This is a genomic window from Spirochaetae bacterium HGW-Spirochaetae-1 (assembly GCA_002839375.1).
In the GTDB taxonomy this organism is placed as follows: domain Bacteria; phylum Spirochaetota; class UBA4802; order UBA4802; family UBA5550; genus PGXY01.
On sequence record PGXY01000007.1, the window covers coordinates 173,015 to 403,700 of the forward strand.

At 47.9% G+C, this 230,686-nt stretch carries 202 protein-coding genes, 2 tRNA genes and 1 pseudogene (2 of these 205 cut by a window edge); 93 read left to right on the top strand and 112 right to left on the bottom strand.

All coding sequences use genetic code 11. From position 1 onward, the window contains the following. A protein-coding gene (locus tag CVV44_14295) for a hypothetical protein (GenBank protein PKL37515.1) crosses the window boundary here: on the bottom strand, positions 1–915 show its start. The gene continues 2,478 nt to the left of window position 1, outside the view; 915 of the gene's 3,393 nt are visible here — the first part of the coding sequence; it begins with the start codon at positions 913–915; its stop codon lies beyond the left edge, outside the window. Between the two features lie 304 nt (positions 916–1,219). Further along, positions 1,220–2,071, bottom strand: coding sequence for a hypothetical protein (locus tag CVV44_14300; protein ID PKL37516.1), 852 nt, complete (start codon positions 2,069–2,071; stop codon positions 1,220–1,222). A 269-nt stretch (positions 2,072–2,340) separates the two neighbouring features. Here CVV44_14300 and CVV44_14305 point away from each other — a divergent pair, with 269 nt between their 5' ends. The 3 genes from CVV44_14305 (at position 2,341) to CVV44_14315 (ending at position 5,825) form a co-directional block, all read left to right on the top strand. After that, positions 2,341–3,411 carry a hypothetical protein gene (locus tag CVV44_14305; protein ID PKL37517.1) on the top strand — a complete coding sequence of 357 codons (1,071 nt, stop codon included), beginning with the start codon at positions 2,341–2,343 and terminating at the stop codon, positions 3,409–3,411. Positions 3,412–3,760: 349 nt separating this feature from the next. Further along, a complete protein-coding gene (locus CVV44_14310) occupies positions 3,761–4,633 on the top strand; it encodes a hypothetical protein (protein PKL37518.1) in 873 nt (290 codons plus the stop codon). Between the two features lie 199 nt (positions 4,634–4,832). Then, positions 4,833–5,825: a hypothetical protein gene (locus tag CVV44_14315; protein PKL37519.1), complete on the top strand. Its 993-nt coding sequence runs from the start codon at positions 4,833–4,835 to the stop codon at positions 5,823–5,825. 292 nt (positions 5,826–6,117) lie between these two features. Here CVV44_14315 and CVV44_14320 read toward each other — a convergent pair whose 3' ends face one another. From CVV44_14320 to CVV44_14340, 5 genes are all read right to left on the bottom strand, one after another. Further along, positions 6,118–7,833 carry an acyl-CoA dehydrogenase gene (locus CVV44_14320; GenBank protein PKL37520.1) on the bottom strand — a complete coding sequence of 572 codons (1,716 nt, stop codon included), beginning with the start codon at positions 7,831–7,833 and terminating at the stop codon, positions 6,118–6,120. Positions 7,834–8,022: 189 nt separating this feature from the next. Beyond that, positions 8,023–9,735, bottom strand: coding sequence for an acyl-CoA dehydrogenase (locus CVV44_14325; GenBank protein PKL37521.1), 1,713 nt, complete (start codon positions 9,733–9,735; stop codon positions 8,023–8,025). Between the two features lie 500 nt (positions 9,736–10,235). Next, positions 10,236–10,649 (bottom strand): hypothetical protein, encoded by a 414-nt coding sequence (locus CVV44_14330; protein ID PKL37522.1) that lies wholly within the window; start codon positions 10,647–10,649, stop codon positions 10,236–10,238. A 94-nt stretch (positions 10,650–10,743) separates the two neighbouring features. After that, positions 10,744–12,519, bottom strand: coding sequence for an amidohydrolase (locus tag CVV44_14335; GenBank protein ID PKL37523.1), 1,776 nt, complete (start codon positions 12,517–12,519; stop codon positions 10,744–10,746). A gap of 12 nt (positions 12,520–12,531) precedes the next feature. Then, on the bottom strand, positions 12,532–13,485 hold the full coding sequence (locus CVV44_14340; GenBank protein PKL37524.1) for a hypothetical protein: 954 nt from the start codon (positions 13,483–13,485) through the stop codon (positions 12,532–12,534). 241 nt (positions 13,486–13,726) lie between these two features. Between CVV44_14340 and CVV44_14345 the strand changes: the two genes are divergently transcribed. Further along, on the top strand, positions 13,727–14,887 hold the full coding sequence (locus CVV44_14345) for a hypothetical protein (GenBank protein ID PKL37525.1): 1,161 nt from the start codon (positions 13,727–13,729) through the stop codon (positions 14,885–14,887). Here the strand turns inward: CVV44_14345 and CVV44_14350 are convergent. After that, complete coding sequence (locus CVV44_14350) at positions 14,874–15,611, bottom strand: hypothetical protein (GenBank protein PKL37526.1); 738 nt, start codon at positions 15,609–15,611, stop codon at positions 14,874–14,876. The genes CVV44_14345 and CVV44_14350 overlap by 14 nt on opposite strands. Then, positions 15,611–16,876, bottom strand: a complete 1,266-nt coding sequence (locus tag CVV44_14355) for a hypothetical protein (GenBank protein PKL37527.1) — start codon at positions 16,874–16,876, stop codon at positions 15,611–15,613. Before CVV44_14355 ends, CVV44_14350 begins: the two co-directional genes overlap by 1 nt. Before the next feature lie 539 nt (positions 16,877–17,415). Here CVV44_14355 and CVV44_14360 point away from each other — a divergent pair. Then, complete coding sequence (locus CVV44_14360) at positions 17,416–18,819, top strand: hypothetical protein (protein ID PKL37528.1); 1,404 nt, start codon at positions 17,416–17,418, stop codon at positions 18,817–18,819. A gap of 15 nt (positions 18,820–18,834) precedes the next feature. Here the strand turns inward: CVV44_14360 and CVV44_14365 are convergent, their stop codons facing one another. Continuing rightward, positions 18,835–19,821 carry a threonine ammonia-lyase gene (locus tag CVV44_14365; GenBank protein ID PKL37529.1) on the bottom strand — a complete coding sequence of 329 codons (987 nt, stop codon included), beginning with the start codon at positions 19,819–19,821 and terminating at the stop codon, positions 18,835–18,837. A 435-nt stretch (positions 19,822–20,256) separates the two neighbouring features. Here CVV44_14365 and CVV44_14370 point away from each other — a divergent pair, with 435 nt between their 5' ends. Beyond that, positions 20,257–20,988: a hypothetical protein gene (locus CVV44_14370; GenBank protein ID PKL37530.1), complete on the top strand. Its 732-nt coding sequence runs from the start codon at positions 20,257–20,259 to the stop codon at positions 20,986–20,988. A gap of 41 nt (positions 20,989–21,029) precedes the next feature. On the opposite strand, the gene CVV44_14375 is transcribed toward CVV44_14370, so the two are convergent. The 11 genes from CVV44_14375 to CVV44_14425 form a co-directional block, all read right to left on the bottom strand. After that, complete coding sequence (locus CVV44_14375; GenBank protein PKL37531.1) at positions 21,030–22,373, bottom strand: butyryl-CoA:acetate CoA-transferase; 1,344 nt, start codon at positions 22,371–22,373, stop codon at positions 21,030–21,032. Positions 22,374–22,544: 171 nt separating this feature from the next. Beyond that, entirely contained in the window at positions 22,545–22,913 is a 369-nt protein-coding gene (locus tag CVV44_14380; GenBank protein ID PKL37532.1) for a hypothetical protein, read from the bottom strand. Between the two features lie 14 nt (positions 22,914–22,927). Beyond that, complete coding sequence (locus tag CVV44_14385; protein ID PKL37533.1) at positions 22,928–23,293, bottom strand: hypothetical protein; 366 nt, start codon at positions 23,291–23,293, stop codon at positions 22,928–22,930. A 176-nt stretch (positions 23,294–23,469) separates the two neighbouring features. Further along, complete coding sequence (locus tag CVV44_14390; protein ID PKL37534.1) at positions 23,470–25,881, bottom strand: hypothetical protein; 2,412 nt, start codon at positions 25,879–25,881, stop codon at positions 23,470–23,472. A gap of 3 nt (positions 25,882–25,884) precedes the next feature. Further along, positions 25,885–26,526: a hypothetical protein gene (locus CVV44_14395; GenBank protein PKL37535.1), complete on the bottom strand. Its 642-nt coding sequence runs from the start codon at positions 26,524–26,526 to the stop codon at positions 25,885–25,887. 1 nt (position 26,527) lies between these two features. Further along, positions 26,528–26,932 (bottom strand): hypothetical protein, encoded by a 405-nt coding sequence (locus tag CVV44_14400; GenBank protein ID PKL37536.1) that lies wholly within the window; start codon positions 26,930–26,932, stop codon positions 26,528–26,530. A gap of 1 nt (position 26,933) precedes the next feature. After that, the gene (locus tag CVV44_14405) at positions 26,934–27,380 is read right to left on the bottom strand and encodes a hypothetical protein (GenBank protein ID PKL37537.1); all 447 of its coding nucleotides are present in this window, start codon (positions 27,378–27,380) and stop codon (positions 26,934–26,936) included. Position 27,381: 1 nt separating this feature from the next. Continuing rightward, positions 27,382–28,164: a hypothetical protein gene (locus tag CVV44_14410; GenBank protein PKL37538.1), complete on the bottom strand. Its 783-nt coding sequence runs from the start codon at positions 28,162–28,164 to the stop codon at positions 27,382–27,384. A gap of 256 nt (positions 28,165–28,420) precedes the next feature. Beyond that, positions 28,421–29,716 (bottom strand): hypothetical protein, encoded by a 1,296-nt coding sequence (locus CVV44_14415; GenBank protein PKL37539.1) that lies wholly within the window; start codon positions 29,714–29,716, stop codon positions 28,421–28,423. 219 nt (positions 29,717–29,935) lie between these two features. After that, positions 29,936–31,486 (bottom strand): hypothetical protein, encoded by a 1,551-nt coding sequence (locus tag CVV44_14420; GenBank protein PKL37540.1) that lies wholly within the window; start codon positions 31,484–31,486, stop codon positions 29,936–29,938. A gap of 4 nt (positions 31,487–31,490) precedes the next feature. Further along, the gene (locus CVV44_14425; protein PKL37541.1) at positions 31,491–32,522 is read right to left on the bottom strand and encodes a hypothetical protein; all 1,032 of its coding nucleotides are present in this window, start codon (positions 32,520–32,522) and stop codon (positions 31,491–31,493) included. A gap of 330 nt (positions 32,523–32,852) precedes the next feature. Between CVV44_14425 and CVV44_14430 the strand changes: the two genes are divergently transcribed. Then, positions 32,853–34,010, top strand: coding sequence for an acyl-CoA dehydrogenase (locus CVV44_14430; protein PKL37542.1), 1,158 nt, complete (start codon positions 32,853–32,855; stop codon positions 34,008–34,010). A gap of 173 nt (positions 34,011–34,183) precedes the next feature. Further along, entirely contained in the window at positions 34,184–34,828 is a 645-nt protein-coding gene (locus CVV44_14435) for a TetR/AcrR family transcriptional regulator (GenBank protein PKL37543.1), read from the top strand. Between the two features lie 75 nt (positions 34,829–34,903). Here CVV44_14435 and CVV44_14440 read toward each other — a convergent pair whose 3' ends face one another. Both CVV44_14440 and CVV44_14445 read right to left on the bottom strand, forming a co-directional pair. Next, positions 34,904–36,865 (bottom strand): hypothetical protein, encoded by a 1,962-nt coding sequence (locus CVV44_14440; GenBank protein PKL37544.1) that lies wholly within the window; start codon positions 36,863–36,865, stop codon positions 34,904–34,906. 37 nt (positions 36,866–36,902) lie between these two features. Beyond that, entirely contained in the window at positions 36,903–37,322 is a 420-nt protein-coding gene (locus CVV44_14445; protein PKL37545.1) for a hypothetical protein, read from the bottom strand. Between the two features lie 160 nt (positions 37,323–37,482). Here CVV44_14445 and CVV44_14450 point away from each other — a divergent pair, with 160 nt between their 5' ends. Genes CVV44_14450 through CVV44_14460 form a run of 3 tightly spaced genes read left to right on the top strand, consistent with a single transcriptional unit; the run spans position 37,483 to position 41,358 of the window. Next, entirely contained in the window at positions 37,483–38,904 is a 1,422-nt protein-coding gene (locus tag CVV44_14450) for a hypothetical protein (GenBank protein ID PKL37546.1), read from the top strand. An 11-nt stretch (positions 38,905–38,915) separates the two neighbouring features. Then, positions 38,916–40,145 carry a hypothetical protein gene (locus CVV44_14455; GenBank protein PKL37547.1) on the top strand — a complete coding sequence of 410 codons (1,230 nt, stop codon included), beginning with the start codon at positions 38,916–38,918 and terminating at the stop codon, positions 40,143–40,145. A gap of 10 nt (positions 40,146–40,155) precedes the next feature. Continuing rightward, a complete protein-coding gene (locus CVV44_14460; protein PKL37548.1) occupies positions 40,156–41,358 on the top strand; it encodes a hypothetical protein in 1,203 nt (400 codons plus the stop codon). Between the two features lie 25 nt (positions 41,359–41,383). Here CVV44_14460 and CVV44_14465 read toward each other — a convergent pair whose 3' ends face one another. The 8 genes from CVV44_14465 to CVV44_14500 all read right to left on the bottom strand — a co-directional run bounded on the left by CVV44_14465 (position 41,384) and on the right by CVV44_14500 (position 50,457). Continuing rightward, positions 41,384–42,415 (bottom strand): 3-deoxy-7-phosphoheptulonate synthase, encoded by a 1,032-nt coding sequence (locus CVV44_14465; GenBank protein ID PKL37549.1) that lies wholly within the window; start codon positions 42,413–42,415, stop codon positions 41,384–41,386. A gap of 73 nt (positions 42,416–42,488) precedes the next feature. Continuing rightward, positions 42,489–43,301 carry a phosphoribosylformylglycinamidine synthase I gene (gene purQ / locus CVV44_14470; GenBank protein PKL37550.1) on the bottom strand — a complete coding sequence of 271 codons (813 nt, stop codon included), beginning with the start codon at positions 43,299–43,301 and terminating at the stop codon, positions 42,489–42,491. 36 nt (positions 43,302–43,337) lie between these two features. Beyond that, positions 43,338–46,322 (bottom strand): phosphoribosylformylglycinamidine synthase, encoded by a 2,985-nt coding sequence (locus tag CVV44_14475; GenBank protein ID PKL37551.1) that lies wholly within the window; start codon positions 46,320–46,322, stop codon positions 43,338–43,340. A 170-nt stretch (positions 46,323–46,492) separates the two neighbouring features. After that, positions 46,493–46,999 (bottom strand): AsnC family transcriptional regulator, encoded by a 507-nt coding sequence (locus tag CVV44_14480; GenBank protein PKL37552.1) that lies wholly within the window; start codon positions 46,997–46,999, stop codon positions 46,493–46,495. Positions 47,000–47,054: 55 nt separating this feature from the next. After that, positions 47,055–47,912 carry a hypothetical protein gene (locus CVV44_14485; GenBank protein PKL37553.1) on the bottom strand — a complete coding sequence of 286 codons (858 nt, stop codon included), beginning with the start codon at positions 47,910–47,912 and terminating at the stop codon, positions 47,055–47,057. Between the two features lie 9 nt (positions 47,913–47,921). Continuing rightward, entirely contained in the window at positions 47,922–48,092 is a 171-nt protein-coding gene (locus CVV44_14490; GenBank protein ID PKL37554.1) for a twin-arginine translocase TatA/TatE family subunit, read from the bottom strand. 236 nt (positions 48,093–48,328) lie between these two features. Continuing rightward, a complete protein-coding gene (locus CVV44_14495; GenBank protein PKL37555.1) occupies positions 48,329–50,053 on the bottom strand; it encodes a hypothetical protein in 1,725 nt (574 codons plus the stop codon). A gap of 119 nt (positions 50,054–50,172) precedes the next feature. Beyond that, entirely contained in the window at positions 50,173–50,457 is a 285-nt protein-coding gene (locus tag CVV44_14500; GenBank protein PKL37556.1) for a ribosome assembly RNA-binding protein YhbY, read from the bottom strand. A 185-nt stretch (positions 50,458–50,642) separates the two neighbouring features. Between CVV44_14500 and CVV44_14505 the strand changes: the two genes are divergently transcribed. Both CVV44_14505 and CVV44_14510 read left to right on the top strand, forming a co-directional pair. Beyond that, positions 50,643–51,605, top strand: a complete 963-nt coding sequence (locus CVV44_14505) for a hypothetical protein (GenBank protein ID PKL37557.1) — start codon at positions 50,643–50,645, stop codon at positions 51,603–51,605. 82 nt (positions 51,606–51,687) lie between these two features. After that, positions 51,688–51,912 (top strand): hypothetical protein, encoded by a 225-nt coding sequence (locus tag CVV44_14510; GenBank protein ID PKL37558.1) that lies wholly within the window; start codon positions 51,688–51,690, stop codon positions 51,910–51,912. A gap of 93 nt (positions 51,913–52,005) precedes the next feature. Here CVV44_14510 and CVV44_14515 read toward each other — a convergent pair whose 3' ends face one another. Next, on the bottom strand, positions 52,006–52,998 hold the full coding sequence (locus tag CVV44_14515; GenBank protein PKL37559.1) for a hypothetical protein: 993 nt from the start codon (positions 52,996–52,998) through the stop codon (positions 52,006–52,008). A 344-nt stretch (positions 52,999–53,342) separates the two neighbouring features. Here CVV44_14515 and CVV44_14520 point away from each other — a divergent pair, with 344 nt between their 5' ends. From CVV44_14520 to CVV44_14530, 3 genes are all read left to right on the top strand, one after another. Next, complete coding sequence (locus CVV44_14520) at positions 53,343–54,020, top strand: protein-L-isoaspartate O-methyltransferase (GenBank protein ID PKL37859.1); 678 nt, start codon at positions 53,343–53,345, stop codon at positions 54,018–54,020. A 163-nt stretch (positions 54,021–54,183) separates the two neighbouring features. Beyond that, positions 54,184–54,567, top strand: a complete 384-nt coding sequence (locus tag CVV44_14525; protein PKL37560.1) for a response regulator — start codon at positions 54,184–54,186, stop codon at positions 54,565–54,567. Positions 54,568–54,680: 113 nt separating this feature from the next. After that, positions 54,681–56,537 (top strand): hypothetical protein, encoded by a 1,857-nt coding sequence (locus tag CVV44_14530; protein PKL37561.1) that lies wholly within the window; start codon positions 54,681–54,683, stop codon positions 56,535–56,537. 33 nt (positions 56,538–56,570) lie between these two features. On the opposite strand, the gene CVV44_14535 is transcribed toward CVV44_14530, so the two are convergent. Next, positions 56,571–56,837 (bottom strand): FmdB family transcriptional regulator, encoded by a 267-nt coding sequence (locus CVV44_14535; protein ID PKL37562.1) that lies wholly within the window; start codon positions 56,835–56,837, stop codon positions 56,571–56,573. A 309-nt stretch (positions 56,838–57,146) separates the two neighbouring features. Here CVV44_14535 and CVV44_14540 point away from each other — a divergent pair, with 309 nt between their 5' ends. After that, positions 57,147–58,169 (top strand): radical SAM protein, encoded by a 1,023-nt coding sequence (locus CVV44_14540; GenBank protein ID PKL37563.1) that lies wholly within the window; start codon positions 57,147–57,149, stop codon positions 58,167–58,169. A 146-nt stretch (positions 58,170–58,315) separates the two neighbouring features. Here CVV44_14540 and CVV44_14545 read toward each other — a convergent pair whose 3' ends face one another. After that, complete coding sequence (locus CVV44_14545; GenBank protein PKL37564.1) at positions 58,316–59,191, bottom strand: hypothetical protein; 876 nt, start codon at positions 59,189–59,191, stop codon at positions 58,316–58,318. Between the two features lie 149 nt (positions 59,192–59,340). Here CVV44_14545 and CVV44_14550 point away from each other — a divergent pair, with 149 nt between their 5' ends. After that, positions 59,341–59,745, top strand: coding sequence for a hypothetical protein (locus tag CVV44_14550; protein ID PKL37565.1), 405 nt, complete (start codon positions 59,341–59,343; stop codon positions 59,743–59,745). Positions 59,746–59,783: 38 nt separating this feature from the next. On the opposite strand, the gene CVV44_14555 is transcribed toward CVV44_14550, so the two are convergent. Beyond that, complete coding sequence (locus tag CVV44_14555; GenBank protein PKL37566.1) at positions 59,784–61,181, bottom strand: hypothetical protein; 1,398 nt, start codon at positions 61,179–61,181, stop codon at positions 59,784–59,786. Positions 61,182–61,289: 108 nt separating this feature from the next. Between CVV44_14555 and CVV44_14560 the strand changes: the two genes are divergently transcribed. Then, on the top strand, positions 61,290–62,177 hold the full coding sequence (locus CVV44_14560; protein ID PKL37567.1) for an Hsp33 family molecular chaperone HslO: 888 nt from the start codon (positions 61,290–61,292) through the stop codon (positions 62,175–62,177). Here CVV44_14560 and CVV44_14565 read toward each other — a convergent pair. From CVV44_14565 to CVV44_14575, 3 genes are all read right to left on the bottom strand, one after another. Then, positions 62,174–62,941, bottom strand: coding sequence for a TIGR00282 family metallophosphoesterase (locus CVV44_14565; protein PKL37860.1), 768 nt, complete (start codon positions 62,939–62,941; stop codon positions 62,174–62,176). The genes CVV44_14560 and CVV44_14565 overlap by 4 nt on opposite strands. A 192-nt stretch (positions 62,942–63,133) precedes the next feature. Beyond that, positions 63,134–64,663: a ribonuclease Y gene (gene rny, locus CVV44_14570; GenBank protein PKL37568.1), complete on the bottom strand. Its 1,530-nt coding sequence runs from the start codon at positions 64,661–64,663 to the stop codon at positions 63,134–63,136. A 156-nt stretch (positions 64,664–64,819) separates the two neighbouring features. Then, positions 64,820–65,302, bottom strand: a complete 483-nt coding sequence (locus tag CVV44_14575) for a pantetheine-phosphate adenylyltransferase (GenBank protein ID PKL37569.1) — start codon at positions 65,300–65,302, stop codon at positions 64,820–64,822. Positions 65,303–65,559: 257 nt separating this feature from the next. On the opposite strand from CVV44_14575, the gene CVV44_14580 reads away from it, so the two are divergent. The 6 genes from CVV44_14580 (at position 65,560) to CVV44_14605 (ending at position 70,681) form a co-directional block, all read left to right on the top strand. Beyond that, positions 65,560–66,429, top strand: coding sequence for a nitroreductase (locus CVV44_14580; protein ID PKL37570.1), 870 nt, complete (start codon positions 65,560–65,562; stop codon positions 66,427–66,429). Positions 66,430–66,484: 55 nt separating this feature from the next. Continuing rightward, the gene (locus CVV44_14585; protein ID PKL37571.1) at positions 66,485–67,591 is read left to right on the top strand and encodes a hypothetical protein; all 1,107 of its coding nucleotides are present in this window, start codon (positions 66,485–66,487) and stop codon (positions 67,589–67,591) included. 237 nt (positions 67,592–67,828) lie between these two features. Then, the gene (locus CVV44_14590; GenBank protein ID PKL37572.1) at positions 67,829–68,764 is read left to right on the top strand and encodes a hypothetical protein; all 936 of its coding nucleotides are present in this window, start codon (positions 67,829–67,831) and stop codon (positions 68,762–68,764) included. A gap of 9 nt (positions 68,765–68,773) precedes the next feature. Further along, positions 68,774–69,193 (top strand): secondary thiamine-phosphate synthase enzyme, encoded by a 420-nt coding sequence (locus CVV44_14595; protein PKL37573.1) that lies wholly within the window; start codon positions 68,774–68,776, stop codon positions 69,191–69,193. Then, entirely contained in the window at positions 69,190–69,978 is a 789-nt protein-coding gene (locus CVV44_14600) for a hypothetical protein (GenBank protein ID PKL37574.1), read from the top strand. The genes CVV44_14595 and CVV44_14600 overlap by 4 nt, the downstream gene beginning before the upstream one ends. 10 nt (positions 69,979–69,988) lie before the next feature. Further along, complete coding sequence (locus CVV44_14605) at positions 69,989–70,681, top strand: tRNA cyclic N6-threonylcarbamoyladenosine(37) synthase TcdA (GenBank protein PKL37575.1); 693 nt, start codon at positions 69,989–69,991, stop codon at positions 70,679–70,681. Between the two features lie 18 nt (positions 70,682–70,699). Here CVV44_14605 and mgtE read toward each other — a convergent pair whose 3' ends face one another. Together mgtE and CVV44_14615 are read right to left on the bottom strand one after the other, a co-directional pair. Then, a complete protein-coding gene (gene mgtE / locus CVV44_14610; protein PKL37576.1) occupies positions 70,700–72,076 on the bottom strand; it encodes a magnesium transporter in 1,377 nt (458 codons plus the stop codon). 357 nt (positions 72,077–72,433) lie between these two features. Then, positions 72,434–73,171, bottom strand: coding sequence for a hypothetical protein (locus tag CVV44_14615; protein ID PKL37577.1), 738 nt, complete (start codon positions 73,169–73,171; stop codon positions 72,434–72,436). Positions 73,172–73,536: 365 nt separating this feature from the next. Here CVV44_14615 and CVV44_14620 point away from each other — a divergent pair, with 365 nt between their 5' ends. Then, complete coding sequence (locus CVV44_14620; protein PKL37578.1) at positions 73,537–74,547, top strand: hypothetical protein; 1,011 nt, start codon at positions 73,537–73,539, stop codon at positions 74,545–74,547. A gap of 75 nt (positions 74,548–74,622) precedes the next feature. Here CVV44_14620 and CVV44_14625 read toward each other — a convergent pair whose 3' ends face one another. From CVV44_14625 to CVV44_14655, 7 genes are all read right to left on the bottom strand, one after another. Further along, complete coding sequence (locus tag CVV44_14625; GenBank protein ID PKL37579.1) at positions 74,623–76,866, bottom strand: hypothetical protein; 2,244 nt, start codon at positions 76,864–76,866, stop codon at positions 74,623–74,625. Between the two features lie 217 nt (positions 76,867–77,083). Continuing rightward, positions 77,084–78,604: a sodium:solute symporter gene (locus CVV44_14630; GenBank protein ID PKL37580.1), complete on the bottom strand. Its 1,521-nt coding sequence runs from the start codon at positions 78,602–78,604 to the stop codon at positions 77,084–77,086. Continuing rightward, complete coding sequence (locus CVV44_14635) at positions 78,525–79,697, bottom strand: DUF1343 domain-containing protein (protein ID PKL37581.1); 1,173 nt, start codon at positions 79,695–79,697, stop codon at positions 78,525–78,527. The genes CVV44_14630 and CVV44_14635 overlap by 80 nt, the downstream gene beginning before the upstream one ends. 79 nt (positions 79,698–79,776) lie before the next feature. Continuing rightward, positions 79,777–80,391, bottom strand: coding sequence for a hypothetical protein (locus tag CVV44_14640; protein ID PKL37582.1), 615 nt, complete (start codon positions 80,389–80,391; stop codon positions 79,777–79,779). A gap of 70 nt (positions 80,392–80,461) precedes the next feature. Next, positions 80,462–82,150 (bottom strand): long-chain fatty acid--CoA ligase, encoded by a 1,689-nt coding sequence (locus tag CVV44_14645; GenBank protein PKL37583.1) that lies wholly within the window; start codon positions 82,148–82,150, stop codon positions 80,462–80,464. Between the two features lie 18 nt (positions 82,151–82,168). After that, the gene (locus CVV44_14650; protein PKL37584.1) at positions 82,169–83,080 is read right to left on the bottom strand and encodes a hypothetical protein; all 912 of its coding nucleotides are present in this window, start codon (positions 83,078–83,080) and stop codon (positions 82,169–82,171) included. Between the two features lie 281 nt (positions 83,081–83,361). Continuing rightward, positions 83,362–84,192 (bottom strand): hypothetical protein, encoded by an 831-nt coding sequence (locus tag CVV44_14655; GenBank protein PKL37585.1) that lies wholly within the window; start codon positions 84,190–84,192, stop codon positions 83,362–83,364. Between the two features lie 248 nt (positions 84,193–84,440). Between CVV44_14655 and CVV44_14660 the strand changes: the two genes are divergently transcribed. From CVV44_14660 to CVV44_14695, 8 genes are all read left to right on the top strand, one after another. Next, entirely contained in the window at positions 84,441–86,252 is a 1,812-nt protein-coding gene (locus CVV44_14660) for a hypothetical protein (protein PKL37586.1), read from the top strand. A 26-nt stretch (positions 86,253–86,278) separates the two neighbouring features. Then, complete coding sequence (locus CVV44_14665) at positions 86,279–87,412, top strand: hypothetical protein (protein ID PKL37587.1); 1,134 nt, start codon at positions 86,279–86,281, stop codon at positions 87,410–87,412. Between the two features lie 11 nt (positions 87,413–87,423). Further along, positions 87,424–88,593: a hypothetical protein gene (locus tag CVV44_14670; GenBank protein ID PKL37588.1), complete on the top strand. Its 1,170-nt coding sequence runs from the start codon at positions 87,424–87,426 to the stop codon at positions 88,591–88,593. A 443-nt stretch (positions 88,594–89,036) separates the two neighbouring features. Continuing rightward, positions 89,037–90,137, top strand: a complete 1,101-nt coding sequence (locus CVV44_14675; protein PKL37589.1) for a hypothetical protein — start codon at positions 89,037–89,039, stop codon at positions 90,135–90,137. A 221-nt stretch (positions 90,138–90,358) separates the two neighbouring features. After that, entirely contained in the window at positions 90,359–91,051 is a 693-nt protein-coding gene (locus CVV44_14680) for a hypothetical protein (GenBank protein PKL37590.1), read from the top strand. A 58-nt stretch (positions 91,052–91,109) separates the two neighbouring features. Further along, on the top strand, positions 91,110–91,721 hold the full coding sequence (locus CVV44_14685) for a hypothetical protein (protein PKL37591.1): 612 nt from the start codon (positions 91,110–91,112) through the stop codon (positions 91,719–91,721). Positions 91,722–91,786: 65 nt separating this feature from the next. Continuing rightward, positions 91,787–92,854, top strand: a complete 1,068-nt coding sequence (locus CVV44_14690) for a hypothetical protein (protein PKL37592.1) — start codon at positions 91,787–91,789, stop codon at positions 92,852–92,854. An 84-nt stretch (positions 92,855–92,938) separates the two neighbouring features. Beyond that, entirely contained in the window at positions 92,939–94,579 is a 1,641-nt protein-coding gene (locus tag CVV44_14695; protein PKL37593.1) for a fatty-acid--CoA ligase, read from the top strand. Between the two features lie 8 nt (positions 94,580–94,587). Here CVV44_14695 and CVV44_14700 read toward each other — a convergent pair whose 3' ends face one another. The 6 genes from CVV44_14700 to CVV44_14725 form a co-directional block, all read right to left on the bottom strand. After that, complete coding sequence (locus CVV44_14700) at positions 94,588–95,301, bottom strand: nucleotidyl transferase (protein ID PKL37594.1); 714 nt, start codon at positions 95,299–95,301, stop codon at positions 94,588–94,590. Then, the gene (locus tag CVV44_14705) at positions 95,298–96,329 is read right to left on the bottom strand and encodes an aminoglycoside phosphotransferase (GenBank protein PKL37595.1); all 1,032 of its coding nucleotides are present in this window, start codon (positions 96,327–96,329) and stop codon (positions 95,298–95,300) included. Before CVV44_14705 ends, CVV44_14700 begins: the two co-directional genes overlap by 4 nt. Before the next feature lie 81 nt (positions 96,330–96,410). After that, positions 96,411–97,586: a cell division protein FtsZ gene (locus CVV44_14710; protein ID PKL37596.1), complete on the bottom strand. Its 1,176-nt coding sequence runs from the start codon at positions 97,584–97,586 to the stop codon at positions 96,411–96,413. A 290-nt stretch (positions 97,587–97,876) separates the two neighbouring features. Next, positions 97,877–99,100, bottom strand: a complete 1,224-nt coding sequence (gene ftsA / locus CVV44_14715) for a cell division protein FtsA (GenBank protein PKL37597.1) — start codon at positions 99,098–99,100, stop codon at positions 97,877–97,879. Positions 99,101–99,116: 16 nt separating this feature from the next. Continuing rightward, complete coding sequence (locus CVV44_14720; GenBank protein PKL37598.1) at positions 99,117–99,824, bottom strand: hypothetical protein; 708 nt, start codon at positions 99,822–99,824, stop codon at positions 99,117–99,119. After that, a complete protein-coding gene (locus tag CVV44_14725; GenBank protein ID PKL37599.1) occupies positions 99,821–101,197 on the bottom strand; it encodes a UDP-N-acetylmuramate--L-alanine ligase in 1,377 nt (458 codons plus the stop codon). Before CVV44_14725 ends, CVV44_14720 begins: the two co-directional genes overlap by 4 nt. A gap of 96 nt (positions 101,198–101,293) precedes the next feature. Between CVV44_14725 and CVV44_14730 the strand changes: the two genes are divergently transcribed. Then, positions 101,294–101,635 carry a hypothetical protein gene (locus CVV44_14730; GenBank protein PKL37600.1) on the top strand — a complete coding sequence of 114 codons (342 nt, stop codon included), beginning with the start codon at positions 101,294–101,296 and terminating at the stop codon, positions 101,633–101,635. A 270-nt stretch (positions 101,636–101,905) separates the two neighbouring features. On the opposite strand, the pseudogene CVV44_14735 reads toward CVV44_14730, so the two are convergent. The 9 genes and pseudogenes from CVV44_14735 to mraZ all read right to left on the bottom strand — a co-directional run bounded on the left by CVV44_14735 (position 101,906) and on the right by mraZ (position 110,689). After that, a pseudogene (locus CVV44_14735) lies at positions 101,906–102,358 on the bottom strand (hypothetical protein). Continuing rightward, positions 102,334–103,488 (bottom strand): putative lipid II flippase FtsW, encoded by a 1,155-nt coding sequence (ftsW, locus tag CVV44_14740; protein PKL37601.1) that lies wholly within the window; start codon positions 103,486–103,488, stop codon positions 102,334–102,336. Before ftsW ends, CVV44_14735 begins: the two are co-directional and overlap by 25 nt. After that, positions 103,479–104,873, bottom strand: coding sequence for a UDP-N-acetylmuramoyl-L-alanine--D-glutamate ligase (gene murD, locus CVV44_14745; GenBank protein ID PKL37602.1), 1,395 nt, complete (start codon positions 104,871–104,873; stop codon positions 103,479–103,481). The genes ftsW and murD overlap by 10 nt, the downstream gene beginning before the upstream one ends. A 106-nt stretch (positions 104,874–104,979) precedes the next feature. After that, positions 104,980–106,065, bottom strand: coding sequence for a phospho-N-acetylmuramoyl-pentapeptide-transferase (locus tag CVV44_14750; GenBank protein ID PKL37603.1), 1,086 nt, complete (start codon positions 106,063–106,065; stop codon positions 104,980–104,982). A 10-nt stretch (positions 106,066–106,075) separates the two neighbouring features. Continuing rightward, positions 106,076–107,464: a UDP-N-acetylmuramoyl-tripeptide--D-alanyl-D-alanine ligase gene (locus CVV44_14755; protein ID PKL37604.1), complete on the bottom strand. Its 1,389-nt coding sequence runs from the start codon at positions 107,462–107,464 to the stop codon at positions 106,076–106,078. Continuing rightward, on the bottom strand, positions 107,461–109,002 hold the full coding sequence (locus tag CVV44_14760; GenBank protein PKL37605.1) for a UDP-N-acetylmuramoyl-L-alanyl-D-glutamate--2,6-diaminopimelate ligase: 1,542 nt from the start codon (positions 109,000–109,002) through the stop codon (positions 107,461–107,463). The genes CVV44_14755 and CVV44_14760 overlap by 4 nt, the downstream gene beginning before the upstream one ends. Next, a complete protein-coding gene (locus CVV44_14765) occupies positions 108,989–109,255 on the bottom strand; it encodes a hypothetical protein (GenBank protein ID PKL37606.1) in 267 nt (88 codons plus the stop codon). The genes CVV44_14760 and CVV44_14765 overlap by 14 nt, the downstream gene beginning before the upstream one ends. A 3-nt stretch (positions 109,256–109,258) precedes the next feature. Further along, positions 109,259–110,218, bottom strand: coding sequence for a 16S rRNA (cytosine(1402)-N(4))-methyltransferase (locus CVV44_14770; GenBank protein PKL37607.1), 960 nt, complete (start codon positions 110,216–110,218; stop codon positions 109,259–109,261). A 33-nt stretch (positions 110,219–110,251) separates the two neighbouring features. Beyond that, the gene (gene mraZ, locus CVV44_14775; GenBank protein PKL37608.1) at positions 110,252–110,689 is read right to left on the bottom strand and encodes a division/cell wall cluster transcriptional repressor MraZ; all 438 of its coding nucleotides are present in this window, start codon (positions 110,687–110,689) and stop codon (positions 110,252–110,254) included. A 293-nt stretch (positions 110,690–110,982) separates the two neighbouring features. Between mraZ and CVV44_14780 the strand changes: the two genes are divergently transcribed. The 11 genes from CVV44_14780 (at position 110,983) to CVV44_14830 (ending at position 129,107) form a co-directional block, all read left to right on the top strand. Continuing rightward, complete coding sequence (locus tag CVV44_14780) at positions 110,983–111,651, top strand: hypothetical protein (GenBank protein PKL37609.1); 669 nt, start codon at positions 110,983–110,985, stop codon at positions 111,649–111,651. Then, a complete protein-coding gene (locus CVV44_14785; GenBank protein ID PKL37610.1) occupies positions 111,651–114,194 on the top strand; it encodes a hypothetical protein in 2,544 nt (847 codons plus the stop codon). The genes CVV44_14780 and CVV44_14785 overlap by 1 nt, the downstream gene beginning before the upstream one ends. Next, a complete protein-coding gene (locus CVV44_14790) occupies positions 114,191–114,565 on the top strand; it encodes a response regulator (GenBank protein PKL37611.1) in 375 nt (124 codons plus the stop codon). Before CVV44_14785 ends, CVV44_14790 begins: the two co-directional genes overlap by 4 nt. Positions 114,566–114,576: 11 nt before the next feature. Next, positions 114,577–116,628 carry a hypothetical protein gene (locus tag CVV44_14795; GenBank protein ID PKL37612.1) on the top strand — a complete coding sequence of 684 codons (2,052 nt, stop codon included), beginning with the start codon at positions 114,577–114,579 and terminating at the stop codon, positions 116,626–116,628. A 119-nt stretch (positions 116,629–116,747) separates the two neighbouring features. Next, positions 116,748–116,818, top strand: a tRNA-Gly gene (locus tag CVV44_14800). A 305-nt stretch (positions 116,819–117,123) separates the two neighbouring features. Next, positions 117,124–118,602: a sodium:proton antiporter gene (locus CVV44_14805; protein ID PKL37861.1), complete on the top strand. Its 1,479-nt coding sequence runs from the start codon at positions 117,124–117,126 to the stop codon at positions 118,600–118,602. A gap of 18 nt (positions 118,603–118,620) precedes the next feature. Continuing rightward, positions 118,621–119,208 (top strand): hypothetical protein, encoded by a 588-nt coding sequence (locus tag CVV44_14810; GenBank protein ID PKL37613.1) that lies wholly within the window; start codon positions 118,621–118,623, stop codon positions 119,206–119,208. A 285-nt stretch (positions 119,209–119,493) separates the two neighbouring features. Beyond that, complete coding sequence (locus CVV44_14815) at positions 119,494–123,033, top strand: hypothetical protein (GenBank protein ID PKL37614.1); 3,540 nt, start codon at positions 119,494–119,496, stop codon at positions 123,031–123,033. After that, a complete protein-coding gene (locus CVV44_14820) occupies positions 123,030–125,123 on the top strand; it encodes a hypothetical protein (protein PKL37615.1) in 2,094 nt (697 codons plus the stop codon). Before CVV44_14815 ends, CVV44_14820 begins: the two co-directional genes overlap by 4 nt. A gap of 17 nt (positions 125,124–125,140) precedes the next feature. Beyond that, on the top strand, positions 125,141–126,496 hold the full coding sequence (locus tag CVV44_14825; protein PKL37616.1) for a hypothetical protein: 1,356 nt from the start codon (positions 125,141–125,143) through the stop codon (positions 126,494–126,496). A gap of 187 nt (positions 126,497–126,683) precedes the next feature. Further along, positions 126,684–129,107, top strand: a complete 2,424-nt coding sequence (locus CVV44_14830) for a 5-methyltetrahydrofolate--homocysteine methyltransferase (GenBank protein PKL37617.1) — start codon at positions 126,684–126,686, stop codon at positions 129,105–129,107. A gap of 268 nt (positions 129,108–129,375) precedes the next feature. Here CVV44_14830 and CVV44_14835 read toward each other — a convergent pair whose 3' ends face one another. Further along, complete coding sequence (locus tag CVV44_14835; GenBank protein ID PKL37618.1) at positions 129,376–129,555, bottom strand: hypothetical protein; 180 nt, start codon at positions 129,553–129,555, stop codon at positions 129,376–129,378. Positions 129,556–129,598: 43 nt separating this feature from the next. Between CVV44_14835 and CVV44_14840 the strand changes: the two genes are divergently transcribed. From CVV44_14840 to CVV44_14860, 5 genes are all read left to right on the top strand, one after another. Further along, positions 129,599–129,982 carry a hypothetical protein gene (locus tag CVV44_14840; GenBank protein PKL37619.1) on the top strand — a complete coding sequence of 128 codons (384 nt, stop codon included), beginning with the start codon at positions 129,599–129,601 and terminating at the stop codon, positions 129,980–129,982. Positions 129,983–130,015: 33 nt separating this feature from the next. Continuing rightward, on the top strand, positions 130,016–131,944 hold the full coding sequence (locus tag CVV44_14845) for a hypothetical protein (GenBank protein ID PKL37620.1): 1,929 nt from the start codon (positions 130,016–130,018) through the stop codon (positions 131,942–131,944). 21 nt (positions 131,945–131,965) lie between these two features. Beyond that, a complete protein-coding gene (locus CVV44_14850; GenBank protein PKL37621.1) occupies positions 131,966–132,787 on the top strand; it encodes a molybdopterin oxidoreductase in 822 nt (273 codons plus the stop codon). A gap of 11 nt (positions 132,788–132,798) precedes the next feature. Beyond that, positions 132,799–134,061, top strand: coding sequence for a hypothetical protein (locus tag CVV44_14855; GenBank protein ID PKL37622.1), 1,263 nt, complete (start codon positions 132,799–132,801; stop codon positions 134,059–134,061). 296 nt (positions 134,062–134,357) lie between these two features. Continuing rightward, positions 134,358–135,281, top strand: coding sequence for an acyltransferase (locus CVV44_14860; protein PKL37623.1), 924 nt, complete (start codon positions 134,358–134,360; stop codon positions 135,279–135,281). Between the two features lie 78 nt (positions 135,282–135,359). Here CVV44_14860 and CVV44_14865 read toward each other — a convergent pair whose 3' ends face one another. After that, positions 135,360–136,250 (bottom strand): bifunctional methylenetetrahydrofolate dehydrogenase/methenyltetrahydrofolate cyclohydrolase FolD, encoded by an 891-nt coding sequence (locus CVV44_14865; protein ID PKL37624.1) that lies wholly within the window; start codon positions 136,248–136,250, stop codon positions 135,360–135,362. A 185-nt stretch (positions 136,251–136,435) separates the two neighbouring features. Here CVV44_14865 and CVV44_14870 point away from each other — a divergent pair, with 185 nt between their 5' ends. Beyond that, complete coding sequence (locus CVV44_14870) at positions 136,436–138,283, top strand: dihydroxy-acid dehydratase (GenBank protein ID PKL37625.1); 1,848 nt, start codon at positions 136,436–136,438, stop codon at positions 138,281–138,283. A 39-nt stretch (positions 138,284–138,322) separates the two neighbouring features. Here the strand turns inward: CVV44_14870 and CVV44_14875 are convergent, their stop codons facing one another. After that, positions 138,323–139,129, bottom strand: a complete 807-nt coding sequence (locus CVV44_14875; protein PKL37626.1) for a 3'-5' exonuclease — start codon at positions 139,127–139,129, stop codon at positions 138,323–138,325. A gap of 123 nt (positions 139,130–139,252) precedes the next feature. Continuing rightward, positions 139,253–139,714: a hypothetical protein gene (locus CVV44_14880; protein PKL37627.1), complete on the bottom strand. Its 462-nt coding sequence runs from the start codon at positions 139,712–139,714 to the stop codon at positions 139,253–139,255. A gap of 347 nt (positions 139,715–140,061) precedes the next feature. On the opposite strand from CVV44_14880, the gene CVV44_14885 reads away from it, so the two are divergent. Both CVV44_14885 and CVV44_14890 read left to right on the top strand, forming a co-directional pair. Then, positions 140,062–141,510 (top strand): hypothetical protein, encoded by a 1,449-nt coding sequence (locus CVV44_14885; GenBank protein ID PKL37628.1) that lies wholly within the window; start codon positions 140,062–140,064, stop codon positions 141,508–141,510. Positions 141,511–141,513: 3 nt separating this feature from the next. Further along, entirely contained in the window at positions 141,514–141,855 is a 342-nt protein-coding gene (locus CVV44_14890) for a hypothetical protein (GenBank protein ID PKL37629.1), read from the top strand. A gap of 13 nt (positions 141,856–141,868) precedes the next feature. Here CVV44_14890 and CVV44_14895 read toward each other — a convergent pair whose 3' ends face one another. From CVV44_14895 to CVV44_14925, 7 genes are all read right to left on the bottom strand, one after another. Continuing rightward, positions 141,869–142,783 (bottom strand): hypothetical protein, encoded by a 915-nt coding sequence (locus CVV44_14895; protein ID PKL37630.1) that lies wholly within the window; start codon positions 142,781–142,783, stop codon positions 141,869–141,871. Positions 142,784–142,852: 69 nt separating this feature from the next. Continuing rightward, a complete protein-coding gene (locus tag CVV44_14900; protein ID PKL37631.1) occupies positions 142,853–144,496 on the bottom strand; it encodes a hypothetical protein in 1,644 nt (547 codons plus the stop codon). 85 nt (positions 144,497–144,581) lie between these two features. Further along, positions 144,582–146,741 (bottom strand): hypothetical protein, encoded by a 2,160-nt coding sequence (locus CVV44_14905; GenBank protein PKL37632.1) that lies wholly within the window; start codon positions 146,739–146,741, stop codon positions 144,582–144,584. A gap of 69 nt (positions 146,742–146,810) precedes the next feature. Next, positions 146,811–147,155, bottom strand: a complete 345-nt coding sequence (locus CVV44_14910) for an anti-sigma factor antagonist (protein PKL37633.1) — start codon at positions 147,153–147,155, stop codon at positions 146,811–146,813. A 95-nt stretch (positions 147,156–147,250) separates the two neighbouring features. Further along, positions 147,251–147,718: a hypothetical protein gene (locus tag CVV44_14915; GenBank protein PKL37634.1), complete on the bottom strand. Its 468-nt coding sequence runs from the start codon at positions 147,716–147,718 to the stop codon at positions 147,251–147,253. Between the two features lie 80 nt (positions 147,719–147,798). Next, complete coding sequence (locus CVV44_14920) at positions 147,799–149,610, bottom strand: hypothetical protein (GenBank protein ID PKL37635.1); 1,812 nt, start codon at positions 149,608–149,610, stop codon at positions 147,799–147,801. Positions 149,611–149,628: 18 nt separating this feature from the next. Continuing rightward, a complete protein-coding gene (locus CVV44_14925; protein PKL37636.1) occupies positions 149,629–150,981 on the bottom strand; it encodes a hypothetical protein in 1,353 nt (450 codons plus the stop codon). 276 nt (positions 150,982–151,257) lie between these two features. On the opposite strand from CVV44_14925, the gene CVV44_14930 reads away from it, so the two are divergent. After that, positions 151,258–151,330 (top strand) — tRNA-Ala (locus tag CVV44_14930). 12 nt (positions 151,331–151,342) lie between these two features. Here the strand turns inward: CVV44_14930 and CVV44_14935 are convergent. The 5 genes from CVV44_14935 to CVV44_14955 all read right to left on the bottom strand — a co-directional run bounded on the left by CVV44_14935 (position 151,343) and on the right by CVV44_14955 (position 156,005). Next, complete coding sequence (locus tag CVV44_14935; GenBank protein ID PKL37637.1) at positions 151,343–151,858, bottom strand: transcription elongation factor GreA; 516 nt, start codon at positions 151,856–151,858, stop codon at positions 151,343–151,345. 300 nt (positions 151,859–152,158) lie between these two features. Further along, positions 152,159–152,608 (bottom strand): hypothetical protein, encoded by a 450-nt coding sequence (locus CVV44_14940; GenBank protein ID PKL37638.1) that lies wholly within the window; start codon positions 152,606–152,608, stop codon positions 152,159–152,161. 41 nt (positions 152,609–152,649) lie between these two features. Then, positions 152,650–154,071: a hypothetical protein gene (locus CVV44_14945; GenBank protein ID PKL37639.1), complete on the bottom strand. Its 1,422-nt coding sequence runs from the start codon at positions 154,069–154,071 to the stop codon at positions 152,650–152,652. Next, positions 154,068–155,591, bottom strand: coding sequence for a hypothetical protein (locus tag CVV44_14950; GenBank protein PKL37640.1), 1,524 nt, complete (start codon positions 155,589–155,591; stop codon positions 154,068–154,070). Before CVV44_14950 ends, CVV44_14945 begins: the two co-directional genes overlap by 4 nt. Before the next feature lie 48 nt (positions 155,592–155,639). Beyond that, positions 155,640–156,005, bottom strand: coding sequence for a hypothetical protein (locus CVV44_14955; GenBank protein ID PKL37862.1), 366 nt, complete (start codon positions 156,003–156,005; stop codon positions 155,640–155,642). A gap of 208 nt (positions 156,006–156,213) precedes the next feature. On the opposite strand from CVV44_14955, the gene CVV44_14960 reads away from it, so the two are divergent. Together CVV44_14960 and CVV44_14965 are read left to right on the top strand one after the other, a co-directional pair. Then, on the top strand, positions 156,214–156,969 hold the full coding sequence (locus tag CVV44_14960; protein PKL37641.1) for a hypothetical protein: 756 nt from the start codon (positions 156,214–156,216) through the stop codon (positions 156,967–156,969). After that, entirely contained in the window at positions 156,966–157,856 is an 891-nt protein-coding gene (locus tag CVV44_14965) for a hypothetical protein (GenBank protein PKL37642.1), read from the top strand. Before CVV44_14960 ends, CVV44_14965 begins: the two co-directional genes overlap by 4 nt. 53 nt (positions 157,857–157,909) lie before the next feature. Here CVV44_14965 and CVV44_14970 read toward each other — a convergent pair whose 3' ends face one another. The 13 genes from CVV44_14970 to CVV44_15030 all read right to left on the bottom strand — a co-directional run bounded on the left by CVV44_14970 (position 157,910) and on the right by CVV44_15030 (position 169,947). Then, complete coding sequence (locus tag CVV44_14970) at positions 157,910–158,110, bottom strand: 50S ribosomal protein L31 (GenBank protein ID PKL37643.1); 201 nt, start codon at positions 158,108–158,110, stop codon at positions 157,910–157,912. 29 nt (positions 158,111–158,139) lie between these two features. Further along, on the bottom strand, positions 158,140–159,507 hold the full coding sequence (rho, locus tag CVV44_14975; GenBank protein PKL37644.1) for a transcription termination factor Rho: 1,368 nt from the start codon (positions 159,505–159,507) through the stop codon (positions 158,140–158,142). 279 nt (positions 159,508–159,786) lie between these two features. Beyond that, the gene (locus CVV44_14980) at positions 159,787–160,782 is read right to left on the bottom strand and encodes a hypothetical protein (GenBank protein ID PKL37645.1); all 996 of its coding nucleotides are present in this window, start codon (positions 160,780–160,782) and stop codon (positions 159,787–159,789) included. Beyond that, positions 160,782–161,576 carry a 4-hydroxy-tetrahydrodipicolinate reductase gene (locus CVV44_14985; GenBank protein PKL37646.1) on the bottom strand — a complete coding sequence of 265 codons (795 nt, stop codon included), beginning with the start codon at positions 161,574–161,576 and terminating at the stop codon, positions 160,782–160,784. The genes CVV44_14980 and CVV44_14985 overlap by 1 nt, the downstream gene beginning before the upstream one ends. Next, positions 161,573–162,454 (bottom strand): 4-hydroxy-tetrahydrodipicolinate synthase, encoded by an 882-nt coding sequence (locus CVV44_14990; protein ID PKL37647.1) that lies wholly within the window; start codon positions 162,452–162,454, stop codon positions 161,573–161,575. The genes CVV44_14985 and CVV44_14990 overlap by 4 nt, the downstream gene beginning before the upstream one ends. A 60-nt stretch (positions 162,455–162,514) precedes the next feature. Continuing rightward, complete coding sequence (locus tag CVV44_14995) at positions 162,515–162,943, bottom strand: hypothetical protein (protein PKL37648.1); 429 nt, start codon at positions 162,941–162,943, stop codon at positions 162,515–162,517. Between the two features lie 125 nt (positions 162,944–163,068). Beyond that, entirely contained in the window at positions 163,069–163,476 is a 408-nt protein-coding gene (locus CVV44_15000) for a phenylacetic acid degradation protein (GenBank protein PKL37649.1), read from the bottom strand. 48 nt (positions 163,477–163,524) lie between these two features. Then, entirely contained in the window at positions 163,525–165,615 is a 2,091-nt protein-coding gene (locus tag CVV44_15005) for a hypothetical protein (GenBank protein ID PKL37650.1), read from the bottom strand. A gap of 181 nt (positions 165,616–165,796) precedes the next feature. Next, complete coding sequence (locus tag CVV44_15010) at positions 165,797–167,083, bottom strand: radical SAM protein (protein ID PKL37651.1); 1,287 nt, start codon at positions 167,081–167,083, stop codon at positions 165,797–165,799. A gap of 2 nt (positions 167,084–167,085) precedes the next feature. Then, positions 167,086–168,147: a thiamine phosphate synthase gene (thiE, locus tag CVV44_15015; protein ID PKL37652.1), complete on the bottom strand. Its 1,062-nt coding sequence runs from the start codon at positions 168,145–168,147 to the stop codon at positions 167,086–167,088. A 29-nt stretch (positions 168,148–168,176) separates the two neighbouring features. Then, a complete protein-coding gene (gene thiS / locus CVV44_15020; protein ID PKL37653.1) occupies positions 168,177–168,374 on the bottom strand; it encodes a thiamine biosynthesis protein ThiS in 198 nt (65 codons plus the stop codon). A gap of 1 nt (position 168,375) precedes the next feature. Beyond that, on the bottom strand, positions 168,376–169,119 hold the full coding sequence (locus tag CVV44_15025; protein PKL37654.1) for a hypothetical protein: 744 nt from the start codon (positions 169,117–169,119) through the stop codon (positions 168,376–168,378). Between the two features lie 3 nt (positions 169,120–169,122). Beyond that, the gene (locus CVV44_15030; GenBank protein PKL37655.1) at positions 169,123–169,947 is read right to left on the bottom strand and encodes a hypothetical protein; all 825 of its coding nucleotides are present in this window, start codon (positions 169,945–169,947) and stop codon (positions 169,123–169,125) included. A 218-nt stretch (positions 169,948–170,165) separates the two neighbouring features. Here CVV44_15030 and CVV44_15035 point away from each other — a divergent pair, with 218 nt between their 5' ends. Both CVV44_15035 and CVV44_15040 read left to right on the top strand, forming a co-directional pair. Beyond that, positions 170,166–170,777, top strand: coding sequence for a hypothetical protein (locus CVV44_15035; GenBank protein PKL37656.1), 612 nt, complete (start codon positions 170,166–170,168; stop codon positions 170,775–170,777). 12 nt (positions 170,778–170,789) lie between these two features. Next, positions 170,790–171,143 (top strand): hypothetical protein, encoded by a 354-nt coding sequence (locus CVV44_15040; GenBank protein PKL37657.1) that lies wholly within the window; start codon positions 170,790–170,792, stop codon positions 171,141–171,143. A gap of 4 nt (positions 171,144–171,147) precedes the next feature. Here CVV44_15040 and aroH read toward each other — a convergent pair whose 3' ends face one another. From aroH to CVV44_15055, 3 genes are read right to left on the bottom strand one after another with little or no spacing between them, the layout of a single operon-like run. Then, a complete protein-coding gene (gene aroH / locus CVV44_15045; GenBank protein ID PKL37658.1) occupies positions 171,148–171,537 on the bottom strand; it encodes a chorismate mutase in 390 nt (129 codons plus the stop codon). A 4-nt stretch (positions 171,538–171,541) separates the two neighbouring features. After that, positions 171,542–172,816, bottom strand: a complete 1,275-nt coding sequence (aroA, locus tag CVV44_15050) for a 3-phosphoshikimate 1-carboxyvinyltransferase (GenBank protein PKL37659.1) — start codon at positions 172,814–172,816, stop codon at positions 171,542–171,544. A 13-nt stretch (positions 172,817–172,829) separates the two neighbouring features. Further along, positions 172,830–173,612, bottom strand: a complete 783-nt coding sequence (locus tag CVV44_15055; protein PKL37660.1) for a hypothetical protein — start codon at positions 173,610–173,612, stop codon at positions 172,830–172,832. A 359-nt stretch (positions 173,613–173,971) separates the two neighbouring features. On the opposite strand from CVV44_15055, the gene CVV44_15060 reads away from it, so the two are divergent. After that, entirely contained in the window at positions 173,972–175,237 is a 1,266-nt protein-coding gene (locus CVV44_15060; protein PKL37661.1) for a phosphomethylpyrimidine synthase, read from the top strand. A 14-nt stretch (positions 175,238–175,251) separates the two neighbouring features. After that, positions 175,252–176,076: a glycosyl transferase gene (locus CVV44_15065; protein PKL37662.1), complete on the top strand. Its 825-nt coding sequence runs from the start codon at positions 175,252–175,254 to the stop codon at positions 176,074–176,076. Positions 176,077–176,084: 8 nt separating this feature from the next. On the opposite strand, the gene CVV44_15070 is transcribed toward CVV44_15065, so the two are convergent. From CVV44_15070 to CVV44_15085, 4 genes are all read right to left on the bottom strand, one after another. Continuing rightward, positions 176,085–176,303 carry a hypothetical protein gene (locus CVV44_15070; GenBank protein ID PKL37663.1) on the bottom strand — a complete coding sequence of 73 codons (219 nt, stop codon included), beginning with the start codon at positions 176,301–176,303 and terminating at the stop codon, positions 176,085–176,087. A 28-nt stretch (positions 176,304–176,331) separates the two neighbouring features. Continuing rightward, on the bottom strand, positions 176,332–177,630 hold the full coding sequence (locus CVV44_15075; GenBank protein ID PKL37664.1) for a hypothetical protein: 1,299 nt from the start codon (positions 177,628–177,630) through the stop codon (positions 176,332–176,334). Positions 177,631–177,891: 261 nt separating this feature from the next. Continuing rightward, positions 177,892–178,155, bottom strand: coding sequence for a Txe/YoeB family addiction module toxin (locus CVV44_15080; GenBank protein PKL37665.1), 264 nt, complete (start codon positions 178,153–178,155; stop codon positions 177,892–177,894). Beyond that, positions 178,152–178,394 (bottom strand): type II toxin-antitoxin system prevent-host-death family antitoxin, encoded by a 243-nt coding sequence (locus tag CVV44_15085; protein PKL37666.1) that lies wholly within the window; start codon positions 178,392–178,394, stop codon positions 178,152–178,154. Before CVV44_15085 ends, CVV44_15080 begins: the two co-directional genes overlap by 4 nt. A gap of 183 nt (positions 178,395–178,577) precedes the next feature. Here CVV44_15085 and CVV44_15090 point away from each other — a divergent pair, with 183 nt between their 5' ends. The 4 genes from CVV44_15090 (at position 178,578) to CVV44_15105 (ending at position 181,598) form a co-directional block, all read left to right on the top strand. Continuing rightward, positions 178,578–178,946 (top strand): hypothetical protein, encoded by a 369-nt coding sequence (locus tag CVV44_15090; GenBank protein ID PKL37667.1) that lies wholly within the window; start codon positions 178,578–178,580, stop codon positions 178,944–178,946. A gap of 64 nt (positions 178,947–179,010) precedes the next feature. Further along, positions 179,011–179,898, top strand: coding sequence for a glucose-1-phosphate thymidylyltransferase (rfbA, locus tag CVV44_15095; GenBank protein ID PKL37668.1), 888 nt, complete (start codon positions 179,011–179,013; stop codon positions 179,896–179,898). A gap of 81 nt (positions 179,899–179,979) precedes the next feature. Next, on the top strand, positions 179,980–180,684 hold the full coding sequence (locus CVV44_15100; GenBank protein ID PKL37863.1) for a hypothetical protein: 705 nt from the start codon (positions 179,980–179,982) through the stop codon (positions 180,682–180,684). Beyond that, on the top strand, positions 180,681–181,598 hold the full coding sequence (locus CVV44_15105) for a glycosyl transferase (GenBank protein PKL37669.1): 918 nt from the start codon (positions 180,681–180,683) through the stop codon (positions 181,596–181,598). The genes CVV44_15100 and CVV44_15105 overlap by 4 nt, the downstream gene beginning before the upstream one ends. Positions 181,599–181,616: 18 nt before the next feature. Here CVV44_15105 and CVV44_15110 read toward each other — a convergent pair whose 3' ends face one another. From CVV44_15110 to CVV44_15125, 4 genes are read right to left on the bottom strand one after another with little or no spacing between them, the layout of a single operon-like run. Then, positions 181,617–182,798 carry a hypothetical protein gene (locus CVV44_15110; protein ID PKL37670.1) on the bottom strand — a complete coding sequence of 394 codons (1,182 nt, stop codon included), beginning with the start codon at positions 182,796–182,798 and terminating at the stop codon, positions 181,617–181,619. Between the two features lie 22 nt (positions 182,799–182,820). Continuing rightward, entirely contained in the window at positions 182,821–183,618 is a 798-nt protein-coding gene (locus tag CVV44_15115; GenBank protein PKL37671.1) for a hypothetical protein, read from the bottom strand. Next, on the bottom strand, positions 183,603–185,255 hold the full coding sequence (locus CVV44_15120; GenBank protein ID PKL37672.1) for a hypothetical protein: 1,653 nt from the start codon (positions 185,253–185,255) through the stop codon (positions 183,603–183,605). Before CVV44_15120 ends, CVV44_15115 begins: the two co-directional genes overlap by 16 nt. 11 nt (positions 185,256–185,266) lie before the next feature. Beyond that, positions 185,267–186,193: a hypothetical protein gene (locus CVV44_15125; GenBank protein ID PKL37673.1), complete on the bottom strand. Its 927-nt coding sequence runs from the start codon at positions 186,191–186,193 to the stop codon at positions 185,267–185,269. 257 nt (positions 186,194–186,450) lie between these two features. On the opposite strand from CVV44_15125, the gene CVV44_15130 reads away from it, so the two are divergent. The 6 genes from CVV44_15130 to CVV44_15155 all read left to right on the top strand — a co-directional run bounded on the left by CVV44_15130 (position 186,451) and on the right by CVV44_15155 (position 190,533). Continuing rightward, positions 186,451–186,810, top strand: a complete 360-nt coding sequence (locus CVV44_15130) for a hypothetical protein (protein ID PKL37674.1) — start codon at positions 186,451–186,453, stop codon at positions 186,808–186,810. A gap of 20 nt (positions 186,811–186,830) precedes the next feature. Next, a complete protein-coding gene (locus CVV44_15135) occupies positions 186,831–187,679 on the top strand; it encodes a hypothetical protein (GenBank protein ID PKL37675.1) in 849 nt (282 codons plus the stop codon). Between the two features lie 2 nt (positions 187,680–187,681). Next, positions 187,682–188,545, top strand: a complete 864-nt coding sequence (locus CVV44_15140) for a hypothetical protein (protein PKL37676.1) — start codon at positions 187,682–187,684, stop codon at positions 188,543–188,545. A gap of 77 nt (positions 188,546–188,622) precedes the next feature. Then, a complete protein-coding gene (locus CVV44_15145) occupies positions 188,623–188,928 on the top strand; it encodes a nucleotidyltransferase domain-containing protein (GenBank protein PKL37677.1) in 306 nt (101 codons plus the stop codon). Further along, complete coding sequence (locus CVV44_15150; protein ID PKL37678.1) at positions 188,918–189,310, top strand: DNA-binding protein; 393 nt, start codon at positions 188,918–188,920, stop codon at positions 189,308–189,310. The genes CVV44_15145 and CVV44_15150 overlap by 11 nt, the downstream gene beginning before the upstream one ends. Positions 189,311–189,405: 95 nt before the next feature. Next, entirely contained in the window at positions 189,406–190,533 is a 1,128-nt protein-coding gene (locus CVV44_15155) for a dTDP-4-amino-4,6-dideoxygalactose transaminase (protein ID PKL37679.1), read from the top strand. Here CVV44_15155 and CVV44_15160 read toward each other — a convergent pair. Then, on the bottom strand, positions 190,519–192,759 hold the full coding sequence (locus CVV44_15160) for a hypothetical protein (protein ID PKL37680.1): 2,241 nt from the start codon (positions 192,757–192,759) through the stop codon (positions 190,519–190,521). The genes CVV44_15155 and CVV44_15160 overlap by 15 nt on opposite strands. Before the next feature lie 377 nt (positions 192,760–193,136). On the opposite strand from CVV44_15160, the gene CVV44_15165 reads away from it, so the two are divergent. Continuing rightward, a complete protein-coding gene (locus tag CVV44_15165) occupies positions 193,137–194,015 on the top strand; it encodes a hypothetical protein (GenBank protein PKL37681.1) in 879 nt (292 codons plus the stop codon). Between the two features lie 222 nt (positions 194,016–194,237). Here the strand turns inward: CVV44_15165 and CVV44_15170 are convergent, their stop codons facing one another. Beyond that, positions 194,238–195,149, bottom strand: a complete 912-nt coding sequence (locus tag CVV44_15170; GenBank protein ID PKL37682.1) for a hypothetical protein — start codon at positions 195,147–195,149, stop codon at positions 194,238–194,240. 722 nt (positions 195,150–195,871) lie between these two features. Between CVV44_15170 and CVV44_15175 the strand changes: the two genes are divergently transcribed. Further along, positions 195,872–197,044: an aromatic hydrocarbon degradation protein gene (locus tag CVV44_15175; GenBank protein PKL37683.1), complete on the top strand. Its 1,173-nt coding sequence runs from the start codon at positions 195,872–195,874 to the stop codon at positions 197,042–197,044. 124 nt (positions 197,045–197,168) lie between these two features. Here CVV44_15175 and pyrG read toward each other — a convergent pair whose 3' ends face one another. Further along, positions 197,169–198,797 carry a CTP synthetase gene (gene pyrG, locus CVV44_15180; GenBank protein PKL37684.1) on the bottom strand — a complete coding sequence of 543 codons (1,629 nt, stop codon included), beginning with the start codon at positions 198,795–198,797 and terminating at the stop codon, positions 197,169–197,171. A gap of 362 nt (positions 198,798–199,159) precedes the next feature. Here pyrG and CVV44_15185 point away from each other — a divergent pair, with 362 nt between their 5' ends. Together CVV44_15185 and CVV44_15190 are read left to right on the top strand one after the other, a co-directional pair. Beyond that, positions 199,160–199,570 (top strand): hypothetical protein, encoded by a 411-nt coding sequence (locus CVV44_15185; protein PKL37685.1) that lies wholly within the window; start codon positions 199,160–199,162, stop codon positions 199,568–199,570. Next, complete coding sequence (locus CVV44_15190) at positions 199,567–200,424, top strand: hypothetical protein (protein PKL37686.1); 858 nt, start codon at positions 199,567–199,569, stop codon at positions 200,422–200,424. The genes CVV44_15185 and CVV44_15190 overlap by 4 nt, the downstream gene beginning before the upstream one ends. Here CVV44_15190 and CVV44_15195 read toward each other — a convergent pair whose 3' ends face one another. Further along, entirely contained in the window at positions 200,425–201,993 is a 1,569-nt protein-coding gene (locus tag CVV44_15195) for a hypothetical protein (GenBank protein ID PKL37687.1), read from the bottom strand. It lies immediately after the preceding gene. 131 nt (positions 201,994–202,124) lie between these two features. Between CVV44_15195 and CVV44_15200 the strand changes: the two genes are divergently transcribed. The 5 genes from CVV44_15200 to CVV44_15220 all read left to right on the top strand — a co-directional run bounded on the left by CVV44_15200 (position 202,125) and on the right by CVV44_15220 (position 209,559). Then, positions 202,125–203,147, top strand: coding sequence for an MBL fold metallo-hydrolase (locus CVV44_15200; GenBank protein ID PKL37688.1), 1,023 nt, complete (start codon positions 202,125–202,127; stop codon positions 203,145–203,147). An 83-nt stretch (positions 203,148–203,230) separates the two neighbouring features. Further along, a complete protein-coding gene (gene mfd, locus CVV44_15205; GenBank protein ID PKL37689.1) occupies positions 203,231–206,644 on the top strand; it encodes a transcription-repair coupling factor in 3,414 nt (1,137 codons plus the stop codon). A 139-nt stretch (positions 206,645–206,783) separates the two neighbouring features. Then, complete coding sequence (locus CVV44_15210; GenBank protein ID PKL37690.1) at positions 206,784–207,461, top strand: hypothetical protein; 678 nt, start codon at positions 206,784–206,786, stop codon at positions 207,459–207,461. A gap of 445 nt (positions 207,462–207,906) precedes the next feature. After that, positions 207,907–208,494 carry a hypothetical protein gene (locus tag CVV44_15215; protein PKL37691.1) on the top strand — a complete coding sequence of 196 codons (588 nt, stop codon included), beginning with the start codon at positions 207,907–207,909 and terminating at the stop codon, positions 208,492–208,494. A 51-nt stretch (positions 208,495–208,545) separates the two neighbouring features. Beyond that, the gene (locus tag CVV44_15220; GenBank protein PKL37692.1) at positions 208,546–209,559 is read left to right on the top strand and encodes a hypothetical protein; all 1,014 of its coding nucleotides are present in this window, start codon (positions 208,546–208,548) and stop codon (positions 209,557–209,559) included. Positions 209,560–209,577: 18 nt separating this feature from the next. On the opposite strand, the gene CVV44_15225 is transcribed toward CVV44_15220, so the two are convergent. Next, complete coding sequence (locus CVV44_15225) at positions 209,578–210,306, bottom strand: hypothetical protein (protein ID PKL37693.1); 729 nt, start codon at positions 210,304–210,306, stop codon at positions 209,578–209,580. A 221-nt stretch (positions 210,307–210,527) separates the two neighbouring features. Here CVV44_15225 and CVV44_15230 point away from each other — a divergent pair, with 221 nt between their 5' ends. The 9 genes from CVV44_15230 to CVV44_15270 all read left to right on the top strand — a co-directional run bounded on the left by CVV44_15230 (position 210,528) and on the right by CVV44_15270 (position 220,297). Continuing rightward, on the top strand, positions 210,528–211,133 hold the full coding sequence (locus CVV44_15230) for a hypothetical protein (protein PKL37694.1): 606 nt from the start codon (positions 210,528–210,530) through the stop codon (positions 211,131–211,133). Positions 211,134–211,225: 92 nt separating this feature from the next. Next, entirely contained in the window at positions 211,226–211,765 is a 540-nt protein-coding gene (locus CVV44_15235) for a hypothetical protein (GenBank protein PKL37695.1), read from the top strand. 158 nt (positions 211,766–211,923) lie between these two features. Next, positions 211,924–214,059, top strand: a complete 2,136-nt coding sequence (locus CVV44_15240) for a hypothetical protein (protein PKL37696.1) — start codon at positions 211,924–211,926, stop codon at positions 214,057–214,059. After that, the gene (locus CVV44_15245; GenBank protein PKL37697.1) at positions 213,995–215,509 is read left to right on the top strand and encodes a hypothetical protein; all 1,515 of its coding nucleotides are present in this window, start codon (positions 213,995–213,997) and stop codon (positions 215,507–215,509) included. Before CVV44_15240 ends, CVV44_15245 begins: the two co-directional genes overlap by 65 nt. A 7-nt stretch (positions 215,510–215,516) precedes the next feature. Further along, a complete protein-coding gene (locus tag CVV44_15250; protein PKL37698.1) occupies positions 215,517–217,220 on the top strand; it encodes a hypothetical protein in 1,704 nt (567 codons plus the stop codon). A gap of 65 nt (positions 217,221–217,285) precedes the next feature. Further along, on the top strand, positions 217,286–218,164 hold the full coding sequence (locus tag CVV44_15255; GenBank protein ID PKL37699.1) for a hypothetical protein: 879 nt from the start codon (positions 217,286–217,288) through the stop codon (positions 218,162–218,164). After that, positions 218,161–218,835: a hypothetical protein gene (locus tag CVV44_15260; protein PKL37700.1), complete on the top strand. Its 675-nt coding sequence runs from the start codon at positions 218,161–218,163 to the stop codon at positions 218,833–218,835. Before CVV44_15255 ends, CVV44_15260 begins: the two co-directional genes overlap by 4 nt. After that, positions 218,835–219,728: a hypothetical protein gene (locus tag CVV44_15265; GenBank protein ID PKL37701.1), complete on the top strand. Its 894-nt coding sequence runs from the start codon at positions 218,835–218,837 to the stop codon at positions 219,726–219,728. Before CVV44_15260 ends, CVV44_15265 begins: the two co-directional genes overlap by 1 nt. Positions 219,729–219,826: 98 nt before the next feature. Then, positions 219,827–220,297, top strand: a complete 471-nt coding sequence (locus tag CVV44_15270) for a metal-dependent transcriptional regulator (GenBank protein ID PKL37702.1) — start codon at positions 219,827–219,829, stop codon at positions 220,295–220,297. A gap of 71 nt (positions 220,298–220,368) precedes the next feature. Here CVV44_15270 and fusA read toward each other — a convergent pair whose 3' ends face one another. Both fusA and CVV44_15280 read right to left on the bottom strand, forming a co-directional pair. Further along, the gene (gene fusA, locus CVV44_15275; protein PKL37703.1) at positions 220,369–222,447 is read right to left on the bottom strand and encodes an elongation factor G; all 2,079 of its coding nucleotides are present in this window, start codon (positions 222,445–222,447) and stop codon (positions 220,369–220,371) included. Positions 222,448–222,792: 345 nt separating this feature from the next. After that, complete coding sequence (locus CVV44_15280; protein ID PKL37704.1) at positions 222,793–223,287, bottom strand: hypothetical protein; 495 nt, start codon at positions 223,285–223,287, stop codon at positions 222,793–222,795. 276 nt (positions 223,288–223,563) lie between these two features. On the opposite strand from CVV44_15280, the gene CVV44_15285 reads away from it, so the two are divergent. Next, the gene (locus CVV44_15285; protein ID PKL37705.1) at positions 223,564–224,469 is read left to right on the top strand and encodes a hypothetical protein; all 906 of its coding nucleotides are present in this window, start codon (positions 223,564–223,566) and stop codon (positions 224,467–224,469) included. A 24-nt stretch (positions 224,470–224,493) separates the two neighbouring features. Here CVV44_15285 and CVV44_15290 read toward each other — a convergent pair whose 3' ends face one another. Both CVV44_15290 and CVV44_15295 read right to left on the bottom strand, forming a co-directional pair. Beyond that, positions 224,494–225,150, bottom strand: coding sequence for a hemolysin (locus CVV44_15290; protein ID PKL37864.1), 657 nt, complete (start codon positions 225,148–225,150; stop codon positions 224,494–224,496). Between the two features lie 137 nt (positions 225,151–225,287). Continuing rightward, entirely contained in the window at positions 225,288–227,348 is a 2,061-nt protein-coding gene (locus CVV44_15295; protein ID PKL37706.1) for a hypothetical protein, read from the bottom strand. A 120-nt stretch (positions 227,349–227,468) separates the two neighbouring features. On the opposite strand from CVV44_15295, the gene CVV44_15300 reads away from it, so the two are divergent. From CVV44_15300 to CVV44_15310, 3 genes are read left to right on the top strand one after another with little or no spacing between them, the layout of a single operon-like run. Continuing rightward, entirely contained in the window at positions 227,469–228,803 is a 1,335-nt protein-coding gene (locus CVV44_15300) for a hypothetical protein (GenBank protein ID PKL37707.1), read from the top strand. A gap of 9 nt (positions 228,804–228,812) precedes the next feature. Further along, on the top strand, positions 228,813–229,229 hold the full coding sequence (locus tag CVV44_15305) for a hypothetical protein (GenBank protein PKL37708.1): 417 nt from the start codon (positions 228,813–228,815) through the stop codon (positions 229,227–229,229). Further along, on the top strand, positions 229,222–230,172 hold the full coding sequence (locus CVV44_15310; protein PKL37709.1) for a hypothetical protein: 951 nt from the start codon (positions 229,222–229,224) through the stop codon (positions 230,170–230,172). The genes CVV44_15305 and CVV44_15310 overlap by 8 nt, the downstream gene beginning before the upstream one ends. Here the strand turns inward: CVV44_15310 and CVV44_15315 are convergent. Then, positions 230,162–230,686, bottom strand: partial view of a protein-L-isoaspartate(D-aspartate) O-methyltransferase gene (locus tag CVV44_15315; GenBank protein PKL37710.1) — the 3' portion only. 111 nt of this gene lie beyond the right edge of the window; 525 of the gene's 636 nt are visible here — the last part of the coding sequence; the start codon falls outside the window, past its right edge; it ends in the stop codon at positions 230,162–230,164. The two genes, CVV44_15310 and CVV44_15315, sit on opposite strands and share 11 nt — an antisense overlap.

Below are 230,686 nucleotides of genomic sequence, written 5' to 3' on the forward strand. Positions count from 1 at the left end.
ACGGCGGGAAAAATCCCTGTACAGTGTATGGATATACACAACGAACAGGGGAAGACTCAGATAAAAGGAAATGTACTCCACTTTTGCCAGCATTTCAAAGGACGCCCCGGGAAACAAGTGAATGAAAAGCTTTTCCCCCGTGGTGATGGTCCTCAGTGATATGACCAGGCAGACCAGGGCGAACCAGAGGGTCGACCGGTCTTTCTTCCTGGTAAAGAAAAGAAAGAGATGATACAGACCCATGATGAGGATACTGCCGAGAAGGAACATGTCCGTATAGACATGACGGTTATACAGAGCCCTGATATCGGATTCCATACCCATGTGCAGGGTATTCAGGAGGCCCCACTTGCGGTGATGAAAGTTGCTCACATGAAAAACAAGTGTGACGGTGTCACTCCCGGGCCTGAAGTGAACCACCTGGGGAGCATAGGCCGGAACGGTGGTATCGCGGCTCACGCCCGGCGTTCCGCCCCGGGCCGCTTCTACACCGTTGATATATAAGCGGAAGGCCGTATTCACGCTCCCCAGTTTCAGGGCCAGGTCCCTCCCTTCCGGGGCCTGTTCCTTTTTCAGTTTCACCGTGAGCCGGTACGTGCCGTATCCATCAGCGGGAATTTTGACGCCTTCAATGGCCTGCTTGTTGATGATCTCCGGCACGCCGACGAAATGCCCTGCCCCGGCCCTTCCCTCTTCCAGGTCACGGGGCGATATAAACCGGTTCAGCCAGAATTCCCACTGGCCGTTCAGAGGCACCGGCCCGTATTTATCCATATCATATGCCGTGAGATCAAGGACGCCCTGTGCGGCACGGGGTTTTTCCTGTCCGTATCGGCATCCACTCGCAAGGAAACCCTGGACAAGTATCAGTATAAGGATCATATGTATGGGGAGACTACGTTTCATGTATATCATGCACAGGCATTTAATAGTACCGCTTTATACTCTGAAAAAATATGCCATATATGCAAGACATTTTTATGGTGATGTACTGATTAAAACACATAGCAGCAGTCAATTACCAGGAAAAGAGCACCACAGGGAATTAAGAGACCCCGGCGAATACACTTTCTTTTACCATGAATCCATTTTTGCCACCCCTGTGAGGGGTTGAGGATTTTACACTGATTCCCAATATTTAAAAGCCCCCTCAGGGGGCGGCGAGAGCAAATCCAATGCGGCACATGACCTTTCTACGCCGGGGGCGTGATCACATTTTCTAAAGTTTTGCCATGTGATCCATGATGAGCTGTGCCACCACCTCGTTGTGGGTCTCCTCGTTGCTGGCGCACTCGATATACTGTGAGTCCTTCAGTCCATCCAGAATGGACCTGACTGAATCCACCTCGTGAAGTGAATCGGACCGGGCGCCGATGATGACCACGGGCGTGTCAATAGATGGAAGTTTATTCCAGACTTCATATTTCATTAGGCATTTGGCGTTCATCCGCAGCTTATGGGGATCCGCCGTGTCCAGGGAATAAAAATATTTCTCGGCCTGATCGCGCTCGTTTTCCAGGTCAAGCCGCCACTTGCCGAGATACCACTTCACGATAGGCTTCAGCACGAAATAGATTGAGGCCGGGGCCAGATCTATGACAAAGAAGCTGAGAATACGGGGAAACCGGAATGACGGCAGGGGACTGATGAGATAGGAGCACAATGGTTTTCGGACTGCAAAGGAAAGAAAATCAAGTATGAGAGTCGAGCCCAGGGAACTGCCCATAAGCGCAAAAGGGGTTCCTTCCTTCAATACCTGCACCAGGGACTCTTCCACATCCCGGGCCAGGCGCTCCACGGAAAAATCGGTTTTGTATACGTTAAAAACGTACGATGAGGGTTTCTCCCGGGTCTCGAGATACAGGACCCGGACATGAGCGGTCAGAGCCCGCAGCACCTTATCCCAGGACAGGAGCGTCGATATCCAGCCCGGAATAAAAACGATGACCGGTTTTTTTTCATCGCAGTTCGCCGGTATAAAATCATAAATCTTTATGGAGACCCCATCGGACAGGGACGGCTGGTGCTCTTTTATTTCCACGCCGTTGGGGAGAAATTTTTTAAAATCCATTATCACCTCATAGTATAACAGGAAGCTTCTATCCCTGCACTCTGCTGCTTGCTGAATTAAGCCGAAAACGTAACAACTTAAACAGGGTTGTACCGTGAGGTCAAGGAGATTTAAGGAAAATGGCCGATTCAATTAATTAACGCGCACAAAAAATGACTTGCCATACCAATACACAAATTTAAAGTTTCAAAAAATTTCTATGGTGTCTTTTAAAACCATATAAATTTGAATACATAAATAAAATATTTAAAAATTAACGAGGTACAACAATGAAGAGATTTTTACTCGCTGTTACCGCCATGGTTCTGGCCCTGTCACTGCCGGTCCTGGCGCAGGATGCAAAACCTGCAGAGACCACCGTGGGCAAACTCACCTATGGTGAAAACCTGTGGATCCAGCCCCATTTTCTGCTGCAGATTCAGGGTAATTTTCAGGAAGACAACGCTGGTAGTGACTGGTCAAAAGATGCCCAGATCAGAAGGGCCCGCATCATCCTCAAAGGTTCCGTGGCAAAAGACGTTACTTTTTTCGTAGAAACCGATGCCGCACAATGGGATAATGGTAAAAATGATGCTACAGCTACTTCAAAAACAAAAGACGTTTTCGTTCAGGATGCGTTCATCGACTACAACATTATGGACGAACTGAAGATCGCTGCCGGTATGATTCTCCCGGCCTTCATGCACCACAACAGGCAGTCCGCAATATCCCTTCTCGGTGTGGATTATGCTGTCAAAACTGTGCCCGTTGGCGGAAACGTATGGCGCGATATGGGTGTTGAAGCCCGCGGTCTTTTCCTCGACGGCATGATCGACTACCATTTCGGCATGTATTCAGGTGCTGATGGCGACACAAACGAAGGCGACTGGCCCCGCCTTATCGGCCGTCTCCAGTTCAACTTCCTGGACGCTGAAACAGATTTCTTTTACAGCGGCAACTACCTGGGTAAAAAAAGAATTGCCAGCATCGGCGGCGGTGTTGACTATCAGAACGCTCCCCAAGGCGGCGATCCTTCCGTAGCATGGACTGTCGACGCCTATGCCGACCTCGATGGATTTACCTGCCAGGCAGCATATGTCCAGGTCAGTCACAGCCAGTTTGCCACTATTGACAAATCCGCTTTCGTTGAAGCAGGTTATCTTTTTGAAGAATTCATGGTACAGCCCGTTGTTCGCTACTACTATGCCGATGACAATACTCTGGGCGAAATCTCTTACATCTATGGCGGTCTGAACTACTACATTAACAAACACAACGCCAACCTTAAAGCTGAATTCGGCTATCCTCTTATGGATAGCGATGACATGGTTGTAAACGTACAAGCTCAGATTTTCATATAAGTTCCTATATTTATTTTACTTTGCCATTTCAAAGGCCCCCGAAAGGGGGCCTCTATTATTTCTACCCATTCCGCAAATAACCGTCCAGCCGAACCATAAAATGAAAAAACCTGTTGACTTTTTTTCGTTGATGGAAAAAAAACGTAACATTTACGGATATTATTTACAAGGCTTCATTGCTCTATAAGAGCATATATCCAACAGACATAAAAGACTACACTATATCACATAGGAGAACCTCTATAGTACCAAGTATGGATGTTCTCCTGTGGGCACAGGCATCGGACAGACATTTTTTTACATGAAGTAATCAAATGCCTCGCAGTGTTGCCCATTAACAACAATAAACATGAAGGAGACAAAAATGCTCAGAAAACTTACTTTTTACGCAGCAGTACCCTTTCTTGCCCTGGCCATTCTCGTCGGCTCGGCAGACAAGGCCATGGCCAGAGACAAAGACCCCAATGTCATATCCTCAGCAACATGGACATATTTTAATTTTGTTACCGTTTTCAGCCCCAATTGGTCTTTTATTATCATGCCGGGCCACCGTTATGAATTCAATCAAGACAAGCCCGGTGTTGTCAACCAGCCTCCCGGTGAAACCTTCCTCCTAGAGCTCTTCGCAGGTCCTGTCTACACCCACAAGGTAGATGACAGCCTGACGCTTAAATGCGGGCTCTGGTATTATTACATGAGTTTCCCTAATTACTCAACATCTCCGGAAACTCAAATATCGGATCGTTATTCCCACAATTTCGAAATTGTTCCCATAGTGGATTACAAAATAGCCGGTCTGACCCTAAGCAACAGGATCATCCTGCACAATAAATTCTACGCTAAGAACGCAGACTTTACCACCAGCAAAGAGCGCTGGGGCTTTTCCACCACACTCCGTGAAATGATAGGTGTGACCGTTCCTCTGACAGAAATGGTTTCTGCTACCCTTTCCAATGAGTGGTTCTTCGGCATCATCGAAGATAGCGACACCAAAGACATGATGAACGGCGCAAGACACCTGCAGGGAGAGCCCTATTTTGAAGTAGGCGGTTTCAACACGAACAGGCTCTATACCGGTTTTACTTTTAAACTGACACCACAGGTATCACTGGCAACACAGTACGTTTGGGAAACCAGCTTTGATCCCAATAACGATTACGAACTCACACGGCACAGACATTACATCTTCCTCACGCTCACCTATGTGCTGAAGATGTTTTAAATTGCAATGTAACTAACTTATAGTGTAGTATGCGGGGTACCCATTTGAGGTACCCCGCCTGTTTTACGGGGAAGTGCACATATCACTCTTTGTTCATGACAGAGGCATCAACGAGTGAATAAATATAATCCTCGATGAACTTTTCGTACCGTATGACAACGATAGTAAAAATCAATTGACAGGGACGTGAATATCCTGAATGCATGACAGATGCCATCGTGAATCATGCTATACAGAACCTGCCCTCTCAGAAACGTATCGGCATAATCCGGCTCACTTATTTCGCGTATACTGGAAACAACATAAGGAGACTACCATGCTCAGAAGACCTTTTTTTATCGCTGTGACAGCTATGCTTACGGCGGCAATACTTGCCGGTTCGGCAAAGAAATCCCTGGCCGGCGAGCCCAACACCATTTCCGGGGCAACCTGGACCTATCTCAACCTCGTGACGGTCATCAATCCCAACTGGTCCCTGGTGATCATGCCGGGCCACCGCTACGAATTTTCCAATGACGCACCGGGAGTGTCCGGGGCATCGAATAATTTTAAAAAACCCCGTGAAACCTTCCTCTTTGAAATTTTTGTGGGCCCCACGTACAGCCAGAAAATCAGCGACCAGCTCACCTTCAAATGCAGCCTCTGGTATTACTACATGGGGTTTCCCAATCATTCCATATCACCCGAAACGAAAATGGAAGATCTGTATTCGCATAACTTCGAGGTCATCCCCCAGGTCGATTATAAAATCGGCAGCCTGACTCTGACCAACCGTATACTGCTGCACAATAAATTTTACGCCAAAAACGCATACTTCACCACGAGTAAGCAGCGCTGGGGATTTTCCACCCTGATGCGTGAGCTCATCGGTTTCAACTATGCCGTGACGGACCGTGTTTCCCTGCTCCTCTCCAACGAATGGTTCTTCGGCGTCATCGAAGACGGCGACACCAAGGACATGATGGCCGGTACGAAGCACCTGCAGGGAGAGCCCTTCTTCGAAGTGGGCAGCTTCAACTGCAACCGCCTCTACACGGGATTCAGCGTGAAAATTCTGCCGGAACTCTCACTGACTCCCCAGTACTTATGGGAAACAACCTTCGACCCCCACAATGATTATGAGCTGACGCGCCACAGGCATTATATCTACATCACACTCACTTACGTGCTGAAGCCCTTCACGACAAACTGAGCTGTCAGCGTGAAAACAATAAAGCCGTCTTAAAACAACATTTAGGACGGCCGCCATTCTCTATACTGAACGATAAACCCTTTGCATAGTTTTTCGTTCCGATATACTGCCGGTTCATGTTCCTTCTTTTGCAGGCTGGTGATATCAAAAACCGGGGAACTGTGTCAATGAAGCGTGACAGGAGGTCACGCGCATGCGAGGACGGCACAGGATGCGCGCCGGGTAGGTCGAGGAGGGGGCGGCGCTGTCCCCTCCTCGCGATCCAGTCCCTGACGCACCGGGACAATCTCCGCTATTTGTTCATGACATAGGCATCAACGAGTGAATAGATGTGATCCTGGATAAGCTTTTCGTACTGCGCGCTGTCCACAACGGGACGCTTGATCATCTCCTGGCACTTCTGCTGCTGCGCTTCCGTGCTGGAGGGTTTCGTGTAGAGCGCCAGGGCGAACTTCGAGAAGTCGTCAACGAAGATACCGAAGATGGCGTCGAGGAGTTCGTCTTCCAGGCCCTCGATCTTCGCGCTCTCGATGATGAGCTGGGCATAGGCTGTGAGGGTGAAAATCTCGCCCACGGCCAGCAGGTAATCGAAATCCATCATTTGCTGCATGAGGCCCATTCCCGAGGCGATAAGAAAGTCTTTGAAGCGGTTTATCTGCTCCAGCATGATCTTCACATTGGGCAGGTCCACGCTGTTAAAGGCGATATTGAAATCGTGAAACTGTATCTTGCCGTAGCCCTTCGTGGGCCCCTGGCTGAAAAGAAAGTCGTCGTTGCGGTCGTCGATGATGCGCCCCACCTCGGGGAACTGTCCCGGCTTGAAGAAGTAGTTGGGGATGAGCTTGGCGATGAGGGCCATATTCACGTGGCGCGTTCCTTCCAGCTTGGGCATCCCCTTGATCTGCATGACGGAATTCTCGAAGAAGATATCCTTTTCAAAGCCCCGGGCCGCGATGATGTCCCAGAGATTCTCGTGGACAATCTCGCCCTGTATGGCCACTTTCATTTTCATGATGGGGTTAAACAGGAGATAACGCTTGTCAGTTTCACTGGCGGCGCGCATGTAATCCGTGGCGCGCAGGCCGAAGAGCTTCATGGCCAGGGTACGCAGGTATGAATCGTAGAAGAGCTTTTTCACATGGGGGAAGTCCGTGACGTACTTTCCGTAGAGATTCCGGTGCGCCGCGTGGTTCAGGCACTCGTAGAAGCTGTGCTCGCACAGACCGATGGACGCCGAACCGATGTTGAACTTGCAGATATTGATGGTGTTCAGCATGTCGTCCCAGGCCTTCTGCCCCCGCGAGGTGATCTCCGCTTCGGTGATGGGATAATCGTGCAGGGCGAACTCCGAGACATACATCTGGTCGCAGGCGATGACGTTCTGGATGCACTCGTATTTTTCATGATGCGAATCCACCACGAAGAAGACATAATCGTCGGTGTCGGCGATCTTGCCGAAGACCGTAACAATGCCGGCCTCGTTGCCGTTGCCGATATAGTACTTGCTTCCCCGGGCCAGGAACGTACCGTCCTTCTGGGGGTACAGCTTCATTTCACTGGAGTAAATGTCGGCGCCGTGTTCGCGCTCGGAAAGTCCGAAGGCGCAGAGAGGATTTTCTTTTAACTTCGCCGCGGCCTTATGCTTGGCCTCCTCGTTGTCGCCGAGAAAAACCGGGTCCAGTCCCAGAGTGGACACATGGAACATGTACCAGTAGGCAGCGCTGTAGAAGCCCAGTATCTCGGAGAACTCGAACATCCGGTATGTGCTGTAGTACTGCTTCGGGTCCTCGCCGTAGCCTTTGGGCAGAAAGAGGGTCTCGAAGATCCGCTCCTTCTTCACGAACTCGGCAAAATCCGAGGTGAAGGTCCGGCTGTGATAATCTTCCTTTATCTGTGCCAGGCCCTTCTTCTCGAACCAGTCAATGGTCTTTTTCATGATTTCCCGGCTCCGCTCGTCGGGATATTTCCGGTCCACATATTTTTTCGGGTTAAGTAATATTTTTGACATGCTGTTTTCTCCCTATAAGTGATTTTGTTTTTCAGTCATATTGTCATATAAGATAACCGGCCGTGAAAAAACCGGACGGAACCATTCTTCTCCCCCGATACCGAAGTATCAGGAAAACCGGTCACGCCCGGTCCTTCACCTTCCCGGGAAGACGACTATCATCATCCGCCCCGGAAGGTTCGGCATCGCCTAGAATTCCTGGTCCCGCATTTTATACTGGCCTTTCAGCGAGTATACCTGCTCCGTCCAGATCTTCTGGAACTCATCTTCGTTGGCCGCAGGAGCCCTGAGAATGGTAAGCGCCAGTTCGCGCTGCAGGTCGCTGTTGCTGGGCTTGGAATGGATGTTCAACGCGTATTTCGAAAAATCGCGCACCATGAAATCGAAGATCTGGTTCAGAAGAACGCCATCCACCTCATAAATTTTCAGCTTCGCCGCTTCCAGGATGAGCTGGCCGTAGGCCACCAGGGTGAGTATCTCGCCCAGGGCGAGAAGATAATCGATATCCTTCCCCTGCTTCTCGTCGGGACCGGCCTTCATGAGGAATTTCTTGAAGAGCTCTATCTGCTCTTTGAATATTCTTATATTGGGCAGGTCGTAGTAACCGTAAGCTATGTTGTAATCATGGAACTGGATTTTACCCAGGCCCTTCGTGGGGCCCTGCTGGAACATGAAGGCGTCGTTGCCATTATCGTCCCTGCGGGGAACTTCCGGATAGGTGCCGGGATTGAAGAAATAGTTCTTCATGAACTTCACGATAAGGGCCATGTTGACGTGGACAGTGCCTTCCAGCTTGGGAAGCATGCGCACTTCGTGGGCCGCTATCTCGAAGAAGGGCTGGTTCTCGAAGCCCTTGGCTGCGATGACATCCCAGAGCAGGTTAATAACGTCCTCTCCCTCGCGGGTGACCTTCATCTTCACCATGGGATTGTACAGGAGATAACGCCGGTCGTCAGCGGAGGCTGATCGCATGTAGTCAACGGAGCGCTCGGCGAAAAGTTTCATGGACACAAGGCGCAGATACGCGTCGGTGAAGAGCCTTTTCACGTGAGGAAAGTCTGTTACGAACTTGCCGTATACGTTCCGGTTAGCCGCGTGGTCGATGGCTTCGTAAAATGCGTGGGTACATATGCCGATGGAGCCCCATCCCAGGTTGAACTTGCAGATATTGATAGTGTTGAGCATATCATCCCAGGCTTTCTGTCCCTTCTCCAGTATATCGGCATCGGTGATGGGATAGTCATGCACTGCGTATTCAGCCACGTAGTTCTGCTCATTCACAACGTTGCGGATGCACTCGTAATTTGGATGCTTGGAATCTACAACAAAAAACACGTAGTCGTTGCTGTCGGCCATCTTTGCGAAGGTTGATACCAGGGCCGCCTCGTTTCCGTTGCCGATATAATATTTGTCCCCGTTGGCTTTATAGGTCCCGTCGCCCTGGGGATAGAGCATCATGTCGCTGGAGTAAATGTCGGCGCCGTGCTCCTTCTCGGAAAGACCGAAGGCGAATACGCCCCCTTCCTGCAGCAGCTTGGCCGTCCGGTGTTTAACCTCTTCGTTGGTCCCCAGCCAGATGGGGCCCAGTCCCAGCATGGACACCTGCCAGGTGTACCAATAGGTGATGCCGTAAAAGCCCGTAATTTCGGAGAAGGCGCTGTTCCGGTAAGTATCCCACCGCGAATCTGAAGCGCCATATCCTGCCGGGGTCATGAGGGTAGCAAAAACCTGGTTTTCCTTCAGGAACTCAACGAAGTCATAGTTCCATGCCTTTTCATGCCAGTCTGACTTAATTTTTTCAAGACCCTTCTTCTCAAAGAACTCGATGGTCTTCTGCATGATCTGCCGCGATTTTTCGTCGGCGTATTTACGGTCGTGTCTGTTTGGGTTGAATAGAATCATAATCACTCCTCACACAAAAAATATGGACGGACGCCGCATGCGGCATAGTATGCGAATTATGATCTTATATGGCGCATAACCCTACGATCACCTTTCCCGAACAATGCCGACAGACCGGTCTGTCTGTATACGTACTCTGTTTTGTTACATTTAATATAACACTGTTATTTAAGACAAGAAAAAATTACATACCGGGAAAAATATCTGCGTCACACTGCTTCGGAAATACCGGAGCGGCCTGGCGCAGATAACACTGGTAAGGATACATGTTAAATCATTGTATTAATAATAAACCGGAAAAGAAAATATTGCAATAGAAAAAGAAGTAATTCCCGTGTAGTGTTTCATCTTTTTTGATGGGAAATTATACCACACTCCCGGGGAGGGTAATGCTTTCGTTGCAGGGAAATGGCCGCTGGAAATCCGGTGAACCGGCATCGTGAGAAAACCGTATTATTTTACGGGGCCGGCCGAAGCACGCCCCGTAAAATATGTTTCATTTACTTGCCTTCCATGGACCTGGCCATGTTCTGCAGGGCCGCCATGACATCCTTATCCATCATGTACTTAGCCATGGACATTGCCACCTTCTGCATCCTCTCCGACTGTTCTTCAAACTTTTTCTCATATTCGGCCAGTTCGGGGGGATAAGCATTGTTTTTCATATCAAGCTCCGAATATTTCTTTTCCAGCTCTTTAATCTCAGGAATAATTACTACCACGTCATTGGTAAAATCATTTATGACATTGGCACAATCCCGGGCGGTCGTTGCTTTCTCAAGTCCGATGATGTATTTTTCATTGGCGGCGTACATCTTATCCATGGCCGACTTAACATCGGCATACTTGCCTGTAGGACCGCAGGCCGTGAGAACCGCCAGCAATACTCCAAGAAACAACAGTGTTTTTTTCATTGAGACCTCCAACTCTTCTTTAAATTATTTTAATACCGTGAAACCGGATCAAATTGTTTCATGGTTAATAAGCCTGTTCTGCAAAATTCTCCGCCTACCTGCCCGCGCTGAAATATCCATGGGCCCAGGAGGCGGTATAAACCGGTTTCCCTCCCAGGAGTGTGAGCAGTATCTTTGCCGATGCAAGTTCATCGGGCTTTACGGCGAATAAATTTTTATCGATGACGATGAGGTCCGCCAGTTTTCCCGTCTCAATGGAACCAGTCAGGTCTTCACGACGCTGCAGCCAGGCCCCGTTTATGGTATATGCCTCGATCATGTCTGACAGGTCAAGCCTTTCTCCGCGCTCCAGGATTGGGCTGTTTTCCCCCTGTCCCGGGACCTGGCGCGTCACCGCGGTCTGCATGATTTCCAGTGGATTGACTATGTCCACGGGCCAGTCACTCCCTCCTGCCAGCAGCGCACCCTCATCACGGAGAGTCCTGAAGGGAAACAGTGCAGCGAAACGCTTCTTGCCGAGACACTTCCGGTTTATCTCATTGAACCCGGCAGGACAGGCCCACTGGGCCTGAATGTTGCCTGTCACATGGAGTTTTTTAAAGCGCACCGCATCATCCTTCCCCACCAGATAAAGATGAACCAGGTGATGGCGCCCTTCCCTGCTCCCGCCGGATCGGTGAACATGCTCCACGAGATTGAGGCCTTCATGAACGGCCCGGTCTCCTATGGCATGCATGTGCAGCTGAAAACCGGCCTTTTCAAGCCGTACGGCATATTTCTTCAGCCTGTCCATTGTATAAATGGGAATGCCGAAATTCCCCGGCTCGCCCTTATAGCTATCGAACAGCCAGGCCGTTTTTGACTCGGTGACACCGTCGAGAAATATTTTCACCTGGTCTGCCTTGAGAAGGCTTTTCCTGTCACCGTCATATTTGCCGATGAGTTCTCCGATCTGGGTATCGTCCCTGTGGGGATCAAGATAGAGCGACAGGGTTACCCTGGCCCGCAGGTTTCCCGTGGCATGGACCAGCCGGTATAGCAGGTCATAGGAATCGGCAGTGATGGCCCGCGCCTCGATGAATGATGTTATACCATGGCTGTTCAGGAGCGCGATACCTTTTTCAAGGCCCTCGAAGGCCTCGAAAATCGACGGCTCAAAGGCCTTTTTCCGCACCAGTTCCATGGCGCCCTCGCGAAGGATGCCCGTGGGCTTTCCTGCGGCGTCCCTTTCAATGCGGCCGCCGACAGGATCGGGCGTCTTCGCCGTAACCCCTGCCTCGCGCAGGGCGGCGCTGTTCACCCATATGGAATGACCGTCGCCGCACATGACGGCAACAGGCCGGTCGGGCAGAATATTATCAAGAAGCATTTTATGAGGATTCCCGCCGGGAAATGCCTCCAGTGACCAGCCGAACCCCGCGACCCACTCCTTAGCCGGATTTTTTTCCCCATAGTCCTTCAGGGCCGCCACATACTCCCGTGGACTCTTCATTGCCGAGAGATTGCACATATTCAGGGACACGCCCCCTTCCAGAACATGGGCGTGCGAATCATGAAAACCGGGCAAAAGCATTCTGCCCTGCAGGTCAATGACGATGGATTTTCCGGTTATAAAAGGACGGGCGTTTTCACTGCTGCCCACGAAAATAATTTTATCCTTGCGCACCACTACCGCTTCGGCAATGCTGCGATTTTCATTCACCGTATACACGAAACCATTTATAAAAACGATATCAGCTGCTGCATTAAAATAATGGTACAGGAACAGCACCGCGGCCGGTATGATGATCAAAATCAGAATAACCGCAACTTTCATGTTCTTCATCCCAAATTCCAGTTTTTTCCTGTATTTCAGCTTCCCCCGCGGCATAACGCGCCCGTTTCATATAATATCGAAAGTGCGGTCATAGTTCACAAAGGTGTTCTTTAAAAGCGGGCTGGTCACTATGGCATGGACCATGGTCTTTTCTGTTTCATCGATGAAAATCCCTTCTCCGTAAAAATATTCAATGGCTTTTCCCGGGTCCGGCAGATCGCGCACCATGTTCACCAGGAAGGATATGCGGGTCATATCACGCTGCTGAAAGGGTTTGTCCCTGTCATCGTCATGATTTATTTTTTCCCTGTAGTTGCGCACCAGGTCATTGAGCCTGCTGAACTGGCTGATATCCTCGCTGTATTTCCTGTAAAATTCTTCCGTGGAATACTCCTCCGATGCAGTTTCGGCAATCATGAGCATAATGTACTGGAACAGGTGGTAGTTGCGAGAAATAATGGAACGAAGAACCTCTTCGGGCAGCCTGAGGAAATACTGTATGAATTCCGGCACATTGCGAACCCGGGCGAAATACCGGTTCAGCATATCGATATCGAACCTGGTGAGAATAAAAAAAAGCAGCATCTTGTCCCTGGAGATATGCGCCGAGTTCAGGACAAGCTCAAGCAGCCGGTCCTGGGTCAGAAAACCCAGGATCTCATCTATTATGCGCTCCACGGAATGGCCGTGCAGCATGCAATAACCATAGACGAATATAACAAGCCTTTCCAGTCCATTTTGCCCGAATTCATCGGAATTGATATAGTCCTGCAGGTGCTTCATCTCCCTGAAAAGGAGGAGAAAATAGAGAAACTGCTGGAAGGTTTCATGATCGTTTTCATCGATCAGCTTACCCACCATGGCGATAAATTCATCTTTCGTGATATTTTGAAAAATGGGTTTGATCCTGCTGATCTGGGGAAAGGACGAATCATGCAGGATGGCTTCCACGTAAAATACGTGGGAATAATCGATATGCGTATCACGGGGAAATCGGTTATCGTCTTTTTCATATTCCATATGGCACCGCTGGCAGAGACAGGCTGTTACGTTACAGGTCCTATCATATACTAAACATCAAAAAGGTCAATGCTATTAATCCACTTTTTATCAGGAAAGCCAAAACTGCATCGCGGACCGGGATGAATGGGGAAATTTTATTGCTCCCGACAGTCCCTCGGGCAATTTTTCATTGTTGTTTTTTGCAGAATATGTATACTGGTCATGAAATATCTTCAGCATCAGGCATGAGAAAAAAAATATGAAAAAGAAACCCGTTGAAGTCACCATACGAGAACTGGAGGATATCCTGGAGAGATATCTCGATACGGATAATTCCATTAACTATGCGGTGAAGATCCTGGGCCACCCCGGTGTTGGCAAATCAGCCATCGTAAAGGAAATCGCCCGCAGGAAGAACTTCCATTTCATCGATACACGCCTGGCCTTCAAGGAAAACATCGACCTGGGCGGCTATCCCGTTCCTGACCACGACAGGAAGCAGATGATATATTACAGGCCCCGGTTCATACCGCCCGAGTCGGTGCCCGCGGGCCGCGACGGCATAGTCTGGTTTCTCGACGAGGCGAACCGTGCCCACCCCACGGTGATCCAGACGCTTTTCCAGATCATCACGGAAAAAACCTGCGGCGAGCACCCTCTTCCCGAAAAAACATCGATAATACTGGCCGGCAACCTGGGCGAGGGAGATAACACCACCGTCACTGAATTCGACGATTCAGCCCTGGACGGCAGACTGGCTATCTTCCATCTCAGGCCCACGACTTCGGACTGGCTGGAATGGGCCGCTCGCTCCGGAATCCACGAATCCATACGGCAGTATATATCCCTCTTCCCGGACCGGCTCTGGGATGAGGCTAATATCAATCCCAATCCCCGTGGCTGGCACCAGGTATCCCAGGCGCTGACTCTTTCCTACGGACTGGACACCGGCGAGGCACTAACCCGTTATCTCGTGGATAACAGGGATAATTCACTGGAAAAAATGATTGTATCCCTCGTTGGAACCGTTGCCGGCAGTGATTTTATCATGCAGGTATCGACACCCCGGCTCATAACAACCCGGGACGTGATTTTCGGGGACGAGGACGCCCTGGGAAAAATGACCGGTGGGAACATGCCCGTGGAAGATGTCCTCTGGGCCCTTTCAGGAGCGGTATCGTATTTCAGGGATAAAAGCGTTGCCTGGCGGGGCAATCCCGGCCCCGGTGGTCACAGGGAACTGGGGAATTTTCTGCGTTTTCTCGGTAATGCCAGGGCCGATATGCGGGTTTCCTTTCTTTTTATGCTCATCAGGGAATGCGGTCTGCTGACGCACATCCCCGACGCACTGGGAACAATCAACGATGTTGAAGAGCGAGGGTCACTCAGGGAAAAGCTCGACGCGGCTATCCCTTCTTAGGCCTCACGGCCTTTTTGACGGTTTTCTTTTTATCCTTCGCCTTCGCTTTTTCCTTTTCCGTCTTTTCTTTCGGCGGATTTATCCTGGGGAAAAGCTTTTCAATTCTCTGAAGAACCTCTTCGCCCCTGACGGCCCTCCCGTTCACCACCACGGCAGGAAGCTTCTTGAATCCATAATGCCGCTTCAGCGTATTAAGCACGCCGCTCTCGCTGTTGTCGGGAATAATGAAGAGCCAGACATCCTCGCCGTATACCTTGTGCAGTTTTCCAAAGAGAGTCTTGTAGGATATACACTCGCCGCAATCGGGCGGATACAGGTAGAGGATGTAATCTTTTTTCTTATGCGCCACGCGGTTGTACTGGATGAGCTTTGCCAGGAGTTCAATATTAATATAGACCCACTCCCTGCTGACCTTTTTAAAAAGTGCCTCACGGTCTTCGTCGGCCGAAAGCTGCTCTATATGAACCCCGGTTTGATACACCCGCTCGGCCAGGCCATCATCGGTAATGGCATCGTCGACGGGATACATTTTTGTCTTCATGACATCGCGAAGAGTCAGAATGAGCTGCCCTTCCTTGATCGTGCTGCTCAGGTAGGACATCTCTTCTTCAAATTTATTGGCCTTTCTTTCATAGATGATCTCGGCGAAAAAAAGTGAAAGAAACATTATGGCGAAAGTGACGGCCAGCGCCTTGTAAATAAGATTTTTTCTCTCGGCTTCCATTATCGCCACCTGACTCCGTTCTTCGTTGTCTGCAGTACCAGGGCCGACGCCCAGAAGAATATCATGATCGGGTTATATACAAAGGGCGTCAGGGCAAGAAAAAAGATATACCGCAGGGAAAAACGCTCCTTGCTTTCACGGAAGCCGAAACCATTAACCAGCACAAAGGTGACCAGGACAGCCGCGAACAGAATGACATGTCCCGAAGAATTGTTGTACATGCCGCCCCTGACATAATCAGCAAGCTGGTACATGTCGGGATAATACCCGGTGCTGACGATCCAGTATATCTGTACGGCCTTTTCGAAGAAAAAGGAGCCGGTCACATAGACCATGTACATGATGATAAAACCCACCATGGCGATCATGAGCGACGCAGTGGGAAGGACAAACATGCTGAACATGCCGAAACGCGAGTTGAAGAACATGTCCCTGTGCATCCAGAAGTTAATAAGAGTTCCCCTGTTCCACCTCATCCTCTGCCAGAAAAGGTCTTTCCATGTCCGCATCACAGATGTGTAAACTTTTGCTTTTTTGGATCCGCGGATCTCATAGCCGGCCTTCCGGATGCGGAAGGTTATTTCCATATCCTCCGTGGGGGTCTGGTGAGCGGGCAGGAAACCGTTGATCTCTTCCATTACGTCCTTGCGGTACAGGCTCAAGGGACCCCGGGTTATATAGACGGAATCCAGGGCGTCGAAGGCCATGAGGATAAAATTGGAGTATATATATTCAATGTGCTGGAACCACTCAACGATACGTTTGGGTCTCATAACCACGAGTTTCGTTGTTACGGCCCCTACTTTCGGATCGGCAAATTCCTCGGCAATATAATTGAGAGAATCGGGATCAGGATAGGAATCGGCATCGACACAGCCTACCAGCTCATGACTGGCCACAGCGAATCCCTGGTTCAGACTCTCACTCTTCCCGCGACTCTTGTTTTTATCCTTATAGAAGCATCGAATGAAATCGTGCTTTTCTGCATATTCACTCATTATCTTAAAACTTTCATCAGTGGAATAATCATCAACCACTATTATTTCCAGTTTCCCCTTATAGTGCTCCTTCATGTTGATCATGGAATCAAGGGTGTGCGCTATGGTTTTTTCCTCGTTCCAGACCGGTACTACAATCGACATGCCCGGATATTTTTTGAGCGGCTCTTTTTTCAAAGGTCTTCGTTCACGGTAGGCAAGCAGATATACGAGAGAGCAGAATAATACTACAAAAGAGGAGAACAGAAAAAAATAATCGAAATCCATACATTTTATCCTGTTAATTAAATTTAATTCTTCCAGAGCGGTGACTGTTTTTTCGTTTCTTTTTATATAAGTATAAAAAACTCCGAAAACCCTTTCCGCCCATTGAAGTTGAATTTCATATCAATGTTACGATTTGTAAAAACATCCAGGATTTTAGCTTACTGCATAATCGCATCTTCAGGAAAATTGATACATAATTCAGTCAGAATCACTGCTAATTAACAGCTTCGCCACTGAACTGTAAACAATTTTTTGATATTATCTTCACATCAGATACAAATTATAATAATATTATCTTTCCGGCAACCGTGAAACCTGCATCTTTTAAATTAAAAATACTGATATTCCCGTCATTGTCAGAAATCGGGAAAGAACCTGTTTACGGGAAATACCCTTGAAAAAACGTTCTTTCACCATTGCAAAGCCAAAAAACTGTTGTATAATATTGTATGAACAATCACGATGCAATAAGGATTTCCACTGTTTTCCCGTCAACCATAAATATGATTCATTAGTATTTTTTTTCAGGGGGCTTTTTAGTGCACAAAAAGTGGGACATGGTTTTAAAGCTACTCTGGGAGAGGAGCCGTTTTACCTCGTATTTTTATCAATCGGTAAACCTGACTGAAGAACAGGCAATTCCTACCCTGGCTCTCACGGTTTACGCATCGCGGCTCGTTCTTCTGTACAACAACGAATTCATTGAAGCGATTGATACGGAAGAACTCCTGGGCCTCCTCGTCCACGAAATGCTCCACATCATTCTCAGCCATGATCACCGTGGCGGCCCCGATGAAGATCCCCGGCTTCGGAACCTGGCCCAGGACATGGTGGTCAACACCTACTGTGAAGACAATTCCCATCTCTTTTTCTCCCGGAAGGGTCAATACCTCTGGGACGTACCGGAGCTGGTGCTCCCGCCGGGGCTTCCCCTGGTGCCACGGGCTTTTCATGGCGAAACGGGCATAAAGGACCCGGCATGGGAGGATGTGTACCGCTGGCTTAAAGGCCGTCCCGCGCCGGAACTGAAAGACTTCGATTTCTCCATCACATCCCCCCCCCCGGACGGATCGGACGCGGCGGCCCGTTCAGGCGAAGAGGGCGCTGCGACGGCTGAGAAGGCACCGGACGCGGCAGTATCCTCCCCCGTCTTCATAAACGACAGGGGATTGCAATTCACCGACAGCGATGGCAGCGCCCTTTCCACGGGCGTCCACCTCTTTCAGAACCATGATTTCAGGGATGTCCTGGACGCGAAGAGACGGAGCATCATGGCCTTTGCCGAACGGGACATGGCCTGCCGTGAAGAGCGTATGTTCCAGGACATGAAAGGATACATTGAAAAGCTGCGCGACGTCGACATCACATCATGGAAAAATGAAATAAAGAGCATTGTGGATTACGCTTCACAGTCCGACGAATGGACCTACACCTACGGCAGGTTCAACAGGAGGTTTTACGCCAACGGCATCTACGCGCCGGGCCGAATCTTCAAAAATCGCCAGCACATCACCGTGGCCGTGGACGTATCGGCCTCCATGATCATGCATCCCGCCGATATCGAAGCCGCCTTCGGAGTTATAGAAACACTCATGGGCAAGTACATCATACACCTGGTATGCATCGATGAAAATCTTTTCATTCCTGAAATATCCGACAGGGGAATTACGGTGTCTCAGGAGACTAAGCCCTACATCTACCGCAGGGGTGACTGGAAACATATCAGGAGCGGCACGAGCGGCACAACCTTTTTCGCCCCCCTCTTCAACGACTACATGAAAAACCACCGCGAAATGCTCATTGTCATAACCGACGGCTATATCTATGACCTGGACCGTCTGAAAAAATATTCACCGTCCCTGTGGGTGATATCGGCGGGAAGGAAGGAGGACTTCACTGCCCCCTTCGGCAAAGTCGTGAGGATAGCCGCGGGAGGGACATGATCTCTCCGGCGGCCTTTATTCGGTCTTTAGCGCCCATTCCAGATGCTTCCTGTCCAGGTTGGCGCCGGTCATGATGATAACGGTCTTTTTCCCCGCCAGTTCCTTCTTCATTTTCATGGCGCAGGCCAGGCCCGCAGCCCCGGCTCCCTCGGCCAGATTATGGGTATGCAGCAGTGCCATTTTAACACCGCTTATGATTTCATCCTCGGACACGGTGCAGACCTCGATGCCTCCCCCCTTTATGATCTCATACGCAACTTCATAAATGGAACGGGCCGCGAGACCATCGGCAAAGGTATCGGCGCTTGAGGCTATGACCCGTTCGCCCTTCTGAAGGGATTCAAGAAGGGCCGGCGCCTTTTCAGCGATGACGCCTATTATCTTTACTTTCGGATTGATGGCCTTTACCACCTGTATGAGGGAAGCGCATCCGCTTCCGCCGCCCACGGGAATGATGATGACATCCACATCGGGAAAATCCTCAAAGATCTCCAGTCCCATGGTGCCCAGCCCGTTGAGAATTTCCGGTTCATTGCCCTGTTCAATATAGTAATATCCCAGCTGGTATGAAAGATCCTCGCAGTACTGCTGGGTCTCGTAAAAATCCTTTCCGTGAGACATGAGCTGGGCACCAAGGCCCGTTATGGCATTGTTGATCTCGGGATTGTTGTTCATGGGCACCACCACGTTGCAAAGTATGTCCTCTTCGCGGGCTGCCCAGGCCGTGGCAAGTCCGTGATTTCCCCTGGTAGCCACTATTATGCCATTTTCCTTGATCTCATCAGTGGCATGAGCCATGAAGTTCACGGTCCCCCTGATCTTGAAGGAGCCCGTGGGATTATGATTCTCATGCTTGACACAGACCTCACCGCCGATGAGCTCCGACAGGCTCGCGTAATGAATGAGGTGCGTTTTTTTCAGCTTATGGTAAACCGTCTTTCGCGCTTTATAAATATTGTTAAAATTGACCTCTTTTGACAGATCCATATATTTTTCTTTCATTGTTCCGGCCCCGTTTTATATTTTGTTTGTGCAAGGATTATTTATTGACAGCCATCAATAAAAAATCAACCAAAAAACACATAAAAAAGCTCATTTCGTATTGTTGGGATTTTGCCTCAATACCTGTAATCAGGTAAATATCAAAGAGTGTAATCACGCAAAGGCGCTAAGACGCAAAGCGTTATGCTGGAAACAATGTAAGTATATCACTTACTGATTTAAAGGTTAACGGCGAGATTAAAATAAAAACATTAAAAGACTTTGCGCCTCTGCGACTTTGCGTGAATTATTATTAACTTCTTTATCCGGAAATAGTCAATGCAAAGCGGTACAGATTCCGGGGTACTGTTTTTGCCTTGACAGGTCCCCTGCATCAATCGAAAATCAGAAAGCAAAACATGACCTGAGGCACATTATTCATGGAAGGCGGTTATTTTGGCAGCACGACCGGACACAGAAAAACCACCTCTTACCGCAGACCCGGACCGCATCTATAACGCGGGACTTGCAGAAGAGCATTTTGACTTCATCGACGGGACCGTCAGGCTATTAGCCTGTTCCAGTCCGCGGCACATCTTTCTTGCCGGCCGCGACTGGGCGCTTTTTGATCATGCCGCGGGACTCCAGGCACTCATAAAACTGCGCAGCACCGAGTTTCTGTACCAGGCCGGCATATACTGGAAAACCTTTGACGCCGCAATTGCGCTGACAGGGCTTATCGACGTATCGGGGAATGATCCCGAATACCTGTACCGGGCCGGCCGCTTCTGGCACACCTTCGATTACAAAAAGGGGCTCCATGCCCTGGCCTCACTTAAGATACCGCGCTTCATCTATTATGCCGGCAAGGAATGGAAGACCTTCGGTTACAGGGAGGGATCCTCGGCCCTCATTGCCATGGGGGACCCGGAATTCATTTTTTATGCCGGAGCCCACTGGAAAGATTTTGATTATGACGCCGGGTTTGAAAAACTCCTGGAGTCGGGTAACTGCGAATATATATTCAAGGCCGGTACCCTGTGGCGGCGTTTTGATTACACCCGGGCCTGGCTGAAACTGGAAGCCGCTGCCGTGGATGGCATCGAGTGGCGCGGCAGGGCCCTGGAGCAGGACCGGTGGCGGCGCGCCATCAGGCAAATCTGGGACGGGATGAAGATAATCCCGTAAGGGCGTTTTATGCGCTGCCCGTACGGGATCACCGACAGGCATCAGGCAATCCTGTTGCTCCGCACCCATATCTTCATCTCATCGGCCTTTTTGATGAGCTCATCCCTGAAATCGGGATGGGCGATGCTGATGAGGAGCTCGGCACGCTCCCAGGTGCTTTTTGACTTCAGCTGCACCATGCCGTATTCCGTACACACATACTGGACGATGCTGCGGGGTACGGTCACGATAGAACCGGGCTGCAAAGTGGGAACTATGCGTGAATGCAGGTTTCCCAGCTTATCCTTGTAGGTGGAACTCAGGCTGATAATCCCCTTCCCTTCTTTTGAGTGAAAAGCTCCAAATATGAAATCGAGTTGGCCGCCCGTGCCCGATTTGTGATGTATTCCCGACGATTCGGAACAGACCTGGCTGAAGAGGTCAATCTCAATGGCGCTGTTCACGGCCACGACCCGGTTGTTCAGGGCAATGATCCGGGGATCGTTCACGTAATTGACGGGATACGAGGCGCACGTGGGATTGTGGTTAAGAAAATCATAGAGCTTGTTCGTTCCCATGGCAAAGGTATAGGTCATTTTATATTTATCGATCAGCTTTTTGGCCCCGGTGACCCTTCCGGCATTATAAAGATCAACGCATGAATCGACGAGCATCTCGGTGTGAATCCCTATATCTTTCAGGTCGCTTTCGGCAATAAGCTGCCCGATCATGTTGGGAAGCCCGCCGATCCCGAGCTGGAGTGTAGCGCCATCGTGTATCTCCTTGAGAATATATTTTGCGATTTGACCGTTCAGCTCCGACGGCTCCTGGGGCGGGACCTGGACCAGGGGACGGTTCTTCCCCTCGACGATATGATCGACCCTGGATATGTGTATGGACTCCTGGTTGCCTCCCAGGCAGTACGGTACGTTCTCATTTATCTCCACGACGACCTTTTTCGCCTTGCTTATAGCAGCACCCGTAACGGAATTGGCCAGGCCGTAATTGAAGTATCCCCTCGGGTCCATGGATCCCGTGGTTATAAACACCACGTCAAAATCAGTATACTTGCGTATGAAACGCGGCCCCTGGTGATAGGCCGTGGGAATATAGTTACAGAGATTCTCATCGTGAAGCCGGCGCGAAACCGTTCCGAAATGATAATCATTCAGGATAAAATGTTTTCTCTCGGGATCGGCTTCCACCACCTTCGGCACCTGGGTAAAACAGACGCTTCGCACATCGACATCCGAGAGCTCCCCGGCCCGTGCCGCCAGGGCCTCATCACAGGCCTGGGGGAAAAGAACGAATTCGCCGTAAAACACCTTGTTGCCGGGCTGTACCAGGGCTGCAGCCTTATCGGCGCTTATGAGCTTATTTTCATACTCCATTTTCTGGACAATCATATATATTTCCTCCCGTGACACAGACGACACTTTTTGACAACAGATACACTGTTTTCATTTGTATAGAATATACTGACAAAGCTGGCTATATTCCAATGGGTCAATGGCGAGGATGTCGGTGGTTGAAACCCTAAAAGTTAAGTAGTGGTTTTCCCCATGGCACAACAAGTATCATTCGATATACCGTATGACCTTGCCTTTAATATGAAAGATGGTGACGGTCCCCAATATCCAGTACTGTTTTTCCCGCCACATGCGGACATCGATGAGGTCATCGCCGCCCTTTTCGCTGATCATTTCATTCATGGCGCGGTTGTAGTCAGGCCGCGGTGTCACGGTCCATACCCAGAGAAAGGTATAATTGCTCACCATGGATTCGGCCTCACCCAGGACCTCGTAGGACTGCGCCTTCAGGGGACGCACCGAGGGTTCAATTCCCGTGCAGTGAACGCGGGAAAAACGTATGCATCCCGTGAGACCCGCCACCGCGAGGAACAGAACCAGGGCCGGTAATATCCTGCTGATTTTTATTGTTTTCATGACGATATAATTCCTTATTTTTTACCGGCGGGTTTCGGCTCAACGAACCTCACCACGTCGCCGGTAACCGTGAGCTTATCCACGCTGCCCAGGATAAAATAATAGGTCGTTTCGTACCAGCGCACATTGATGAGCGCATGGCCGCCCTTTTGCGCAACAGCCCGTTCAATGGCCTTATCGATATCGACACGCCTCACGGGAAAAACTCCCAATACGGACCAGACAGTATCACTACCCTCGGCCTTGCCCAGCATCTCCATCTCTTTGCCCTGCAGGGGCGTTGTGGAGGCCGTCATTCCCATGGGAGTAACGCATCCCGTGAGAACCGTCAGGGATAAGGACAGAATTGTCAGCATCAACTTGAATCGTGTATATTTCATCGTATATCCTCCAGGTAAATTGTTTCTAAAAGTTAAAATCAATCAAACCAGAAACCCTTTGACCTCACCCCGCCTCTGGCGCGCCCTCTCCCACGGGGAGATGGCTTTTCAACAATAACTTTTCGGTCAAACCTCCCCCTCTCCCCCTGGGAGAGGGGGCCGGGGGGTGAGGTCAATCAGAACTTCACTTCCACTCCAAAGTTCGGAATAATCGACAGCCCGCCGCTGGGCTTCTGCAGGCTCGGATTGCTTCCTTCGCTGTAGGGCTCATCATAATGCCATACATTCTCCTTCTGCACAAAATTATAGGCATTGATAACCTCGATATACCAGCTCACATGCCCCCACTCGTAATTGGTGCGGTATGTATAACGCAGGTCCAGCTGGTGGCTCAGGGGATAGTGTTTTGAGTTGATATCGGTACTGTACTCCGGTATATATCGACCGGATGTGACAGGCTCCTCATTGCCGCCAGTAATTTCCGTATACGGAAAAGATGAATAGAGCTGGAACTTGGCGCTGAAGGTGTGCCTTCCCCGGGTATATCCCGCCACGACTTTCACGGCATGTTCCTGCTCCCAGTCGGAACTGATGAATGTGTCTCCTGTGGGATCACTCGTTGTCGGCAGGCCGGTTTTTATCTTCGACTGCGTCAGGGTGTAATTGATCCAGCCGAAAAAAGCGCTGCTTCCTTCGCGGCGATCCAGGCGCACCATGGCCTCGCCGCCGTAGGCCTTGAGTTTTCCGTTTGAGTAAAGAATATCGTTTTCATCTTTAATAAAAAAAGACCTGTCAAAAAAGTAATTATAAAACCCCTCGATCTTCACCGTCACTAGGTCGATCTTCTGTTCTATGCCGCCCGATCCGTGAAGTGCCCGTTCGGGAACAAGACGTCCCTTTTCACTGGCAAAGGATGGAGCCTGGTCAAAGAGGTAGGGATTTACCTGCTGGAAAGCCGAATAAGTTCCTCCCGCGACAGACAGGGTCGTGTCCGTGGGAAAATCATAGCTGAGAAGCCCCCGGTAATCAACAGTAAGTTTATTGGAGCGCATCAGGTAGTCGGTGCGTATACCGGGAACAAAAGTGAGTCCCGCGAAGAAAAACTTGTTTTCCAAGTAGGAACCCACGGTTACATTATGTGTTTTCTCTTTCAGATCAATGAGAATGAATTCATCCGGATTGTTAAAATTCGGCGGACCGGGCGGTACATAATCACCCCATAAAAAATCTTTTCCATTCTGTATGAAGTAATAATACTGGACATCAACCCCTCCCCGAAGGTCGGCGTGGTCCTTCCACCACTCAAAGTGAGCTTTATCCTTAAAACCGAAAATGTAAGGCCTGGAATTCAGGTGGTAATTCGTCAACCAGGGAACGGATGCTTCCACATTGAGGTAGCTGTACGTCTTGGCAAGGGAGGCGAAAACCAGGGCCCTGTTGCTGAACTTGCCCGATGGCTCATAGGTATAGTAAAGCCCCTGGGAATGGAACATGGTGTCGCTTTCGAACTCCAGGTCCTCCAGGGCCGGGTCAATGGTATCGGGTGGCTTATGGTCCTGAAGGTATTTAATGTAGTCCCTGCTGCCGAAGAAAAGCAGGGTCAGGGAATGGTTGGCCGCCAAATAATATTTGAACTTGGCCTGGTAATCCCAGTATTCCGGCACCGAATCGAGCTTTTTACCCGTGATAAGCCAGTATACGGCAGGGACGAACAAAGAAAGATATGAAACCCTTCCCGACACGATGGCATATCCCTTTCCCGTGCCGTCCTGCGGCTTTTCGATCTCCATGCCGGGAATCTCGATACCCTTTTCATACCATGGAGCCGCGAAAAAGGCGTTGGCCGAGATGAGACCGATATCGCTGTAGCCGCTGAATTCCTCAACGGAATCAATGGTATTGATCTGGATCACGGCGGCATCGGCGTTCCCGTATTGTGACGGTGATGACGAGGCATACAAGTCTATTTCCCTGATAAGGTTGCTGTTTATAACGGAATGAATACCGCCGAAATGCTGAGGACTGAATAGGGGTATATCGTCAAGATAATAGCGGTTGGACAATGAACTGGCGCCCCTTATCACCAGGGGCCCGAAAATACCGCCATAACTCTTTATAACGCCGGGAAGGGCCGTGAGTGCCGTAACTGAATCGCCGAAACTGGCCGGGACGTCCTTTATCTCATCGCGCGTCATGGTATACCGCGAAACCTTCTGGATATTCCGGTCGCCGAAGACCGTGAGGGTCCCGCCGGAAACGCGCACGGGCTTCAGCCAGAAATCCCTGGTCATTTTTCTGTCGATCTTCATGGTCAATTTCAGGTTTTGCAGCCCGTCGGAACTGACGACAACCGTGTATGTCCCGGCCGCGGGAACCACGGCCCGGAACAAGCCCTTTTGCGCGGTCCGGGCCCGCACACGCGCCTCAATGATGGTGATGCTGCCGAAATCAACGGGCCGGCGCGTCGTACTGTTATAGATTGTCCCCTCCACAACAATCGCGCCCGCCTCCTGCGCCCTCATGGTTCCGGGCAGCAGTATGGCCCCTATCATCGCCGTTATAATCAGTATTCTATTCATGGTATCCATTGCCTATCGGAGTACAAATTTATAGGTAAAATCGGCCTTTACGGGAATCTGTTTCCCCTGGTACACGGCGGGAGTGAACTGCTGGCCTACAAGGTTCCTTCTTGCCGCAGCCGCAAAGTCCTTCACTATGCGGGCATACTGTTCCGGCGGCAGCTCCTTGGTAAGTTTTATTCCCAGAATATTCACGCTCATCACTTTTCCCCCCGTAGAGATAAGAATCTGAAGGTTTGCCACGGCCTCGATATTCAGCTCACGGGCGCTGGAGGGGAAATAGTCCTTCAGCCTTCCCACGGGACGCGGCGGGGCAATGCTGGGATAAAAGGCGATGTCAACGGCCGTTTCCTCGTCAGCAACCCCGACGGCCCGGTCTACATTGCTGGTGTCATCGGCCGAAGCGTCGTTCTCCGTGGTTATCTCCCTGCTCACCTTCCGTACCGGTGCATAAGCCATATCGAGATCAACAAAGGTCAGCGTATCCACGGGCGACATGTCATTCTCCCTGAAATCGAGGCTCGGTGTATAGAAAAGCGCATAGGAAACGAAAACAAGCGACAGCAAAAAGGAAAAGGCATAGGGATGCCGCCGCTCCCATTGGATAAAAGAATCTACAAATGCCGTGTCGTCTCTTTTAAATACCTTTATCACGTTACTTCTCCCCCTTCCGGGGCTGGGCCATAAATACAATATTGAGAAAATCCTGGGCCTTCAGGACTTCCAGTACCGGCGAGACAATGGTATAGTCAAGATCCCGGTCGGCGGTGATGGCCACGGCCCTGTCCTTTTCACCCTGCCGGTTTGCCAGGGCATCGCCGAGCTGCTGCAGGGACATGCGTTTCCCGTCGAAAAAATATTCTCCCGACCTTGATATGGTTACATACAGCGAGTCCTGTTCCGTGGCCGCGGTCTTGCCCACGGGGAGATCAACCTCAACGCCCTTGGGAGGTTCCGTCGTTGTCGTGGCCATAAAAAATATCAGGAGGAGCATGGCCATATCGGCCATGGCCGATCCGAAAGAAACAAATTTCAGTTTTTTCAGAAAGCTGCCCGACATGTCACTTCCCTCCCTTATCTTCCTTCAATGAAAAGCGCTGCAGTCCCGATTCCCTGGCAACGCTCAGGGTGTCCACGAGACGATGATATTTTACGGAATCCCCCATCCGCACTACCATGACGCCGTCGGGATAGGCCCGGCGGTGTTTCATGATCAATGCCTTAAAATTTTTCCTGTCCAAAACTGCGTTATCGACCAGGAACCCGTTGTTCTCAGGCCGCACCTCCACTATCTTCGCCGCATCCATCTTCACCGATCCCGCGTTTTTCGCCGGCAGCGTCATGAATATGCCCTGCCTGATGACGAATGAACCGGTGACGATGAAAAAAATCAAGAGAAGAAAAGACATATCGGCGATGGAGGTGGAATCAAAGCTCCTTTCCTCAGGCCGGGGCCTCCTGACCTCCCGTCTTCTCAGTATCTTGTAAATTATTGCATTGTCGTTCATGCTATATGTCCCGGCATATCCTGTCGGAAAGGCGCGGCAGCTTTTCACATGCGGCGCCGATGATTTCCTCGGCCCTGGCCGTTCTGTTCTGCAGTATGTGCATAAACAGATAATAAAAGCCCAGGGTCGGAGCCGCCACGATAAGGCCTCCCGCCGTGGTGATCAGGGCCACCTGTATACCCACGGCAACAACCTTGGCATTGACTGTGGCAGCAGCGGCTATGGATGCGAAGGCCTGGATCATGCCGATAACTGTTCCGAGAAAGCCAAATATGGGGGCAAGGTTCCCGATACCGGAAAGAAGGGCCAGGCCCTTTTCAACGCCGTGAGTATATATCTGAAAATACGACCGGAGATCGTCCTCCAGGTCCTCGCGATATTGCGCTTTCGAATCCTTCGCGGCTTCGGCCAGAACGCTGTCGAGCTGATCGTATTTCCACACACGGTTTCTGGTAAAAAAAATCAGGCGCTCGATGATGATGGTGAGGGAGCCGATTCCCAGGAGTACCAGCAATATCATGAGGGGGCCGCCCTGCTTCACCGTGGTAAAAAGACTATTTCCCTGCACGAGGGCCGATTCATCATTATTCAATTCAGCCCCATTCATTGAATTGTCTTCATTTACTACCGTATCAACCGTGTCTCCCGTTTCTATTGCCGCAGCAACGGGCGTTTTAGCCGGATCAGATACCTGTGCCATAACCGGTTTTCCCAATCCCATAATCGTGGAAAAAAGTAGTACTGAAGAAAAAATAATCCTGGAAAGCGATAATCGCATATTCATGAAACAACCTCTTTTTTTACAATAAATATCAATAATGAAAATATTAAAAAGATATATTGCATTATTAAAAATTATTACTATATATTCAACTTATTTTATACATGCGCATTTAAAATCCGTAACAACTTTTCACTGCCCCTCACAGGTTCTTCGTTGATCCCGGCATTACCACGGGGTCAGAGCCCCTCTCAATTAAAAAAAAGAGGCTGGCCGGATTGTTCCGGCAGCCTCCCTGTTTTCCATTCCCGCATGGATATTACTGAATGGCGTGCATGAAGTCCACGGATATGGCAGTGGTTTCCTTGCTCGCGCCAAAATAAAAGTGCACCAGCGTTGCCTGGTTCCAGGCGATAACAAGACCGCCACCACCGCAATGCTGATAATCACCGAAGCGTGGCTTATATATTGGATGGAACGGATCGTCATAGGCATTACCGGCGTCATAGAAGGCCACAACTTTAAACTCGAAGCGCTCCGAACCGGGAGTCCATTCCCAGAAGCTGTATCGCACCTCGAGGTTACCCATGGTCATGGTCTTGGCCACGAAACGGTTTGACGGGAAACCCCGGAGAGTTCTGTTGCCGCCCAGGCCCTGCTGCCGCGCATAGGGGAAAGCGAACCAGTTCATTTCATAGAAGGGCATGTCAAGCTGTGACGATGTGTATCCCAGTCTGATGGCGAAGGTGAGCGGTTTCCACGGCGTATAATAATACCGGGCACCCACGGTATTTCTGAAATAATAGCTTTCCGAGCCCAGCCATTTCTGACTCGTTTCCAGGCTATAGTCTATGTTGAAGCCGGCCCGGGGGTCCGGTTCGTAGTCCAGGGTGTTCCAGGCGATACCCATACGAAGGGTGTTGTAAAGAGCGCCATCCTTGCCGTAAGGAGTTTCAAGATCGAGGCGCGTCGGATCCTGTATGTCGCCATCAAACTTTTTACCATCCCATGACGAAAGGTCCCAGTAGGCAATACGGAATCCGGCAACCCAGGTGAACTCTTTTGTGATATCGCCGTATACATCAGCGAAGTAGTTGGGTTTTATGTACTGGTACTTGTCAAATTTGGAGTGTATTCCATTGAGAAATGCATCCTCATAATCTTTCATAGTATCATAAGAGTTGCCCAGATTGTCGGTGAGACCCCGACTGGTTGTCTTGGCCCCCACACCGTAAAAGTTGGCATTCTTGTTCATGTCCAGGACAAGGGCCGATTTGAGGCGCAGATTAGTGCCGAACATGTTGTAATAATCCAGGTTGATTTCATCATAGTGATATCCCAGGAGTGTCATGTAGAACTGGCCGTAGAGTTGAATGGAATAGGGCTCATTGGCAAAATTTTCTCCGTCCTTAGGACCATTATCATAGAAATAGACCCGGGCGCCGAAGCCGAATCCGTCATCGGTGGTGTAATTAACCAGGGGAAGACCGGTGAAGTACCAGCCCTCTTTTTTCTTTTCAACAACATCGGCAGGCAGTTGCTGTGCAGCAAAAACACTGGCGGTGTAAAGCAGGCACAGTAAAAAAGCGATAGACAACTTCAGAATTTTACTCATACAGTATCCTCCATATTTTAATGAACTAACACGGTAGCCAAGAGACGGGAAAAATGTATTCAGGATATTTGATTACATTTTTACTTTTTTTGTATATATTTAATGCACTTGACTGAGAAACATCTTAAGACAGCCGATTTTAAAAAGCAATGAAAAAAATATTGAGTGACACTTCAATCATTCATAAATCGGCAAAAATCAAAAATTGACATGGATATTTCACCGGGCAGACATGGCCTCCCGGATGAACCGGAGCAGGTCCGTGGCCTTCATAATATCGCCCCTGCTCATTTCCCCATGAATATCCCCTGCCCTGCCGTGAATCCAGGCCCCCAGGGCTGCCGCCTCATAAAGAGGCATATCCCTGAGCATGAGTGCCCCTGTAATGCCGGAAAGCACATCACCGGACCCGGCCGTGGCCAGGGACGCGTTTCCCGTGGTATTAATGAGCGTGCCTCCGTCGTGGCTGATGATTGAACGGGGCCCCTTCAGCACTGACACGCACCCCGTGGTGCGCAAAAGTTCTCCCGCGGCCTTAAACCGGTTTCCGGCGACGCTCTCCACGTCGCTCTTCAGGATACGTGCCGCTTCCATGAAATGGGGCGTGATGATACACTGAAGCCCCGCCGGTACAGGCCTGTTCCGGATATATTCCGCGAAGTGATAGAGCCCGTCGCCGTCGATGAGGATACGCACCATGCCGGCCCCGACGGCATTCTCCATAACCTGTATAAAAACGTCCCGGGCCGTATCGCTTCGCCCCATGCCGGGACCTATTACCAGGGCATCGTAGCGCCGCGCCGAGAACAGTGCCCTGAGATCGCCTGCTGCGGGTATGGCATCGTTTCCGGCCGCGGTGGGCAAAGCGCCGGTAATGAGCTCCGGGATGGATCCGGCGATTATCTCCCTGGCGCGCGGCGTGGTCACGAGGGATATGAGTCCCACGCCCGTTTCCAGGGCAGCCATGGCCGTCATCATGATGGCCCCCTCCATACCGTCAAAACCGCCGATCAGAAGCAGGTGTCCATTATTGCTCTTGTTGATGTCCCTGTTCCGCTTCAGTGGGGCCAGGCGCGCATTTGCATATTCTTCATCTACCAGGGACACGGATATATCATTGCTCCCCGTAAGCACGGCGGGAAAACCGATATCTGCCACCGTCACTTTCCCGGCAAACTCCATGCCAGGCCAGGTCGCCACGGAAATCTTGGGCAGACCGATAGTCACGGTGAGATGGGCCCGCACTACGGGGCTGCCGGGCGCTTCGCCGTCCGAGGGCAGACCGCTGGGGAGATCGACGGAGATCACGGGCGCGGCACTGGCGTTCATGAGCTCGATAAGTGATGCTGCGGCGCCTTTTACCGGTCCGGTAAATCCCGTTCCAAAAAGGGCATCGACAATGATATCACAGGAATCCAGGTCGGCCTGTTTTTCCACCATGTCAGTGACGGGGATCACGGGGATGCCCGCTATGCCGCAGAGGTTGTAGTAGATACGGGCCGTTTCGGACATCTTTTTCACGCTTCCCGTGAAATAGACGGTCACAGCCGTTCCTTTATTATGGAGAAGATAGGCGATGATGAATCCGTCGCCGCCGTTATTGCCGGCCCCGGCGCACACCGCAGCCCGGGCGACATGGCCGTATTCACGGTTAATTTCGTCCGCCACGGCCCTGCCGGCACAGGCCATGAGCACTTCGCCGGGGATGCCGTATCCTTCGATGGTATCCCTGTCTATTTTACGCATCTGTTCGGCTGTGACGACTTTCATCGCATCACTCCCATTCCAGGACCGTTATTCCCTTCTTGGAAAGGTGGTAGGAATATATCCTGCCCGATTCATCCCCTATTATTTTCGAGTAAAGATACGTGACATCGTTAAAATTGAGCTGGATATTATTGATGATATGCCCTTCCATGTTGCAGATCATGAAACGGTAGTTGCTACCTTCAATATTCCAGAAATAGAGATGCTTGTCATCCACTATATTAAACAGGACATTTTTAGGATCGGGGATATTGATAATCTCCCTCCCGATTTTGGCGTTCTTAATGGAATAGTCATAGACCTTGTGATATTTCAACCGCTTGTTATGATAGTAGGCCACGCTGATGAGAATGGTCTCACCGTTCTGATACACCTTGGCGTTCTCGATCTTTCCTTCGAAAATATCATCGCCTTCTTTTTCACTGAAATTAATGGTTTCCAGGTTCATGAAAAAGTCCCTCTTCTTTCCGGAAAAGCGGTATACGCTCCAGGAGTCGAAGGAACGGGAGATGACAAAAAGCCTTTCCCGCTCATCAACATACAGGCTGTCGACATAATAAAAGGGAAGATCAGGTGTTCCCCTCTGGCCCAGGGTGTGCTGCAGCTTCCCCTTCTTATCGAAGACCAGTATGTAGGAGGGAGAAAAATCCATCTCCTCGCTCTGCCCTGTCCTGGGCACTCCTCCAGTCCCGGGGAGACGGTTCTGAACGTAAATTCTTCCATCGCGGTCCATTGTAAAGGAGCCGATGGCGCTGAAGGTAAAGGGAACCGCCGTCACCTTCGACGTGTCCACGTTTTTTGCGTCGCCGATGACAAGATCAACCTCACCGTCGGGATCTATGATCTGCACCCTTTTAAGGATATTATCCGTCGTGATTACCTTGCCGTTGTACACGCCAACACCGAAGGAAAAATCATTAAGGGCGTAGTCGTCAAAATTGACGGCAATTTTTCCGGCCGCAGTGCCGTTTTCTATAAATGCAAACTGTTTCGATTTAAGATTGCTCACCTTCCACTGCATGCAGGAATGCAGAAACATGGCTGAAAATATAAAGAGCAAAACAAAGACTTTTCTCATGGTGGACGTTAACCTCATAATCTTTATCGTTAATTTTTGAAGGAAAATACCATTTACGATTTGAAATCGTAATGATCATTATAGCAAGCGAAATTAGGCTTAGATAAGGAAAAAATCAGTACCCCAGCCTGCCTTATTGTCGTGGAACTCCATTTATTATCTTGACAAATATAAAATCATAAAAAATCTGTTTAATAAAGAAAACGTATCGTCGGTGCCTGAAATCAATAATCAGGACTGACCGTTCATTCACCTATAAAAACACAATATTTACACAAAAGGGGTAAAAAGATGAATTTTAATTTAACAGAAGAACAACAAATGGTTAAAGATATGTGCCGCCAGTTCGCCGAGAATGAGCTTAAACCCAAAGCCGAGCATTACGACAAGACCCATGAATTTCCCTGGGACCATGTAAAGAAACTGAAAGAAATGGGCATGTTCGGCGTTGTGTATCCCGATAAGTACAACGGTGCCGGCATGGATTATCTCTGCTATGCCATAGCAGTGGAGGAGCTCTCCCGGGGCTGCGCATCCACGGGCGTTATTATTTCGGCCCACAATTCCCTGTGCCTCTCCCCCATCTATTATTTCGGAACCGAGGAGCACAAGCAGAAATATGTATCGAAGCTCACAACGGGCGAGTGGATCGGCTGTTTCGGCATAACCGAACCGGAAGCAGGTTCCGACGCAGCCGGAACCAAGACGACAGCTGAACTGAAAAACGGCAAATGGGTCCTCAACGGAACAAAAAACTTTATCACTAACGGCGGAGTGGCCGATGTGGCCGTTGTCACGGCCGTAACTGATAAGGGTATCGGCCACAAGGGCCTGAGCTTCTTCATCATTGAGAAAGGAACTCCCGGATTCAGCGTTGGGAAAACCGAGGACAAGCTGGGAATATGCGCCTCCTCCACGACAGAACTGGTTTTTGACAACTGCGAGATTCCCGAGAGCAACATGCTGGGAAAAAGGGGCGACGGCTTCAAGATAGCCATGCACACCCTGGACGGCGGCCGCGTGGGGATCGCAGCCCAGGCCCTGGGAATAGCCCAGGCCGCACTGGACGACGCCGCAGCCTATGCCAAGGAAAGAAAGCAGTTCGGTAAATCCATCTCCAACTTCCAGGCCATCCAGTGGATGCTGGCCGACATGGCCACGGAGATCGAGGCATCCCGTCTGCTGGTATACCAGGCAGCCAACTACATGCAGATATGCGAAGGAAAGCGCCAGACCTACTCTAAGTACTGCGCCATGGCGAAACTATACGCTTCCGAAACGTCGCACCGCGTGACCCACAAGGCCATTCAGATCTTCGGGGGATACGGTTACACCAAGGACTATCCTGCCGAGCGATACTACCGCGACGCCAGAATCACGGAGATCTATGAGGGAACATCGGAAATCCAGCGGATGGTTATCGCCAACAATGTATTGAACGAATACTAGAATTCATTGATGCGATAAAAACAAAAGGGCTCCCGCGAAGGGGGCCCTTTTATTTTTCACCTTGGAATAAATACTGTTATTTATTTGACAAATCAGTCCGCAGCCATGCCTTTTGATTCTTATCAGTTTCCTGGTTGTAAGGACACTGTTGAATCTATTTACAGGATATTATCATGACAAAACCGGCGCGGAATGAACAGGAAGTAGAGGTTATAAAAAACCTGATCCTCGACAATGCTCTTTATATTCTCATACATGACGGGTTTGACATGCTCACCATGAGAAAAATCGCCTCGCGGAGCGGCATGTCCGCCACCAATATATATAACTATTTTTCCAACAAGGATGAAATCTATCTTTCCATTGTCATCAGGGGATTTGAGAAACTCCATTCCCGGTTCCAGTCCATCTGTGAAACATACACCGATCCCCTGGAGCGCGGCAGGGAACTGGCCAGGGCTTATTTTAATTTCGGTTTCGACGAACGTCATTATTACGAAATCATGTTCACGCGCTCCACGCCTAAATACAACGATTACCTGGGTACGCCCATGGAGAAGCTGGCTGCTGTGGAAATGGATTATTCCATGAAAATCGTGGAGATGGCGGGAAAGACCATCGAAGAGGTAACCTCATCGCAGCAGGAGCCCGATACAAACAGCGATAATACGGGTATGAAGGTTATGCAGGTCTGGGGTCTCCTTCACGGCATAATTTCACTGTATCACAGTAATATCGCGCAATACATCGTCAGTGATTCTTCGCAGGTCGTGGAGAAAATAATGAGTGATATTACCGCCCTGCTCAAACCCATATAAGCCCTTTCAGAACAATGTAGCACCACTGCGTCTTTCACACGTACCTTGCGGCAGGTCCCCCGTGTCCGGAGCCCTCTATATTGTGTCCTTACCACCGAAATAATGGACAACACTGATCCTGTTCTTTCCGCAGGCCTTTGATTTATAGAGGGCAATATCAGCAAGGGCCACCAGGTCCTTGATCTCGGGACACGTCCTTTCAGGAGACAGAACGGCGATGCCGAAACTGCCCCTCACCTGCACCCCGGGAAAATCGTCGAAATGGATCTCTTCGAAACATACCCGGAGCCGGTTGGCAATCGATACGGCCTTTTCCTCGTCACAGTACGGCAGGCCCAGGATAAACTCATCACCGCCGTAGCGCCCTGCGACATCATAAGCCCTGATGACGCTTTCCTGAATTTCGAGCCGCCCCTCATCTCCCGGCGCGTTTCCTCCCGTGAGCTCACCCTTCATTATATGAGCCACCTTCACGAGGATCATATCTCCCAGCTGATGCCCGTATCGGTCGTTCAATCCCTTGAAATTGTCCAGGTCCAGCATGGCGACGCACATGGAAAACCCGATGCGCTGTGATTCGTTCATGACGGCGGCAAGACGGTCATGGATGGCCGCATGGTTAAACAGGCCCGTGAGTCCGTCACGCAGCGCCATTTCGGAAAGCAGCATGTTTTTGCTCTCCAGTTCTTTCAGGGCGTCCTTGAGCTGTCCGGTCCTTTCCTCCACACTGGCTTCCAGATTCACGTTCAGTTCCTCGATCCTTTTTGTCATATCGATGGATCTGGAAACCAGCACCAGTGCTATCCCCGTATAGAGCGCCATGGCCGAATAAGGGAAATACATATCGTTAAAGTGATATCCGCCTATATGGAAATCAGCATTGAAGCCCTTTCCCAGGTACACCACGCCGTCATGGAGAGCACCCAGGATTACGGCTATGCCGAAAAAACTGAACATCCCCGAATAGGGCCTCTTTTTGTACAGTGCGGAAATATGACATGAAATATTGTACAGGCCGATATTCATCGTAAGGGACGTCACAAGTAAAAAATAGAAATCGGCATTGGATCTATGGACCAGAAAAACGGCAATGAATCCGGCACAGGCCAGGTACGTCCAGAGAAATCGTTCCGTCCATATGCGCTTTAAATCATAAAACCGGTGCAGAAAAATGGGATGCGCCACATTGAGGGCTATCCAGGAAAGAGCAAGCACCTTGAATCGCAGCAGTGTCGTGGGAAATATCCTCCAGTTGATGCACAGCTCAAAGACTACGAAAAAACCAACCACGAGTTGAAGGGCGTAGTAAAAATACACTGTTTCATCGGGCTGCCTGATATAGAAAATGGCGAAGATAATGAAGAGTGTTGTGCCCATGGCGATGATAAAAAAACTCATGGTTATGCGGAGAAAGTGGGCCATATCGGCGTCAAATTTCCATTCCGCGTAGGGAAGAAATTCCGGATTCCCCAGCAATTCTCCAAAGATATAGTAGGATATTCGCACGGCCACGACATTCTCTTCTCCATATTTTATGAGCTTCGCCGGTACCATGTAATGCCGGGGAAAATTCCACATGGAATGCTCCCGGGGAGGAAAACTGCCCGTGCTTCCCACTTTTTCTCCATTAAAAAATGTTTCGTCGGCATTTCCTATTCTACCCAGGCTGAGCCCCATGGGTTCACCGGATAATTCTTTATCTACGTGTATTCTTTTACGTATCCACAGCACTCCGTCAACGCCCTTGCCTTTACTTTTAGAATACCTTATTAGATTTCCCGGAAGATTAATTTCATCCCAGGAATCAACGTTCAGACCGGGATCGGCATAGCGCCGGTCATCGCCGAGAATGATCTTCCAGGGGCCCGAGAGGGAGATGTTCGTTGCCGGGGGGGAGCTTTCAGTGTTCGTGTCCGCCGCTGCCGGAAAAGGGGCGGTCTGCAGTGCGATAAAAAACGCAAAAGTGCTGAATATACATTTCGTTATGCGAAAGTCCATTATTGCATATAATAATACGGATATAAAATTTTCAAGCATGTTTTCGCCGTTATGTCCGTAAACGGCAAAATAGAAATCACCGGTCCTTCATGAATATTTCACGGATTATATTAAAAAGTGCATCTTCATCGGAAGCATTTTTTTCTATACTGAAGAAACCCACACGCAGCGATATTTTACTGTTGTCTCTCCAGGGCCACCATGCGCCAAAAAGAGTAACCTCCCCTTCACCGGCGGTGAACAGGAGCTGTCCCTTTTCCAGTCCCGCAAAGGACTTCACCAGCTTGATCTCCTGCTTGGAGGCTTTCTTCACCGTGGAAGAATCATAGCAATTATTATACATGTCCATCAGGGCCTTTTTTACCGTTTCACCCTTTGTACCGTCGAAGGTCAAGAGGCAGGCATGAAATCGTTCATCGGGCTGCCAGGCCGTATCAGTGGCTGCCCCTGAAAAATAATCTCTTATTTTAAAACAGCACTCTTTTAATGATTCCATAATGATTTATTCTCTAATATTAATTTTAGTTTTAATGCCAGTTAATTGTATTTTGTTTCTCCTATTAATTCAATAAAACAAATTGGGATGGCAAAAAAAAGCAAATAGCACTTGACAATTGCATTTAAAGTTAACATTGTTAACTTTAACATAGTTTCACATGGGGGAAAACATAATGATCATCAGGGAAAAAGAAACCGGTTCCATTAGTCATGGAGAAAAAAACCGCATCGTCCAGACCTTTTCGCGGCATATTAACAGCGGACAGGTCAAATACCTGAAGGCGGGACATCTCGATGTGCTCGAAACGGAACGACGGTCCGTGCGCTTCGTTGATCCCGTCAGCGGGAAAGTCATGATAGACTGCTTCACATCGGCAGGATGTTTCAATGTGGGGAGAAGCAATCCCGTCATAATCAGGGCCATGGAAGAAGCGCTGGAAACCCTGGACATGGGAACATCAACACTTATCTCAACTCACAAGGTGGCCCTGGCAGAGCGGCTCGCGGCCCTTGGTCCCGGCGACCTGAACAATGTTCTGTTTGCTTCGGGCGGCGGTGATGCCATAGATTGCGCCTTAAAGCTGGCCCGGGGCTCAACGGGACGCTCCCACATAATTTCAACGGTAAAGGCCTATCACGGGCACACAGGCTTCGCCCTTTCGGCAAACGGCAAGGAGCATTACCGGAAATATTTCGAGCCCCTCATGCCCCGGTTTTCCTTTGTCCCATTCAACGACCTGGAGGCGGTACGGGACGCAATAACCAATGACACGGCAGCCATAATTGTTGAGCCCGTACAGGGGGAGGCGGGCATTTTCGTAGCCGGCAATGAATACCTCAGGGGCCTCCGCCGTGTCTGCGACGAAAAGAATATCATCCTCATCTTCGACGAAGTCCAGACCGGTTTCGGCAGGACCGGCAAATTTTTCGCCTGCGAACATTCCGGCGTGGTCCCTGATATACTGGCCATGGCAAAATCCATCGGCGGGGGTATGTTTCCCAACGGTGCCGTCCTGTATCGTGATAACGGCCTCCTTACGGGCTTTGTCTGCCACAATCCCGGTTTCCACCCTACCTATACGGGAGGCTCCGACCTGGGCTGCCATATTTCGCTCAGGGTCATTGATTACATCATGGAAAACAATCTCCTTGAAAGGGCAAGCCGTAACGGCAAGAAACTGAAAGAAGCTCTGGAGCAACTGCGCCGCGAGAATCCAAAAATCATCCGGGAGGTACGCGGTATCGGCATGATGGTTGGGATCGAATACATCCACGAGTTCCTGGGACCCATGATGTCCGATGCCCTGGCAAAGAACGGCGTTTTTGCGGCATACTCGGGCAATGCCCCGCAGGTAATGCGCTTCATGCTCCCCATCGCCGCCGCCGATGAGGATGTGGACGAGGTAATCGGGGCCATAGGCAAGGCAGTGGAGTCAATGAAAACACTGCTGCCCATTGCCCTCCCGGCGGCAAAGATTCCGGGAGTTCTGAAGCTACTCAACAATGAAAGAGTCCAGACCGTTGTATTCAACTGGATACGGTCACTGGAGGATTTTTTCAGCGGTGTTAACAGGAAATAAAGGAGACTGTCATGAACCTGAACCACGATACAGAGCAAATTCTTAATAAATATGAAACATACTTTTCTTCTTCGCAGCGCGCGGTACTGGAAAGCCGCGGACATGCCATTGTTGAAGACCGCCGCGAAGGGGATTACATTTACGACCTCAACGGTAAAAAATATATCGATTGCATATCATCCCTATCCATCCACAACCTGGGAAGGCGGCCGTCGGCAGTCGTTGATGAACTGCGGAAAGCCATACACGATACGGACCAGGGAAATTTTCCCATGATATCAAAGGAAAAGGCCGCCCTGGCGGAAAAAATATCCCGCTTCGTACCGGGAAAACTGGAATGCACCGTGTTTAGCGTAATCCGCGGCGAGAGCATTGATTTCGCCTGCAAGCTGGCACGGGGATTCACAGGCAGACAGGAATTTCTCACCGTGGACGGATCATGGTTCGGCCAGACCGGTTTCGCCCTGAGCCTTTCGGACAGGAAGGACAGGGAATTCTACGGTCCACTCATTCCCGGAATCAGGCAGTTGCCTTTCGGGGACATTGAATCAGCCCGGAAAATGATCACGCGAAAAACAGCGGCGGTATTCATCGAGCCGGTCCAGGCCGAAAACAACTGCCGACAGGCCGGCAAAGAATATCTTCAGGTCCTGAGGAGCCTGTGCACAAAGAAGGGAGCCGTACTGGTATTCGATGAAACACAGAGCGGCATGGGACGCACGGGAAATAAATTCGCCTTTGAGGAAAGCGGCGTCATACCCGACGTGCTGGTCATCGGTGAATCCCTGGGCGCCGGCGTATTTCCCATAGCGGCCACGGTATTCACGCAGCGGCTGAACAAATTCATGAACGCCCATCCCATGATCCACCTCTCAACATTCGGAGGATCGGATATAGGCTGCCGTGTCGCCTCGAAAGCACTGGACGAATATGACCGGCTGAAGCCCTGGGACAATGCCGCCGGTAACGGAAAGATGCTAAGGGACGGCCTTGAATCTTTGAAAAATTCATTTCCCGGCAAGATAAAGTCCCTCGATGGAAGGGGTCTCCTCCTGTCCATGGATTTCGGCACGTCCGAAAAAGCCCTGGCGTTCTGCAGGGCCGCCGCTGACAGGGGTCTCCTGGTTTGCCCCGGTGACGTGGCCCGCAGTTCCATTATTTTCAGGCCGGGGCTGCTTATCGGCAATACAACTATTACGGAAATACTCCAGGCCGTCTCGGACGCACTGAAGTCCATATAAGAGGTGTGTGATGAAAGGACTCTATTTTGAAGGAACGGTCCCCCGCGTTCTGGCATATCTTATCGCTTCACGGTTCAGCCGTTATGCCGGCATATCACCCTTTTCGCCAACTACATATGGCGAAGTGCCGGAACCGGAGATACCCGACGACAACTGGCTCAAAATAAAAAACGAGAGCTGCGGACTCTGCGGCACCGACATGCATTTCATGTTTTTTGATCTCAACACAAAGTCCTTCTCGGCAGCCACGCCGGGAATCAAAAGAAAATTCCTTGGGCACGAACTGCTGGGACGTGTCGTAGAAACGGGAAACAATGTCTCGAATCTGAAAAAAGGCGATCGTGTAACCATGCGCATTGACTGGCCCTCATGTTTCCAGATGGAGATTGATCCCCCTTGCCTGCAATGCAGAAAAGGGAGCTACATGCTCTGCGAAAACCTGGGTAAAAAGGAAATGCCCGTAAGGGATATGGGTGGCGGTTTTTCACCATACATGATCATGCATAAAACACAGCCGTACCGCATTCCCGACTCCTTCACTGATGATGAGGCGCTGCTCCTGGAGCCCACGGCCTGCGCCGTCCACGGCGTTCACAAACACATTCCGGAAAAAGGCGACCGGGTGCTGGTCATCGGCTGCGGCACCATCGGCCTCCTTACCATCGCCGTGGCCAAAGCCCTGCAGCCCCGGGCCGAGATAATCGCCCTTGACCGCCTGTCCCACCAGCTGGAAATGGCCGTAAAGATGGGGGCGCACGGGACTGTTACGGCGGGAAAGGAGACCTGCCATGACCTGGCCCGCCTTTCCGGCGCGAAATACCACAGCGGACCCTTCGGCAATGAAATCATGCTGGGAGGATTTGATGTAATCTATGACTGCGTGGGAAGCAACAATACTCTGCAGAACGCCCTCCGATGGGTCAGGGGAAACGGCCATGTGGTGCTCATCGGCATCAATTTCAATCCCGGCAGCATCGACTACAGTCCGGTATGGAACCAGGAAATCAGGCTCACGGGTATCAACTGCCACGCCGGGGAAACTGGCAGCCTGACATCCTTTGACATTGCCGCTGATCTCATCACAAAAAAGAAAATCAGACTCGACGGTATGATCACGCACCGCTTCCCCATGGAAAACTACCGTGAAGCGGCCCGTGCCTTCCTGGACAAAGGAAAATCCAGGGCCATAAAGATTGTACTGGATCATACGTGATCCGGCATAATCTTTAAGTAAAGAATCAGTAAGCCGTTTCCGCCAGCCTCAGGACCAGGCGCTCCGACGCATCCCATCCCAGGCAGGGATCGGTGATGGACTTACCGAATTCATTCCCGTTGGGCCCCTGTGATCCCTCTAACAGATAACTCTCGATCATGAGGCCCTTCACCATTCCCTTCAGCATGTCACAGTGTTTCCTGCTCTGCATGATTTCAATGGATATCCTGGGCTGCTCAGCATAGAGCTTACCGGAATTAGAGTGATTGGTATCAACGACAATCGTAGGATTTGCAAGTTCCCGCTCCTGGTACATCTCCGCAACCTTGACGAGATCCTCGTAATGATAGTTGGGGATATGACGACCGTCCCTGTCCACGGCACCGCGGAGGACGGCATGGGCCAGGGGATTTCCCGAAGTGGCCACTTCCCAGCTGTTATAGACGAAGGTGTGGGATATCTGAGCTGCATAGATGGAATCGAGCATGGTCTTCACATCACCTGCCGTGGGATTTTTCATTCCCGCCGGTATATCAAGGCCGCTCACGGTAAGCCGGTGGGACTGGTTTTCCACAGACCGGGCGCCTATGGCCACATAGGAAAGAACATCGGCGAGATACGGATAGTTACCGGGATAAAGCATTTCATCAGCCGCAGGCAGATGGGATTCCGAGAGGGCACGGATATGCATGCGGCGTATGGCCTTCAGCCCCTTTATTATATCGGTCTCCTTCTGGTGGTCGGGCTGATGAAACATCCCCTTGTAACCCTGGCCCGTGGTCCTGGGCTTATTCGTATATATCCGGGGTATGATCACCACTCTTTCGCGGACCCTTTCCTGCAGCTTCGACAGCCTGTTGACATATTCGCAGACGGCATCCTCATTATGCGCCGAACAGGGTCCTATTATCACCATGAGACGAGGATCGCGGCCGACAAAGATGTTCCGTATCTCAGCATCGCGCTGCTCTTTGACCGCCGCCAGTTCGGGCGAGAGGGGAATATCCCTAAGAATATCCTCCACCGTGGGAAGTTTTCTCTTATATTGAAAGCTCATGCTACCACCTCGTATTGTTTTTATTCACAATCCCCACGCCCCGCATACAGGGGCAGCGGGGCGGGAGGAGGTATTAATTGCTAAAATAATTTACAGCGTTTTTAAAAATAAATATGCCGTCGCTCTCGACGGGAATTTCTCGCTCTTCACGTGTATATTTTTCCTTCAGATATGTCCAGTCATCGCGCTGGTTGAAAAACATGCCCCTTTCCGGATGGGGCATCATGCCCATTATACGCCCTGTCGTGTCGCACAGTGCTGCAATATCATTGAGTGAACCATTGGGATTGAAGGGAAATTGTCCCTGCGCTGGGGCGCCCCCGGGCATGACATACCGCATGGTGATCAGCCCCGTATCTTCAATAACCTTTAATGTATCGGCCGGGGCGAAAAAATTTCCCTCGCCGTGGGCCACGGGTATATGCAGTGTATCCATGCCGCGGGTGAAGACACAGTTTGCATTCTTCTCCACGCGCAAATCAACCCAGCGGCACTGGTAACGGTGCGTGCGGTTGTGCTCCAGGGCCACTTCGGGCTCACCCATGGGCTGCTTCAGCGCAGGCACCAGGCCAAGGCTCACCATGACCTGGAATCCATTGCAAATGCCCAACACAAGGGTATCGCGGCTTATGAAATCTGCCAGTTCCTGGGATAGGTTGTTTTTTATCCGGTTGGACAGGGCCTTACCGCTCCCCGTATCGTCGCCATAGGAGAAACCGCCGGGGAAAACAAGTACCTGAAAGTCCTTCATTCTTGCCGGAGAAGCTATAAGATCATTTACATGGACAATTTCCGCCACGGCGCCTGCGCGTTCGAAGGCGTACCTGGTCTCATCATCACAGTTGATGCCGTAGCCGGTAATCAGAAGTGTTCGCGGTTTTGCCATGTCTTTACCTGTTCACGTAATAATATCACAACGATTTTAATATCCCCGGAATACACTCTTGTACCGATCCGTAAGCATATCCAGTTCAGCGTTTACAATATCGCCGCCACCGAAACCCTTCACCCGTATCCTGCCCGTATTCTGCACCGTACCGAGAAAAGCAAAGGGCAGTCCCTGGAAGGCTGCTTCCACTTCCGTACGCCTTGCGGGATTGACACTCATGAGCAACCTGCCCTGTGATTCGGAATAAAGAATGACATCTTCCCTGAGTTTCCCGGCACAGGGAACGGCTGAAAGGTCCACAGTGCAGCCCAGCAAGCCGGCCATGGAGGACTTGGCCAGGGCCACTCCCAGGCCTCCCCGTTCGATACTGACTCCCGACGAGACAAGGCCACTGGACAGGGCCTCGGTATAAGCCCGATAAATCTTCGAAAAAGCCATGGCGTCAACGCGGGGTATATTGTTGCCGATATATTTTTTCCCGCTGAGCTTCTCACCCATGTAAGCCAGGTATTCGCTGCCGCCCGTTTCATCGGCCGTTGCTCCCAGCAGGCATATGAGATCACCGTCAAACTTGAAATCCATGGTCTGGCAGGAATTCTTGTCATAAACCACGCCGAAGGAGGATATAAGCAGGGTCGGTGGAATTGAAATCTGCACTTCATTGAAATCCCCGTCATAGCCGCGAAAGTCATTGAACATGCTGTCTTTGCCGGAGATGAAGGGAGTACCGTAGGCCACGGAAAAATCATAGCATCCCCTGGCGGCTTCCTTCAACTGACCCAGTCTCTCGGGATTATTGGAATCACACCAGCAGAAATTGTCAAGCAGGGCCAGGTGATCCAGGGTTCCCCCGGCTGAAACGGCGTTCCTGATGGCAGTGTCGATGGAGCAGGCCGCCATCCAGTATGTGTCGATGTCGCTGTATGATGGATAGAGCCCCTGGGAAAGAACCACGGCACGGGGAGAATCGAAGACGGGCTGAATCACTGTAACATTTCCATTGACGCGCCCCTTCCCCTGCAGGGGCTTGATGAGCGAATTGCCCTGCACTTCATGGTCATACTGATAGGAGATAAAATCGAAGCTGGCCGTGTTGAGCCGCGATATCATATCGGCGAAGATCTCATTCATGTCTGCCGGCTGCGGGAACTCCGGGTATGCGCTATCATGCCTGGTATAAACTGTTTTCAGCGCCTTTTTCGGCAGGCCGTCATGGAGAAATTCCATATCAAGATCAAATATTTTATCGCCGTGATAATATACGATACCCCTCCTGCCGTCGTTAAAACGGCCTATTACCGAGGCCTCGACGCCGCGGTGCTCCATGAGGGAGAGAAATGCCTCCAGGCTATTGTCGGGCACCGAGAGAGTCATGCGCTCCTGCGATTCACTGACCCATATCTGCCACGGTGCCAGGCCCGGGTATTTCAGCGGAATTTTTTCTAGGTGCACCTCAAACCCTCCGGACTCGCGGGCCATTTCAGCCACGGAGCACGAAAGACCTCCCGCGCCGTTATCGGTTATGGAATTGTACAAACCCATATCCCGGGCCTCCTTTACCACGGCATCGGAGAGTTTTTTCTGCGTAATGGGGTCTCCTATCTGCACTGCCGTGGCCGGGCTTCCGGAGTTAAGCGCCTCCGATGAAAAGGTGGCTCCGTGAATGCCGTCCCTACCGACCCTTCCGCCGATCATGACAATATTGTCACCCGGCATGGCCTTTTTCTGCACAGCGGAACTTCCCCGCACAACACGAGGAAGGATTCCAACGGTCCCGACAAAAACCAGGGGCTTTCCTTTGTATCGCTCATCAAAATAGACAAAACCCTGCGGTGTAGGAATGCCCGAGGTATTGCCTCCGGCATTGACGCCATGGATGACACCCTCCATTATCCTGCGTGGGGGAAGCAGGCGTGATTCCTCATTTTTATCCCTGTACAGAGGCCGTTCGTCATGTGGATCGGCGAAACAGAAGCCGTATCGGTTGGCTATGGGACGGGAAGCCATACCGAAACCGATGGCGTCACGGTTCACTCCCACTATTCCCGTGATGGAACCACCGAAGGGATCAAGTGCGCTGGGGCTGTTATGCGTCTCCACCTTGTCCGCCACGATGTAGTTTTCATCAAAAATTATTCCGCCGGCATTATCAGTAAAAACGGACACACAGAAATCCTTCGGGCCTTTCTCCCGCCGTATCCGTATGGTTGCTTCTTTAATATACCGTTTATATATGCCTTCCTGAATATCATCCAGTTCCGCGGCAAAAATCGTGTGTTTACAGTGCTCGCTCCAGGTCTGGGCAATAGATTCCAGCTCTATGTCCGTGGGATTCCTCTTTTCATCACCGTGAAAATAATTTTTAATCACATTAAGTGAAAGCATATCCAGAGCCAGGGGACCGCGCCGTGTTCCATCACCGTCTTTGATGCCCTCCTTCCCTATTCTGGCCAGTTCTTCCTCGCCCACATACAGATCAACCTCATCGGCGGCGGCCCGGCTTGAAATTTTCACCAGGGGAAGCGTATTTCCCATCCCCTTCCCGGATCGGTACTCTTCCGCCGTGAGAATACGGATTCTCTCAATGAGAGGATTGTACAGTTCTCTGGTCAACTGGCCGATTATACCGGGATCAGGCAATTTGAAGAAATAGGTGACGCAGGAAAAAACGGATTTTTCATGGTCCAGCTTCATTTTAAGCAAATCCTCGATGGATTCTCTGACAGTGTGGGCCACATTATCGGTTACGCCGGGAAGGAAACCGATCTGAACGGCAAAGTTGAATTCTTCCGGCATATAAGGTTCGTTGATGAGATAGCTCTGTGTCACGGGCTGCGTCAGGGAGCGGGCCACGAGTCCGGCCTGTTCAGAGGTGATGGGGGCATTGACCAGGTAATTATCGGACATGTATATGCGGTCAACGGCATAGCCGAGACGATTCAGTTTATTTTTTATGACATCACTACGATAGTCCGTGGTTGTATAAAAAATCTCAATTCTGAACAGTGCCTCTTCCATTCTTTCTCTCCTGAAACTGACTGAAGCTCTCGTGCTAAAAAAACGACGCCAAATTGTCCACTATTTTTCCTAAAGGGGGTGATTTTTTAACAATGACGAAACAACCGCTATTCCACCGGGAAGCGGTATTACGGTTTTTGTCCCGGTTTACTTGAGGATGGGGATACTTTTCAGGGCGTCACGGGTAGGCGCTTGCTTTCACTCTGTTCAACCAGGATAACGCCGTCTTCTTTATATGTTTTCAGATGGAAATGAGATACGGTAGATTGAACTCCCTTTATCGTGGCCAGTTTTTCCGATACGAACTGAGCCACTTCCCGCAGGCTATCACCCTCAACCTGCACCAGGAGGTCATATCCTCCCGAGAGAAGCGTCAGGGAGGATACTTCAGGGAATCTGTATATTGTTTCCGCCACGGAATCGAATCCCACCTTGCGTTCCGGAGAAACCTTCACTTCGATGAGCGCCTTGACGACATTCTGGCGGACTCTCTGCCAGTTGATATAGGCTTTATATCCCAGAATGATGTTATCCTTTTCCAGTTTCTTTATTTGCTTTTCCACTTCCTTTTCCGGGATGTTGAGCTGACGGGCAATATCAGCTGCCGTGGTTTTGGCATCGCCATTAAGAATTTCAAGGATCATTTCACCGGTTTTATCGATTTGATAAGGCTTCATGAGTAACTCCATTTAATGAATATGGTTGGTCAGCAGATTTTCTCCGTGAGGACGTCTATGGCCTGTTATAACCCTTGTCAATGGCCGAGGCATCCAGATGTCCCGTTATGATATTCTCCACGGTCAGGTCATATCGCGATTCGTCATATTTCTTCGGAATGCGCAGCGTTTTTATGTACCCGCGGCAGGTGTCACAGTAGTCGATGCGGTGAATGGCTTCATCCGATTCCGTGAAATAGCCCTGAGCCTGTGCATCCTCATTGGCGCACACGGCGCAGGTCAGACGCGTGAACTTCCACTCATTATCGCAGAACCCGCAATGGAGCAGCCTGACATTGTCGCGTCCTTCTACGATTTTCCCCATATCGGCATGGAACCCGCAAAAAGGGCATTGCGGCTGGAGCCATTCCGTCGTATCGACGTCATGAAAAAAGTGTTCTCTCATGGCGGCAAAAAGCGGCTTGAGCCAGTTCAGTGTAATAAAAATGAATTCGTCGGTGCCGATCTTTGCCTCATCGGCGATTTCTTTCAGTTTCGACAGGTCGCCCTTTAAAGCAAGCCGTGCCGTGTCATTGATGAGAAGATGATTCCGGGAAAAAAGCTCCGACAGGGAATCGAGCTTTACCCCTTCATAGGTGTTTTTAATAATAACAAGCAGCTCATCAAGGGAACCGATGAGCTGCTTTAATATTGCTTCCGGAAAGCTGATTTTATCTACATCTATAAAGGGAAATGTCTCTTTTCTGAAAAAAGTCGCGACACTTTCATTCATATCCGCAATGAAGGTTTCTCCGGTTTTTTCCTGGAAGAGAAACAGGGAATGATAGAATTCCGCCACCTCTGCCGTCAGGCTCCCGGCCTGAACGACATCTTTCATTACTTTTTCCAGGTACTGACTGTGTTTTACCTTCATTATCAGTTATCAGCTTTTGTCTTTTTTATCGTCGTCATTTTCACCGGATATGGATTTTTTAAATTCCCTGATTCCGCCACCCAGGTCTTTTGCTATCTTCGGTATCTTATTCGCCCCGAAAAGAACGAGGATGATCAGGAAAATTATAATCAGTTCCGGAACCCCAAGGCCACCTATCATACTAAAACCTCCAATTTTGTGATTAAATGCACTGTATGATGTGAAAAATATACTCTTTGTTACAACCATAATCAAATACATGGGAATATAGACAAGAAAGTTCTAAATAACTACAATCACCCATACTCTTTTGTCAGGGGATTTCACTCTGATTATTTTGTCAAATTAAATTTGCGTAATGAACCGATGCAAAAAGGCGGGAAGAAGGGATGGTGGTGGGGGCCAAAAATTGTCCGTTAAACCGCCGAGGTAAAGCGGATATCCCTGGTCTCAAGATCTTCTATAAATTTAGCGTTTTCATATTCACGGTCTATCTTGCGGATTCTCTTTTTTATGTTAAGAGTTGTGCCCGGGTATACCCGGTCATACACAACGATGGAGGGTTCCTTATCCAGCTTGAGCTTCTCGGCTACCAGTTGACTCTTTTCGGTGAGAGCCTTCAACTCCTTGTTGCCACTGTTCAGCTCCTTCAATAATTCAAGACAGGCTTTCTGCCGTAAAGGCGGAAGTATGGCAATGAACTTTTTCGGGTCCTCAAAAACGCTCTCACCGAAGCTCGTGCGCAGCTTCCGGATCACTTCCTGGACTGATTCCCTCAAGACATTCATTTCCTTACGTACCAGCTCCAGTTCCTTTTCAATATAAAGGTTTCTTCCCACGGAAAGAATCGTGGGAGTTTCATTGGGGGCCCCGGCAACCTTTACTAAAATGTCGTAGAGCGCGGTGATATCACCCCCTATGATCTTGCCGGTCTTTGCCGTCACATTCACCGTCTTGTTGGAAAAGACAATGGAGTTGATTATGGAATCCTCGACGATGACATCGCCGCCGGCCTCAATCGTGGCGTTGAGCAGATACTTGGATTTGAAGGTTCCCCCGCAGATTACCTTCACCAATTCCTTTCCCACGCAGCCGGTGCCGACCGTAACATTTCCGTCAGCCTCTATCAACGCATCTTCCACGCTGTTTTTAATTTCTATGTCTCCCTTTGCCTTTATATGAAAACCGGCAAGCACCGAACCGGTGACCTGGACAGATCCCTTGAAATCGATATTCCCCGTATTATAATCGACGTCTCCGTTGATGATAACGGTTTCCAGAACCGAAACCTTTTTCTGGACCACTTTCAGGACACCGTCGATGCCGGCGAGAAAAATATTTTCATCCTGACCGGACTGTACTATGTTTTCTCCACGACGGAATCCATCCATCTGTTCCATAACGGCGGGAGTGATATTGCCGAAAATATCCATGCCGTCCACGGGCTTCACCGGCGGAATTCTCTGGAGTATTTCCTGTCCCTTGAAAACCTGTACAACAGAGCCCACTTCCTTGAAGTCAATGCTCCCGTCGGATTTTATTTCCCCGGCCTTTTTTTCGAAATCCACCATGGCCTGGAAAGTCTCCTCGATTCCATTCACGGGAGTTTTACCCTGAGCCACCAGTATTCTCGTAACCTTCCTCTCACCTGTATCAATGGCGGCCAACTGCGCCTCGATCTTCTTCTGGCCCACGCCGGCCAGGATCTTTTGCTCCTGCATATATTCCATTATTTCATTTACCGTGGGAATCTTGCCGAAATTCGTAGGATGGATAATGAACACGGCCTTCAGCTTATCCCGGGACACGTTAAGGGCCGAAATCAGTTTGAGGACCCCGGCTGCCAGAACGACAAAACCGTACGTGGAAGCCTTATAAGCCTGCACAGCCTCGTCATAATAAATACCCGCATCTATTTTAAACTGGGCAAAATCAACAACATTATAGTATTTATATCCGGAATCGATCCTGGCCTGTATCTGGTCATCATTATCAATATTGATGACGCGGGCGACAATTTGTGCACGTGAAACAAAATTATGAGGTGACGAAAGAACGGCCTTTTTTTCGCCCGTATCGGAATCAACAGTATTAAACATCCTGGAGGCTTTGGGGTCAAAGTATAATACAAGTTTTTTCATTATTGGAATATATCACCCGTTTTAAATTTTTTAGACAGAACTATCCTCATATAGTTTCTTTTCGTAAAAAAAAGACGATTTATTGATACTTTTATTGTCTGCTATGAAAAAAACCGCCTTTACAAATCTCCCTCATCCTCCCCTTCACGATAGAAAATGGCCATATTGCCGATAATATCCACGAGCTCACACTTCGTTGCCTTGGCAATTTCTGCTGCAATATCCCTTTTATCATCCTTAAAATCGATGAATTTAACCTTTATAAGCTCATGATCCTCCAATGCCTTGTCAACGGCGCTGACAAGGCTCGGTGTCAGGCCCTTCTGACCCACCATGACTACGGGCTTCAAATGGTGCGCCCTGGCCTTGAGTTCTCTTTTCTGCGCTCCCGATAATGATGACATAGTTCCCTCACAATTGCAATATTATTATTTTAAGAATTTAACAATGCATGACAAATTCGTTTTGACAATTACTAAATTCCGAAACAGCCAGAATTATTCAATATGGTTCCCGATGCAAATATATTCTTGACCCGGTGAAATAATTATGCCTGTTTTATCCATATCTGGCGTGTCCTGGAAAAGCCATGAAAATAATTATTTCCTGTATATCCCTTCTTGCCGTGGCGGTACATTTTACCTGCTCCCCTGCCGCCTCCCGGCCTCCCCTGGAGCAGTGGGGATATGTACTCCATTCTGCGCCGCAGGACAAGGCCTGTCTTGATCGGGCGCTCCGGCGCTTTTCCGTACTGGCCGTCACGGGATTCTCCCTGGACCGGAAAGGGGCTCTCATGCGAAGCGGCGGCTCCGTTGTAAAAAAGATACTGAATGATTCCGGCGTATCAGCGGTGACCGTGTATCCCCTGATCACCTTCGCGTCCCCTGCCGACGGTGTGGCATTCCTCGATTCTCCGCCGACACAGGCCGCCGGTATAACCGCCATTAAAAACATGACAAATACACTGCATGTCCCGGGAATACATCTCGATTTTGAATATCTTTCCGGCGCCCATGCCCTGAAATTGAAGGCTTTCATACAACATCTTCGACTGTCCCTGCAGGGCAAAACCGTCACCATGGCTGTCTTTCCTTCCGTTGAATTCCCGGAAAAATGGTCTTCCTTTCACGACCTTTCCCTGCTGGATCCCGTCCTGGATGAAATTGTTCTCATGTGTTATGATTATCACAGGCCCGGAACGAAGCCGGGACCCGTGACCGACCTTGACTGGGTGGAAAAAAATATCATCAGCGCCCTGAAGCATGTCGGACCGGGGAAGGTCTGGCTCGGCGTACCTGCCTACGGCTACAGCTGGCCTCCCGCGGGAAAACCCCGGGTGATCACTGAAAAGGAAGGACTCCGTCTCGGGCGTCAATACGGGTCCAGCCGTGATCCTTCGGGAACCCTGTTCGTACAATATGTCCGGAACGGCGTTACCCGCAGGGCATGGTTCGCCGACATAAAGACCCGGGAAAGACTGGCCGGTCTGGCTGAAAAATATCACCTCCGGGGAACGGCCCTCTGGCGCATCGGCTTCGAAGAGACCCCCTGAAAAAAAAACTAATGTAATTCCCGCGTTAACCGATATAAATAATGAGACATAACGGTCGATCCAACGCAAACGAGAGGTGCTCATGAAACAGGCTAAGAGAAACAACCGCGACTTCAGGGAAATGCTGCAGAAATATCTCGATATCAAGGGACTTGATATCATCGTCGTCCTTGATGACGGAAGTGAAGTCGAGCTCTACAAGAACAGATCCCTCATCGATGACATGCTGGTGTCTCTGGAAAAGGGAAAGGGGGAGATGCGGATACCGCTTTCACAGATTAAATCGGTTGACCTTTTCGCCGCATAACATACTACGGATGTACAGCCTGAACAGAGCACCGTCCCGCGGGCCGATATCCCGCTCCGGAATGGTGCTTTTTTGTTTCCGCACCGGCCGCCATCAGCTTTTTTTAAGCTCGTCGGGTTCCACTATGGTAATATCCTGCCGTTTCAAAAACTCCCGGAAGCCGTAGACCTTTTTACCCATGAACACCATGTCATGGGCCTGCACGGGACAGATATTAACACACCCCACGCAGAAGATGCACGCCTCATTATCTATACTGAACTTCGATATATTGATCGCGCCCACGGGACACTTTTCTTCACAGGCGCCGCACTGGATGCAGAGATTTTTATCGATAACATGTTTGTCCAGGGCGACCTTTTTCGTCCACCATGCGGTCCCCATATGTTTCAGCGGAGTAAAAATCGTACATTCAAAATCAATTTCCCGTTCTTTTCCTTCCTTGACATTTGCCAATACGGTCCCGGCGAATTTCCTTGCCTTTTCATAGGTGTTCACATCGGGAAGATGGCGGTAACGAACAATGCGCTCGATCCTTCCCGTAGACCACGTGGGCGCAAAGGTGGACATGTTGCCGAAGGTCTCACAGCCCATGGGCACTCCTCCCTTTTCGGCAAGAAGTTCCGACAGGGAGCATGCCGTGTTGTGTTGATTATGGCCCGGACCGCCAAATGTTGAATACGAGGCCACGGCCGTTCCCTTTATTTCCGGTATGCCCTCCAGCCATTGTTTGAAGGTCACGGGAACATCGTAATAGTATACGGGTGAACCGGCTACGATGATATCAAATCCGGGAAGAATATTTTTATCCACATCGCGATGATCCGCCGTCGTAACCTGGAGTCCCTCTCTGGAAAGCCTGTGCCCGATGATCCTGCCGATACGCTCCGTATGTCCGGTCTGGCTGAACCATACAACCAGGGCTTTTGCAGGTTTTGTCGTCTTCACCGGTATCTTCCCGGCAAAAATCCTCCTCATGCCTCCCATGAAATAAAAAGAAACAAGGGCCAGGACGCTTTTTAATAAAAATGAGCGGCGATTTTCCATATTATACCTCCCCTGTGATAAAATCAGCCTTATATCCATTTGCGGTGTAAATCACGACTTTGCAAGTATTATTATTTACAATTTGCAAATATTTTTTTCTCTCCCCCTGAATCCCCCGGAGGGGGACTTCTATGATGGATAAAAAACCAACAAACCCCTTTCAGGGTTGGCGAAGCTCGGTTTATGTATTGCGCAGGTATTTTCGCCGGGGTCCCTCCTTTCCTCCTGTTCAAATTAAATTCTTGAAATGTTCCCCGGACAATGGTACAATTTATATGTGGGGTTCACCGGCTTCGCTTGCGCGTGATGTGCGGGACGCCGGTAATGCACAAATCATGATGATATCGGGAATCCATAAAAATTATTTCCTGCCGGCACTGATAATGAGCCTGTTTGCGATAGAAAATAACGCCTCGTGCGCTCAAAAAGGAGAAATCTCTATGGAAAAACTGCGGGGAAAAATGGTCACGGAACAGATCGAATCGCGCGGTGTAACCGATCAGAGAGTACTCAGCGCCATGAGAAAAGTTGAGCGCCATGTATTCGTCCCCGACCAGTACCGGTCCGAGGCATATGCCGACCATCCACTGCCCATCGGTCATGGACAGACTATATCACAGCCGTATATTGTTGCGCTCATGACCGAATTATGTGAACTGCAGGGTGACGAAAAGGTACTGGAAATCGGTACAGGCTCAGGCTACCAGGCCGCTGTCCTCGCCCTCACTGCCAAAGAAGTATACAGCATAGAAATAGTTGAATTCCTGGGGAAAAAAGCCCGGGAAAAATTATCGGGAGCGGGATATGATAATGTCTTCGTAAAAATCGGCGACGGCTATCTCGGGTGGCCGGAAAAGGCCCCCTTCGACGTCATCATCCTCACTGCCTCGCCTCCACAGATTCCACAATTACTTATTGATCAGTTGAAAGAGGGGGGCATTCTCATTGCTCCCGAAGGGGAATACATCCAGCAGTTGGTCAGGCTGGAAAAAAGAAACGGTATAATACATCGCCGAAACATAACCTATGTCCGCTTTGTACCCATGATACGCGGCCGATAGGCTTTCTGTTCCCGCTGATGTCCAAATTCAGTTTACCATTTTTTAGAAAACGCTTTGTTCGCATAAAATTATTGTCATTAAGGAATAAATCGGACTACCGATAATAAATTATAGAGACCGCACGTATACTGCGATTGTTTACCAGACAAAGAGGGGGTATTTAATGAAAGGTCGCATCCTGATCATCGAAGATGATGATACCCTGCGGGAACTGATAAAAGACCTCTTCGAACACAACGATTTTCAGGTAGACACAGCTGTAAACGGTAAGGACGGGGCATCGCACTTTGTCCATAAAAAATATGATCTTATTATAACTGATATTATTATGCCTGAGAAGGAAGGACTGGAAACCATAATGGAAATCCGGTCCAGCGATCCCGATGTTAAAATAATTGCCATATCCGGCGGTGGAAGCATGATACCGAAGGATTATCTCAACATAGCCCGGATACTGGGGGCTGTCAGGACGCTGGAAAAACCCTTTCTCATGGAAACCCTTCTCGATACAGTATATGAGTTAATTCCGGTAAAAAAAGCCATCTGAATTCGCCGTAATTGTCAGTACTCATAAAAATTATTGACAAATAGACTTTTACCGGCACACTGTTAAGATTTCCCTTAAAAAGGTAGCTCATCTTGTTGCACGTGGAATAAAAAATGGATACTCCTTCAAAAAATACATCGGAAAAATTTAACTTCCTCAATTCGCATATAGAAAAAGAGGCACATATCTATGAGGTCCTGAATGAAATACATCGCCTTCAGGAACAATATCTGAAAAACGGACAGGGGCAGCTGGCTACTATTGACGATCTGACCAAATCACGCAATATCAAGATTCCCCTGACTCCGTCGCGCAATAAGAATATCCAGTTCCTGGTAGATCAGCTGCTGAAAAACTATCCCGACAATGTTAGATCAATCAGCTCCCTTCAATTTAATGTCGATCCAAGCACGAAAAAGCTGTCCATAAACGAGATGTCGGAATATGCGGTAAATTTAAAAAACGAAGATCTCAACCGCATTGAAAAAGAAAGGGATGACCGTTCCCTCGAGGGCCTCCTGGATCTCCTCACGAAATTCCGTCTCTTCAATCTGACCAAGCTTATAAAAAACGCCCAGAACAAGGCCCATATTTCACGCATAGTGAAGATGGAACTGGGCACGAGCATTTTCACTTTCAAGCATTTTTCCCTGGACAAAAACCAGTTCGAGCATACCGAAGATTACTGCTTTCACCAGCATAACTACGAACAGGTCAGGAGCAAGCTGAATATGGATGAACTGAAGAACATCATTTCCGTTCATTCCACCCTTATAAATAGACGATTAAAAAAATTTGGCATACTGAACACGGATTTCGCTGATTACCGTGACAACAAACTGGACTACCTGCTGAATATAATCATCGAGGACCTCAACACGTCCGTAGACAAGAAGGATCTCATGGAAGTCAAGAATTTCGCTTCACTGCGATCCTGTCTGCTGAAAGTCGATAAAATCATCGACCCCCTTATCGCCATCAACGACGATATGGTTAAATTCGTCCGTGAAAACAGCATCTGCAGGGATACGGATCTTCTCGGCATCTTCAACATGCTCACGCCGGAAATGCTGCAACGCTGGGCGAAAAAGGATATGGAAAAAAAGAAAATAATTACATATACTGATCCCCATAAAAATTTATATTTTTTAGACGGTGCATCCTTCCAGACAAAAATGACCGGCCTGCATCAGGTTATAATCAAGGACAATGACCGGTTTAACCAGCTCACACATATCGAAAAAAACGAATATATATCGCTCATGGATTTGTTATGCGATGTTGGCAGCGAAATGCTTCTCTCTGGACAGCTTGCCCGGACAATGCTCGGAAACGAAAACGGGACACAGCGGATAAGGCAGATGATCCGGGAATATGAGGATTTCAAGAACAGGGAAAAAGAGGAAGCCGCCGCCGAACAGGAGATAGAGGAAGAACATGAATCGGTTATCAAAAAAATTGTAAGTTTCTTTACATCACTCTTCAGTCGCAGGGAGAGTCACGAGGAGGCGATGAGCGTTCCGGGAACCAGGGCTTCCGGTAAACGTAAAAAATCAGCCATGTCACGGGCCACGAAGGATCTCTATGGACAGATTAAAACCAGGAATGCCCCCATCATAGCCCTGTCCGATTACCTGGAACTGGCGCCTGATAATGAGACCAAGGTGGACACCATCATAAACGAGATCCGTCAGAATAATTTAAAAATAGTGATCCCCATATATAATGCCAGGACAGTCCTCTACCCGGTGAAAAGCCAGGATTACCTGATATCGGATATCGATTATCTCATGGTGGATCCTGATATTATCCAGACACCGGAATTGATACGGGAGTTCACCGACTCCCTGGCAGGTTATAAGATAAAGGATGAGGCTATCCCCGGCAGGGCCATTCTGAATATCGAAAACTACCTGCTTACCCTCTACCGGCAGAAAAGAGCTCAGAAACTGAGGAAAAAAAGGCAGTAAGCACAATTCCTTTCGGGAGAAGGAATAGGCCGGTTACTGGTCTGATACGCTGCAGGAATCACAGGATCCACTGCATGCAGGAGCGCTTTCAGATTTTGATGAAGAAGCAGAAGAACTTCCATTTTTTTTGTAATCATTGACATAGAAACCTGGACCCTTGAATATAATTCCCGCTGTACCAAAAAGTTTCCTCACCTCACCGCCGCATTTCTCGCACGTTTTAATGGGATCATCGCTCATGGATTGGAAAACATCAAAGGTGTGATCGCACACGGTACATTTATACTCATAAGTTGGCATAGAAAAGACCTCATTGTGTTAATATTTGCATATGTATTATTTTACATATTAATAAAACAAAGTTCCAAGTGTATCCAGTTCACTTCACTACCGGTATTCGTCAATAATAATTTTATTTTGTTACACGCCTTCTCTGAGAGAGAATAAAATTCCGGAATGCATCACAAGCAACAATATCCCAAAAATTTGCCGTTCATTCACTCCTCTTCAATTTTATTTTCATAAAAATATTGACTCTCCCACCATTTTGTCACGCATGATATTCTTAACAGACTGCACATAATCCACTAATAATGAAATGAACTGAATATGGCGAAAAAGCAGATAACTATACCGGTATTTGTCCCGCACATGGGATGCCCCCACCGCTGCGCTTTCTGCAACCAGTGGAAAACCAGCGGTGCGGAACGGATACCCCATGGCCGGCTAATTCAGGAACAGGTGGAACGATATGCTTCCTCAATAAAAAGAAGTGTCACCAGGATTGAACTGGCTTTCTTCGGTGGAAGCTTCACGGGAATCAATGAAGAAAAACAGACGGAGCTTCTCGAGGCAGTCCTGCCCTTCAGGAAAAGCGGTTTTGTCCATGCGATCCGTATCTCCACGCGACCCGACTACATAGATGAAAATAAACTTTCCCTGCTGGCGCGGTTCGGTGTGACCACTATTGAATTGGGCGCCCAGTCCTTTTCCGACGATGTTCTCACTGCGTCTTTCCGGGGACACAGCGCCGAAGATACGGTCAGGGCAGCCCGTCTCATCAGGGAAAAGGGATTTGACCTGGTAATTCAGCTCATGCCGGGACTGCCCCTGGACACACGGGAACTGTCGGTATTCTCGGCCCTGAAAGCCGTTGAACTCAATCCATCATCAGTGCGGATATATCCCACCGTAGTCATGGCCGGGACCGAACTGGCACGTCTCTTTTCCTCGGGAAATTATTCTCCCCTGTCGCTGGAAGAAGCCATCGGAACCTGTAAAGAGATGTACCTGATTTTTAAAAATAGCGGTATCCCCGTCATACGCATGGGTCTCCATCCCCTTGGTCCCGAGGAACAGACTGACATTCTTGCCGGGCCCTATCATCCTGCCTTCGGCTTCCTTGTAAAATCCAGGGTAAAGCGCGATGAACTTGCCAATCTCATCGGGGAACATTTGCGGCACACAACACCGACGGGAATTCACCTGTCCCTTCCGGCCAGGGACAGCGAAGAATATATCGGCCATCGTAAAAGCAATATCCTGTACCTGAAGGAGCATTTCGGCCTGGAAAGACTGGAGTATCGTATCGAAAAGACAGCTGCCCCTGCTATTCATGCATTGGAAGGTTAGTAAATATAAAAAGCTATAGAGGATATCCCGGCGAATAGAATTCAGACATATATAAACTAACGGCCGCCACCCCTGAGAGGGGTTTAATATTTTTCATCGTTAGAAGTCCCCCTCCGGGGGATTTAGGGGGCTCTGATTATGGTTTACTACAGACCGACGGTCCGTCCGATGGGGAGTGTTCTCACTTTGAATCCATAGTCATTTCCATCCATGTGTTTCCAGAACTTTTTCGTGGCGCCGTTCTGTATGAACGTGATTTTCCCCTCCTCCAGGGGTTTAAAAAAATTATCGAAATGAATGGGGATAAGCATTTTCACTCCCAGTGATACGGGCACTTCTTCCATATATGCGGACAGGTCCTTGGCACCGGTTATGCCGAGAAATATCACATCGGCCCTGATCCCGTCATACATGCCGGGAAGAAAGCCGGCACTGCCGTGATGAACCAAGGTTCCGGAAGGATGCCCGATGACCAGGGAATAGGTCTTCCCCAGCCGGTAATTTCCGGCCGGTGAAGGTATAGTAATTGGACCGTCAATGACGCCCGGGAAGGGAATCCGACCAAGAAAGGCCGGGCCGTGCCGGCTCTCCAGGACCGTGATGGTAAAATTTCCCAGTATAATTTTCTCCCCGCCGGGGCACAGCAGCTGCCCCCCGGGCAGACCGTGACTTCTTCCAACCCAGGCCGTGCTTTCTGACCCGATGAGCCTGGCCCCGGTTTTTCCTGCAAAAGCCGGCGCATCGAGAACATGATCAAAATGTGAATGGCTGACAAAGACTGCTTTCGCATCACGTCCCTGTGTTTTTTCAATCCATGCATCTACCTGTTCCGGGCGTGACAGCAGGGGCGTTCCTGCAAAAATATTGAAAAGGCCTGAGCGTGAGACATAGGGATCAATGTAGAAACCGCAGGTTTCATCGGCAATATACAGGCCTGCCGTGCCCAGCCAGTTGACGGAAATATGCCCTTTTTCAGGGCGGTTGGTTATCAATAGATTTTCATATTGGGCCCGATCATTCATATGGTGCCGGTATCTCCTCTTTTATTTCTCTCAATAATACCTATTGCTTTTATCTGACAGCGTCAATACTATTTTAAAAAGAGTTGATCTGGCCGATATAATCGTTTATGCTAAATCAGCCTTTCATACCGCCCCGGGGGATAATCGTCATGACTAAAAAAGCCATTACAAAACGAATACTTTTATACGAACTATTTGGTTTTACTCTCATTGTAGTCTTCCTCTGGCTCAGTGAAACAGCCGATCTTCCTCATACCTTTTTCGGCGCTCCGGCCACACCGGTGAATATTGTCGAATCGGCTTACGAATCGGGTATGGTTTTAGCCATGGCGATATTTGTCTTATCTTTCACATGGCGGCAGCTCAGTCACGTGAAATACCTGGAAGGTTTTCTTCCCGTCTGTTCCTTCTGTAAAAAAATACGGGTTCAGGACTCATGGATCCCCATTGATGAGTTTATTCAGAATAACACCGCAGCAGAGATTTCACACAGTCTCTGCGATGATTGCATGAAAGCACAATATAATATCACCCAAAAATCAAAGGATAAGTAATTCCTGTACATTGCCATTGGTTTACTGTGCCGCAGAGACTATTTCTCCAGAGGATACTTTTTAAACACATAATAGGCAGCCAGAAGAAAAACGGCGCAGATGAGAAGCACGACCTGGACCCCTCCGGGGTTCTCTATAGTGCCACCGAAAAACATGAGGGACAGGGGTCCGATTATCGAGGCAATCCCCGCAGCGACTTTTATCACCAGGCCCTGCATCCCATCATACATGGCCTCCCGCCGGAATCCCGTCATTTCTTCATCGATATCGATGATGTCAGCGAATATGGGCCTGATGAGTACAAAAAATGCAGCCAGGGGAAACACCAGGAATACAAGAAAAATACATACGTGGATCAGGCTGATGATCTCCATACTCATGGGCCGATATCCCATCAGAATTCCAATCCTGTTCACGGCCAGCCCGGCAAAGGGAAAAACCTTCATGAGAGCTATAAAGGGCAGCGTACAGGCGAACATGACCAGCCCGGATCCAAATACCCTTTTCTTTCCCACTTTTGCCGCCACCCTGTAGATGATAAATATGACGGGCAGTGTCAGGACGACCAGCCCTCCCTGAATGTACCCGGCCATGTGCGGTCCCTCTTTCATCACCAGCGTCACCATGAAGGGAATCATGGCGATAAGCGTATCGATAGCGGCGCTGAAAAAGGTCACGGTGACCATGAAGTAAATGAAGGCCCTGTTTTTCATGCATTGTTTCATGGATTCAATGAATCCATAGGGTACTTCCTTTGCCCTGGACGGGGGTTTCTCCTGCACAAAGGCTATGGAAATCCAGAAAAATACAAGTGAGAGGAATCCGAAAATGATAATGGCCAGTTTATATCCGTCCCGCACCGGCCCCGTTCCCCCACCGATACCGTGTGGAAATTCCTGTATGAAAAATCCCACGGCAATAGTGGCAAGCAGGGTGCCCGCCACCTCGAAAACACCCATGTAGGTGGATATCTCGATCCGCTCCTCATCATGCACCGTAATCTCGGGAAGGAGGGCAATATAGGGAGCCACGGCCACGGTATAAAAAAACCATAAACCGGAAAGCCCCATGGTAAGCCAGATAACATTCACTGCCGATCCGGGAACGCCGGGGGGATAAAAAAGCATTACGGCAAAGACAGTCATAAAGGGAGCCCCAATGATAATCCATGGCATACGCCTCCCCCATCGCGTATTTATTTTATCGGAGAGATATCCTACAAAAGGCGCAGCAAGGGCGTCAAATACACGACAGATGAGATTAATGACGGCAAAGGCTGTATAGCTGACGATCATTATTTTATTTCCGTCCGCATCATAACGCCCGGTATAAAAATAAAGAAGCCATCCGATGGTTATCATGGGCATGAGCGAAGCGCCTATCTGCCCCGATGAGTAGGTTACCTTCCGCCATACAGGTAGTTCTTTTCCAGCCATGATGGAATAAGTAAATAATACGGATTGACATGTCAATCACTGCATTACATATGGTGTTAAAAAAACAGCAATCCCGTGAATTCCTCACGGCGGAGAAGACAGGATACCATGCGCCAGGACACCATTACCAGAATTATATGCGATGAGCTCAACCTCCGGGCCTGTGCGGTCACATCACTGGATACGGTCAGAAATATCATATCTACACACGGAACCTCACCAAACGCCACGGTGGCGCTGGGAAGAACAATCAACGCCACAGCCCTTATGAGCGCCACATTGAAACCGGGGTCCAACCAGAGCATAGCCCTGAAATTTGCCGGGGACGGCCCCGTCAAGGAGATACATGTCCAGGCCGATGCCCGTGGAAACCTGCGGGGATATGTGGCAAACCCCCACGTTGATCAGACCGAAGATATCGGTAAAATCAGCTTTTCCAGAACTATCGGCGCGGGATTTCTCTATGTCATAAAGGATCTGGGCATGAAGGAGCCTTACAGCAGCATTATGCCCCTCATGTACGGAGATGTGGCAGGAGACCTCTCGTACTACCTTGCCTCTTCGGAACAGATACCATCGGCGGTGATACTGGCCCTGGACCTGGACCGGGAGGGAACCATCATCGCTTCAGGGGGAATCCTGATACAGACGTTCCCGGAAACCCCCGAGGAATCGATAGGCCTGGTTGAATCCAATATACGTTCCATGAAAATATCCCTGGGTGAACTTTTACTTAAGGGCATGGATATCACCGCCATCGTCGCGGAGCTCTTTGGCAACCGGGCCATGACCGTGCTGGAAAGCAATCCCCTCAGATCGCAATGCCGCTGTGAAAGGGGTGTTCTCCTGAAAACCCTGGAGGGATTGGATAGGGAGGAACTGCTCGACATGCTTCAACAGGACCGGGGAGTCGAAATGACCTGCACTTTCTGCAAAAAAACCTATTATTTCAGCGAAGATGACCTGGCGGCCATCATATCTCAAAAATCCGGCTAGATATTCACCCTGCAAATACTCTCGGTTTTCCCATCGGTGTTGATCGTGAACATTATACCGTTCAGCCTGGGATTTCCCGTGGCCACCTCGAAGCGCACCCTGGTCCGATAGAGAAATCGCCGGATGGACTGCTCCTTGTTCATGCCGATGACCGAGTCAAAAGCCCCGGTCATACCAATGTCGGTGATATACCCGGTGCCGCCGGGAAATATTTCCTCATCAGCCGTCTGAACATGGGTATGCGTTCCATAAACAGCTGAAGCGCGGCCATCGGTATACCATCCGAATGCCCTCTTCTCCGATGTAGTCTCGGCATGAAGATCAACGATGATGATATCGGAACCGTCCTTTACGGAGTTATATAATTCATCAAAAGCCCGGAATGGACAGTCCACAGGGTCCATCTGGGACCTTCCCATGAAATTCATAACCGTTATTCGGACACCTTTTTTGTCGATATGGCAGAAACCCTTCCCTACTACTCCCGGCGGAAAATTAGCCGGCCGCAGAAGTCGGTCTTCGTTGTCTATGATACTCAGTACATCATTGTTGTCCCAGATATGATTTCCCGTGGTTACGACATCGACGCCCATATTAATAAAATCCCTGAAGATCTCCGGTGTTATGGAGCGGCCTCCCGCTGCGTTTTCGCCGTTCACTATCACCAGGTCGATCCGGTACTGATCCACGAGCCCCTGGAGCCGGTTCGCCAGCATATCCCTGCCCGGGCGGCCTATCACGTCACCGACGGCCAGTATATTCATTGTTTTAGACATGTGTCACCTTTTCATTCAATAGTATTTTATGGGCACCTGTAAGAATCAGGTTTTCATAGGTTCCCTTATATGATGAAGGGGAAAACGTCATTTCATCAAGCAGATTTCACGACGGACCCATAAAAAAAAACAGGGGCGTGCAACAACACGCCCCTGCAATAGGAAATATGTCATGCAAGATTATTTCGCATAATCTATAATTCGCGTTTCACGGATCAGGGTAACCCTGACAATTCCGGGATACTTCAGCTCCGATTCAATTTTCAAAGCGATCTCCCTGGCCATCTGTTCGGCCCGGTCATCGGTGACAAGAGTATTATCGACGAGAACGCGGAGTTCGCGGCCCGCCTGAATGGCGAAACATTTATCGACTCCCTTGAATCCCGATGCTATGGCCTCAAGATTCTCCAGCCGCTTGAGGTATGTCTCCAGCGATTCGCGACGGGCCCCCGGCCTTGATGCAGAAATGGCATCGGCAACCTGTACGAGGACAGCCTCAAATGTTTCCTGTTCCCTGTCGTTATGGTGGGAAGCGATGACATTGACGCACTTGTCCGATTCACCGAACTTCTTTGCCATTTCAGCACCCACGAGAGCGTGGGCCCCTTCTCCTTCAACGACGCTTCCCTTTCCTATATCATGCAGGAGACCGGCTCTTTTGGCCAGCTGCACATCCAGGCCCAGCTCTCCAGCCATGATGCCGGCAAGATTTGCCACGTCCTTGCTGTGCTGCAGAACGTTCTGTCCGTAACTGGTACGGTATTTCAGTTTGCCAATGTGATACATGGCTTCCCTGCTCATCCCGGGTATGCCCAGTTCATAAGAGGCCTTTTCCCCTTCCTCGAGCATGGACTCTTCTATCTCGTTGGTTACTTTATTAACCACCTCTTCTATCCGCGCCGGATGAATTCTTCCATTCTGAATCAGGCGTTCAAGAGAGATGCGGGCGATTTCCCTTCGAACAGGATCAAAGCCCGATATAACAACCACTTCAGGCGTGTCATCAATAATCATATCCACACCGGTGAGGTTCTCCAGGGTTCTGATATTGCGGCCTTCCCTGCCTATGATCCGTCCTTTCATCTCGTCGGACGGGAGAGAAACCGTTGTCACCGTGCACTCAGAAGTATGCTCCGAGGCATTCCTCTGTATGGCCGACACAATGATCTCTTTTGCCTTTTTCTCCGCAGTTCTTTTCGCTTCTTCTTCTATCTTGTTAATGAGTTTTGTGGCCTCAAATTTTACTTCGTTCTCCAGGTTTTTCAGAAGAAGATTCTTGGCCTCGTCGGCAGTCATGCCGGAAATTCTTTCAAGTTCCCTGTTATATCTTTCGAATTCCTTCCGGAGTTCTGTTTCCTTTTCAGTATTTTCCTGTTCTTTGATCTGTACTTGCTTTTCCTGTTTTTCCAGCTGTTCAATCCGCTTATCAATCGACTCTTCCTTCTGCACCAGGCGCTTCTCGGAGTTAGTCAATTCCTGACGACGCTCCCTTATTTCCTTCTCGAGAAGGTTTTTTTCCTTCAACAGTTGGTCTTTTGCCTCAATAAGCAGTTCTTTACGCTTATTCTCAGCCTCTTTCAGCGCGTCCTGAATAATCCTGCGAGACTTGGCTTCAGAAGAATTGAGTTTTATCTTTCCAATATATGCACGAGCGGCATATCCCAATACACCAGCTACAGGGAGAGCACAAATCAGAATTATTGTCACCATAGCAAACCCCCTTTAACGGAAATCATCCCTGACATTTCTGTCCAAACCTGGCAGCGGACAGAAGCCTCATGTTGTTTCCGGCTTTCGATTTAAATCTTAAAAATCGTTCATTGAATACACCGACTCCACAGACAGGAGGCAGTTACTCAACCAGGATTAGTTTGAAAATTTTTGTTGAATTCTGTCTGATACGAATTGGGGGACCAGGGCAGATGTATCACCGTGATAACTGGCAACTTCCTTTACTAAGCGCGATGATATGATAGAGGTTTCTTCTCTTGATATCATAAAAATAGTATCGAGTTCCGGGGCCAGCTTTCTGTTAACCGCAGCAATAGGATTTTCGTATTCAAAATCGCTCACTGAACGCAATCCCCTTATAATAAAGGAGACATTCCTTTCCCTGCAATAATCAACTACGAGCCCGTTAAAGGATACTATTTCGATAAAATCACTCTCATCCTTGCAACAGTATTCAATCATCTCTATCCTTTCTTTTACAGAAAACAGAGAGTGTTTTTCACTGTTCTTAGCAATCGCGATTATCAGTTTATCACATATATTCTTCGATCTCTTAATAATATCGAGATGCCCATAAGTCAAAGGATCAAAAGATCCCGGATAAATTCCAATCCGCATATATTCAAAACTACTCCTAAATCGGTTATTATAATTAATTAAGATTTAATGTCAAGTAGATTACCGCATAATATAGAATTTACAAAGACAAATTTAGTGTTGCAAGTGGCGCTTACAGCTTTATATTAGCGTTTTTATGTAAATTTTAAAAATCCGCGATTCATGGTTGCCAATAAAGAGAATTATATGTATATTCAGTTCGATATTTATAAAATTGATAAATTATCAAATTACAAACAATTTACCAGGAGAAAACCATGGAATTCTCAAGACCCATAACAGAAATCATACAGGAGAGGACCTCCTGCAGGACCTACGAACCATGCCAACTGGACCCCGCATCCCTGGCGGCAATACAGTCACGGTGCGCCGGCCCTGTCACGGTGCCCTGGGGCAGCGCAGTCCGCTTTCAACTGCAAGCAGCCACCGATGAAGACAGCAGATCTCTGAAGGGCCTTGGAACTTATGGCATCATAAAAGACCCGGCCGGTTATATTATCGGTGCCGTCGGCCCCGGTGCGGGAAACCTTGAAGATTACGGGTATGCCATGGAACACCTCATCCTCCACGCAACGGACAGGGGACTTGGCACCTGCTGGCTTGGCGGTACCTTTTCACGGAGCGGTTTTGCCCGCAAAATATCCGCAGATAAAAATGAAGTCGTCCCTGCCGTGGCTGCCATAGGAGTAAAAATGGACAGGCGCACCATGAGGGACAATCTCTCACGCGGCGCCGCCGGTTCGGACCGCCGCATGCCCTGGCACGAACTTTTTTTCTCAGACGATTTCTCCACTCCCCTTTCTCCCGACAAAGCCGACGCTTACACTCAGGTCCTGGAAATGGTACGCCGCGCCCCGTCGGCGTCCAACAAGCAGCCCTGGCGCATCGTGAAAGACGGCAACAGCGATATATACCATCTGTACCTGAAAAGAACAAAGAGCTACGGACGAACCCTGAAAATACTCTCCCTGGCCGATCTGCAGCGCGTCGACATGGGTATTGCCATGTGCCACTTTCAGTTGACGGCCGCCGAAGCAGGGCTGGACGGTACATGGACCAAAGAGAACCCGTCCCTGTCCATTCCCGATGCTACATACAGCTACTCGACAACCTGGTCGGGAAAATAAAACTGCCGGGAGCGGGCGGCGGTCCATATAGCACTTGACTTCACCGGATAATTGCATGAAAAATGTTTCCATGATTCGAATGCATATCCTCGTATTGATACCGATCCTGGCCATGGCCTGTTCATCATACAGCAGGCAGTTCAGCGAAGAGGAATGGAAGAAAAAGGTTCAGGATACGGATACAGAAAAGCTTTACGAAAACAATTACCGGGACGGCCATTACGAAAATCCCTGGCTTCCCTGGCAGGATAAAAGCGTCGGTGAATTCCTGGAATGGGTAACGGCGAAAAAACCCCGTTTCACCGAACATGAAAAAAACTATCTTCCCGCCGTGATCCCTCATGCGCTGTCAAGAATCATGTCGCTGCCGGAGCAGACCAATTTCATTATGTGGATCGGCCACAATTCTTTTCTCATCAGGATCAACGGGGTGTACTGGCTCATCGACCCCATCCTGAGCGGGCGTTCCTTCTGGACAAAACGGAAAACCCCGCCGGCCGTCACGGCTGCTGAACTGCGCAGACTACCGGGCTCCCTTAACATCATCATCACCCACAACCACTATGATCACCTGGACAGGGAAACCATCAAAGAACTGCCCGCATCGGTGAGGATATTCGCCCCCCTGGGACTCCGGCCCTTTTTTGAAGACCTGGGCAGGCAGGATATCACCGAAATGAACTGGTGGCAATCCCATGACTGCGGCGGCGGCATCGGGCTCCACTGCCTCCCCGCCCAGCACTGGTCGCGCCGCGTCACCACGGGAACCAACAGGACGCTCTGGGCAAGCTTCATCCTGGAAAGCCCTGAATGCACCGTGTACATCGCCGGCGACAGCGGATATTTCAAAGGATTTGAAGTAATCGGAAAAAATTTCCCGAACATAGATTACGCCCTCATGCCCGTCACAGCATACCAGCCCCGATGGTTCATGCACTACGCCCACATGGATATTGACGAAACACTCAGGGCCTTTGATGAACTGGGCGCACGTAACTTCATCCCCGCCCACTGGGGAACCTTCAGTTTCGGCTATGAACCGGCGGGTTACCCCGTCCTGGAATTGAAGGAAAAAATCACGGCGCGTAAGCTCGACCGATCACGCTTCCTCATCATAAGCATCGGTGAAATTATCACCCTTCCCGGCAAAAACGCCCCTTGATTATTAATCTTGACGATGCCTGCCCATTATTCCCGCCATTGTGGCAATATTTTACTTTCTGAACAGAAAACCTGTCTTCAGCATTCTGCCTTATGAAAATATTTACGGGCCCGTTAATGTTTTACTTGCTTTTTTTCATATAATCAATAATAAACACAGTATTATTAAAACTACACCCTAAAATGAATATCGCCTTTTCTATCACAGACAACGACAGTATCGTTACAGGAGAAAAAGATGCAGATCAACACTACTGATACCGGCAGTCCCCTGCTGCTTAAAAATTTCAGGGACAGCTTCTATCTCACCTGGCTCTTCGTGGGAATCGGGCTTCTGGCCCTGTTTCTCTTTATCCTGCTGGCGCAGGTGATGCCAAAAAAAAGTTACTTTTTCTATTTTTTCCAGAATGTAGGAATATTTCTTTCCTTCACATCGCTGCTTCTCGCCTTTGCCGGCGTTTACATGATAACCACGTCACCGGAAAATGCGGCATCAATACGAAAAAACGCCACCAGGGCCACATTCCGTAAAAGCCCGTATATCCTGGGCATCTCGCTGGCCATGGTTTTCACGATAATGCTGGTGCTCTTTATTGAAGTGGGAATATCCTCTGTTGGCCATATCCCCTATGCGGGCCCGGTGATAATGACGCTCCTCACAGTGCCCATCTTCGCTGTTAACTTTTTTCTCATGCTTACCAGCATATGCGTCTTTGCCGTATTCCCTCCACTGGTGAGCGAAGCAGAGAGCCTGAAGGGTATCCTGTTGGAACTGAAGATTTCCATAAAAGAGCGATGGCTCAATGTCCTGGTTTACCTGATTATCTCGCTCTCACTGCTCTTCCTCAGTCTCCTTATAATCTATTACCTGGTGAGATATGCCGGCGGACTTACCAAATCGGTGCAGTGGAAAGTGGAAATGGCCTATCCGAAAGTCATCAAGTTTTTTACCATGGAATCCCTCTTCACCGACATCATCAACAGCATAACACCCAGGTCCGATTCGGCTGCGGCCCTTAAAACATACGGCCCGGAAATATTCGACTATCTCAGTATACTGCGCTATCTCATCAGCGCCTCGTATCTTGTCATTTTTTCATTCATCATATCATTCCCCCTGGCCGTTTACTTCAATATATCATCCATGTTTTTTGGAAAAGTAAAAGGGCGATAGGAGGGCTTGATGAAATCGATTCGCGAATACCTGACCTTTAACACGAAATCAAGGCGGGAATTCATCAATATCACACGTGAGGTGGAAGGCGTTCTGCAAAAGAGCGGGATCCAGGAAGGACTGTGCCTGGTAAACGCCATGCACATTACAGCATCGGTATACGTTAATGATGCTGAAAGCGGACTCATCCAGGATTTTGATGATTTTCTCGAGGGCCTTGCCCCCCATGAACCCATCAGCCGTTACCGTCATAACCGGACCGGGGAGGACAACGGCGACGCCCACATCAAGCGAACCATCATGGGACGCGAGGTGGTGGTAGCCGTGACTGATGGAAAACTCGATTTCGGTCCCTGGGAGCAGATCTTTTACGCCGAATTCGACGGCCGGCGTCCCAAAAGGGTGATGGTCAAGATAATCGGCGAATGACAATTATGAGACTCGTTGACGCGCACTGCCATCTGGAGAGCGACTTTTTCATTCACGATCTGGACGGCATCATCGCCGGTGCGCGGAAAGCCGGCATTGTCCGCCTCATCACCGCATCCATAACGCCCGACCAGTGGTCCGTCTCAACCGCCATTGCACGGCGCTTCACCGAGGTTGAGTGCGCCCTGGGAGTCCATCCCTGGTACGTCCGTGCAGAACATCTACGGCGGCTCCATGAGCTGACCACGGCCCGCGAACAGGGTGCCGTGGCTATCGGGGAAATCGGCCTGGACAGCAAAACCAATTCCGACAACTTCGCCCTCCAGGTCGAGGCCTTTGAAAGACAACTTGCCATAGCCTGCGCCATAGACCTTCCCGTGGTCATACACTGCCGCGGGGCCTTTCAGGAGCTCCACGGTTTATTAAAAACAATCGGGGTTCCCCCTGCCGGGGCCCTCATCCACTCCTTCAACGGAAGTGCGGAACTGGCCGGGCAATTCATGAAGCTGGGAGTGAGCTTTTCCCTGGGCGGCATCCTTACCTACCGGGACAGCAAAAAAAGGGAAAAACTCATGAAAACCATATATCCCCGGCATTTTCTCCTGGAGACTGACAGCCCGGACATACCCCCCATTGAGGCCAGGAACGATCCAGGGGCGCCTAACGTTCCGGAAAATATACTATACAATCTCAGAGCCGCGGCAGAAATTCTCGGCGAATCAGAGGAAGATGTAGCGGAAAATACCACGAAAAATGCCGTCCGTATTTTCGGACTGAAATTATAAGGAAACTCACATGGACCAGTCAAGAACAGCCATCATAACCGGTGAAGAAGGAGTGCAGAAACTGCATAATGCCACGGTTGCCATTTTCGGCGTCGGCGGCGTGGGCGGATACGCCCTGGAGGCTATTGCGCGCTCAGGGGTGGGTACTATTCATATTTTTGATTATGACACGGTCACGCCGTCCAACATCAACCGACAGATCATTGCCATGGAATCATCCATGGGCAGAACTAAATGCAGCGTGGCCCGGGAACGGATGCTGGATATCAATCCCCGGCTTTCCCTCTTCACCCATGAAACACGCCTCACCCCGGAAAACATGGAAGAACTGGTGGCGGGCCGGTTTCCCTTTGCCATCGATGCCATTGACGACGTACCGGCAAAAATAGCTCTGCTGGAAACACTTCTGCACGACGGCAGCCGATTTATTTCCTCCATGGGAGCCGGTAACCGTCTTGATCCGGCAAGAATCAGGGTAACCGATATCGGTAAAACATCAAACTGTCCGCTGGCTCGTTCAATCAGGAAAAAACTGAGGGAGAGAGGCATTACGGAAGGGATTCGCTGCATATATTCCGATGAAACTCCAGTGAAACACGATACACGAAGCACTGATACAACCGTGGGAAGCATCTCGTATCTGCCGGGCCTCTTCGGCCTCACCGCGGCAGGCGTCATCATCAATGACATCCTTAAGGGATGAGGCCCCTGCCGACCCCGCTCATATACCCAGCATTAGCTTCGCCGCGGTAAAATATATGATAACACCGCCCATATCCACGACCGTGGCGAGCAATGGACTGGAGACCAGGGCCGGGTCGACTTTCAGTCTCGTGGCTATTATGGGGATGATGCCGCCGAATATTGTGGACCATACCACCTGCAGGGATAGAGCAACGGCTATGACCATGGCTATATCAACAAGCGTGAAGCGGGGATCAATTCCCGTGTGCGAGAAGAGATATACCCGCGCGAAGGTCATAAGTCCCAGGCACAGGGCCAGCATGGAGCTGATCAGAAATTCCTTTTTTATCACTTTTACGAGATCCCTGGGATGGAGCTCATTTAATGTAAGTGAACGAAGCACCACTGTTGCAGACTGGGACCCCGTATTTCCCCCTGCCGCGTTGAGCAGCGGCATGTAAAAGGTCAGGATGAGCAGCGTCTTCAACGTATCCTGGAAAGACTCGATGATGAGCCCGGTAAAAAGGCCGAACACGGCCAGGATGACAACCCAGAAAGCTCTCTTGCGGAAATGGACATACGAGGGAACCTCCAGGTAGGGTTTCTCCTCGACACCGCCGCTGATGGCCATGAGTTTTTCCATGTCCTCCGTGTGCTCCTCACGGATAATATCAATGGCGTCGTCGTAGGTTATAATTCCCACAAGCCTCTCACTGCGGTCTATGATTGGAAGCGCAATAAGGTCATATTCCTCGATAAGGTTTGCCGTGTTCTCCTGGTCATCATCGGTGAAGGCGTAAATAATGTCCTTTTTCATGATGTTTTTAATCTTCTGCCGGGGCTGAGACAGAATTATCTTTTCCAGCGAAACGAAGCCTATGAGTTTGCCTACATCGTCGATTACATAGATATAATAGATGGTTTCCCTTGAGGGGGCCGTTTTTCTTATCTTCCTGACAGCCGCCTCAACGGTATCACTTTCAGTGAGCGTGGCATAGTCCGTGGTCATGATCGAACCGGCCGTCTCCTCGCGGTACGAGGTGAGTTTCAGGATATCGGCCCTGTCAGGAATGGGCAGGTAAAGCATGAGCCTGTCCGCAACGTCTTTTTCCAGGTGCTGAAAGAGGTCTGCACGTTTATCCGACGAGAGTTCCTGCAGCAGTTCGGTTACATTTTTCCGCATACTGCTCGTTACAAGTTTAACCTGGACATCAATGTCGAGATATACAAAGATATCAACCCGATGAAAAATATCCACCAGTTTCAGCAGCCGCCAGATTTCATCGGGATTCATGAGAGCGAGATATTCGGCGCTTTCCTTCGGATGGCTCTCCTCCATGAAGGATTTCAATACCTTGAATTTTTTCTTTTTGAGCAGATCTCTTAATTCCGGGATGAGAATGGGATTTTTCATAATGGATTCCCGATTTCCTGAAGTGTTGTCTGTTAATGAATTGAACCGGCCGACTGCCGAAAAGTTCGTTTATGGGCACCTCTAAAAATAAGGTTTTTCATTAACAATAAAATGGAAAAACTTTCTTTTTCCATCGTTTGTGCCCACGAGGGAACATCCAAATAATGATTTATAGAGGTTCCCTTATGTTTGCGAAGCCGTTGATCCATGTCAACCATTTTATAATCATACCGGCGATTCCTGCAGATGGGGGAAGGAATTAATACCGGGATAAAGCGGTATATATATATATATATATTGCGTGCTGAACAAGGACCGCAGCAGCGGCCACTGTTCAGCACGTATAAGTAAATTTCTTTATTTCACAGCGGATTTCAAAAAATCGGACATGTTCTCCTCGGCATCTTTAAGAGATTTAAAGTATGCTTCAGCGATAAACATGATTGAATTGTAGAAATTTTCAAGGTTCGGCACGAGGAATTCCCTCTTCAGTTCGCTTCTCACGGGAAATGCCGTGGTGTTCTTGACATCTCCCAGTTTTTTGTTTTCCATCAGGACCTTTCCCTTGAAGCGGTGGGTGAAAAGTATATCATCGGTGCCTTCCGTCGTGGGCGATGGATCCACGATTATAACCTCGTTCATCTCATCGGTATTGAAATATTTTTCATATATCCTCGATTCGATTTTGGAAATCGTCTGACCATTGGTATAAATTTTGATCCCTTTGACACGCGTACCCACGATGTCGGGAGAACTGGCTATATTCCCCTTGTAGATATTGCTCCTGATGAAGACATGCGTTTCAATGTCAATGGAATCCTTGTCGAGATGATATTCCGTCTGGTAGGGAAGTATACGAATATCTTTAGTGTTTAAAAGATTGTATTTTTTTATGGCGTTTTCAATCTTCTTGTTCAATTCAACGATCTCCCTGTCCAGTTCCTTTTCCTGGTTGTCCAGGTTATCCGATGACAGTTTATACTGTTTATCCTGATTCTCCTGTGCGGCCAGATGATATCCCACCGAAACAACCATAATGGCAATAACAGTCATTGACAGAAGCCTTTTCATCATTTCCTCCAAACACGCTTTCATTAATTTTCAACAGATATGCGGGGATTCCTGAAAATTTTCAGAGTGATGTCCCCTTACAGGCCCAGGATTTAATAAAACCGGTATTGAATTTTTCCAAATTCCGATTTTTTAAAGTGCCCATAAAAACATTACAATATAAAATAAAATTTATTATAAATCAATTCTTTTTCGGAAATACAATCTATTTATAGGCACCTTTTAAAATCAGGTTTTTCCAACGCTTGTGCCCACAAGGCAACATCCAAAATCTAATTTTAATATGTCTCCATTATATTTTAACTCATTGTATAGTTTTTGCATATAATCATCTCAAAAATGTCATACCCTGAAAAAAATCATAGGCACATGGACAAAAAGTATTTGAAATGCTGTTGACATCAATACATGTGCACAACATACTCAATGCAAGGATCAATGATATGTATAATGTGCTGGTAGTGGATTTTTCTCCATACAGGGACGACATCACCTCTCTTTTCAGAAACAATGGCTACGAGGTTGCCGTATGCGAAAATGCCTTTGAAGCCATGTCAAAGCTGAGGGCCTATGATTTTGATCTGGTGGTCTCCGAGGTCGAGCTACCCGGAGATAACGCTTTTGACCTGTATAACTATCTGAATAAAAACTACCCCTATATCCCGGCCATCATGACTACGGATAAAAGTATTGACGCCTTCTTTGATAAAATCTTCAACGAGGGTATCGGCAATGTCTTAAAAAAACCCCTGAAGGAATCAGAGGTTCTTAATCTCTCGCAGAAACTTATCACCAAGAACAACATATTCAATATCACCAATTACCTGAAAGACGCCGTGGATACAAAAAGAATCCGGATACAGGGATCACGGCAGATTCAGAAGGCCATAGCTGCCGTGATACGACAGATAAACGAATGGGGTTTTCCCATTGCCAATAAAATGGCTCTTACCCTGGTACTCAATGAACTGGCGATTAATGCCGTATATCACTCCCACGGACTGACCCTTGAAAAGGAGGAGCGGCGGCCCGTCCAGCTCGGAGAAAACGAATATGTGGATATCCATTTTTCACACAATAACGGGGAATATGCCATTTCCATCACCGATTATAAGGGCTGCCTGTCGAAGATGAAGATACTTGACAGCATAAACAGGGTTATTGTTCAGGAGAATCTCATCACCAAGGCCTCTGAGACCGGCGAGGATATCAGCGATTTTGTTACCGAGACAGGACGGGGCATTGACCTGGTGAGAAAGCTTTCCGGTGAATATTATTTCATCATCAAAAAAGACGTTAAGACCGAAATCATCCTTATCTTTTCCAGGGAGGGGGCCGCGGCGCCAAAAATGCAGAATAACTCCTCACTGAAAATAATCGAGGACAACAGCGAGACGTGACCGCCGCACAAATTATGAGCGATCATTCAGATCAACGGGCATTCCTCATACGACCGTTTCCACAAAATGCCATGCTTACACATTTGTAAAGCCCTTCATCCTGTGCTTCATATCCTCCGCCGAGACTGACAGTTTCTCCGACACCTCCGACACCTCAATGGCTCCCGAGGCGATCGTTTGCGTCAGATGATTGATATTGGAAATGGAATGCGCTACCTCGGCTATAGCACGCATCTGCTCAGTGGTTGACGTTCTGATTTCCTCGGATTTATGTTTCAGATCCGAGGCTTTTTCATCAACAGTCAGGTTGATGGATACCTGTTGACGCATAATCTCTTCTATTTCCGCCATCCGGGCCAGGATCGCTTTAATATTATTCATATTCTCGCCGATGACGGAGACCGTCTCGCCGACATTAGTCATACCGGTGCCCACGTCCCTTTCAGTAGCATTTATAAGCTGAAAAATCTCCTTGAGGCTTTCCCCCGTCCTGTCTGAAAGCTTCGATATCTCGTCGGCAACAACAGCGAAACCTCTCCCGGCTTCTCCCGCCCGTGCAGCCTCAATGGCAGCGTTAAGCGAGAGGAGGCGTATCTTGTCTGAAATGTCATCAATTACATCAACAATCTGAGTCATTTTTTTTGAACTTTCACTGATGGCGCCCATGGTCTCGTTCATCCTGGAAAGCGATTCCTCACCGGACTTCGACTTGTTCCGCGTCTCCTCGGAGAGACGAGTCGTATCCTCAATACGCTTCTTCATGGCGTCAATGGACTCGGACAACTGTGCGATACTCTGTATAAACACTGTGACGCTGTCGAACTGCATTTCGACGTTTTTATCGACCAGCTCCATGCTCGCCGTTACCTCCTCTATCGATGATGTGATCTCCTCCACGGCTGCCGCCTGGCTCTGCGTGTTTTCCGAAAAGAGATCCATCATGTCTGCCAGCCTGACCGAGGTCTGTGCCAGGCCGTCCGACACATCGGTTGTCGACGACATGAGGTCCCTGATTGTAAAATACTGCCTGCCGGTTTTTTCAGAAAGCTGTTCGGCTGTTTTCAGTGCACGGGCGTTCCAGCGGGCAATTATGACAGACTGGCTGAATACAAAAGCAGCAAGCCCGTAATGTGCGAGTATTGGTGTGGAAATGATTCGCTGGTTAGCAAGAATGTCGTTTGCGACTGTAAGAAAGAAGATGAAGCCGCCGGCAAGGGCAATCCACGGGGATGTTCTCTTTTCCTTCAGCCCTATCGCAGCCAGACGCACTACAAGGTAGATAAAGGCGATGGGGGTAATAAGGTTAAAATAGGTCATGCCCTGCGTAAAATAGAATTCGGGAATGAACACCGTCAGGGAAAAAATAGTACTAATGGCGATAATTGCAAAAAATACAACCCGATGAAAAAGCCCTGGGAACAGGCGATCAAAAAACAGAGCGAAGGAGGCAACACCGGAAAAATAGGTGAGATATTCGAGCCTGATCAGCACACCGTAGCTGTGAAGGCCGGGGAGCATGCTTTCAAAGTACCTGCCGGTGATTATCGTTCGCATTGTTATAGTGATACAGAAAACAGCAAACCACAGTGGAGCCTTTTCCGCAGGACGAAGCAGGAACAAAAAAATGTGATACAGAGCGAAAATGAATATGATCCCAACGATGAAAAAGTCCGCCACGGTGCTTTTCAGCGTATGGCTTTCAATTGAATGCGCCATACCCAGAAGCGGAGCATGGGAAGGCCCGCCACGGCTGTGAGAGTAATTACTTACCTGAAAATAGAGGTCTGCTTCGTCCGACGGAGGCAGCATGCCTCGCGAGGATAGATACTGAGGCACAGAGGTTTCATCCGTTTCCCCGACCGTACCTCCCGAAATGATTTTTTCCAATACACCGGACTTTCTGTCATGGTAGTATACAGCATATGATGTCTTGGCCTCTTTAAGAAAGATCACAAGCGGTTCTTTCTGCGCAGCTGTCCCGGGAGGCAACAATAACCTGAGACGGAAGGTCACGTAACCGCGGCTCTCGAGTTTCAAGCCGTTTTTAATGACATACCCCTTCCATTTTCCCGGTATATGGAAATAACCGTCGGGTACTATGCTTGTACCAATGCCTTCTTCCGCACCGGTGAGAAGCTTCCCCCAGTACATCTCCCACGGTCCTTCAAGACTGACGGTCCCGTTCTTTTCAAAATCCCAACCTCGCAGATTGAGAATGCCATCGCGGATATCCGGCTGTCGGGAAACGGCATACGCCGCAGGAGAGATCAGCAGACAGAACACAATGACGATCGATTTTTTCATATGGATGCCTCTCATACTCACCTGCTATTTATTGCAGTCTTACTGCTCCTTCGGAATGTGCCCTTAGATACTGCTTATATTATGTATCGGTATACAGGAAGTATAATATAAACGGTATCAAATTAAAGCATTTTTGTGTACATCAGGATAGAAATGGCGGCAATAGCAGCGCCGTTTTCTTTCCTGCAGAACTTTTCATGGCAGCAATTATAAATAGCTTTATTATACATTGTCATTGCTGTAATGATCTGCCTTTAATGAAATAATTCACGGAAAAACCAACAGTCAGCGATATGAGGAGGCCGATGGGAACATACCAGGGCCAGAATACGGCAAGATATTTTGAAATAGCTATAACTCCGGCAATGCTGACAAACACACCGGTCAGGGCTGCCTTATCGCTGAAATTCTTTATGAACCGCCCCTGGATAAAAATGCCCAGTATGCCGCCATACAACAGAGATGTTATGCCCAGGCCCAGCTCGATGAGAGGGCTGGTACTGTCCTGAATCAGGGTAGCCACCAGGATAAGGGCCGCCGACCATATAACGGTCACGACGCGGGAAATATTCATGCGACGATTTTCCGGCATATCCCGGTCCTGGAGACGAAGTATATCAAGAACCGTTGACGCTGAAAGCGAATTGATTGATGAACTGAGGGATGACATGGCAGCAGCGAAGATACCGGCCAGCATAAGCCCCCGGAGACCATTGGGCATATGGTTGATTATAAAATAAGGCATGATCTCATCGGGACGGGTAAAAGTCCTCTTGTCCAGGAGCACCATGATGAAAAGCCCCAGGACAAGAAAAAGAGAGAACTGAAAGAATACGATGACACCACTCCAGATCATGGCCTTCTGAGCTTCCTTTTTATTTTTACATGCCAGCACCCGCTGAACGATGATATGGTCAGTGCCATGGGAACCGATTGAGAGAATAGCCCCTCCGATAAGCCCGGAAAATATGTTATACGACCCGAATAAACTCTTCCATCCTTCACTGAGGCCTGAAGAGAACACTGCCAGTCTTTCGCCGGGAATCATTGTGAAGATCTCCTCAAGGCCATGTCCAGTCAGGCGCGTAATCATATATATCCCCATGAGAGCGCAGAAAAGATAAAGCACCATCTGGATGGCATCAACAATGACAACAGATCTTATGCCGCCATAGTAGGTATAAAAAAAAGTGGCAACACCAATGACGATAACAGCCGCACGGTAATCCTGCCATCCCATGAGAATCGCCAGGGGAATGGCCGTGGCAAAAAGACGTATGCCGTCGGCCAGTATCCTTGTTATATGGAATAAAATTGCAATTATCCGCCGCGCATTTACCCCGAACTTGTTATGAAGATATTCATAAACCGTGCTCAGGTTTCCCGCATAATATTCGGGAATAAAAATGAAGGCCACGACGATCCTGCCAATCAGGTATCCCATGGCCACCTGGAGAAAACCCACCCCTTTTACATAGGCCAGTCCGGGAACAGAAATGAAAGTAAGGGTACTCGTTTCAGTGGCAACGATGGAGAAGCAGGCCACGATCCAGGGGATCGACCTGCTGCCAAGAAAATATTCATTCACGGTTTTTGCCCTGGCGGAAAATATGCCAACGACATTGATGGCCAGGAGATATATGGCAATAACGATCAGGTCCAGTGTCATGTTTTCAGTCCTTGTATAAATGATACTCTTCTTTCTCTTCCCGGAACTGTTTTTCCGCCGGGGCCCAGGAACGGCCGATCTCATCCATGGTTTTCCCGGCCAGGATGCCCTCACGGATTACGCTGCTCCCGGTGAGCAGATCAAAGGCCCGGTGCATGTCGTTGAACTCATAGACCCCCTGGAGAAAATCGCTTTGCGGGTAGAGGTCATGGGCTGCCCCGGTAATGGCAACACCGCAAAGAAAGGGCCTGAACGAATCGCGGTCAGTCACGTGTATACACAAACCGCCGCACTCCTCGCCGCGGTACTTGTTGAAAGTTGGACGAAAATAATGCGGCCTGAACATGACGCCATCCAGGTTAAAGGAATTAAGCCGTTCCCGGAGAGCATAAGGATCAATAAAAGGCGCCCCGAAAAGTTCAAAGGGCGTTGTTGTCCCCCTTCCCTCCGATATATTCAGGCCCTCCAGGAGACAGAGACCGGGATAGACCAGGGCGGTCTGCAAAGAAGGCATATTGGGTGACGGGGGAATCCATGCACAGCCCGTATGGTCGAAGTACATATCCCTCTTCCAATTTTCCATGGCGACGATAGTGAGATGTATATCCAGGTTGTGCTTTTCCTTCACCATGAGTCCCATTTCGGCAGCAGTAAGACCGTGCCGGACCGGCACAGGTTCCACGCCCACGAAAGACTCATATCCTGCCCCTATGAGCGGGCCCTCGACGATTCTGCCTCCCAGGGGATTGGGCCGGTCGAGAATCATGAATTCCACATCAGTGCCGTGCAGCGCCTTCATGAAAAGGATCATGGTGTTTACATAGGTATAGTAGCGCGTGCCTATATCCTGAATATCAAAAATAATGAGATCTATATCGTCAAGCATTCCCGCCGGGGGTTTCAGGGTTTCAGCGGAATGCCCGTAAAGGCTCACCACTTCGATTCCCTGCAGCATTCCGGGGTCCACGGCTACCTGGTCCTGTTCTGTGCCGAAGAGCCCGTGTTCCGGTGAAAAAATCCTTACGACGGGGCACCCCGACCGCCGAAGCGCATCCCATGAGTATTCAAACCGCGAAGTCAGCGAGGTGTGATTGACCAGCAGGGCTGTTTTTCTTTTAACCAGGTTTTTAAGCGCGTCTCTATCGTGAAGAAGCCGTTCCAGTCCCGTTATTACCATACAACCGCCTTATGGAATATATCAATTATTTTTATTCATGAATAAAGCACTATCCCGAAGGACCGCCCGCGAAGAGCCGTCAGGGTTTCAATATACGCCAGAAATAGTCAAAAAAATCCGGTATGGTTTCCGCCAGGCTCCATTTCATGCCATGATAATACCAGGAATGAATATGGCGGTGGCAGAACATGAAATACAGGTCCGCCATCCGCCGGTCGTCAATTGAAACGTCGAAATCATTTCGTTTGCGGGCCGAGGACAATATTTCCGCACCCAGAGTGTTGAAATCGTTTCGGCGGTAGGAGTTTTCTTTCATCCATGTCCGCATGGGTACGGTTATGAAAGCGGTAATAGCAACGCCGGGATTCCTGTCATAAAATTCCATGGTAACCCGGAATATCTTCCGAAATACTTCCCTGGTGTTCTCAATCCCGGCCACGTGCTCCCGTATAAGGGGACCGATCTCTGAAATCTTCTCATCAAGAATGGTAAAAAGAAGTTCCTCCTTGGATGAGAAATATTTGTATATCGTTCCCGAGCTGATACCGGAACGGTTTGAAATTTCACGCAGGTTTACCCGGTGAAAATCATTTTCACTGAACAGTTCAAGTACGACAGGATACAGCCTGTCCTTTATTTTCTGCGGTATGTCCATACTCTCCTGTTCCCGGAATGATTTTCCCGCCGGGCTCATCTTTCTCTACGCAACGGAGGTTCAACCAGAAACGGGAAAATCGGGAAATCACACGCGTATTGCCCTGTTTTCAACCGGCATCCCAGCCGCCCTGCGCACGAAGCCTTTCGATAATCTCTCCGGCAATTTTCTGAAGAGTCAGTTTATCAACCTTGGCGGTCCTGGTCAATGGAAATTCCTTTTCATTCTGCCATATTTCCACGTGCTGCGGCCGTTTGTACGATGCTATGCCTTTACAGTGTTCCATCACTTCTTCAGCCGTAAGATCGCAGTCTTTTTTCACCCTCACAAAGGCGAAGACCCCGTCATCGAACATCTCATGCTTCATGCCGACAACTTCCGCCGCATCGACCTTTTCCATTTTCACGATATGATCTTCAATTTCATCAGGGAATACTTTATACCCTTTCTGCTTGATCATAAACTTCTGCCGTCCCGACAGATACAGGGCCCGGTAACTGCCCATGTCTTTGAAATAGCCGATGTCACCGGTATAGAGAATTCCCTCCCGGGATATGGTTTTTGCCGTGGCCTCGGGCTGGTTATAATATCCGAGAAACACGATGGGCGGATGATAACATATCTCTCCCACCTCCCCGTCCGGAAGCTGCTCCCCGGCCGTACCGTCATGATTCATGGGTTTGCGGATTGTCACTTCAGCCAGATCAGGAAAGGACTGTCCCACCTGTCCGGCCATTTCTTCAGGTCCGATTCCCGGCGGAGTAAAGGTCGCAAAGCCGGCATTCTCAGTCATACCGATCCCCGTTCCGATGGCCGGCGCCATGGCTGCAAGCCTTTTAAGGAATGCCACATCAACCGCTGAACCGGCACAGGCCGCCAGTTCAAGACTGGAAAGATCGTATTTATCATAATCAGGGCGGGCCCACATCATGCGGTACTGCGTCGGGATCATCCCAATTGCCGTGACATGGTGCTTTTCTATCGCCTCAAGGCTGAGTGCCACGTCAAAAATGCGGAGCATGACGGCTGTTGCACCCACGAACATGGCCGTCATAAAAAGCTCGGTCACGCAGCCCACGTGGCTTGGAGGAAGGTTGATGAGCACCGAACCCTTCTTCATCGCGGAACCGCGCTGCAGAATCTGGTTCTGGACAATAATGTTTTCGTGGCATATGAGGGCGGGTTTCGGTTCACCCGTGGTTCCGGTCGTGAATATGATCAGGGCGGGAGTCCTTGTATCAATCCGCGAATAGGCCTTTTTAAGACCGCCGGTTACCATATCCTTCACTTTCAGCCATATGAGCCTCTTTTTTTCCATCATGCCGGTGATACTCACGGCGCCTTCCATGATATCTCCCGGTTGAGGATCGGGAGTAAACTGAATGAAATGCTTCACGCAGGGGCAGCTTTTTTTTACCGCCTGCCCGGCCGTGCGGAAATCACGCACAGGGGTATTGCCAAGGAAAAAAAATGCTTTTGCCTGTATCTTATCGATCTCGCGCACCACCTCATCATCCTTCAAACGAGCGTCCAACGGTGCGATAATCGCGCCTATTTTAAAACAGGCGTACATGAGCATCATATGCTCCGGCAGCAGCACAAGCAGGGTCGCGACAGTATCACCCTTCCGTATGCCCATATCAAGAAGCCGCAGCGCAAAAAAATCTATAAGAGAGGCGAACTTTTTGTAGGTAAAAGATCTGCCGTCTTCATGCTGAATCATCGCCACGGCACCGGGCGTTTTCCCCGCCCAGTATTCAATATAGGAATTAACCAGAGGCAGCCGTTCTGTTGTCATATTCTAAAGTCCTCCTTTTTATTTTGCTATTTCTGCATACCCATTGCTTATGGCCTTCCGGTCATCACAGTTCATCACCTGGAAAAAGATATCCGTGCTCTTTTCGTTTTCTCTTTTCCCGGTCTGTCCGACTGTTATATCCGTGCCGGGCATCACCATCCCGGTAAAACGGCAGTACAGCCTTTTAAGACGTTCAGGATCCCCCGCTGCCTCCCTGTTCACCAGTTCACGCACAGCCAGGGCCAGTGTGGCAGTGCCCTGGAGAATAATTCCCGGGAGCCCCACCTGGCGTGCGAATTTCGGTGAAGTGTGAATGGGAAAAGTGATATCCGTGCAGCCGTCATATACATGGGGCAGCAGCGGATCGATATATATTTTCGACTCCCAGCCGGGCGCCCCCGTGTCCTGTTCGGGGATAACGGGCATTTCTTCAGCCCCTGAAGCTCCGTTCCGGCATGAAACTCCGCGCATCATGGCGCCCATGACTTCGGTAAATACCGGCCCGCCTTTTGCGTCCATGGCATCAAAGCGGATGTTCACATGAGTGCCTGCACGATGGGGAAGTATGGCAGATATGCGGCCCCGAATTGTCAGCTCATCACCGGGCAAAACCGGCCTATGAAACTCAAGGTATTCCGTATAATGTACCTGTGTTGCTATTATTTCATGGGGGAAATTATCAGCTTCGATATATTCCCATATCCTCCCACAGATGGGCCATGTAATGGCTACACAGTTCATGGGGTGGGCGATGATGCCTTCTTTTCTTTCATCATCAAAATAGTGAGCATTGTTGTCGCCGATTGCAGCGGCATAACTCATGGTGTCCCGCCAGCTTACTTTTGTGGCATATTCGCGCAGAGTGGTTCCGGTGAAAGCAGAATCAAGTTCCATATGGCAGCTCCTGTATACATACTTGTCATGAATCATCAAAAAAGATAAAGCTGGAGATGTCAATAATAAAACATTGTTTCAATAATAACATGTTTAATAAAACATTGTTTTATTAAACATGTACAGAATGAGGAAAGAGGCTCTGACCCCCGAGTATGTCACTACGGCATATATAAATTCAGGGCTCTGACCCCGGCTTGGGGTATCACATGTAAGATATCGGAGGGATTATAGTATATAGAAGAAATGAGCTTTTCCAGGGACTGATTAAAGCCGGGCAGCTGTCATGAAAACTGACCCGGCACAAACGGCATCTGTCAGAACCAGGCCGTTATTCCCAGGGTCGGGATGATGATGTTCTGGAAACCCGTTACATTGTCGCCGGCATTGTCAAAGGCCAGGGTGACTCCCAAATTCAGTATGACGCCGCTGGTGAGAATGAATTTGACTCCCAGTTCGTTGCCGTACCGGAATCCCAGCTTTTTGGAAAGCTCCGTGTTCATGCTCATTCCCATGTATATGGAGGTATAGAAACAAAATTGTTCTTTTTTATCGATGCCGAAAACGAACATGGGACCGGCTCCGACATAATAGACCTGGGAACCGGCAGTGATGTTGAAATCGGCCTCACCGCGAACACTCAGGGCCAGGTTCTGACCCAGAAAATAATTGACCAGGGGAAGCACCTTGAAGCGAAAATTGTTGTCCGTAGAATCGCTCGAGAGCCCCTTGAACTGGGCCGAGATGAATCCGCCCGCTTCCCAGGTCCCGGCCGCAAGATATTTCTTTTCTTTTATTTTTATGGCATCCTCGATTTCTTCACGGACAATGCGGCGGACATCCTTTATCAGCTTATTTTCATTGATGACCTTGGTGCTGGCCTTTCTCTCCTTGCTTATGGAGGTGTCAATTTCCTCACGGACTGCTCCGCGCAGATCATCAAAAAATCCCTCCTGTTCCTCGATGCGCACTTCCGAGAGGGGCTTGTCCCGCTGTACATTCTGATCTTTCCTGGCAGGGTATTCCCTGTTGGCCCTGTCCCGCTCATATCGGTAATCCTCGTAGCTTTCCTGGGCCATAAGATAGGCAGCGGTGCCGAACACGGTTATGGTTGCAGCTATAATAAAAATATTCCGGAATATGCGCATGAAACAACCTCCTGACGATTCAGTATTATTATCGGTCCGGCGAAGCAAAAATTAATAAGTTCTTTGCTGATTATGATGAAATTTAATAGTTTCTGCAGTGATTTATGCCATTAATTTCACCCATGCGGGATTAATTGGAAGGAATTTGAATTATAACTACAGAATGGCATGGAAAAAATCGATTATATATATATGGCGGCAGATATCAGAAGGCTCGATACATCCGTCTTTTTGCATATTATTTATAAATGAGGATAGTATCTCTCATGAAAAAATTATACCGGTCATCACTCCTGGCGCTGGGCGCAATCCTGTTCTGCGTTGTCATTGACAGCACCAACGCCGCCATGATCAGGGTCCGGAACATAATCAACGTCGGCGATCCCGTGAATTCCATGGGAGACGATTTCTCCCCGTCCCTTGTGGCCGACGGCTCCGTCATGGTATTCAATTCCCGCCTCCCCGACGAGGAGGACCACAATATCTACATAACCTATTTTTCCGGCGGCGCCTGGTCAAAGCCGCAGTTCATGGAACAGATAAACTCGGCCTACAACGAGGAGACACCCTATATAACCCCCGACGGCAAGGTTCTCCTCTTCGCCTCGGACCGGCCCGGCAGCATGCAGCCTTCGGTGACAGCCGACGGGAATGTGCGTATAACCTATGATATTTACATATCGTACAACATAGGCGGACGATGGACGAAACCGGTTCCCGTGCCCGGCGACGTCAACACAACAAGAAATGAACGTTCGCCGAGCCTGAGCCTTGACAAAAAAACATTATTTTTTTCACGCTGGAGATTCAGGAACATCCGCAATTCAAAACTCATGCAGGCCTCACTCAGGGATAATGAATATGTTGATGTCCGCGAACTCCCCTATCCCCTCAATTCCGATAATTTCGACATGGCTCTGACCCCCTCGCAGAGGCGGCCCGGCTTCTACCTGGCTTCGCGTAGACCGGGAGGATACGGCGGATGGGACCTCTACTTCGCGGGATATAAAGACGGAAGCTTCTCCGAAATCATCAACCTGGGCCCCGAGGTCAATTCCGCCGACAATGAACTTTTCCTCTCGGAAGTGGACAATACGCTTTATTTCTGTTCAGACCGGATCGGGTCATTGGGCAGGTATGATATCTTTTCCGCATCAGTTCCCGGCGAGATACGCAGGCTGGATTTGCCGAAAACCCCCGTAACCGTAAAACCGGAAATTCCATCGGGCATGGACAAAAAAGATGCAATTGATAAAAAAGCCGAGGCAAAAATCACCGAACCCGACGAGAAGAAAGCGGAGGATAAAACGCCGGCAGTTATCCCGCCCGAAGACCTGAAGCCTGAAAAAACTGACAAAGAAGAAAAAATCCCGTCAACGGCCGATATCATTATCCCCGATTCGAAACCATCGGTTCCCTGTACGGACAACCGCACACGAATACACGTATATGTGACGGACGGCGAGACAGGCAAGCCCCTTTCAATCCGATTTAGGATATACCTGAAGAATACCGACGACCCCGGGGCCGCCCCCATACGCACCAACGTACGAAAAAGCGAAATGGATGGAACATTCAGGATATTTCCCAAAGGAGATGTTTCCTGGGTTGTTATGAAGCTGGACCAGGAGGGATATAAACCCCTGCGTGAAGCCATAGAAGTGGCACCGGGCCGCATGAAAGAAGTGAAAATTACCGTTTATCCCGACCGTGATCAGAACATGAAATTCCTCTTCAAGCCGGTCTATTTCCCCTTCAATTCGAGCCATATCCGCCTTGAGTATTATCCATATCTTCACAAAATCATCAACTATCTGCGCGAACACCCTTCCCTGCGTCTCCGCATCACGGGCCATGCCGACATCACCGGATCAGAGTCATCGAACTACCGGATCAGTGTTAAACGGGCCCGGGCGGTGCGGGATTATTTTGTTAAAATGGGACTGCACCAGAAACGCTTTGACGTAAAGGGAATGGGTGAAAGACAACCAGTAGCCACACAGAGGGGCAGAGAATTCGATGAACTGAACCGCAGAGTGGAATTTAAATATTATAAATAGAAATCTAAAATTCAATCCTCCGGGTGTTGACATTTATCGTGGAAAATAAATTTTTCAAATACAGCAATTCATGGCTTTCCCGCACCCTTGTTAAGCTGGGAAGCATCCATGAACTGGAACCTGAAGAAAAACGCCGAAGAATGCCGGCCATATTTATTCTTTTAACTGCTATATGCGTGACATCATTTTTTGCCATTTTTCACTTATTATTTCACCGCTATTTTTTTGTCACCGCAAACCTGATCTCATTTGTCATTCTCATTTCAGGCATCGCACTCCTGCGGCGTAAAAAACATGGCGTTTTCTTTTACCGGATCATCACGCTGTTTTTTATGCTCATCTTTCCATTGATAATAATCGAGGGCCGGAAGGAAATATCCTATTTTCTATGGGTATTTATATTCCCCGCCGCCTCTTTTTCCGTACTGGGTAAGAGAGATGGTGTTATTGCCAATTTTATTTTCCTCATACTGAGTCTTGCTTTCATGCTGGCACCACAATCACTGTTCGGGACAGAGCCTTATTCAAATGCTGTTGTAATTCGCTACATCATCGCCAATACGGCGCTGACTTTTATTATCTACAACTATGAATCATCACAGCAGCTGCTCTTCCGCTATATGAAGCAGGAAAAGGATAAATTTGAAACCGCCTCTAAATATGATCCGCTGACAAAGCTCTCAAACAGAAACGATATAAGGGAAAAGATACTGGCGGAACAACAACGCCAGAAAAAACTGAGCAAGCCTTTTTCCGTTATTCTCTGCGACATTGATAATTTTAAAAAACTTAATGATGCACACGGACATGATTGCGGAGACTATGTTCTCCAATCCATTTCTGACATCATCCGTGGCCAGCTTCGTAACGTGGACTGCCCTTCACGATGGGGAGGCGAGGAATTTCTCATCCTCCTCGTGGAAACGGACCTCGAAGGCTGCGGGATTGTGGCGGAAAGAATTCGGGAAAAGATCAGGCAAACAGTGTTCCGTTACAACGGGATACCCCTGAAAATAACACTTACATTCGGAATCAGCACCTGCAAGAACGCCGATGAAGAGATTGAACGATGCATTAAACGAGCGGACCAGGCCTTGTACCGGGGTAAAAAGAAGGGAAAAAACTGCGTGATAGCCGCAGCAGATGAAAAGACTTTATAGGGAGACTCACTATGAACGACATTAATTCCATAAACATCGGAGATATATTCGGAAGCACGGGCAAACAGCACAGCCTCATCGCATCATTTATAGAAAAAACTCCCGATATCATCTGCTTCAAGGACGGTCATGGTCGATGGCTCGAGGCCAATACGACATGCCTTGAACTCCTGGGCCTGTCCCATATTGAATACCGGGGCAGGAATGATGAGGAATTGGCTCTCATTGCTCCTTTTTACCGGAATATCTTTAAAAACAACCGGGTCAGTGACCGTTATGCACTGCAGAAAAAAATTCCCGTCCGTCACAAGGTACTTGTTCGAAAACCCGACGGTTCGCAGTTTGTTTTTGATATTCTGCGTATTCCCCTGTTCCATGACGACGGCAGGCCCCGCGGCATCATTACCGTGGGAAGAGATGACACTCTCAGGGACCGGGTCGAAAGGGAACACCAGATGCTCATCGACGACCTGATGAAAAAATTCAGGGAGCTGGAAAAACTAACGCTGTCGGTTCCCCATGACCTTAAAAATCCCGTGATAACCATTAAGAGCTTCATCCGCCTCATCATCGACAATGTGAGATCGGGAAACCTTGACACTCTTGAAGAAGATCTCCTTCGCATTGAGAAGGCAGCCTGTCGCCTGGAAAACCTGACCGAGGACCTGATTAAACTGACTAAAAGCGGGCGGGCCGTCAGTGATATAAAACTTATCTCCATGCATCAGCTGGCCAAGGAATCGGTACAGCATCTTCACAACCTGCTGGAGGAAACAGGTGCTGTCATCTCCATTCAGGAGGATATTTTCCCAGCCATGGGAGACCCCGTTCGTATCACCCAGGTACTTCTGAATCTCATTGAAAACGCCGTCAAGTACAGCTCACCGGCCGGATCCCCCCGGATAAAGATAGGTTCATGCCGTCACAAAGGAGAGCAGGTATACTTTATAAAAGACAATGGGATGGGAATCGGTAAAAAGGATATTGAAAAAATATTCGAACTCTACAACCAGGTCGACTGTTCCTCCCGGGGCTGCGGGCTGGGTCTTGCCCTGGTTAAGTCGGTCATCGAGGCCCACGGCGGACATATATGGGCGGAATCGGCTGGAAAAAACAGGGGGACTACTTTTTATTTTACACTCCCCTCACCCGAGGCTGCGAAGGGCAAGGTAATCCAGTAAGGTGCCCTTCCCTTTTCATTCACTTCACCGTCCCCAGGGCCTGCCGCACCTTTTCGGGCAGGTCTTTTCTCTCCGAGAGAAGAAGTTTATCCGCCGCGGCAAGACTTTCCGGCGTGCCTCCTGCCATAGGGAATCGTGGATATAATAACCCAGTGAATGCTCCGTGACGAGCGATGGATAGCCCTTATTTGCCATGTGAGAAAACCATGCCTTCCGGATAACCGCATCGATGTAAAAGCATTCAATATAATTTCATTTCATGCCAGTCTGATCAACATTGCATTTTTTCCGGTTGTCATATATACAATCGGGATTTAATGCGGAAAATAATTAGAAGCGTTAGTCATAATCGGATTGACAGCGATATCTTTTAATGATAATGATCGCTTGATCTCTCATAACTTTTTGCAATCAGGTTACAATATCTTTCGGAGGGCATATACATGCATTTAAGCCTGCAGGCCGGGCCTTTTCCATTGCTCGACTTTTTTATTCTCTTCAGCGGATCGCTTTCCGTGCTTATGTCTATCGCACAACTTACTCGTCCGAACAGAAAATTCCTTAACAATTATTTCGGCGTTGTCTTCCTCGGGACCGGTTTCGTTATCCTTTATTTCCATGCATACCTGCCTGATCCGGCCTTCGATTATACATTCTTCGCGGCACCAATCCTTTTTCTACTGCTCTATGCCACGAGCCCGCTCCACTACTTAATAGCCTATAAGGTCATTATTGAGGATATCGATTTAAAAAAAAGAAATACAGTTCATTTCATACCCGCCCTCACCGCCGCGATCCTCTCGACCCTGAACACTACAGGCCTTCTCAATGTCCGCAGAACCCTGCCCTGGAACGATACACGCGAGATAAACCTTGTGCAATACTTTCTGCTCGTCCTCTGGTTTATTCAGCTGCTCTCTTATGAGTCAATACTTGTGATCCGGTTTTTTCGAAAGCGTCAGAAGGACGATGACAGGCGCACTGCCTACCCGATCCTTTATTCTATCATCTTTCTGATATTCATACTGGGACTTGTCCTGATCTCCCAGTTGCTTCTCTCTTCGTCGCTGGCGCTCACGGGTCTGGCATTGGTGAGTGTCCTCGTGATAACATGGAATCTTTTTACGTACCGCTACCCCGATCTCTATCCCAACCTCAATGCGGCGCTGGGCCGCTACGAATTGACTCATACAAAAGGACTCGATCGTATTTCCCTTCGCAACCGCCTCAACGAACTCATGGAAAGTGAGAATATCTACTGCGACGAGGATCTCTCCCTGGCCCGTCTCGCCTCCCTGCTTGATCTTTCTCCCCACCAGCTCTCAGAATTTCTTAATCGTGAACTGGGAGAAAGCTTCAGCACCTACCTCAACCGTCACCGCATAGAAGAGGCCAAGCGCATGCTTCGCCAGGACCCTGCACGATCGATACTCTCGATAGCGATGGCGGTGGGCTTCAATTCCAAGTCGGTTTTTTACCGGGCATTCACCAGACACACGAATATGTCACCGCAGAAATTCAGAAAAAACCTCCACATTTCATAATCTTCCATCCCTCTTTTTAAGTCCTGTTTTATAAAAAGTGAATCAATAATTATAAAGAAGGACGACATGTTATAGCCCGGCATGTTATTTTCACAACGCACCGGGCAGCTTCCATAACCCGATGTATATCCAAAAAACAATTTTTCAAGCATTTTTGCATCATTTCATGCAGCGTCTGTATTTTGTGAATCTGCTAAGAATATTTCAGGAGGATTAATTGGATGAAATGTTTGAAAGTATTTCTGGCATCATTGATTTTTATCTGCGCGAGCCCTATTATCGCCACCGAGGGAAACAACCCCTGGAAACTTCTTATTGACCGGAATGGCGTTAAAATTTACAATCGGGATATGGCGGGATCACCCATCCGTGAGTTTATGGGCCGCTGTGTCGTTGATGCTTCACTCTACACGGTAGGGGTGCTCATGCTGGATTTCACCGCCTATCCTGAATGGGTAGCGTCCTGCAAGGACCTTCGCAGTGTCGCCTGCAGGAATACCCTTAACTGTGATCTTTATTATATCATGGCCCTCCCATGGCCGGTTTCCAATCGTGATGTTATATTGCGGGCCGTTGCCACCGTATACCCTGATGAAGGTGTCATACATGTTCAGTGTGACGCCATTCCCGATGATAACAGGGTCCCGGTTCCCAGCGGCTATGTCCGTCTTAAAGCCATGTATGTTAAATGGATTTTAAAACAGCTCCCCGACGGGAAGACCGATGTAACATTCCTGAGCTGGGCCGAACCCGGGGGATTTGTTCCTTCCTTTGTCGCCAACATGTCGACATCGGACTTCCCCTATAAGTCTCTGCTGAACCTGGCCAGGATGGTGCGCCTGCCTAAATATGTAGAAATGGCCCGTGGAATGAACGGACAGAACTACAAGCAGAAGATGAAACTCAGCCAGTAACACTTTAACAAGCAAAATTTATTTCCTGAATTTTAAAAAATAAAAACGAGAGGGAAAAATGAAAAAAATAATGAACACCGTATACTCATGCCTTAAGGCGATTCTTACAGACAATTCCGGGACAGTGCAGCTCGACATTATACTTACGGGCCTGCTGGGCCTGCTTTTCTCCCTGATGTCACCAAAGGATGAACACGACAAACCCCTTTTTAACAGGAAAACTTTCAGACTGAGTTTTTTATATATGCTGATCTCCGGTATAGGGGTTGCAGTGGGCGCCTATATTATCGAACCGGCATGGATGTTGATGTACTGGATTAATCCCGTATGTATTCCTCTGTCACACATTATATTTCTCTTTGCATTGATTTATCCCGGCAGCTTTTTACTCGGGTATCTTGTCGCACCTCACCTCGACGCCGCCGGCTGGGGCTGGAGGGTCCTTTCGGTGTTGATCGGCTATGAAGTGATCTTCGTTATCATGAATCTTACCAGCCGCCTCTGGAAGGTTGCCTCATTCGAAAATTTTGCACAGGGCAATACAGTACCGCTGGTCAGTTTCAGCCCCCTGTCTTTTACACCCCTGGCAATCGAGCTGACAATCGGTCTTGGCGTGGCCGTATCAAGCGGTATCGCGCTGCTGTTATATCTCCGCAAATTGTCAAAATAGGAAACTTTAGTCTTCCGGTTATTGTTTAGATACTTTTAAAGAAAAGTTGAGATGGAGCGTAGATTATGAAAGGTTTGATTATTGTTGATGGAGCCGGCGGATATGTCGGCGGACATGTGGTAAAACGCCTGGCAAAAGCAGGATACAGGGTGAGAGCAGTAGACCTGCCAGGCATTAATCTGGAAAAAATTGCCGAAGAAAATGTGGAAACTGCTTCCTTTGATCTGACCCGGCCGGAAACAATTCTACGGGTACTCATCGATGCGACGGCCGTGGTTCACTGTGCAGCAGCCTTTGACCTGTCACTGTCATATGAAGCGCTTGCTAAAGTAAATGTGAATGGGACCAGGAATCTGATCAGGGCCTGCCAGGGCATGAAAATTAATCGCTTCATACACATCTCTACCGGAGGAGTGTATGGTTCATCTAAAACATGGCCCATTGATGAAACGTATCCAACCAGGCCCATGGATGCCTATGCGAAAAGCAAACTGGATACGGAAAAAGAAGTACTCAATGCCGCAAATATTAATGCCACGATTTTCAGGCCAACGGTAGTGTATGGTCCCGGGGGGAAATACATAGCGGGAGCATTCTATTCCTTCGCCTGCATACTTTCCGAGAGAAATATCCCCCTTCCTCGCATAAAACGCGGGCCTATGTTTAACTGGATCCATGTCTCCGATATTGCCGGAGCGGTGGAGTTTGCCCTGCGGGAGGAAAAGACCATCGGCAATATATATAATCTCGCCGAACAGGAAATGCTTGAAGCCGGCGATTTTTTCGAAATTCTCAAAGAGAACTTCGGAATAAAGACCATGGGCAGTATTACTATTCCGACTGTCGTGGCATCTATCTTCGGAAAACTGGGATGGCACTTGCCCATGGCAATTTCGGCAAAACCTGTCTCAAAAATCATGTCCCATGAATGGAAGAAAATAGTAGCCCGACACAATCTCGTGCCTGATCTGCAGCCCACATTTCCCCGAGACTTTTATCCATACTTTATCGGGCATCACGCCTATTCCAGCAAGGCACTGTGTGATCTCGGCTTTGTTCATGAACATCCTAAATTCAGCACCTCCTTTCCCGGTGTTTTGCAATGGTACCGCGATAAAAAATGGCTGCCATAGTACCGAAATTGAGGCAAGGCGCAGCACAGGTTCACCACATGATGACAGAGTCGACAGAAATTCGATAAAAAGGAGATATGTATTATGGATAATGAACTGTTACTCAGGAACTTTCTTCTACGGACAGCCAGGTTCTATCCCGGAAAAGAAATAGTATCTGTATATCCCGATCAGGTATTTCGATACAGCTATGCCGATTACTTTAAGCGAACCTGTCAACTGGCCCATGCCCTCAAGGCACTGGGCATAGAAAAAGGCGACCGTGTGGCCAGCTTTTCCCTCAACAACCACCGCCACCTGGAACTTTATTTCGGCGTTCCCTGCTACGGCGCCGTACTGCATACCGTCAATATCCGTCTTCCCAGGGAACACCTGATCTATATCATCAACCATGCCGAAGACCAGGTCCTCTTCATCGATGAAGACCTTCTCTTCCTCATCGAACCCATAAAGGACGAACTGACAACAATCAGGCATTTCGTGGTGCTTTCCCAGAGCGGAAAAAAACCTGAAACGACACTGTCACCGATTCACCTCTACGATGAGTTAATATCCCAATACCCCGAAAGCTACGAATTCCCCGACAGTCTCAACGAGAGGGACCCGGCCGTAATCTGTTATACCTCCGCCACTACGGGAAAGCCCAAAGGCGTGGTCTATTCCCATCGCAATATTGTCATGCACACCTATGGCATAGTGGCAACTCTGAGCGTCATGGAGTCCGATACTGCGCTGCACATCGTACCCATGTTCCATGTCAACGGGTGGGGAGCTCCCTTCGGGGCCCTGGCCATGGGTTGCAAGCAGGTTCTTCCCGGCAGGGATATCCTCAATATGCAGAAACTCTGCCATATCATCGCCGAGGAGAAAATAACCTTCACGGGCGGTGTTCCCACAATATGGATGATGCTCTATGATTATCTTGAAAAAGACGGATGGTATGACTTTTCAAGTCTCAAGACCATATTCTCCGGTGGGGCGGCATGCCCTCTTTCTCTCATGAAGGGGCTCAATGAAAAATACGGATTTCCCATCCGCCAGGCCTACGGCATGACCGAAACATCACCAATGGCCCTGGTATCTGCTACAAAGAGCTATATGAGCGACTGGCCTATGGAAAAGATTTACGATATCAGGAGCAGCGCCGGTATGCCTGCCCTGGGCGTGGAAATGAAAATTGTCACTGATCAGGGCAATGAAGTCAGGATGGACGGCAGGGAATGGGGCGAAATTTATCTCAGGGGGCCCTGGATAGCCAGGGAATATTTCAAGGACCCGGAAAACACGGATAATTCATTCATCGATGGCTGGCTGCATACCGGTGATATCGCAACTATGGACGAAGAGGGATATGTTAAACTTGTAGACCGGAAAAAAGATCTCATCAAAAGCGGCGGTGAGTGGATTTCATCGGTAGACATAGAGAATAGCCTTATGACCTGCCCCAAGATAATGGAAGCAGCGGTAATCGGTATCCCCGATGCCAAGTGGCAGGAACGGCCGCTGGCATGCATCGCTTTATACCCCGGAGAAACCATCACTATGAATGAGATAAAAGAATATCTCAAAGATAAGATCACACCGTGGTGGATACCTGAACAGTTTATCTCGATGAACCAGATTCCTAAAACCAGTGTTGGAAAATTTAACAAGCGTGAACTGAGGCAGCTCTTTTCTGAAGGCAGAATCGTCCCTGTTTCAGATAACTCCGGACAGCGGGGATAACGCATGCATCACTTCACCGTCCCCAGGACCTGCCGCACCTTTTCGGGCAGGTCTTTTCTCTCCGAGAGAAGAAGTTTATCCGCCGCGGCAAGACTTTCCGGCGTGCCAGTGTAGCCAAGGGAATGATGTGTCACCAGAGAGGTGTAGCCCGTGTACACCACGCTGGAAAATTCAAATGAAAGATAGGGGAAGATCATCGGCGACAGCAGGGCTATCCCCATATAGTCCCAGGCCGGCTCAACCGGTGAACCCAGGGCCTTCTTGAAGTCCACGACACGGTCGCCCTGTACGGCCACGGGCGCGGGCCCATCGTTCTTCCAGGGATAGAGGACGATTGTCCCGGGGTGATGGCCTTCATGGTGAGCCGTGATGACCCGGGAAAGCTCCAGGTCGCAGATGATGTCGCTGTTGATGATGATAAAATCATCCTCGCCGAACCAGGATTGGCACTTTTTAAGTCCGCCGCCCGTTCCCAGGATACTATCCTCGATTGAGAAAGAGACATTCATGCCAAAGGAGTCGTTCCCGGCAAAAAAATCCATGACATCCTCATGACGATAATGCACATTGCACATGATATCACTGATTCCCGCTTCTTTCAGCATGGCCAGGGCGTAACAGATCACGGGAATGCCCGCCACGGGCACCAGGGACTTGGGGACACGCTCCGTAAGGGGACGGAGCCGCTCACCGAAACCGGCCGCAAGCAAAAAGGCCTTCATGCTCTAACTCCCTCCCCCGGATCCATGGCTTCAAGACCGGTCAGACCCGCAATTATTCTCCAGGACGGAAGCAGTGCAGGCCTTCTCAACGCGATCATTCCCGCGCTTTCAAGAGCGGGCACGATATAGCGCTCGAATTCATATTTCTTTTTCACGGCCGTGAGATACCCGTAGCTTCCCGCTGCTTTGACAAGCCGCTGAAACGCCATGAGATCATAAAAATAGTCAAACTCTTCCCTGCCCATGGCGGTGATCCCCTTTTCAACGGCCCGGGAAAAATAGTATTCCTTCAGCACCGCGGCGGCATGGCCGGGAATCCGTACATAGGGATCGCAGAGGAGAGAAACAAGATCATACTGGGGAAGTCCCAAGCGGGCGTCCTGGAAATCTATAAGGTAGAGGCCGCCGCGGTGCACCATGATATTCCGGGCGTGGAAATCACGATGATTGAGGACAAAGTGTTCGGGCCGGTCCAACAATGCGGCTATATCCTCAAAGGCAGCCGTCAGACCGGCCTTCATTTCCGGGGAAAGGCCGCAGCGGAAATAGCATTCCAGGGTGTTTTCGATGAAAAAATTAAATTCGTACATGAGTTTCGCCCTGTCAAAGGCCAGGGTAAAAGGAGTCTCGCCGTTTCCCCTGATGCCCTGCAGGCCTACAAGAAGATCGATACAGAGGCGGTAGATGGGGATAACCGTGCTAATGTTTTTATCCCTGATGTGATACTCCAGCAGGTCATCACCCAGGTCCTGAAGTACCAGGAGTCCTTTCGTCTTATCACAGGCGAGAATGGCCGGTACGGGGATTCCCGCTTCATCGAGAAGCCGCTGTGTCGTTAAAAAGGGATATTCCGTGCCGGGGTATTCGGAGAAAAGGTGATCATGGCAGAGGATAAAATTTTTGTTTTCGGCATTTACCCGGTAATAAATCCTGGTGGAGGCATCTCCGGCAAGACGCGTTTTTTCTCCTGCACCCTTCATGATGCGGCCGTACAGCTCATCATCATTTTCATTTATTGCGTAGCTCATAGCACAATCCGTATAACATGGAACAGGGGGAAATCCCGGCCTCTTTGCCGGGAATTCCCCTTGTCGGGAGGATGGGAAAAATTACTCCGCGCCCCTTCGCAGGAAGGCCGGTATATCCAGGTCTTCGTTGGAAAAATCGCGTTTTCTTCTTTTTTCATAGTTGAGTGAAAAGGTATTGGAGCCGGGCTGCTGCCTGCCATGAGGCTGGGCGTCCTGGCTTCCTTCGATGACGGTGAGGGTTGTTCCGGTTTTTTTATCCAGCTCGCTCGCCCTGGGTGTGTGGCGTGAAAGCATATTCTTCTTTTTATCAAAACCCGTTGCTATAACCGTTACCCTGACGCGGTCATCCAGCGCCGGATCAACGGTTGTTCCAAAAATAATATTAGCTTCGGGATCGACCTGGCTGGTGACGATTTCCGTGACTTCGTTAACTTCGTGAAGAGAGAGATCATTGCCGCCTGCAATGTTGATAAGCACGGCCTTGGCTCCTTCAATGCAGGTCTCCTCGAGCAGGGGACTGTTGATGGCCATGGTTATGGCCTCCATGGCCTTGTTTTCGCCGCTGCCGATACCCACGCCCATGAGAGCATCGCCGGTCTCCTTCATAACCGTTTTAACGTCGGCAAAATCCACATTGACTATGCCTGTAACCATGATGAGGTCGGCTATGCCCTGCACTCCCTGGCGGAGTATATCGTCGGCCAGTTTAAAGGCATCCTCAATGGGAGTTTTTCTGTCGATTATTTTGAGAAGAAGATCATTGGGAATGGTGATGAGGGTGTCGACGCGCTGCTTTAGATTATTGATCCCCTCCTCGGCCTTCTGTGATCTTCTCTTCCCTTCCACCTTGAAGGGCTTTGTCACAACACCCACTACGAGGGCATTCTGTGCCTTGGCTATTTCAGCCACGATGGGGGCTGCCCCGGTACCGGTGCCGCCGCCCATGCCCGCGGTGATGAACACCATGTCGGCCCCCTTCAGTGCCTTTTCCAGCTTGTCCCTGTCCTCATTGGCTGCCTCACGTCCTATATCGGGATCGGCGCCGGCCCCGAGTCCACGCGTGAGCTTTTGTCCCAGCTGTATCTTGCTGGGTGCCAGGCTGTCGCGGAGCTGCTGAGCATCGGTGTTGGCCACGATAAATTCAACACCGTCCATGCCTGTAGCTATCATCCTGTTTACCGCGTTGGTCCCGGCACCGCCCACACCTATTACCTTGATGATAGTGTTTAGTGGTCTTTCCTCTTCTAGCTTAAACATGTCTCCTCCCCCATGTCCCCTTTGTTATGTCGCATAATAAAATATTATGTCGCATTAGGCAAGAAAAAAACCATTTTCGTATTAATTTTTATGCAAAAAAGACTTTATGTTATTATTAAAATTAATTAATATATACAGCTGATTTTGCATTAATAATACCTGTTTTTGCCCCATTAATATATACAATAATCAATTTACTGTTGCATTAATCACAAAAAATAGAGCAATCGGTCATATCAAATCTTCCCCGAAAAGGGGAAATACCACTCAATGTCTATGCAAATTTATATTTACAGATATTCCTCAAACCACTGCTTCATTTTGTTTATCAATGATCCCTTTTTCTTCTCAAAACGTGGTTTTCCTCTGAACTGGTTCATGCGTATTCCATACTTGAGAAGACCCACGCCATTGGCATACTGGGGAGTGGCCACGACATCCTTGAGACCCACGATATCCCGCGGCGTGCCGATGCGAACCGGCATATTAAAGACACGCTCTCCGGCCTCGATGCATCCATCCATCATGCAACCTCCCCCGGTAAGTACCACGCCCGCCGCCATCATATCCTTCTTGCCGCTCTTCACCAGTTCAAGCTCCACCATCTCCATGATCTCCGTCATGCGCGGTTCGATTATCTGCGTCAGTTCCTGCCGGAATAGCCGCCGCGGTGCACGTCCTCCCACTGAGGGAACCTCCACCATTTCCGAAGCATCCACCAGGTCCAGAACAGCGCATCCGTATTTCCTTTTTATCATCTCGGCCGATTCAAGGGGCGTGCGCAGGCCGATGGATATGTCATTGGTCACGTATATTCCGCCCACGGAAAGCACCGAGGTGTAGGAAACGCCCCCCTCCATGTAGATCACAATGTCCGTGGTTCCGCCGCCGATATCCACCAGTGCCACGCCAAGTTCCTTCTCATCCCTGCTGATAACGGCATCGGCCGAGGCAAGAGGGTTGAAAACGATGTCCTGGTAGGAAAACCCTGCCTTTTCCACGGCCTTCATCATATTCTGAATGCTGGCAATGGCCCCGGTTATGATATGAACCTCGGCCTCGAGGCGGACACCGCTCATGCCGATGGGGTCCTTGATGCCCGTCTGGTCATCGACGGAAAACTCCCGCGACAACACGTGCATGATCTCCCTGTCCACGGGAATTACAACGGCCTGGGCCGCTTCCACTACTCGTTTCACTTCTGTATGTGATATGGTCCTGCTCCGATTTGTGATGGCCACGACTCCGCGGGAATTCTGTCCCTTCACATGCTGGCCGCTTATCCCCACATAGACCGTGCTGACTTCATAGCCGGCCATAAGTTCGGCGTCCTCAATGGCTTTCTGGATCGATGCGGCCGTATTATCTATATTGACGATTATTCCGTTTTTCAGGCCCGTTGACGGAGCGACTCCAACCCCGGCTACCTCGATCTGATTATTTTCGTCGAGTCTGCCGATGACGGCACAGGTCTTTGTCGTTCCGATATCTAGTCCTACGATTATCTCTTCCATTTTCCCCCCCTGGATTTCATCTGATCACGATCATGTTGCCGTTGATGTCCAGCTTTTCCGGATAGTATTTAATCCTGTCAAGATAGCCCGTTATATAATTCAGGCGCCGTATATTCCCCTTTCCTGCTTTCATGTTCATCTCAGTCCTTCTCCCCTTCAGTTTCACCCGTATAAGGTCCGAAGGCCCGGGAGACAGTTCCGAGAGCTCCCTGTACAGGGACGGGAAAGCCCCCTTTGTCCAGGCGCAAAGTTCATGGAGGCGTCGCACCCTTTCCGAAAGTACTCCGCTCCTGATATCCTCCCTGCCGATTAAAGTCAGGGGACTGTCTTCACTGTATATTTTACCCTTCGATATAAGGCTGTAATTTTCATCAAATTCCAGCAGCAAGGTCGTCGCACCGTCCGTCACGGCCACGGGGAAAGAGGGTATCTTTTCCTTCACCCGCACTATAAGCCTGTCTCCCTTTGTGCTGATAGTATAATCCTCTATCATGGGCAATCCGCCCAGTATCGACTTCAGGGAATCCATATCCACCAGTATCCCCTTTCCCGTCGTTGCGGCCCGTACTTTTTTTATGATGTCATATTTTGACATATACACAAGTCCCTGGAACTCGATGGATCGAAAAAGCCTCTCGTTTTTAGCTCCACCCGGACCGCCGGTGCATTCCGCGAAAATCAGCACAAGCAGGACCACTGTTATATGTATCGGTATTTTTATCATCCTGCCCAGTTTTTCAGTTCGTCAAGTATCATTTTTCCAGCTTTGTAAATGTCGCCGGCTCCCAGGGTTACGACAACATCTCCCCTCCTGACATGTTTCAATATGGTGGCGGGGATATCCTCAAACTTTGGAATTATCACGGGTTCCCGGCCCTCGTGCTTTATGACGGCATCCCTGATGAGATCCGATGAAACACCATCGATGGGCTTTTCACCGGCGGGATATATCTCCGTGAAAAATATGACATCGGCATTGGCGAAGGACTGCCCGAACTCGTCCCACAGGAGCTCGGTCCTGGTGAAACGATGAGGCTGAAAAATAACGAGGAGACGCCGGTCGAGCTTCTTAAGCGCCGCCAGGGTTGCGCGTATCTCCGTTGGATGATGACCGTAATCGTCCATGACCAGAACATCCTTTTCCTCGCCGATACGTTCGAACCGGCGCCCCACGCCCTGGAAGGCCATGAGCCCTTCACGGATTACATTTTCCGGGAGCCCCAGTTCCAGGGCAACGGCGATGACCGACAGCGAATTAAGCACATTATGATTTCCCAGGGATGTAATCCCGAATTCACCCAGAGGCTTATCACGGTAAAAGGCCGAGTACTTCATTTTCCCGTCTTCGAGGCGGATATTTGCGGCCCTGAAATCGGTGTCGTCGGAAAAACCATAGGTAAAAAAGGGCCGTTCGACGCGCGGCAGGATTTCCCGTACAATAACATCGTCGGTGCAAAGGACCGAGTAACCGTAAAAGGGAATATTGTTTATGTACTGGAGAAAGGCCTCTTTCACATTATTGAAATACTTATAGTGATCCAGGTGGTCCGCGTCGATGTTGGTGACGATGCCGATGGTAGGCAGAAGCTTCAGGAATGAACCGTCGGACTCATCGGCCTCGAACACGATGTATTCACCCTGGCCCGCGTAGGCATTGGAGCCAAAATTCAGGACCTTGCCGCCGATGATGGCCGTGGGGTTTATCCCGCCGTGATACAACAGGTAAGCCAGCATGGAGGAAGTGGTGGTTTTCCCATGAGTTCCGGCCACGCCGATTCCATGCTTCAGGCGAACCAGTTCGGCCAGCATCTCCGAACGGTGTATGATGGGGATACGCCTCTTGCGTGCCTCGATTATCTCGGGATTGCTTAAATCGATCGCCGTGGACGTAACCACAACGTGATAATCCTGTATATTTGACGCGCCGTGACCTATATAGACCACGGCGCCCATTTCCTTCAGCCTTTTTGTCTGTTCCGATTCCCTGAGATCGGAGCCGGAAACATCGTAGCCCAGATTTATGAGTATCTCGGCGATACCGCTCATGCCGATGCCGCCGATCCCCACAAAATGCATTTTTTTCGAATTTCTAAACAATGTAGACCTCTTTCAATTTACCATGCGTCAGATATTTTTAATGATATCCCCGATTATAACCCCTGCAGCGTCACTTTTTGCCAGGGCCAGTGCTTTTTGCGACATTTTATCGAGAGACCGCTGATTGTTGAGCAGGCCGAAAAGCACGGGTGCCACCTTCCCCGGCGTGGCCTCGGCGTCCTTTATCTTTACGGCAGCCCCTTCACGCTCGAATACATCGGCATTTTTATCCTGGTGATCCAGGGCCGCGAAGGGATAGGGTATCTGGATCGAAGGAAGCCCCGTTGCCGCCAGTTCCATCATGACACCGGCTCCGGACCTGCTGATGGCGATATCGCTTGCCCGGTAAGCGAGCCCCACCCTGTCTATGTAGGGAGATATATAGATGGAGCCCCCGTCTATCTCGTTCTGAACCTTTTCCTTGTACGAGTCATATGAAAAGGCTCCCGTGCTCCAGATTATACCCACGTCCTTCAGGTCACCGCTAAATTCCTTTTTCAGCCCGAATGTAAGCTTGTTGAGATTAAGGGCCCCCTGACTGCCGCCTATAACAAAAATAATTTTCTTGCAGTGTTCCAGGTGAAATGATTTTTTCGCTTCGTCGCGCGATACGTCCTTTATGACTCCTTTCCTGATGGGATTCCCGGCGTGGACAAAAATATCGGCCCTTTTGAGATAATCGCAGGACTCCCTGAATGTACCGTACAGCCGTACGGCGCGCTTTTCAAAAAACTGGGTCACCTTGCCAGGTACCGTGTTCTGTTCACAGAGGAATATTTTGGTACCCGTCATGCGCGCGGCGAAAAGCAGCGGTGCCGATACATAACCGCCCATGCCTACCACGGCATCAACGCCGTTTTTTCTTATCAGGCCTTTTGCCCTGATAACGGCCCAGGCGAATCGCAGTATAAAGAAAGGGATTTTAAAGATATTCCTGGTAAAGGAAGGGGCATTATAATAAAGGAGATCACCCTCCCTGATATCGCCCAGCGATGAAAAACGCCTGTCTTTTGCCCCCGTAAGGAAGAGACAACGTACGCTTTGCGCCACTCCCTCTTCATACAGGGCAATGCCGGGGCTGATATGTCCACCCGTGCCGCCGCCCACGATAAGTATTGTTTTTGCCGTCGTATCGTTCACTGCCAGACCTCTTGTGTAAATTTTGCTTCCTGCCGCACTACCTCGCGGTACCGTGAAATATTGAGAAGGATTCCCACCGCTATCATGCTCGAAAGAAAGGACGACCCGCCATAGCTGATAAAGGGAAGCGGAATTCCCGTGGTGGGCAGGCTCCCGGTTACCACTCCCAAATTTATGAAGGCCTGCACTACCAGCAGAAGGCCCAGCCCTATGGAAAGAAGCCGGCCGAACGCATCGGGAGCGGCGAGAGCGATGGACACGGCACGCATAAACAGCAGGCAGTAGAGCACCACCATGAAGGCCGTGCCGAAGAATCCCACCTCCTCGGCCATAACTGCAAAAATGAAATCCGTGTGAGGCTCCGGCAGGCGGCTGATTTTTTGTGTTCCGAATCCCAGCCCCACGCCGAAAAGTCCACCCTTTTTGAAAGCAATGAATGACTGTATGATGTGATATCCATTGCCGAAACGGTCTTTCCATGGATCAAGATAAGCCAGCATCCTGTCGCGGCGGTAATCCACCTGGTATACCAGGAGATAAAACATGGGGATACTGATGACAAACAGGGACAGAATGTAGGTAAGAGGAAAACCCGATACAAATAAAATAAGGACTGAAACGATAAGAAGATCCACGGCGGTGCCGAAATCGGGCTGCATCATAATGAGAACAAACATCACAGCCACAATGATAATGGGAACAAGAACCTGGACCACATTGTGACTGCTGCCCTCCGATGAAAAAACCTTGACCAGGTAAATAACCATGAATATTTTCACGAACTCCGAGGGCTGCAGGCGGAAAAACCCCAAATCTATCCACCGGGCCGACCCTTTCACGTTATGACCGATACCGGGCACAAGGACAATGACAAGCAGTACCAGTGATACAAGGAGCATGACCTTTGTGTGCCGCAAATAAATACGGTAATCCAGTTCCTGAAAAACCAGCAGGGCTCCCAGACCTATGAGAAACCAGAGAAGCTGTTTCTTGAGAAAATAGAAAGAATCTCCCATGCTTTTCATGGCCAGCACGGCGCTGGCGCTGTAACTCATGGCGATACCCACTCCCGCCAGAATGAAAACAATGATGAAGAGCGCCATATCGGGCTCGCCCCTCCGCCGCGTATCTATGACAGCTTTCAGGTCCACGGCAGCTCCCCCGTCACCAGTTTATTATAGGAATTTTTAAACACTCTTCCCCTGTCCTCGAAGCTCATAAACATATCAAAGGAGGCGCAGGCCGGCGAAAGAAGAATGATATCCCCCTCGCTGCTCTCCTTCATGGCCTTCACAACGGCATCATCCATGCTCCCGGCTTCCACAAAGGGGAAATCCCGGAAAACGACGGAAAAATCGTTAGTTGATTCGCCGATGAGCACCAGCGATTTCACCCTGCCTGCGATCTCATCTCTCAGGCGTGAATAATCATCACCCTTTGTACGTCCTCCCAGAATGAGAACGCCGGGCCTGGTGATGCTCCGAAGCGCCATGGTCACGGCGCCCACGGTGGTGGCCTTGGAGTCATTGATGAATTCGCGTCCCTGGAATGTTCCCAGGCGCTCCATACGATGCTCCAGACCCTGAAAGGAATAGCATGCCCCGGCAAGGGCCGTAAAATCCGGTATTATCCCCCGTTTTTCAAAGACAGAAATAACCAGCAGCAGGGCGGCCATGACGTTCTGCACGTTATGGAATCCCATGATGAAAAGCCGGTCCGCGTCAATCACCTTCACCGGCTTGCTCCCGTTCCTGATATATACGGAACCGTCAAGGTAAAAGGCATCGGCCGAAGTATCATTAAGTGAAAAGGTGAGGATATGGGCCTTCACGCCATCGAGGCGGGCCCGCAGTATTTCATCGTCCAGGTTGTAGATATAAAAATCATCAGCGGTCTGGTTGAGAGTAACGCGCTTCTTGGCTCCGAAATAGTCATCCATGCCGTCATACCGGTCCAGGTGATCGGGGGTCACGTTTAGAATGGCCGCAGCATCGGGCCTGAAGGAATCGATGGTTTCCAGCTGAAAGGAGGAAAGCTCTATGACTGAAATGGATTCGTCACCGCTTTCATCGACAAGGGATACGAGGGGGATGCCGATATTGCCTCCCACCAGGGATTGAAAACCCAGTTCGCGGAGGATATGCCCCGTCAGTGTCGTCGTTGTTGACTTGCCGTCCGTGCCTGTTATGGCAATGATGCTTCCCCGGAGAAACGTGTATGCGAGTTCTATTTCAGCGATGACGGGGATATTTCTTTCATAGGCCGCGGCGATGAGGGGAATGCTCCGGGGCACACCGGGACTCAGCACAACCAGGTCGAATCCCTCATCCAGCAGGGACGGGTCCTGTCCGCCGGCACGCACCTGAACTCCCGGACTCAGCCTGGAGATGACATCCTTCAGGTCTTCGGCGCTTTTTTTATCGGAGACCGAGACGTCCACTCCCCGCGCCGAAAGAAAATTTGACGCGGCCAGTCCCGTCCGGTATCCCAGACCCACGACCAGTGCCTTCCTTATTTCTTTTCCTTTTATATTCATACTATTTATTTACAATTTTTTGTACGGTCGGGTTTCAAACCCGACCCTGCATATATTGGTACGGAACATATTTTCTATTAGTACGGAACGGTTGTTAAACCGTTCCCTACAATATTTTTAACGAACTCAATCCCAGGATTGCCAGGATTATCCCCAGTATCCAGATTCTCACCACAACCTTCTGCTCGGGCCAGCCCGAGAGCTCGAAGTGATGATGTATGGGCGCCATCTTGAACACCCGCTTTTTCCTCAGCTTAAAGGACCCCACCTGGATTACCACGGACAGGGCCTCGAGAACGAACACGCCGCCCACGATAACCAGGAAGAACTCTTTCTTTATCATAACGGCCACAATGCCGATGACGCCGCCCAGGGCCAGGGAACCCGTATCACCCATGAACACCGATGCGGGGTTGCTGTTAAACCAGAGAAATCCCAGCAGGGCCCCGGCAAGGGCCGAGAGGAAAACCGTCAGCTCGGCGCCGTCGCTGATATAGGGTATGCGCAGGTACGCGGCAATCTTCACGTGGCCTGTAATATAGGTCATGATGGCCAGGACGACCACTACTATTGCCACGGAACCCGTGGCAAGCCCGTCGAGGCCGTCGGTGAGATTGACGGCATTGGAATACCCTATGATCACTATGACGGAAAAAACAACCCATATCCAGCCCAGGTCAAATATCGCCTCATTGACGAAAGGAACAAAGAGCGTGCTCGTATGGGCCGGGTTTGATGGAAAGAAATATATCGAAAGGGACACAATGAGCGCCACGACAAACTGCACAAAGAGCTTCCCTCGCGGCGGAAGCCCGTCCTTTTTTTTCATAACGGCCTTTATGTAATCATCGGCGAATCCCAGGGCACCCAGTGCCACCGTAGCGAAAATAAGCAGAAGCAGATATCGGTTCGTGAAATTGCCCCAGAGAAGGATGGACACGGTAACGGCGCCCAGGATGATTATCCCTCCCATGGTGGGAGTCCCGGCCTTGGCCTGATGGCTCTGGGGACCAAGTTCCCTGATCTCCTCCTTCAGCTTCAGCCGCTGGAGCCACTGTATCATGACATTCCCCAGAAGCAGTACCAGCACAAGTGCCGTAACGGCGGCATAGGCTGACCTGAAGGTTATGTACTGGAACAGCCGTAAAAAGGAAACAAATTCCTGCAATGGTAAAATAAAATGATAAAACATCTCTCTTCCCTCACCTGCTCAATGCCTGAATAATTTCTTCCATCTTCATCGAACGTGATCCTTTCACCAGGACCACGTCATGTTCCGTAAGGGTCCCTTTCAGGAACCGTACCATATCGTCCTTGCTTTCAAATTCCCGGGCCCGGCCGTCAGTCATGCCGCTTTCACCGGCGCCTTTTACATAGTCCGCAGCCATACTCCCCCAGGCACAGAGAAGATCAAAACCGTTCTCTCCCACGGCCCTGCCGATCTCCGCATGGAAACGCTCTGCGCCGTCGCCCAGCTCTTTCATGTCGGACAATACGGCCACTTTGCGCCTTTCGGGGAATATCATACTGACGGATTTGAGCGCGTATCGCGACGACAGGGGATTGGAGTTATATGTATCATTGATAAGAACGTAACCCCTGTCTATCATCTGGCTTCTGCCGTCAACATTATTAAAGGAAAGAAGGGATTTTTTTATTTCCTCAATGGAAATATCATATTTTTCCGCCACGGCCACGGCGGCCATGAGATTATATACGTTATGAATTCCGTAAAGCGGTGCGCCGATATTCTCGCCCCGGTATGTTATTTCCACGCGGTCCCTCTGAAGACGGTATGATTCAGGCCGGATATGGGCGCGATCCGTAAGCCCGAAGGTTCTGACTTCGCATCCCCGTTCCCGCGCCTCGCTCGTGACAATATCAAGGCACTCCGTCTCGGCATTCACGAACACCGTCGATCCCCGTTCCATGCCGGCGAATATCTCGCTCTTGGCGCGGGCCACATTCTCCACGGTGCCGAGAAACTCCAGGTGTCCCTCGCCCACATTGGTAATGACGGCGCAATGGGGCCTGACGATGCGCGAGAGCCTTTCTATTTCTCCGCGGTGGTTCATACCCAGTTCCAGGACCGCCATTTCATGAGAATCGGCAAGACCCAGGACCGTAAAGGGCACGCCGATCTCGTTATTGTAGTTCTTTTCATTTCTAAGTGTTCGGTAATGTCCCTGCAGCATGGCGCCGAGGAGCTCCTTGGTCGTGGTTTTCCCGTTGGTGCCGGTGATGGCGATGACCTGCGCCTTCTTTGTCAGGCGGTGTGCCGCCGCCAGGGAACCCAGGGCGCGCAGCGTATCGTCACAGCGGACGAGAACTATATTGCTTCGCCGCGCCAGTTCCTCAAAACCGTCCTTCATGACAAAAACGGCCCTGACCAAGCCGCCTTCCGCCAGGGCGGGGATAAAATCATGGCCGTCGAACTTCTCCCCCGCCAGGGGAATAAAAAGACAGTCCCGGCCCAGGTCGCGGGAATCCGTCGAGATGGAACCAAGTACGGTTGCCGTATCACCGCAGATGATCCGTCCCCCGCAGGCCCGGGCCGCCTCACCGGCAGTTATGACATAGTCGGCCTTCATACCTTTTCGCGCTCCCGGATATATTTCGAGGCTATCTCGTGGTCATCGAAGTGTATCTTGCTCCGGCCCAGTATCTGGTAGTCCTCGTGCCCCTTCCCTGCGATAACGATGATGTCACCGGGCTCTCCCATGGCTACGGCCATGGCAATGGCCTTTTCCCGGTCGCTCTCCACATCATAGTTAATTTTTTCAATGCCCGCCGTTATGTCTCTGATGATGGCATCGGGTTCCTCGGTCCTGGGATTATCACTGGTGATGATGACGTGATCGGAAAAATCCACGGCGATTTTTCCCATAATTGGCCGTTTGGTCCTGTCACGGTCGCCGCCGCACCCGAAGACCGTGATGATCCTGTTTTTTTTCAGTTCATTCACCGAATCAAGAAGCTTCTGCAGGGCATCGCTCGTATGGGCATAATCTACAACGACGCCGAAACCCAGGCCCGTGGTGATGGTGTCGAAACGGCCCGGAACGCTCTTCAGCTTTTTAAGCCCCTGCTGTATGACCGCATAGGGAACGTCAAGAGAAACCAGTGTTGCCAGGGCCGCCAGGGAATTATATACGTGAAAAGTCCCGGCAAGCTGGAGACTAACGGACAGTCCCTTCTCGGGGCTTTCCAGGACATAGCTCAGTCCCGATATCTCGTTAACGATGGATTTTCTGTCGGTTCTGAAGTAAGCGTCGCTGTCCACGCCGAAACTGACAATGGGATAGGAATAGTTGTTCCGGTTTTTCAGGATACGCGCACCGTATTCATCATCGCCGTTCACGATGCCGATTTTTTTTTCTTTTATGCTCCTGTCGAGAATGGAGAAGATGCGCTTCTTGGCGCTGAAATAGGCCTCAAAATCATGGTGAAAATCAAGATGATCGCGCGTCAGGTTGGTAAATACTGCCGCATCGAGGTCAATATCATCGGCCCTGTTCAGCTCGAGTGCGTGTGAGGATATTTCCATGACCACGGCCCTGACCCCGTCCCGGTGCATGCGGTAAAACATCTCCTGCATATCCCTCGACTCCGGCGTCGTATTGGGCGCCGGCCGCTCCACTCCGCCCCAGCGGTAGTTAATCGTTCCCATAACGCCCGTTTCCAGGCCGTTTTCCTTTAGAACCGATTCGATCATGTAGGTGATCGAAGTCTTTCCATTGGTACCCGTGATGCCGATGACCTTCATCTTCCGCGACGGATTATCGTAAAAGGAAGCCGAGAGGCACGACAATGCCTTCCTGGTGTTGTCCGAAACCAGAAGCGTTATACTTTTCCTGTCGAGATGCAGGAATTCTCCGGCCCTTTTCCTGGAAACCACCACTGCAGCAGCTCCCTTGGCAATGGCCGCATCGATAAATCCGTGGCCGTCCGTTTCGTATCCCTCGACGGCGACAAAGACCGCTCCCTCCGTCACCTTCCTTGAATCATACTCCACGGCTACTACTTTCACTTCCTTCAGATCACCGGAGGAATAGAGCTCTGCACTCTGGCGGCATTGATCCAGCAGATCGGAGAGATTTCTTGTTATATTAATATCACTTTGTTCCATTTTGAACCATCACAACATCAAAATCCGACGGTGTTATTTTTTTCAAACCGCTTCGCAGGGCATGATGCTCCACATTCTCCATACTCCTGTACCGTTCGATGCCGAAAAGAATCCTGTCATTGTCCTTTACAAGCTCCCCGGCCACGGCGCTGAGTTTCCGGCATTCCAGCTTCATTTTCATCATTTCCACGTTCTGCCATACAAAGATCAGAACAAAAAGCGACATGCAGAAAACAATAACCAGGTGTTTCATACATTATAACCTTTCACAAACCCGCAGCTTCGCACTCCTGGCACGATTGTTCACGGCCATTTCTTCTTCGCCGGGAATCACGGGTTTTTTTGTCAGAATGGAAACAAGAGCCCTCTCCGTACAGATGCAGTGTTTCGGCTCCCGTCCGCAGGTACATCCCCGCGCCAGTTCCCTGAAACGGTTTTTCACGATACGGTCCTCCAGAGAATGAAAGGATATGGCAATGACTCTGCCGCCGGGAACACAGTAACGGTATGCCGCGGAAATGCCCGCATCAATAGCCGTCAGTTCGTCATTCACTTCGATACGGAGAGCCTGGAAAACGCGTGTCGCGGGATGTATATTCTTCACATGAAACTTGCGCGGAATCGCACCGAGGACAATGGAAGCCAGTTCCCCCGACGTGGTAATATCCTTCTCCTGCCTTCTGTCACACAACACCGTGGCGATCCTCCGGGACCACCGCTCTTCACCGTAGCGGTAAAAAATATCAGCCAGTTTTTCCCGGGTGTAATGATTTATCACATATGCCGCGTCCAGGTCCTGGCCCGTGGCGTTCAGCCTCATGTCCAGCGGCTCATCGTCGCGGAACGAAAATCCCCGGCCGCTTCTGTCAAAATGGAAGGAGGATATGCCGAAATCATAGAGAATGTAGGCGGCCTTAATATTCCTTTCATCAAGATGTTCCGGGAGTTCGGAAAAATTGGCATGGATACACTCTATCCGGTCCCCGAATTTGGCAAGCCGTTTACGGGCGATTTCCAGAATTTCAGCGTCCCTCTCAAAAGCAATGATCCGCAGATCAGGGAAAGCCTCCAGGAGCATTCCGGAATGTCCGCCCTCGCCCAGGGTGCAGTCGACGAAATATCCCTGCCCGCCAAAGGGGGATTCCTTCACATAGTTCATCACCTCGCGCCAGAGCACGGGAGTATGAGCATAATCTTTTTCCACCGCTTCCCCCATATTATGTCTCATTAACCGCCGGATATATCCGACTCAAAAACCAAGCTCCGACGCGAAGGACTCCAGGGAATCCCCGCTGGGCTTATACTCACGATACACCTCTTCGGACCATATCTCGATGCGATCATACATGCCCAGGATGGTCAGGTCCTTCCGTATCCCGGCATAGTCCTGGAGATAGGGAGGGATGATGAGCCGTCCCTGCTTATCCAGTTCGCATTCACTGGCGCCGCCCAGGAGAAACCGGAGACGCATCCTGTTTTTCGGATCGGCCTGCGGCAGGGGCATGAGCTTTTTCTCAACAAACTCCCGCCAGTCATTCTCCCGGAAGGCCATTATGCATTTATCAAAACCATGGGTGATAATCAGCTTATCGATGGGAACATCGCCGCCATAGGCCCTGCGCAGCCGCATTGGTACGGCCACACGCCCCTTCTCATCAAGAGCAGGATGATATTCCCCCATGAACATTATTCGGCAAACCTCACCATTTTTTGGAACAATTCGACACAAATCCCCACGCTTCCCCACTTATGCACCAATGAGACATAATTGTCAAGTAAAAAAGAAAGCAAAATGGCCTAAAATAAGAAGACAATCTGGATTCAGCATTCAATAGCAATAATAATAAAGTCATTAAAGGCATTGACATATGGGAAAACCAGGTCCTATAATTAAGGAAAGGACGGTCAGTATCGAGAGGCGGCAAAAAAAAATGAGAGGGAAAGACTATTTAAGCCCCGGAAGCCCACAAATGAGCCCATATGAAAAACGGCAAACGGCATATAATCCATATTTCAGGCATTGTCCTAATGTTGCTGTTTATATATCCGGAAACTTCATTCCTCTTTGCAAGGCATGATAACTCTCTTCGCATAGATCAGAATTTCTACGGCACCATTGATGAAAGATTTCAATTAATATGCTATGTATTTGAACAAATCAATAACAATATTTCGACTTATGACTACATTGAACTCGGAACAGGGCTGCAGTATCAGACGCCTTTATCCTGGCTCTCCCTGCTGGTTTACTATCAGCAATCCTATTCACAGGATGACGATGGCGACTGGCTGCTTGAACAAAAACCCAGCATGAATTTAAACACTTCTGTCATTTTCTCTCATTTTAAATTTTCAAACCAGATCCGATATGAATACCGGATAACACCGGAATGGCATGATTATAGAATAAAAAACTACCTTGTAATCTCTCTCCATGACATTTTCCTGCAGCCCTACACGGGATGGGAGCTGTTTTATGAAAACAGGGCTAAATCAATCATGCTCAACAGAATCAAATTCGGTATAAATAAAAATGTTTACAGCAATATCCATCTCGGAGTATATTATAGAATTGATTTGTCAAAAATAAACAGGCACTGGGAATTCTCGCGACAGCTCATTGGATTCCAGTTTGCGCTAAAATACTGATGACGAAAAACAAACCGGCAAACCAAATTAAAAATGATAAAACGCCCCAATCGGGACAACGGGCATGCCTGGTCATCTTCTCACTGCTTATGTTATGTACGAACATTTTACCGGCGACAGCCGGAGACAAGACGGTAATCGTGGGGCTCTATGAAAACCCTCCCAAAATATTTACCGATGAATCGGGAAAACCCTCGGGCATTTTTATAGATATAATAGAGAATATCGCAAAAACGGAAAACTGGAAGCTCCACTATGAATCCGGCACATGGGGCGAAGGATTAAATCGTCTGGAAAAAGGGAAGATCGATCTTATGCCCGATGTTGCATATTCGGCAACACGGGCTGAAAAATTCGGGTTTCATAAAATTCCGGTTCTTTCCTCATGGTATCATGTTTATGCTCCCAGGGGAAACAGGATTAAATCGATACTGGACCTGGACGGAAAACGAATTCTCGTCCTGGAACGATCTATTCAGCAGGAAGCGTTCGCCCGCCTGAGCAAAGGGTTCGGCCTCAACATCAGCCTGATCCCCATTGCGGATTACAATACCATATTTAAAATGGCCGCGGCTGGTGAAGCCGATGCCGTCATTACCAACCGCTTCTATGGAATCATGAATGCAAAAAAATTCGGCCTCGAAGACACGGCGGTGATTTTTGAACCTTCCGACCTTTATTTCGCATCAGCCAAAGGAGATCCGAAACATTTGCTGGATTCAATAGACAGCCATCTGGCTATTCTGAAAAAAGACACTCAATCGGCATACTATGCGTCAATGAAAAAATGGACGGCCGAGAAAGTCAGGTTTAATGTACCGCCGTGGTTGAAAATCTTCGGTCTCGTAATAAGCATCGTACTGCTGACAAGCCTGGCGGGAAGTTTTGTTTTAAAACATCAGCTGAATGCCCGCACCACGGAACTGCAGGCTGCGCTGCATCAGTTTGTAAATATTGTCGAGTTTCTTCCCGACGCGACATTTGTAGTCGATCAGGACAATAAAATCATCGCCTGGAACCAGGCGTGCGAAGACATGACCGGCGTAAAGAAGGAAATGCTGCTCGGCAAAGGAAATTTCGCTTATGCCGAGCCCTTCTTCGATGAACGACGTCCAATTCTCATCGACCTCCTCAACCTGCCCATACAGGAGATTGAAGAGACTTATAAATATATCCAGCGAAAAGGAGACAGGCTTTACGCGGAATCCTACATCCCTCGCCTTAGAAACGGCCAGGGAGCCCACTTGTGGGGCGTGGCGGCTCCATTGTACGACCACAACGGCCGTCAATGCGGCGCCATTGAAACCGTCCGTGACGTGACCGAACAAAAACAGATGGAGGAAGCGTTGCGCGCAAGTGAACGGGAATACCGTGAGCTGATGATGCTGGCCAACAGCATCATCCTTCGCTGGTCGCGTGACGGTAAGATTACTTTTTTAAACGAATTTGGCCTGCGGTTTTTCGGTTACACGGAAGCGGAAATCATCGGCCGGCACGTGATAGGAACAATAGTCCCGGAGAATGAAACAACGGGCAGAGACTTACGTCAACTGATAGAAGAAATCTGCACCAATCCAAAAAAATTCGAACGTAATATCAACGAAAACATGCTCAGTACCGGCGAATCGGTCTGGATCGACTGGACGAATAAGGCCGTGCTTGATGATGCGGGACGGATAAAAGAGGTCCTGAGCATAGGCTCCGATATAACAGATCGCAAACAGGCCGAAGAACAGGTCCGTCTGCTTAACGATGACCTGCGGCGCCATGCGGAAATCCTCGAACAGCGCGTGAATGAGCGCACGGCCGAACTCGCTGCGGCCATGGAAAAGGCCCAGGCGGCCGACCGGATCAAATCAGCTTTTCTGGCCACCATGTCCCATGAATTGCGCACTCCTTTGAATTCGATCATCGGCTTTACCGGTATTATGCTTCAGGGACTGGCCGGGCCCATGAATGAAGAACAGCATAAGCAGATGACCATGGTTCAAAACAGCTCCCGCCATCTTCTATCCCTGATCAATGATGTGCTGGATATTTCCAAGATTGAAGCAGGCCAACTTGATCTGTCCATATCATCTTTTAATCTAAAGGCATCCATTGATAAAATGGTCAAACTGATTTCTCCGCTTGCAGAACAAAAGGGTATTGATTTAAAAGTAGACAACCCGGGAGATATCGATACAATTACCGCCGACCAGCGTCGTCTTGAACAGATCATTATCAACCTGTTGAATAATGCCATTAAATTCACTGAAAAAGGCCATGTTCGCGTCACCTTCTGGAATGAAAACGATCATTATTTCCTGTCGGTTTCCGACACCGGCATCGGAATTCAAGCCGATGAAATTTCCAAACTCTTCCAACCCTTCCATCAGATCGATACGGGTCTTTCACGCAAACACGAAGGGACCGGCCTGGGCCTCTCCATTTGCAAAAAGCTTCTCAATATGATGGGAGGCGCCATCGAAGTAAAAAGCGTCTTGGGACAGGGAAGCACCTTCACGATCAGTATTCCAAAAGAGCCAGGGGGATTATCATGAACGATACATTTTTGATAATTGAAGACAATGAACAGAATTTTTATATGATGCGCTTTCTGCTGGAGAAACATGGATTCACAATCATCGGTGCGGAAAACGGAAGGTTGGGAATCGAAATGGCATTGCGCCACAAACCACGGGCGATATTGCTGGACATCCAGCTGCCCGAAATGGACGGGTATGCGGTCGCGGCGGAGTTAAAAAGACACAATGAGTTATCGGGCATTCCCATTATTGCGGTGACTTCCTATGCTATGGTAGGCGACCGGGAACAGATTCTGGCTGCAGGGGCCACCGGTTATATCGAAAAGCCCATCAACCCTGAAACATTTGTGGATGAAATTATTCATTACCTTCCTGATAAAGAGTGAGGAGAAATCCGATGAAAATTCTCATTGTCGATGATAACCTTGAAAACCGATATCTGCTGGAATCACTTCTCAAGGGAAACGGGTACGAGGCACAGACAGCCGTTAACGGAGCCGAGGCTCTTGACTTGCTGACAAATAGTAATTTTGACCTGATCATCAGCGATATCCTCATGCCGGTGATGGATGGTTTTGAACTGTGTCGAAAAGTCAGGGCAGATGAAAAACTGCGCCATATCCCCTTTATTATTTACACAGCCACCTACACCGGCCCCCTGGATGAGGCCTTTGCCCTCAAGATAGGCGCAGACCGGTTCATTATAAAACCATGCGAGCCTGACATATTCATAGAAGCTATCCATGATGTCATGTCGACCGACAAGCGCGGCAATATCACCGCAATAAATGAAGAACCTCAGGAAGAAGAAATTCTCAAGCTTTACAACGAGCGCCTGGTGAGAAAACTCGAGCAAAAGATGCTGGAACTGGAAAAAGAGGTTCAGGCGCGAAGCGAGACTGAAAAAACTCTGAAGCAAAGTGAAAATCGATACCGGTCATTATACAACAGCATCCGGGATGCTATTATAATTGCCGACACGGAAATACGAATGATTGACTGCAACCGGGCCTTTATCGATTTGTTTGGCTATACGTTCGAAGAAATATCAGGAAAAAATTCTCTCCTTATATACGAAAACGAAAATGAATTCAGGAGGCTCGGCAACGCACTCAGAGAACATACCGGCGATTCTTCATTTCTATACGCCGTTAATCTCAAAAAAAAGGACGGGACGGTGTTCCCCGGTGAAGTCGGTATTTTTTATCTGCGTACTGATGAAGGGGAGCTGGCCGGTTTCATCGGTCTCATACGGGATGTCACGGAGAAGAAACAGGCCGATACAATACAGAGAAATCTTGAAGCTCAGCTCTACCAGGCCCAGAAAATGGAATCCATCGGCAGACTTGCGGGCGGAATCGCCCATGATTTCAACAATCTGTTGTCAGTCATACTGATGTATGGCAACATTGCCATGGAATCCCTGGGAAAGGACCATCCCCAATATGAAAAACTGAACCAGATATACCAGGCCGGAATCAGGGCCGGTAATCTCACCAGACAACTATTAGCTTTCAGTAGAAATCAGGTACTGGAAATAAAAACCATTGATGTAAATGCCGTTGTAACGGGATTTGAAAAACTTATACGCCATATGATCGGCGAGGATATTCAGATGAGGCTGATCCTGGATTCAGCACCACTTACAGTAAAAGCCGACATTACACAACTGGAACAGGTTCTGATGAACCTGGCGGTAAATGCCCGGGACGCCATGCCCGATGGCGGAACGCTGACAATCGAAACCATGGGCATTGAACTGAACGGTGCTTTCATAGAAAAAACGCCCAATATTAAAGCCGGCAATTATGCCATGATTCTGGTGAGCGACACGGGCTGCGGCATGGACATAGAAACTCAAGAACAGATATTTGAACCTTTTTATACAACCAAAGAAGCGGATAAAGGCACCGGTCTGGGACTTGCCACCTCATATGGTATCATCAAACAGCATGGAGGGAACATATTTGTCAGCAGTGAACCAGGCAAGGGAACCGCATTTACTATATATTTACCGTTGTGTGTTGAATTAAATGAGCCTCCAAAGAATTATCGGAAAGTTCAAAATTTGAGATCAGGATCAAAAACAATCCTGGTCGTGGAGGACGATCCTTCTCTTCGAAACCTTATCAGTAAAATTCTCATGGAACATGGATTTACCGCAATACTGTCAGAGACGGCATCCGATGCGATAGAAAAAGCTAAAGGATATCAACACTCCATTCACCTGGTGCTCTCCGATGTGGTTATGCCGGGAATGAAAGGTCCAGAGGTTTTTAATCGTATCCTTGAGCACCATCCCGAGGCAAAAGCACTGTATATGTCCGGCTACACGGATAATATTATCATCAGTAATGGCTTGAGAAAGGATGATATTCAATTTATCCAGAAACCCTTCACCGTCAATGCATTACTGGAGAAATGCTCCCAGGTTCTTCGGGACAAATGAATTTGCAGTGAATGCGCCAACTTTATATCAGTTCATTCTTGAATTCAGGGATTTCTGAAAATGGTTGTTGAATTTTTTTGTTGACACAGGGCACAAGAGCCTTTTTATGTTCACAACATGCGGGTGTAGTTCAATGGTAGAACTTCAGCCTTCCAAGCTGACCACGTGGGTTCGATTCCCATCACCCGCTCATGAAAGACCAAAAGGGACCTCTACAGGGTCCCTTTTTTAATATCCCCCCTACGCTAAAGCCGATGAAAAATCATTATAAAAACCGGGATGGAACCGAAATTTTAATTTTTATACTGTTTGACAGAAGATATGTGCTCTGATTTTCTGGAAAAAATTCATGTCGGTTAAAGGTGAACATTCATCCATCGACATTCAGGCCGCCCGTAGCGGTTTGAATCCGGATATTCACCGTCAACCAAACTATTTCCGGGAGATATTGTAATGAAAAAAACACTTATCGGGGTACTGGCCGTGATGACCATCATGTATATCACGCCATTGTTTGTATCAGCTTATGCTGAAAAAGGCCATGAAACGGTAAAAATAGAGCATGCAGCCTCTGATGCCTCTCATGGAGAACATAATGCCGAAAAGTCAGCCGTGAGCCACGGTGGACACGGTGCGCCGCACTTAGATGGAAAAACCCTGAAATTATTCTGGGCAATCCCCTTCCTGGGAATACTGCTTTCCATCGCCCTGTTTCCGCTCCTGGCGCCCCATTTCTGGCACCATCATTACGGGAAAGTCTCCCTTTTCTGGGGACTGCTGTTTTTCGGCGCCTTCAGCGTAAGTTTCGGCCCGGGTATGAGCTTCTTCTACCTGCTGGAAGTATACCTGCTGGAATTCTTCCCCTTTATCATCCTGCTCCTGGCTCTTTTCACCGTTGCCGGTGGAATCCGTCTCAAGGGTGAACTGGCGGGCTCACCGAAAGTGAATGTAATCCTGATCCTCATCGGAACCTTTCTGGCAAGCTGGATGGGAACCACGGGAGCGGCCATGCTCCTTATCAGGCCTGTTCTCCGGGCCAATGCCTGGCGGAAATACAAGGTCCACGTGGTTGTTTTCTTTATATTTCTCGTTGCCAATATCGGCGGCTCCCTCACCCCCCTGGGCGATCCCCCCCTGTTCCTGGGCTTTCTGAAGGGCGTTGATTTCTTCTGGACCACTATTCACATGCTTCCGTCGATGCTCGTTGCCATTGCCGCTCTCATCGTGATTTTTTTCATAATGGATACCATCCTCTACAAAAAAGAAACGGAAAAACCGGCGAAGAATCCCAATGGTGAAAAACTGGCACTGGAAGGAAAGGCAAACATCTTCCTCATTCCTCTCATTCCCGTGGCGGTTCTCATTTCCAGCATGGACCTGGGTACGGCCTTCACATTCCATTACGTGGCCCTTCCCGTCGCTTCCCTGGCCCAGATGGTCCTTCTCCTTATTATAACTTTTGTTTCACTGAAGATCACGAAGAAAGAAGTACGGACAAAGAACGAATTCAGCTGGGAACCCATCATTGAAGTGGGGAAACTATTCGCCACCATATTCATCACCATGGTGCCCCCCATTGCCATGCTCAAAGCCGGCGCCGACGGTCCCATGGGAGCCATTATCAGGAGCCTCACCGATTCCAACGGCGAGTTCATCAATGCTAACTTCTTCTGGGCCACGGGAGCGCTCTCCAGTTTCCTGGATAACGCGCCCACATACCTGGTATTTTTCAACACGGCCGGAGGCAACGCGCTGAATCTAATGGGCACACACGCACAGACCCTTCTGGCCATCAGCGCCGGCGCCGTATTCATGGGAGCCAATACCTATATTGGAAACGCGCCCAATTTCATGGTTAAATCCATTGCTGAAGAGGCGGGCGTACCAATGCCCAGTTTCTTCGGATACATGATCAAATATTCCATTCCCATTCTGATACCGACATTTATTCTTATTACGTTGATATTCTTTTAATAAAGGCAGGTGATAATCATGGCAAAAACATATTATGAAGTGGTATTTGAAGGACATTTTCGAGCAATTACCGGGCTGCTGGAGGGCTTCAAACTGGGTTCCGGCAAAAAGGACTGGACCTATTATTTCAGCAAGGCCCGTGGAATCAAAACGGAAACCTTCACGGAAATAATTTTAGAATGGATCACACTGCAGACCAAAATGCATCATGTGGTCATGGAAGCCGATTTTTACACGGCCTTTGATAAGGCCCTGGGCGGCATCGCCGAATCCGCTTTCGTAAGCAAAAGGTATATCCGTTCAGCCCTGAAGATCAAAGAGGCCTCATTCCAATTCGTCGCAAAAACCTATGGTCAAAAGTATGGAAATGAAATAAAGGCTCTTCTCAAAAATCTTCCGTCCGACCTTGTACTCCACGATTATAATCCCATAGAAAAAATCGATGAAAATGCCAAGGGCGTAGAGCTTTACGCTCCGGAGCACAGCTATACTTTTGAGGCAATGGGCAGATTGGCCGGGGATCTGGGCGCCCTGGTGGAATTCAGGAAAAAGCTCGATGACCATCCACTGGTTGAGGTGAAGGAAATAATTTTATCCTTCCAATAATTTTTTATAAAGAAATTACACAGTCCATTTAAAAAGGACTGTTGCAAAGATAAAAGGGCCGTCATGTTTATTACAGCGGCCCTTTTTCATTCCATCATCGGTAAAAAACAGCCATGCACCGTCAACAGTCCCGGAAATAAGTGTTTCTTCAGCCCTGTTTTTTATATTTTATCAACGAAAGGCGGCTGTTTTATACTATCATATTAATATATTAATCCGAAAATAAAATATAGATATTTCTATGATTATATTTGATTAAAAAGCCTATCCTCGGCGGGGACTATTATGAGCGGAAAATTCAGGATATTGACCACGGGATTTCTCATTATTTTCGTGGCTGTCATCGTCTATTTATCCCTGAGAATTGATATACTGGAAACCAGTTATATAAACAGGCTGGAAAAATCCACGGCCGATATAACAACGGCTCTGGAATCCTTAAAAGGAAAGAACGGTTCAGGGGAACTTACCGACACAGCTTTTCAATCCTTCGCCGCTGCCCTGTTTAAAAAATACGGCAATACTGCCATTGTGGCCGTATCGGACCATGACAACAATGTCCGGCATGTACAAAAAAATGAATCGATCCTGAAAACTCCTGAACTTTTCGATTCCATCATGAACGATTACAAGAACAGGAAAGTGAGCGCAGACCTGAAATCCGGTCCGGCCCGACGCTACTACTCTGTTCAGAAAAATGAAACAAGAAGCGAAGAAAAATTCTACCTGTATATCAGGGACGTGGGGAAAAACCGCCTTTTTCTGGCATTTCCCTATCAGGCCGATAGAAAAATAATCACCAGGATTGCCCTGGAGGTCGCACTGCTCATTCTCATTTCCGTTATTTTAATGGCCCTGGTTTATATCGTTTCCCAGAGAAAGGAACCGAAACAGGTGACAGCGGGGCAAACGAGGGGGATACAACCGCACACTCTCCATGCCTCAGTGGCGGGAGAGCAAAACATGATTACCGGGGAGCGTCTTGTAACATCGGAATCTCTGAGCGATCATGTTTTCTCCATACTGAACAGTCTGAGCAGAGATTACGGCTCCAATTCCCTTTCCCTGTATCTTAAAACCACGCCGGACCTCCTCTCAAAGGCCTATGAGCTCAAGGGAAAAACATTCCTCAGGATCGATTCCGGCAACTTCGATACGCTGGATCTGCGTCAGGGCCTCGGGCAGGAACTCCAGAATAATGCGGCCATGATCCTTAACGAAGGGAAAAAAATCATACTCCCCCTCCAGCACGATAATTCCCTGCTGGGCATACTGGTGGTAGAACGGGAAAATCCGCTGAACGGGCAGCAAATCCAGGATATAAGAAGGCTTCTCGGCGCAACAGCCCGGGAAATCAGTGATTTTCTGGTCATCAACAATGTCATGATTCATTCAGGAACAGGGCTCTACAGCAAGTCCTATTTTGACATGAAGCTTCATGAATCCATTGCCATCAGCAGAAAGGGGTCAGAGCCCCTGTCTGTGATGTTAATATCCTGCATTCCAGCGGATGTACAGCTTACCGATTCGCAGAAAAACAACGTTTACAGGATAATCGCCCCTTCGATAAAGGAACACCTGGCTGCCCGGGACATCGTGGCCGTTTACAATGAAAACCTGGCCCTTCTCCTCCCGGGCACAGGCTCGGACAGGGCTTCAGAGCTTACGGGGATACTGGAGAACTCTCTTTCCAGGTACAGGCTGAAAATCGATACGGGCAGTTTTCTCAATATTTCGGTACGTTCAGGGTCGGCTTCGACGGACACCACAAGGAAGGGCAAGGACCTTGTTATGACCGCCATGAAAAACCTCTCCATGGCCGCTCAAAAACAGCCCGATGGAAAGACACTGCCCACCACGGTCCAGGCCGTGGAAAAAGCACGTCCCGATGAACGCATCCACCCGGAATCTGACACCGGCATGGATGAGGGTTCTCTGAAAAAAAAAAGTGAACGTCGTTTTAAAACATCCATCGGCCTGAAGCTCATCAGTATAATCTCACTGATAATACTGGCGTCACTTACCTCCATGAGCATCATAACCACAAAACTTTTCAGAACCGACAACGAAATCAGGATAAAGGAAAGCAACCACAAGATATCGGAAATAACCGCACTCAATATCAGGACCGATTTCACCTCCATCATCGAAAAAAGCATGATCATTACCCGCTCCATGATAGACGAGGGGGTCACGCAGGATGGGAACCAGTTCCTGGTACAGCGCTTTTTCTCCAACGACCAGGACACCCTTTTCATAGGACTGGCCGGAATGAAAAATGGGACCCTGGAGTTAAACAGGTCGCTGTATAACACCGCCCTCACTGATAAAAACGGTATATCGCAGAATTCTATTTCCACGGCTCTTATGGGTGAACAGGAACAGTTCCTCAAGAGCTTTAATCTTCAGGAAATCGTCCACAATGTCTCGCCCCACTTCAGTATTCCCGTGATAGCCATAAGCGTCCCCTATATCAAAAAAAGCGAATCATCGGCGGAATCCATCCTCATTATCATGGTCCATGGCGACAGGTTCAACCGCGCCGTCAGCAACCCCGGCATAACCAAATCATTCATTGTCAACGGCTCCGGCGAGCTCATCGCCCACTACAACGCATCACTGGTTTCGGCCGGTGTGAGTTTCCGCCAGTTTCCCATTGTAAAGCTCATGATGACGAGTCCCGTGGACAACGGGCAAACGCGCTATAATGATGAAAAGAATATATACTACCTGGGGTCCTATAAAAAAACGGGTTTTGCCGGCACCGGCGTCATCTCCACGGTGCAGGAAGACAAGGCCTTTGAGGCCGTAAACCAGATCCAGCGCCGCAACGCCTTCATTACGGTAATTGTTCTCAGCGCCGCTATCCTCATCGTTTATTTCTTCGCAAAAACGCTGACGGGCCCCATCAAACGCCTGGTGAAAGCAACACGCCAGATAGAACAGGGCAACTTTGATATTGATATCACTAGTAGCTCAGGTGACGAGATAGGCATGCTGACGGAATCATTTATAAACATGGGAAAGGGACTCTCGGAAAGAGAAAAAATCAAGGTGGCTTTCGGCAAGTTCGTCAATAAGGAGATAGCCGATAAGGTGCTCCGTGATGAGATCAAGCTCGGAGGCGAACGCAAGACTGTTGCCATTTTCTTCTCCGACATACGGTCCTTCACTTCCATATCGGAGAAGCTGGAGCCGGAAGAAGTTGTGGAATTCCTGAATGAATATATGACCCGCATGGTGGACTGCGTGAACAAAACAAACGGTGTGGTCGACAAATTCATCGGCGACGCCATCATGGCCACATGGGGCGCCCCTGTCTCCCACGGCAATGACACGGAAAACGCCATAAACGCAGCCCTGATGATGCGTGAATCGCTGCAGGACTTCAACAGGGAACGGGGCGGTCCCAAAAAACCGGTCATCAAAATAGGGTGCGGAATCAACACCGGCCCCGTACTGGTGGGACAGATCGGTTCTCATGACAGGATGGAATATACAGTCATAGGAGACTCGGTTAATCTTGCTTCCCGCGTAGAAACACTCAACAAGCCCTTCGGCACCGATATTCTCGTATCGGAGGAATCGTATAAACTGGTCAAAGATATCTTCACTATGGAGAGAATGCACGACATTAAGGTCAAGGGCAAATTTGAGACGCAGAAAATCTATGCCGTCCTGGGCCGCAGGGACGATCCACACTGTGCAGGCTCCCTGGGAGAACTGCAGAGCCGGCTGGGCGTCGATGTTTCCTCCCTGCCCTCCTTTGATCCCGAAGCGGAAGAGGAAAAATTTCAGATCCTGTCTAAAAAAAGTGAATCATGAAACTGATAGGGAAAGACCTGCTCATAACCGCCTTCAGCATTGCAGCCATGTCCGCGGCGGGCACGGCGCTCTATTACGATTTCACCGGTAAAATGGATGCTGAAAAAACAGAAAAAATCGGAACCATTACCTTTAAAAAAAAGACGGCCCAGAGAAAGTATTCAGGCCAGGTCATCTGGGAAAACCTGAACCAGACCGATGCCGTGTATAACTACGATACTATCCGCACCGATGCGGACTCCCTTTCCATAATAAAACTGAAAGACGGATCACAGATCGAACTGAATGAAAACACCCTGATTTTGCTGTCCCTGACGGAAAATAAAACCACGATAGATTTCTCTCAGGGATCCATAAATGCCGCTGGTGCCGCGAATCTCAACATAAAAGCCGGAAATACCGTCATCACCGCCGGCAACAGCACTATCAACCTCAGTAAAGATGCCGCGGATAACCTCAACCTCAATGTAAATTCCGGCGTGGCCGCCCTGGGTGATAAAAAAATAGGAGAAAACCAGGAGGCCGTTATCGGAGCCGGAACGGCCGAGGTGTCGGACCGGGAGTTCATTCCCGGGGAACCGCGCTCCGGCGCCTATATCCTCGCTTTCTCAGGGGAAAAAAATATCCGTTTCGCCTGGACATCAAAGGCGGTGAAAAAATATCTTTTGGAAATAGCCGGGGACCCGTCATTCAGGAAAAAGTTCGTCAGCAGAGCCGTTATTAAACCGGAATCAGCGGTCCGACTGAAGCCCGGTACGTATTTCTGGCGAATCGGGTATGCGGAAAAAAATGGAAAAATGAGCCTGCCGCAGCCCTTCATCATTATCAAAGAACGCGAGGAGAGCCTTATCGCACCGGCCGACCTCTCGGCCTTCAATTACGTAAAAACCCTCCCCCTTGTTCCGCTGCAGTGGTCGGGAAGCACCGTTGCTTCATCGTACACCATCAGCCTGGCGGCGGACCCGGGCTTTAAAAATATCATCAAGACAATCGCCACCAGTGACAACAGTATCGCCGTGGACAGTCTTTCCGCCGGGACCTATTACTGGCAGGTAACCAATGTGTATCCCTTTCCCGACGCGGGCCTCACCGTAAAGAGTCCCGCCAGGTCCTTCGTCATAAGGCAGGGCACAACGGTAAAACCACCGGAGCCGATGAATCCCCCCAATGGACACCGGATCAGCTCCCTGTTTCTTACCGGAGGAATGCAGCTCTTCAGCTGGCAGCCCGGCGACGACATGAAAAAATATGTCATCAAAATCGACAGGGACCGCGAGTTTAAAAATCCCGTCATCAGCACCACGACAGCACAGTCCTTTTATCAGCTCTCGGGCGTAATTGCCACGGGTACCTACTACTGGCGCATTGAAGGAATTGATGCAGGCGGGGTTCCCCATGCATCGGTGGAACGATCATTCATCATAACGGATGCGGAAAAAATAACAACTGTCAGCCCCGCCGACGGCGGAATCGTAAGCGTGACGGACAACCGGAACACAGTGCAGTTTACCTGGAATGATCCCAACAGGGGAAGCATGTATCGCCTTGAACTGTCGGATAAAAGCGATTTCTCCCGGATACTCTCATCTCATGCATCGACAGCCACGTCCCTTTCCGCGGCGGGAATCCCCCGCGGCACGTTCTACTGGCGCGTATCCCTCATGGACAAAAAAGGGAAAGCCATCCTGCGGAGCAATATCGCCTCGGCCCGCAGCACCGACGTTCTGGAGTCACCGGTGAGCATCACACCGGCCGATGGTACCGCCATTGACATGACTTTCAGGAACACTATAACTTTTTCCTGGAAAAAAGTGCCCTCGGCGACCCATTACCGCATAATCGTCGGCTATTATTCCGGCGGATTCAGTAAAAAGATTCTTGAAACCGAGACCACTGATACCACATATGTCCTCAGGCAGCTCGAACTTCTTGATGAAGGGAATTTCACCTGGGAAATAAAGGCCCTGCGCTACGCGGGAAATAAACTTGAAAATGAAAGCCCCCTGCGGAAAAATTATTTCAGCATTACCCTGCAGAGCGCGATGGATAAACCGGAGATCATATCTCCGAAAAACCTGTATATAAAATAACCGTAGTCACAGTAAATATGAAAAAAACTGTATATAAAACCATAAGGGCCTTTCTCTTTCTCACTTTCATCGTCCTTTTACCATCCTTCGTGCTGGCCCAGGATGATGATACAGGAGCGACGCTGCGCTGGAAAAATGTCCCGGGTGCCGTGGGATATAAAATAGAGATCAGGGACGCCCGGGGTACTATTATCCATCGCGAGACACTTACGGACGCAATCGTCACGCTCAACCTGCCCTACGGCTCTTACCAGGGACGCGTGGCTGTCCTGAACAAATTCAAAAAGCCGCAGAAGTGGGGTTCGTGGTTTATCTTTAATATCAAGCGTTCCCTGAAACCGGTGTTCTCGTCACTGTCGCACCGGCAGTTTTCCCCGGAAGACGGGGAAACGGAAATCAGGGTCAGGGGCGACAACTTCATGGAAGGGTGTTCCCTGTCGCTGAAGAGCAGGTCCGCCGTTATCAGGGCCGATATATTGCCCGGACGAAAAAACAACGAGCTGACCTTCCGCTTCAATCCCTCATCGGCGCCGGGCGGAACCTATGATCTTATTATAACCAATCCCGGCGACAACAGCATCTCCGTTTCCGGCGCCCTCCAAATAACGGCAGTCCCACAGTTTAAAGACATATCCCCCTCTTCAATCCGCGATACAGTGGAAAAGCAGACCGTGACGATAACGGGGAAACGCCTCATGAAAAATGTGGCTATAACACTGAAAAAGGGCGATGATATTATCAGGCCCATGGAGGTCGTGCATCATTCACTCAACGAGGTCTCCTTTACCATTGCCCCGGCACAGATGAAGCGGGGAAGCTATGATATCATTATAGCCAATCCCGGCGATAACCGGGAGACCGTCAAAAATGCCCTGCGCATCAGCGCACAGTTAGGCCTTACCCTGGCCGTCGGCGGTTTTTATTCCTATCCCCTGCCGGAATGGAACAACTTCCTGAACGGCAGCTTTACCGGCGGAGAATTCTATGCCGGTTATCAGCCTCAATTTCTGTCAGATGTAACCTTTATTAAATACATGGGCCTCGAAGTTCGATTCATATATACGCAATACGGAAGCACACAATCATCCCTGCCCGATATGACCATCATGAGTTTTGGCAGCGGTATCTTTTTCAATATTCCCGTAACGGGCCTGCTTTCCTTCGCCCTGCATGCCGGCAGCGGCGCAGCAATCTCCTCACTGGAAGGAAGCAGCAGTTCCACCGATCCCCTGTTCTATACCGGTCTTTCGGTGCGGTTAACTCCTGGAAGATATTTCTTCGTTGAATCCGGCGCTGAATATCACCATCTCCTGTACCTTGGAAAACCCCTGAAATCCATCTATCCCTTTCTGCGGGTCGGACTGCGATTCTGAATTCAATTGTAATTAACTGATTTTTCACCCCAGTTTTATGACTAATTGAATGTTTTTGTGCATTTTATTACACAAATTGCTTACCTCGCCCCAGTGATGCTCTGACCCCTTTGTAAAAAAAACTTGACATGGGAAGTAAACTATATTACTATATCAAGATATATTGATATAGTAATCGAGGTAGACCATGAATTTCAAAGAAAAACTCCTGACGCCGGAACCAATTATCATAGACGGTGGGATGGGCTCCCTGCTCTTCCAGAAAATCCCGGGCTACGCGGGGTCCTTTGAGCTCCTTAACGTAGAAAAGCCTGAAATTCTTCAGGATATTCACCGCCAATACTTTGAAGCGGGGTCAGAGCTGGTGGAAACCAACACCTTCGGCGGCAGCATCATCAAGCTTGCTGAATATGGCCTGGACCATCGCTGTGCAGAGATCAACGAAGCAGGCGCCGCCCTGGCCCGCAAGGTAGCCGATGAGTATAACGGCTTCGTGGGAGGCTCCGTAGGTCCCACGGGAAGGCTCATCGAACCCATGGGAGAAACCCCGGCGGAAGAAATATACAAGTCCTACGCGGAACAGATGATCGGCCTGGAGCGGGGCGGAGCTCATGTGATCGCCATCGAAACCATGAATGACATCCAGGAGGCGAAGCTGGCCCTCATGGCTGCCCGGGACAACACGTCCCTGCCGGTCATCTGCAGCATGACTTTTGAGGAAAACGGGAAAACCATGACGGGAACCGACATGCTCACGGCTTTTTCCACCCTGTCAGAGTACGGCGCCCAAGTAGTGGGAGCCAACTGCAGCATGGGCCCTGCCGCCATGGTGAAAATTTTCCAGGATAACATACAGGCCCTCTCGCGGCTGGGAATCCCTCTCAGCGTCTGGTCCAATGCCGGGCTTCCCGAGATGATCGACGGACGCACGGTGTACCGGCTCTCGGCCGATTCCTTTGCCGCATCCTCCCTGGAGCTGGCCGATATGGGCGTCAAGGTAATAGGCGGATGCTGCGGAACCACACCGGAGCACATCGCGGCCCTGAAAAAGGCCGTATCGGGAAAAACCTTTTCACCGCGCCGGTATGAACGCTCATACAGTTACATCACGAGCAGAAGCAAAGTGCTGGACCTGGAAAAACACCGGGGGCTCATTCTCCTGGGCGAACGGCTCAATCCCACGGCACGCAAGAAATTCGCCGAGGATCTCCGGGAGGGACGCCAGACCTTCCTGCGCGCCGAATCGCGCAAGCAGGTAGAAGAAGGCGCCCATATACTGGACATCAATGTTGGCGTTCCCTCTATCGATGAAACGACGGCAATGAACCGATCCATTATAACGCTCAGTTCCACCGTGGACGTGCCCCTCATGATTGACTCAGATAATGCTGAGGTCATCGAACGGGCGCTCCTGACCTATCCGGGGATACCAATCGTCAATTCCATCAACGGAAAGGAAAAGAGCATCAGGACCGTTATTCCCCTTTTAAAGCGATTTGGCTGTTTTGTCGTGGCCCTGTGTCTTGACGACTCGGGCGTACACCAGGATGCTGAAAAACGTATCGCCGCCGGCCAGCGTCTTCTGGATACGCTTCATTCCGAAGGCATAGACCTGAGCCGTGTTTTTGTGGACCCGCTGATCCTGGCCGAAAGCGCCGAACCGGGCAGCGCCCTGGAAACGCTAAAAGTTATTGAATATTTTTCAAAAAAGGGTATCAAAACCTCCATCGGCCTCAGCAACATATCCTTCGGCCTGCCCCAGAGAAAACACATCAATACCGTGTTCCTCAACCTGGCCCTGGCCAGGGGACTCACGGCGGCCATCATCAACCCCTCGGCTGTGCGTATCATAGACCAATACAGTACCGAGGAGCAACTCGCCCTGGAATTCCTGGAAGGCAGTGATCCCGGCGCAGCCCGGTACATTGCCCATTTCCGTGAATCATCGGCGGTGGAAAGCGGCGCATCCCCGGGTTCGGCGGCACAGAGGAACAGTATCGAACAGATATTTTATGCCGTGGTTGAAGGTAATGTCGATGATATTGAAGAACAGGTACGGACGGCGCTGAAGGAGCATGATCCGCCATCGATCATGAACCAGGGCCTGCTCAGGGCTCTGGAAAAAGTGGGAGAGCTCTACAGCACGGGGGAATATTTCCTCCCGCAGATGATTGCCTCGGCCAATACCATGAAAAAAGGCTTTAATATCCTGAAGCCCCTTCTGGCGGGAGAATCGGCGGAGAAGCGGGGAAAGGTCGTCATATGCACGGTAAAGGGCGATATTCACGATATCGGGAAAAACATCGTGGCCATGATGATGGAAAATCACGGCTTTGAGGTCCGGGACCTGGGCAAGGATGTCCCCGCTGAAACAATAATCCAGGCGGCCAGGGATATCAGCGCTGACCTTATCTGTCTCAGCTCCCTGCTTACCACAACCATGAATGAAATGAGGAATATCAGCGAACTTCTCAAAGAAGCAAAGCTCGATATTCCCTTGCTCGTGGGCGGCGCCGTGGTTAATGAAGAATATGCGAAATCGATTGGCGCCCATTACGGAAAAGATGCCGTTGACGGTGTTAACAAGGCCAAGTCGCTCATGGCCCGATGATTCGTTCTGCCGCATGACCCCTGAAAAGTTATGCGGCAGATGTATTTATAAGCACTTCCTTTGAAACTGAAAACAAGATATATTCCACCCCTCTAACTTTTTTATGACCCTCGAATTTTAACAATAAAGAACTTCAGTATCCTCTCAATTTCTTAATTTCCGCATAACAGACAAGAGACTATTTTTTTTAAATTTTGTTGACATTATTCAACATTAAATTTTTTCTATTTTAAGAATAGAATTAATTTTCTATGTACTTCAGGCTTTACTATTCAATATTTTTGTTATCAAACAGAAATATATCATGAATAAGGAGAAAATTTGTGAGACGATCAATTCTGCTATTCTTGTTACCATTCATTGTATTTTCATACCTGTTCTTTCTTATTTCCCAAACGGCATGCGACGCATTCAGAGCTCCCAGGCCGCAGAAAGAACTCCCCTTCAATCATAAATCGCATGTTACCAAGTATGGCGCAGAGGATTGCACCATGTGCCATGGTTACTATGCTGATGGCCGCTTCAAGGGAGTACCCACGGTCGCCGAGTGCGTCCAGTGTCACGACAGAGGAGGCGAAGTAACCGGTGATCCCGAAACACCGAAACGCAAGCCCTTCTTCGACAGCTACAAGGACACTGATAAACCCTGGGGTGCCTACGCGACACAACCCGATCTGGTCTACTTCAGCCACGAGGTTGTTATGACTGCCAAATATGAAGACGGCAGACTCAAGGCGCGATGTGGTTCATGTCACGGCGATAAAGCCGGTTCCATGACTACAGAGATGATAAAAGGCAAAATGCTCATGGGTCAGTGTATGGACTGCCATACCGCATTAAAACTCAGCAATAAATGTATGGTTTGCCACGACTAATCATGAAACTTAGCAAGAGGAGTATTTGAATCCATGAAGAAAATAGAACGCAAAGAACTTTTAATGATGACCGGCGGGGCAGTCGTTGGTGGTCTTACGGGATATGTGTTGTCAGGAGCCCCGTTTCTGATGTTTCAGGACCTGGCCGAATGGACCCAGGACCAGTATGTGCCCCTCAAAGGAGAAATTAAACTTCTCCAGAGCATATGCCAGTCCTGCACGACCAAATGTGAAATTTCCGTACGGATGGTTGCTGACAGGGCCGTAAAGGTTGAAACTTCAAATGCCGCCTGTCCCCTGGGACAAGCTTCACTGCAATTGCTGTATCATCCCGAACGTATAGACAAACCGTTGAAAAGAACGGGAAATAAAGGTAAGGGCCGCTTCGTCCCCGTATCATGGGAATCAGCCATGGCGGATATTTCCGGCAAAATGAATGCCCTTGTAAAAAATAACAAAAAGGACGCCATTGCCGCCATCAACAAAGATATCAACCTCTCATCTGAACTTCTGGAGAAGCTGATAACATCGACGGGCAGCACAAATGTCTTTTATGAATCATCCCTCAACGCCCTGACCATGTCGGCCCTGGGCGGAGTAGTGGATTACGACTTTAACAAGGCCGACTATGTTCTCAGTTTCGGCGCCAAGCTTTTCGAAGGTTGGGGAGTGCCCGGTGCCATGAACAAGGTCCTGGCCGCCTGGCCCGGCAGCGGCAAAAAACTGGTACAGGTCGACACGAACTGCTCACGCACTACGTCCCTGGCCGATGAGTGGGTGCCGGTAAAAGCAGGTACGGAGCCTGTTCTGGCCATGGGTATTGCCAATTATCTTATTAAAGAGAAAAAACTCATCTCGGCCGGCGAAGGATTCGCCAAATGGGCGCAATATGTTTATCAGTACGACATGCCTACAACGGCAAAATTAACCGGTGTTTCCGAGGACAGAATCAAGGCGCTGGCCGAAGCATTCTACGGAGCCAGGAATCCCATGGCTGTTGCAGGCCGGGGAGCCCATGGTGTTTCATCTTCTGCATCGGAAATCATTGCCGTGTACGCCCTTAACACCCTGGTGCGATCCACATCAGTGAGCCTGAAACAATACACCGGCATGGGAACGGGAAAAAATCCCGCCGGTATTGATGATTTTATTAAAAACGGCAATTTCGAGCTCCTCTTCGTCAACGAGGCCGATCCCGTTTACAAAAGTGTTCTGGGAAAAGACCTGGCGGCAAAAATGGAAAAGGCCTTTGTTGTTGCCATGATGCCCCTGATCAATGATACGGCTCTCTACGCCGATTATGTGCTTCCTTCACTCACCTTCCTGGAGACCCTGCAGTCCGATGGTCAGACGGTGTTGAAGCCTTATGCGAGCGCAAAACATGCCGGTGATATCATCATCGAGCTGGCCGGCAAAGTAGATGCGGCAAAAGGAGCTTTCCCCTGGACCTCGTATCTCGATGCAGTAAAACAGGCGGGGAATACCCGCGGCGTGGCCGGCTTTTCATTCAAAGTTGACAAGCTGAAAGAGCAGCTCTCAGGATTTAAAAAACAGAAAGCCAATGCCGAGTATCCGCTGTCGCTGATTCCCGTTGAAATGCCCCTTGTGGGAGACGGTGATGGTATGGCTTTCCCCTATGTTCTGAAAAACATCGATTCTGACAGCTTTATGCTGGGAAAAATGAAAGTTCTCATGAACAAGGCAACGGCTAAAAAAGAGGGAGTTTCTGAAGGAAGCTCCATAAAAATCATCTCTGAACGCGGAAAAATAGGCAGTGTCAAGGTTCATATAACCGATACGATTGCTCCCGATGTTGTTGCCGTTCCCCTGGGATTCGGCCATATGGCATACACCAAGTATGCGCAAAAAAAGGGAGTCAATCCCAAGGAAATTATGGCTGCTGATATCGATCCTGTAACCGGCGCAGCTAACTGGTGGGGAACCAGGGTAAAAATCAGTTAAGGAAAGAATGAGGTATTGATAATGAAAACAAGCAACTCCAAGATGAAAAGAAGATGGGGGATGGCCATAGACCTTGATAAATGCAACGGTTGCGGGCAGTGCTCCATCTCCTGTGCACAGGAAAACAATATGCCTATTTTCGAAGATGATTCCGATGTTCCCAAAAGGGTGTCTTTCCTTGATCTGATGAAAGTAACCAATGACAGGGACGCGAGTTATCCCGACGTAAAAGTGGCATTTATTCCGAAAATGTGCCAGCAGTGTGAAGGCAACGACCCTCACAATCCCACACCTCCCTGCGTTTCGGTTTGCCCCGCAGTGGCAACGGACGTAGGAGACGACGGAGTGGTGAGCCAGATATGGTCACGCTGCATCGGCTGCCGGTACTGCCAGACAGCCTGTCCTTACGAGGCCAGGGCCTTCAACTGGTGGAAGCCAAAATACGAATCAACTTTTAAAAAATCCCTCAATACCGATGTATCCATCGCATCAAGGGGAACAATTGTTAAATGCACCTTCTGCAGTCACATCTGGAAACGTGAACGCGACAAGGCGGCGGCTAACGGCGAACTGGATATCAATGCCGTTACCTACTCGCCGGCATGTGTGACATCATGTCCCACGGGTGCCATGGTTTTCGGCGATCTCAATGATCCCGCATCGGAAATATCCATGCTTTCCAGGGATAAGAGGGCTTTCAGGCTCGTACACACCATAGATGAAAAGTCACCGGAAGAGCAGAAGAAGTTAATGAAAATCAAAAACTATCCGAATCCCAAAGTTTACTATCTCAGCAGTCAGAAGTGGATCCGCGATATGATGCGGTTTAACTCAGGTAAATAAGGAGAAAACCCGTGAATGTAATATCAAAATTTTTCAATGACATGAAAGAACTCTATAAGAGTTATCCCAAAAATATCAGGATCACACTGCTGGTACTCATTGCACTGGTTTGTGGATTCGGTATATTCGCAATCCAGATCCTCTTCTGGGGACTGGGGTATACGGACATGAATAATGTCTTCACCTGGGGAAACTGGATTATCGGCGACCTGGGCCTGGTGGCCCTGGGAGGCGGAGCCTTTTTTACCGGTTTCTTCCTCTATATTTTCAGAGTGGAAAAGCTGGAACCTATAATCAACTCAACGGTGCTTATTGGTTTCATGTGCTATCTTTTCACCTTTGTGTTTCTTCTTTTTGACCTGGGACAGCCCCTGCGATGCTGGTTCGGTTTTGCCTATCCCAACTGGGGTGAGCATCTCATGCCGACCTCCATGCTGACAGAAGTATTCTTCTGCTTGTCGGCATACTTCTGCATCCTCTGCGTCGAGCTCGTCCCGGTAGCACTTCGACACAAGTTTCTCGACAACGTCCCCGTTCTCCATACCATCGGCCACTACATGCACAAGCTGATGTGGATCATGGCTGCGGCTGGTACCTTCCTTTCATTCTTCCACCAGGGATCACTGGGCGGCGGCATGTGGGACGTGCTCTACGGAAAACCAGGCTGGTACAGGCCTCATCACCAGTACTTCTTCCTGGCGATCGTTGCAGCAACGGCGGGTGGAACATCCTTCATGACACTGTGCCCCTATATCGCAGGGAAAATAATGAAGAAAGAAGTTATGCCGAAAGAAACCTATTGGACGCTGACAAAAATTTCCGGCGCCATGTTCATCTTCTACACCCTTTTCAGGACCTATGACGTATACTCCATGGCGGCAAAATATGTTCCCATGGCAGACCGCAAGTTTACCGATATTTATGGCGGTTATTACGGCTTATGGCTCGTTGTTCTGGAATTTATATTTTTGGCAGCCCCGGTGGTTCTGCTCAATTTAAAAAAATTCCGCGAACAGGAAAAATTTATGGCCATCGGTATAAGCGGCGGAGTACTCGCCATCATTACCAGCAAGCTGGAAGTCATGCTCCATGGTTTCTCGGTGCCTAACTTCCCCTGGAGACCCTTTGCCGCATACAACCCCACATTCCAGGAATGGATTATAACCCTGGGCTGTTTCGCCACCATGATTCTGATCTATACGGTATTTGCCAAATGGTTCAGACTGTTTCCTCACCTCGATCATGAAGGTCATGGCGAAGGGGAAGCTCATTAAAAGACATTACACTTGTAAATAATAAATAAAAAAAGGTGCCCCCAGAGGGTACCTTTTTTTATTCCCATATCCCCCGGAACCGCTGATAAAAAATGATATGAAAAAATAAATCAGATAAATAAAAAAGCGTTGCCCCTCAGGACCCTTCTTTCAATACTTAGATAAATTGCCAATCATAAACAGGTCAGGGGAGACCTGCCAAACCACAACACAATTATGAGACACACAGACTCATTAATCGGATTGTAATAACGGCGAAAATTCCTATATATACTCCATACGCAAAGGATATGATAATGCTTAAACATTTTTTTAACCGTGTATTCGCGTGTATAATAATCACCATACTTTTTATAAATACTCTTGCCTGCGCAGCACAGCTCTTCCCGCTTGCCATTATCAAATTTTTAATTCCATTCAAATGGTGGCGGAAAATTCTCAATAAAATACTGATAAGAGTGGCGAACAACTGGGTTCTAATAAATTCGTTGTTTATTCACTACTGCTTCAATATTAAGTGGAACATAACAGGTCTTGAGAAACTTAAAAAAAAGGACTGGTATCTGGTTATATCCAATCACCAGTCATGGGTTGATATAATCATAATACAGAAAATACTTTATGGCAGGATACCATACATAAAGTTCTTCCTTAAGAAAGAACTGATCTGGGTGCCGATTATGGGGCCAGCCTGGTGGGCCCTTGACTTTCCCTTTATGAAACGATACACAAAGGAGCAAGTGGCAAGAAACCCTAAACTGAAAGGGAAAGACATTGAGATCACACGCAAGGCCTGCGAAAAATTCAAGACCGAGCCTGTGGCAATCATGACATTCCCAGAAGGGACCCGTTTCACACCGGAAAAGCACGATATGCAGAACTCGCCATACGAACATCTGCTCAAGGCAAAGGCTGGCGGTGTCTCTTTCACCATTTCATCAATGGGGGAGCACCTGCACAAGCTGCTCAATATAACTATAATATATCCCGAGGGACCCAAAAGCCTGTGGGATTTCCTCTGCAGAAAAATAAGGAGTGTTGATATCGTCGTGGAAACAGTAGATATCCCCGAACATTTTGTAAAGGCGAATATTGAAGATCCTGCCTTCCAGAAAGAATTCACCGGGTGGCTGAACGAGATATGGAGTAAAAAAGACCAGTTGATTCACAGGATCACCGAAGAGAAAAAGAGCCGTTCAGGACCATCAATCAAGTTTTAACATTATAACAACGGATAACCCGATAAATCCGGCAGGGGATTGGCCGCAACCCTATCCCCTGCATGCTTCTATATTTATTTACTTTATTCCATTCTGGAGCCTGCAGGCCTTCACCGTATTTTTCAGGAGCATGGTGATGGTCATGGGCCCTACCCCGCCCGGCACGGGCGTTATGGCTGAAGCCTTTTTTGAAACCCCTTCGAAATCCACATCACCCACCAGTTTTGTTTTACTGCTGTCATCGGGATGAGGAATTCTATTTGTTCCCACATCAATTACCATGACACCATCCTTTACCATATCGGCGGTCACGGTATTGGGTCTGCCGGCAGCCACCACCAGGATGTCGGCCTGTTTCGTATAATAGCCGATATCTTGTGCCGCGGTATGACATACGGTCACAATGCAGTTTGCACGATCATTTTTCTGCACCATCATATTTGCAATGGGCTTCCCAACGATATTGCTTCTTCCAACAACCACCAGGTGTTTTCCCTTTATGTTCGGGTCAGTCCGCGCGATGAGTTCCTGAATACCGAAAGGAGTACAGGGACAGAAACAATCGTCATCACCTATCACGATCTTCCCCACATTGACGGGATGGAAACCGTCCACATCCTTCATGGGATCTATCCTGTTGATGACCTTTTCTTCGTTTATATGTTTTGGAAGGGGCAGCTGCACCAGGATTCCATTAACGTCGCCGTTCCTGTTCAGATCATCTACCAGGGCCAAGAGCTTTTCTTCACTGGTATCACTGGAAAGAGTATATTCATACGACCTGATACCCAACTCCTCACAGCCTTTTTTTTTGTTTCTGACATAAATTGCCGATGCAGGGTCATCCCCTACCAGCACAACTGCCAGTCCCGGAACCAGATTCCTGTTTTTTTTCAGATCAAGAACATCTTCCTTAACCTCATTCCTGATTTCTTCCGACACCTTTTTCCCATCAATAATTAACGCCATATATTTCTCCTCGTCGCCAGGGGCGGTTTATTTACAAAATATGATATACACATTGTTTTTAAGCATTTTTTTCGGCAAGAAATTTATGAAATACCAGTCATATAAAATGCTAAATGGTATTGAACTTGACAGATACAGGTTCGTCTTTTACTTTCCCTGTTATCAATTTTTTTTGGAGGATCAACATGGCAATACCACTGAGAAGCCGGATAAGCACCCAGGGAAGAAAAATGGCCGGCGCCCGAAGCCTGTGGAGGGCCAATGGCATGAAAGAAGACCAGATAGGACAGCCCATAATTGCCGTCGTCAATTCATTCACGCAATTCGTACCGGGCCATGTTCACCTCCATGAAATCGGGCAGCATGTTAAATCTATCATTGAAAAACAGGGATGCTTCGCGGCCGAATTCAATACCATCGCCATTGACGATGGTATTGCCATGGGCCACAATGGGATGCTCTATTCCCTCCCTTCCAGGGATCTCATAGCCGACAGCGTTGAGTACATGTGCAATGCCCATACCGTTGATGCCATGATCTGCATCAGCAATTGCGACAAAATCACCCCCGGCATGCTCATGGCCGCCATGCGCCTCAATATTCCAGCCATATTTGTGTCCGGCGGTCCCATGGAAGCCGGAATTTTCAAGGAAAAGAAAAGAGATCTCATCGATGCAATTGTACAGAGCGCCGACACCTCGGTATCTGACGAGGATATTGCCGGGCTGGAACGCTCTGCCTGCCCCACCTGCGGTTCCTGTTCCGGCATGTTTACGGCCAATTCCATGAACTGCCTCACCGAGGCCCTGGGCATGGCCCTTCCCGGCAACGGCACCGTGGTAGCCACGCATAAAACCAGGAAGTTGCTGTTCGAGGAAGCTGCCCGCCACATTGTAGAAATGACAAAGCAGTATTACGACAGGGGCGATGATTCCGTTCTGCCCCGGTCCATCGCCACTCGGCAGGCATTCCTCAATGCAATGTCCCTTGATATAGCCATGGGCGGATCAACCAATACGGTTCTCCATCTGCTCGCCATTGCCGATGCCGGAGAGGTCGCCTTCAGCATGAAGGATATCGATACCCTCTCCCGCAAAATTCCCAACCTGTGCAAGGTGGCCCCCAGCTCCCATTATCACGTCGAAGATGTCAACCGTGCAGGAGGCATCATGTCCATCATGGGCGAGCTGGACCGCCAGGGCCTCATTGATAAATCAGTAAAAAGAGTGGATTCACCGAACCTTGGCGCGACCCTGGACCGGTACGATATAATGAGAAGCACCGTCACCAATGAGGCTGTCAGCATCTTCAAAAGCGGACCGGCACACGCCGGGCGCAACCTTGTCATGGGGTCCCAGGAAACCATGTACGGTGAACTTGACAGAGACCGTTCAGCCGGCTGCATACGCGACCGTGAACACTGCTACAGTCCCGATGGCGGTCTCGCCGTGCTCTTCGGCAATCTGGCCCAGAACGGCTCTATTGTCAAAACGGCCGGGGTTGACCCATCCATTTATAAATTCAGCGGTCCTGCACGCGTTTTCTTCTCCCAGGAGGCAGCCGTTGATGCAATCATCGCCGGAGAAATCAAGGCGGGGGATGTGATGGTTATTCGATATGAAGGTCCCAAAGGCGGTCCCGGCATGCAGGAGATGCTTTATCCCACTTCGTACATCAACTCCATGGGTCTGGGAAAATCCTGCGCTCTCATAACCGACGGTCGTTTCTCGGGCGGTACGGCAGGTCTGTCCATCGGCCATGTTTCGCCCGAGGCTGCATCGGGAGGAAATATCGGCCTTGTTGAAAATGGCGATTTGATAGATATCGATATACCGGCCCGATCATTGAATGTGCGCGTCAGTGATTCCGATCTTGAAAAACGGCGGCAGAAGGAACTGGCCAGAGGGGAAAAGGCCTTTGCTCCCACAGGAAGGGACAGAAAGGTGTCCAGGGCCTTACAGGCCTATTCGCTGCTGGTATCTTCGGCTGACCGTGGAGCGGTACGTATCATACCCGATTCCTGCGAAGAATAGGCAGGGGCTCTGACCCCTGCCCCGCGGACACCATTCTTTTCAGGGCCAGGGAACCCAGTCACCCCAGTTTTCATGGTATTCCTTCAAGGCGGGAATGCGCTCGATATTTCCGGCAATAAAATCCCTGGCCTGACGTACAATGTCCTGCTCCCTGTTGATGGTCATCTCACCCAGTAAGACCCGGGTCCTGAGAAAAACAAAATATGTATCCAGGACGTCGTGGATGCAGTAATTATTGATTTCCCGAAGCTTCCCTTCGAGAAACATGTCGAAGACCTCGCTCCCCTTGGTAGACATCTTGCCGGGTTTACCGAGAATCTTTGCCAGGAGGTTCAACCCACCATTCATTCGGATAGCATTGTAGTTCGAAAGCCAGTCCTGCAGGTCGATATGTTTCGTGCCAAACCTGTTCCTGCCTGCAAATTTATCCTTAAAATGACGCTTTGCCGTATATCCGTACCGATAAGCCATGAGTTCCAGGAGAGGAATATCAAATCCCCTGCCGTTGAATGTCACCATTGAGGCGTGGTTATAGAGATCCTCTATGCCCAGCCAAAAGAGACGCACCATTTCCGCTGCACGAAATTTTGGTTCATCGAGACAGACCACGTCCTGGAGAGTAAAATCTTCCCTTACTTTCGCGATACAGATGGAAACAGGATACTGATATGTCACCGGTATAAAGTCCGATGTGCCGTTGTTCTGATCGAGAATCTCCTGCTGGTATTTCCTGATCACAGCCGTGTCATCAAGGTCTTCTTCGGGATACCTGGTCATTTTAATAAGCCTGGAATCGGGGACTGTTTCGACATCGAATACCAGGTACTGCGTCTCTTTATAATTCATCAATTCGTCCTTTAATAATTTTTAATAATCATGGATATTCCCACATGGGGACTGCAAATAAAAAAAGCATGTTGTCTCAACAGCAACATGCTTTTGCATTTTTATACGGGAAAGACCGGTCAGCTATTTTCCCCGGGCTTTTTCTTCCATTTTAACGAGGAAATCCTTTATAAATGGATCATTTTCCTTTTCCTTTGCTTCCTTCCATGCTTCGAGGGATTTTTTTGAACCAATCCTTACTGTTGCCAGAACAGCCGCATAACGGACTTCAGCGCTTTCGTCGGTTAACAGTCTTTTATTGAGAGCGTCAACGGCATCTTCCTTGCCAATATAGCCAAGAGCCATTACGGCATGAAGGCGTACGGCTTCACGACTATCGGTGCATAAGGCCGTTAGACTTGATATAGCTCCCTTCTCTTTTTCTTTTCCGCACCAGTCAGCTGCCGCTACAATAACAGCCTCGTCTTTAGCCGGATCCAGGTCTGCGATATACTGCTTAGCGCTCTTATCCGCCGAATAAAGAAGCGTTGACATAAGCATGACACTCATAATAGCAATAAAGAATTTTTTCATATTTCTCTCCATGATAGGTTTTTGCCGTAGATATATAATTCCCGGTAAATATAGTAACAGTTGCTGTTTATGTCAATAATTTTATGTCCAATTATGGTGCCGTGTGCCCCTGATTATCCCTGTTTTTTACTTTACTGAAATTAAAAATTGTTTACAATCCCTTTTTAAATTAAAATATTGACGCTGTGAATATTTTAAGATGAGCATATTCGGAACCATCGTTATCATCCTATTATTTCATTGGATTTTCGCAGACAAGATATATATATTGACCTCAAAGCAATTCATTATTTTTTGATTCTTTACATATTAAGAACATCACGTACACTATCATTTTAATAGGCTAAAAGGATACTTCAATGACCGAGAACAATGAACAATATAATGATCTATCGCAGGAAGATTTCGAGAAGATGCTGGAACAATCCCTGAACGTTTCCGATAATTTTATTCCCGGCGACAGTGTGACAGGCACGATTGTGAGCATTTCGGATGAATTCGCTTTTATTGATATTAATGGAAAAAGTGAAGCCATAATGGAAACCAGGGAGCTCATGGATGATAAAGGCGAGCTTATTCATAAAAAGGGAGACAGGATCAACGCCTTCGTTGTATCGCTCCAGGGTGGTGAAATCCGCCTCACCTCGAGACTCGGAAAAGGTGCCGTCAACTCAGACCTGCTGGAAATAGCCTATAAGAATTCATACCCCGTTGAGGGAAAAGTGACAGGAACGACAAAGGGCGGTTATACCGTCTCTGTTTCCGATACCAACTGCTTCTGCCCCTTTTCCCAGATCGACCTCAAGGCCTCGGAGAATAATGCAGAGTATATTGACAAGACTTTCCCCTTCAAAATAATTCAGTACAGCGAGCGGGGACGGAATATCGTCCTGTCACGAAGGGCTCTCCAGGAGGAAAAGCGCAGAGAGAACGAGGCCCTGCTGAAAGACTCGCTGCAGATCGGTGACATGGTAACAGGAACCGTTATTTCACTTCAGAATTTCGGAATATTCGTTGATATAGGAGGTGTCGAGGCGCTGGTTCCAAAATCGGAAATATCCCGAAGCAGGACATCAGAAATCAGCGCATTCGCCTCCGGGCAGACGGTAACCGCGAAAGTCATCGACCTTGACTGGGACGGAAACCGCATAACATTGAGCATAAAACAAACCTTGCCCGAGCCGTGGGATGGAATCGACAGGTACAGCGAGAATGATAATCTTAACGGCAGGATCATGAAAATAATAAAAAGCGGGGCTTTCGTTGAACTGGAACCTGGACTTGAGGGCTTCATTCACGTTTCAAAAATGAGTTACACAAAACAGGTGAAATCTCCTGAAGAAGCGGTCAAAACAGGTGATCTGGTACAGGTAAAAATCATCAGCATTAACAAGGATGAAAAAAGAATAGGTCTTCAGCTTATAACGGGTGAAGCAGATCCCTGGCAGCTTCCCGAAAACGAATTTACCGGCAAGACCCATATTGGTATAATCGAGTTTGTCAAGGGAAACGGTGCCAACGTCAGGCTGGAAAACGGCATGCTGGGCTACATACCCAGGGATAAACTGGCAGCCAGGCAGACGGATATACAGAAGGATTTCCCCGTTGGTTCGGAAATAAAAGTTGTTGTCGAGGAATTTGACAGGAACAATAAAAAGCTTATTCTCAGTGCTATCGGGGCACTGAGAAAGGAAGAACTGATTGAGCTGCAGGAATATCAAAAAAACAATGCTCCCCAGGGAGGATCAAGTCTGGGTAATCTCTTTAAGGATAAGTTTGATGATCTCCAGAAAAAGATCAATAAATAGCCTATGATCAGATTAAAAAGCGGAGTTACCATTCCCTATAACAAGGATTTTGATTTCTTTTTCAAAAACCTGCTGGATGGAATAATAGATGAATCACGAAAAATAGTGGATAACTCTGCAACTCCTGAAGATACGATGGAAGGCCTTAACGAGGTTTTCCTGAAAGAAATGATGGATAACTGCATCTTCGTCACCCATCAGTTATTCGAACTTGCCAAAGAATATGAGGAAATGTCAAAATTTATGGTTTCGGGTTTTATTTTCAACAGTCTTCTGCTAGTAATTCAGACAAATAAAGTCCTGAGCGATGAAGCCGAGGAGGATAACGGCGAGACCATCCATTGATCAGTCATACTGACTATAAAAACCGAAGCAGTTTATCAAAAGAATCCTGGTCTATTTTTTGCATTTTCTTTTTAATATCAGCATATGTTTCGTCCCTCCGTATTTTCAGGACAACGCTTATTGCATCGCCCTCAAAGAACTCCGGGAACTTTATTTCCAGATCTTGCCCCTTCATGGAATCAAGCAGTACTTCCACATCGGCCCATAAAGACGCATACTCGGGATACCTTATCCTATGCAGCGCCTCGAGTATATAATTTTCAGAACCGCGGGGGTCATCAATTAAAGTGGGATTTATCTTTTCCATCCATGCCACAGTACCATCACGCCGATAGATATCCTGGATCATTTCAACGGCCTTTTTGAAAACATTCACCCGCAGCTGTACATGGCAAAGCCACTGCGCCATTATACCCTGCGCTTGCTCTGGCAGCCGTAGAAAATATTTTATTATTTTAAAGGATAAATCACGCGCATCAAAATATTCTCTCACGACCTGTGGAAGCCGGAACACGCCTTGAATATCCGGGGAGGTGCTGATAAAATCACGGGGAATGCCCAATCCTGCAGTTCCCGTATGAAGGCATTCCGTCATGGAAGCATTAAAATAATCTTTCATCACAAACAATACCTTCATTTTCCCCGCAGGGCCCAGTTCATTATGATATGACTTTACTACTGCATTGGCTATGAATTCCTGTAACTCTATCCTATCCGACACATGGGCCTCTACACGATCAATGCCGGCAAGAGAGGCGGCCTTCAGACGGTTGAATCCATCAATGATGCGGCATTCACCGCTCCCTGTCTTTAATAATACCGGCGACTGTAATATCCCGTACTCCCGAACTGAACGCAGGAGGTCGTCACTGACCGCATTTCTGCTGATCCTGAAATACTCATCGGATACATTAATATCCTTTATCATTAGGGTCGACAATGATCTTCTGTTATGCATAGGGTGTTTCCATTGCAGCATTACCGGAAAATTAGAATATTAGATCAGACCTTCCAGGAGGCTTCCCACCTGATCGGGATATATAACGGTTATCTTGGAAAGCCGGTTCAGCGTACCCTCAGCTGCGGGGGTCAGGTTGCTGGTGGTGACAAAAAGCCCCTTCACTGCCTTGGCGTCATTTATCGCCTGGGCAAAATTCCGAAGCGGTATCTCGCCTACATTTGTTCCCTTCCACCGCCGGACCCAAACAAGAACCTTCTTGCCGTCCTCATTGGAATGAACCATAAAATCCACACCATCGGCTTCCCTGTAGGTGAGAAGAATCTCATCAACAGTATATCCCAGCTTCTGAATCATTCTGCTTGCAATGATTCTGAATTTTTCCGTATCGGTTTCGCAGAGTACATCCATCCTTTCCGTATCATCATAGGACATATCATCACGAGAAGCACCCTGTTTTGACGATTTTGTTTCCGAAACTCTCGCCCTGACGATAATACTTTTAAGGTCAAAACGTTTCCCGCTTTTGAGCCCGCATATATTCCAGATAAAATTCTCCGGGAATGCATCCTTGATCCAGTCATCTATATAATTCATCACTGAATCATATAACGGCTCTGTTTTTTTTCTCGGATCTACATCCATCTCTTTCCTCAGGAGGGTGGTAAGCTTCTGTACATCCTTATAATTTCTATCTAACTGATACAACTGGTTCCAATAATCATAGGCCTGCTGCGTTTTTTCAGCTCTTATAGATGCAAAACCCAGGTCATACAGGAGTACTGATACTTCATCGTCATGCTCGGATTTTCCTGCCATTTCCAGCAGCTCTTCAAAATATTTGATCCCATTTTCCGGTTTCCGCGCCTGCACATATAAAAATGCCAGGAGCCGTTTGGCAATAATTATAGCATTCTTATCCTTCGAGTTTTCCGCCACCGCCTTTGCGTAATTTATGGCCGTTGAAAAATCTTTTTTCCTCTGGAGAGTAAAAGCCATGGAAATATTGCCGATATCGGAAAGAGGTTCAATAATCAGCGCTTCCTTGAAATAGTATTCCGCATCGGTCGTCTTATGATTTTGATAGCTGGCCATTCCAGCGCCAAAATACATTTCAAAGCTTTTATCCTTTGTGCTTTTTAACAGCCGATCAAAACTCTTATAAGCCAGATCAAATACTTCCTGCCCCAGGGAAATAAAACCGACCTGGTACTGCGCCTCAATATCGCCGGGATAGGCACGGGCTATTTCATAATAGCAATTAAAGGCCTTTTCGGTTTCTTCCCGGCTGAGATACGCTTCAGCAAGCTGTCTCAGCACTTCGAATTTATCCACTTCATGACTGAATTTATTGATCTTTATAATCTCTTCGAAGTGCAAAACTCCCTGGTCTATCATCTTATTGGCGAAATACAGTTCTCCCAGCTTGTAATGAACGACAGAATTGGCAGGATTGCTTTCGAGCATCTTTTTATATTCGACAACAGCCTCATCGAACATGTTCTGGTCAATAAAGCCCTGCGCCCTGTTCAAGGGATTCAAACGGGGTGCCAGGTAATAAATGTAATATACTATGGCACCCAGAATAATAATTAATGTGACCAAAATGGGAAACAACATTATAGTATCGCTTAGTTTTTTATTTTCCGAACCGGAAATACTGCACAGCTTCTTAATCAGCATGGGCAAAATATCCGGGAAAGAATATGCCTGCTTATATTTTCGTCAAAAAGTGCGGTGAATTATTACGAAAAAACGAAGAGTAAACTCATTTTATAAAACGAATTATTGAAGGCCATCCATTAATCAGGAAGGAGTTGTCGTAAAATTTCTTTAAAATGAAATCATCCCCCTCCACTATTTTTGTCTTGAAGGGCAATGTAATCAGTATTTCCGGGGGAACATATTTCGGCAGTTTATCGAAATGAAATTGAACCTCATTCTGGGTCGTTGCCACCCTGAAGCTGATTCCACCAAAACGCGATGGGGCATCTTCAATAATGATATCCTTACCCGGAATAAACCATTCCTCCAGGGGAACGGGGAATATCTCGAGTCGTTCCGGCAGATCAATAAAAATAATATCCCTGAGCAGGGAAAAGAGTTCAGCACTTATTATTTTCGAACATCCATCACCCCAGACACCATTCATTGAACCGGGAGACACAAACTCCGGCAGGCAGAAAGTTTTACCGCCCACTTTAAATATTTTTTTCAGGATATCATAAATACGCTTATCATTCATCCTTAATATATTATGCGCGATAAGAATACTGGAAAATATATCAATGCCCAGGGATTTAACGTGGATGGGGATGGACTTATAATATCCGAATATGGTATTGATAAGCTTCTCCAGTTCATTTCTGGAGAGTGATTCCGTAAGAAAAGGATATGCCGCATAAATATCCGTATAAAAGAAATCGTTGCTGATACTGCTCCCTTCCACGTATTTAGCGCGAACATGTTCAACAAAAAGCCCCTGCAGACGCTTCGATTCCTGCAGGAATCTGTTCTCATCGCCAAAAATTCCCATACATCGCGAGATATACGAAAAATAATAAAGTGAACTGGCAGCCAGAACAAGATCATGATACTGGGGACTTTTGACGAGGTAGGTTTTCAGTGAATTTTCCGAAAGGTCCCTTATATTCTTTATAGGGCCAAAAAAACGGAAAACATGCCCGGCCAGATCCTTCACGTATTGATAATTTTTCTGAATATAATCAAGATCCCTGGTATGCATGAAATAATCGGCAAAAATGCCAAGCAGATAGCAACAATCGATGGCCCCATTGAATTGTGGTGATTTCTTATTAAAAGAAAATCTTTCTTTTATCTCTTCCATAATTTTAAGGGATTCACGGTAATATGCCATGCGGTTAAGTCCCCGGGAAATATAGTACAGGGATCTGCAGTTCATTGCATTCTGCGTATCGCCGTCAGGATAAATATCCCTTTCAATCACACCCAGCATATTAATTTTTAAAGTGTTAAACCAATCCTGGATGTTCCTGTCAGGGAATTGCAGTACAGCCCCTTCCTTCATTCTCATTTTTATAAAAGATGAAAATTCATTTTTCAATACGGCAGGATCACATGGTCCCGGAGAGATACCATCCTTTCCGCTCAAACCGATTCGGAAAACAATTCCCTTCTCATTTTTACTGAGTTTAAAACCAAGTCCCAGTGTGGCCAGCCCGTTCTCACACTGCGTTGATGTGGAATCTTCACGCAGCGCTACATCCACATCCCCCTTCGCACCGGACCCGGAAAGTACGAAATCAGGAGAAGTTTGCAATGCTATGGTGCTCCTGCCGTTTATGGTGACCACCCTGCTCGCGCTGTCGTAGGAAACGCTTTCGGCCGTTCCGAGATTCAGAATATTGTACGGGCGTACAACAATCATAATCGAGGCGTTCTTTGTCTTTTCCTTCAACCTGCACTGAACATCAATGACACTCTCATCGATAGTACTGCGCGCTCCTATCATCGTAGTAGTAACAGTGAAAAGCCTGTCCTTCCAGGCAATTTTACCCACACCGGTTTCCGTTTCTCTTTCAATAGTAACGGATTGATGCCTGTCCTGGGCGCGATAGATATCACCACCGATAACCATCCATATTTCAATGGAGCAGCTACTGTCCGAGGTGCATATCATACCCGAGGGATCGATCTGCAGTTCTTCACGGGATATGAGATTTGAAAAGGCGACCCATTGATGCAGGTGATTGTTCAGGAGAAGCGGAGGATAAACGGGAACGATATTATTGCTGTTGACATCTTCAGAGTCTATCCAGGCGGGCCATTTAAATAAAGGGAAACGCTGAAAAAGGGAATAGTTATCTATTCCCTTTTTAATATTCTCAAGCGATGGCAGCAGTTTTTCCGTATCTACTTTTTCGTTGTATCCGGCAGCATCAGTCATAAACTGAACAGGTCCATTCACTCTTTTGTTGATTCCAATTTTCAATTTTACTGCCAGGACAATTTCAAACTATTCGTTTTTGAAGGATTGCAGGGCTTCTTCCTCGTTATCATAAATATCAAACATATCCATAAGTTCAACAACTTCAAAAATCTTCTTTACGGCATTATTCATGTTGGACAGCTTCAATTTACGCTTTGATTCCTTCAGAACTCTCATGGTGGAAACAAATATTCTAAGACCTGAACTGCTCATATATTCCACATCCTTCAGGTTCAGAAGCAGATGACATGCCGGATCATCCTGAATAATTTTATTTATTTCTTTTTCAATGTCCGCGGAAAGATGTACATCTAGTCTACCGGCCAGGTAGATAACCGTTACATTCCCTGCTTTTTTAATATTCAATTCCATTGTGGTCTCCTAATCCCCCTCGACATTCTATTCCTGATCAACAATACTAAATCAGAGATAATTATAAATCAACAAAAAAATTCCAATTACAACAATTATTCAAGTCCCTCTCTGGACTGTTTTTTAGTTATAACCAGCCCAAAAACAGTGATTAGTGTGATAGCGATAAAAATAATGCCCAGAATAATAACTATCATATGTCCCTGCTGGCCCAACATAGCGGCACCTGAAGAAATTGCCTCAGCTTCACTTCTTTTAATTAGCACAACAATGCTCTGTTTGATAAACAAAATCGAAGCCAGAAAAGGAAACAGCAGTCCGTTATAATAAATAAGCCCCCTGTATTTGAGCGGATCAAAAAGCGGCAATACCATGGCAACACCGCTGGAAAACAGGAGAGCTGCCGAGGCCCTGGAGATATAATAGAGTGGACTCACCAGTTCATGGTCCTTAACAAGATCAAGCCAGTTTTCCGATACGTTTTCAGCAAAAAACTCTATAACTGTCAGTGGTGAAATATAAAACAATGCACCCATTATGATATATACCAGGCCTGTTATCAACACAATTACCTGTAAAATATTTGTAGACCTTGATCTCATAGAAAAAATCTCCCTCGTGTTTTTAGCGTTCCCTTTTCCAGTTATTTCGATAAAATTGCCCGCGATAGTTCCGATGATCGTTCCAGCAGGCTCTCAAGCCTGAATTCTTCTTCATCAACCTCTATCACATAATTTCCATCGGCAAGGTCACTGTATTTTTCATCATATTGTCCATCTTCCAGAAAATCAATATATTTCTTATAAAATTCGAGGACTTTGCCGCTTCTGTACCTGAGGGTGCTCCTGTTATTTATAGAGACAAATGATATCTCATCAACATCGGTTCTGTACAGATCCTCCACCATGGCCTTGTGGAGGGGATACCCTGAACTATACATAGTACCGCCAATATTTTTCGATTCAAAAATCGGGTGTATCAGGAACGACGCTTCAAATAGATCCTTTATGTATCCGGTACTGAAAATTCTCCGGGCATTCTTTTCCGTATCATGCAGAAGCACTGTCGGAACGGTATTGTACATTTCTATCCTGTTTTTACCGCATAAATCAGCGGCAATCCGGGAAATGCCCCCGTTTTTAAAAATATGTTTTTCGGGAAAAGTGATATCAAGATATCCGTTTACCTTTTCCTCGTCAAAGAACCGGCTTATGTTTTTTATGAATCCTTCAGGATCGTTGCTGACGACATAGAGTGCCGATACAAGGTAACTAAATGAAGAGGTATACAGCATGTCAAAGCTTTTATCAAATTCATCTAACGTTTTTATAAAGCCGCTCAGTATAACGGACTCCAGCATATTGGGCTCGAGAACAAGGGCTTTTCGTTTTTTGTTAATGAGCCCGGTAAAAATACCGCAGGCTCCTTTTTCAGTGATGGTGCGAAGCGTCTTCATTTCTATTGATTCAGTAAAATTAAATTTCTCCAGGATGTATCCCCCGGAGAAATTCCTGATCTCACCCTCATTGTATTCATTAGCCACATAATAGACCCGTTGCCCGTCATTGAGAACACTGTCGAATAAGGAGTAAACCTCCTCCCGCTCTTTCTTCTTAATAATCGTGAACAGGACGTCCGTATCTTCAAAGGCGCTGTTACGCAGCTCGGTATCAAAATCTGACAGGTCCAGGATTATATATTTATATTCCTTGGACAGATAAAAAAGTATGGGGGAAATAATTCCTGGATCGACCTTCACCTTTGATCCCGAGGCGATATTAAAAAGAAAAAGATTATCATCGACCTTTTCAATCCGCTCCTTCAGGACCTGCTCCATTGATGAGCCTTCTTTCTGCTTCTGTGAAAAGGGAGAGGTGATTTTTGCATCAAGATAATCAAAAACGGATTTTCCCGAGTATGACATATCAAGAATGATGGTCTTGCCGTGCCTGGAAAGATCGAGTCCCAGGAGTGAGGCAAAAAATGATTTTCCCGATTTTTCATGGGAGCTGTAAATCGTGACAATCCTGCTCCTCTCGGTAAAATATTTTTTTCCCACATCGGATATTTCCAGCCCGATACGGTTTATTGTCCTGACATATCCCCGCAGCGCTTTATATGAAGTAACAAAAAACCTGTACAGATCCTCCTCGTTTATAATGAGAAGAGACGCATCGATGACAGCTCGTACCGAACCGTGCTGCCGGTTGTCCGTCAAAGGAATGTTCCCGAAGAAAGATCCGGGTGACAGGTATACAACATCGCTTCCGGCGATTGCCTCTATTTCGAAAACACCGTTGATGACAATATTAAATGAATTTATTTTTTTCAGTTCGAATCGCTGGCCTTTTTTAATATGAGATATCCTGGCGACCTTTTGCAGATAAAAAATTTCATCATCGGAGCAATGCCGGAAAAGTGGAACGTTTCTGAGTAATTTATTTGCGATATCCATTTTATTTGACGGAATGCATTATATTTTTTTTAGCATCTCAACCAGGTCCGCTTTAGTCAATGTCTCGATGGGACGAGTATTAGCGAATTCCAGGGCCTTGGGGGAATATTCACCCGTGGTGATTATCATGATGCGGGTGGCATTACGTGGTTTCATAGTCTGATATAACTTCCGGAGAACTGAGTCCTGAATGATTTCAGTTGTCCTGATAATGCGTATTATCCTGTTGGATTGCCGGGCGTTTCTCCACTTTCCCTCTATCTCTGTCGCAATCATTTCGATTTCCGTATCGCTGATTATATCAACATCGGTGATGGTATATCCCAGTGCCGTAATCATTTTTCTGCACATATGTTCAAACTGTGAAAGTCCGGCGATGAGGAAATCCTTTATGCGGTCATCCTGCCGGAATTCTGAAAAACCTTTCAATTTCTCCTGGACATCACGGAAATTCTTGTTCACTTCTACTATCTTTTCCCAGTTATGTATCGCCGCATGTATATCCCGCATTTTTTCCTGACACTCAGCCAGGAAATAACGAAGATTAAGCTCCGTCTCACTGCCTGACCGGGCGAATTTTAATCCCCTTTCAAATTCAGTGGCGGCCTTGGGATACTGCCCCCGCTCGAGGTGACATGATCCCTTGGCGAGAAAGCTCTTCACTTTCAGGTCATCGCTCTTCTGGGCCGTTTCAAATTCCTTAATAGCCCACTCGTAATCTCCCTGCTGACGAAGCACAAGTCCCAGAAAATAATGAGCCTTGTAATTCGCCGGATTAAACTTTATAGTATTGATAAGCATCTGTTTCGCATCGGCATAGGCTCCATTCCTGTAATACGTCTGCCCCAGGAAATAATATGACATCTCGTGCTTGCTGTTATTGGATATGCTTTTCTTGAAGAAACCGACGGCCTTGTCCAGTTGATTGGAATTAAAAAATATCTGGCCCAACTCGTAATAATGCTCATAATTGGCCGGATCAATTTTTGTCAGTATAAGGTATTCCTTGCGCGCCTCTTCAATAGCCTTTTTCTCTTTAAACATTCTTCCAAGAGTCGATCGTACATATATTTCACTTATCATATCATCATAGCGTCCAAGCTTTAACACCTGCCGGTACTCAACGATGGCATATTGACTATTTCCCTCTTTTGCATAAGCCTCGGCCATGAGGAAATGGGCATGGGGATTCCTATCATCTTTTTCAATAATTTCGGTCAGTTTTTTTATAGCCAGCTTGGTCTGTCCGGCCTCGATCATAGTGGCTATTTCATCAATTTTTTTGGGGAATACAATGGTGTTCAGGACATAGTAAATTATCAGTCCCAGCACGATGAAAAACATGAAAATTATTGCATAAGTAAAAATCATATCGATTGAAATCCTTTTCTCCCGATTCCCCGCTTGCAAGGGAATAACAATCCCGATTTAACGGTTTTTCATATATCCTGATTTAATCATTATACTAAAAAGGTATATATGTCAACACACTTACTGAATATATGCCAACAACCCACTACATTATTTTGCATATATGATTCCGATGTATTTAAAATATTGTCTTTCAAAAATCTCATATCCCGAAAGAACAAAAAATTTATATTGACAAAAACACCATTCCAAAAAATATTACCTATCGATCTTAAAGGGGGCGTAGCTCAGTTGGGAGAGCGCTTGAATGGCATTCAAGAGGTCAGGGGTTCGATTCCCCTCGTCTCCACATTAACCCGCCTTATTCGGCTTTCTTCTCCAGTTCGTTCCCATGCAATGTAACGAGCTTTTCCAGATAATATGTTCTTTTCCCCGTGGGAATAACAACCTGCACCTCATCGCCTACGGTCTTATTCTGCAATGCAAGTCCCACCGGCGATGAAAGTGATATCTTCCCTTCCGATGGATTTACTTCGTTTGAAGACACAAAGGTAAACTCTACCCGGTCATCGGTATCGCGGCTGATAACCGTTACGGTGGAACCATACCCGACCCTGTCGGCGGGCAGGCTGGACAGGTCTATATCATTGAGCTGAGCCAGCTGCTGTCCCAACTGACCAATCCGGGCCTGGACAAAAGACTGTCGTTCCCTTGCCGCATGATATTCGGCGTTTTCCTTCAGATCGCCATAGGCCCGTGCCTCGGCTATCACTTTGGGCAGTTCAATCTTGAATTCATATTTGAGCTTATCCAGCTCCGCTTTTATCTTCTTTTTCTTCTGTTCTATTTCATTGCTTTCATTGCTTTCATTGCTCATGGACTGTCCCCTGTTATGTAATATTTATCACCAAGAATGCCTTCAATTGGAATTATTGATTTTAATGAGAATTTTGATTTTTTTATCCTGATCTTTTTTTACGGTAAATCCGTTATCTTTTAAAGATTTTTCAATCTTATAAGTCATTAAATCAACAATTTTTTTATTCATGCTGTTCTTCCTTGAACTTTTATAGGTGGGCAGAGATGCCCATAAAATCCGTTTTCCGGCATATATTATGCCATTATTTTATTTTCGGCTTAAAGGCGGTATGAATTGAGGTTGAATACTCCGGTTCAGTCAAAAAACCTGCCGGGAAGGCGCCAAGATTTCCAGCAATACGGGGCTGAACAGATTTTTCATGCGTCTAATCTTTGAAACCATGTAAATAAACATAAATGCCAGGATAATTCCCGCAATACCGCCCACGGCGGAACCTGATTCCGTTTCCATGGCCATAGCGGGCGCCAGCATGGACCCTGCTACCGCCCCCCCGATAAGAAATATAACCGGTAAAAGGTACAACAGGACCGATGCCAGAACAACACCTTTTTCTTCTATTCTGAAGGACACCATATCGCCGGGAGAAGCCCCGAGGGTATTTTCTATCCACAATCTTTTTTTCCGGGAATCACCTCCTGTCAGACAGGTATCTTTTGCTGCGCAGGAACTGCATCCCGTTTCGGGAGCCGATTCCACGAGAATCTTTCCCTTGTTTAGTTCAATTACTTTTCCACATTCAATATGCATGCCACCTATCCTTTACAGCCTTGCTCCCCGGCCACTACTCATCATTGCTGATCTACGGGCAGAACAACAACTTTACCATATTGTGCCAGTTTTTCCGCCAGTTCTTTTTTTCCTATAACCACTTTAATCAGTCCGTATTGCAGCAATTCACGGTCAAATTTCATAATATCGGCGGCAGAGACCCCTTCCACTTTCAGGGGATAGGTGCTGAAGTAATCCACGGGTAGTCGGTTGTACGCCATTTCAATATAGTTATTGAGCAGATTCAGCGTCGTATCAAAATTAAATATGTAGCTGTTGTTGATACTGTTTTTCGCCCAGGTTAGCTCCTCATCAGACACCGGTTCACTGGCCATTTTGTTGATATTTTCAAGAAGAAGAGATAAAACCGTTCCAGCCTCGTCATTCCTGGTCTGCGCATAGGCAAGAAACACACCGCTTCTGAACCGGGCCTTGTAAATCGAGGCAACAGCGTATGCCAGGCCCCGTTTAACCCGGATCTCACGCATCAGATGTGAATTGAAGGAACCGGCCCCCAGTATATAGTTCATCACGATCATGGAATGATGACCGGGATGGTTGATATCGGGAGCTGCTGTTCCCACTACAACCGTCGCCTGGGGCAGATCCTTGGGATATAAAAAAACAGTAGTGCTGTTAGCCTTCACAGACTGCAGTGCTTCTTCATTTTGCGATGGATATTCAATTGCCACTCCCTTTTTCAGGGATGAAAAAGCAAGGGTAACATTGCCGCTTACGCTCTGCAGATCCGAAGGCGATGAGATGCCCATAATAAGGTTGCTCCCGATAAAATACCGCGCCCAGGCATTTTTCATATCCTCCATACTGTAAGATTGAACTTTCCCGGCCGTGGGAACGGAACCGTAACCCTTCCCCTGGAATATTATCTCCCTCGTTTTCTCAAAGGCAATAGTGGCCGGATCATCGTAACGCCGTATGATATCATCGGCTACAAGATTTTTTGCCATTTTCCAGTGCCGTTCATCAAAGTTGGGCCTGTTGATGATATCCCCGACAATATCAAAGGCCTCTCTCTCAAAGCGGCGCAGCACCTGCAGAACAATAACCGTATTTTCCCACGATGCCTGGACGGAAAAATTACCCCCCATGGCATCAATTTTTTCATGGAGTTTTTTTCCGGGATATTTTTCCGAACCTGCAAGGTTGATCATCCGGGCAATGCAGTCTGCCATCCCGGCATTGTCCCCCGATTCGTAGAGCCGTCCAAAACCAAAGGAAGCGGCAATCACCACCTGGGGCACATCATCATGGATATAAAAAGCCCTGACGCCATTCGCAAGATTGATGGATTTAACCTCGGGGAGATTAAAAGCACCGGGCACAGAATCATTTCCCGCGGCCGGCCTGCTATCGGAAAGAAAAACCAGCACGACGACCGGCAGGATTAGCAATGATAATTTTTTTATATGTGCTCTGATCATTGTTTCTTCTCCTTCCTGCTGTCCTCCAGGATGCCCACTATCCGGTTTTCAGCCTTGATATATTTCCGCATAACTGTTCGAATATCCTTAATGTTGGTCTTTTTAATATTCTCCAGGTATGAGCTCACATAATGCCAGTCATTGAATACAGTCTGATAATGGCTGAGAAGACCGGAAATCTGTTTACTGGAGGAGAGACCGAAAACCATCTGTGATTCCATCTTGTTGACGGCCTTTTGTATTTCATCTTCGGTCACATTCTTCATCATATCCTCAAGCACTTCATACACGGCCTTTTCCATATCCTGAGGCGCCGTTCCATTTTTTGGCGCGGCATAGATAATGAATAGATTGTCATACCTGGAACCGGGAGCACCGTTCCATGATTCGACCGAGGTGGCCAACTGTTTATCCAGCACAAGGGTCCTGTAGAGCCTTGATGAATCACCGCCCGTGAGAATCTCGGAAATCACATCAAAGGTGTAATCGTCCACCTGGGGATAGGTCGGTTTATGCCAGCCCATTATAATATAGGGACTCGATTCGAATGTGACTGTAAATCTCTTTTCACCTCTCTGCGGCGGTTCAGCGATGGTGATCGACGGGGGATCGGGCCTCGATTCCATGCTGCCGAAATATTTTTCCACCACGCCGAATGTTTTCTCCACATCCTGGCTTCCCACGATGGTTATGGTCATTCTTGACGGCGTGTAATATGTCCGGTAAAAATTTCTCACATCGCGGATTGAAAGAAAGGGAATGTTGGATTCCCACCCGATTGTGGGATGCCTGTAGGGATGCGCCGAGAAGGCCTGGGAAAGAAACTGCTCGAAAAGCAGGCCCGTTCCGCTTGATTCATACCGCATGAGCCGTTCCTGGATGACATTATTCCTCTCAAGATAATATTCGCGAAAAATGGGGTTCCTCAGCCTTTCCGATTCAATACGGGCCCAAAGATCCAGTTTCGATGCAGGAAGTTCTATATAGTATCCCGTGCTGTCGCGCGATGTGGAAGCATTGAAGCCGACCCCGCCGTTTTCACTGTATAATTTATCATAGGGAGAGTTTACCACAAGGGGGCTGTGCCTTGCCTGCAGTTCCTTCAACTCCTTTTCAAGACCGGGGATCATCATGTTCCCGGGATTCACGAGACGAAGCCGGTCCAGTGTTTCTCCCACTGCCTCGATCCTGTCAAGAATGACCTTTTCCTTTTCAAAGTCCACGGTGCCCAGCCGGTCAGTCCCCTTGAAAAGCATATGTTCCAGCAGGTGTGCCGCTCCGGCCGTTCTGTAATTTTCATCGGACGATCCAACCCGGAAAGAGATTTCAAAGGCAAGCGTGGGTGTATATCCCCGGTTGAGCATGATAACCGTTATGCCGTTCTTCAGTTTCCTTTCCACGACATTTTTATTCAGATACTCGCCGGCATCCCGTATTTCCCCGTAGCCCGTTCCCGCAAGAAAGGGCACCACACAGGCTATAACCAGCGCAGTTTTTATTTTCCGCATATTCCGCCTCATTTAATAATTTTATCTCAGCGACAGTTCACGTACACAGACAGGGGTATTTCACGATTGGCGTTCCGCTTCGTTCTTTTCATCGCGCAGTATTTCCTCGGCTAGTATCTTCAGCTTTGGAGAGACCTTGACCGGAGGAAGTTCCATCTTCTGTTCCTTGTTCTTTCCCATGAGTCTTCCCAGGGCAAAGACCATCCGTTCATAAATCTCCTGCACCTTGTCCTGGCGATTGACCATCTTATAGAACTTCAGCGCGAAAAGGGGCTGCCTTTTATCATAAAAAAAATGGTCAGCCACACGGGTCAGACCGTCGCGATATCCCGTCTGTGCAAAAATTTTTGCCGCCATTTCAATATCACCCTTATTGAACAGCTCATTCCCCTTCCGGATCAGCTCCACTCTCATTTTCGTATCCATATTGTTATCCATCCCTTTTATAAGGCAATCCTCTCAATTAAGTATCGATCCTTTTGCTCAAAAAAAGAATTTCTTTATACCGGAAGAGGTTTTTTCATCCAAATTTACCTTGACAAACCCGGTTTGGTATAAGCCTTTATTTGAAAAAACAACATGTATTATTCAGTGCTCCCTGGGGAGTAATAGTTACAATATTGCGGAGTTAGGCATGTATCCAATAATATTCAAGTACAAATTTCTTACCGTGGGCGGCTACGGAATAATGCTGGGGCTGGGTTTTTACATAGCCTTTCTTCTCCTCGAAAGAGAGTTCAAACTTCGCAAAATGGACCCTGAGCTGGCATACAAAATCCTGCTTACGGTAATCCCTTCAGCCATTGTAGGCGCAAAGATATTCCATATTTTTGAAAACCTGGATCAGTTTTTTCAGGACCCCGCCGGCATGATCTTTTCCGGTGCCGGGCTTTCCGTTTATGGCGGATATATCGTGGCCATCCTCGCTTCCATAGTAGTTATCATCAAAAACAAGGAAAATGTGCTCAATGTGCTTGATATTGCCTCAGCTCCCATGGCCCTGGGATACGCCATTGGAAGAATCGGCTGCCACGTTTCAGGAGACGGCTGTTACGGTATCACCACAACATCTTTTCTCGCTACGGCCTATCCCAACGGCATTGTACCTTCAACAGCAGCGGTTATCCCCGCCCCGCTCTTTGAATCACTCGTATCCTTCATTATTCTGATAGTGCTTCTCCAGCTGAGAAAGCGCGAGCTTCCTTTCGGTTTGATTTTCTTCACCTATCTCATCATGAACGGCATGGCTCGTTTCAGCGTCGAATTCTTCCGCCTCAACCCGAAAGCGGCCTTCAGCATGACCCAGGCGCAGATAATTGCCATTTTCTTCTGCATTACGGGGATAATCGGTATATATCTTGTCAGAACAAGATCGGGAAAACAGGTGTGATAAAGGGTGTACTGTTTCTCCTGTCATCAGCAATAGGTTTTGCCGCATCAACGGCCTTTGCCAAAATCGTTACCCGCGGGTCACAGGTACAGGCCGTTGAAATCACCTTCTTCCGCTTTCTATTGGGCCTCGGTGTAGTTTCCCTTTTTGTCATCAAAGAAGAAAAATCCCTGAGACCCAACAACATAAAGTATATTCTTCTGCGGGCCGTATTCAACACCGCCGCCGTTATCTTTTTCTTCCTGGGCGTCCAACACACCACCATCACCAAGGCGAACCTGCTGAACATGACCTATCCCATTTTCGTTTTTCTCCTGTCACCTTTTATAAACAGGGAGAAAACATCCATGATATATTTTTTGTTTCTCCTGTGCACCATGGCGGGACTATATCTTGTCGTAATTCCGCAAAACGGTCTTTCCCAGTTTTCCCAAATAAACGCCGGTGACACCTATGCTCTCATTTCCGGTATTCTGGCCGCATTCGCCATCACATCGCTTCGCGAGGCCCGCAAGCATGATTCCAGCTATATAATTCTCTTTTATCTCATGCTCATCGGCACCGTTTGCAATGCCCTGATCGTCGTTCCCTGCTTTATCATCCCCCGGGGCATGATACTTTTTTACGTCATCCTGTCGGCCCTATTCGCGGTTCTTGGTCAGATCTTCATTACCGTGGGATACAAATACATCGATGCAGCGGCCGGTTCTCTCATTTCATCGAGCAGAATTATTTTCGCCCTGCTGCTGGGGGTCATTTTTCTATCGGAAGAGCTGAACGCACGAATTATGTTGGGTGGGACAGTCATCATAATTTCCCTCTTCGGCGTCAGTGGAATCTGGAAAAAGTGGGTTAGGCAGGAGAAAGCCGCAACCGGCAATCAATAAAAAAAGGCATGGTTTATAGCCATGCCTTCCCGAATCAAATCAAAAAAATATTCCTATTTGATATTATACTTCTTCTTAAATTTCTCAACACGTCCGGCCGTATCAACAAGCTTCTGTTTTTTGGTATAAAACGGATGACAGTTGGAACAGATCTCCACATGCAGATCCTTTACTGTGGAGCGGGTCTTAATTTCATTGCCGCATGCACATTTAACCACCGTTTCGTTATATACGGGATGTATTCCTTCTTTCATTTCCTTACTCCTTTTAGCCTGTGCTAATCTTATGAATTCATAGCCTTAAAGAAAGCCTTGTTATTCTTTGTAGATCTCATTTTGTCAATAAGCAGTTCCATGGCCTCTGTCGAACTAAGCGATGAAAGAGCCTTTCTCAATACCCATAATTTATTTAACTCTTCTTCGTCAAGTAATAATTCTTCTTTTCTTGTTCCCGATTTATTGATATCAATCGCCGGGAATATGCGCCTGTCGGCCAGTTTTCTGTCCAGATGAAGCTCACAGTTACCGGTTCCTTTGAACTCCTCAAAAATAACCTCGTCCATGCGGCTTCCCGTATCAATAAGGGCCGTTGCCAGAATTGTGAGGCTTCCGCCCTCCTCAATGTTACGGGCTGCCCCGAAAAATCTCTTCGGTTTATGAAGGGCGTTGGAATCAACACCACCTGAGAGTATCTTGCCGCTGGTGGGAACCACCTGGTTATAGGCCCTGGCAAGCCTGGTTATGGAATCAAGAAGTATAACCACATCCATTTTCCGCTCAACAAGTCTTCTGGCCTTTTGAATGACCATCTCGGCAACCTGAACGTGCCGGCTTGCCTGCTCATCAAATGTGGAGGATATGACCTCACCTTTGACCGAGCGCTGCATGTCCGTTACCTCTTCAGGCCTTTCATCAATAAGCAGGACGATGAGATATATTTCTGGATGGTTGCTGGTAATGGCATTAGCCATTTTCTGAAGCAGTATTGTTTTACCCGTTCGGGGAGGAGCGACAATAAGGGCGCGCTGTCCCTTCCCGATGGGAGTCATTATGTTCATTATCCGCATCTCAATAATATCCGCCGTGGTTTCCAGGTTGATGCGTTCCAGGGGATACAACGGTGTGAGGTTGTCAAATAGCACACGTTTATGAAGATTTTCCGGGTTCTCAAAGTTTACCGCCTCAACCCGCAGGAGGGCAAAAAACCTTTCATTATCCTTGGGCGGTCTGATTTGGCCCGTGATTGTATCACCGGTTTTTAATCCGAACAGCCGTATCTGTGAGGGGGATACATAAATATCATCTGGGCCGGGAAGATAGTTATAGTTGGGAGACCTGAGAAAACCGTAACCGTCATTAAGAATTTCCAGTACACCGCTGGAAAAAATAAGTCCCTTCTGTTCGGTCTGAAGTTTTAATATTTCAAATATTAAATCCTGTTTTTTCAGACCCGAGACTCTTTCCACCCCCAGGTCCCTGGCCAGAGTGGTCAGTTCCGAGATAGTCTTTGTTTTCAGTTCCGCCAGGTCGAGTTTCGGCCCTGCTACGGTTCCTTCTGTAAAAACCTGGGCTTCTATTTCAACATCAATATCGTTTGCTGAATTATCTTCTGTTTTTTGGTCACCGGCATCATTTTTTGAGCCGTTATTCATTGAACCATTTGAGCTACCGTTGGACACATTGCGAGTTCTGCCATTGGTGCTGTTACTGTGAGTTCTTGCCATAGAACACCTTTAATTATTAATTTGATTTTTGTCACGAGAAGACGGATAAAAGTTCTGTTTTTGAGTTATATTGAACGTAAATAAACCTGTTATTTTTGGAATTATTACCTGATGAGGTAAGGAGGCGAAAAAAAGAATCTGTTAACCGATCAAGTCACTGTTTCCATATTCTTAATATATGTCAAGATAAAATGAATAATAATTTTGTTAATTATTGGATTTTTTGAGGTCAATATTGAATTTTTTCATCTTCGTAGTCAAAGCCTGCCGGGAAATATGCAGTGAGTCGGCAACAACTTTCAGGTCTTTATTCCCCTTCAGTGCATTTACCAGCAAACGACGTTCCACGGAACTCATAATTTCATCAAGAGACATACCTCTTATATCTCCACCGGAAATTACAAGATCATCGGTACTTATCTGTTTGCTGTTACAGTAAATAAGAAATCCAATCTTTTTCTTTTTACTTATGAGCGGGATTTTTTCGTAATAGATATCCAGATCTTTATTATAAAAGTATACTTCTTTTGAATTTTTTCCAGTAAAAAAATCATTTTTATCGGAATCTTTCAAGGAATTTTCCACAAATACGGTATCTACCTCATTATTCTGCTTCTTTTTATATGCATCTTCGAAATGACTGTTATAAAAAATAGTCTTTCCCGTGTCATTTATGGCATACAGCGCGCGGGGAACATGCTCCAGAATAAGATAAATGATCCATTCCAGTACCTGTTCCTCTTTATGATTCTCAGCCTCATTCTGTATATCGGGAGTTTTTACCAGCGACTCACTGGCCATAAAAAGCTGCATTCTTGACCAGCGCCCCTGAACCTCACCAAAAAGATTGATGATGACAAATTCCCTGATTTTCCCGTATTCCAGGAGATCATCGAGGTTCATTTTCTGCGACAGCCTGGATATGAATTCATCTATTTTATAATGACTGGCCCTGTCTATATCACTGAGCTCGGAAACTACATCATCTTTTTTCAGTATACCCAGAAGCATTCCGCGTTTGGAAATCACCGGTATTATCGGCGTATTATGAGCGTAAAAAAGCCTCAAGATGTCTTCAGGCTTTTTATCATCCTTGGCATAGGGATTTTCTTCAAACTCGCGGAGTTCATCTTCCGGCGCCGATACATTCTCCACCGGCTTGTCCGAAGTAAAACCCTTTTGATCCTTATCGTTGTCTACCATTACAGACCCAGTACATCGTACATTGAATAGAGACCGGCCCCTTTCCCTTTCAAGAATTCAGCGGCCATAACCGCTCCCCTGGACAGGGTTTCCCTGTTGGTGGAACGAATGGTCAGCTCGATCCTTTCTCCCTGGCCGATAAAATAAACGGTATGCTCGCCCACAATGTCACCGCCCCTCAAGGCCATGACTGCAATTTCTTTATTGGTACGTTCGCCCACCAGGCCGTCACGGCCCGTGATTATTTGTGCATCTTCCATGCCGACCATGCTATTTTTTACTATTTCCGCCAGATGTTTTGCCGTGCCCGACGGAGCATCCTTCTTAAGACGGTGGTGCGATTCCAGAATTTCCACGTCATAAAACTCATTCAGTGCGCCCGCGGCCATTTCGGTCAGCTTAAACAGGACATTTACTCCCACTGCCATATTGGGAGAAAAAACCACGGGGATTTTCTCCGCCGCTTTTTTAATTATCCCCACCTGTTCGTCGGAAAATCCCGTAGTGCCGATAACCAGCCCCTTGCCATGCTCCTCCAGACAGGGAATGAGCTTCATGGTAGCTGCCGGCGAGGAAAAATCGAGGATACAATCGGCTGTGCCCGCATCTCCGGCATTTATGGGTTTAATGGTGACGCCGAAGGGATTTCCATGGACAAGGGTGTTCACGTCCCTGCCAATACAGGGTGAGGAAGCGGAGTCAAAAGCCACGGTAAGTTCGTGTCCCCGCTCCAGCGCCAGTTCCAGGATGGAAATGCCCATCCTGCCGCATATACCGCAGATTCCTATTTTCATGACAGTTTAACTCCATAATCGGTGAGCGCCCTGCGCAGAATAGCCCTGTTCTCATCGGAGATCTCGACCATGGGAAGCCTGAGGGTCCCCTCGCAATATCCTGCCATTTCCATGGCAGCCTTTATCGGGATGGGATTGGTTTCAATAAACATGGCCCGGCACAGGGGAAGCATCCGGTAAAAAAGTTCCCGGGCTCCCTCGATATCGCCTTCATTGTACAGGGTCACTACTTTCTTCACATCGGCGGGCAGAATGTTGGATAATACGGATATGACTCCCTTGCCGCCGATGGAAAGAACGGGCAGCAGGAGATTATCATCGCCGGAAAGAATAGTCAGATCCCCGCCGCAAAGTTCATGGAGATGCATCATCTGGACGATATCTCCCGAGGCTTCTTTCATGGCTACAACATTATCGACACGACTGATCAGCTCTTTCACGCTTGCGGGCAGAAAATTGACGCCGGTTCTACCGGGGATGTTATACAGGATAATGGGTATCTTGATAGAACGGGCCACCTTCTCAAAGTGGGCAATAAGGCCGCGCTGGGTCGGTTTATTGTAATAGGGATTGACCAGCAGCACACCGTCCACGCCGGAATCTTCGGCTGACCGGGAAAGACACACTGCCTCTTCCGTGGAATTGGCCCCGGTTCCCGCTATGACCTTCACGCGTTTATTGACAATTCTCACCACTTCTTTAATGAACTCCTTGTGTTCATTAAAAGACATGGTGGGCGATTCGCCCGTGGTTCCCATAGGAACAATGCCGTCTATACCGCCGGCTATCTGCATTTCAATGAGCCCTTCCAGGGCCTTTTGGTCTATTGCGTTATTTCTAAATGGTGTTATTAACGCAGTATTTACGCCTTCAAACATGGTCATACCTTTTATATAGTATCTGAATATAATCTCAGTGATGATCCATGCGGATCATCACTATTTAGTCTTTTTCCTGAGAGTCTGAGTCTTCTTTGTCTTGGCAGTATTATCAGCCTTCTTCCCGGGAACCTCTTCGGTTTTCAGGCTTGCCATGGCAGCCAGTTTTTCCCTGAATACATCCATATCGAAGAGTTCATCCTTGAAGTCTTCGGGGAAAAGATATATGATGAGGACGCGGGGCGCTCTCAGTTTATCCTCATTGGCAGGATAGCCGTAAACCTTTATCCAGTCATCACCGCCGTTCACCACCAGCCTGATTTCCTGGTTTTTTTTCAGTAATACCCCGCTCATTTCCACATCTTCATGCAGGATATAAATACCGCTTTCCAACTCCCTCAGCAGGGGCTGCTCGGTCTCTTTTACGAATGAAGAGCATGATGCGCCGAAAAGAAAAACGAGAAAAATAAATGTTGCTTTTTTAATCATTAAGAGACCGCCCTTTTCAATATATAAGGAAACCTCTATAAATTAGATTTTGGAGGCACCCATAAACTATTCTTTAAACAGTGAATCATTCTCAATTGTCAAGGAATAAATTATCCGGTTAAGGCTTATTTGTGATACGCTATTCCTTCACCCGTGGCCAGCAGCTTGTCTTCGGCCCCCCGGACCTCAACACGCCACACGCTCACCTTTTTCCCCACATTTACCGGCGAGGCCTCGGCGAATATTTTCTCTCCATCGGCGGCTGACGAGATATAGCTGATATTAAAATGCATGGACAGGGCCATGACACCCGTAGAATTGGAAGCCACTGCAAAGGCCTGGTCGGCGATGGCATAGATAATGGCGCCATGGGCCCTCTCAACGGCATTCAGGTATTCCGACTTGATCGTCAGAGAACAGAGGGCATATCCCTCCCGTACGTTTTCCACGTGTATCCCGAGAAAGCGCGCCATGGGGTCGGTGCCCACGACGTTTCGTGCGTATTCCACGGCATTGTCTACTATATTGCTCATTGCATGCTCCTGCCCTGAAAAAATAATTATATTCTGCGGTAGTACGGTTTATTCCTGGTTCGCATCAATGATGATCTGGGAATCGTAGGAACCATTATTGCCGAAAACCAGCATGGGGATGCCCGACGGGAAGGGCAACAGGGGACCGTAATTGAACAGATAATATTCCTTTGCCGACGCATCATCACCGTCATGGAAAAAATCGTAGCTGTCGTCATCGAGAATGAAATAGCTGCTGGTATTGCCGATCCTGTCCGGGAGGGTTACTTCTGTTACAGCCCAGTTGTTGTCGCTTTCGGGCAGTACAATCTCCCCTTTGAGTCCTCTGCCCAGTTTATAATACTTTTCCGTCAGCCAAATCCTGGCAAAATAATACCCATTCTCATTGTCGTAGCGGAGCATGATATCGGCTTCCCGGGGATCGCTTCTTTGTCCGGCGGGGATGACCTCGCGGATAACCGCCCTGCCGGCCGATTTCCCGGAATCCCCGAAGGCATTGTCATCATCGGCCCTGAAAACCAGTTTCAAAAAAGGATCTGACTCCTGTGATATTTCCTCCAGGCTCAGCAGCTGCGGACCGTCTATATCGGGACTCTCTGTTTTAACATCGGCTATGTCCGCCACGGGAATCCTGGTCTGTCTCCGGAAAACGTATCCCCTGCGGCCTTTGAGCTCTTCGCGATAGTAATAGGTATCTTTCCAGGATTTATCGTCCCTGTTGGAAAAAGTAAAGGAGCCCCTCTCCCCTGCCCCGGTGGTGAAAGACGCCGAGACCTGGGCCAGCTCCCAGACCCCCGATTCATGATAGTTCTTCAGGCGCGCCGTACCGGTATAATAACCGTTCCCGGCGGGATTCAGGGGACAGAGCAATTCCTGGCCGTACTGCCTGCTTGCCCGGGCGCTCACCGATACCTTTCCCGGAGCAAAAATACGGGCCTGCATGGCAGTGATATCAATATCCCTCGTTTTGACCTTAACCGACACCGTTATGGAATCGGTCCAGCCGTCGCCGTCATCATCACCGGCATGGGCAGCCGCTTTATCGAGCAAAGCCCTGACCGCTCCCTCGTCCCATTCATGGGCGTCATTGAACACAACACGGGCCGTGGCCACGGTTCCGTCAAAGGATAGAATCTCCGGATCACCGGAAAACTCATCACCGGTCATGAAAACATTCCCGTTTATCCAGTGACTGTCGCCGCTGCCGGGATTGCGAATCAGGCCATGCTGGGGACGATAGACAATGAAGGAATAATCTGTCGAAGGATCAAGGCCGGGAACGGTGACTTTCCCCGATGCAGCTGTAAGAACCGTGGCGGAAACCCTCTTCCAGGCATGGGCATTGGAAACATTGTAAACCATGACCACCAGGGGATGCACCCTGTTTATCCGCTTCTTTCCTTTATAGTGGACGGACACCTCGAGACTGCCCGACTGGGACGAATCGCCGGCAAAATCCCCTTCGAGATTGCCAATTTCAATGAGCCCCTTCAGTTCTTCTTCGGAAATCTCCCGGAACCTGCCGGAAAGGGATTCAACACGGGAAAGCTCATAAAATTCCCAGTACCGGGTCTCATGGCGGAAGGCGCCCAGGTATCCCGTGACATCGGCCAGAAAGAGGTATCCCTTCAGCCATTCCATTACGGCAAGCTGTCCCGTTTCCGCATCATAGTCATTATAGGATATGCCCCTGCCGATTTTGTACAGGGTGTCGTCCCATCCCAGCCTGACGTAGATGTTTATTTTCTCATCGCCGAAATGAAAAAAATAGCGGACATCCACATCATGATAATTTTTGACCTGTTCCGGAGAGAAAAAATCGCGGTAGTACGAATTGCTTTGCCAGAGTGAATACAGGCCGTGTGCATTGATATCCCCTTCTAAGTTAAGAGACGCTGCCGCGACCGGCGCAGCGCTCACAACGGGCTTTTTTTTGACGGCAGGCGCCGGTTCGGTTCCCGTATTGAGCCGGTCTCTCCTGATGGCCTCCTCGTCGATGGTGATGAGCATGTTTTCCCTGCTGAAATATTCATCGCCGTCCATATCATCGCCGCGTTCCACCGATTCAGCGGCACCGCTGTTCCGGGCCCTTCCGTCGCTGCCGTCACCGGAACATCCACCGATTGCCGTCATGACCATGAATAACAGCACTATACATGTCGGGGAAGATAATAATTTTTTCATATTTGACGCACGACGCATTTCCCGTAGAACCTCTATACTGCGTTGATCCAGCAATCCGCTGCAAAATCCATGAAATGAATTTTTCAGGAAACCGCCATATTAATCAACATCTTTTTATTTTTGCCCATACACGCTATCACCATTTTTCCTTTGGCGGGTTATAATATCCCAGTTTCATGGCGGGATATTTCTCCCGCAGGAGTCCCAGCAGATTGCCTATGCCCCGATGAGGCTCTTCAGGCTCTGACCCCGTTATCCCCATAGTTTCGAAATACAGGTCGGGATCGATATTCATGTTGCGCGTTTGGATCATATTTACCGGAAATGTATCTAAAAATTTTAATAGTGAGGTCACTTCGCTCTCCCTGTCGGTAAAACCCGGCATAAAAAAGAGATTGATCGACACAAATATCCCCCTGCCCAGGGCGATATCCAGGGATTTTTTTACATCATCAAAGGTATAATTGCGCGGTTTGTGATACAGGGTATAATATTTTTCCGTGGGAGAACTCATGCTGATACGGATCGAATCAAGGCCCGCGTCGATGAGATCGCGCACGACTCCGGGGTCAGAGCCGTTTGTATTGATATTGATGGTGCCCCGGGTCTCCTTTTTCCTCACCATGTCCACGGCCCTGACAATATCACCGCCTCGCAGCAGGGGCTCCCCTTCACAACCCTGACCGAAACTGGCCACGGCCTCATTAACATGGCTGAAGTGATACAGGATCACCTGGGATATCTCGCCGGGATCGGGACTGAAATTCAGGCGCGGCTGCGATTCGGCAAATCCCGAATCCTCCTGATAGGAAAGGCATCCCAGGCAGTCGGCATTGCAGGCCGGTGACGTGGGCACCGGGGCCTCGTAACGGCCGATGAAAAAATTGCGGGCGCACAGGCAGTTGTATTGAGTTGAACAGGTTTTCAGCTGATTCACCAGCCTGTTCTGCGGATACAGTGCCGATACTTCCTTTATGCCGCGCTTCAGTTCTTTGCCGTCCTGGTGCAGGGACGGATCAGAGCGCGGATCATCGTCGATGCGGACCGCGGGAACATAGAACTCGCCGTCCATGATGACAACACCGGCATAAGCCCAGAGAGGCAGCACAGGAGTCTTTTTTTTCGGCCTGGAGGCGGAAAGATAGGTCCGGAGATATCCCGATGCCAGAAAGGACGACACAGCCTGTATATCTTCACCCTCCATGGATTTTTTAATGACATCAAAAGTTCCGGTTTTTTTGTTATGACTGACGGGATATCGTTCCGGCAGGGAAAAGAGATAGCTCCCGAAGGGCAGCTTTATGAGTTCATCGCGGTTAACGGGGACAAAACGGTTGCCGCTCCTGAACGCCGGCTCGAGCCCTTCATACTCGTAAACATTTCCGGATTGATCCGCATAGGGGAGAATGATTTTCTTTTTCATGATCAGCGCAGTTTATCTATAATGGTACGGCAGTTTTCTTCCACACTGTCATCTTTATACAGGGCCGATATCACGGCCGGGCAGGTACATCCCGCTACGGCTGTTTCCGCCGTATTGGCGCCGGTGATGCCGCCGATGCACACCAGGGGAATATCAACGGCGTCCCGGATTTTCCCGATCACGGCCGTGCCGATGCCCCGGATCAGGTCACCGTTTTTGCTCGATGTATCGAAAATGGGACCGATGGCGATATAATCAGGCCCTTCAGCCGCCGCTGCAATGGCCTGTTCAACGGAATGGGTCGATATCCCGATGATGCGGTCCGCCGCGAGGATCCCCCGCGCTACAGCAAGAGGGATATCATCCTGGCCAAGATGGATTCCGTCGGCATCAACGGCTTCGGCGATGTCGGGATAGTCATTGACGATGAAAAGCCTTCCCTGTTCGTGGCAGAGGCGGCACAGGTTCCCGGCGGCGCTGTATATTTCGCGGCGCGGTTCATTTTTCATTCTCAGCTGTATCACGGCAGCGCCGCCCTTGATGAGGCGGAGACAGGTTTCTTCCAGCCTGCTTTTTTCCACGAAGGCCGAATCAAGGATGGCATACAGGGCGTTCCTGAAGACATCTCTTTTCTCTTGCCTGCAAAGGCCCAGGATAACGACCTTCTCAAGATCATATAATTCAAAACGCAGCCTCTGGAAGGCGCCGCTCCGGCCTGCAAGTCCCGCAGCTTCAGTGCCCTGGATTTTCGAATATTCCTCAATGCAGCGGATCGCTTCAATGGCACGGTGGATGTTGGCCCGCACCAGGTCCGGGACCGCTTCCCTGGTCTGCTCCGTGGGGAGATCGACGAATTTCTGGCCGTCACCCTCCACGTCCCGGGCCCGGAGCAGCCTGTGGGGGGGAATCCCCTTCATTAGGGAATTCAGCGCGTGCCGGAGCTCCTTGAATTTCACGGAATGGGGGGAATGGGCGGCGAAACGAAGGGCGTCCTCGCACACGCGGAGCCCCTCCATGGCGCGGTTGAAATTGGCGTCAACGGCCGTTAAAATGGCATCAGTCATTTAATCGCTCCGGCACGAAAATCATTCTCTCAACCGCCGCCGACAAATTTCACCAGCTCTATGATATCACCGTCCTGAACAGCGGTTTTTCCATAGACCTCGCGGTGAACAATTTCACCGTTTCTCTCAACGGCAATGCGTCGCGGGTCCAGTTTATATTCCTTTATGAGATCCATGATGGTCCCGCCGTCAAATGCTTTATCTTTCCCGTTAAGCCGGATATTCACTTCATATACTCCACTCGTAAATTATAATCGACGCCAGCACCAGGGCCGCAGTCTCGGCCCGAAGCTGGGTAAACCCGAACTGGAGGCTCTGCCAATTCCGGGATTCGGCGCTTTCCGTTTCCGCCGGGGAAAAACCGCCCTCGGGACCTATCATGAGGCTGATACTCCGCCCTTCCCGGTGTTCCTCCAGGTAGGACCTGATGCTCTGTCCCTTTCCGGGATTGGCGATGATCTTCATATCGGAAGCATCATTATCCGCGGCGTCCCGAAAGGACATGATATGCTCGACGGGGATGACCGTGTTTCGCAGCGACTGCTTGGCCGCCTCAAGAGCGATCCTGTTCCACCGGTCCAGCCTGTTTTTTTCTTTTTCTTCGTAATCGGGGATGGACCGTTCCGTCACGATAGGGATGATCCGGCTCACGCCCAGCTCCACGAGTTTCTGAACGACAACATCGAACTTCTTTCCCTTCAGAAGGCTCATATACACGGTGAAATCAAGTCCCGTCTTTTCATCGGCCGGAAAGGTACCGGGCCCCGGATCGGCAAAAAGAATTTTTGCCCTGATCCGCTCCCTGCCGACCTCGATTATTTCACAGGACATCTTCTTTTTATCTTCGCCGATGAGTGATATCTTCTGACCCACCTTCACCCGCCGGACCCTGGTGAGATGATGAAAATCATCGCCGCCGATAACACAGATATCGCCGGAGATATCGCTCCTGTTGATGAAAAAATGGGGCACGTGTCATTCTCCCAGCAGTTCCGACCTGAATATTTGCTTTTTGAATTTCACATCCTCATCAAAGCTGTGGAAGGATAGGATGGTGATTGTTCCCGTCCGAATGTCCATCATATCATATCTCAGCGGAATTATCCGGTCGTCTTTTTTCTTTATTTTCGCAATGGTCATGAATTTATAGATGGCTTTGTCCCGGTCATGGAAGTCGATCCGCAGGGGGATAAACTCATCCTTGGTTACATAGAGTGTCAGAAGACCGTACTCTCCGCCCTTGAAGATGGGCTTCAGCACCAGTTTGTAGGCCTCGTAGCCTTTCACCATGGCATTGCCCGTGATAGCTGCCGTATAATTGCTCTGCAAATCATAGTTCGACAAATCGATAAAGCTGAAGTTTGTTGCCATGATGGGATCATATTTGTCGATGCCCAGCTTATGATAGAGTTTTATGGAGTGGATATTATAGACCCAGATATCCTCACCGCCAAGATTATAGAGCACCTTCAGCGATTCGCCCCGTTCCCTGCTGCTGAAGACAAAGAGGAAATCCTCCGGGGTGACCGAGGCATTTATTTCAATTGTATAGGAACTGCCGTCGGGTTTCACATGCTTCATCCTGCCCAGCACCTGTCCTACGGGATATTCCAGTATCCTGTCAACGCGTGCCAGTATTCCCTGTGCGGTCAGTTCTATCTTCCGTTCTTCCTGGGAGAAAGCAAGGGACGAGTAAAGGGTCAGAGCTCCCAGAAACAGAACAGGTATTGCCGATAATCTCTTTTTTTTCATTATATCCCGATGCCGAAAGGGCGATTTTAGTGAGCAGGCGAAAAACATACTGCCTTCTTACTCTTTTTTTGACACATTTAATCGTATAGTAAAAAAATCAATTTTTTTATGAAATTTTCACCTGTTCACCGTTAAAAACTTCATTTCGGCCCACCATCATCCGCACTATACAATTTATCATTAGGTCATAATAACGCATTATGTATATTAGGTCAACAAGGGAATTTTAAGAATTTTTATTGAACATTTAACAGGGGTCCCATAGAATGATCCCATCAATATCAGGAGCAACGGCAAAAACCGCTATGAATATCACAGATCCGGAGATGAATGGAACGGAATACATGACCCTGGATACCATCATAGGCGATTCAATCGATCTTGACAAGGCGTACAATAATAAGCTGTACCTTTCCCTGGTGCCGGAAAACGTCCTTAGTCAATGGTCCAGGGTGAGCGATGTGGCCAATTTTATCGCCGATTTCTATAACCATGATCTGCCGAGCCCGTTGGCCCACAATACCATATCCACCGTACTCAATGAATTGATAGAAAACGCCGTCAAATTCGCCCACGACAAAAGCGTACCCATCGATATTTACACATTTAAAAACAACAATGAATTTATTTTCCGCGTCACCAATACCGTCTCCGAAGGGGCCATCGATGACTTCAGCAGGCTCTGCAGCACCCTTTTCTCCCAGGACCTCAACAGGCTCTATATCCAGAGAATTGAGGACCTGTTTCATAACAGGGCAAAAACCGGCATAGGGCTCATACTGCTGAAAAAAGACTACAGGATGGACATCAATTTTGGATTTTCCAGAATGGGCGGTCGCCTTGCTCTTACGGTTACGGCAAAAATCAAGGTTGAGTGATGGAGGTCCGCTATGGATAAAACAGGCATCATTAAGAACGACAATTACTCCATACAGTTCCTCGAGAAGGAACACCGGATCATATTCAGGGGAACCATGCGCCTGAAGGATCATGAATACCGGAAAACAATCAATACTGACCTTATTTCCCTTTCATCGCGTCTCGAAGGTTTCATCGAGCTCGATGTATCGCAGCTTGAATACCTGAATAGCTGCGGCATAGCTTCCCTCAGCGTGTACCTGACACAGATGAAGGAATTTGATACGAGCATCCGTATCGTTGGATCGAACAGCATTTCCTGGCAGGTCATGTCGCTGGATAATTTTCCACTCTGTCACGACAGGGTGGAAATCATAATGCAGTAGCCCCTTATTCCGATGAATAATACCTGCTTCCCCCTTCTTCCAGGTCCGGCCGCAGCTTCCTGGCATCATGGAGATATATCTGCATGAGCTCCTCCTGACGCTTATCGGAGTTGACATGCATGAGGACCCTGATAACGCTCTTCAGGCTGCCCTTCACGGGAATTTCCCTCGTACAGAAAAGTGGTGTATAAATCCAGCCCATTGCACGCGCCGCAACCGCCGGGAATTCCGCATCAACATCCTCCGTGACGGAAAATATCACCGAGGCTATATCATCGGCATGCAGGTCATTCCTGGTCACCAGGGCCCTCAGGAGTTCCTCGGTTTTGGAAATTATCTCTTCTTTAGTATTTGCGGCGACTGTTGTCGCTCCACGGACACCACGTACGGCCATCGTTTCACTCCTCTATTTCTTTTATATTGGCACCGATTTTTTTCATAAGCCCCATGAACCCGGGAAAGGTAACGGCCACGGCCTCGGCCGTTTCCACGATCATCTCGCCCTCGGCGGCCATGCCGGCGACCGACAGAGCCATGACAACGCGATGGTCATGATGCCCGTTCACACGGGCCCCTTTAAGCTCACTCCGCCGGACTACCAGGCCGTCGGGAAGCTCCTCCACGTTGGCACCCAGCTTCCGCAGTTCTTCATACATCACGCGTATCCTGTCCGTTTCCTTCAGGCGGGCCTGGGCCACGTTTACCAGGCGTGTCTCTCCTGCGGCAAAACACCCGGCCACGGCAAGTGCCGGCAGCGCATCGGGGATCGCATTGAGGTCAAAGACCCCGCCCGTGAGCTCTCCTCCCCTGATGCGGATATTTCTTTCGCCGATTACCACTTCGGCTCCCATTTTTTTCAGGATATTCACCACTTCCCTGTCACCCTGGGTATCGTTGAAATCCAGGCCCAGGAGGTTCAGCTCGGCACCGCAAATAGCGGCGGCCACGAGAAAAAACGTGGCCGATGAAAAATCGGCGGCCACGGCCGCCCTGAAGGGACGATAGGCCTGCCCTCCCGGCACGGTAAACTGCCGGTAATCCCTGTTCTCATACTGTATACCAAGCCGGTCAAGCCATGCCAGGGTCATGGTCACATAGGGCTGCTCGTTCAGCAGTGGGACATCAATGATTGTTTCTCCTTCAGCCAGGGGTGCGGCAATGAGGAGCGATGACAGATACTGCGAGGTCACGGCTTCCACAGCGGTCCGGCCTCCCTTTATCCGGCCCTCTATGACCAGGGGCGGCTTTCCGTTTCCCCTTGTGGACTGTGCCTTCCCGCCCAGGTCATTGATGGAGGCAAGGAGCGCGTCGGCCGGCCGGTTCCGGATCTGGTGATCGCCGGTGAAAATGGTCATGCCGTCAATAAGCGAGGCGATGCCCAGACCGATATAGAGGGAAGTGCCGGAATTCCCCACGTCAATGACATCGTCGGGAACGGGCAGCCTGTTCCCGGCACCCGTTACCCTCCAGGCGTCCTTCTCCTCTACGATGCGGCCGCCCAGCCGGCGGACCATGTCCATGCATGATTCCGTGTCGGAGGAATAGAGGGGGAATTCCACAACGGACTCCCCTTCGGCCAGCAGGGCGAAGGCAAGGGCCCGGATGGTATGGGATTTCGAGCCGGGAATTTTCACATCCCCGTGTATTGTGGAGCCTTTCACTGAAAACATCATAACGGGATTTTCCTTATACTTTGAGATGGTCGGGTTTTATCCGCATGAAAACACCGCTGTAATAGGGAACGCTGATCTTCCCCTCATGAAGACCGTAGTACCGGTTAAAAGCATCATTGTTTTCGCCCAGAAGCTCGCCGGTTTCCTTTTCCGCCCCGCCGAAGTGTCCACTGAAAAAAAGCCGGGCAGCCTGCATATCGCTCTCATAGCTGTCCATGCTTCCCTTGATAAACTTGAATTCATTGAGGGTAAGCACGGTCCTGAGCTCATCGGGCATGTAATACTCGTTATGGAGGGGGAACATGTTTCGGGTATACTCATCGAGGAGGCCGTCCATATCCTCTTCATTCAGGACTGTTGTTGCTACAAAGAGTATACCGTCAAACTGCAGCGCGCGCCGGAACTCATCAATTACTTTTCCCGATTCGACAAAATTCAGGTAATCGATGCATACAATAAGGTCGGCGGCGTAATAATCCACGGGAAAGTTGTTGAATTCGCCGTTGATGAACCGTATCTTCTCCAGGATGTCCGATCCGGCATGGTCTTGTATAAAGGATTCGATGACCTCCAGGGAGGGTTCAACCACGACAAGAAAGGCCTTCGTGGCTGCGGCCATATCGGCGAGAAGCCTGCCGCTGCCGACACCGGTTTTTACAATAACCTCGGGATTATAGGCACTGAGCACTTCCATGACCTTTTCACTGTTCATGGCATAGTGCGTATCAGGCTCAATAATCCCGCTGCGCGAATAGCTGTACTGGGCAAACTTCCGAATATCATCGAACCGTGTCATGATTGTACCTCGCCACTTGTTTTTTTTGCAGTCACTTGAAATAGGCTCAGCATATGGGTACCTTACTGAGTACGGGAATCAGGGAAAACGGACCCTGAAGTAATGCTTTTAATGAAAATTTATACATTGTGTCAAGATTTTAATTGAAAATTAAAGGATATCTACCATACTTTTTATGCATCGGGGAGAAATATTATTGACACGGTGAAAGAATACTAAAGTATCTCATACATATCCAGACACTGTGTGCCGCCCGTTCAAGACATGGCCCGGTTCAGCCGGGGCCCTTAGCTTCACCCAGTCCATATCGACGCGTGCATGGCGCGTGGAATTAAAAAGCATTAACAAGGATTGATACGATGAATATTTTTGTACAAGCACGCCAGGGAATAGTGACCCCTGAAGTCAACTACGTCGCCGGAAAGGAAGTGCTCTCCATAGAACATGTCATGACTCACTTCGCCCGGGGCGAAATCGTCATTTTTAAAAATAAAAAAAGAGATATCAATCCCGTGGGAGTGGGAAAAGGACTCACCACGAAGATCAATGCCAATATAGGCACCTCGCCGGATCTTTTCAACCTGGATACAGAGCTGGAAAAGCTGAAAATGGCCGTCAAGTACGGCGCCGACGCGGTCATGGATCTCAGCATCGGCGGCGATGTTACCTTCTTCCGCCGGAAGATACTGGAAAATTCATCGGTGCCCCTGGGAACAGTCCCCCTGTATGAAACTGCCAAGGAAATGACCGATCAAAAAAAATCCATCATGGAAATGACTATAAAGGATTTCCTGAAGGTAATACAGCGCCAGGCCGAGGAAGGCGTCGACTTCATGACCATTCATTCAGGCGTAACGCGGCAGTCCGTGGAATCACTCCGTTCCCAGAAACGCATCATAGGCATTACCAGCAGGGGCGGCTCCATACTGGGAGAATGGATGAAACTGAACAAAAAAGAGAATCCTCTCTACGAACATTATGACGAAATTCTCGACATACTTGCCGAATATAATATAGTCATCAGCCTGGGCGACGGTTTGCGCCCCGGGGCCACTCATGAAGCCAACGACCGGGGACAGATCCACGAGATGGTTATCCTGGGAGACCTGGCCCGCAGGGCCCGGGAAAAAGGCGTCCAGGCCATCATTGAAGGACCGGGACACATGCCGCTGAACATGATCGCCGACAACATGCGGCTGGAGAAAACCCTCTGCGACGGTGCGCCCTATTACGTGCTGGGCCCCCTGGTGACGGATGTCGCCCCGGGATACGATCACATTACCGGGGCCATCGGCGGCGCCATTGCCGCGGCCAGCGGCGCCGACTTTCTCTGCTACGTCACCCCGGCGGAACACCTGAGACTCCCCACCGTCGAAGACGTACGGGAAGGGGTCATTGCCTCAAAAATCGCCGCCCACGCGGGAGACATAGTCAAGCTGGGTGACAAGGCCCGCGCCTGGGACGATGAAATGTCCAGGGCCAGGAAAAGCCGGAACTGGGAAGAGATGTACCGCCTGGCCCTCGACGAGGACAAGGCGCGCAAATATAGAAGTGATTTGCCCTCGGACATGGATGATCAGTGTTCCATGTGCGGGGAATTTTGTGCGATAAAGCGGGATTATTAAGGAGGAAACGGTCTATGGCCGGCGAAACAAAGGATCTTCACTATTATGATTCATACAAGCAGGATCGCGATCTAATCCTTGAATACAACCAGATAACCCTTGATGACGTCAATGTTGTCAATATACTGGGGATCGGCGTCAATAACCTTACGCGCGAACAGGCCGTGGTGAAAATCATGAACATGATCAAGGATGGCGGCGTGTACCATGTAATACCGCTCAATCCCTACAAGCTGCACCGGATTAAAACCAACACGGACCTGCGCCTCATCTCCAGCAAAGCCCACATGCATTTTGCCAGCGGCGCAGGACTGATGTGGGCCGCGCGAAGACTGAAAACACCGCTGAAGGAGCAGATATCCATACTGAGCTTCATGATGGATATCATCCGCATAGCCGAAATCAATGAATATTCCATCTTCATCGTGGGCGGGCGGCCCGAAATAGCGGAAAAGGCCTTTTTCAACATTAAAAAATCCTTTCCCAACATCCGTATCGTGGGAAGGCACGGCGGATATTTCAACGCTGACCGGGAAAAATCCGTCATCGAGGCCATGCGCAAATCCGAGGCTAACATCGTCTTCGTTGGACTGGGTTTTCCCAAGGAAGAAAAATGGATCGAAAGCATAAAGAAAGAATTTACAAATACGATCTTTGTCAGCGTGGGCGGCAGTATCGATATTATTTCGGGAGAAATACGGAAGGCGCCCCCCTTCTTCATGGACAGGGGGCTGGACTGGTTTTACCGGATAATAACCAAACCCTGGCGGATCGGCCGGCTCATGAGGACCATGTGGTTTTTCATCCACGTATTATTCAAGGGATTGTTCACTAAATAATCCCCCGGCTATTTCTCATACTTGTTTTTTTTAGCCATGGTATCGCGGGCGGACTGAAGTTCAACGTTGGAGACTCGGCATCTTCCCAGCGTAAAGCCCTTCAGTTCCTCGCGGTAACCGCAGCTCCTGCACTGGAGAATGGCGTTTCCCTCGTCGCTCCACTGTGAAATGTCCACATACCGCGACGTGCACCTTCTGCAGAAAATAACCGAAATAAACTCACTCATAGCGAACCTGTTTTCCTTGACTCAAATTCTACGCTGCCGGCCCCTGTTTCGCCAGGACAGCCAGTATGGAAATATCCTCTCTCCGTTCAAGACCGCCGGAGAAATCCACGGAAAAACGTACCAGGCCGTCGATGATGCTCTCGGAAGAATCGTAATTTCCCTGCAGTTCTTCCATGATCCGCTTCAGTCCCAGGACCTGCCCCGCCCTGTTCCTGATATTCAGGATACCGTCGGTGACAACAACAAAAACATCACCGGGCCGCAGCAGGAGCCTTACCCTCTTGATCTCCTTTTCCTCGTCGCCGATGCTCATGACTCCCAGGCGGAGATACCGGGCTATTCCGTCGCGCACCAGGATGGGATAGGTCACACCGGCATTGGAGAAAAGCATTTCCCCGCTCTCCCTGTCTATGACGCCAAAAAACAGGGACATGCGCTTAACAAAATCCACATCGCGGGCCGCAGTGTTGCGGATATACTGGAGAAGGGCAGCCGGATCATGGCCCTTGAGACCCGAAAGCATCTTCAGCGCCCCATTGGCCGTGGAGGCCCGGAGCCCGCCGGGGATGCCCTTTTCATGGATGTCGCCCATGGCCATGGCCATTTTATCATCATCAAGCCTGTACAGGCCGTGAAACTCACCGCCCACCTCCCGGGCCGAAAGGGACCGCGCGGCGATCTCAAAATTGCCGTGAGTCACATTGAAACTGGGAACCAGCGTCTCCTGGATTGAACGGGCCGATACCAGCTCGCCCTTGATGCGCTCCTCTTCCAGGGCGCTCTGAAAAAATATAGCGTTCTGTACTGCCAGGGCCGCCTGGTCGGAGAAAATCTTGAAAAGGTTCTGGTCTTCGACGGTGAACTGGGGCCTGTTCACGGGATTGATGGCCTGGATGACCCCCAGGAGCTTTCCCTTAAAAAGAAGGGGCGAACACAGGATAGCCCGGGTCACAAAACCCGTGCTTTTATCGAAATTGGGATCAAAACGCTCATCACTGTAGACATCATTCACGATAAGGGGCTTGCGGTTGCTGGCAACCCATCCGGCGATGCCCTGCCCCATACGGACGCGGTATTTTTCCATTAACTCGTCACCGGCACTGCCCAGGGCCACCTTGAAAACGAGGTCGCCCGAATCCTCTTCGAGAAGCAGCAGGGTACTGGTTTCGGTCTCCATTATATCCTTGATGATTTCCATGATGATGGTGAGGAGCTTCCCGATATCCAGTGTCGAGTTGATGATGCTGTTTATGTCCACGAGCTTGCTCAGGTTGAGAAGCTGGCGCTCCAGGTACGCGAGGTTATGTTTGGTTTCCTGATCTTCCATTGGTTTCCTGTCTGTATTAATGGCTGAAATAGAACTGTATTGCCATGCCCTCCTGCTCCGCAGCGGGAAAAGCAACTGTATATTAAATGATGACTCTTATGTGATGTAAAGTAAAAAATGTATATTTTTATTAATATTCAGGATATGGGCGCACACCTGTTCATATACTGATTATCGCCACCCCGACGCGAGGTTTATTTACCTGCTTGTTCCGGAAGATTCTCAGAGGAAGAGCACGGAGGAAGGATGTAATTTTACCTGTTACTCGTAGTGAGTCCACATCCGGATTATCTTGACAATCTTTTCATCATCTAAAACCTGATAGACAAGACGATGCTGTATATTTATTCTCCGGGAATAAGCCCCTGACAGGTCGCCGGTAAGTTTCTCAAATGAAGGGGGATATCGGTAAGGGTCTTCAGTAAGGATATCCAATAATTCCTGAGCTTTCTCTTTCAATCCGGATTTACCAAGCTTTTTTGCGTCGGCCCGGGCCTGACTGGTAAACACCAGTTTATACTTCACCAGTCAAGATCCCCGGTGCACTCTGAAACAGGGGTTTTTAACCCTTTCATTATAGACTCCCTCATACCCGGGATGGATATCAAAAAAAGTGTTTCCTGAATGGCATTCCAGTCAGCTTCCGAAATCAACACTGCGCTTGTTCTCTTGCCGGTTATATGAATCGGTTCATGGGAAGCGTTTGCTTCATCGATTAAATGATACAAGCTGTCACGGGCTTTTGTGGCATTTATTGTTTTCATATCAACCTCTCTACTGCAATATAGCGTACGTTATTCCGAACGTCAAGTATATTATGGATACCTCTAAAAACCCTCCCCTTCACGCTCTTCGCGGCCTTCCTGTGACATCATTCTGTCTTTTTTTTCACACAAACGGCTTGACAAATCGTATTAATATTAAAATCATTAATTCAGGAGCATCCCATGCCGGAAAAAGCAAAAAAATCCACCCGACAGGTTTCTTTCAGCGACTACAAGGCCCTGAAGGATGAAATCATTGAAATCAGCGAACAGCGCTTTGAGAACATCCTGACAAAACGCCTGAAAGAGAACAACCGTAAGCTCATTGATGAGATATTCGCGCGCCTTGAACCACGTTTTGACGCAATTGACGCAAAATTCAACGCCATTGACTCAAGATTCGGCGCAGTGGATGCCAAATTCGCGGCAAATGACACAAAATTTGCCGCTATTGACATCCGCTTCGATTCCCTGGAAAAACGCATGACCTTCATGACCTGGTTTATCCCCATAGTTATTACCCTGGTCATGACAGTGTTGAAGGTGTTTTAAAGAACATTGACATCCCCGTATACTTTTTCAAACAATACCTGATTATATAAAAGGAGATACACCATTGAAAGGAATCATCCTTGCCGGAGGTAAAGGGACACGGCTTTATCCCATAACATTAACGGCATGCAAACAGCTTCTCCCCATCTATGATAAACCCATGATTTATTATCCCCTGTCCACCCTGATGCTGGCGGGTATACGTGACATCCTGATTATATCCAATCCTGAGGACTTGCCTATACTTAAAAAAATTCTGGGAAACGGCAGCAGCCTGGGAATAAGCCTCACCTACAGGGAACAGGCCAGGCCGCGAGGCATACCTGAAGCCTTTATTATAGGCGAAGATTTTATTGCCGATGAACCGGTGTGCCTTATACTGGGCGACAATATTTTCTTCGGCATGGGGCTGCCGGAACTGCTGACCAGGGCAGCCGATAATTTGACGGGCGCGACGGTATTCTCTTATTATGTAAATGACCCTGAACGCTATGGTGTTCTTGAGTATGATAAAAAATATAAGATCAAATCCATTAAAGAAAAACCTGATAAGCCCCTGTCTAATTACGCCATAACCGGCCTTTATTTTTTCGACAACAACGTTATCTCCATTGCAAAGATTCTGAAGCCCTCCCGGCGGCACGAGACTGAAATTACCGATGTATTAAAATATTACTTGAAAAATAAATCCCTTAAGGCCACAGTAATGGGGCGTGGTTTTGCCTGGCTGGATACGGGGACACATGACGCCATGATAGAGGCTTCACAGTATGTCAGGACTATCGAGCACAGACAAGGACTTAAAATAGCCTGTATAGAGGAAGTAGCCTACCGCATGGGGTATATCGATAAAAATGATCTCATAAAGCTGGCTTCAAAAATAAAAAATTCATCGTATGGTAAATATTTATTGAGAATTATCGAGCAGGATAACCTGATTAGGGGAAAATAACAAAGTACCACATCACAGTGATTGCAAACGAAATTTTATGAAATTCCAAACCCCTTATAACGATTGAACATTAAAACCATCATGGATCAAAAGAAAGTAGCAATACTGCAATCCAATTATATCCCCTGGAAGGGTTATTTTGATCTCATCAACATGGTGGATGAGTTCATACTTTATGATGATGTGCAGTATACCAAAAATGATTGGAGAAACCGCAACAGAATAAAAACTGTTCAGGGTGTGCAGTGGCTCAGCATTCCCGTATTTAAAGAAAGCCTTTCACAAAAAATTAAGGACACAAAAATAATACAACAGGATTGGAATAAAAAACACTGGAAGACGATAAAAATAAATTATGCAAAGGCGCAATATTTTAAAGATTATTCCGACAATTTTGAAAATGCATACATGACATGCACATATAAAAACCTCAGCGCAATTAATTATTCATTCATAAAGGCCATCAACAACATCCTGGGAATAACCACAAAAATATCTTTTTCCAGTGAATATTCATTTAAAGGTGATAAGACAGAAAAAATAATCTCAATTTTAAAAGAAGCGAAAGCAACAGAATATCTCTCAGGACCGGCAGCACGCGATTATATTGATGAAAATTTATTTCAGCAGGAAGGAATAACGCTTGCATGGATGAATTATTCCGGTTACAGGGAATACACACAGCTTTATCCCCCTTTTGAACATGCGGTGAGTGTTATTGATTTGATTTTTAATGAAGGGCCGAAGGCTAATAGGTATCTAAAAAGTTTTAAGGAAGTTATATGAAACTCTCAATTGTTACGACTATGTATTATTCGGAACCCTACCTAAAAGATTTTCATACCAGGGTCAAGGCATCAGCGGAAGCAATCACAAAAAGCTACGAGATCATTTTTGTTGATGACGGCTCACCGGATAATTCGCTACAGACAGTCATGGCACTTAAAAAAAAGAATGATAAAAAAATTAAAATAATTGAACTCTCCAGAAATTTCGGACACCATAAAGCTATGATGACCGGTTTGTCACATGCGAAAGGAGACTATGTTTTTCTTATTGATTCGGACCTTGAAGAAGAACCTGAACTGCTGGAGATATTCTGGAAGGAAATAAATGAAGACACGACATTGGATGTTATATATGGGGTACAAAAATTCCGTAAGGGCTACTTTTTAGAAAAGACATTCGGATATCTTTTTTATTCACTCTTTAACTACTTCTCAGATTATAAGCTTACGAGAAATCTGGTAGTAGCTCGTTTAATGAAAAAACAGTATGTCAAGTCTCTTTCTCAATATAACGAAGAGCACCCTCTTTTTGCCGGTTTATGTGTCCTGGCCGGTTATAACCAGAAAGAATATTACATAACCAAAGGACACAAAAAGCAGACGAGTTATTCATTTCGAAAAAAGTTATCTCTCGTTATTAATTCTATAACATCATTCAGTGCAAAACCGCTTGTATCTATATTTTATCTTGGGCTGATCATTCTTCTAATTTCGACTTTGTTTATTATTCGAATGCTTTATCAGAAAATTTTCCTTGGTGCTTCTATCGGATGGACCTCTATTGTAATTTCAATCTGGTTTTTTGGCGGACTGGTTATCTTCTGTCTTGGAATCCTTGGCATTTATCTCGCAAAAATATATGAACAGTCCAAACACCGTCCCTATACTGTAATAAAAAATTTTTATAAATGATAGCAGAACCTGGAAGCTTCACATTAATGAAGTAAATGGAATATGAAAATCCTTTAATTTTTCCATTATTGCGTATTTATATGCCGGTCTTGTGCAGAGCAATACATGCAGTTTGTCATTTGAAGCGGCAGTTTCCAGATTTATCACCTCTTTATTTAAATAATTTTCTCCTTTCTTTATTTCGTCAATAATAAATATTACATCATTAAATCGTCCTGAATTCATCAGTAAAATAGCACTATACATACCCGCACCAAACAACGCTAAATTACCCCCATTCACTTTTTCAAGCTCTTCCCGGAATCCAGACAAAATACCATCCCACCATTTTTGATGAAAGGAGTATATATCACCAGTACTCCTGATAATATCTTCAGAAAATGTTGTAGAATTTTTGCTTCCAGGGACTGATACGCATCGACATATATAATGATAGCTTGAAGCAAGATTTCTTTTATATATTATTTCATAACCAACAACCTTTAAATAATCATCCATTACACTCTTTTTATACATAAAGGAATGATCCCATATATAAGGTGTACACTCCGATTCCTCAAGAACCATAAATTCCAAACTGAGCAGAGTTCCGATATCTGAACACTCCCGAATTTTGAACAATTCAGGGAGCACGGGACTCCTGTTAAGCAATCCGTGAGCGATAATCACATCAAACTTTACGTCGGAAAAATAAGATGCTTTAAAAAAATCGTTAATAAAGATTATATTAGTATTTAATTCAATGTTTTGAATACTGTCCATCGATGGATCTATTCCATAACAATTCCATCCCGGAAAATGTTCACTAAAATTTTTTATCAATTCTCCCTTACCACAAGCAATTTCCAGCATATTCCCCTGTTTTTGTTGAAAAATACTAAAATTAGAAAAAAGATTGTTTAGAATATACTCATGTTTATTGAATACTTGGTTGTTTACAACGATAAAATGATTCTGTACTTTCTCCGATAAAGAGTATTCTTTGTGATAAAAATCATTTAATCTTTTTTCAGGGAAAAAATGCACCTCGATACACGCACAACGTAAACACAGTGTCCTTATCGCTTCTGCTTCACTTATTACTTTTGCATCTGATGTTAGAATTTGCTCATTTCTAGAGTTAATTGACTTCAACACCGTAAGGTCAGTATGGTTGCAGTTTGAACATTTAATATTTTTCAATGATGAAAGCATCGGCATTCTCCCGCATTACTACAGAGTTTTATTCACTTACACGTCCGCAACCAATAAGCGTCAAACCCAGATTTGTATGATAGAACAGTTTCTGAAAATTAACTACGGGAAACATTGTATACCTGTTCAATAACAATTTCACCCATGCCGGGAAGAGTGTCTTATAAGGAACATTTTTTAGACCGCTGTTTTTTGTTTTCTCCATCATATCAAAAGCATTCATTTCTTCGTAAAGGCTTCTCCGGGTCATAAGATTACCTAAATTAAACAGGATATTAGAAACAGGAAATCCGACGGAATTAATTATTATATCTTTCAAACAAACTTCTTCCATAACTCTGAAAAGATCCTTCCTGTCATATCTCCTATAGTGACCATATACTTCATCCTCAATACCCCATTTATCAACACGTCCCGGCACGGCGATAATGATATAACCATTATTTCTCGCCAACATTTTCAGTCGATCAAGAAACAGTAAATCATCTTCCAAATGTTCCATCACCAGCATGCTAAATACCAGGTCTGCTTCGACACCATGGCTACCTGTCATCACATCGGCTTCGATAATTGAATACACCCCTCTATCGATATACTCCTGCATGTTTTTTTTCAGGATTTCAATCATGGCTTGAGAAAAATCAATACCATATCCTTTAATCGATTTATTGCATAATCTGGCAGAAAGGTGACCTTCTCCGGGACCGACTTCGATAAAGGAGTGAGGACAAATTTTCCCAATCAATTGGAAAAATGTTTCATTCAGACACCATGTACCTGGCGGATCAATCTGCAGCATCTTTTTTTGTTTTATGTCAGTTCCCACAACAACTCCCGCAGCGATCCGATTTTTCTATACGATGGTCTTCCAAGTTTTAGATAATTTTGTTCAGAAAAATTAAAAAAAGTCCCATCACGCTGTATCCAGTACTTAAGCCGAAACCCGGCATCAGCCGCTCCGGCAATATCCCTAAAAAGATTATCTCCGACCATAGCAAGATTGGCAGCATCAATGCACATTTTACCAGCAATATTTAAAAAAGCTCCTTTATCCGGTTTTTCTTTACCGCATTCACGCGTAAAAACAACGGCATCAAATAAAGATTCAAGCCCGGATACACGAAGTTTCTGTTTCTGTGAATCAGGTGGATTATCAGTTAGTAAAGCGAGCTTATAGCCTCTCGTTTTCAGTTCAACAAGCGTCAGTTCAGCATCTTTGTAAAGGCAAGTATCGACGGGTTCAATTCTGCGATATGTATCGATAAATATATCTCTTGAACTTTGTTCAAGTGAAAGATAGTCACATACGGCGTCTATGGTTTTACTCCTGTTACCCTCCTCAAGCATCCATAAAACCAGGGATAAAAAATCTTCTCGGGGAGGCAGAATATGTGAATGTTTTTCCCAGAGAATTTCAAATTTATTCATAATCCACTTTTTTTGATCCAGCAATGTGTCATCAAGATCGAAGACAACACCCTTGATATTCCCTGCAGGTTCTCTGAAATAATACATCTCTTCAAGATATCGCACCATGATCATGCTTTTTCTATCATTTAAGTGTACCGATGAACCAAACTTTAAAAATTTTCCATCAATGGATGAGCAAAAGAAAAGAGGCAGGTTAATTGCGACACCATAAGTAAAGACCATCGAAGTTCCCACTCGGGGATTGATATCCGAAATGTAAACATAATCATCAGTTTTCAAAATTTGAAAATTGAAAAGACCAATTGCGCCACGAGACACCAGCTTTAAAATTAAATGATTTGCCAGATTTTGCAGGTCCTCATCAAAAACAGACTCGGAGATAATCGCAAATCCCCCCGATGTCCGGTTCCGTCTTCTGATGACAGGATCTGACGCTATGGTTTGACTATTAACTGCAAAATCTATTGAATACTCTAAAAAATTTTGAAGCAATGGCTGAAAAATATAATCCTTTTTCAGTTTATCAATACTGTAATTAATCAAATCACTTTCATGATGTATTTCAATAAAGCCTTTTCCTCCAAAACCAGATAAAGGCTTCCCGATAACAGGCAATCTTTCTACATTATCAATATCAATCTCAGGTATGAACGGCAATCCTTCATCCATGAGAAATTGTTTAAGCAATCGTTTATCCTGCAATGTTCCAAGCAGAGCAGAAGACGACACGGCAACATGAATATTTTTCGATTCAAAATATCTTTTTTGCAAAGATAAAAGGCGCAGTTCATACTCCATGGATGGGAAGATTATGTTTATTGATTCCTTTTCACAGATATCCTGAAGAAAATCAATGAAAACATCCTCATCCTTAATTAATGGGGCCTGATAAAATACATCAACAAAATATCTGCTGGTATTTTCTTCATAACAATCAATGAGAATTGTTCTGATAAATTCGGATTTAATCAAGCCCTTGATGATAGCAAGACCTGAAAAACCACCTCCTGATACGACTAATGCATTGATCATGTCAGTAACGATCACCGGGCTTCAGGTTCAAAAAAAAGAGAACGCCCTGTTTGCCAATCACGGCAGTTTTTGCACAAATCATGGCTAAAATCTCCTTTCCAGTGCTGTTCCCTTCTTTTTGCAAGCTCCCCGTTCCACACTTCCTTAATCGACATGTTTTTAATATTCCCTGGACTGTATTCACCTTCGAAATCGGCATCGCTGCAATGTGCAAAATTGCCGTTCCAGTGTATTGCACAATTACGTATGAGCATTGGGCATGGGAAAGTCCGAGCCGCAGGAGGAAGATTAAGTGAACGATGCGTGTCTACAGCAGTGCCCCAACCGATTTTAGGACGCACTTTAAGTTTGGCCCCGAGATTCAGCCAGAATTGTTTGAAGTCCTCGAACTCTTCCTCATTTTCATCCATTAAGATATATTGAAGGTACAACCGAGGCTGGCTTAATTTCCGCTCTTTAATAACATCCAGCAGATACTTGATATTTTCAACGACTGTGGTTAAATCCCCTCCCACCCTGATTTTATCATAGGTCTCTTCTCTATATGAATCTATACCGATTATTATTTCGCTTACACCGGCCATAATCAGTTTTTCACACAAATCCGGTTTCATTAAAACTGCATTTGTGTTAAGATGTATATTTATTACACCGGCCTTTTTTGCATATAAAATCATTTCGATAAGTTTATCTCCCAGCAAAAGCGCTTCACCCATAATAGCAAGCCATAACCGTGTATCCGGACTCTCACGTGCGATCTCATCAACAATTTTTTTAAAGGTATCAAAGGACATTTCTCCTTTGGCTCTTTTCAAGGTCTTTTGCGGACACATAGAACATTTCAGATTACAATAGGCCGTCGTTTCGACCAGGACTTCAACAGGAAAATCTGTTTTTTTCAAAGTTGGAATAATAGCATCGAATTGAGGTTCCCACATAGTACACCATCACTGTGAATTATTTAAATATTAAAAGAATGATTTAAAAAAATAAAAGTCAAGAATTATTCCATAGATAAAATAAATTTAAACTCCATGGAATGGAAATTCAATTACGAGGATAATAATTTGTCGGCCATATCAAGAATACCTGAAAAATGATTTTATTATTTCAAGACATTTTTTCTCTTGAATATTTCCACTAATATGTAAGTGTTTGCATTAAAGATACATATTTTAACACAGAAAATAAATCAATGTCCCACATATATATTATAATATCCATCGCATGCGTGATAATCAGTCAGGTTTTATTAAAATGGCGCATGACAATACTTGGTCATTTGCCGACAACCATATCCGAAAAACTGATTTTCCTGATTACATCGCTTTTTGATCCCTATGTATTCATCTGCATAGTGTTGACCTTCATATCAGGCCTTTCGTGGATAGCCGCCATGACCAAATTCGAGCTGAGCTATGCTTTCCCTTTCACCAGTCTGTCCTATATTGCGATACTTGTTCTCTCATCATTTTTATTCCACGAACAGATGACCCTGTCAAAAATTTCCGGCCTGATATTCATTATTATAGGCATAATTATAAGCAGCAGATAATAAAGCGACGTGAGATAAACATGAGCAAGCCGATTCCGGAAAACATTCTTCAATGTCCAGCGTGCGGAAGTGATCAATTGCTGATGAAAGAAAATTCCATTGAATGCCACGCGTGCAAAATGATTTATCTGAAAAACGGGAAAAGGTTCTATTTTGTTGAAAAGAATCCTGCAATACATGACACTCTGGATGGCATCAAACATGCCTTAAAACCCTTCGCTAAAATATATAATTTTATGATATGGCTGGCAAGTCCTGTTTTCAGTTTTGCACATCATAAACACTTTATACAAAAATATATCGCGCATAACGACATCGTCGCCATAAACCTGGGCAGCGGCAACAGCAATATCTCCGATAACATCTCCAACATTGACCTCTTCCCCTATGAAAACGTCGATCTCACCTGCGACATGCTCAACATCCCCTTCAGTGACAACTCAGTGGACTGCGTCATAACCCTGGCCGCTCTCGAGCATGTTCCCCACCCTGAAAAGGCCGTACAGGACATGCACCGCATCCTGAAACCGGGCGGTATGGTATGCTGTTATATGCCTTTCATTGTCGGCTTCCACGCAAGCCCCGGAGACTATACCCGTCTGACTACTGAAGGATTGAAAACCTTATTCGAAAATTTTGATCTCATCGACATGAAAGTAGGCGGCGGCCCCACCAGCGGCCTGCTCTGGATACTGCAGGAGTGGCTGGCCCTCGTCCTTTCGTTTGGCTCGAAAAAACTGCATTTGATCCTTTATATTATCATCATGCTCCTGACCTTTCCTCTGAAATTTTTGGATATAATTCTAATCCATCATCCCATGGCGCATAACATCGCCAGCGGCTTCTTTATAACAGCCAGGAAAAAATAACGATGGTAGTCTGTCCACGCTGCTATATTCAAATACAAACCGCTGGTGATATATACCGATGCGGCGAATGCGGATATACGGCAAAAACGATGAATTCCATAATAATCTTTGAGCCGGATATGGCCCATGATAATCGGGACTATCCCCAGGATGGCCTGCATTCCCTTTATAAAATTGAGAACAGCCACTTCTGGTTCCTGAACCGAAAGGAATATATTGCCGACCTCTTTGACCGATATATATCGAAAAACAATAAAATCATAGAGGTGGGTGCCGGAACCGGAAATGTTTCCAACATGCTCCGGAGCCGGGGATATTCTATAGCGGCAGGAGAGCTGCACATCGAAGGTCTGCGTATGGCCCGCGGGCACGGCCTGTGTGAATTATACCAGTTCGATATTTTCAATCCGCCATTCCGGGAGCACTTTGACACCGTTTGCGCCTTCGACGTAATAGAGCATTTTGATAATGATACCGGGGCACTGAAAAAAATCCACGGGATGCTGAAAAATGACGGCCAGGTAATCATAACCGTCCCGGCCCACCGGTGGCTCTGGAACTCCGAAGACGTACTGGCCCGTCACAAACGACGATACGACCTGAAAAGGATACGCTCCATTTTCACTGCATCGGGATTCGAGATCATTGAAACACGGCATTTTTTCACTTTCATAATTCCCCTGCTCTTCATTCGAAGATTCATCAACAGAGACATGGTAGAAGATCGACAGCATGAAATAAAAATAAACCCGGTGATAAACGGAATATTATATTATATAACAAAACTGGAGTTTTTCCTCACCCGGCGGCTGAAGCCGCGCCTCGGCGGCAGCATTTCCGTTGTAGCCATGAAGGTAAAAAGTTAAATTGCTTGAAATTTATTCTTATAATTAATATCCTTGGTATACTTATCCACATCACCGGAATAAATTAAGAGGCTGGCATGTATTTAAATACTACGGAAAAAGAAATGATTAAAGAAGACATTATCTCCTCACTTAAGACCAATAAAGAAGTGAAAAAAATAATCGTCTTCGGATCATTTTTTAAAACTGAAAATCCCGGGGATATAGATGTAGCTTTATTTGAAGATAGTGATGATGACTACCTGACCCTCGCGTTGAAATACAGGAAACAGCTGAGAAAAATATCAAAAATATTGCCTATTGATATAATTCCGTTAAAGGCAGGCAAAGAATCATCCTTTTTAGATGAAATCAACCATGGTACTGTCATCTATGAAAGGTGAAACCGCCTCCTGGCTCGCTTATGCGCAAGATAATGTGGATGCAGCTGAAATCCTTATCACAAGCGAGCTATATAATCCGGCATTGCAGAATATTCAACAGGTTATTGAAAAATATCTAAAGGCATTATTACTGGATACTGGCACCAGGCTTAAGAGGACTCATAGTATAAATGAATTGGTCTCTCTATTGAAGGACAACAGTATAATGGTTAAAATAGATGACGATGAAATTGACTTGATTGACTCAATATACCTTCCTTCGAAATACCCCGGAGGAAGCGCTCTCCCGGATTTTATTCCCGATAAAATAATCTGTAATAAATGTTTTGATATATTAATGAAAGTTAAACAATCCGTATCTGACTACCTGAATGCCGCATGAAACATAAAACGAAACATCTCTTCACGATCTTCGCGCCCTTCCTGTGATATCTTTTTTTGATAACAGGAAAGTATTTTAAAACTATTGGAGCAGCCATGATACCCTTCAACAAACCCTGTGTGACCGGAAAGGAAGAACAATACCTGAAAAAAGTCATTGAAAACGGCATCTTCGCAGGCGACAACGAATTCACTAAAAAATGCCATGCATGGTTCGACAATGTATTCCCCGGATCACGAAGCCTCATGACTCCCTCGGCCACCCATGCCCTGGACATGTCGTGCATCCTCATCGACCTGAGGCCCGGCGACGAGGTGATAGTTCCCTCCTTCACCTTCCCGGCCACGGCCACCTGCGCCACCATGCGCGGCGCAACACCGGTCTTTGTAGACATACGGCCCGATACTTTAAACATAAACGAAAATCTCATTGAAGAGGCTATAACGGGCCGCACCAGGGCCATCCTGCCGGTGCACTACGCGGGAGTTGGCTGTGAGATGGAGGCCATCATGGACATTGCCCGTCGCCACAATCTGCCGATCATCGAGGACTCGGCCCAGGCGATCCTCTGTTCATACAAGGGCAAACCCCTGGGAACCTTTGGGCTCTTCGGCTGCTTCAGCTTTCATGAGACCAAGAACCTTCAGTGCGGCGAAGGGGGCGCCATGATCATTAATGATCCCGCATACTTTGAACGGGCCGAAATTCTCAGGGAAAAGGGAACAAACCGCTCTAAGTTCTGGCGCGGCGAGATAGACAAGTATTCCTGGGTGGATACGGGATCATCCTATATCCCTTCAGAACTCACCTCGGCCTTTTTATACGCGCAGCTTGAACAGGCTGAAACGATCATGAAGGACCGGTTGAAAAGCTGGGACCTGTATTATAAAGGGCTTACTCCCCTTGAAGATAAGGGACACATCGAACTGCCTCGTATCCCGGAACACTGCAAGCACAACGGTCATATTTTTTATATTAAGGTAAGAGATCTTAAAGAGCGAGACGCGATTATTAAATTTCTCCGTGAAAAGGGCATATACAGTGTGTTTCACTATGTGCCTCTGCACAGCTCCCAGGCCGGTCGTAAATATGGGCGCATGCACGGCGAGGACTGCTACACCACGAAGGAAAGCGACCGGCTTGTGCGGCTGCCCATGTATTATCAATTAACAAATGAAGAAATACATAAAGTCATTGATAATGTGCAATCATTTTTCGCTTAACTTTTTAAAAGGATCACCGATAACAGCCGGTTCGGGCGGATATATAAGGGGCGGTTTGCCGGTATATGTTCCCTTCAAAACACCCTGCACTATCATTCGCGCCCCGGCTGCGCTCCTTACGCCTTCAGTTTTCTCCATAAAAAATTCAAGAGCCTTATACCATTTTGTGTTTTTGATTGAATTAACATCTCCTGTCTTCATCTCCGACAAAGGAGCCGGGGAAAATACGCTGTTGCCGGCATTAAAAATTGAACCAGGCAACGATGCGCCGGTTCCGGGCTCTGTTTCTGTATTTTTCCAAATCCAATAGTTGATAATGCCATAGTTATACGCACCGTACAGGTCATCGGATTCCTTCTCCAGGGCCTTATTGACATATTCAAGCGCTTTGCGGTCAATATTTCCAGTCCATGATTCAACGGCTTTATGGTAATACATAGATATAAGCAGATATTTATCCACAAAAACCGTATCGGATACGTTTTCAAATATCCCGATTGCGTTGGAGTAATCACGGTTATAATAGGCCACAACACCTTTTATATAGTCGCCCATCTTCTGGACGACTTCCACCTGATCCGCCAGTCCAAACCGCCGACTCATACTGGTAAATATTATTTGCACACCCTCCCAGTCCCGAATGCTCAGAGCAAAAGCGCATGCCTCTGCCGCGCTATGAAGGTTCTTTATGTTTCCCAATGATGATCCCCGGACAATACTGTTTTGAGGCAGCGGCACTTCCTTCTTTACGAATACCGGCCCTGAAGGGCCGTAGTAGGCCAGTTTCCAATCCGCAGATTCGTAAAAATAGGTAATGAGTACCTGATTCATATATTGAAGATTAATTACATCAAAGGGATACTTTTTAACAAAGGATTCAATGCTTTTACCGCTATCGAAATCTAAAAATTCCCTGTACATATCCTTAAAAGGAAAATAACGCGGATCGATCATTATTTTAACATCCGGCCCCAGCCTCCAGAGCATATAACCGCCGTTATTATATACATTGCCTATTTTATAAGCTGAATAATTCTGTTTTATAAATTCCGTTTCATCCATGGAGTTAATATAGCCATTTCCCAGTCCCAGCCACTGTTCCCTCGGAGGGGTAAACAGGGCATTGTAAACGGTCCAGCGGACCTGATCGAGACTGATCAGCACTACGATGATGATGTAAACCCACACGACAGCCTTGCGTTTAATTTTCGCAATCAAAGCGTCATCGGCCAGCATATACAGGGTATTGAATGCAAAGACAGGAGCCCAGAAAAAAGTGGTCCGTAAAAACTTGAGATACAGCGCGATATAAAACAAGTTTGTTAAAATAATAGCAAAATCATACTTTTTAGTTTTCTTAACGGCAATAAAAGCATACAATGTCACCAAAAGCGAGATGATAATATAAAGTGTTGGGTTTGTAATTCCAAAAGTGGCGCTGTATGCGGATATTCTCTCAAAATCCCCGGATACCGCATCATACTGAAACGTCATTTGGAATAACTGTACAGGATATTTCCACCCATAAGGCGTTATAAATAAAGCTATTCCCGAGAGAATGAACGCTATTAAAAGATGTTTCCGTACCTCTGCTTCGAGGGCCTCTGTTGGATTAAACCGAGAATTTATAATATCTCCGAGAAGGACAAGCCCGAGGAAAGGAAAACCGAATATAAAAGCGCCATGAGTGTTGACCCACAGGAGCATGATTACGGGAAACAGGTATACAGCTTTATAATATTTCTTCCCCTCAACCCTGATAAACCACCACAGAAAGACCGTTATAAACATGAATAAAAAAGAAATTATCTCCGGCTTAATCAATGTTGCTCCAATTCCTGCAATGAGCAGAGAAACAAGCCCGGTCAATCCTGAAAGGGGATGAAAAGCTACCCCTGTTTTGATGGCTGCCCAGACAAATAAAAACAGGGAAAGCAGCGGGATTATATAGCGCAACGCATACAGGGCATTGACCCCCCCCCATTGATATAATTTATAGAAACATATCTCGGGCAGCCATGCACAATAAATAATATCGTTTGTCGCCTTTGTCCATGTGTATATGGTATGATCCGGTATCAATGTTTTATTTTCGAGAAGATATTTGCCATAGGACATGTGCCACCATGTATCGCCATCACCAATGGGGCGTGTGTACATGAAAAAAATAACGATAACGCAGAGTAGTATTGAAAAAACAAACACGCCCTTCTTAAGCAGTTCCATTGTATAGCAGCACTCCTTCTTAACAAAAATAATACGATCGAGTCGATAATAACTCCATGATATTTTTATACTGTCAAGAAAAAATGAACAGATATTTCTTATAATCTCACTGGATTGAAAAATTAATTATTAAAAACTTTTTTATCGAGCATTGAATATCAAAACAACCACATAATATTAATCATTTAATTAATATTTAAACAACATTATGTCTCTTTTTGTGCATATTTAAACAAATACATTCAAATTTTTGGTTATTTTTGTTACAAAAAAGATTGACTTTATAATTTACGTATGGCTAAATCACTGCTAGCGTATGTTCTTTTTACGCTATCATTTAAAGTATATAATAAATAAAAAAATGGAGGTCTCACTACATGAAGAAAGTTAACATTCTTCTAATGGCACTGGTCATTGCTCTGGCATTCGGCACAACTGCCTTCGCCAAAAACGGTCTGTCCGTGGGTGTTGGTTTTGGTACAAAATTTGACTGTAATAGTCTCGGCGACACCATATCCAATGATGGTCTTGACAAAATTGATGACGATGGTACGAATTACGGCTCGGCGATTATTCCCGAAAACACACTTATTGCAATGGATAAATTGGGCTACGTCAAAAATGTCAAAGATGCTGGATCAATCACAGCTTTCGATTTCGCCATCAATGCACGTTACGATATGCTCAATTACCTCTTCGTCAGGACCGGATTCAACTATAACAGTAATTTCGGCATGACGAAAACGTCATGGAAATATGATGGAACAAATGGAACTGTTTCTGCATTGGGTCTTATCGATGCCAAGCAGTCCCAAACATGGGAATATTCCTCATGGGCCATTCCTATTCAGTTAGGTCTCAATATTCCCATCAGCGAAGGCAAATATAACATCTATATGGGAATGGGTATCACCATGGCCAAAGGTACATGGTCTCTTAAAGTAAAGGCCCCTGCCCAGGCTTATCAATTATTTACCGGTGATGCTAATGGCGCCATTGATACCAAAGTTACATTTGATAACTTCGGTGTTGGCCTCAACTATCTTCTTGGTGTTGATGCAGAAGTGTATGACAACCTTTTCGTCTTTGTTGAAATGGAGTATCAGTTTGTTGCCGGTATGAGCAAAGCGGAAACCGTTAAAGACGCTGATGCAATACCAGTTCTCGGAACAAACACAATGGCATACCCGGTTGTTTCCGGCGGTGCTATTTATCGCGTTGGCGTGAAATACCATCTGGGATTTGCGTCAATATAAGCTCTTTTCCATTTAAATTACAAAAAAATCCGCCCTCCTCCCGAGGGCGGATTTTTTTATATGCTTGCATTGAGCTATAAAGGCGACGGGTAAAAAAACAGAGTTTTTGTAAATAATCCCTGTTATATCAGTTAAGGAAGAAAAATAGAAAACTTTACAGGAAGATTATAATCTACGAAAGCAAGGTCTCCAATATAACGGTTTTGTGATAACATATTCATTTTAAAATCTTAACGAAACCGCAGCATCAAATCCTTCATACGGACCTATTTCCCGCGCCCTCTCATTCCTCTGAGTTGCCATGGAAACCCGCGAGAAAAACGATACTGATATTCTTTGTTCCGCTACGGAATTCAAACCGTTTTCTTCATTGAGCTTATCAATATACTTATATGAATAGATCATGTCTCCGATAGTCAGGGCCAGCCATATTGACGCCGAAGTGATGGCCCATATCTGATACGTCTTTCTCTTAAAATATCTATCTACTACTGAATTATTACTCATACCGGAATCCGATTTGGAAACAGTTCCTATCATTGGTACGACAAGGGGAGTAAAGAAAAAAATGCTCTTTGAAACGGCAAAAGTCATTCCCATTACCGGTTTGGTTCCCGCCCAGAGACTCCCGCTGTACATGGGAATCAACGAAATCCACATGGCCGTCTTCGGCGAATAATACTTTTTCTCTCCGGAAACCATCTGCCTGTGCTTCACCTTCATCTTCCTCGCCCGGTTCTTCTCATCCACTACGGTGTAAACCGAATCCTTTTTAATCACTGTTTCATCAGAAGAGGAAAGCTCCTTCCGCACGGTGTAGGCAGTCTCGTCCTCATCAACAATATAGGCCTTCATCCGGGTATTATCGTTCATGAAAAACTCATACTGTACTTTATAATCTTCCCCTTCCAGGACCCGGAGCACCGAATCTGCCGGAATTTCCATTTTAATGTTATTTTTCCCCTTAAAAGATACGGTCTTGTCGGTTTCTCCCGTGACTGTCCCTTCCATGATAGTCCCGTCTTTCAAAAACAGGGCTTCGGCAAAAAGATTTTGCGTCGATAAAAACATGCAGGCCAGCATGGTGATTATTCCCATGGCCGGTACGATTGATTTTTGAATGCTCTGTTTCATGTATCCTTCCTGTGATTGCGCCTGACTCCCTCCCTCTGCCGTATAGACGCGATTAATCGCGTCTGTACGGGTGAAAGAAGGCTGCGCCGTAAATTTATATAGCTCTTAATATGGGACGAGCATGGCGTGATTCATCTTTTATTGCAATTATTTTTTGCTATAACGGGGCAGACTGGAAACCTTAAATCAGGTTTTAAAACAATACTGGGAAATATTTGCCGAGTTCCCGTATAGCCTGATCTTTCTTTAATAAATAACATTATTCTCACTGATACAAAATCCAGGATATGTTGATTTCGTATCGCGGTATCAGTACTATGAGATATGATTAAAAAACTTTACTGACCATAAATTTTATATTGACACGTGAAGATACTTTCTATATTCTATAATATAGATTATATAGTTTTTTTTATCTTTATTATGATGCCTTTTTAATATAGATTATACCGTATCTGTCTTAATAGAATTGATTTTATTGAATTTATTTGCAATAAGCTTCACATCTTCGGATTCTCGTTTTGTTTTTTTCAATTGATAGGTCTAAGCCGGAACAAAGGTTATTATTTATAAGTCCGGCAAAATGAATTAAATAATCATTCTAAACCCAAATCAAAATCAGTCCTGACAATGAGCAGACTATATATAATCATTTATTCAAAATAATTCAGGGATAAAAGTGTATTCCTGTTAAAATAATATTTAAATTAAAGAGGTGTAAAATGAAGAAGTATAAGGTTATGAGTTTACTATCCGTCTTATCGCTGCTGATTGCAAGCAACGCATTTGCTACAAATGGTATGCGGCTCATAGGTTTCGGACCCGTACAGAGGGCCATGGGGGGCGTAGGCGTCAGTGCCACCCTTGATGGAGCTTCCACTCTGACGAATCCTGCCGGCATGGTAGATCTGAAAGGAAGGATCGATTTTGGTGCTACGTATTTTTCTCCTTTTGTAACACTGGAAACCGGTGGCGGCGATATCGACTCGGACAAAGGAGCCTCACCGGTCCCGGCTTTCGGGCTTATTATTCCGACTGCTATTGACAATCTCAGCTTCGGTGTAGGGGCATACGGTGTTTCAGGCATGGGTGTTGATTTCAATCTGTCTGCCATGAGCATGATCATGTATACCTCCTATTCACTGATGCGTTTCACTCCCGGCGTTGCCTACAAAATCATGGATATGATTTCCGTCGGCGCGACCGCAAATATCATGTACGCCACTATGGAATATTCCATGAATCTTGGTGGCGGTCAGATGTCCGATATGGGCGCTTCGGCCTTCGGGGGAGGATTCACTCTAGGCGTGCAGGTAAAACCAATCGAAATGGTTACCATAGGCTTCGTATATGAATCGACAAGCTGGTTCCAGAATTTCAAATTCAACCAGTACATCGACGGCGGCACGGTAACTGAAAACTCTATGGACTTTAACCAGCCCATGAACCTTACTGCCGGGGTGAGCGCCGAACCGATAAAGGGCCTCATCATCGCCTTCGATCTTCAGTGGATCCAGTGGTCCGAAACGAACGGCAACAATAAGCCCGCCTTTACCGGCGGCAACATGGATATGGACTGGGAAGACCAGATTGTATACAAGGTCGGCGTTCAATACGCAGTTATACCTCTCGTCACGGTCCGGGCTGGAGTCAACTACGGCAAGAGCCCCGTACCGTCATCTTCCAAGGACGCCAATCAGTACGGCGTGAATGCCGCTTTTCCCGCCATTACCGAATGGCATATTACGGGAGGTCTTGGCCTGAACCTCTCAGAAAAACTTGAAGTAAATCTTGGCGCGATGTTCGCACCTGAAGCATCACTGGCCGTCGGTGCTTTAGGCAAAGTGAAAATGACCCAGTATTCACTTGATGCAGGTGTAGGATACAAATTCTAATTATCTGCTTTAATCAACAAGCAATACAAAAAGGGGTAGCTTTCCGGGATACCCCTTTTTTGCCTTATAGGTACGGACAGGTCGCGACCTGTCCGTACCTATAAGGCCCATAGATCGATATTTACTATTTCCTCCCCCTCTCCGCCGCCGCGCCGATGAAATCGCGAAACAGGGGACTGGGGTCCGTGGGCCTGGACTTGAATTCGGGATGGAACTGTGTGGCCACAAACCAGGGATGGTCCGGCAGCTCGATGGTCTCCACCAGGTTATTCTGGGGATGAATGCCGCCGAAGACCATGCCCTTCTCCTCGTAGAGCTGCTTGTACTTCAATGTGTATTCAAAGCGGTGGCGGTGCCGTTCCACCACGGACTGCTTTCCGTATATTTTCCGAATGAGGGTTCCTTCCTGGAGTTTGCACAGGAAACCTCCCAGGCGCATGGTGCCTCCCTTGTCCACCACCATCTCCTGCTCCTCCAGGAGCGAAATGACGGGATGGGGCGTTTCCTGGTCTATCTCCGTTGAGTTGGCGTTTTCCAGTCCGCACACACTGCGGCCGAATTCTATTACGGCACAGTGCAGTCCCAGGCAAATGCCGAAAAAGGGTATCTTCCGCGTGCGCGCGTAATTGATGGCCTGAATTTTACCTTCAATGCCCCGGTTGCCAAACCCGCCCGGGACCAGAATGCCATCGACGTCCTTCAGTGCAGTCTCAACGCCGCCCTTCTTCATGTTCTCCAGGTCCTCGGAATCGATGCGCAGTATGTTCAGCTCCGCCTCGTTGGCCACGGCGCCATGGATCAGGGCCTCGTAAATGGAGCGGTAGGAGTCCTGCAGGGCTATGTATTTCCCCACCACGGCAATGGTGACCTTTTTCTTCGGATTCCGCTGTGTTTTAATGAATTTGTCCCATTTGGGAATCTTCAGCGCCGGGGCCTCAAGTTCAAAATGTTCCAGCACTATTGTGTCGAACCCCTCTTCGTGGAACATGTAGGGAATCTCGTATATGGAGCCCTGTATGTCAATAGCCGAGATGACGTTTCTTTCTCCCACGTTGCAGAAGAGGGCGATCTTGCCCTTCATCTCATCGGAGAGTTTGTTTGCCGTGCGGCACAGGAGCATGTCGGGAATAATACCGATCTGCATGAGTTCCTTTACGGAATGCTGGGTCGGCTTGGTCTTGGCCTCACCGGCAACGGTGATAACCGGCACCAGGGTGAGGTGGATATTCATGACCCTCTTTCTTCCCAGTTCCTGCCGAATCTGCCGTATGGCCTCGAGAAAGGGAATACTTTCGATGTCGCCCACGGTACCGCCTATTTCCACCAGGACAAAATCAAGCTCATCCTCGTTTGCTACGTCGTATATTCGTTTTTTAATTTCATTGGTGATGTGAGGGATTACCTGTACCGTTCGGCCCAGGTAGTCGCCGCGCCGTTCGCGCTGGATAACGGCGTTGTATATCTGGCCCGTGGACACGGAATTCTTCTTTGACAGCTTTGCGTTGGTAAATCGTTCGTAATACCCCAGGTCCAGGTCCGTCTCGGCGCCGTCCTCGGTAACATAGACCTCGCCGTGCTGGAAAGGACTCATGGTGCCGGGATCGATATTTATATAGGGGTCCATTTTTATCAGTGAAATCCGGTACCCGTGCCCCTCCAGGAGAAGCCCCAACGATGCCACGGAAATACCCTTGCCCAGGGAGGAACATACACCGCCGGTCACAAAAACGAATCTGGTTTTATGATTTTCCATAACGCCATCCTGCTCAAACTTGATTTAAATCGGAATTATGCGACTACACTGCAAAGGGGGAACATGCCCCGGGAAATCACAAATATTATGTCACTATATCTCACATAAACCATATAAATAAGACATGGCAAGCTGTAAAATAAAAATTATAAAAAAATCCTGCAAAACAGAAAATTTAATCTGCCTGTAACAATACAGGACTTTTATCCTGCCTTGTCATAATTTTCCTGATTTATCCGGTTAAGCCGTCACTAATTCCAGTCCCCTCCTCAAACATCACTTGACATTATTTCTGTCATAAATTACATTTTCTACACTGCGCTTCCCCCAGGATAGCGCCGGTTCTGACTGCAACAGTGCCTTTGCACAACGAGAAGCTTCTGAGTGAGGATAAAATGGCTGAAAAAAGGAAATACCAGCGGTATGCCTGCAAGCTGAAAGCAAAATACGACTATTATGAAGGCAATCCCGATGATATGGACATTGCAACAATCACTCCCATAAAAGGGGATGGATATATTCTTGATATAAGCCAGGGCGGGCTTTTTATTATTACAAATGAGCGGGTCGCCATAGGCATGCCCATACGAATTAACTTCAAGACTAAAAAAGAAGACCATAGCATAATGGGCAAAATCATCCGGACGGGCCTTTTAAAAAACAACCCGTCGGAAGTAGCGCTGAAATTCGCCCGTTTTTCCGCCAAGGGAGATGCCTATATCGCCATCGAGTTCGATGAAACCATTCCCGAAATCTCGGACAAGGACATATGAAGCACAAGATTATCCGGATAGACAGCATTGCTGAAATCGATACATCAAAAATCAACGTGTATGACCTCAATAACCGCTATATCGATCCCCGGGGAAACATATACGGACTTAAATATGACCGCCTCAGGAAAAAAATTGAGATAATCCGTCTTGTCAGAACCCTTACCGATGAAGCACCGGTCATGCAGCATAAAATCATCCAGAAAAAAATCGATGATACCCGTAATATAGTCGAGGAAGAGGACTATGAGGAGGAGCTTGACGGGGATATGTCCGTGGAAGAAGAACGTATCTTTGATCCTCTCACCCTTGTCAACGAAACGCTGCGCATGATGGACTCACACCGGGAACGGCTCAAGGGCATCATGATGAACATAAAGAATTCCAATGTATTCCCCAAGGAGAACAAATCGGAAAGCATCGAGCTGGAAAACATCTTCCGAAACATGGAAATAGACGGCATCCAGCATTTTGAAAAAGTTGACAACTATGAACGCGAACTGACCAGTTATCCCCGGTCCATCACCTATTACCAGGCGAAAGTGGATACCCACGGCCGGCAGGTAATCGAGATGCTGGGCGGCAACAATGAACGCATCCTCCGTTTCATCCACTTTTACGAGATGTACAATTCCATCACCGCCCTGTACAGAAACCTGCGGAAAATCCTAACAACCCTGATAGAATTCGTGGCTGTCAAGGACGTGGAAAACATGAAAACACTTACAGCCTTTGAACGGCAGAGCTTTGAGGATGCCACGGTTTCCATCGATAATACTATGCGTGAGATTGACCGTATTCTCGACAGCATGGTACCCATGGGCGAATACCTGCAGGATCCCGAAAACTTCTGATCAGAAGCTGCCCGATACGGCAAAGTACACCCCACCGTGGCTGGGATTTTTCGTTATGTCCCAGGCATACATGAGGTTCAGGATGACACGGCTGTACAGGGCCGTTAACCGCAAACCGGTCCCTCCTTTATAGTCCCATTCCCGCGTTTCCTGCCGGAACAGGCTGCCGTCGATGAAGGGGCCCATAAAAAGATAATTTTTGGAAACTTCGAATTCCAGATCCAGCCCTGCAGTGTTGATAATCTGTGCCGCAGTATAATCGCCGAAAAAACCCAGAAGGTGTTCGTTATATACATAGGCAAGGTGCATTCGATCCGCCGATGACGTGAAAAACCCGTAGTATCCGGGAACAAGCCGGAGCCATGTCACGGGAAAAACCGGGTACTCCGCAGTGACAACGGCGTCGGCGTAAAAAATATCGTTGTATGTCTCATATCCGCCGCCGCCCTTCAGCCTGACATGCCAGGTGTCACGCCGCTTTCCCGACTCCTCACCGTTGCCCAGGGACGCTTCGCCGTTCAGCCGTATATCGGAATAAAGACGCCTTGTCTCGCCGCGGTAATCCTTTATCCATACCGGGGCTCCGCTGAGAGAAACACTGCACTGCAGCATCTCCATGGTAAAACGATATCCCAGCGAGGGAACCACGGTGATGGTACTGTACTCCTGCTGCTGCCGTGTTTCCCAGGCATCGATCTTCATGCCGGAATAGAGTTCCATGAACAGGGCGCTGCTATGATCACTGCCGAAATAGTAGAAGATAAAATCGCCGTCGGCCTTCCTGAGCTCACCGCTTCCGATACCGACACCGGCACGGACATCCAAAGCCGACGCATCAAAGGCGTAATAGTATCCGGCAAAAGGGTTTATTCCATAAAACAGGTCCGACCCTATTCCCCCGTAAAACCTGCCCCTCGCCTTCACGGCATCGACGACAAGAAATACATTGCCCGAATCGGTTATTTCGATGCCGGCCCTGACATCGTCCAGCGCAAACCGGTCCCTGGCCTTCGCCAGCCTTTTGCTGAGAATATTCCGGTTATAGCTTTCTTCAGATTCCGGCATGAGCATTCTCTCCACTTCCTTCGCCGTCGCTTCGGGAATGCCACGGACCACGGCCCCCTCCAGAAGGGGCTCGTGGATATAGACAACCATGACGGCATCATCGTGAACCTCTATCCTCCCAACCACGGCCAGGGAATAGCCGTGACGCCGGTATTCATTTTCGATAAGCGTTCCCAGGCGCCGCATGTCATCATCGGACAACTCGCCGTGGAACTGCCGCAGAATATGATCAATGCTGAATGAAGAGACCCGCCCCTCAACCTTCACGGAACGGACCTCGCGTCCGTAAACCGTCAGGGTGCATAAAAACAGGAGTGCGCATGCAAGACTCATGATTCCATTTCGTATATTCATAACCACATTTCCTTCATTATCCATGATTGCGCATTCGTAACACACATCACACAAACTGTCCATTTTTTTTCGTGTCGTTTCTATAAATAACCACTCATCCCTGTGGTGCTCTTTATAATTATTACTGAAATAAAAACCATGCCCCATCATAGAGTTTAATATTTTGCATTAATCTCTTGACCTCATTTATGCTGAAATTTATTATACACAGATAGATTGCATACCGCAGGTTCCGGACATCATGTCCCGCTTTCCTGCGCTTCATATACAGGGAGGACGTAATGACAGCGCTGTATATTCTATCCGGCATAGCCGGTATCATCATATTGATCATACTCCTCAAATTTGCCCAGCTCTTCGTCGGCAACCGCCGTACAGAACGGGAGCGGTGTGAGCTTCGTGATAAAAATATTTCTTCCATGGGTGCCGTGGAAAAATTGTCCATTCTCCCCCTGGTCGATTTTTTTACCGACGATGAAAACCTCAGAACCGAAGCAGGCGTCTCTTACCTCATACGGGCCGATGAAACAAAAATACTTCTCGACACGGGATTCAACAGAAACGGCGAACATCCATCTCCCCTGCTCCACAATATGACGGCGCTGAACATTGACCCGGAAAAAATCGATATGATATTCATAAGCCACCTGCATCTTGACCATGTGGGCGGACTCAGGGACAGCAGAAAAAAAACCTTCAGTATTTCACAGGGATTTGTTCCCCTGAGAAAAATTCCCGTCTATGCTCCGGGAGAAGTAGCAGCATCGCAGTGGAACCCCGGCCCCCGCGTCATCGAAGTGACTGAACCCGAGGTTTTGCAGAAAGGAATCGCAACCCTGGGGGTCATCCCGCGGAATCTTTTTCTCATGGGCCCCGTTTACGAGCAAAGCCTTGTCATCAACCTTAAGAAAAAGGGCCTTGTCGTCATCATAGGCTGCGGGCATCAGACCATAGAGCGCATACTGGACCGCGTTGCGTCAGTTTTCGATGAAAAGGTATATGCCATCATCGGCGGGCTGCACCTTCCCGTAAACGGCGGTAGAATTAAACTGGGTCCCCTCGATATACAAAATATGGTAGGCTCCGACCGGGTTCCCTGGAAGGGCGTCACGGAAGACGATGTAGCCGGCGCCATCAGGGCCGTTGAAAAAGCCGCTCCTTCATTCATATCTCTCTCTCCCCATGACAGTTCCGACTGGGCCATTGAACAGTTCAGAAAGGCCTTCGGCGACAGGTATCACGACCTGAAAGTGGGGACGAAACTGAAACCCGGCTCCCGTGTTAAAGAAAAGACCCGAATCTGATATAAACCGTTTATTCACTTGAAAAAAAAAGGCCTATTGTCATAAATGCCAGTAATACTGGCCCATGATGTCAGTTGTAAAAAATGATCCTGAAACCGCTGTCAGACAAGTTCATACACTCGGAAGAATTCCGCAGCATGAATATCTCAGCAGCCCCCTTCTCAATCGAGGGGATTGCCCCGTCGTCCTATCCCCTGATCATAGCCTCCCTGTTCCACTCTGTGCCCGGACAGTACCTGGTAGTCGCCGATACCACCCAGAAAATGCATGATCTCTTCCTGGACCTGGGCTGTTTCATCCCGGAACAGTCGCTATACCAGCTGCCGCCCTGGGAAACGCTCCCCTATGAATTTGTTTCCCCGCCGGAAAAAGTGGAACGGGACCGGATAACAGCCCTGTACCGCATGATAGGAGGCAAACCTTCTGTTTTTGTCACCACCATGGAATCCCTTTTAAGGAGAATCCCCCACCGTGACTTCTTCATTAAAAAGGGGCTGTCCCTGAGCATTAACGAAGAGTATCCCTTTGACGACCTGGTAGAAACCCTTGTCTCCTATGGATACACGCGCGAGCCCAGGGTCGAATCATTCGGCCAGTTCTCCATAAAGGGCGGCATCATTGACATCTTTCTTCCTGCCTTCGATAATCCCGTAAGGCTCGATTTTTTCGATGATGCCCTGGAGTCCATCCGGGAATTCGACGCCGTTTCACAGATTTCCAGCGGCAGGCTGGAAAGCATCACCCTCTATCCCCGCAGGGAACTTGTCCTGTTCAGCAGGGAAAAGGAAAAGCTCCTGGCCCGTCTGAAAAAAGCCGGAGATGAAGGATATGAGCTCACCGACGAGATCAGGTCACAGGTTGAGCAGGGAAGCATCGACAGAATAAGCGGTATTGAAGACCTGTTCCCCCTGGCCCTGGAGAGCGATGTGCTGCTGTCATACCTCAACGACAGCGCCCGGATAATCTTTCTCGACACGGCCGAACTCGCGGCAAAACGGAACCTCCTGGAAAGGACCTTCAACGAACTCTATGCGAAAAGACGGGAAAAATTTTTCTGCCTCCCGCCCGTGGAACTTATCAGCGTCAGCGCCTACGAGGAAGCTGCGGCGCGGGCCATCACCCTCCAGACCTTCACGGCCACGCCGGGAGCCCTGAACTGGAGGCTCCGGAGCATTCCCAATTTTCACGGCAAGATAAAATTGCTCCGCGAAGAACTGGACCGCCGTATTGAAGACGGCTGGGACATTATCATCACCACGGGCTTCGAGGGACAGGCCCGCAGGCTCCATGATCTTCTCGCATCCTACGGTCCCGATGATGATTTTGACAGCGTCTCGGAAAATCACGCCATGAATATAATCATATCCCCCTGTCACGAGGGGATAGAGGTTCCGGGAATAAAAACGCTTCTGCTCTCGGACCACGACGTTTTCGGGAAAAGCTACCGCAAGAAAAAGCAATTCAAGAAAAAAAGTTCCCGCCCCATTGAATCATTCCTGGACCTCAGGGAAGAAGACTACGTGGTCCACATCAATCACGGCATCGGTATTTTTCGGGGAATCGAGCGGATGGCCGCCGGCGGCGTTGAAAGGGATTTCCTCCTCATTGAATACGCCGACGGCGACAAACTGTATGTTTCCCTGGACCAGATAACCATGGTGCAGAAGTACATCGGTTTTGAGGGGCGCAGGCCGCGCATTGACGCCCTGGGGAAAAAGTCCGCCTGGAACCGGATCAAGGACAAGGTCCGGGAATCCGTGGCGGAAATCGCCAGGGAACTCATTGAAATTTATTCCCAGAGAAGCGCCCTCAAGGGATTTCAATACCCGCCCGATACCCTGTGGCAGGAAGAATTCGAATCGCTCTTCGAATACGAGGAGACCCCGGACCAGATAACGGCCATTGAAGATGTCAAGGATGACATGGAGAGTGCACGGCCCATGGACCGTCTCATATGCGGCGATGTGGGTTTCGGTAAAACCGAAGTGGCCATCAGGGCATCCTTTAAAGCCGTCATGGCTGGACGGCAGGTGGCAATACTGGTGCCGACCACGGTTCTGGCCATGCAGCATTTCAATACCTTCAAACGCCGCTTTGCCGACTACCCCATATCAATCGACATGGTCTCCCGGTTCAGGTCACGAACACAGATTCTCCAGAGCAAAGACCGCCTGGCCCGCGGCGAGATAGACATCATCATCGGCACCCACGCCCTGGTCACGGGCCACATAAACTTTAAAAACCTGGGACTTCTCATCATCGACGAAGAACAGAAGTTCGGCGTGCGCCACAAGGAGCAGCTTAAAAAAATGCGCGCCATGGTGGACGTACTCACGCTCTCTGCAACGCCCATTCCCCGCACACTCCACATGTCACTGGCGGGAATCCGCGACTTGTCAACCATCGCCACCCCGCCGGAAAACCGGCAGGCCATTGAAACCTATGTCATGGAGGACAATCCCGACATACTGAGAATGGCCATACTGAACGAAGTGGAACGCGACGGCCAGGTCTTCTATGTGCATAACAGGGTGCAGACTATTGACGGCCAGGCGGAGATGCTCCAGAAAATTGTCCCGGGCGTTTCCATCGGCGTGGCCCATGGCCAGATGCATGAACACGAGCTGGAAGAAATCATGATCGATTTCCTTAACAAGAAATACGACGTCCTGGTAAGCACCACCATCATAGAATCGGGCCTGGACATGCCCAACGTAAACACCATCATCATAAACCGCGCCGATACCCTGGGACTCTCGCAGCTGTACCAGCTCAAGGGCCGCGTAGGCCGGTCCATCCGGCAATCCTACGCGTACCTGTTCTATCCCCGCCATTTCACCCTCACCGAAGAGGCCCAGAAACGACTGCAGGTTATCGCCGAATATTCCGAACTGGGAAGCGGTCTGAAGATAGCCATGAAGGACCTGGAAATCCGCGGCGCGGGGAACATCCTGGGAAGAGAACAGTCGGGCAGTATCATGGAAGTGGGCTTTGAGCTCTACTGCCAGATGCTTGATGATGCGGTACGGCGCCTGAAGGGCGAAAAGCCCTCAACGATATATCGCACGCCGGTCTTCATTAAGACGGACTTTTTCATACCCGACACCTATATGGCCGACCAGCGCCAGAAAATCGAATTTTACAAACGATTCGAATCCTGCGAAAACATGGATGAGGTGGAACAGCTGAAAAATGAACTCACGGACCGTTTTGGCCCCCCTCCCCCGGAGGTCAATATCCTCATTGAACTGGAGGAAATCAGAACGCTGGCGTCGCAGTTGTTCATTGACGAGATACTGGAGCATTCCCATGCGATAAAAATAAGGATATCGGGCCAGTCCGCCATAAACATGGAAAAGCTGGTCCGGCAGATAGCCGAGGATGACCGGCTTTCCATGGACCCCCGTGACAATGTTACCCTTGTCTTTGTTCCCCATGCCATGGAGACAGAAAAAAAGCTTTCAGAGCTAAAAAAATGGTTGCAACAAATATCTTAACCTGTAGTGTCTTGCTCAGTTTCGTGAAAGTCATGAGAATACGGCATTCCATCCTCTGACTTCTTCTTGAATAACAACATAAACAACAAAATCAACAACATACTGTTGCATAAACTCTATACAGGAAAGGAATTATTGTATGAAATCAAAAAAAATCTATCTTCTGTCAATTTTTCTTATGGCTGTTACGGCATTCTCATGCAGTCAATTCGGGTCTAAAAACTGGGCGGTAAAAATAGACGATGACACTATCTCCATGGAGGAATTTGAACGTTTTTACTATACACAGAACAAGCTTCTCCTCAATATCGATAAAAATGAAGAAATTGATAAACTGGCCGCAGATCCGTCTCTCCTCAATCCGCAGCTCCAACAGTATATCATAAAGGCTAACTTTCTTGACCATCTTGTAGCACAGCGCCTGCTGTATAAAAAAGCCCTTTCCGACAAATCGGTGAGCCAAAAAGAACTGGAAACTATCCAGGAAATTGCGAAAATGCAGGCTGTCGCCACCTACTATCTCGGCACCCAGCTGAAAGACTCCATTACTGTTACTGACGAGGAAGTGGATAAATTCTACCGGGAGAACATTCAACTCTTTAAGGGCGTTCCCATGAATGATTCGGTCATAAGCAGGATCAAGCAACAGATCTTCATGCAAAAATCGAGCGCGCTGTCCAACCAGTATATAATGAACCTCCTGGCCGAGAGCAAGGTCAACAAGGAAGGTTTTAAAAACTATATGAAGGAACAGGAAGCTAAAAAAGGCAAGGACGAAGCATCCAAGTCCACTGAGGGAGAAACCGCTCCCAAATAAACATTCCTTCTATTAAACCGGCGCAACAGCATGTGTCAAGCCATGCATTATTGCCGGTGGCATAATGATCCCAGAGCTGCAATTCCCGGAATTGCAGCTTTTTTTATATTTGACATTATTAAATATCTATTATTATCATATATTATCATAACAAGGGAACATGGATAAATCATTATATGCATTTCCTCTTGTGGGCGCCCATATTTGAAAAATCAGTTTTTTGAAAAAAGCCTGATTTTAAAAGTGCCGTGATGAAGCGCAGAGAAAGTGATGCGGGCATATTTTCACCCGTCAGTTTAACCGGATTAAGGGAAAACAGATGTTTATAAAATACGGTTAAACTCTGCCGGAATTTTGATGAAATTTTATTTTATACTGGTCCATGCCGTCGGATTTGTCGATGCAAAGAACAGTATGATACTTTACTAAAGTACGAGGTATAAACATGTCACAGGCAAAGAATAAGAACCACCTGATTTTCGCACTAACAGCATGTTTTCTTATATTCGCCCTTTCCTGTTCTTCTACAAAAAAGGCCGTAAAATTCAATAAAAAAAGCATGCCGGTCAATTCCAGTATCGCCGTGGTTATTGACAGCAAAAGCAACCTGAAAAACGTTGTCCTGGTGAAATTCCTCGCCAAAGGCTTTAATGTAAAGGCTTTCAATGCCACCGACATGTATCAAATGAGTGATATATACGATATCAAGGACCTGAAAAAACTTTCCTACAGCTCTTCGGCCGATGAGGCAAGCAGCCTGCTTTCCATGCAGAAATCCTACAGCAACCTGTACAAGCTTCATTTTTACAACTATGAAATAAACAAGGCCGAGCTCCTTACGGAAATAAAAGGCAAGTGGGGAGTGGATTATCTCATTGTTCTCGACCTGAAGGACTGGGAGGAAGTAAGCTGGGGAAGAGCCATTGATCTCCGGACCTATGACATTGTCTGGCTTGAAAATTATCCCAACCAGTATGGCGACAACATTGAAACAATCATGGATCACTTTATCGAGAGCATGATCGGCAAGTAGATGAAAAGAATCGTCTTATTGACAATCTTGTCTATCTGCCTCATGGGGCTCATGGCACCTATCGCCCATGCTCGTCCCACCATGGCTTTTGGTTACCTGGCGAATAACTCCAACGATGACAACTTTGACTACCTGGAAACCATTTTCCCCAATTCATTCGCCAATTCGCTGAAGAACATTTTTGACATCAATGCCATAAAACCACATAGCCTCAACGAAGAGTTGAAAAAATACAAGCAGGAGCTGAAAAAATACTATCAGGCTTATGAACTGCCCGAGCTGGTGGAAAAAATCGATTCTGATCTTTTTATTTACGGTAACTTCACACCACTCCCCAACAACCAGATAAAAATCGTGCTGCACCTCTACGCTGAAGACTCAAAAAGGATTTTTACCTTTACCAACGTGGGAAAAATGGAGACGGAAATATTCCGACTCGTGGATCGAATCACCATGATACTCCTCAATTTCATGGATAAAGACAACCTTTTCATCACAAAGATCATCGCCCCCAGTGCCCGGCTTGCCTTTTTCACGAATCTTGAAGGTGATGAGCTCAACCAGTTCTATTTCCCCTTCATGCAGACGGGCTACGGTGTTTCATACTTCCAGGGCAACGAGCTCTACAATAAACTTACCGTGGATGACATGCAGGCCTTTTCCAATGTAGCTACAAGGGAGAACAGCTACGATATCATTACGGACATGAGAAAAGTCCGCTTCCTCTATGGAACCTGGAGTGGGAATTACCACGATGAAAGGACCAGAGAATTACGGGAAAGCTTTACCGCCAATGATCTGAATTACCTGAAATCAAAAGAAGCCATTCTGGAAACCATCAATAAAACCTATAATGGTTCCATCGATTATCTGATAATTGCCGGATTCGATACATCAAGAAGCAGAGCCTGGGTTCGCTGCATTGATCTGAAAGAAAAAGACCTGGTATGGATGCAGACCGATATCAAGGGAGGATCTATTAAGGAAATCGGGGAAAACATGATCAAACGCATGAACACCAAAATAGAAGATCCTTTTAAAGAACAAATCGAAAAAAATAAATAACGAGACATTCCCCCGATATTATCGCATTCTTCTTTTAATGGTAAGCTCTGCGGCCTTTTCATACTGACCGGTCTTCCGGTACACATCGATAAGCGCTTTGTTAATCTGAGGATCCTGGTCGCTGACCTTTTTCGCCTCTTCCAGAAAGGAAATCGCCTCCTTCACATTCCCCATATTATCGCTGGTCACACCAAGATAGTACAGGAGATCGACATCATCCATTCCCCGTTCGCGGGCCATGATCAGTTCCTTATAGGCTTCACGGTAATTTTTTATTTTATAAAGGGCTTTCCCATACACGAAGTGGAGGCCCGCATCATTTCTGCCCAGACCCATGTTCCGCATTCCCGCGATCTCCCCGTAATATCCCTGCTGCATCAGTTCCGCCAGGACCTTTTCCAGTTCCTCGCGGGTGATATCAGCCCCTTCAAGCGATGCCACGATAAGATCCGCCCCTTCACTCTTCTTCCCCATTCTCATATAGCACTGCCCGGCAATACGAATAATATCCAGGTCATGGGGAAAAACGATGATTATATCCCTCAGGTAGCCTTCCAACTGCTCATAGTTTTTCTCCTCCAGGAGTTCACTGCTTTTCCTTTTTACGTCCTCCAGGGTAGTGTGGCGATATTTTTTATAATAGGTCGTAATATAAAAGCGGTATACATCCATGCTGTAGAAGTACGAAGCGGCAAAAAGGCCGATTATTGAAAAAAAGACCAGGGTTTTAAATATGCGTCGTATCATGGTTATCCTTATTCCGGGACATTCACTTGTCTTATTCAGAATAATTCCATCACGGAATAATGCAACAAAATAAATTCAATTGACGGTAATTTAATTCTTGTCATATGAGACTTCAGTGCAATAGTATGCTAACAGGCTTATTCTGGTGTTATTTCTTATAACTAGTCATATCAGCGAAAGAAATCAAACATTATATCTTAACTTTTGCGAGTATTTTGTTTATGAAATTTAGAACTTTTTTCATCACCATTACACTGCTCCTTGTATCGGCAGCATCTCTCATGGCTATCACCGGCACAGAGGCCGTGGAAAAATTCCGGAGCAGGATGTTCGGCATACCCCAGCTGACAGGTATCATCTCCTGGTCCACGGACAATGGTACACCCTACACGGGTAGCTTTAAATATATGAGCCCCGGCAAAATCTATGTAAAATTCACCAATCCCGCTGGAAAGGTGGTTGTTTCCAACGGCAAAAAATTGTGGATATATGATCCCGGCAGCAACGTATGCGGCGTCCAGGAGCTGGCTCCTGGCCAGTCAGGAGGAATCGCCGGTCTCATCAACGGCTACACGGGAATCGTGACCTCACAGGGTACTGGCTACACGCTGAAACTGAAAAACAGCGAACGCAGCTACCCGGAGATAACCCTCATTCTGGATTCCACCTTCTTCCTGAAAAAGGCCATCCTGAGAAATAAAGAAGGTGACAACCTGCGGTTTTCATTGAGCAATATCGACACATCGGCGACCATAATGCGCGGGATTTTCGATTTTAACGTGCCGGCCAATGCCCAGGTCGTAAAAAATCCATTGCAGATAAAATAGACGAAACTGTGAGAAGAGCATCTATCATCACGATATTTTTATTCCTGACACTCATCCTGTCCGGTGCAGCGGCACGTTCCGAGGAAAAGGAATTGCGAAAGGTTCTTTTCTATACTTATGTCGGGCCCGTCATGGGTTTTGGATACAATCACATCAAATACAAGGAGTGGAATCAGGCAACCAGCCTGTATGGAACGGAATATGTCAGCGGCCCCCATTTCAACGGAGGATGCGCCTTTAATCTCCACGCTGAAAACTTCATCGGCGACTTCCGCATCGAGTATATGTACAATTTGAATGACGGCAACCATGTCATCACTCATTTTTTCTACTCCATTTTCGGGAAATATCGGTGGCCTATAAACGAAATGTTCGGGATCACATCGGGCCTGGGAATTTATTTTGAAACACCGCCGTCCAATACCAATTACAATGGCTGCGCCGGCCTCCAGGTTCCTGTTGGGGTCATGGTCAAAACATCCTTTGACACCAGGCTCTTCGCCGATTTCGTCACGCGTTTCGGATACTACGGCTACGATGACAACAACGCCAAGATCAAACTCAGCGACAGCTCCTACAAGGTATCCTACGGTCTGCAGATAGGGTTCCTCTTTAAAGTCGGCCGATTATAAATTCACTTCCGTAAATCCCCTTTTACCCCAATTTTTTCAAGAAAGCAGCCGGTTAATTCCCTGTCAGCAAATATCCTGTTCAATCAATCCACACTTCCTTCGTTTTATAGTATATACCCATTTAATTGCGGTAACATTGTACGTTCGGGGATATATGCATGAGCAAAAAAATATTCGTTCCATCACTCTTTTTATTAACAATTCTTGCCGCTGCAATTCTCCTCAGCCACGGCTTCTACCTGCAGCAAAAAAATCTTCTCCTGACAGGAGCCGCCTTCTCCGTGGCCTCAGCAGCATTTCTTGCTATAACGGCAATATACACACTGCCCCGGGGACATTTTTTATATCTGCTTTTCATCGCCGCCATCCTTCTCTCGGGTGCATTTCTCCGGATACGGAATACCTGCCTTGACAGGGAATTGGTCGTCCTGAAGACACCGTACAACGCCATCATTGTGAATGTCAGTGAATATCGATACCACAGCGAGATATTATTGCGTATACAGACATCCGCAGGAAAGAAACTTAAACCGGAGATTATGGCCCTGGGATATTCCGATTCCACCGTTTCATTTGATATTTCCAATAAACTCATCATACGTGAACCATTAAAAAAAATTAATCCGGCGTCTCCCTCGTTCCATGAATTGAATCTCCTCCGAAAGGGCATCAAATATACGGTCCGGCTCACTGAAAACAATTATGAGACAGAGAGCCGTGAAAGACTACCGCTCAAAAAAAAGATGCGGGCCTATATAGTACGCATGCTTGAATCATGCTATTCGCGGGAACAGTCTGATTTACTCAAGTCTCTCTGGTTCGGCAACAAGCGTTTTATCAGGAAGTCGGTGCTGCATCAATATAAGCAGGCAGGCGTCATCCATGTTCTTGCCGCCAGCGGCCTCCACGTGGGGATAGTGGCGGCCCTTCCACTAATGTTACTGGGACTCCTGAGGATCAAAAAGAACGCCGGTTATTTCACTGCCACGGTTCTCGTTGCAGGATATTTGTACCTGACCGATACACCCGTTTCCCTTATGCGCGCCTGCATTATGTTCGCGCTCTTTGCCCTGCAGCACGGTTTCAGCCGGGACAAAAACGCCTTCAACCTTCTTTTTATCGCGGCAATTGTAATCCTGTCAGCCCTCCCTCATGAACTTTACAGTCCCGGTTTTCAATTGAGTTTTGGCGCCACAGCGGGAATACTAATCTTTTTCCAGCGCTACAGACCCGTATTCATGAGCCGCCCTTCGGTCCTTTCCAACTCGCTTGCCCTTACCATTTCGGCCCAGATTCTGACCATTCCACTGATTCTGATCCACTTTGGGGAAATTAATTTTATGGGCATAGTGTCCAACTGCGTTGTCATTCCCCTGGTATCCCTGATCCTGACGGCTTCCATCCCCCTATGCCTGTTATTCCCTGTCTGGCCCTCCGCTGCAGTGGCTGCCGGTTCCATAATGGAATGGCCCTTCAGATTTCTCCAATGGAGCGTATCACTCCTGGCAGGAAGGGCCTCACACTTCAGCGTCGGGGGAAACCTGGTCTTCCCTGCCCTGGCGGTACCTTGCCTGTTTCTGATTCCCCTGTTTTTTACCGGCAAAAAAAAGAGGATAGCTGCCGCTGCATCGTGTGTACTGTATGTATTTCTGTGGATTTTTTTCATCGGGAAGGCAGGGACGGCTCAGGGAGAAATCACTATGGTGAGGCATGGCAGGGGTATCTGCCTTTTTATGCGGGAAAAAGAGAAAGGATGCATCATCGGTGATATTCCCGATAGCGCCACGGCCGAAAGCCTGAAACAGTGCATCAATGAATCATCAGTAATTGACCTGTCCCTGTATATTAACAGGCCCGATTTCTTAAATATGAAATACTACGCAGGGATTACGAGACAGTTACCGGTCAGTACCTGCACTTTGGACAGTTCATTCCGGCTTTCCAGGCAGATGAACTATTTCCTGAGGTTGATTGAAAAGGATGATATTATATTTAAAATAGCCAATCTGCAGGCAAATGAAAGGTGTATTATAGAGGATTACAAAAAAACAATCTCATCACCAATTAATATTGACTCGGAGAAGATGATCATATATATATACTCAACATATAAGAAGCGGCAAAGGGAAGATGCGGAAATAATGGCAGTATTCCCGATTCCGCTCAAAATAATTAAAATCAAGAATGAGAAACCACGGCAGCCTGCGGGCGGCCAATTAAATAAGGGTAATGACAATACAGCAAAAAACATCCCAGGCCAGAAAGAACATGGTGAGCACATCGAACCTGACTGAAAAAATTCAGAGAGGGGAAGAAGTGTCCATTCGTTTCCGGTATCCCACCGACGATATATTGACCAGAGTCAATTCTCTAATGGCTAAAATACTCTCCAAACTCGATCTCGTTTTTCTCCTCGATACCATAATCACTATCCTGCGTGAGATTATACTCAATGCCGTCAAAGCAAATGCCAAGAGGCTTTTTTTCGAAAAACTCGAACTGGATATCACTGATCAAAAAGTATATACCAACGGCATGAAGATATTCAAGGATACCGTCATCAATGACCTCGAAAGTATCAGCGAAGACATGAACAACAGTAAATACAGCATCACCATGCGTATTAAAAAACTGGAATCCGGCGTCCGCATATCCATTACGAATAATATAAAAATCCTCCCCGATGAACTGGATCGCATAAATTTTCGTATTGAAAAAGCCATGGAAAGCCAGGACTTTACCGAAGCCTATGAAACCGTGTATGATCCATCAGAAGGTGCGGGCCTGGGCATTATCCTCACCATTCTTCTTCTTAAAAACGCCGGCATCAATCCGGAATTTTACAGCATTACACAGGAAGAGGGAACCATTACCACATCACTGCTGATCCCCTACATTCTAAGACCCATGGAGACCATCACCTCCATAAAAAAACAAATACTGGAACAGGTGGATGCCCTCCCCACATTTCCGGAAAATATCCTCGAGCTGCAGGCCCTGTGCAATAATTCCGAGGCCTCCATCGATGAAATAGCATCGCGCATCATCGTGGACCCGTCACTGACCGCCGATGTTCTGAAGATATCCAACTCGGCCGGATTCATCACGGGGAAACGGATTAAAAGCGTCAATGAGTCCATCATGATAATCGGGCTGCGCAACCTCAACTCGATCCTCACTGTTGCGGCGGCACGGAAGATATTGGATAAACGCTATAAAAAATTCGAACAGATATGGAGCCACTGTAATAAAACGGCATTTTATGCCCGCACCCTGGCAGTGGAGCTGGGCATGAACAATATCGTCGACCAGGTATTCATATCCGGACTCCTCCACGATATAGGCAAGATCGTGCTCCTGTCCACGGACCAGAACCTTATCAACCAGGTCTCGGATCTGGTTGAAAACCGGAAAATCCGGTCATCGACCATTCTCGAGGAAATAGCCATCGGCATCAGCCATTCATCCATCGGCGCCCTCATCAGCAACAAGTGGAACTTCCCGGACTATCTCATCGAGGCCATCAATTTTCATCACTCGCCCCTGGATGCCGATGCGGAATACGACAAAATCGTCAGCGTGGTATACCTGGCCAACATGTTTGCCGGCATAGAAATACAAAAGTATGGTTACAGCTTCATAGAGAATGAAATCCTGGAAAGACTCAACCTCACGCTGGGCGACCTGAAAAAAATCAGCCTGCGTCTCAAAACAAAATTTGAAAAGCACACCTCCCTGATGTAGGATCTCCATGAGCGATTATCATCTGCAGGAAACCGGTAAGGGTACTTACACGCTGATATACAGGGCTGGGAATGAAATACGGCTTCATTCGGCCTATGATCCCCTTGTTGAATCGGAGCGGGCCGTTTCACAATTTAAAAAAGGGCGCGCGTCCCATATCGTTGTGTCAGGCGTAGCCCTGGGATACCATATTGCCGAACTGAAAAAGAGATTTCCCGACTGCCATGTACTGGCCGTTGAACACGACCGGGAGGTGGTAGACCTGGCCCGGAAAGCATGTTCCTCCAATCTTGAATCGGTAACGGTGTTTTCCGACCGTGCCGGGCTTCTGGCTTACTTCGACACCTTCGATATGAGCAGTTTTAAGGGAATAGCCCATTATATTCACCGCCCCTCATACATGCTGTACCGTAAATTTTATGACGGCATGGTCTCGGAGGTCAAGCAACAGATAGCTTCGCGGGTCAGCGATATCCTGACCCGCTTTGAATTCGAGGAGAGATGGATATCCAACATCTTTCGCAACATCCCCCATCTTCAGGAGGCCGTGCCGGTACATGAGCTGTTCGGCAGGTTTAAAGGCTATCCGGGCATCATAGTCTCGGCGGGCCCTTCCCTGCGGCGCAACATGGACCTGCTGGAAAAATTTCATGACAGGGCCCTCATCGTCTGCGTGGACACGGCCTACAAGGTCCTGGGCAGAAAAAAAATCATACCGCACATTGTCATGACCCTGGACGCTCAGAAATACAGCGTCAAACACTTCCTGGGCGTCCCTCCTTCATCGACGGTACTCCTGGCCGATGTGGTAAGCTATCCGGGAATTCTCCGTTCCTGCACCGGGGAGAAAATCCTCAGCACCACATCGAAATATTTTTCTGACGGCAGGGGAAACACATTCAGAGAGACCACGCCGGTCATGGACTGGCTTGACAATTACATGCCCCCCCTGGGAGATATTCAATCCGGCGGTTCAGTGGCCACCAGTGCCTTCGATTTTCTGTTAAACCTGGGGTGTGACCCCATCATACTTACGGGCCAGGACCTGGCCTATACGGGCCGCGAAATCCACAGCAGCGGCACCTATCATAATGATGACTGGCTCCCCCTCTGCTCCCGAATCCAGAATCTCGACACCATCAACCAGAAGGTCATAAGAAAACGCAGCATAAAATATGTCCCCTCCTATGGGGGAGCGGGCACTGTTATTACCGATTTTGTCCTGGATCTCTACCGCGGCTGGTTCGAGGACTCGGCGGAAAAAGTCGGCATAACGGTCATCAATGCCACGGAGGGTGGTGTGAGGATACGGCACACCGTGGAAAAAACCCTGGAAGAGTGCCTCCGGGAATATCCACGGCAAAACACGGCGCCCTCGGCGATTCTGGGGGATATACTAAGAGATTTCCGCGGCCGTGAAACCAGGCAGCTTCACCAGGGCCTTTTAAAGGCAGTGAAAGCCCTGGAAGATATAAGCGCTTTTATAAACAACGAAAAAACAAACCGTGATTTCCAGCAGCGCCTTAACACTCTGATTGATAAACACCAATTAACACAGCTGATACACCCTTTCCTGAGAAAGAGTGAAATGTATATATCCCGGCATGACATGGATGAAGAAAAGGCCGGTGAAATCATCACCAGGGACATACTTACGGCAGTACAAAAACTGATTCCCATGATCGGGAAATGCGCCGGTGAATTTACCTGATGGCGGTGTAAGGAAGAAAACTGATACAAATTCCCTCCTTTTTTTCCGATAATTAATGAGAAACCGTGTTTAAGCACGGAAATATCAATAATATAGACCATCAGAAAATGAATAGCATGAAAAAAATCCTGACTGCCATACTCTTCTTTCTGCTCATTCCCCTGAGCGCCGGTGAAAAAACAGGTTCCGTGATCGACTGGCAGCGGGGAATTATTACAGCCTACGGCATAGCCTCGGTGCGGATAAATGACGAGGGAAAACCCATCAGTGCCATTGATAACGAGCCCATTTCCCTCAACCTGGAGAGAAATAACGCTTATGAACGGGCCAGGGAAATAGCCCTGGAAAACCTGATAAGCGCCATTAAATCAATACAGGTGGAGGAAACCCTGTATATGGCGGATATGCTGAAAAAATACGAATATACCAGGGAACGTCTCGACAGGAATATCAATTCCCTCCCGGTTAATCACTATCCCGTGGACTTCTATCGTTCGGGATGCAAAATCCAACTCACGATCGGAGATCTGATCTCGGTATTCCCCTACTCTTATCCCCGGGAAGACTTTCCCCGGTGTGCAAGCAATCCCATTCAGACTGAATACACGGGGCTCATTATCGATACAAGGGGCCTGGATATCGAACCTATGATTTTTCCCGTAATTTTCAATTCAGAAGGCCTTGAAATCTATAATCGGTATTATATTAATATCAGCAACGCTGTCAGATATGGGATGGTTTCCTATGTCCATTCCGAAGATGAGGCGTTGAAAAACAAGAGAATCGGAGATAGACCCTATTATACCGTGGCCCTGAAAAAAAACCGGGGCTGTCCTGTTCTTTCAGAAAAGGATGTGAGAAAAATATTCAGCAGTGAAAAAACCATTGTCGAATTGCAGAAATGCAAGGTAATATTCATTATAGACAGGGATAAAACGAAATGAATCCTGTACAGAAAATTTTTGGCCAGCTATTCGGCACGATTGGCAGCCTCATCAACGGCATGAATTCACGGACCGTCAAGTCCGTGCAGCAGGCTTTCTACTTTTTTATATTTATGCTGGCCATGGTAGGAATTATCCTGGGTTACATGAAGGGCCAGAATGCGGCCAGGATACAAAGCCCTCCCCTTGCCTCCACGGTCAACGAGACCTTCGAATACGATATCAGCAGAGAAAAAAACGACGGCGATTTCACCGGTACACTGGAATCTTCACTTATCAGCGAATCAAAATACTCGGAGCCCGATAAAGTCAAATTCCCCACACAGGAAAAGCTTGAGCCTGAATACCGTGAGGAAATATTAGAAAACCGTCATGGCAGAATGTCCGGCATGCCGCAGATCAATCCTCTTGAAGGCGATTATCGGCCCTCTCCTGACGATATCAGTGATGTGAGAATGCTTGACAAAACGGAAAATTCCGTGGATAAGGAGAAGGCCCAGACCGTGGACCTTAAACCACTGGAGCGTGAAGACGGGAAAATAAAGGAAAAGGAAAAATCCACGGTGAGGATAATAAGGGACCGGGCAGGCACCAGGTCGGCAGACGGTTCCGGAAAAGATTCCACGGCTCCGGCACCCATGGAAAAAACATCGGATATATTTGAAAAATAATGAAAAAACATATAACAGCCATTCTGGCATTATCCCTGTTCATTTTCACAATCCCTGCTATAGCCCGGGATTACAAGGAAACGGAAGATATTATTAATAGAATCCTGAAGAAATCGGACCAGCAGGTTCCTGTTGATAAAAACAGCGTGGTAAAGGACGAGGAAAACACCGAAGGGGAAACTACCGAAGAGCCCTCGGAGAAAACACCACAGGGGAAAGACAGGGACCAGTTCAAGACCTCCGGCGTCCCCGGTGCTGACGCGGTCATGCTGAAAACAGGAATCGAATTTTTCAACAGCGGCCACCTGGCCAGTTCCCTCAAGTCCTTCGATGATCTGCTGAGCAAATACCCCCAGAGTCCTTATGCCGACAGTTCCAGAATATGGAAGGGGAAAATATTCATAAAGAAATACCAGTACGATAAGGCCATACAGGAATTCAGCACCATTAAAGATGATTCCGGAGAATACCCGGCCGCCCTGTTTAACACCGCCGAATGCCTCATGGCTAAGGGACAGCTTGAACCGGCACTCGAAAACTATCAAAAAATATCCCTGCTTTTCCCTGAACATGAGCTGGCCGATAATGCCCTGCTCCAGACGGGCAGACTTTTCATGAGCGCCAAAAACGGCAACCAGGCAATGAGTGCACTGATCCGCATTATACAGGAATACAGAGACCGCGAAACGATCGATGATGCTTACTACTTCCTGGCAAAATTATACGAAGGGGACCCCGTCCTCCGCGACGTTGAAACCGCGCGGAAACTCTATAAGCTTTTTCTTGCAAAATGTGACAGGGGAGAAGAACATTTTAAAAACTCGCCTCTGAAAGAGCGGGTACAGAACGACCTGAAACATCTGGAAAAAGTTTATTTCAGACTGGAACAATAACCTGGCCTTCCATAAAAGCACATGACCTTCCTTATTTTAATTGACAATATTAGAGTCATCTAATATTTTTACTCCATTCAAATTAAAAGGATGCAACAATGAATCAATTTTCCCATATAGATCTTGAACTATTGTATAAGGACACGGGCCTTTCCTCTCACATGGAAGATTATATGGAGGCCATTGTTATCCTCACATCGGACAACCGTGTGGTGCGCGTAAAGGATATTGCCAAAAAGCTTAATATCAAGATGCCCAGTGTCACTGCGGCGCTGAACAAATTAAAGGAACTGCATCTTATCGAATATGAAAAATACGGTTTCATAGAACTCACCAATGACGGCAGGATCATTGCCGATCGCGTGTACAATAAACATGCATGCCTTTCGGGCTTTTTTAAGAAAGTCCTGACTCTGAATCCAGAAAATGCTGACAGTGAAGCCTGCAAGGTGGAACATGTACTTTCAACTGAAACATGTATCCGGCTGCACAAATTTATGGATTTCATCGGCGAGGAAGAGGAAAATAAAGAGGGCTGGATCGACAGGCTTCACGATAGATTGAAATGAACTGAAAACAGTAAAACAAAAGGCCCCGTTAAAGGGCCTTTTGTTTTACTGTATATTGAAAAATATAGAATTTACGACAGTTTCTGCTTTTTCTTTTCCTGTAATTCCTTGAGTACCTTCTCCTGCAGGTCCTTGTTGATGGGGACGTACTTGAAGAATTCCATGGAATAGTTGGCCCGTCCGCTACTGAGACTTCGCAGTGTCGTCGCGTAGCCGAACATTTCCATGAGGGGAACGAAACCGTTGAGTTTCTGCGCTCCCTTGCGATATCTTCGCATTGACTCCACCCTTCCCCGTCTTCTGTTCAGGTCGCCGACTACATCACCGATATAATCATCGGGTGTATTAATCTCTATCTTCATCATAGGCTCAAGAAGAATGGGATTTGCCTTCATGAAAGCGCTCTTGAAGCATATGGCGGCGCAGGTCCGGAAGGCCATATCGGAGGAGTCAACCTCGTGATAAGAACCGTCGAGCAGGACGACCTTTACGTCAACAACGGGGAAGCCTGCAATGATTCCTTCATCCAGTGTTTTCACTATTCCCTTCTGTACAGACGGGATATATTCGTTGGGGATAACACCACCCTTTATATGATCAATGAATTCAAATCCTTTGTCAGGATTTGGTTCAACACGCATGACCGTATGAGCATACTGGCCCTTTCCACCGGTCTGCTTTGAGTGTTTGTAATTCTCTTCAACTTCCATGGTGATAGTTTCCCTGAAGGCAACGGCCGGTTCGCCCACATTGGCTTCAACACCGAATTCTTCCTTCAGACGGTCAACAATGATCTCCAGGTGAAGCTCTCCCATACCGGAGATAATCGTTTCATTCGTCTCCTCATCATGACGAACGTTAAAAGAAGGATCTTCCATGGACAGTTTTCTCAGCGCCGCACCAAGCTTTTCCTCTTCTTTTTTAGTGGGGGCGGCAACTTTCAACTCAATAACCGTAGGCGGAATAAAAATCGATTCCAGGTGAAGGGGATTTTTTTCATCGCAGAGCGTATCACCGGTCTTGGTGAATTTCATTCCGATGAGTGCGACGATATCACCGGGTCCTGCAACGCTTACCTCTTCCCTTTCCTTGGCGTGAATTTTCATTATCCGTCCGATTCTTTCAGGCTTGTCCTTTGTCGAGTTGAGGACCTGCATGCCGCTTCTCAGCTCCCCGGAATACACGCGGATAAATGTCTGCTGCCCGACATAGGGGTCATGGATCAACTTGAATGCCAGGGCTGCAAAAGGGTCTTTTGCCGACGGGTGGCGGGAATGCGATTTCTCAGGATCGTCCACATCCGTACCGATTATGGCTCCCACATCAACGGGAGAGGGAAGATAATCAAGAACAGCATCAAGAAGAAGCTGGACGCCCTTGTTTTTATACGCGGACCCACAGAGTACGGGAGTAATGAGCAGTTTCAAAGTCGCGTCACGTACTGCCTTCTTTAAAAGTGGCGCAGGCACGTCCTTCTCATCGAGAAAAAGTCCCATTATCTCTTCATCAAAATCAGCGACTTTTTCTACCAGTTTATTCCTGGCCTCTTCAGCTCTTTCTTTATATTCTTCCGGAATTTCTTCTTCGGAACGCTCCATGCCGTGAAACACAAAGGCCTTTCTTTCTATTAAATCAATAAGACCGAGAAAGTCCTCTTCCACGCCAATGGGATACTGAATGGGAATGGGATTTGCGTCGAGGTACTTATCCATCTGCGAAACAGCTTCATTGAAATCAGCTCCGATCCGGTCCATCTTGTTGACATAGGCAATACGGGGGACCTTGTACCTGTCGGCCTGGTTCCATACTGTTTCACTCTGAGGCTCAACGCCGGCCACAGCACAGAACAGGGCAACCATACCGTCTATAACGCGGAGGGAACGCTCAACTTCAACGGTAAAATCGACGTGTCCCGGAGTATCAATAATATTGACCTGATAATCTTTCCATTCACAGGTGATGGCAGCTGAGGCAATGGTGATACCCCGTTCCTGCTCCTGTTTCATGAAGTCCATGGTTGCCTGGCCATCATGCACTTCACCCATTTTTCTTGTCGTACCGGTATAAAACAACATCCTTTCCGTAACCGTTGTCTTTCCGGCGTCGATATGAGCCGCAATACCGATATTCCTCAATTTCTGCAATGACATAATAATACTTCCCCTAAATTAGTATAAGGGAACCTCTATAAATTTAATTTTGGAAGTTCCCTTGTGGGCACAAACATTTGTAAAATCAGGTTTTATCATTGCGTCGATAATGAAAAACCTGTTTTTTTAGAGGTGCCCATAAGATTCTCTCATGTTAAGATTCATAATAACAGTTGTTATCTTGTAATATACTGTACACATAAAAAAAAGACCACTTTCACTTGCGGGATTAAACTGAAATTTTCATTGGATAGCTGTGCTCAGTGGTTTATTGTTGTATATTCAGTAAAAACAGCGAACAGAGAGGCATCTTCATTATATGGATATTGTGTGTCAATGTTTTTTTCACTTTTCAGCCAATATTTTCAACAGGTCTAACTGTTTTTGGGCCTGATAGGCATATCCCGATTCAGGATGATCCTGAATGATCTGATTAAAGACCCGCTGGGCATTGGCGTCATAGCCCATTTTTTTATAACAAATCCCCATCCTAAAATAGGCTTCAACCCCCTCCTCGGTATTGCTGAACTCCTCATGAAGCCCCTTTAGAACATCCACAGCTTTCTGAAAATCAAAGCGCTGGTAATAAATCTCTGCCAGTTCCCTGAATGCCTCATGCCGATGGATACCGTCATTATATATTTCCAGATATTCCTGGAGCTCTTCAATGGCCTTGTCCTGAAGTTTCAGCCTGATGAACAGTAAGCCGTTCTGAAATTTCAGATCATCGGCAATCTTTGCAAGATTGGGTTCTTCAACTTTATCCTGCTTTTCCTGTGCAATAGCAACTGTGCAAACAAAACAGATCACCATGATCATGCATATATATAATTTTTTCATTTTCAGACACTCCTGAAATATTATGTCTCTTAAAGAGAATATCGGCAGGTTATTATGAAGATTGAGCACTTTTTTTTACTTTGCATCTGGAGTATTCTTTTAAACTCCGACGAGGGGGCAGAGCATGGCACGCTATTAAGGGGTGGGCTCTGACCCCGGAGACACCGGGAACACAGGAACAAGTCATATGACACAAGACCGGGCACTGTCAAAATGCAATTGACATAAATCCTCGGGGATAACAAGGCTGTGACATCACTGCATAAAGGAAAAAACATGAAAACATATGCCAGCGGAACCATAACCCCGAAGATAGCAGCGGCGGGAAATCCCATGTATCCCGCCTATATTGTGATGGGAAAGGAAAAAAATCTAATGATCGATGCAGGGATCAATCTCCTGGGCCCCCTCTACCTTACTTCCATCGAGACCCTGACTGGAGGCCGTGAAAACCTTCATTACCTTACGGTAACCCATTCCCACTATGATCACCTGGGAGCCCTTCCCTACCTGAAACGAATGATACCCACGCTGAAAACAGGCGGACACAAATCCATACCGTCCCTGTTAAAAAAACAATCCGTACTGGACAGGATGAACCGTTTCAGCGAACTCCAGAGGGAGTTTTTCAAGGGTATAACCGGCGACGAGGATGTGCGCCTGGACCCCGTGGAACTGGACATGCTTCTGGGTGAAGGAGATATTCTGGATCTGGGAGGAATCACCTGCCAGGTACTGGAAACACCGGGACATACCAGGGACAGCCTCTCCTTTTATATTCCGGAACTAAAGGCCCTGTTCCCGGGAGAAATCATAGGTGTTCCCGACTGGGAAAAAGGCGATGAAGTGCAGGTGGAATTTCTTTCTTCATATGAGGACTACCTTGCATCACTGAAGCGCCTCATGGAGCTCGATATTGATTTTATCGGCATGGCCCACGGCTGGTACTTTACCGGTGATGATGCCCGCTCATACCTGGGAAAATCCCTCGAGGCCACGATATCATACAGGATGCTTATAGAGGAATTCCTTTTAAACGCCGGGGGTGATGAGGAAAAGGCAATAGCCATGATCGCCGCCAGGGAGTACGACGAAAAGGGAACAATCTTCCAGGAGCGGAACGCCTACATGGCAAACCTGACAGCCCAGGTCAGGCATATAGCCGCAATTACGGCAAACTGACGCGGACCGCTGTTGCGCCCTTCCTTATTTCATAACCAGGGCGATGGTGTTGTTGACCGCGTCAAGAACCATTAAATAATGGAATAACCCTCCCATCAGTATAAAGACATGGAAGATGCCGTGAAACCCGACCCGTTCAGGAAGGGGATTGGGGCGTTTCATCATGTATATTATGGCGCCTGCGGTAAAACTGAGTGCCCCGGCGATGAGGTATGTTATCTGCTCCGGCGTCATGACTGAAAATATCTTTCCCATGATAAGTACGGCCATCCATCCCATGGCCAGGTATATTCCGGCTGATATATAGCGCGGCGAACGGAGAAAGAAAAATTTGAACAGGGCCCCCAGGACAACCAGAGACCACTGGGCGATTATTATCCCCCATCGCCATTTTCCTTCAAGAAAAATAAAACTGATGGGCGTATAGGTTCCGGCGATCATGATGAAGATGGCCAAATGATCCATTTTTCTCCATATTGAATTTTCATCCTCGGAGCGTTTCTTGGCATGGTACAATGCGCTCGCTGAAAAAAGCATCGTAATGGATATGCCGTACACTATGGACAGCATCATCAAAACGGAAGACTTGCTTGTGATCACGATGAGGATAATGGTCCCGATCATGGATGCCAGAGCCCCCAGTGAATGGGAATAGAACGAGAAACGTTCGTCTTTCCGTATCTGCATAAAAACCCCAATTGGAATATAAATAAATTAACGGCCGGTTTACATATACTGAGGCTGTTGTATATTCTTGACATGCGACATCGGTGTGCGGTTGCAAATTTATTGCGTGGTGCCGTCTTTTTGATAAACTGTTACAGGTGAACCAAACACTCTTCGATAATTTCCTGCGCCTTTTGACTGATGGTTGCCGCTCCGGCATCTTTCTTTTTCAATATCAACTCCACACCGTCCAGTATATCATAGAAAAGGGACCACCCGGCTTCCTCCCGTTCAAACCTGGTCTTCAGTATTGCCTCTTCCTCTCCCGCAACAAGCGGATAAAGGCGTTCCACACCGAGCTTCAGCAGCCTTGCACCGTCACTGCTTCCTTCATGGAATAATTCCATAGTCCTCAAGGCGAGACGCAGAAACACCACGGTCACCGGTATTCTGGAAATGAAACAGCCGGTAAATGGGTCAAGGGCTTCCTTGATATCCTTGCTTTCCCAGGGCAACAAAGCGGCATATCGTGAAAAAATGAGAATTCTCACATAGTCTCCGATTATCTTTCCCAGCCGTGCCGTTTTAATAGCATCCCCGGCGAATGATTCCTTGTCATGACGCATGATCAATCCATCCTTGTGAACATACCGAAGAAAGCCGCTGTCGCGGTACCGGAACAGCACCGACATGAGGTAAGCCTGATCCTCGGCCCTGCCGACAAAGGAGGGAGTAAAAGGACGATACTTCCGGAGGCTCCCGATCAATATACCGTTAGTCCCGCCCGTTACATGCACGCGTTGTACGACACTTGAAACACCGTCATAGGCAAAGCCTTCGCCATATCTGGCCGTCATCTCGGCCTCGGTAGAAAGCGCCTGGGGAAGCCGACTGTTGAACACAAGGGCCTCTCCGGCATCACGGGGCATCTCAAACGTCACATCGGCTGTATATACCGACATACCGATATCCCTGTCATTCACCAGGGCGCCTGCCATCATGCCGAGGTGTACCATGTTTCCCCTGCCATCCGTACCGTCAGCTCCCCAGAGGGGAGTCATGAAATGGCCGAAGGCAGAATCCCCGGTCTCCGCTACCAGCTCTCTCTGGGGAAAGGCCTGGTCCAGATCAATTTTGAATGTCGCCAGCATATTCTCATCTATGAAGACCTGCCAGAACGCCGATATCGCCTTGAGAAAAGTATAATGCCTTCCGTATTCTCCATCGACGCCGAATATTTCAAAAAGCAGGTCGGCCCCGGCCCTGATACCCAGTAGTTTTGCCGAGGGCAGAATAATATCATTCAAAATTTTTTCACAATCTTTTTCGGTTAATACAAAAAGCCTGATATTTTTCAACCTGCAGTTGTTTTTCAGTTCATGAGTGAGATACTCCCGGGAAATATCATGCATTCCTTCATGGGTTACGGAAACAGAAAGTACGCAGGTGATAAAATCGGACCAGTCCATTCGGCCCGTCTGCTTCTCGAAGGTCAGGGCCTCATCAAGCCGGCCGAGGCCATAGATGACTTCATTGCTCTCCGGCGCGACTCCCATGGGGATAGGATGGTCATACCAGTATATCTGATCCTTCTCTACTATCTCACGAAGAGATTCCTTCACCGGGAAGGGGAGATCAAGTTCATCAATATTTTTATTTACCGGCGGGACCGTCAGCAGAACATTGGATGTAAAAATAATCTGGCGTGCCGGTTCAGTAATATGGTCCTTGTTAAGATGTGTTATGGCAACCCTGCGTTTTTCCCGCAGGGACCGTACTGCTTCACCGGTATCATCAATATTAAAATTGCCTTCGGGGAAGAATAAATTTCGTACTTTAAGAGCCAGCTCATGATGTGACGCACTGTTTAAAGAGCCGTAAAGATCATCCAGTTCCCTTTCGAATGTATGATCAGCTGCGCACCGCTCTTCCAGTTCATGCATGATATGCTCTGTCCCTTTGAGGAAAAAACGCGCCATAGCGGACCGGGTATCACTGTTCAGAGATTCACGCAGATATGCAGCAGCTTTACCGCGGTCTTTACACGCCGAAAGCGACAGGAGAAAGGCGGCATTCACATTCCTGGCCGCCGCGTCATCATCGGTTTCACCGGGACGAAACTGATCCTCCGCTGCATATCCCGAGAGAGCCGGAAAGTCACTGGAGCAGACCAATCTTTCCATAATAGCAGAAAATTTTTCAGAAGCTGACAATACACTCTCCTTTTGGCGGAAATATCCTACTGAATCAGTTAATCAGAATTTTCCTTCATGGTCAATTGAATTTTTCCATTCTCAATTATCACCCCGTTCTATCCTTTACTTACCGGTGCAATGATCCGATACTATATTAGGGACTTTGTGCCCGCGAGGAGTGTAAACATGGAAACGGAAAATAGTATCTTTAATAATCATAAAGGCGCCGTAAGGGTCATAACGGGGGTCCTGCTTACGGCATTCTTCACGGTTTTTATCTCTCTTCAGCCCGCTCCAGCCCAGACTGAAAAAGTAAAAAAAACCGCTGCGGACAAAAACACAGGCACGGCAGTAACCGTGCCGAAACCGGCGGTTAAGGACACTAAAACCAAGGCCGCACCGGATACCACAGCAAAGGCGGCAAAGCCCCAGGAAAAAAAAGCTCCTCCGACAAAGGAAGAAATTGAAAAAAAGGAAAAAGAAGCGCAAATCGAGCACGATAAAAAAATGCAGAAATGGATTCGTGACACACTGGCCTTCGGTGTCCATAAGGACCGGAAGGAAGCCATAGTCCAGATCCTGACCATCAAGGACCAGGGCCTGAAAGAAGAACTGGTCAATGATCTGGTCGAACTGCTCAAAACTGAATATGACAGTGATGTAAAGGTTAAGGCCCTGACCACAATGGGAGAAATCAAAGTACAGAAGGGCCTGCCTGAAATAACGGCCCTGCTGGACGATGTTTCCATCGATGTAAGAATTGCCGCTGTTTATGCCCTGAAAAACCTGAAGGCCGATTCGGCAAAGGGCATACTCATTGAGAAGTTAAAAAAAGAGAAAATGCACACCGACTCCCAGTTTATCGAGGCCCTCATTATTACCCTGGGAGAATTCAACGCCACGGAGCTTATCCCCTTTGCCAGGGAGACCATAGAAAAAAATGACTCGGCAGGGACCATCCGTGAACGGTTCGTATTGTTCCTGGGTAATATTAAATCCACTGAATCGAAAGATTTTCTTCTGAACTTATTTAAAAACGAGGAGGAGGATGTGACCCTGCGCGCTTATGCTGTCAATTCCCTGGCTAAATTGGGAATAAAGGAGGTCACCCCCGATATCAAGACAGTACTCAGTACCATTGATACCTATCCCATGGATAAAAAAAAGAGGTATTATTCACTCTCTATCTATTCCATTGCCGCCCTGGTCAAACTGGGCGATACGGACGCCACGCCCCGCCTCATAAATTCCCTGAAAAGCGACAGTGCCGGGGTCAGGCTTAAGGCCATCGAGCTCTTAAAAGAATTGAAGGATAAAAGAACAATTGACATTTTGCAATATAAAATGAAACATGATCCCAACAATAGGGTACGAAAAGCGGCGACTGAAGCCCTGAAGGAAATGGGTGTTGCCGTGGAAGAAAGCACGACAGATAAAAACAACACCGACCAGCCCCAGAATGAAGAGGAATAGACGGCGACCATGTATAAAAATTCACTTTATGAAAAACGCAGCATCCCTGACCGGGTAAAGGAACTGGCCGTTCTGGCTCTTTTCACCGTACTCATTGCACTGGTGTCTCTCATCGTCATGGATATCATTATCTATCCTCTCTCATACTTCGCTGTGACCCGGAAAGACACTTTCAATTTCATCATAAAAGATATGTCAATATTCATCATATTGATTATAATGATATTTTTTTTCGTCAGGAAGTTATACTCCCTTCGCAGGGACGGCCTCTCAAAACGGGAGATTGCCATATTTATTCTGAAAAGACCGCTGTATTATTCCGCCATCGGCCTTACACTGCTGGGCCTGACCATATTTATAACGGCCTTTATTTATTTTATTCTCATGGTGAATAATGATCTTCTCATCAGATTGACGAATGGTTGAGGCCGCCATGGCACTTACGGATTTTGACCGATATTTCCAGAACCTCCCCGACTTCGACCGTGAAAAGGACTTTATGAATTTCTGGCAGAAGGCTATGACGGACCTGAAAAAAATTCCCCTGGAACCGGAAGTAACAAAAAACAGCAAAAAAAGTGACGGGAGCTTTTCTGTCTTTGACGTCACCTTCCGGAGCTTTATGAAGACCCAGGTCTCGGGGTATCTTCTGAAACCAAAAAAAGTTGAAAAACCGCCGGTAATCATATATGTACATGATTACAACAGAGTGCATGAGATCAATACGGCCCTGCTGAGGCACGATACAGCTTATTTTTTTCCCACACTTCGGGGACACAACTTCATGCCCGCACCGGAAAAAACCGAGCAGACAAGCCCGGGCTACCTTATAGAGAACATCCTGGACAAGGAAACATATTACATCAAGGCCGTCTACCTTGACATCCTGCGATCCATCGACACCTTGAGACTCATCAAGGATATCAACTGCGGACGGATCGGCATCATTGGAAAGGGACTGGGGGCTGCCGTTGCCCTCTTTGCCTCGGCCTTTTCGGACCGCATCGTGTCCCTGGTGCTGGATACACCGTCGTTCTGCAACCTGACCCTGAGCCAGAATATATCCACCAGCGAAGCTGCCCGGGAAATCAATGACTTCATAACACTGACCAGGGGAAAGAAAAAACAGATAAAAACAACCCTCACCTATTTCGACGCCCTGAATTTCGCGGATCTTGTACAGTGCCCGGTACTGACCACCGTGGGCTTCAGGGACACGCAGTCTCCGCCGGATTGCATATTCGGTCTCTTCAACAACCTTCTCTGTGACAAAACCATCGAGGTCTATCCCGATGAGGGCAACAGTGCCGGAGGGGAAAAGCAGTTCACAAAATCACTGGACTGGCTTATGGAAAAAATCAACTCATGACAAGAGGGACAAAAGTAGCCTGACCGATATGTTCCTCGGCGAATGAACCGTCATTACGCCTGATATACTTCATTATGCGATGGCCGGAACCGTTTCCCACGGGGATGATTACACGCCCGCCCTCATGCACCTTGGCAAGAATGTCATGGGGAAAAAGATCGGCGCCTGCCGCGACAATCACCGCATCGAAGGTCCCTTCGGCTTCGTTGAAATCATCGGAATGGAGAAAGCTCACGTTGCGGCAGTCCATGCCGGACAGAACCGTCCTGGCGCGCATGGACAATTCCCGTATTCTCTCGAGAGTTATCACGGACCCGGCAAGGCGTGAAAGAACAGCGGTCTGATATCCCGAACCGGTCCCCACTTCCAGGACCCTCTCGATCCCGGTCAGGGAGAGGGACTGCACCATGAGTCCGATGACCGATGGTTTAGATATGGTCTGGCCGAATCCAATAGGCAGAGATGAATCGTTATAGGCGCTGTATCTCAGGGCCTCGGAGACGAAAAGATGCCG

Bases quoted from the DNA above. Each gene is read 5' to 3' on its own strand.
- CVV44_15265 (PKL37701.1), top strand. From the start codon at position 218,835: ATGAAAAAACATATAACAGCCATTCTGGCATTATCCCTGTTCATTTTC.
- CVV44_15010 (PKL37651.1), bottom strand. From the start codon at position 167,083: ATGAAAAAGAAAATCATTCTCCCCTATGCGGATCAATCCGGAAATGTT.
- CVV44_14780 (PKL37609.1), top strand. From the start codon at position 110,983: ATGAAAAACGGCAAACGGCATATAATCCATATTTCAGGCATTGTCCTA.
- CVV44_15225 (PKL37693.1), bottom strand. From the start codon at position 210,306: ATGATACGACGCATATTTAAAACCCTGGTCTTTTTTTCAATAATCGGC.
- aroH (PKL37658.1), bottom strand. From the start codon at position 171,537: ATGGCCGTACGTGGTGTCCGTGGAGCGACAACAGTCGCCGCAAATACT.
- CVV44_15150 (PKL37678.1), top strand. From the start codon at position 188,918: ATGAAAGGTGAAACCGCCTCCTGGCTCGCTTATGCGCAAGATAATGTG.
- CVV44_14560 (PKL37567.1), top strand. From the start codon at position 61,290: ATGCGCCAGGACACCATTACCAGAATTATATGCGATGAGCTCAACCTC.
- CVV44_14705 (PKL37595.1), bottom strand. From the start codon at position 96,329: ATGAGCTACGCAATAAATGAAAATGATGATGAGCTGTACGGCCGCATC.
- CVV44_14390 (PKL37534.1), bottom strand. From the start codon at position 25,881: ATGGATACCATGAATAGAATACTGATTATAACGGCGATGATAGGGGCC.
- CVV44_14650 (PKL37584.1), bottom strand. From the start codon at position 83,080: ATGATTCATGACAAGTATGTATACAGGAGCTGCCATATGGAACTTGAT.
- CVV44_14920 (PKL37635.1), bottom strand. From the start codon at position 149,610: ATGGATATCGCAAATAAATTACTCAGAAACGTTCCACTTTTCCGGCAT.
- CVV44_15055 (PKL37660.1), bottom strand. From the start codon at position 173,612: ATGACACGGTTCGATGATATTCGGAAGTTTGCCCAGTACAGCTATTCG.
- mfd (PKL37689.1), top strand. From the start codon at position 203,231: ATGATCCTGAAACCGCTGTCAGACAAGTTCATACACTCGGAAGAATTC.
- pyrG (PKL37684.1), bottom strand. From the start codon at position 198,797: ATGGAAAATCATAAAACCAGATTCGTTTTTGTGACCGGCGGTGTATGT.
- CVV44_14760 (PKL37605.1), bottom strand. From the start codon at position 109,002: ATGGAACAAAGTGATATTAATATAACAAGAAATCTCTCCGATCTGCTG.
- CVV44_14840 (PKL37619.1), top strand. From the start codon at position 129,599: ATGTGCCATGGTTACTATGCTGATGGCCGCTTCAAGGGAGTACCCACG.
- CVV44_14615 (PKL37577.1), bottom strand. From the start codon at position 73,171: ATGAAAGCGTGTTTGGAGGAAATGATGAAAAGGCTTCTGTCAATGACT.
- CVV44_14860 (PKL37623.1), top strand. From the start codon at position 134,358: ATGCTTAAACATTTTTTTAACCGTGTATTCGCGTGTATAATAATCACC.
- CVV44_14795 (PKL37612.1), top strand. From the start codon at position 114,577: ATGAAAATTCTCATTGTCGATGATAACCTTGAAAACCGATATCTGCTG.
- CVV44_14695 (PKL37593.1), top strand. From the start codon at position 92,939: ATGGATAATGAACTGTTACTCAGGAACTTTCTTCTACGGACAGCCAGG.
- CVV44_14640 (PKL37582.1), bottom strand. From the start codon at position 80,391: ATGAGCCCGGCGGGAAAATCATTCCGGGAACAGGAGAGTATGGACATA.
- CVV44_15030 (PKL37655.1), bottom strand. From the start codon at position 169,947: ATGTTTTTCGCCTGCTCACTAAAATCGCCCTTTCGGCATCGGGATATA.
- mgtE (PKL37576.1), bottom strand. From the start codon at position 72,076: ATGAAAAATCCCATTCTCATCCCGGAATTAAGAGATCTGCTCAAAAAG.
- CVV44_15200 (PKL37688.1), top strand. From the start codon at position 202,125: ATGACAGCGCTGTATATTCTATCCGGCATAGCCGGTATCATCATATTG.
- CVV44_14600 (PKL37574.1), top strand. From the start codon at position 69,190: ATGACAATTATGAGACTCGTTGACGCGCACTGCCATCTGGAGAGCGAC.
- CVV44_14565 (PKL37860.1), bottom strand. From the start codon at position 62,941: ATGAATATACTGGCCGTCGGTGACGTGATAGGCCGCCCGGGCAGGGAT.
- aroA (PKL37659.1), bottom strand. From the start codon at position 172,816: ATGATGTTTTCAGTGAAAGGCTCCACAATACACGGGGATGTGAAAATT.
- rho (PKL37644.1), bottom strand. From the start codon at position 159,507: ATGAATAACGGCTCAAAAAATGATGCCGGTGACCAAAAAACAGAAGAT.
- CVV44_15280 (PKL37704.1), bottom strand. From the start codon at position 223,287: ATGAAAAAATTATATATATGCATGATCATGGTGATCTGTTTTGTTTGC.
- CVV44_14870 (PKL37625.1), top strand. From the start codon at position 136,436: ATGGCAATACCACTGAGAAGCCGGATAAGCACCCAGGGAAGAAAAATG.
- CVV44_14655 (PKL37585.1), bottom strand. From the start codon at position 84,192: ATGCGCATATTCCGGAATATTTTTATTATAGCTGCAACCATAACCGTG.
- CVV44_14940 (PKL37638.1), bottom strand. From the start codon at position 152,608: ATGCATATTGAATGTGGAAAAGTAATTGAACTAAACAAGGGAAAGATT.
- CVV44_15070 (PKL37663.1), bottom strand. From the start codon at position 176,303: ATGAGTGAGTTTATTTCGGTTATTTTCTGCAGAAGGTGCACGTCGCGG.
- CVV44_14685 (PKL37591.1), top strand. From the start codon at position 91,110: ATGAAAAAAATAATGAACACCGTATACTCATGCCTTAAGGCGATTCTT.
- CVV44_15075 (PKL37664.1), bottom strand. From the start codon at position 177,630: ATGGAAGATCAGGAAACCAAACATAACCTCGCGTACCTGGAGCGCCAG.
- CVV44_14925 (PKL37636.1), bottom strand. From the start codon at position 150,981: ATGATTTTTACTTATGCAATAATTTTCATGTTTTTCATCGTGCTGGGA.
- CVV44_15135 (PKL37675.1), top strand. From the start codon at position 186,831: ATGAGCAAGCCGATTCCGGAAAACATTCTTCAATGTCCAGCGTGCGGA.
- CVV44_15100 (PKL37863.1), top strand. From the start codon at position 179,980: ATGGATCAAAAGAAAGTAGCAATACTGCAATCCAATTATATCCCCTGG.
- CVV44_14590 (PKL37572.1), top strand. From the start codon at position 67,829: ATGCAGATCAACACTACTGATACCGGCAGTCCCCTGCTGCTTAAAAAT.
- CVV44_14530 (PKL37561.1), top strand. From the start codon at position 54,681: ATGGATACTCCTTCAAAAAATACATCGGAAAAATTTAACTTCCTCAAT.
- CVV44_14335 (PKL37523.1), bottom strand. From the start codon at position 12,519: ATGCCGCGGGGGAAGCTGAAATACAGGAAAAAACTGGAATTTGGGATG.
- CVV44_14345 (PKL37525.1), top strand. From the start codon at position 13,727: ATGAAAAAGAAACCCGTTGAAGTCACCATACGAGAACTGGAGGATATC.
- CVV44_14810 (PKL37613.1), top strand. From the start codon at position 118,621: ATGGCAAAAACATATTATGAAGTGGTATTTGAAGGACATTTTCGAGCA.
- CVV44_15090 (PKL37667.1), top strand. From the start codon at position 178,578: ATGCCGGAAAAAGCAAAAAAATCCACCCGACAGGTTTCTTTCAGCGAC.
- CVV44_14440 (PKL37544.1), bottom strand. From the start codon at position 36,865: ATGCTTGAAAATTTTATATCCGTATTATTATATGCAATAATGGACTTT.
- CVV44_14355 (PKL37527.1), bottom strand. From the start codon at position 16,876: ATGGATTTCGATTATTTTTTTCTGTTCTCCTCTTTTGTAGTATTATTC.
- CVV44_15220 (PKL37692.1), top strand. From the start codon at position 208,546: ATGGCACCTATCGCCCATGCTCGTCCCACCATGGCTTTTGGTTACCTG.
- CVV44_14555 (PKL37566.1), bottom strand. From the start codon at position 61,181: ATGGCTGGAAAAGAACTACCTGTATGGCGGAAGGTAACCTACTCATCG.
- CVV44_14750 (PKL37603.1), bottom strand. From the start codon at position 106,065: ATGTTTTATCATTTTATTTTACCATTGCAGGAATTTGTTTCCTTTTTA.
- CVV44_14550 (PKL37565.1), top strand. From the start codon at position 59,341: ATGACTAAAAAAGCCATTACAAAACGAATACTTTTATACGAACTATTT.
- CVV44_14340 (PKL37524.1), bottom strand. From the start codon at position 13,485: ATGGAATATGAAAAAGACGATAACCGATTTCCCCGTGATACGCATATC.
- CVV44_14985 (PKL37646.1), bottom strand. From the start codon at position 161,576: ATGAAAATAGGAATCTGCGGTATATGCGGCAGGATGGGCATTTCCATC.
- CVV44_14540 (PKL37563.1), top strand. From the start codon at position 57,147: ATGGCGAAAAAGCAGATAACTATACCGGTATTTGTCCCGCACATGGGA.
- CVV44_14670 (PKL37588.1), top strand. From the start codon at position 87,424: ATGAACGACATTAATTCCATAAACATCGGAGATATATTCGGAAGCACG.
- CVV44_14820 (PKL37615.1), top strand. From the start codon at position 123,030: ATGAAACTGATAGGGAAAGACCTGCTCATAACCGCCTTCAGCATTGCA.
- CVV44_14900 (PKL37631.1), bottom strand. From the start codon at position 144,496: ATGCTGATTAAGAAGCTGTGCAGTATTTCCGGTTCGGAAAATAAAAAA.
- rny (PKL37568.1), bottom strand. From the start codon at position 64,663: ATGGTGACAATAATTCTGATTTGTGCTCTCCCTGTAGCTGGTGTATTG.
- CVV44_14945 (PKL37639.1), bottom strand. From the start codon at position 154,071: ATGATCAGAGCACATATAAAAAAATTATCATTGCTAATCCTGCCGGTC.
- CVV44_14350 (PKL37526.1), bottom strand. From the start codon at position 15,611: ATGGAAGCCGAGAGAAAAAATCTTATTTACAAGGCGCTGGCCGTCACT.
- CVV44_14995 (PKL37648.1), bottom strand. From the start codon at position 162,943: ATGATTAAAAAAGCAACATTTATTTTTCTCGTTTTTCTTTTCGGCGCA.
- CVV44_14305 (PKL37517.1), top strand. From the start codon at position 2,341: ATGAAGAGATTTTTACTCGCTGTTACCGCCATGGTTCTGGCCCTGTCA.
- CVV44_14690 (PKL37592.1), top strand. From the start codon at position 91,787: ATGAAAGGTTTGATTATTGTTGATGGAGCCGGCGGATATGTCGGCGGA.
- CVV44_15270 (PKL37702.1), top strand. From the start codon at position 219,827: ATGAATCAATTTTCCCATATAGATCTTGAACTATTGTATAAGGACACG.
- CVV44_14300 (PKL37516.1), bottom strand. From the start codon at position 2,071: ATGGATTTTAAAAAATTTCTCCCCAACGGCGTGGAAATAAAAGAGCAC.
- CVV44_14935 (PKL37637.1), bottom strand. From the start codon at position 151,858: ATGAGCAATGAAAGCAATGAAAGCAATGAAATAGAACAGAAGAAAAAG.
- CVV44_15085 (PKL37666.1), bottom strand. From the start codon at position 178,394: ATGAAAACAATAAATGCCACAAAAGCCCGTGACAGCTTGTATCATTTA.
- CVV44_15260 (PKL37700.1), top strand. From the start codon at position 218,161: ATGAATCCTGTACAGAAAATTTTTGGCCAGCTATTCGGCACGATTGGC.
- CVV44_14980 (PKL37645.1), bottom strand. From the start codon at position 160,782: ATGGTAGACAACGATAAGGATCAAAAGGGTTTTACTTCGGACAAGCCG.
- CVV44_14970 (PKL37643.1), bottom strand. From the start codon at position 158,110: ATGAAAGAAGGAATACATCCCGTATATAACGAAACGGTGGTTAAATGT.
- CVV44_14990 (PKL37647.1), bottom strand. From the start codon at position 162,454: ATGTTTGAAGGCGTAAATACTGCGTTAATAACACCATTTAGAAATAAC.
- CVV44_15060 (PKL37661.1), top strand. From the start codon at position 173,972: ATGAATATTTTTGTACAAGCACGCCAGGGAATAGTGACCCCTGAAGTC.
- CVV44_14575 (PKL37569.1), bottom strand. From the start codon at position 65,302: ATGCGGATTGGAATTTATCCGGGATCTTTTGATCCTTTGACTTATGGG.
- CVV44_14720 (PKL37598.1), bottom strand. From the start codon at position 99,824: ATGATAAAAATACCGATACATATAACAGTGGTCCTGCTTGTGCTGATT.
- CVV44_15215 (PKL37691.1), top strand. From the start codon at position 207,907: ATGTCACAGGCAAAGAATAAGAACCACCTGATTTTCGCACTAACAGCA.
- CVV44_14635 (PKL37581.1), bottom strand. From the start codon at position 79,697: ATGGTAATAACGGGACTGGAACGGCTTCTTCACGATAGAGACGCGCTT.
- CVV44_15130 (PKL37674.1), top strand. From the start codon at position 186,451: ATGTCCCACATATATATTATAATATCCATCGCATGCGTGATAATCAGT.
- CVV44_15210 (PKL37690.1), top strand. From the start codon at position 206,784: ATGAAATCAAAAAAAATCTATCTTCTGTCAATTTTTCTTATGGCTGTT.
- CVV44_14495 (PKL37555.1), bottom strand. From the start codon at position 50,053: ATGAAAAAACTTGTATTATACTTTGACCCCAAAGCCTCCAGGATGTTT.
- CVV44_14960 (PKL37641.1), top strand. From the start codon at position 156,214: ATGTATCCAATAATATTCAAGTACAAATTTCTTACCGTGGGCGGCTAC.
- CVV44_14605 (PKL37575.1), top strand. From the start codon at position 69,989: ATGGACCAGTCAAGAACAGCCATCATAACCGGTGAAGAAGGAGTGCAG.
- CVV44_14585 (PKL37571.1), top strand. From the start codon at position 66,485: ATGAAAAATGTTTCCATGATTCGAATGCATATCCTCGTATTGATACCG.
- CVV44_14660 (PKL37586.1), top strand. From the start codon at position 84,441: ATGAGGATAGTATCTCTCATGAAAAAATTATACCGGTCATCACTCCTG.
- CVV44_15040 (PKL37657.1), top strand. From the start codon at position 170,790: ATGGATAAAACAGGCATCATTAAGAACGACAATTACTCCATACAGTTC.
- CVV44_14500 (PKL37556.1), bottom strand. From the start codon at position 50,457: ATGTCATCATTATCGGGAGCGCAGAAAAGAGAACTCAAGGCCAGGGCG.
- CVV44_14445 (PKL37545.1), bottom strand. From the start codon at position 37,322: ATGGAATCATTAAAAGAGTGCTGTTTTAAAATAAGAGATTATTTTTCA.
- CVV44_14950 (PKL37640.1), bottom strand. From the start codon at position 155,591: ATGAGGCGGAATATGCGGAAAATAAAAACTGCGCTGGTTATAGCCTGT.
- mraZ (PKL37608.1), bottom strand. From the start codon at position 110,689: ATGTTCATGGGGGAATATCATCCTGCTCTTGATGAGAAGGGGCGTGTG.
- CVV44_15285 (PKL37705.1), top strand. From the start codon at position 223,564: ATGAAAACATATGCCAGCGGAACCATAACCCCGAAGATAGCAGCGGCG.
- CVV44_14385 (PKL37533.1), bottom strand. From the start codon at position 23,293: ATGAAATATACACGATTCAAGTTGATGCTGACAATTCTGTCCTTATCC.
- CVV44_14535 (PKL37562.1), bottom strand. From the start codon at position 56,837: ATGCCAACTTATGAGTATAAATGTACCGTGTGCGATCACACCTTTGAT.
- CVV44_14425 (PKL37541.1), bottom strand. From the start codon at position 32,522: ATGTTTCTGCATTCCTGCATGCAGTGGAAGGTGAGCAATCTTAAATCG.
- CVV44_14520 (PKL37859.1), top strand. From the start codon at position 53,343: ATGAGCCTGTTTGCGATAGAAAATAACGCCTCGTGCGCTCAAAAAGGA.
- thiE (PKL37652.1), bottom strand. From the start codon at position 168,147: ATGACTGATGCCATTTTAACGGCCGTTGACGCCAATTTCAACCGCGCC.
- CVV44_15245 (PKL37697.1), top strand. From the start codon at position 213,995: ATGACAATACAGCAAAAAACATCCCAGGCCAGAAAGAACATGGTGAGC.
- CVV44_15195 (PKL37687.1), bottom strand. From the start codon at position 201,993: ATGATGGGGCATGGTTTTTATTTCAGTAATAATTATAAAGAGCACCAC.
- CVV44_15125 (PKL37673.1), bottom strand. From the start codon at position 186,193: ATGTGGGAACCTCAATTCGATGCTATTATTCCAACTTTGAAAAAAACA.
- CVV44_15230 (PKL37694.1), top strand. From the start codon at position 210,528: ATGAAATTTAGAACTTTTTTCATCACCATTACACTGCTCCTTGTATCG.
- CVV44_14435 (PKL37543.1), top strand. From the start codon at position 34,184: ATGACAAAACCGGCGCGGAATGAACAGGAAGTAGAGGTTATAAAAAAC.
- CVV44_14620 (PKL37578.1), top strand. From the start codon at position 73,537: ATGCTGTTGACATCAATACATGTGCACAACATACTCAATGCAAGGATC.
- CVV44_14525 (PKL37560.1), top strand. From the start codon at position 54,184: ATGAAAGGTCGCATCCTGATCATCGAAGATGATGATACCCTGCGGGAA.
- CVV44_15310 (PKL37709.1), top strand. From the start codon at position 229,222: ATGGTTGAGGCCGCCATGGCACTTACGGATTTTGACCGATATTTCCAG.
- CVV44_14430 (PKL37542.1), top strand. From the start codon at position 32,853: ATGAATTTTAATTTAACAGAAGAACAACAAATGGTTAAAGATATGTGC.
- CVV44_14645 (PKL37583.1), bottom strand. From the start codon at position 82,150: ATGACAACAGAACGGCTGCCTCTGGTTAATTCCTATATTGAATACTGG.
- CVV44_14545 (PKL37564.1), bottom strand. From the start codon at position 59,191: ATGAATGATCGGGCCCAATATGAAAATCTATTGATAACCAACCGCCCT.
- CVV44_14955 (PKL37862.1), bottom strand. From the start codon at position 156,005: ATGGATACGAAAATGAGAGTGGAGCTGATCCGGAAGGGGAATGAGCTG.
- CVV44_14885 (PKL37628.1), top strand. From the start codon at position 140,062: ATGACCGAGAACAATGAACAATATAATGATCTATCGCAGGAAGATTTC.
- CVV44_14895 (PKL37630.1), bottom strand. From the start codon at position 142,783: ATGATAAAGGATATTAATGTATCCGATGAGTATTTCAGGATCAGCAGA.
- CVV44_15300 (PKL37707.1), top strand. From the start codon at position 227,469: ATGATCCGATACTATATTAGGGACTTTGTGCCCGCGAGGAGTGTAAAC.
- CVV44_14320 (PKL37520.1), bottom strand. From the start codon at position 7,833: ATGTCAAAAATATTACTTAACCCGAAAAAATATGTGGACCGGAAATAT.
- CVV44_14450 (PKL37546.1), top strand. From the start codon at position 37,483: ATGGGGGAAAACATAATGATCATCAGGGAAAAAGAAACCGGTTCCATT.
- CVV44_15170 (PKL37682.1), bottom strand. From the start codon at position 195,149: ATGAAACAGAGCATTCAAAAATCAATCGTACCGGCCATGGGAATAATC.
- CVV44_15175 (PKL37683.1), top strand. From the start codon at position 195,872: ATGAAGAAGTATAAGGTTATGAGTTTACTATCCGTCTTATCGCTGCTG.
- CVV44_14420 (PKL37540.1), bottom strand. From the start codon at position 31,486: ATGAAAGTCGTCACAGCCGAACAGATGCGTAAAATAGACAGGGATACC.
- CVV44_15000 (PKL37649.1), bottom strand. From the start codon at position 163,476: ATGAGCAATATAGTAGACAATGCCGTGGAATACGCACGAAACGTCGTG.
- CVV44_14400 (PKL37536.1), bottom strand. From the start codon at position 26,932: ATGTCGGGCAGCTTTCTGAAAAAACTGAAATTTGTTTCTTTCGGATCG.
- CVV44_14770 (PKL37607.1), bottom strand. From the start codon at position 110,218: ATGGGGGAAGCGGTGGAAAAAGATTATGCTCATACTCCCGTGCTCTGG.
- CVV44_14480 (PKL37552.1), bottom strand. From the start codon at position 46,999: ATGAAGCCTTATCAAATCGATAAAACCGGTGAAATGATCCTTGAAATT.
- CVV44_14850 (PKL37621.1), top strand. From the start codon at position 131,966: ATGAAAACAAGCAACTCCAAGATGAAAAGAAGATGGGGGATGGCCATA.
- CVV44_14845 (PKL37620.1), top strand. From the start codon at position 130,016: ATGAAGAAAATAGAACGCAAAGAACTTTTAATGATGACCGGCGGGGCA.
- CVV44_15035 (PKL37656.1), top strand. From the start codon at position 170,166: ATGATCCCATCAATATCAGGAGCAACGGCAAAAACCGCTATGAATATC.
- CVV44_14375 (PKL37531.1), bottom strand. From the start codon at position 22,373: ATGATTGTCCAGAAAATGGAGTATGAAAATAAGCTCATAAGCGCCGAT.
- CVV44_14485 (PKL37553.1), bottom strand. From the start codon at position 47,912: ATGAAGGTAAAACACAGTCAGTACCTGGAAAAAGTAATGAAAGATGTC.
- CVV44_14680 (PKL37590.1), top strand. From the start codon at position 90,359: ATGAAATGTTTGAAAGTATTTCTGGCATCATTGATTTTTATCTGCGCG.
- CVV44_15105 (PKL37669.1), top strand. From the start codon at position 180,681: ATGAAACTCTCAATTGTTACGACTATGTATTATTCGGAACCCTACCTA.
- CVV44_14415 (PKL37539.1), bottom strand. From the start codon at position 29,716: ATGAGTAAAATTCTGAAGTTGTCTATCGCTTTTTTACTGTGCCTGCTT.
- CVV44_14325 (PKL37521.1), bottom strand. From the start codon at position 9,735: ATGATTCTATTCAACCCAAACAGACACGACCGTAAATACGCCGACGAA.
- CVV44_14310 (PKL37518.1), top strand. From the start codon at position 3,761: ATGAAGGAGACAAAAATGCTCAGAAAACTTACTTTTTACGCAGCAGTA.
- CVV44_14790 (PKL37611.1), top strand. From the start codon at position 114,191: ATGAACGATACATTTTTGATAATTGAAGACAATGAACAGAATTTTTAT.
- CVV44_14630 (PKL37580.1), bottom strand. From the start codon at position 78,604: ATGAGATCGGCCGTTCCTGGGCCCCGGCGGAAAAACAGTTCCGGGAAG.
- CVV44_15120 (PKL37672.1), bottom strand. From the start codon at position 185,255: ATGATCAATGCATTAGTCGTATCAGGAGGTGGTTTTTCAGGTCTTGCT.
- CVV44_15165 (PKL37681.1), top strand. From the start codon at position 193,137: ATGAAGAAAGTTAACATTCTTCTAATGGCACTGGTCATTGCTCTGGCA.
- CVV44_14890 (PKL37629.1), top strand. From the start codon at position 141,514: ATGATCAGATTAAAAAGCGGAGTTACCATTCCCTATAACAAGGATTTT.
- CVV44_14315 (PKL37519.1), top strand. From the start codon at position 4,833: ATGCATGACAGATGCCATCGTGAATCATGCTATACAGAACCTGCCCTC.
- CVV44_14755 (PKL37604.1), bottom strand. From the start codon at position 107,464: ATGAAGGCCGACTATGTCATAACTGCCGGTGAGGCGGCCCGGGCCTGC.
- CVV44_14710 (PKL37596.1), bottom strand. From the start codon at position 97,586: ATGTTTAAGCTAGAAGAGGAAAGACCACTAAACACTATCATCAAGGTA.
- CVV44_15145 (PKL37677.1), top strand. From the start codon at position 188,623: ATGTATTTAAATACTACGGAAAAAGAAATGATTAAAGAAGACATTATC.
- fusA (PKL37703.1), bottom strand. From the start codon at position 222,447: ATGTCATTGCAGAAATTGAGGAATATCGGTATTGCGGCTCATATCGAC.
- CVV44_14405 (PKL37537.1), bottom strand. From the start codon at position 27,380: ATGAACGACAATGCAATAATTTACAAGATACTGAGAAGACGGGAGGTC.
- CVV44_15305 (PKL37708.1), top strand. From the start codon at position 228,813: ATGTATAAAAATTCACTTTATGAAAAACGCAGCATCCCTGACCGGGTA.
- CVV44_14825 (PKL37616.1), top strand. From the start codon at position 125,141: ATGAAAAAAACTGTATATAAAACCATAAGGGCCTTTCTCTTTCTCACT.
- CVV44_15155 (PKL37679.1), top strand. From the start codon at position 189,406: ATGATACCCTTCAACAAACCCTGTGTGACCGGAAAGGAAGAACAATAC.
- CVV44_14675 (PKL37589.1), top strand. From the start codon at position 89,037: ATGCATTTAAGCCTGCAGGCCGGGCCTTTTCCATTGCTCGACTTTTTT.
- CVV44_14815 (PKL37614.1), top strand. From the start codon at position 119,494: ATGAGCGGAAAATTCAGGATATTGACCACGGGATTTCTCATTATTTTC.
- CVV44_14505 (PKL37557.1), top strand. From the start codon at position 50,643: ATGAAAATAATTATTTCCTGTATATCCCTTCTTGCCGTGGCGGTACAT.
- CVV44_14455 (PKL37547.1), top strand. From the start codon at position 38,916: ATGAACCTGAACCACGATACAGAGCAAATTCTTAATAAATATGAAACA.
- CVV44_14580 (PKL37570.1), top strand. From the start codon at position 65,560: ATGGAATTCTCAAGACCCATAACAGAAATCATACAGGAGAGGACCTCC.
- CVV44_14460 (PKL37548.1), top strand. From the start codon at position 40,156: ATGAAAGGACTCTATTTTGAAGGAACGGTCCCCCGCGTTCTGGCATAT.
- CVV44_15065 (PKL37662.1), top strand. From the start codon at position 175,252: ATGGCCGGCGAAACAAAGGATCTTCACTATTATGATTCATACAAGCAG.
- CVV44_15190 (PKL37686.1), top strand. From the start codon at position 199,567: ATGAAGCACAAGATTATCCGGATAGACAGCATTGCTGAAATCGATACA.
- CVV44_14595 (PKL37573.1), top strand. From the start codon at position 68,774: ATGAAATCGATTCGCGAATACCTGACCTTTAACACGAAATCAAGGCGG.
- CVV44_14410 (PKL37538.1), bottom strand. From the start codon at position 28,164: ATGAATATGCGATTATCGCTTTCCAGGATTATTTTTTCTTCAGTACTA.
- CVV44_14490 (PKL37554.1), bottom strand. From the start codon at position 48,092: ATGATAGGTGGCCTTGGGGTTCCGGAACTGATTATAATTTTCCTGATC.
- CVV44_14830 (PKL37617.1), top strand. From the start codon at position 126,684: ATGAATTTCAAAGAAAAACTCCTGACGCCGGAACCAATTATCATAGAC.
- CVV44_14380 (PKL37532.1), bottom strand. From the start codon at position 22,913: ATGAAAACAATAAAAATCAGCAGGATATTACCGGCCCTGGTTCTGTTC.
- CVV44_14905 (PKL37632.1), bottom strand. From the start codon at position 146,741: ATGACTGATGCTGCCGGATACAACGAAAAAGTAGATACGGAAAAACTG.
- CVV44_14805 (PKL37861.1), top strand. From the start codon at position 117,124: ATGTATATCACGCCATTGTTTGTATCAGCTTATGCTGAAAAAGGCCAT.
- CVV44_15110 (PKL37670.1), bottom strand. From the start codon at position 182,798: ATGCCGATGCTTTCATCATTGAAAAATATTAAATGTTCAAACTGCAAC.
- CVV44_14625 (PKL37579.1), bottom strand. From the start codon at position 76,866: ATGAGAGGCATCCATATGAAAAAATCGATCGTCATTGTGTTCTGTCTG.
- CVV44_14475 (PKL37551.1), bottom strand. From the start codon at position 46,322: ATGGAAGAGGCACTGTTCAGAATTGAGATTTTTTATACAACCACGGAC.
- murD (PKL37602.1), bottom strand. From the start codon at position 104,873: ATGAATATAAAAGGAAAAGAAATAAGGAAGGCACTGGTCGTGGGTCTG.
- CVV44_14515 (PKL37559.1), bottom strand. From the start codon at position 52,998: ATGGATATAAGGCTGATTTTATCACAGGGGAGGTATAATATGGAAAAT.
- CVV44_14510 (PKL37558.1), top strand. From the start codon at position 51,688: ATGAAACAGGCTAAGAGAAACAACCGCGACTTCAGGGAAATGCTGCAG.
- CVV44_14875 (PKL37626.1), bottom strand. From the start codon at position 139,129: ATGAATTATAAAGAGACGCAGTACCTGGTATTCGATGTCGAAACAGTC.
- CVV44_14465 (PKL37549.1), bottom strand. From the start codon at position 42,415: ATGAGCTTTCAATATAAGAGAAAACTTCCCACGGTGGAGGATATTCTT.
- CVV44_15250 (PKL37698.1), top strand. From the start codon at position 215,517: ATGAGCGATTATCATCTGCAGGAAACCGGTAAGGGTACTTACACGCTG.
- CVV44_14880 (PKL37627.1), bottom strand. From the start codon at position 139,714: ATGGAGAGAAATATGAAAAAATTCTTTATTGCTATTATGAGTGTCATG.
- ftsA (PKL37597.1), bottom strand. From the start codon at position 99,100: ATGGAAGAGATAATCGTAGGACTAGATATCGGAACGACAAAGACCTGT.
- CVV44_14330 (PKL37522.1), bottom strand. From the start codon at position 10,649: ATGAAAAAAACACTGTTGTTTCTTGGAGTATTGCTGGCGGTTCTCACG.
- purQ (PKL37550.1), bottom strand. From the start codon at position 43,301: ATGGCAAAACCGCGAACACTTCTGATTACCGGCTACGGCATCAACTGT.
- CVV44_14785 (PKL37610.1), top strand. From the start codon at position 111,651: ATGACGAAAAACAAACCGGCAAACCAAATTAAAAATGATAAAACGCCC.
- CVV44_14700 (PKL37594.1), bottom strand. From the start codon at position 95,301: ATGAAGGCCTTTTTGCTTGCGGCCGGTTTCGGTGAGCGGCTCCGTCCC.
- CVV44_14765 (PKL37606.1), bottom strand. From the start codon at position 109,255: ATGAAACACCTGGTTATTGTTTTCTGCATGTCGCTTTTTGTTCTGATC.
- CVV44_15140 (PKL37676.1), top strand. From the start codon at position 187,682: ATGGTAGTCTGTCCACGCTGCTATATTCAAATACAAACCGCTGGTGAT.
- CVV44_14910 (PKL37633.1), bottom strand. From the start codon at position 147,155: ATGGAATTGAATATTAAAAAAGCAGGGAATGTAACGGTTATCTACCTG.
- CVV44_14365 (PKL37529.1), bottom strand. From the start codon at position 19,821: ATGAAAGAAAAATATATGGATCTGTCAAAAGAGGTCAATTTTAACAAT.
- CVV44_14865 (PKL37624.1), bottom strand. From the start codon at position 136,250: ATGGCGTTAATTATTGATGGGAAAAAGGTGTCGGAAGAAATCAGGAAT.
- CVV44_15240 (PKL37696.1), top strand. From the start codon at position 211,924: ATGAGCAAAAAAATATTCGTTCCATCACTCTTTTTATTAACAATTCTT.
- CVV44_15160 (PKL37680.1), bottom strand. From the start codon at position 192,759: ATGGAACTGCTTAAGAAGGGCGTGTTTGTTTTTTCAATACTACTCTGC.
- CVV44_15005 (PKL37650.1), bottom strand. From the start codon at position 165,615: ATGGTCATGACGGCAATCGGTGGATGTTCCGGTGACGGCAGCGACGGA.